This window comes from Steroidobacter sp., from assembly GCF_036402275.1.
GTDB lineage: Bacteria > Pseudomonadota > Gammaproteobacteria > Steroidobacterales > Steroidobacteraceae > Steroidobacter.
The window spans coordinates 115,343-315,565 of sequence record NZ_DASWTF010000052.1; the positions used below are offsets into that span (position 1 = coordinate 115,343).

The window sequence follows — 200,223 nt, forward strand, 5'->3', positions numbered from 1 at the left end:
ATTTCCAGATGTACCGGTGACTTCCATCGTGGCGGCATTGACCGGGGCGATCGAGCGCTCGACAGCCCGCACTGTCGTGATCATCGATGACTATCATCGCCTGTTCAGTCAGCGCCCGCGCCGCGATGCCGTGGGTGGAGCGCTGGCCAAGCTGATCGACACGCTGGCTGCGCGCATCAGCTTTGTCATTGCAGGTCGCGTGCGGCCATCGCTGCCAAAGTTGCAATCGGGCGGCGCCGAGGCGCGACTCGAAATCAGTGCCGACGAGCTGCGCTTCACGGCTGAAGAAACGCGTCGGCTGCTCAACCCTGGCGTGGCATCGCTGAGCGATGAGGAATTGAGTCGCCTGGCGACGGGCGCCGACGGCTGGGCCATCGCGCTCGCGACCGTGCGTCAATGGTTGGGCGCTGGCTGGCGCACGGAGCAAGTGCTGGCCGCGCTCGCCAATCCCGGCGCTGACCTGCGCGGCTATCTCACCGAACAGATCCTTCGCAGCCTCGAGCCGGATCAGCACGAATTCCTGCGACGCACGTGCGTGGTCGATCGCTTTTCGCAAGCTCTCGCTGCGGCCTTGTGCCCCGATCGGAATGTCGATGACATCATTGCTTCGCTCGAGCGCAAGGATCTGCTCGTCAGTCACTGGGACGCCGGTGAGCGTTGGCTTCGTTATCACCGCCTGCTCAGCGACACGGCGCTCGCGGAGCTGCGTACTCATGCCCCCGATGAGGAGATATCGCTCCATCGAGCCGCCGCCGAATGGTTCTTCGACGCCGGCTTGCACGCCGAAGCCGTGCGTCACGCGCTCGCCACCAGCGACGAGGATCTGCTGGCCGGGCTGTTCGAGCGCGCGGGAGGCTGGCGGTTGATCGTTGCTGGCAACATCGGCCTCGCGCGCAACGCGCTCACACGCATTCCGGTCAGCGTTCTCAGAAAGTTTCCGCGCTCTCATCTGGCCTGGATATTGATGCTGAGCAAGCAGGGCAAGATCGCCGAGGCGCGCCGCGAGGTGTCACGCATCGATCTGCGCCTGGTCACGGACCCTCTGATCGAGTACGACGCCGCCGTCATCGAAGCCTGCGTGGCCTGCTACGAAGACGCTCCGGTTACGCACCGTGAGTGCGTGGCGTTGGCGGCGCAGGCAGCGCGATTGCCGCACGATGAGCATGTGCTACGCGCGACGTATGGAAATATCTTGTGCTCCATGTATATCGAAGCCGGGGACTTAGTGGCCGCGCTCGCGGTGGGCGACGATGCGACTCGCCACTATCGCGCCCAGGACTCCATCTTCGGCGAAGTGTTCGTGTATGTTCACCAGGGCTGCGCATTGGTGGAAAGCGGCCGGCTGCGAGATGCCGAAGCGTTGTTGCGACAGGCCTGGCATCTTGCCCGTGACACCACGGGGCCAAACACGGAAACCGAAGCTGTTGCCGCTTGCATGCTGGGGGTGACGTTATACGAGCTGGGCGACGTCGATGCATCCGAGGCGCTGCTGTTGCCAGCCTTGGCAGCCATGGAGCAAGGCGAGAGCTGGTACGAGTTGTTGGCTCGCAGTTATGCCACGGCAGCGGCCATCGCGCGCAGGCGTGGCGGACTCGATCCGGCTCTCGATGTCATTCGCCGCGCCAGGCAGACGGCGGCAGCACGAGACATCTCGCGATTGGAAGAACTTGCCGATGTGCTGGAGTTGAACGAGCGCGTAGCAGCGGGCGAGCTTGACACGACTACAGTCATGCAGCTGGAGGCAGCAACACGCGCCCGGCTCGCAGTAGAGCAATCGCCTCGCATCCGATTCCGTCGTGAGCTGGCGCTCGCCAGGCTCGAACTGCAAAGACGCCAGGCCAGCGCAGCGCTCGCATTGCTCGGCAAGCTGGTGGACGCCACTCACTCCACCGGTCATTGGCGAGTACACATCGAAGCACTGGCCTTGCGAGCACTCGCATTACATGCGCTCGGGGAACATTGGAACGCGCGGCGGGAGTTCGACGCAGCCATCAGCCGGGCGATGTTCGAAGGCCACCGGCAGCTGTTTCGCGACCTGGGCCCGGCGCTGCTGCCGTTGGCGCAAGCTCAGACAATTTCCGACGCCGAGGCGCGTTTGCCGCGCGTACGCGATCAGTTCATCAACTCCATCGTGATGGACTGGCAGAGTGGCGCCGAACCAGATGCGGCCGCACTGAGCGAGCGTGAGCAGGCGGTGCTGAGATTGCTGGCTCAGGGCCTGACCAACAAAGCCATCGCGCGGGCGCTGCAAGTCTCGGACAACACCATCAAGTTTCATCTGAAAAACATCTTCACCAAGCTCGGAGTCACTTCACGCGCCGAAGCGGTGCGTGCGTTGCACTCATAGCAGCGGCCCTACCCGCCGTCGCGACCGCCGCCTACCCGACGCTGCCATTGTCAGCGCCCGGCCCGGATCTCTTAATGACCGGGCAATGAAAACACCTCTCTTGCGTATCGGCGTCGATGTGGGCGGCACCAACACGGATGCGGTCGTCATGCTGGGTCGCGAAGTGCGCGCCGCCTTTAAATCGCCAACGACTGCGGACGTGGGCTCGGGCATCCGCAACGCGCTGACCGAAGTATTGCGGCAGGCGGAAGCCAAAGGCGCCCAGATCGGCGCGGTGATGATAGGCACCACGCATTTCACTAACGCATTCGTCCAGGCACGCGCACTGGCCAGGGTAGGCGTCATCCGGCTTGCCGCGCCGGCAACCACCAGTCTGCCGCCGTTCGCCGATTGGCCGGATAGATTGCGCGATGTCGTCGCGGGACCCGCGCATGTCGTCCGCGGCGGCTATAACTATGACGGCAGCCAGATCGCCGAACCGGTGCGCGCGGAAATCCTGGCCGCGGCGGAGGCGATTCGTGACGCTGGAGTGCGGGCCGTTGCCATTTCTTCGGTGTTTGCTCCGGTCAACGCAGCGCAGGAGCAATTTGCTCGCGACATCGTCTCGAAGGTCATTCCAGAAGCCGCGATCACGCTGTCGCATGAGCTCGGACGCATCGGTCTGATCGAGCGCGAGAACGCGGCCATCATGAACGCCTCGCTGTCGGCGATGGCAGGCGATGTCGTGCGCTCCTTCAGCGATGCCCTCGCCGCGCTCGATATCCGTTGTCCGCTGTATGTGAGTCAGAACGATGGCACGTTGATGCCGCCGCAGGTCGCGGCGCGCTATCCCGTTCTCACGTTTGCTTCCGGCCCGACGAACAGCATTCGCGGCGGAGGATTTCTCACCGGCCTGACCGACTGCATCGTAGCGGACATCGGCGGCACGACGACCGATGTTGGCGTGCTCTCTGGCGGCTTGCCGCGCGAAAGCTCCATAGCAGTCGACGTTGGCGGTGTTCGCACCAACTTCCGCATGCCCGACGTGCTTTCCATCGGGCTCGGCGGCGGCAGCCGTGTGCGGCAAGCGGCCGGGTCGGTGACCGTCGGTCACGATTCGGTCGGCTTCAAACTGCGCAGCGAAGGACTGGTTTTCGGGGGATCGACGCTGACCGCCACCGACATCGCGGTCGCGGCGGGCATGGCGAAGGTGGGCGATGCCGATGCCGTGAAGCATCTCGAGCGCGGCCTCGTCGCTCAGTCCCTGCGGTGCATCGCCGCCATGATCGAAGACGCCATCGATCGAATGAAAACTTCCTCGAGCGCGGTTCCCGTCGTGCTCGTCGGCGGCGGCAGCATCCTTGCGCCCACGACTTTGCGAGGCGCGGCGCAAGTGATCATTCCAAAGCAGGCCGGCGTGGCGAATGCCATCGGCGCCGCCATCGCTCAGGTGAGCGGTGAGGTCGATCAGGTTTATTCCTATGAACAGTTGAGTCGGGAAGTTGCACTGGAGCGAGCGCGCGCCGACGCAACCAACGAGGCAGTCGCCGCGGGCGCCGACAGCGCCACCGTGCAGATCGCCGATGTCGAGGAACTGCCATTGCAGTACCTGCCGGGAGGCGCGGTGCGCGTTCGAGTGAAAGCCGTCGGCGAGCTCGCCGGCTTGGGAGTTTGATAGATGCGCATCGAGCTGTCCGATACCCACGATTTCGCTCGCGGCGCGGCCTTTCTCGGCACCGGCGGTGGTGGCGATCCTTACATCGGGCGTTTGCTGCTGGAGCAAGCGCTCCAGAAATCGGCGCCGCCGAGCGTGCTGCCGGTCGAGGCGCTCGATGACGATGCGCTGGTGATTCCCATCGCGGGCATGGGGGCACCTACCGTCATCGTCGAAAAGATTCTCGGCTTCGCCGAAGGCGAGCGGGTTCTACGCGCCCTCGAAAATCGGCTCGGCCGCAAAGCCACGGCCATCATGAGCGCTGAGATCGGCGGCTTGAACGCGCTTTATCCAGTTGCCATGGCCGCGCATCTCGGATTGCCGGTGGTCGATGCCGACGGCATGGGGCGCGCCTTTCCCGAGCTGCAGATGGTGAGCTTCAACATTTTCGGACAGCGCAGCGCGCCGATGGCGATGACGGACGAGAACGGCGATGTCGTGCTGATCGAGTCCGACGACAACCTGCGCGTGGAAAGGTTGGCGCGACCCGTGGTCGTGCCCATGGGCGGGCTCTGCATGATGGCGCTATATCCGATGAGTGGGCGAGCCGTGAAGGAATGCGCCATTCGCGACACGCTCAGTCTCGCACTTGGTATCGGCCGCGCGATAGGGCAGGCGCGCAAGAAACAACGCGAGCCGTTCGAGAGCCTGTTTGCTCACCTGCGCACGACCGACTACTACCGCCACTGCCGGATGCTGTTCGACGGCAAGATCGTCGATCTCGAGCGGGAAACGCTGCGGGGTTGGGCGATCGGTCACGCCATCATCGAGGACTTCACCGGCCAGCACCGCTTCGAAGTCACGTTCCGCAATGAATATCTGCGTGCCCGCGCCGGCGGGCGCACGGTCGCCATCGTTCCGGACCTGATCGCCATTCTGGATCGGGAGACGGCCGAGCCCATCACCACCGAGAACCTGAAATACGGTCAGCGCGTCAAAGTGGTGGGTGCGAGCGTGCCGCCGATCATGCGCAGCGCTCGCGCGCTGGAAGTCTGGGGACCACGCGCATTCGGGTTCGATGAGCCCTTCGTGCCCATCGAAGCGGCGCCGTGACGTCAGCAACAAAACAAAACTCGGGGAGCCATCATGATTCAGAAACATTCACTCGCGGCCTTGATCGCGTTACTCGTCAGCCAACCTGGCTTGGTCGTGGCGCAAAGCACGACCGACGATTTGATGCTGGAAGAAGTCACGGTGACCGCGCAGCGGCGTTCCGAGCGACTGCAGGACGTGCCCGTCGCCGTGACTGCCTTTACCGCCGCCGAGATCGAGGCGCGAGGCATCGGCAGCACGAGAGACATTTTGCCGATGACGCCCAATGTCACGTATGACGAGTCGTTCACGGTCGGCAACAGCTTCGTATCCGTTCGTGGCGTCGCTCAGATCAACAATGCCGATTCGCCCGTGGCGATCGTCGTCGACGGCGTCCCCCAGAACAGCCAGAAGCAGTTGCGCATGGAGCTGTTCGATGTCGAGCGCATCGAGGTGCTCAAGGGTCCGCAAGGTGCGCTGTATGGACGCAATGCCATCGGCGGCGCAATCAACATCGTGACGCGCGAGCCTGCCAATGAGTTCGATGGCTGGGCGCAGGTCGGCGCCGGCTCGGGCAACTTACGCACGGCGAGCGGCGCCGTCTCCGGTCCCATCGTCGAGGACAAGCTGTTGTTCCGTCTGTCCGGTGCTTACAAGGACAGCGACGGCACCATCGAGAATTCGTTCCTGCACGAGAAGGTCGACTTCTACGAGTCCAAGGACATTCGTGCGCGCTTCATGATCCTGGCGACCGATGCGTTGACGATCGATCTGCGCGGATCGTTCTCCGATATCGATGGTGGGGCCGTGATGGATGCCTCCATGGATCCCGCCCTGTCCGGCAACGCGAACCGCGAAGTGCTGCCACGCTCAGACATTCTCGGCAACAGCGCTCGTGAGATCGGCGACGCGACGGTGAAGATCGATTGGCGCACCGATGCCGGTACGCTGACTGCGATCACCGGTTACACCGATCTCACCGAGGACTACTACGGCGACCTGGACTTTTGCAATCCGGTCGATTGTCCCGCGGGTATCTTCGGGCTCGGTCCGCAGGCCGATCAGCGCCAGCTGCTGGATGTGACTTTGCTGAGTCAGGAAGTCCGGCTGGCTTCACCGGACAATCGACGTTTGCGCTGGATCGTGGGCGGTTTTTATCTCGCCACCGAGCGCGATCTGGATACGGTTGCGCACTTGCTCATTGCCAATATCCCGGGCATTCCGTTGATCTCCAACGCCGAGGAGAATGACAACGACGCCTATTCGGCGTTCGCGCAGGTCGACTATGACATCACCGATCGCACCACGGTCGGTGTGTCGTTGCGCTATGACCGCGACGAGCGGGAACAAACTAATGCAGGCGACCCGACTCGGCCGGCCCGCAGCAAGTCGTTCAGTGACGTGCAGCCGCGCGTTGTCATCGATCACAAGCTCAGCGACGATCACTTGATCTATGCGACTTACGCTACAGGTTTCCGCTCGGGCGGATTCAACGGCGTGGGCGGCCGGCCCTTCGACGCGGAGACGCTGCAGAACTACGAAGTCGGCTACAAATCGACTTGGTGGGATCGTCGCCTGCGCCTGAACGCCGCGCTGTTCCAGTCGCGCAGCGAGGACTATCAGTTCTTCTATATCGACTTCAATCAAGGCGGCGCGCAGGTCATCGACAATCTCGACAAGGTCGAATTTACCGGCGCCGAGCTGGAATGGCAGTTACAGGCGACGCGCTACTGGACGTTGCTGAGCGCGGTGGGCCTGCTGGATTCGGACATCAAATCGTTCGATCCGACGCTGACCCTGCCCGCCGAGCGCGGCAACCGCACGCCCAAGACGCAAAAGTCCACGTTCTCCTTCGGCAGCCAGCTGGAGGTTCCGCTGGGCTCGCTGACCGGCACGATCCGCGTCGACTACGGCCGCTGGGGCAAGAAGTACTGGCACCCCGACAACGTCGACGTGCGCGATCCGGTGAACATGCTCGATCTGCGCGTTTCGATCGGCAACGACCGCTGGACGGCCACCGCGTGGGGTCGCAACGTGCTCGACGAATTCTACTGGCAAGACTTCAATTCACTGGAGTTCGGCGCGCCCGGCGTGGACCTCGGCTCGCCGTCTTCGCCCGACACCTACGGCGTCGAGGTCCGCTATCAGTTCTAGCTCCAGGATCAGTTCACGCTGTCACTGCCCCTCGTTGATCTCATCCACCGTCGCCTGGCCCGTCCAGCGACGGTAGAGATGGGCCCAGGCCATGCCGATGGCCATGATCAGCGCCAGGATCACCAGCCCGATCCAGGTGAGGGCGTTGGTGTTCTCCAGGCTCACCCAGCCCCAGGACACGATCATCCAGATCAGCGCGGCGCATAGCGCGAACGCCAGGACCATGCCGATCAGGCCGATGGATTTGAGCGTCGCGCCCAGGAACACGATCCAGCCGATCAGCAGCAGGATGCCTAGCACGGCCTCCACCGGTGTCACGCTCGGGAAGCCGTCGGCCACCATGTGAACATAGGAATAGCCGCTGGGATTGAAGGTCAGCAACACCAGCAGCAGCGACAGCGCCGCCCGCAGCAGGAACCCGCCGAAACTCAGATCGTTCACCTTGGCCGTCCTCGAGCCGAAAAGAACTCCAGTATCGGCGAGGCGAGGATCCGTGTGAAGCACCGCAAGATTACCCGCGGAACTCCCTCCGTGGGACAACGCGCGGAGACCATTTGCGCAGGATTGGTCGATTTGACCTGACAACGATGTCCAAAAAATCGCGCTAAAGACGCAAATGCGACGTCCGGGCTTGAATAAAATAAACATCGAGAAATGTTTCATCTCGATATCACAAACAGTGGAACGACGCCCGACTCCTCTAAGGGATTTGCGAGCGCGTATCCCAATCCAGGTTTTCCAATGTAGCAGGAAAGAACAACGATGGGCCAGCTAAGTGATCAAGCAGGAAAGTCGTGCTTACTTCAAGGCGCTCGGTGCACACATCTCGATGTTGCGCAAGGCTCGCGGTCTCACTCAGGCGGAGCTGGCGCGAGCCATCGGCGTCTCACAGCAGGCCGTGTTCGCCTACGAGCTGGGCGAGCGTCGCGTCTCGGTGCTGCTGCTGACCAAAATCGCACGGGTGTTTTCGATCTCGGTCGAAGAGCTCGTCGGCATGGCGCGGCCGGTGCGCGCCGTCAAAAGCAAAGTGTCGGCACGCGCGATGCGGCATGCGGAGCGTCTGCAAGGGCTGACCAAAACACAGCAGCGCTTCGTCATCCGGATCATCGACGTGCTGGAAGAGGGCAACACTCGCTAGCGAGCGTGCTCCGCGACGGTGCACTCGTATGACCGTCGCGCGTAGCTCCGGGCGAGTGCTCCCAAGCACGGTCGCGCCGCTGATCATCACTGTTCGCGGCTGCAAGGCGATCAAAGATTCGGATCTCGCGGCCTTGTTCGGCCTGAGCCTGACGGCTTTTTACGACCGTGTCGGCGGCAAGCTCTGGAAGTTTCAGCCCACGGCCTTTTACAAGTTGTCGAAGGCGCACGACCGCGGCCGGATGGACAGGCGGCCGGTGCTCGCGTTCACGCAGCCCGGAGTCATCATGGTTGCCGGCCTTCTGGGCGACGACGAGGCGCTCGAGATCGGCATGGATATCGCACATGCCTTGCAAAACCGGCGCCGCTCGTCGGCGCACAAAAAACGCCCAGCCAAACGTGCGGGTGACCCGGAGAAGGCGGAGCGTTACTACCAGGCCCGCGCTCATATGATGCAAGGTCGCCTGCACGAGCTGTTGAAGAAGCTGCGGCGGCATTGATCGGTTTTACAGTTGCGTGACGCCTTCAGGGATCACCCCTGTCGCAGACACATTGTGACAATTTTTGGAAGGTGACATTTCTGCGATATCGCATGCGGCGCGCCGCGCGCTGCGTGATTTGTGAACTGACTCTCCTTGTGGTCGTGCGCCGCTGCCTACAGTGTGCTGCAGTTCGCAGCACACTGTAGTGCGGTCGCGAGCGCGCCAAGCATCTTTCGGGGACCAGATATTCCGGCCAAATCCACTTCGGATAAGGAGAGAGCAATGAGCAATCCGTATGACACCGCGGGCGAGCGGATGTCCATCCTGCCGCCGACGCTGCGCTTCAAGGGCGAGCTGACGGCGGACGAAGACTTGCTGATCCAGGGTCAGATCGAAGGCACCATCAAACACACTCAGCGCGTCACCGTGGGCAAGGAAGGCAAGGTGAAAGCCAGCATCAGCGCGCAGGTGATCAAAGTCGAAGGCACGGTCGAAGGCGACCTGCGCGCCGAGCGTTCGGTGTATGTGGAAGAAACGGGCAACCTGCGCGGCAATATTCACGCGCCGTCGGTGTGCCTGGTGGAAGGATCGAAGTTCAACGGCGCCGTCGACATGGATGTGAAAAAGTCTGCGCAGACGGCGCGCAGCAAGACGGGAACCTGAGCGTTCTCCCCTTGAAAACAAACATTGAGGAGATCTTGTATGCGCAGCTTCGGATTCGATCAGCGGCAGGACACGAGCACGGACACGGTGCGCGTGCCGTCGTTGGCCTCTATGCCCCAATCTCACTCGCCCGCACCTTCGGTGACTGAATCTTCCAAGCCGGCTCCAGTGGCGGAGCGGAAGATCGCCGTGCTCGGTCCTACCCTGCGGTTCAAGGGCGAGCTCAGCGCCGAAGAAGATTTCATTCTTCAGGGCCGGATCGAAGGTTCGATCAATCACACCCAGAGTGTGACCATCGGTACCGACGGCTCGGTGGTAGGTAACATTCACGCCCGCGTCGTTGTTGTGGATGGCAGCGTCGAAGGCGATCTATACGGCAGCGAGTCCATCGTCGTGCACGAGACCGGACGCGTTACTGGCAACATCTTCGCACCCCGCGTGGGGCTCGTGGACGGCGCTGTGTTCAACGGTCGCATCGACATGAGCGGCGCTGGCGCCAGCCAGCCCGCCTCATCTGCGGCCAAGAAGCGGGTGGAAAGTCCAACCATCAATCCAGGCCAACCCCTTTCGGAGGAAGAAACAGAGAAGGTGTTGGGCGGGAAGTAGCAGGACGTTGGCGGGGACGATCTCCTCGCCAACGCCCCTCTAAGTCTCAACGGAGAAACTGGCCAAGGACTTTCGGGCTCACCAGCCCATTCAAGAACTCAAACGTTCCTTTGTCTTTGATCTCCAGAGCCGCCTGATACAACCCGCTCATCGCCGCCCGGTGCAGCGAAGTGGCCAGGCTGATCCTTCGCACGCCCGCATCTTGCAACTCGGCGACGCTGAACGACAGGCCGGGGATGCCGACCATGAAGTTCACCGGCTTGGACAGCGATGAGCAGACCGTCCGGACGGCTTTCAGGTCCGGCAGGCCGGGGGCGAATAACACATCCGCGCCGGCTCGTTCGAAGGCTTGCAGGCGTTTGATGGTGTCGTCCAGGTCGGGATGACCATGGAGGAAGTTTTCACAGCGCGCCGTGAGTGTGAACGGAAAGCTCAGCGCGCGGGCTGCTCCGACGGCGGCCGTGACTCGCTCCACCGCCTGCTCGAAGTCATAGATGGGCCGGCTCGCATCGCCGCTGTGATCCTCGATCGAGCCGCCGACCACGCCGGCCTCGGCCGCGAGGCGAATGGTTTCGGCGGCATGTTCAGGCGTGTGGCCGAAGCCGTTTTCGAGATCTGCCGAGACTGGCACATCCACTGCGGCAGACAGCGTTCGCGCGTGAGCGATTGCCTCCTCGCGGGTGATTTTGCCGTCTCGTCTGCCCAGCGTGCCGGCCGAGGCGGCGCTCGAGGTGGCGATCGCCGGAAAGCCGAGCCCGGCGAGCAGTTGCGCCGAGCCGGCGTCCCAGGCATTGGCGATGACGAAGGCGCGCGGCTGCTCGTGCAGCGCCCGGAAGGTGGCGGCTCTATCTTTCTGAGTGGCAGTCATTGCGGCGTCTCCAAGATTCATACTCGCCGCTACGGTACGCGACAAACTCGTCAACCGCTGTCAAAAACTTATTCAGATTCCCGTCGCCGACGCGCCGGGCCGGCCGACCGAGCCTGCGCGCAAGCGCCGATACAACGCTCGCACTCGCATGTACAGATGCGGGTGACGCGTCAGCCAGTGCCGCAGGCGAGGCACGACACGCAGGTGATAACGCAGCCGCCCGCTAAGGGGCACGCGTTCGCCGAGGCCTTCCTCGATGGTGTAGATGCAGGGATTGCAGGTGCCACACGGCTGTCCGTGCCGAGGCTTGTGGCAGAACCAGGTCAGCCGCATCAAATCATCGAAGCCGCCGGCGCGCGCTTCCGCCTGCATCTGCCGTTTGGTCATGTCGAACAGCGGAAAGCGGAACGACTTGAACAACTCGTAACGGCAGTCGCCCGCGAATTTCGCATCGAGTCGGTCGCGGCTCGGGCCGATCAGCTCGGCGAGCAGCTCGCGAGCCTTGTCGTCCCGATGAATGGACAGCTCCATGCCCTCGATGTCGTGCTGGCGGCAATAACGCGCCAGCCATTCGTACTGGCCACCGATGAAGCCGATGGCGAGGCAACGCTCGTAATAGCGCTGGGTTTCGGTGTCGGCGTCGATGTCCGAAAGCCGGCACTCGACGGTGTCGGCTAATCTGACAGCTGCCTCGGGATAGCGTTTCAACAGCGTTTGCCGGATCGCTCGCATGGCTGCCTGCTCGGCGGGCACGGCCGGCCGGTAGTGCAGACTGTCGATCACGTAATAAGGCTGAACCTCGCGTTGCTCCCGGAGCAGCAGCGAGAGCAGCCGAAAGGTGGAATCCCAGCCTCCGGTCCACAGCAGCGGCGTCGGTGCAGCCATGTGTGTCCTCGCGGACGGGGCCACGATGCCCCGAAAAAAGTCTAGCGGCCCGACCCGGCCGCCATCCTTGTGGAAAGTCGAAACTGAGGTCATGACGAACCAGCGCAGTCCATCGTTCCCTCGGCCCGGAAAAAACTCGAAACAGAAAAAAATCCGCTGTCGATGAGCCACGACAGTTTGCATCTAGGCACGCAGCGGCCGCAGCATCCGCTACACTTCGCCCGGCAAAGTCCCACTGGCCCGTGCGAACCCCAGCGATGAATAAACCTCTCGAAGCTGTGCGAGAACCAGCCGTAGAAATCCGATTCGGCCAGGTGGGTCTGGCGCAGGTGCGCATTCGCACCACCGACGCCGGCGTGATCCTCGACGAGCTCACCGGTCGCGTCGCCGCCGCGCCCCAGTTTTTCGAACGGACCGCGGTGTGCCTGGACCTGAGCGCCCTGGAAAAAGAGCCTTCGACGAGCGAAATGCGCGAGGTGTTCGACGCCGTCAAGCGGGCCGGCATGCTGACAGTCGGGCTGGCGCATGGAACCGCCGCCGTGGATGCGCTGGCTCGTTCGCTCGAAGTGCCCGTGCTCACTCAGTTTCGTGTGCAAGGCAAAGCGTCGCCGGTGCCGATCGCAAAAGATCCGCCCAAGGCCCCGACGCCGCCGCCGGAACCGGTGGTGATGCACTCGCCCTCATTGATGCAGCATCAGCCAGTCCGTTCAGGGCAGCGCGTGTATGCGCGCCACTCGGATCTGGTCGTCACCTCGACGGTCGGCGCCGGCGCCGAAGTGATCGCTGACGGTTGTGTACATATCTATGGAACGTTGCGCGGTCGCGCCGTGGCGGGAGCCCGGGGCGAAGTCACCGCGCGCGTGTTCTGCCAGGAATTTCATGCCGAGCTGATCTCCATCGCCGGCGTGTTCCGGGTGTTCGAGACCTTGCCGCCCGAGCTGGTGGGCAAGCCCGTGCAAGCCTGGCTGGACGGCGACGATCTGCGCTTCGCCCGCATCGGTGGCTGAAGTGCGGTCGCAGCCGGTCCTAACCCTCGAATCCAACTGCAAACATCTTCCCCATCTATTCCTATTGGGAGACTCCCACTTTGGCTGAAATCATCGTTGTGACATCCGGCAAGGGTGGCGTCGGCAAGACGACCACATCCGCCAGCGTCGCATGCGGCTTGGCCCGCCGAGGCAAAAAGGTTGCCGTTATCGATTTCGACATCGGCCTGCGCAACCTCGACCTGATCATGGGCTGCGAGCGCCGCGTCGTTTACGACTTCGTCAACGTCATTCAGGGCGACTGCACGCTCAAGCAGGCGTTGATCAAGGACAAGCGCATCGAGAGCCTGTTCGTGCTGGCCGCCTCGCAGACGCGCGACAAGGAAGCGCTGTCGATGGAAGGCGTGCGCAAGGTGTTCGACGAGCTGATCGAAGACGGCTTCGAATACATCATTTGCGATTCGCCGGCCGGCATCGAAAAGGGCGCGCACCTCGCGATGTACTACGCCGACCGCGCCATCGTGGTGGTGAATCCGGAAGTCTCCTCGGTGCGCGATTCCGATCGCATCCTCGGCCTGCTCTCCAGCAAGACGCAGCGCGCCGAGAAGGGCGAGACCAAGGTGCAGGAGCATCTGCTGCTGACCCGGTACAGCCCGCGACGCGTCGCCACCGGCGAAATGATGAGCGTGGCGGACGTGAAAGAAATCCTGGGTCTGGACGTGATCGGGGTCATTCCCGAATCGCCCGATGTGCTCTCGGCGTCCAACGCCGGCACGCCGGTGATCCTGAACGAGCAGAGCGACGTCTCCAAGGCCTACGAGGACGCGGTCGCGCGCCTGATGGGCGACACGTTGCCCCTGCGGTTCCTCGAAGAACCCAAGCGCGGCTTCCTGGCCCGCATGTTTGGAGGTTGAGAATGGGACTGCTCGCATTTTTTCGCCGCTCCCAGCCGACCGCCAACGTGGCCAAGGAGCGGCTGCGCATCATCGTCGCCCAGGAGCGCACCGCGCGTGGCGGCCCGGATTACTTGCCGACGCTGCGGCGTGAGCTGCTGGAAGTCATCCGCAAGTACATCAACGTCGATCCGGACGCCGTGCAGATGAATCTCGAGAAGGAAGACGGCCACGAGGTGCTCGAATTCACCGTGGCGCTGCCGGAGAAGAGCAAGGCCTGAAGCTCAGGTCGGATCGGGCAGGACGCCCGATCCTCGCGTGAGACGCGTCGTTGTTTCAGCTCGCCTGACGCAGGCGTTCTTCTTTGTACAAAGCGTATTCTTCGCCACGGGCGCGGGCCACGCTGGGCCGCTGCAACATGCGGTCGAAGTAGCCGCGCACCGCCGGCCAGGGTTGTAAATCGACGCCCGCGGCCTCGGACCAGTTCAGCACCGTCGTGAGATAGGCGTCGACGATGGAAAATCGCTCGATCGCGTATTCATGCGTCGCGAAGTGATCTTCCAGCAGAGCGAAGCGCGACTGAACCTTAGAGCGCGCATATTCCTTCGCGGCGTCGGAGGCCTTGCGATCCAGCAACGGCCCATAGATGGCCTTGTGCAACTCCGTGCCGATGAAGCCCAGCCACTGCTGCATGCGGGCGTGCTCCAAGCCCGAGGTCGGCGCCAGCTTCGCCGCTGGGAATTGGTTCGCGACGAACTGCAGGACGGCGGTGTTCTCGGTGAGCACGGTCTGGCCGTCGATACCCAGCGCCGGCACCTGCATCAACCGGTTGATTTCCGCGAAGTCGCGGCCGCTGGCCACGAGACGCTTGGATTTCAGATCCACTTGGGTGAATTCAGCGGTCGCGCCGGCCTCATAGAACGCGATGCGGGTGGCGAGCGAGCAGGCGAGGGGAGCGAAGTACAGATTGAGGGTCATGATGGCCTCCGTTGGCGGCGAGTTTTTGTACCGTTCGATATATAATTCTCCCGCCGACCGCCGCCGGTCAAGCTTTTTATGCGAAATGGTACATAAAAAAATCACCCGCGCCCGGGGACGACCTCGGGCCTACGATCCCGCCACCGCGCTGACTGGCGCGCGAGACGCGTTCTGGCGCCAGGGCTATTCCGGTACATCGCTGGAAGTATTGAGCGACGCCACCGATATGAACCGCCCGAGCATGTACGCCGCCTTCGGCGACAAGCGCGCGCTGTATCTGCAGACCTTGGATCGGTACATCGCCGAGTCCGACATCAACATCGCGCGCGTGCTGGATCGGGAGCGTCCTCTGGAGGAGGTGCTGCATCGGTTTTATGACCATGCGATCGCGAGTTATCTGGATACTGGCGGCGCTCCGCGCGGCTGCTATTTGATTGCCACAGCCACCACCGAAGCTGCTCACGACGCTGAGGTAGGCAAGAAATTGTTAAACGCGCTCCGCGGCTTCGAGCGTGCGATCGAAGAGCGCCTGAGCGATGCAAAGATCGCGGGCGAGCTGGACGCCGCGGCCGATCCAGCCGCGCTAGCGATGATTGCTTCATCGGTGCTGTACACGATCGCCATTCGAGCGCGGGCCGGCGAATCGCGAGCTGGGCTCAAAGCCATGGCCGATACAGCTATCAAACTGATCTGCGGCAACTTTCGACCGGGGGTCGAACGCTCGGCCAGCGCACGTAGCCGCAGCCGAGGAACCTGAGCTACACTGCGTCCCGTTCCACCAGGCAGCGACTGTTTGACCGTGACCGCCCACCGTTTCATCGGAATTCAAATTCGCCGCCCGGCATCCGCGGATGCCGGGGTGTCGATGCGAATTGCGAATTCAGGTGAATCAGAGGCGATCAATCATGCAAGTCGGCAATGCAGCTCTGCGGCTCAAAGCGGTGGTGGAAGCGGATCCGGGCTCCCTGGTCCGGGTGCTGCAGTTCTTCCAGGCGCGTAATCTCATCCCGCGCAGCGTCGCGAGCGAGCGGCTCGGCGACGAATATCTTCAGATCCAGATCGAGCTGGACCCGGCCGAACTGGCCGCCGACGGCTTTCGCGTGGTCGTTTCCAAGATCAACGAGCTGCCCATCGTGCTGGCGGCCGTGGCCTGCGAATAATCTCTCCTGAATCAACGCCCTGATCGGGCGTTCGACCCTGACGGCCGACGCCTTGTCGGAATCCGTCATACTGCTTCGTCCTTGCTTACAAAGGAGCCAACCTCATGCTGTATGCGGTCATTTGCTACAACTCCGAAGCCGTCGTCGGCGCCTGGTCGAAGGAAAAAGACGACGCGGTGATGAAGCACCATCAGGGTGTCATGGCCAAGCTCGCCGGACAGGGCAAGCTCGGGCCCGTGGCGCGCCTGATGCCGACGACCACGGCTACGACCATTCGTAGCGGTCGTGAAATGGTGGTGCTGGACGGCCCGTTCGCGGAGACCAAAGAGCAAATGCTCGGCTTCTACTTGTTCGATTGTGAGTCGCTGGATGAAGTCATCGCAGCGGCTCGTGAGCTGGTTCACGAGCCAGGCTGCGTCGAGATTCGTCCGGTGATGTATTTTCATCCCGGCGTACCGGGCTTGGCAGGCGAAGTGGCGAGCGGTCGTTGAGTGACCTCGTATGACTGACCTGGCGTGGATAGATGCAGCGATGACGTCGGCGCGGCCGCAGGCCGTGGCGGCACTACTGCGCTATTTCCGAAATCTGGAGACGGCGGAGGAGGCGTTTCAGGAAGCGTGCCTCCGCGCTCTGCAGAAGTGGCCAGTCAACGGCCCGCCGCGCGATCCCGCGGCGTGGTTGATCCTGGTCGGGCGCAATTTCGCGCTCGACGAGGCCCGTCGTCGCAGCAAGCAGCAGGCATTGCCGGATGAGGACGTTCTATCCGACACCGACGATGCCGAGACTGCCATGGCCGACCGACTGGACAGCGAAGATTATAGGGACGACGTGCTACGGCTGTTGTTCGTCTGCTGTCATCCCGATCTACCCGCGAATCAACAGATCGCACTCGCGTTGCGCATCGTCTCGGGCCTGTCGGTGCAGGAGATCGCTCGCGCTTTCCTGGTCGGCGAATCAGCGATGGAACAACGTATCACGCGCGCCAAGCGCCGCGTCTCGCAGGCCGATGTGCCGTTCGAAACGCCAGGCGCCGTGGAGCGAGCGGAGCGTCTGTCCACCGTCGCGGCCATGATTTATCTGCTGTTCAACGAAGGCTATTCGGCCAGCGGCGGCGAGTTGCACATTCGCGAGCCGCTGTGCGAGGAAGCGATCCGGCTAGCTCGTCTGCTGTTGCGATTGTTTCGAGGCGATCCGGAGATTCTCGGGCTCAATGCGCTGCTGTTGTTACAGCACGCGCGTGCGCCAGCGCGGCTCGATGCGGATCAAAATATCGTGTTGATGGAGGATCAGGATCGTCGCTTGTGGCGGCGGGAATTGATTGCCGAGGCGTTCGCGCTGCTCGACAAGGCGGTTCGTCTGCAACAGCCCGGCCCGTATCAGATTCAGGCAGCCATCGCCGCCGTTCACGCACGTGCGCCGCGCGCCGAGGATACGAACTGGCACGAGATCGACCGCTTGTATGCATTGCTCGAAGCGATCCAGCCTTCGCCGGTTGTGACTTTGAATCGCGCTGTCGCTGTCATGAAGTGCGACGGACCGGCCAAGGCGTTGGAGATGATCGAGCCTTTGGAGTCGGCGCTGTCTGGCTACTTCCATTTCCATGGCTTGCGCGGCGGCTTGCTGATGCAGCTCAACCGCAACGCCGAAGCGCGCGTGTCCTTCGACAAGGCGATCTCACTCGCGAATACCGCCGCTGAAGCAGCGCACATTCGCACGCACTTGGATAAGTTGATGGAAGAGGGCCGGAAGGGAAAGAAGCACTAGGACGAATTGCGAGCGGCCTTCGGATCGACATACGCGATCTGCTGGCCGCGCATGTCGTACGCTTGCTCGTTCACGTCGCCACCGAATAAATCCTGCGGCTCGATCTTCAGCTTGTCACGCAGGCGATGCATCGCCTGATCGTGCGACTCTACCTCGCCGCTCGCCAGAATGTGCGTAACCGACTCGCCGCGCCTGACGAGCTCGCGAGCCACCAGAATCGTGCGATGGCAATCGAGAGGATCCTTCTCGGCGCACATGATCGCGACCGTATGTGTCTTGGCCGCGGCGAGCAGCCGCTCGATGCCTTGTCGGAAAAGATCGGTCGCCGCGAGCTTGCGGTAGCTGACTCGCCCATCCTCATAGCACGAGCGATCTTTGCTACGAGCGCCGAGCTCCTCGCCCAGGAACAAATAGTCGATGCCCTGCTCGCTAAGCGCCGCCGCCAGGGCGTCGCGCCGGAACTGCGGGTTGAAACGGCTGTAAGGCGTTGATCGCACGTCCGCCAGCAGGTTCACGCCCTGGGTTTGCAGCAGCCCGAGGAACTGCCGCAATGGATGATTGGAATGGCCTACCGTGTAGATCACAGTCATAGATCCCAGTCATAGATCCCAGTCATAGATCGATGTCGGCCCGCAATAAATCCTGACCACGCTGTCGAAATCGCCGCCGGCCGGCCGTCCTTGGAGTATCAACCCCGAACCGCCAGCGGAGCAGCGCGATGAAGAATAACCGAATCGTATCCCGGGCAGAGTGGCTGGAAGCCCGTAAGCAGCATTTGCAAAAGGAAAAGGAGCTCACGCGGCTGCGCGATCAGTTGAGCGCCGAGCGGCGCGAACTTCCATGGGTGCGCGTCGACAAGCCGTATGTGTTCGAAGGGCCGCAAGGTCGCCGCACATTGGCGGACCTGTTCGACGGCTACAGTCAGCTCATGACCTATCACTTCATGCTGGGGCCGGAATGGAAGGAAGGCTGTCCGAGCTGTTCGTTCCTGGCCGACCATATCGATGGCGCGCTGATCCATCTCAAACAGCGCGACGTGAAATTAATGGCGATCTCGCGCGCTCCGTATGCGCGGATCGCACCTTTCAAGCGCCGCATGGGCTGGCAGTTCGACTGGGTATCCTCGTACGGCAGCGACTTCAACTTCGACTTCCAGGCGTCGCACACGCCGCAGGACATTTCCAACAACACGGCTCAATACAACTACGACCCGCTGGAGTATCCCGCCGAGGAGACGCACGGCATCAGTGTCTTCTACAAGGACGAAGCCGGCAACGTCTTCCATACCTATTCGAGCTACGCGCGCGGCTGCGAGCCGCTCGTCACAACTTATAACTTTCTGGATATCGCGCCCAAGGGTCGCGACGAAGGCGCATTCGACTTCCCCATGGCGTGGGTGCGCCATCACGATCGCTATGATGTTTCAAGCGAGGTGACCGTCTGATGTGCCCTGCATGTTTCGCCGCGGCCGCGTGGATTGCCGCAGGGGCCGGCTCGGCTGGTGGACTGACCGCCTTCGTCATCACTCGTCGCCGTTCGCGGGCTAACTCTCGACCAGCTCCACATGATGTGGCGGAGAGACAGCGAGCTCGGCCCAGTCCAGCTCCTGCTCCAGCGCATGAAACACGTCATCATCAATGACGCCTCCGCTTCTGAGCTCGGCCAGCTTGGCGCGCTTTGCCGCGATGTTGAGGCGACGTAGGGCGTCGAACTCGCTGGACTCGCGAGGATGGTCGCCGGCTTCGGCGATCTTCCTTTCTTCTTCGTAGGCTTCGCGAATGCGGGCTGCGACGTCATCGTCGCGGTCCGCCATGCTTTGAACGGCAGCATCGAGCAGGTGCAATCTCGCCGCCGCGACTTCCTGAGCAAACGAACGATCCGGCGGAAAGGACAGGAATCGGATCAGCGGCCGCAATGTCAACCCTTGCACCACCAGCGTGCCGAGCACGACGGCAAACGCGCTCAGCACGATCAAGTCGCGCTCTGGGAACGAGCTGGGCAGAGACAGGGCGGTGGCCAATGTCACCAGACCTCGCATGCCACACCACGAGACGAGCACGGCCTGCGCGCTTCCGGTCCGGGCTTGCTTGCCGCGCTGTTTCGCAACGAGAGCGCTCACGCGTGTGTACGACATGACCCACGCGAACCTCACCAACACCACCAAGCCGAACACGATAGCGGCGAAGCTGAACGCTTCCGAGATCTCAGACGGATTCAAGCGGCTGACGATCTCGCTGGCCTGCAAGCCCATCAGGAAGAACGCGAGCACGTTCAACAGAAACACGACCGCTTCCCAGACCGCGTAGGTATGCACTCTTTCGCGCGGCGGCGTGCGCGCGGGCAGCAAGTGAGCAATGGTCATTCCATAGGCGACCACGCACAGGATGGCTGACAAGTGCAGATGCTCGGCGACGATCCATGCGCCGAACGTGACCACGAAGCCCAGCAATGTGGCGCTCAGCGTGCCGGACATCCAACGCATCATCCACGCGAGGGTCAGGCCAAAAGCGATGCCCAGCAGAATGCCACCCGGCACGGCGAGCGCGAGCTCGGGAATGACCTGAATGGCAGGCTCATCGGAAGTCGCGACGTTCACGGCCGCGGCGAAAATCAACAGGGCCACGCCGTCGTTGAGCAGACTTTCGCCTTTCAAGACGCTGACCATGCGACGAGGCAGTTCGGCGCGCGCCAGCATGGCGGCGGCAGCCGCTGCATCGGGAGGTGCGACGATCGCTCCGAGCGCGATGGCGGCAGCCCACGGCATGCCTTGCAACGTGACTGCGGTCCAGGCTACTGCGGCCGTTGTGAGAATCACCGCGATCCCGGCTAGCGCCACCAGTGGTCGCCAGTTACGCCGCAGCTCCCTAGGCGGCAGGTCGAACGCCGAGTCCAGCAATGCCGGCGCGATAAACAGCGCTAGCGCCAGCTCGGGCTGGATGACGATGTGCGGAGCCCAGGGCAACAACGCCACCACCACGCCGGCGATGGCCAGCATGGTGGGATAGGGGATGCCGAAGCGTCGCGTCACCTGCAACAGCAGGATGGCGACGAACAGCAGCATCAGCAGAGTCTCGAAAAAGGCCATGGCCTGCTCCGGCGCTAGGTTTGAGGCGGGTTACATTCCAACATGCAGGCGGTCTTGACTCTAATTTTATGAACGTCGCCAGCGGCGCCGGTAGAGTGGCGACCTGCAATCGATAACCACGATCCGAGGCGGGGTGGCTGAATGATCAACTCACTGGCGAAGCTTCTAGTGGCCGTGGCCATGGCCGGCACGCTCACCGCATGCGGCAGGGGCGAGGAGATTGCCGCATGCGGTGAAGACGAGTCAGCTGCCGACGCGCCAGCCGAGGCGGCCAGCCCGATCAAGCTCACCGCCGGCATTCAGGACATCATGCTCGACATGATCGACCCATCGGCGGATTTCCTCTGGGAATCGGTCAGTGTCACCGAGACCGCCCAAGGCGTGGAAGAAAAACAGCCGCGCACCGACGAGGAATGGGCCGAGGTCCGCAAGCACGCCATCATCCTCGCCGAGGCCGCTAATTTGATCCTGATGGAAGGACGCCACGTCGCGCGCGAAGGCAAGGTGCTCGGCGATCACGGCACGCCCGGCAATCTCACCGCCGAAGAAGCGGAGAAGGCTATCGCGGCGGATCGCGCCACTTACGAGGGCTTCGGCCAGGCGTTGCACGACGTCGGCGTCGCCTTTCTCGAGGCGGCCGAGGAGCGCAACCCGAAGGCCATCATGGATGCGGGCGAAACCATGGATCAGGTGTGCGAAGGCTGCCACCTGAAGTTCTGGTATCCCGGCCAGAAGATTCCGGCGTTCCCCGATCAAGCGCCCGAAGCCCACTGAGGCGGACGCGACTATTTGAAGCGGCCGATCCAGGTGTCGAAGTCGTTGAGCGCCGACGCGAGGTGCTTGCGCGTGTCCTCGTTGACGAGTTTGCCGCTGCCATCGAAGAGGTCGCCGGCGCCGGCAAGATAAAGCTCTGGTAACGGCATCACGGGCACGCCGATGACAGACAGACCGAGGCGGAGTTGTTGATGGGCCGCCATCGCGCCGAGTTTGCCGGGCGTGAGTGACATGATCATCGCGGGCTTGCCCTTCCACACGCTTTCCTTCATCGGCCGCGAGCCGACGTCGATCGCATTCTTCAACGCGCCCGGCAGGCCGCGGTTGTACTCGGGCGTGATGAATATGATCGCGTCAGCGCTTTTCACCTGATTACGGAAGGTGACCCACTGCGTCGGCGGCGTCGCCGTTTCAAGATCCTGGTTATAGAGCGGCATCTCGCCGATGCCGATCTCGGTGAGCTTGAACGACTGCGGCGCGAGCTCGACTACCGCTTGCGACAGCAGCCGCGTGTAGGCGCCTTTGCGCAGGCTGCCGACGATGAATCCGATGTTTCTCATAAGGGCTCCCGGTCAAGGTGGGGTTTGATGAGGCACGCGTCGCAAGAGGTTCGTCTGATAACCGAGCTTGCGTACCCGCTGCACCAGCGAGTCGTAGTCGCTGGCTGAAATGTTCGGCGTCCGCGCCAGGATCCACACATAGTCCCGCTGCGGGCGGGCCACGATGGTTTCTCGATAGTCCGCATCGAGATGCACGATCACGTAGTCTGCCTTCACCGGCCACATGAACTGCATGCCCCACTCGGCATTGCTGACAGTGTTGCGGACGAAGCCCGTGGGCTTGTACGTTTTCAGCGGTCCGTCGGGCGCATCCTGATTGAACGTGAAGGTGGTGGCGATGGTGCCATCGGCCTGCAACTGGTACGACTCGATGGCGTTGTACGCCCCCTTCTCGATGAAGGTGGGGATGTGCGCAATGACATACCAATCGCCCATGAAGCGTTGCAAGTCGACCTTCGCCACGGGCCGCAGCGGCGGCTGCGTCGGCGTCGTCTTGCAGCCGGCCAGCACCATGCAAGCGCCGAGCAGAACGCATTGGAGCAGCCGGTGAACGATGTTCTTCATGACCCACCCATCTTATTATCGAAACACTCGGAGTCGCCATCGGGGATTCGGCGTCGTGTCAGGGTCGGATGTGAGTCGGAGGCTTTATGCATCTCGCTGGGGCTGGCCGCGCGTTGTTGGTTGGTTTCGGGGCAATGACCTCGGTGAATGCCGTCGCCGCCGAGGCGGACATTGCTTCACTGGCGTGGCTCGCTGGGTGCTGGCAGTCCGAGAAGGGCGAGCCCGGCTCGGGTGAGCATTGGCTGCCGCCCGCCGGTGGCGCCATGTTCGGCGTGAGTCGCACGGTGAAGAACGGCAAGACAGTGGAGTTCGAGTTTGTTCAGCTGCGAGTGAACGCGGACGGCAAGCTGGTGTTCATTGCTTTGCCTTCCGGACAAAAGGAAGCCACGTTCGTGGCTTCGGCGCTTGACGATCGCTCGGTGACTTTCGAGAACCCGCAGCACGACTTTCCTCAAAAGGTCATCTATCGATTGCAGCCCGACGGCCGGCTCGTCGCGCGCATCGAAGGCACTCGCGGTGGAGCGCTTCGCGGAGTGGATTTCCCGATGAAGCGCGTGGCTTGCGAAGCGTTGGCCGGGGCTAGCGGGCCACCGGCGTCAGCAGCAGGTCCTGATAATCGAAACTGAAGTCCGCCATCGGCGAGATGGCTTGCAGTTTGGCGTGGTCGATGCTGCCGTCGGGTTTCAGTGAGAAAGTGACGTAGGCGTCTTCCATGCGGCGGTCGGTGAAGCGCGTGCGGAAAGTGTCGAAGCGGACATGCTCCAGCGGGCCGCTCATGCCGGGCGAGACCTTGAAGTCGATGTGCAAAGCGCCGCTGTTGTGCGTGATCGTCACATCGCCGTACCAGGGGTCGCGATACACACCCGCATAGGCCTGCGGCTCGAGCGAGGGGCCCTTGGTCGTGTGTGGTCCATTGTCATTGTCGGCGGCATCGAGCACGCGAATCGCGGCGGCTACCTTTGCTTTATGCGCCTCTGCAAACGCGCTCACCCAATCGGTCTTGGCGAAGCCGAGATAATGATCGAGCAGGTGATAGGCTATGGCTTCGCGCGCCTCGGTGTCTTCCGAGTTGATCATGACGATGAAGCCGACATTCTTTTCGGGGATCAGGAAGGTCACCGACGCGGCTCCTTCCAGGAATCCGCTGTGAGTGACGACGCGGTGGCCTCGATAGTCCTGAATGTTCCATCCCAACGCATAGGTGTGGAATGTCGGCTGAGTCGCTGCGATGGCTTTGTGCTCCGTGCTGATCGGCACGAGTACTTGCGGCGTCCACATTTCTTTCGCCGTCGCTTCGCTGAACAGGCGGGAGTTGCCCATCTCGCCCCGATCGAGTTGCACTTGCAGCCAGCGCGCCATGTCGTGCGGGCTCGCATTGATGCCGCCGGCCGGCGCGGCGTTGTCGACGCCGGGCGCAATTGAGATCGGCTCGACATCGCCGCCGACGTTTCGCGCGCGCCCGTTGAGGCGGGTGTGGGGCCAACTGCGATTGTTCGATTTGATCCTCGAAACGGAAGGGGCGGATTCGTTCATACCGAGCGGCTTGAAGATGCGCTCGACGATGAAGTCTTCCCACGACTGGCCGCTCGTCTCTTCGATGACCCGCCCCGCGACGATATAAAGAATGTTGTCGTATGCGTAACCGCTTCGGAAGCTCGTGGCCGGCGGGATGTAACGCAAGCGATGCACGAGGTCCTCGCGTGACACCGTCGATTGCGGCCAGAACAACAAATCGCCCGCGCCCAGCCCGAGGCCGCTGCGATGGACCAGCAGGTCTCGTAGGGTCATCTCATGCGAGGCATACGGGTCGTACATTCGAAAGCCGGGCAGGCGATCGGCAACTTTGTCATCCCAGCCCAGCTTGCCTTCATCCACCAGGATCGCGAGAGCAGTGGCAGTGAACGCTTTGCTGTTCGAAGCAATCGCGAACAACGTGTGCTCGTCCATCGCTGCGGTTTCTCCCAGTTTCCGCACACCATATCCCTTGGTCAGCGGCTCCCGCCCCGGCTCGACCAGCGCCAGCAATGCTCCGGGCACCTGGAATCTCTGCATGGACTTCTTCACCACCGCATCGAGATCCGCGGGCGGCGCCGCCGTCGCCGGCATCACGAACGCGATGGAGCAGAGGAGCGCGGTGACGATGCGGGTTTGTATTTTCATGCGCCTGTCCTGGTTGAAGCGCCGTATTGTAATGACTGCGCCGATCAGTTCACGCCCGCGGCGTTATGGCTGGCATCGTCGTTTCGCATAACCCCTCCCACGCGCCGAGCGGCAGCACGTCATACTTGAGCCGTATGCGCGACCCGAGATCGCAATCCATCTCACCTGCCCGGCAAATCTTGCGTGGTCTGTTCGAGCTTGGCCGCGTCCCGCGCTCAGAGACTCGCCGCTGAGCAGCTGTGGCCCGCCATCGCCGCCGTCGAGCGCCTCGCGTACCGCTCCCTCTCATCCTGCTGGGCACTCGAGCGACTCGGTGGCCAAGCCGCTCGCGAGGCGGCCGCATCCATGTTCGCTAATGACGGCGCAGCTCCCGTTCGTGGAGCGCTGGATGAATTCATCGGAACTATATCGAGTGGCAAAGCGCAATCGCCTCTGCAAACAATGCCACACGTGCTGGAAGCAGAGCTGATCGACGTGCACGAGTTCCTCCGAAGGTATGAACTGCCGGGCCCGAGTGCATGACGCACCCCATGGATCGCGCGCCCGTTCTTCACTCCGTCGATGTCGCTCGCCCGAGCCACCGCATTACGTTGAGAACGAACTGATAGTTCTGCTCGGCTCCAGGCGTGTTCATGCCCACGGGCTCCTGTTTCGGGCCGCCGCGCTGTGCGGTGAACATTGCGGCCTCCCCGAACATAGCCACTCGGCCTTTGCCGACCGTCAAGATTGCGCCTTGGGCTGAACCACCGATCGGAAGGCCGGGCTTTTCTAGATCGGGCCCTCGCGGACCAAACCGAACGCTTTGGCTAATGCCGACGCGGCATTCGAGAACGGCGGATGGTCGGCGACGATCAGCAAGGCCCCTCCCTGCGTCACCCACGCATGAACGGCGCGGATCTCGCGATCGGACAAGGCCGATTCGTTCTGCTGGCCGCTCGGGTCGACCATTGCATTCACGATCACCAGAACATCCGCGCCAGCGAGACTCTCCACAGAGAGCGTCAGTTCCGATCGCTCCACCTGAAACCCATCACGACGCAACAGGCTGGCGAATGGCGCGTAACGACCCTCCAGCGTGTGGTAATTCCTATGCGCTTCATCGATGCGAACGACGGGGCCGCTGCCGAACGAGAAGGCAGGATGTGGTATCGCCGGCGCGTAGTTAACATCTGCAATGGGCGCCTGGGCGTGTGCGATCTGCGCTATGCTGATCGCCGATAGAACAACCCCAACGATCCCTTGCCGATACATCGCTTGTCGTCCCTTCCGAATCAAGGATTCCTGTAAGCATGGATTCTACGATGTTGGAGTGTCGACCGTCAGGTCGATGGCAGCGGGGTGCATTCTTGTCGGTCGGAACCTGAGATGAGCGTTCGTGGAAAAAGCGTCATGCAGCTGCCGTCACGAGAAACGACGGTGAAGCAATTGATATATCGAAGCAGCCCGCAATGAAATTCTTGGCGACGCGTTTCCGCGGAAACGTCGAATGTAAAATTCGGCCTTGCGCAGGTGGCGCATGACGTCCGGATCTACTCACGATGCGGAGCCGCGAGCCAATGCCGCCGCCTCGCTTAAGGTGATTCCCGCGACAAGCGGATCGGCGTGGCGGTGGGCCAGGCGCCACTGAGTGCCCTCGCGGCGATAGACGAGGGTCACGCGAAGCTGCCAGTCCTGCAACGGCAGGCCGCCGACTTCGGCGCGCGCCTTCTCGATGACGGCCAGAACGATCATGTCAGGCGAGGCGTAGGACTCGACCACCTCTTGTTCCAGCGTGCCGTTCTTGAAGAAGCGTGACATCGCCTTCCAGGTTTCGCTCGTGATGTCAGAGCTGCGCGATGGCGTGCCGCCGAAAGGTGACATCAGAGTGAAGGCGTCGCTGAGCTCGATGAGCCTACGGTACTCGTCGACGTCTCCGCGCATCAGCGCGGCATTCGCTTCCTTAGATCGCTGGATTAACGACGCTGCCGTTTGTTCCAAAGCGGCGTGGTCGGGCGGGCCAGATGCAGCTGTGATGGCTGTCAGAGAAGCGATGCCTGCACCAGCGGAGGCGAGCACGGAACGTCGTGAAGTTGGCACTGTGGATCTCACTAAAGTGGGCCGGTCGGCAGGCAAGATCACATTCGGAGGCTGCTGAATCAAATGATATGATTTCAGCGATATGCTGAATCCAGTCGATCTGGCGCGCGCCGATCTGAACCTGCTCGTGCTGTTCGAAGCAGTGTTGGCTGAACTTCACGTGGGCAAGGCGGCGGAGAAATTGCACCTGACGCCGTCGGCGGTGAGCCACGGCCTGGGCCGGTTACGCCAGCTGCTCAACGATCCGCTGTTCCTGAAAACACCCAAAGGTGTCGTCCCGACCGAGCGAGCCCTCGAACTGTCGGCGCATATCGCGGATATCCTTGCCCGCGTGCGCAGTGTTGTCTCCGTAGCCGGGCCGTTCGATGCTGCGACATCCACTCGTCGCTTCACTATTGGCGCGCCCGATGGCGTCTCGGCCGTGCTGCTGCACCCACTGCTGGCCGAATTGCGGCCACAAGCTCCGGGCGTCGACGTGAGCGTGCGTCAGTTGCTTCCTGTGCGCGAAGAGACTTCGCCGGAGCGTGCTTGGCGCGGAGCGCTCGAAGATTTGGAGTCGCGCGCCATAGACATCGCGGTGGTTCCGTTCGAAGAGATACCGGCGCGTTTCGAAAAACGCCTCATATATAACGAAGATTTCGTGATCGTCACGCGCAAAGGGCATCCGTTCGCTGCCGATCCGACGCTCCGGCGATACTGCGAGTCACAACATATCATTGTCTCGCACGGCGGCGACTCCCACGGATTTGTCGACGATCACCTGGCGAAACAGGGCCACTCGCGTCGTGTCGCGCTGACGGTTCCAAACTTCATGTTCGCTCTCACCGTCATCGCCGAGACCGATCTCATTTCAGCGTTACCACGCCGGTTCGCGGACCTGTACGCAGCCCGCTTCGACCTTGCGACAACGCCGCTTCCATTGCAAATGCCGAGCTTCCGGCTCAATGCCGTCGTTCCCAAAGCTGCTCTGACGGACGCCGGCGTCGCCTGGATCCTCGATTTGATCGAAAGCTGCAACTTCTCCTCGCAGGGGCTCGCAAATAACACGCCTTCAAGAAAGAAGGGACCGTCTGCTCGTTCCAAGCTGACGCGTCGCGCCCGCAGGCGTTAGCGTTCGTTTCACTTCGTGGGGCACTGCCTCGCGGCCAGCTTCCGACCAACACGGTCGATGCCATCGATCACGGGCAGCAGCTCGCGGGCGTTCAGGCGCGGCCGAGCAGCTGCGCCGTCAAGCCGATAGCAGCTGGCGCATTCTTATAGATTCGACCTAGGCGTTATGAGCAAACGCGCCGTCGTGAGACGGAATGGTGGGCCCGGCAGGATTCGAACCTGCAACCAAGGGATTCACTTCTGCCCCGATGTTTCCAAAGGGAGTGGACTATCTCTTCACCCGCGCCGGCAGAAAAATTCCGCGGCGGCGGTGGGGTGCGGGACGCTCCAGCCTGTGATCAAGGGCGCTTCCGAGATCGAGCCTGGCGGTGTGCCGCCCGGATCGAGCTCGAGCCCTCAGGTAGTCTCTGCACCTTCCGGCGGTGTACCGCCGGCTTGGCTCAGGGTTGCCAGGCCGTCCCGTGGGGGAAGGCGGAAGGGTTCCCTGAATTCATCCCGTCCACTTCGCGGCTTTCGCGCACGAAGGCACCTTTTTTTCGATGAGTCCCCTGCACTAACCGTTGTGCTACAGGCCCATGTCGTCGAGCCGGTGATTCTAGCAGCCGGCGAGCGAGCCGCCCAGATATCCACAGAAGCGGTGGATAACTTCTGCATAACCGAGGCTTGACTTCGCGTATTCGCGGCGGATCATGGCCTGAGCGTTGGATTGGTCGTTCGGTGATCAACGCCGGTCGATCCTTGAGCAACGACTGCGAAGGGGGCCATTGTTCCGGCTCGGAACGACGGCGCACCAAAAAATTAAGACGGACTCAAGAGCGGAGGTCGCCCCCATGGCGAACGCTGCGTTGGCGAAGTGTGCGCTCGCGCTATCAGGGCTATTACTGCTGGCGCCCTGGCAAATGGCCGCTGCCTCCGAGGCCGAAGCGGTCCGGCCCAAGCGCAAACTCGACGTCTGGTACGTCGCCACGCCCCACGAAGTCGTCGACCGCATGCTCGACGAAGCCAAGATCCGCCCCACCGACGTGGTCTACGATCTCGGTTGCGGCGACGGTCGCATGGTGATCGCCGCCGCCAAGAAGTTCGGCACGCGCGGCGTCGGCGTCGATCTCGATCCTGTCCGCATCAAAGAAGCGCGCGCGAACGCCAAGGCGGCTGGCGTCGAGCAACTGGTGACTTTCCGCGTCGGCGACATGTTCGAGACCGACCTGCGCGAAGCCAACGTCGTGCTGTTGTATCTGCTGCCGGAGCTGAACCGCCGCTTAAAGCCGAAGTTGTTCGCCGAGCTGCCGCCGGGTGCGCGCGTCGTTTCGCACGATTTCGACATGGGCAAGGAATGGCCGCCGGATCGTTCAATCAACCTCGGCGCGGACGGTATATATATGTGGGTGATGCCGCCGCGAGCCGAACGGCCCGCTGGAGGCAGTGTTCACAAGTGAAGTGATCGAAGATGAACAATACACACCCGCGAGTGCTGGAACCGATGACTAAGATGGGGCATTCAACGGAGTAATGTTCATTACACGCCCGGCTGTGGGTCCGGGCATCGGAATACAGGCATGCGCCTCGACCTTCCCCGATCAGGATTGCAACAAGCTCGAGAAGCGCTCGTATTTTCTGCCGACGATGAACCGATATCGCGCGACGGCCCGCCGTTGCGTGTGTTGCTGCTGACGTCCGGTCTGGGGCTGGGCCACGTGAGAGCCGCGCAGGCGGTCGCGGCGGCACTGCAGGATCGGGCTGAAATCGCCACGGTGGATTTCTGGTCGCTGATGCATGCCGGCGCCGCGCGCGCCATCCATGCGACCTATCTGGATCTGGTTCAGAACCATTCTGATTTGTATGAACGCCTCTACCATCTGGAGGCGGGCACCTGGCGGCAGGTGTTGGAAAGTCGCTCCGGGCCGCCGCGCGAAGTGCTGGAGGTGTTTCAACTCATCGCGTCGGTGGCCGCCAAGGAGGGCATGAGCATCCCGCGCGGCGGCCGCTACGCGTCTGACAAATTGCTCTATTCGCTGCTGTGTACCTCCATGCCGTACGACGGTGACAGTCTTGCCGGTAATGGAGTGCGCGCGCGCCTCGCGTTATGGAAGTTCACCTGGCTGCGACTGATCCGCCGGCTCGAACCGGCGATTCGAAAATTCGCGCCCGACGTGATCGTCAGCACGCAGATGATTCCCGCCGCCATGGCTTCGTATCTGAAACAGCGCGGCAAGGTGCAGGCGTCCATGATCGACGTGCTCACCGATTTCGGCGTGCACGATTTCTGGAAACAGCGCGGTGTCGATCGTTACTGTGTCGCGCACCAGTCCATCCTGGATGAAGATGACTCGTCAGCGTCATCGCGTGCCGTCGTTACGGGTGTGCCTTTGATGCCGGACTTCGCGTTTCCGCCATCGCAGTCGGAGGCGCGGCGTGAGTTGGGCTTGCCCGAGGATGCGCAGGTCGTGCTGGTGTTGGGCGGTGGGCTGGGTATCAGCGTGGACACGGCAGCCATGTCGCTGCTGCGTCGTCCGAGCTTGACGCATGTGATCGTCATGCCGGGCAAGAACAACAAGGCGCGCACCGCGCTGGATCAACTGGCGGCTCGCAATCCGCAGCGACTGAAAGTGTGCGACTGGACGGATCGCATGGATGTTTATCTGCGTGCGGCCGACATCGTGGTTGGCAAGCCCGGCGGAATCACTGTGGCCGAGGCGCTGGCGTGCGGTCGGCCGTTGCTGGCGACGCGCTCGCTCGGAGGTCAGGAAGGATTCAACGTCGACTTCCTCACGCGTCACGGGGTCGGCGGTTTGGTGGCCGATGGCGAGTTGCTGAATCGCGTGGACGCGCTACTCGGCAATCGTGAGGTATTGCAGAATATGCAGCGCCGCGCGTGGCTGCTCGGGCAGCGCGACGGTGCGGCGAGAGTCGCGGAACTGGCGCTCGACCTGGCTTCTATTCATCGTTCAGTGGCATTGCAATCGCGATGAAACTCCTGCATCGGCTCGCACAGCGCACGCTCGGCCTGGTCGACGCGTGGTACTACCGGCGTTACAAATTGCAAACGCTCGGTCCGGTGCTGTTCATCGGGCGTGCTCAATATCGCGGGCCGGACATGCGTTTCGAGGATGGCACGCTGCTGCGTGACAACGACGTCATCGGGCGCTTGCACTTCAACAATGCGAGTATCGCGGCGTTGGGCGAAGGGTCCATGCATCGGGTTGGTTTTCGTTTTGCCAAGCTGATGCGGGAGTCGTTGCGCAAGCTGGCGGAGGCGGCCCATAACGATCCCGCTTTCGCCGATGTGCGTGTGTTTCAGGGAACGACGTGGATTCCGGCGCATGGCGAGGTGGTCGGATTCGTGAGCACGCCGCTGCCGAAGACGTGGAAGACCAGGTTGCTGTCGGCGCATTTCAAGATGCTCATGTGGGTATTCGCGCCGGCGGCGCGGATTCGGAATCGTGAGCAGGCGGAGCCGCGGTTGTATTGGCTCACGCGGGAAGCGTTGGCGCGGAATCTTGGTAAGTTGAAGGCGGGTTAGTGGTGAGTGCCGATCGCGTCTATCTCACATTCGACGACGGGCCGGATCCTGAGTGGACGCCGCGCGTCCTCGACGCGCTCGAACAGGCTGGAGTGAAGGCGACGTTCTTTGCAGTCGGTCAGTGGGCGCAACGTTCGCCGGAGCTGATGCGCCGGGTTCATGCGGCTGGGCATGCCGTTGGCAATCACACGTTCAGCCATCGTCATCCTTGGTTCATGACCTCGCGAACTGCGCGAGCGCAGGTGCGTGATGGGGCGAAGGCCCTGAGCGATGTGCTCGGCGTAGCCCCTTTGTTTTATCGACCGCCGCATGGTCGGCAACGCGCGTGCATGAGCGATGAGGCGCAGCGTTGCGGCGAGCGAGTGGTGCTCTGGGATGTGAGCGCCATCGATTGGGGGCCGATGGGGTCGGCTGACCATATCGAGAAAAGGCTCGATGCGGTGAAGGGCGGGGACATCGTGCTGATGCACGACGGGCGTAACCAGCATAATCGACCGGACCAGTTGATACAGATTCTCCCGCTGTTCCTGCGCAAATTGGCCGATCGTGGTCTGCGGGCGGGGTTGTTGCCCTCGTAGCCGTTCAATACGATGCCTCATCGCTACAGGATGGGGTGCTCGTCGTGTTCCATAAATGTGTTGCCGTTGTGGTGGCTTGCGTTGCGTGGGCTGCGGCGTCGTTTGGTGCGGAGATTCCTGCCGACTTGCGCAAGGCGGTTGAAGATTACGATCACGCACAAGTGAAAGCGGATGCGGCTGAGTTGCGGCGACTCGTTGCGGAGGATTATGTGCTCGTGAACAGCACGGGCAAGGTGCAGAACAAATCGGAATTGATCGCGGACTATCTCGCGCCTGGCTACAAGATCGAGCCGTTCACGGTGCTGGAGCCGGTGGAGAAGGCATGGAGTGATGGGGCGGTCATGGGTGGGCTGGTGCACCTGAAGGGAACGTCGGAGGGGAAGCCTTTTGCTGTGACCTTGCGCTTTGCCGATGTATGGGCGAAGCGTGGTGGGAAGTGGCAGGTGGTTTATTCGCACGTGTCTGTGCCGCCGAAGTCGTGACGATAGGGATCACGCGTCCAGCTCGGGGTAGTTGCGGAACAGGTCGTCGTTGTTGAAGGCGAGGCGGCGGTTGGAGTCGGTGTAGCGTTTGATGCGGGGGCGGGCGAAGACGGCGTCGTGGAGTTTCATGAGACGTGGATGTTTGCGGAGCGCCTTGGTCGATGTTTTGGGGAAGGCGTAGCGGATGCCTGCCACCGCTTGGGCAAGAGAAAGATCTGCGTAGGTGAGCCGTGAGCCGACCAGCCAGGGGCCGGCGGTGCGGTTGCGGGTTAGCACCTTCTCGAAATAGGCGAAGTATTTCGGGATTCGGTGGTCGCGAAAATCCTGCGCGCGTCGTTTCGCCGCGGCTTTTTGATCTTTGTAGTAGAGGCCGGCGGCGATCGGATGATGAGTGTCATGCGCTTCGACCACCAGATCAGCCACGGTCAGTTGTAGCTGGTGCACCCACAGCTTGCCCGCCTCATCGCGAGGTGCGAGTTTTAGTGGGCCGCCGAGGAAAAGCAGGATGTTCGCCGTCTGGCCGATGAGCTGTTTGCCAGCCTTGAGGAACGGAGGCGCGAAGGGCGGGCGCGGAACGCGAGAACCTTCGAGAAATTTGTTCATGGCAGGTACGCCGCCGTCCGGCTCGAGAGCGATGTCGATGTATTTCGCGCCGCCTTCTTCGAGCGCCAGGCGCACGAATTCGCCACGGCCCTGAATGCCGGGCCAGTAGTAGAGCTCATAAACCATCGTGACCTCCAATCATGTCGGCGACATCATTTCTTTGAAGGCTTCGCAGCCAGATAACGTTCCCATGGCGGCGTCACTCCCAGTTGCTGGGTGAGAAAGTCGACGAAGGCCCGTACGCGAGGCAGGACCATGCGTCGTTGCGGCATGACTGCGTAGATCGCGCTCTCCGGCAGAGAATAGTCCGGCAGGACGAGTTTGAGACGGCCGGCGCGCAGGTCCTCGCACACGTGCCAGGTCGAGTGCAGCGAAATGCCAAGCCCGCCCAGCGCGGCGTCGCGAATCACTTCGCCCAGATTGCTCTTCAGCCGACTTTGCACACGCACGTCGACGGACTGGCCGTCCCGCCCGCGCAAAGACCACACATCGGAGGAATCGCGGCCCACTGCCATCAACAAACATTCGTGCTTGGCCAGGTCCTCCGGTTTCTTCGGCACACCATGACGGCGCAGGTACTCCGGTGACGCGCACAGAACGCGGCGGTTCGAAGCGAGCCGTGTCGCGACCAGTTCAGAATCCTTGAGCGTGCCGATGCGAATGGCCAGATCGAGTCCTTCGCCGACGAGGTCGCGCATTTGATCCGACAGGTCGATATGGAGCCGCAACCGAGGATGGCGCGCCATGAACTGCGGAAGCAACGGCGAAATGTATTGCCGACCGAAGGAGGCGGGAATTGTCACACGCAGCGTGCCCGCGACGCTCTTCGCGGTACTGCGCAGGCTGCTGGTCAGCACGTCCAGCTCTTCCACTAGCGGCCGGCCTTGCTCGGCGAGTGCCAACCCCTCCGGAGTAGGGCGAAGTTGCCGAGTGGTCCGATGCAGCAGTCGCACGCCCAAGCCGCGTTCGAGGCGTTTGAGCCGCTGACTCGCTACGGCCACCGACAGATCCAGGCTGCGTGCGGCGGCGCTGATGGAGCCCAGATCGAGCACGCGCAGGAACAGGTTCAAGTCACCCAGGTGGTCCATGATTTTCAATAAAACGTAGAAAGTGCTGTTCGATGCGCAGGGTTTTAGCACAAAGGCGGACTGCCTAACCTGCATCCCATAGGCCGTTGCGTTGGCAGCGGGCATCGAACAGGAGAGCGAGCATGGAATATCGATTTTTGGGTGCGTCGGGGTTCAAGGTCTCCGCGCTGGGTTTTGGCGCGGGCACATTCGGCGGCAAAGGGCCGCTGTTCAGCGCATGGGGCAACACCGCTGTGGACGAGGCGCGCCGGCTGGTCGATATCAGCCTCGAAGCCGGCTTGAACTTCTTCGACACGGCGGACGTGTATTCCGACGGCGCTTCCGAATCCATTCTGGGTGAGGCGATCAAAGGCCGGCGCGATCGCGTCGTGATCTCGACCAAGCTCACGTTGCGTGCCGGTGACGATCCCAACGCAGTGGGCGCGTCGAAATATCACTTGATCCGAGCGACAGATCTCGCCCTGAAGCGCCTGGGCACCGACTACATCGACCTGCTTCAACTACACCACTTCGATTCGATGACACCCGTCGAGTCCGTGATGTCGACGCTCGACGATCTGGTGCGCGCCGGCAAAGTCCGTTTCATCGGCGCGTCCAATTTCTCGGGCTGGCAGCTGATGAAGTCCCAGGCGGTCGCCGATCGTTACGGGTATTCGCGCTTCGTCGCTAACCAGGCGTACTACTCGCTGATCGGTCGCGACTACGAATGGGAGCTGATGCCGCTCGGTCTCGATCAAGGCGTTGGCGCGGTCGTGTGGAGTCCGCTCGGTTGGGGTCGGCTCACGGGCCGCATCCGGCGCGGTCAGCCGCTGCCGGAATCCAGCCGCTTGCATGCGACCGCAGCTTTCGGTCCGCCGGTGGAGGACGAGCGGTTGTATCGCGTCGTCGATGTGCTCGACGAAGTCGCCGCTGAAACCGGCAAGAGCATTCCGCAAATCGCACTCAACTGGCTGCTGCAACGGCCCACGGTTTCCACCGTCCTCATCGGCGCGCGAGACGAGAAGCAGTTACGCGAGAATCTCGGCGCCATCGGCTGGCAGCTTTCGCCGGAACAAATGGCCAGGCTCGACGCAGTGACCGCGCTGACGCCGCCGTATCCCTACTATCCGTATTGGAATGGACCGTTCGCGGAGCGGGCGCCGCCGCCCGTGCCGGTTCGCCGATAAGTTAAATCGTCGGCGAGACTCAGTTCAGCCGCGCGGGCAAAGCGAGACTCATTACTCAATCCAATCGAGTGACTACAGACCGGGACGAGACCTGATGGCACATTCCGGGGTCTCTCCCACCCGTAGTGACACTGGATGGAGTTTCCGGCAAGCCGTACCGAAGACTCGCGCCCGCGCCGCTGGCAGCCTGGCATGGCGCTGCGAGTGGCCATCGGCTTCGTGGCTGTGGCGCTGACGGTGGTCGTCGCCAACGTCTCGACTCAGCAAAGCGTCCGCGAGGCGCGGGAAAAGGTTCGCGAGCTGCTGGTTCAACACGAGCCGCTCGTGCGAGCGACCGAGTCGCTTGCGGCCGCGGTGTCGATGTACGAGCGCGCGGTCATCGATCAAAGCGACAGCAGCGTCGCCGGACAACAGGCCGTCAAAGCGGCGGCCCAGCGCATGACCGACGCCGCTAACGAATATCGACAGTCGTCGTCGCGCTTTGCCGAGATCGACAGTCCAGCTGCAGCGTTTCTTGCGGAGCTCGATAACTTTCTCGATGAAGGCGACGAGCTCCTTCGCAGCAGCACCGCCCGGCGTGCGCGGCTCCGCGATTACTGGACGCGTTTCGATGCGCTCGAATCGAGCTTGAATGCGCCGCAAGCCAAGGCGGTGCGCTTCGCCGGCGCGGTGTTCGCGAGTGAAAAGTTGATGGACCTGTCGCGCACCCTGGCCGGGGTTCGCGAGCAGGTGAGCGCAGCGCTGGGAGTGTCATCGCCGCGCTCGGTGCAGCTCATCATCGCCAGTGAGAACGCGTTCCGCGCCCGCCTGCAGCAGAATTCTGCCGAGCTGGCGAAGCTGCACGGGCAGGACTGGCTCGATCAGGTCAAAGCCAATTTCAACGCCGTGGTGACCGGCCGTCGCGCCGCGTTCCAAAGCATCGAGACCTTCAACGAGCAGTCGGCGATGTTTCGCGATCAAGCCGCCGAAATCTCCGGCATGGTCGTGACGCAACTGGTGGAGCCTGCGCGACGTGCGTTGGCAGACGCGGATCGTCTGGCCGTGCGTGCATCGGATCGCGCGGACAGTCAGCTGAGCTGGGCCAGCGCGGTCACGTTGATTCTGTTGCTGGTGATCGCATTCGCCACTGTCACGGGCGTGACTGCACCGGTGCGGCGCCTTACCGAAGCGACGCGTCGCCTCGCTGGCGGCGCTGTGCGGACGCGAGTCCTGCGCGGTGGCGTGCGCGAGCTCGATACGTTGGCAGAAGCGTTCAATCAAATGGCCGAGCAACTCCAGCAGGCCCAGAACGCGGTCCGCGTGCATCAGCTGGAATTGGAAGCGCGAGTCGCCGAGCGTACGCAGGAGCTGAATCATCTCGCGCATCACGATCCACTGACCGATCTGCCGAACCGTCGGCATTTACTGGCGCATCTGGAAGATGCCATCGACCGCGCCCGCCTGCGCGGCACGCGTATCGCCCTGTTGTTCATCGATCTGGACAACTTCAAAACCATCAACGACAGCATGGGCCACGCCTTCGGCGACCGCGTGCTGCAAGCGGTGAGCGAGCGGCTGCGCATGAACAGCCTGTTCTCGCGATCTTTCAGTGCGCGCCTGGGCGGCGACGAATTCACGGTTGTTTGCGAAGAAGTAAATCAGCTAGGGGATGTCGAGAGGCTGAGCCGCTCGGTGCTGGAGGAATTCCAGCGCTCGCTGAGCGTGCACGGTCGCGAGCTAAGGATCAGCGTCAGCGTCGGCGCGTGTATCTTCCCGGATCACGCGTCCGACTCTCATGCTTTGCTTCGCGCTGCAGATTCGGCGCTGTTCCGCGCGAAGGAGCTCGGTCGCAATTGCTGGAGTCTGTACGCACCGCAGCTGCTCGAAGCGGCGGCGTCGCGTTTCAAGGTCGAGCAGTCGTTGCGGCGGGCCGTGGAGCAGAGCGAGTTCGAGCTGTTGTATCAGCCCGAAGTCTGCTTCGAGACGTTGGAGACGCACACGGTCGAGGCGTTGCTACGCTGGCGTCAGCCCGATGGCAATGTCGTGTCTCCCGCGGATTTCTTCGCTGTCGCCGAACAGACCGGCCTGATCGCCGACATCAGCGACTGGGCGCTGCGCACCGCCATTCAAACCGCCGCGGTCTGGCACAACGGCCCGTGGCCCAAGGCGCGTGTCGCCGTGAATATTTCTTCGCAGCAGCTGATCAGCTCCAGCTTCGTCACGCGGCTGCAGTCATTGCTTCAGCAATATCGATTGCCGCCGCACTGTCTCGAGATCGAGCTGACCGAGAATGTGCTGCAAACCGGCGCGACCACCATCGCTACGTTGAAACGCCTGCGTGAACTGGGCGTCAGCATCGCGCTGGATGATTTCGGCACAGGTTATTCCTCGCTGACATCGCTGGAGCGATTGCCGCTGACGCGCGTGAAGATCGATCGCAGTCTGGTCACCACCATCGACACGGGTGGACGCTCGTCGGCCATCGTGCGTTCCATCATCGGCTTGTGTCACAGCCTCGGTCTGCAGGTCACCGCCGAGGGCGTCGAGCGGCCGGCGCAGCTGGGCGCGTTGCTCACCGATCGTGGTGTCCAGGTCCAGGGGTATCTGGTCTCACGCCCCATCAACGCGGCCACCGTTCCGGTGTTCGTCGATCAGGCTCGGGCGCATCTGGAACAGTTGATGATCGCGGCCCCGCCGCCGGTGGAAACCGATTCGAACACCACGCGGCTACGTACTTTGCGAGCCGCGACTGCGCGCGGCGCTCGTGCCGCCAGGACTCCCGCCGACGAGAAGTGAGGAACCGACGCCGCCGGTGCGGAGTTTCTGCACCGTCGTCCTTCTTCAAGCATTCGCCCGACAGCGCAGGGGCAAGCTCAGGTGCCGCAGAACCCACTACCCACACGATTGAACGGTCCGTGGGTCACCTTGCTCACGCTCGTGCTGGTCGTTGTCATTCTCTACACCGGCAAGGAAGTGCTGCTGCCAATGGCCTTGGGCGTGGTGCTCGCCTTCGTGCTGACGCCGCTGGTTCGCCTGTTCGATCGTATGCGTCTGCCGCGGTTTGCTGGTGTCGCTCTGACGATGGTGATGGCGCTTGGAGCCGTCGGCGGCGTGAGCTACGTGGTGTACGACCAATTCGCCGAGCTGTCCGGCGAGATCAGCCAGTACACCTCGTCCATGCGCAAGAAGGTCAGCCAGCTGCGCCTCGGCAACGACGCGGCCATTCGGCAGTTCACGCGCACCATGGACCGCGTGACCGAACAGTTCTACAACGATCCCGATCAACGCAACGCGCAGCCGGTGCGCGTCGTACCTCAGAAATTGTCACCTACCGAGCGCTTGCGTGAGACGGCTGCGGCGGCGTTCGAGCCGTTGGCCAGCGCTTTCATCGTCATCGTGCTCGTCGCATTCCTGCTCGGCCAGCGCGAGGATCTGCGGGATCGTTTCATCCGTCTGATCGGCGCGGGCAACGTCACCATGACGACGCGACTCATGAACGAAGCGGCGTATCGGGTGAGTCAGTTCCTGGTGTGGCAGACGCTGATCAACGTGGCCTTCGGTACGTTGGTGGCTCTCGGTTTGTACTGGATCGGCGTGCCGTACGCGGCTCTGTGGGGCGGCATCACGGCGCTGCTGCGTTTCGTGCCGTACGTCGGCACGATCCTCTCGGTGTTGATGCCGGCGGCGCTCGCGTTCGCGACGTTTCCGGGTTGGGCCGAGACCTTGCAGACCCTGGCGCTGTTCCTGACGCTCGATTTGATCACGGCGTATTTCGTCGAGCCCGTGGTGTTCGGGTATCGCACTGGGGTCTCTTCGTTCGCGTTGTTGATTTCAGCGCTGTTCTGGATCTGGGTGTGGGGGCCCATCGGCTTGTTGCTGGCGACACCGCTCACCGTATGTATCGCCGTCTTGGGAAGGCACGTGCGTTCGCTGCGCTTCCTGGCCGTCATCTTCGCGGACGAGCCCGCGTTGATGCCGCACGTTCGTTTCTATCAGCGCCTGCTGGCTCGGGACGAGGACGAGGCCAGCGTGCTGGTGAATCGCAAGCTGCAGGAGCTGGGCCCGATCAGTGTCATCGATCAGATCCTGTTGCCGACGGTGACGCTGGTCCAGCATCACCGCGAACAGAGTGAAATCGGCGAGGACGATGCCGACTTCGTCATGGATGTGATCGCCGAAACCTTAGAGCAGTTGCCAAGCACCGCGGATCCGACGGTGCCGGCCGCGAGCATCGTCGGTTTGACGGTGCGAGCTCCGGCGGACGAGATCGTTCTCGAAATGTTACGAACGGCCTATGGGCGCGAGCGGATCGCGTTGATGTCGCCGGAACTGACCGCAGAGGAAGCCTTGCGTGCGGCGATTCGCCAGGCTCCGGCGCTGATTTGTATCGCAGCCGCCGCGTCGACGCGAGGCTCGGAGATGCGCAATTACTGCCGACGCATCAAGAGCGCGCTGCCCGATACAAAGATCGTCGTCATGCGTCCTCAGCTCACCGATGAAGAGACGCCGCTGTCCGCTGAGCGTTTCCGCGAAGCCGGCGCCGATTGTCTGGTGTTGGGAGCGAAGGATGCGGTGGTCGCTATCGACCGGATGCTGCCGGCCACCACCGAAGCGCATAGCCAGCCGAGAACCGTCGCTGCTCGCGCCTGATCGTGATCAGGTGCCGTCTTCGGCCAAGCCGAGCACGGCCGCTTCACTCAGCGGCGCGATCCGCGCCAGCCACGCGTCGACTTTCTGAGGCTCGCCCGTTTTGAGCCACGAGAACACCACGTTGTGCCAGAGGATGCGCTGCACGTAGTTGCGGGTCTCGTTATAGGGAATGTTTTCGACCCAGATGTCCGGATCCAGCGATTCCGATGGCATCCAGCGCGCCGCGGCGTTTGGGCCCGCGTTGTAGCCGGCCAACGCCACCAATGTCTGGCCGCCGAAGCGATCCACCAGCGAGCGCAGATTGGCCGCGCCTAGCGGCACGTTGATCGTCGGATTGAACAAGTCGTCGGGCGAGGGCCGCGGGCGATTCCACTTCCTCGCCGTGCGCCGTGCCGTCTCCGGCAACATCTGCAGCAGACCGCGTGCGCCGGCGGAAGAGAACGCATCGCGCCGATACAAACTTTCCTGGCGCATGACGCTGTAGATGAGTTGCGGCTTGAGCCCAGTGAGCTTGGCGGCCGATAGCACCTCGGCATCGTACGGCTGCGGATAGAGCAGCTCGTAGTCGTTGAACATGCGCTGCTGGCTGGCGGTGGCGATGGCCTGATCGTACCAACCCCAACGTGCCGCCAGATGGATGGCCTGGTTGCGCGCCGAGTCCATCAATTGATTGAAACCGAACGACCATTCGCTCGATGCCTGATTGCGCATGTCGACCAACAGCAACTCACGAGCGCGGACCATCGGCGGCAGCTGTTCCATGCGTTCGACTTGCGCCTGATCCAGCACCAGTTTTTCGGGATGTGGCGCGACGGGCCGGTCTAGGCGCGCGCCCGCCATGATGGAGTAGAAGTTGTCGTCGAGCAGCACCGACTCATATAACTGGCGGGCCACTTTTGAATCGCCGTTCTTTTCTGTCGCGCGCGCTGCCCAATAACGCCAACGTGCGAGCGTGCGTTGCTGATCCGGCATGGCTGCGATGATGTTGCTGACGAGCTTCCAATCGCCGGCCCAGAGCGCCGCACGCGCGTACCACTCACGCGAAGCATCGTCGAAGTCACCGGGCGCGACGCGTTTGAAATACGTGAGCGCCTCGGGCCGCCGATCCCAGGACAACGCGAGCGCCAGCGCAAGCGCGTAAGGACTGGCCGTCTCTGCAGTAAGCCCACGGGCGCGAACGAAACTCTCATAACGCCGCAGAGCGCCGTCGCGATCGACACGCGCGAATCGCGTCCAGCCCGCCAGCTGAACCTTGGGGTCGATCTCCAGGGCCGGCGACGCGATCAACGCATCGATCTGCTTTTGTGGATTCTCCAGGAGCATCGCCCAACGCAGCAGCGGCGCGGCCCGATCCGGCGGCAACGAGACGGCGATTTGTTTCGCGAAGCTCGGATTGTTGATTTCGAGCGCGCGGCGCACGCGTTGCTCGATCAGCTCGGGCGTCAACGAGTTCCGGCTGCGCAACCATTCGAACGCGCGCTCGCAGTCGGGCAGGCTGCTCGGCGTCAGCCATTGACGCGCGATATCCAACTCCAGCTCTTCGGTCTGACCCAATTCGATACGAGCGGTGAAGCTGTGACAGCGCAGCGAGTCGCTGGCCGACTCGTCACGATAGTGCTGCAGGAATGGTTGCCATTGCTGGCGTTCCGCGAGGCTCGTAAGCCAGGCGCCGCGCAGGTCGCGGCCGACGGGCTCGCGTTCGTAATAGGTGATGAAGGTCTCGGCGCGCTGATCGACAGTGCTTAGCTCGTTGGTCGTTTGGCTCAACGCACGCTTGATGCGCGCGGCCTGCAAGTACGGATACAGGGGATAGCTGCGCAGCGCTTCGCCATCCTCCTTTTCATCGGTCGGCAGCGACGTTGCTCGAGCGTAAGCCTCTTTGAACACCTGCCGCGTGTTCTTGAACGGATCCGCCGAGGCGAGCGCCATGCCGTTGCCCAGCGACAGCAACGTCAGCGCGAGCAGCCAGGGTTTCATTGCCTGGAGGCATTTCAGGGGCCCAAAATTCATCGGCACAGGGTAATGGCAAATGGCGCGGCTCGCCATTGCGGCGCCTGGCGCCGAGGACCGACATTGCCTCGGCAGGAACCCTACGGCGGAGTGCAACGTTCCTGGGTTCACTCAATGTCGAGGTACGTCCATGAGTGGGGTCCAGGACCTGTTCATCGCACTCGGCGGACACCATACGGTGCTGCCGGCGCTGGAAGCGACGCTACGCGTCCTGATGGCCGTGGTGGTGGGCAGCCTGATCGGCCTGGACCGAGAGCTGCGCAACAAGCCGGCGGGTCTGCGTACTCATATTTTGATTTCGCTGGCCGCCGCGTTGTTCACGTTGATCACCTTCGAGCTGCATGAACAGTTCACCGGCGAGGACGGTACGAAGACGGCCGATCCGGTGCGCATCATCGAAGCCGTCACCGCGGGCGTCGCGTTCCTCGCGGCGGGCGCGATCATACAAAGTCGTGGCAATGTTCACGGGCTCACGACCGGCGCGAACATGTGGCTGGCGGGCGCGCTCGGCGTGGCGTGTGGCGCGGGGTATTACTTTCTCGCCACGATCGGCACGGTGTTCGCGCTCATCGTGCTCGTTGTGCTGGCCAAGCTCGAGAAGAAGTTCGCCACCAAGTCGCCCGAGGACGAGCAGGTAGCGTCCTCGGGCGATCAGCGCTCCGAGCGACGCAAAGCCGACAAGCCTCACTTCTAGTGGAGAGCGGGGCCGCTGGTGTAACGTCGCGGCCGTGAACGCCGCTGTCACATCCCTTCGATCCGTCGACTGGTACGAATCGCCAGTGGGGCCGCTGATTGCCTGCGCAACTGACAACGCGATCTGCGGGTTGACCTTCTGCGATGCCGACCGGCTGCAACAACGATTGCAGACGCTGCGAGAGCAGCATCATGCGACGTTGCTCGACGGCGGCAATGCATTGTTGAACGAGCTGCGGACGCAACTGCAGGATTATTTTTCGGGTCGGCGGCGGGAGTTCACGGTGCCGCTGAGTGCGTCGGGCTCTCCGTTCCAGGAGCGCGTGTGGGCTGCATTGTGCGAGATCCCATACGGCGAAACCTGGTCGTATCTGCAACTCGCCATTCGCGTCGGGGACGCCTTGGCCACGCGCGCGGTTGGGTATGCGAACGGCGCGAATCCCATCGCCATCGTCATTCCTTGTCACCGCGTCATCAACGCCGATGGCGGCGAGGGCGGTTACGGCGGCGGCTTGTGGCGCAAGCGAATCCTGCTGGATCTCGAGCGCGGCCAGGGCACGTTGCCGCTGTAGAAACCTGTACCGAGGCTGAACCCGGCGCCTCTTGCGAGGGGCGATTCAGGCGCCATATAGGGGGTTGGGCTGAAGATCAGGTCATGAACATTCGGTCATGAACAATTGGTAACGCAGCGTGCTGGAACTAGCACGGGTACCATTCGACTAAATAAGTACGGTCGGGCACGAGGTCCTACATCATGTCATTCAAGCCATTCAAGTCACATTTGTCGCGTGCGGCGGCGGCATTGGCGCTGACCGCGGCGCTGTTCGCAGCCGGCTGCGCCACCACCAGCGGGCCGAAGACACGGATCGACTACGACCGGTCGGCAGACTTTTCCGTGTACCGCACTTATGGATTTCCCAAGGAAACCGGCACCGACCGCGGCGGGTATTCGACGCTGGTCACCAGCTATCTGAAGAGCTCCATGTCCACGGCGATGGAAGCACGGGGCTACAAATACAGCGAAGAGCACCCGGACCTGCTGGTGAACTTCTACATGAACACCCGTGAGCGCACGGAGATCCGGCCCTCCGCTAATGCGTCGCTGGGCTATGGGTACTACGGCTATCGCTATGGCCTGTACAACGCCTGGCCGATGTATGACGACGATCGCACCGTCACCTACAAGGTCGGCACGCTGAACATCGACATCGTGGATGCCGAGAAGAAGCAGCTCGTGTGGGAAGGCGTGGCCGAGGGCCGCGTCAGCGAAGAGGAGTTGCAGAATCCCAAGGTGGCCATCAATGCCGTGGTGACGGAGCTGATGCGTCAGTATCCCGGCCGGCCCAACATGTAATTTGTGTGCCGGAAGACCTACCCCCTAACCCCCTCCCGTGAACGGGAGGGGGAACTAAGATTTTTTATTTTTTGCCTGCGGCGCTTTCAGAAGAAGAGGCGTCGGTGACTGGCGCCGTCTGATCCTGCGGGCGAGTCTATTTGGCGGGCAGGCCGCTCAGCATCGCATCGACCTGATCCGCGGTCATGTCGATCTCGACTTCGATGGTGTCGTCGTCGAGTGTTGGATCCGTCATCGGATCGGACGGGGAGAGCACGGCGCCGTCGTTGTTCGCGGCGGGTAGCGGCTTCAGCAGCGGGTCGAATTCACAGATGTCGTCGACTTCGATGGGCGCGACGGTCGAGGGGTCCGTCAATTCCTGGGCCGTCAGATCGATGGAGATCTCGGCGTTGGGATTCATGATGCTCGGGCCCTCGTTCAGCTTCGTCCATGGGGGATGCTGCCAGAGCTGTGCCGCTCCAGCCTGCAACGCAGTTCACACCGCGCGGTCGCAAGGGTTATGAAATCTCGCGAACTTACCTTAATACGGCGCTGCGGGGCGGGTATTCTAGCCGACCTTCCTTGTGACCTTTCTGGAACCGTAGCGCAGCGTCGTCCATTGGACGGCGATGACCCCGATCCCCATGCCCGAACCGCACGCGATCGCCGTCATGCTCCTCACCTTGGTCGCGCTTTACCTGTTTTCGCGCGACTCGATTCCTATTGAGACTTCCAGCCTGCTGGTGGTGGCGGTGCTCGCCATCGGCTTCAGTCTGTTCCCTTATCCCGGCCCGGAGGGGGAGGCGCTCGATCCGACGCGGTTCTTCGCGGGATTCGGCAACGAGGCGCTGATCGCCATCTGCGCGCTGATGATGGCCAGTCAGGGCCTGGTGAGCACCGGCGCTCTGCAGCCCATCGGCCGGGTGGTCCATCGCGTGTGGCAGGTGAGCCCGCTCCTGGCGATGGGTGTGGTGCTGATCGTCACCGCCGTCATCAGTGCGTTCATGAACAACACGCCGCAGGTCGTGTTGATGATCCCCATCCTCACCGCGGTGGCCATGCGTTCGAGCATGTCGCCGTCCAAGCTGCTCATGCCCATGACGTTCGCATCGCAGATCGGTGGCATGGGCACGCCGATCGGCACTTCGCTGAACCTGCTCGTCATTGGCAGCGCTGCGAGTCTCGGAGTCGAACGCTTCCACATGTTCGATTTCATCGCGCCGGCCGCGCTGGCGGCGATTCCTGGACTGCTGTTCCTGTGGCTGGTCGCGCCGCGGCTGCTGCCAGACAAGTCGCCATCGTTCGTCAATACGTCGCCACGTATTTTCGATGCCCAACTGCATCTGACCGACGCCAGCCCGGTGGTCGGCAAGACGCTCGCCGACGCTAAAAAGATCACCCAGGGCGGGATGCACGTGCTCTCGGTGCGTCGTTCGCCGGAACTTGTGATCACGCCGCTGCCCGATATGGCGCTTCGGGCTGGCGACCAGTTGGTGGTGCGCGATACTTCGGAACGCTTAATGGAATATTCGCGTGTACTGGGCGCCCAGCTGTTTTCAGGGGACGTTCGCGTCGACGCGGAGCATCCGCTGACCGCGCCGGATCAGCAGACGGCCGAATTAGTGCTGACGCCCGCGTCTCCTCTGCGAGACCGCACCTTGGCCCAGGCCAACTTCGACTGGCACTATCAGCTGATTCCATTGGCGGTCCATCGCCCCGGCGAGGAGGAATCGCTGAGCCACGAAACGCCGCTGCGCGATGTGCGTCTCGGCGTCGGCGACGTGTTGCTCGTGCAGGGACCGGCCGAGCAGATCGAAGCGCTCAAACAACGCAGCGAGCTGTTGGTGCTCGATGCCACCAGCAATGTTCCGCTCACTGCGAAGGCGCCGCTGGCGCTGGGCATCATGGCGGGCATCGTCGTGGTCGCCTCGCTGCGAATCGCGCCGGTCGCGATTGCCGCCATCTGCGGTGTGTTGGTGATGGTGGCGACGGGTTGTTTGAAATGGCGTCACGCGACGCGCGCGTTGGATTCTTCGATGATCTTGCTGACCGTGGCGAGCCTGGCGTTGAGCCTCGCGCTAGTCACTACCGGCGGCGCGGCGTTTGTAGCGCAACTTGCTGCAACGTTGGCTAAGTTGCTGCCGCCTGTGGCCGTGCTCAGCGCGACAATGCTGTTCATGGCCATGATGAGCAGTGTGATTTCCAACAGTGCCGCCGCGGTGATCGGCACCCCGATCGCCATCGAGCTGGCTCGCCAACTCGGGCTCGCGCCGGAGCCGTTCGTGCTGGCGGTGATGTTCGGAGTGAACATGGGCTACGCCACACCGATGGCGGACAATTGCAATCTGCTCGTGTACAGCGCCGGCGGATACAGCTTCGGCGATTTCATGCGCGTCGGTTTGCCACTCACCATCATCATGTGGCTGGCGTTGACTTGGGTGCTGCCGCAGTTTTACCCATTAGGTTGATCCCACGCCGAATCGTGGGATTAGGCAAGAATCCGCCAGCTTCGCCTAACTCTTAGCTAAGTCTCGCAGGGCAAGATGCTGCCCATGCGCCTCCTTCGTTGGGTGTTGTTAGCAGGAGTTGTGGCTATGAGCACAGCGTGCAGCCATCGGCCTACCTATCAATCGGCTCAGTTTCGCGACGGTCAATTCCACAACGTCGCGCCGCCCAAGCAACCGGGCGGCTGGCGGTTGGTGAAATTGTGGTGGCAGTTCATGTTCAAGGACTCGAGCCGTACGGAGCCGCCCGAGGCATTGACCGTGACGCCGCTCACGCGAACTCAGTTGAACCAGGCGCCAGACGGCTCGATCTATCGCCTCGGCCACTCGACGGTGCTGATGAAGTTGAACGGCAAATTCTGGATGACCGACCCAGTGTTCTCCGAGCGCGCCTCGCCGGTGCAATGGGCCGGGCCGAAACGTTTCATGCCGACGCCGATCTCGCTCGAAGACTTGCCGCCGCTCGCCGCGGTGATTCTGTCGCACGATCACTTCGATCATCTCGATCGTGACACGGTCGTAAAACTCGCCGCGAAAACCAGCGTGTTCCTTGCGCCGCTCGGCGTGGGCGATCATTTGATCGGCTGGGGAATCCCCGCCGAGAAGACCCAACAGCTCGACTGGTGGCAGACCGTCGAGGTGGAAGGAATCCAGTTCACGGCCACGCCGGCGCAACACTTCTCGGGGCGCAGTTTGTTCGAAAAGAATCCGACGTTATGGGCGTCGTGGGTGATCTACACGGGCACCCATCGCGTGTTCTTCAGCGGTGACACCGGCTACTTCGACGGTTTCGCCGAAATCGGCCGCCGCCATGGGCCGTTCGATCTCACGTTGTTGGAAGCGGGCGCGTATGACAAGCAATGGGCGGGAGTGCACATGCTTCCCGAACAAGTCATGCAAGCGCATCGCGACTTGGGCGGCGACTGGTTGCTCCCGATCCACAACGCCACGTTCGACCTGGCTTTCCATTCGTGGGACGAGCCCATGGAAAAGATGCTGGCGCTGTCGGCGCAGCAGGGCGTCCACCTGACCATGCCGCGCATCGGAGAGCCGGTCCGATTGGGTCGGTACCAAGCGGCGCAACCGTGGTGGCGTCTCAAACAGTCTCGGCCCGCCAGTACTGCAGTAACCACGTCGCCTGCTACGTGAGGTTCGTTACGCCCAAAAGCGGCGGGCATCGTCATGGTTTGCGGCTACACTGCGCGCTTCCTGACTGTCGGGGATGCTCGTTTTCATGGGCGCGGCGAAGGATTCTCTCTCGATCGGCGAAGCTCGACGGGCGGCATTAGCGGCTCAGCAGTTCCTGGGCGGAGGCAGCGCGCCCCGCAGCGGTAAGGCGTTCGCGGAGATCGTGCGGCGCCTGGGCGTCGTGCAGATCGATTCGGTCAACGTCCTGGTTCGTTCTCACTACCTGCCGATCTTTTCCCGCCGCGGTAACTACAAGAGCGCGCTGCTCGAACGCGCGGCTTATGACGATCGATTGCTGTTCGAATATTGGGGGCACGAAGCATCGTTGCTTCCCGTCGAATCGTATCCGCTGTTTCGCTGGCGCATGGATGACGCGCGGAAAGGCGTTGGCACATGGGGCCGGCTCAAACGCTACGCGACGAGTCATCAAGATCTGGTGAAAGCCGCGCTCGATCAAATCCGTGAGCGCGGGCCGCTGGGCGCGAGCGAACTGACCGACGCGGGTAAATCGAAGGGCAGCTGGTGGGGCTGGAGTCAGGGGAAGGAAATCCTGGAATGGCTGTTCTGGATCGGCGATGTGACCACCGCGCGCCGGCGCAATTTCGAGCGGCTCTATGAGCTTCCCGAGCGCGTATTGCCCGAGTCAGTGAGAAACGCGCCTGTGCCTCCACGAGAGCAGGCACAGCGCGAGTTGATGCTGATCGGCGCCCGAGCCATGGGGGTGGCGACTGCGCGCGACCTGCGCGATTACTTTCGGCTTCCCGCGAAGGAGGCGGCAACGCGTCTGACCGAGCTGGTGGAAGAGGGCAAGCTCGTGCCGGTGAGCGTGGAAGGGTGGAAGCAGCAGGGATATCTGCATCACGAAGCAAAGATCCCGCGGGCGACCGCGGTCGCCGACGTAGCGGCCTTGTTATCGCCGTTCGACTCGTTGATTTGGGAACGTCAGCGCACCGAACGCCTGTTCGATTTCCACTTCCGTCTGGAAATCTACACGCCCATTCACAAGCGCACGCATGGCTATTACGTGCTGCCGCTGCTGTTGGGCGAGCGCATCGTCGGGCGTGTCGATCTGAAATCGGAACGTCAGAGCGGGCTGCTGCAAGTGAAGGGAGGCAGTGTCGAGCCGGGGATTCAGCCCGAGCGAGTCATCGAGCCGCTTGCGAGACAGCTGAGCGAATTGGCCGAGTGGCTGGGGCTCGAGAATTACACCGTCACGAGTCGAAGGGGTGAGCTCATGCGCGCTCTGCGAAAGGCGCGTTGAGCAAACAGTGGTGGCGAAAATCAGCCGGCGCCTTTGACGGACCAGCCGAACACGCACATCACGATGAACAGAGTCAGATAAAACAACAGGCTCATGAGGGCAGCCTCCAAAACATCCTTCCTGTCGAAAAAACGCGAGGACTCAGTGGTCGGTTCCCGTTGTAGAAAGTGCCTATCACACTACATTCGGTACTCAGAGGATTCGATTTAGAGGTCCCCAAAAAGTTCAGCCCCCTAAACGGGGGCTGAACGGATCGAGGCGATCGAAACAAACGACTCGTTAGTCATCCATCAAGAAGCTGCGCAGCTGTTCGCTGCGGCTCGGGTGACGCAGCTTGCGCAGCGCCTTCGCTTCGATCTGACGGATGCGCTCGCGCGTCACGTCGAACTGCTTGCCCACTTCTTCCAGCGTGTGGTCGGTATTCATATCGATACCGAAGCGCATACGCAGGACCTTCGCTTCACGCGGCGTCAGGCCAGCCAGCACGGAGTGCGTAGTTTCGCGCAGGCTTTCCATCGTCGCGGAATCGATCGGCGAGTCCACCGAAGTGTCCTCGATGAAATCGCCAAGGTGCGAATCCTCGTCGTCGCCGATCGGCGTTTCCATGGAGATCGGCTCTTTGGCGATCTTGAGCACGCGGCGGACTTTGTCCTCCGGCATCTCCATGCGCACCGCCAGCTCTTCCGGCGTCGGCTCGCGGCCCATCTCCTGCAGCATCTGCCGCGAAATGCGGTTGAGCTTGTTGATGGTCTCGATCATGTGCACCGGGATGCGGATGGTGCGTGCCTGGTCGGCGATCGAGCGGGTGATCGCCTGGCGAATCCACCACGTCGCATAGGTCGAGAACTTGTAACCGCGGCGGTATTCGAACTTGTCCACCGCCTTCATCAAACCGATGTTGCCTTCCTGAATCAGATCCAGGAACTGCAAACCGCGATTCGTGTACTTCTTCGCGATCGAGATCACCAGACGGAGGTTGGCTTCCACCATCTCCTTCTTGGCGCGGCGGGCCTTGGCCTCGCCCACGGCCACTTCGCGGTTGATCTCCTTGACCTCCGCGATCGTCAGGTGCACGCGCTCCTCGAGCGACATCAGCTTCTTCTGCTGCTTCTCGATTTCCTCACGCAGGCGCGCGAGCGCGGCCGAGTGCTTGCGCTTGGCGCGGATGTGCTTGTCGAGCCACTTGGTGTTGGTCTCGTTCTTCGGGAAGGTCGAGATGAAGTCCTTGCGCGGCATGCCAGCGTCACGCACGCACAGGATCATGATCTGCTTCTCGAGGTTGCGGATCTCGGCGACGTTGTCGCGCAGCTGCGCGATCAACGCGTCGAACATCTTCGGCGAGAGCTTCAGCTCCATGAACTCGCCAGCCAGCTTCTTACGCAGCTTGGCCGATTTCGGGTCCTTGCCGGTCTTGTCCTCGATCATCGCCTTGAGCACCTGCTGGTGCCCCTTGGCGATCGAAACGAAGCGGCGCGCGGCCTCTTCCGGATCCGGACCCGTCTCGAGCGTCTCCTCGTCGTCGCCGCCGCCTTCGCCGTCCTCGTCCTCGTTCTCGTCGTCAGCGGGCGCGGCGGCCGCGGCCAGCTTCGGATTGACGGGCGCGGCGATCTCGTCCGGGGCGTTCGGATCGATGAAGCCGGTGATGATGTCGACCAGGCGGCCCTGACCGGCCTTCACCTGCTCGTACTGATTCAGCATGAAGTTATAGGTGAGGGGGTAGCTGGACAGGGCCGTGCGGACGGCGTCCAGACCTTCCTCGATGCGCTTGGCGATACGGATTTCGCCTTCGCGGGTCAGCAGCTCGACGGTGCCCATCTCGCGCATGTACATGCGGACCGGGTCGGTCGTGCGGCCGAATTCGGCGTCCACGGTGGCGAGCGCGGCGGCGGCTTCTTCAGCGGCTTCCTCGTCGGCGACCACGGGCTCGGTCAACAACAGGGCTTCGGATTCCGGCGCCTTTTCGTACACCGGAATGCCCATGTCGTTAATCATGTTGACGATATCTTCGATCTGTTCGGGATCGACGATTTCGCTGGGCAGGTGGTCATTTACCTCGACGTACGTCAGGTAGCCCTGCTCCTTGCCACGGGCAATCAGCAGCTTCAATTGCGATTGACGCTCATCGGCGATCTGCGCCGGTTCCTTTTTGGCTGCCAAGGTTTTGCTCAAGTCGGTGGCCCTCACGTGGTGTCGGGGTGGGCGGGCTTAAAAAGACCGCGCAGTGTACTTTGATCGCATTCCGGGCGCTAGGTTCGCGTCACACTCCGTGATCGACCGGAACTTTCCGGCCCAGCAGCGCCTGCAACTCGGCCTTTTCCGCCTCTGTCAGCCCAGCCTTCTTTAACAAAAGGTCGGTGCGGAGCCGGGCCGCTTCCTCGCCCAGCTGCTGAACCGCACCCGCCAGTTCCTTGGCGGCGCCGGCGGCATCGACCAGGCATTCCTGTGAGGCCAATTTCGCCAGGTGCTCAACATCGGGGCGGTCCCGCCACCGTTCAAGCAGTGCTCCTGTGTTAGCGCACGGACGGCGGCCGAGTTCCTCGATTAACTCGATGAGCAAGCCCACGCCGGGCCTTTCCAGCGTGGCCAAAGCGGGATTCAGCACGACTTTGTCGGCAATTTCCGGGTAGTGGACCAACCGATGAATCGCCTGGCGCACCAGATTCCGGCGGCCCGCCGCGACCTGGGCGGGTCGCGGGCGAACGGTGTGGAAGCGTTCAGCCTGCGCCGGTTCCGTGGCGGCCTCGCCGCGGACCAGGGAAACACGGTCGCGCGATAACCCGACAACCTTCGCTACTTCATCTGTCAGCAGCTCGCGAAAGATCCCAGCCGGAATGCGCTCGAGCAACGGCCGTGCCATTTCGCCCAGCCGGGCGCGGCCGTCGATACTGCGCGTGTCGACCTGCGAGCTGAGCTGCTGGATGAAATATTCAGATAGCGGCATGGCTTGTTTGATCCGCGCCTCGAACGCTTCGCGCCCTTCGGCGCCGACCAGCGAATCCGGGTCGTGCCCTTCCGGCAGAAACAAGAACCGGATCTGCCGCCCTTCGCGCACCTGGCTCAGGGAATTCTCCAGCGCCTTCCAGGCGGCCGCGCGGCCGGCCCGGTCGCCGTCGAAACAAAACGTCACTTCGTTACAGATGCGAAACACGCGTGCCAAATGCTCCGGCGTGGTGGCCGTGCCCAGCGTGGCCACTGCATAAGTGATGCCGGCCTGATGCAGCCGGACCACGTCCATGTAACCTTCAACGATCAACAGCCGCGACAGGGTTCGGGTCGCCTGCCGGGCCTCATATAAGCCATAAAGCTCGCGGCCTTTGTGAAACAGTTCCGTTTCCGGCGAGTTCATGTACTTCGGCTCGCCCTTATCGAGAATTCGACCGCCGAAACCGATGGTTCGCCCCCTCGCATCGCGAATCGGGAACATGACGCGATCGCGAAAACGGTCGTAATGACCGGACCGGTTGTCGCGCTCGATAATCAAACCCACCTGCAATAAACGTGCGCGATCGGCGTCGCTGCTGCCCAGGTGTTTCAGGATGAAATCCCACGCGTCGGGCGCGTAACCGAGGCCGAAAGTCACGGCCGTCTCGCCGGTCAGACCACGCGCCTTGAAGTAATCCTTACCACGGGCCGTGTTCATCAATTCATCGCGGTATAAGCGCGCCGCCTTATCGAGCGTGGCGAACAGCGCGTCCGACGGGGGCGGTCGTTGGCCCGGAGTTTGCTCGCGCGGCACTTCCACGCCGACCCGATCCGCGAGCTCCTCGACCGCGTCGATGAAGCCGAGATTGTCGTGCTTCATCAGGAACCCGAGCGCGTTGCCGTGCTCGCCGCAACCGAAGCAGTGATAGAAGTTCTTGTCCGGAACGACCGTGAACGACGGCGTCTTCTCACCGTGGAACGGGCAACAGCCCTTATATTCCTTGCCGGCCTTTTTCAGCGGCACGCGGCTGCCGATCAGCTCGACCAGGTCGACCCGCGCGATCAGCTCTTCGATGAAATGTTTGGGGATGAGGCCGGACACGAATACAAGAGTATGCGCGGCGACCCCGCCGGCATAGAGCCCGGACGCGTCAGCCGCCGAGCTTGGCTTTCAGCTTGGCGCTGGCGCTGGCCATGTCGGTACGGCCCTGCGCCTTCTGCTTGAGCAGCGCCATGGCCTTGCCCATCTCCTTGATGGAGGTGGCGCCGGATTCGGCAATGGCTGCGGCGATCAGGGCGTCGACTTCGGCGTCGCTGAGCTGCTGCGGCATATAGGTCTGCAGCAGTTCGATTTCCTTCTGTTCCTTGGCGACCAGGTCCTCGCGACCGCCGCTCTGGAACTGGGCGATGGATTCCTTGCGGGTCTTGATCATCTTCTCGACCACGGCCAGCACCTGGGCGTCGTCGAGCTGAATGCGCTCGTCCACTTCGCGCTGCTTGATGGCGGAAGTGATCATGCGGATGGTGCCGAGGCGCTCGCTGTCCTTGGCCTTCATCGCCGTCTTCATGTCTTCGGTGATGCGGTCTTTGAGTGAGGACATGGCGGCTTCGGAGAACTCGGCGGGGAGGGGAATCGACAGGGACGGGGCTTTGAGCCCCGTCCCTAGAGACATCTATCAGTAAGCGCGGGCGCGGGCTGGGCCGCGGCTGCTGCCGTCGCGGGTGACGCGCTTCATGTGGCGCTTCACGGCGGCGGCCTTCTTGCGTTTACGTTCCTGAGTGGGCTTCTCGTAGAATTCCCGGCGGCGCAGTTCCGTCAGGACCCCGGCCTTTTCGCAGGCGCGCTTGAAGCGCCGCAAGGCGGCATCGAAGTACTCGTTTTCTCGGACGCGAACGCTCGGCATTACTACCTCGGAATGTTGAATCGGCCACCCCCGGGCGATCGATTCGGGCCGACGGCGAGCGCCGATGAGCTGGCGTCGGGGTCGAGGCGAAACGGTACGGGGACGGTTGAGAGCGCGGCAGTCTAATAGGCCGCGCGGGGAAAAGCAAAATCCCCGGGGATTTCCCCGAGGGAAGCCTCGACTAAGTCCGTTTTTGCGGCCCGGTTCGACAGGTCTGACGGTAAAAACCCGCCTCGGGGCCGGTCGTGCGCCCCCGCTGGGGTTAAGCTTCGCGGCCCCAAGATATAGGTTCATCTTGAAAGTACTCGGTATAGAAACCTCCTGCGACGAAACCGCTGCCGCCGTTTACGACGGTGAGCGCGGGCTGCTGTCCCATGCCCTGTACAGCCAGATCCAGTTGCACGCGGTGTATGGCGGTGTGGTCCCTGAGCTGGCCTCGCGGGATCACGTGAAAAAGCTACTGCCGCTGGTCCAGCAGGCGCTCGCAGAGGCGAAAGTCGAGCCGGCTGAGCTGGACGGCGTGGCCTACACCGCCGGTCCGGGGCTGGTGGGAGCGCTGCTGGTCGGAGCTTCCGTCGCCCGAAGCCTGGCCTACGCGTGGGACAAGCCCGCGGTCGGCGTTCATCATCTGGAAGGGCATTTACTCGCGCCCATGCTCGACACGGCGGCGCCGGACTTTCCTTTCCTGGCGCTGTTGGTCTCCGGCGGTCATACCTTGCTGGCCGAAGTGCGCGGACTGGGGGATTACCAGATCATCGGCTCGTCCCTGGACGACGCCGCAGGCGAGGCGTTCGACAAAACCGCGAAATTGCTGGGACTGCCTTACCCGGGCGGGCCGGCGCTGGCCAAGCTGGCGGACACGGGCAAGCCCGGCGGCTTCGAGTTTCCCCGGCCTATGCTCGACCGCCCGGGGTTGGATTTCAGTTTCAGCGGTCTGAAGACAGCAGTAGTGGTCGCGATTCGTAATCGCCAGCTGGATGAACAGGCGCGCGCCGACGTGGCGTATGAATTTCAAGAAGCCGTGGTCGAAACCCTGGTCGCGAAGTGCGCTCGCGCCGCGAAGCAGACCGGCCTGAAGACTTTGGTGGTCGCGGGTGGCGTCGGCGCGAACCGTCGTTTGCGAGCTGAGTTGCAGACGCTCGGCGAGCGGCGCGGGCTGCGAGTGTTATATCCGCGCCCGGAGTTTTGCACCGACAACGCGGCGATGATCGCGTACGCTGGCTATCGCCGGCTCGCAGCGGGTGAGCGGGACGATTTGAAGATCCGGGCGACGGCGCGTTGGCCGCTGAATACTCTCAACGCACCCGCGCCCGTCTGACCGGTCATTATTCATTAGTCAGTACTCACTGCCTTCCATGGACAAGATCTTTCTCTCCCAGCTGAGCGTCGAATGCATCGTGGGCATTTGGGACTGGGAACGGCGGGTCAAACAGACCGTCATCATCGACGTGGAGATGGCCGCCGACATCCGCCGGGCCGCCGCGACGGATCACATCGATGACACCATCGATTACAAACGCGTCGCCAAGCGTCTGCTGGCGTTCGTCGGCGAGTCGCAATTTCAGCTGGTCGAGACCCTCACCGAAGCCATTGCGAAGGTGATCGTCACGGAGTTCGGCGTGTCGTGGGTGAAGGTGCGGCTCAACAAGCGCGGCGCCATTCGTGGCGCGCGCGATGTGGGAATCGAGATCGAGCGGCGCTCGGAGGACTACGTCGGCGTGTCGCCGACGCTGCAATCACAGCCATGACGGTTGTCTATGTCGCTGCCGGCAGCAATGTGGAGCCGGAGAAATATTTGTCAGTCGCGTTGCGTGCGCTCGCCGCGGCTTATGGGCCGCTGACTTTGTCGCCTGCGTATCGCAATCAAGCCGTCGGCTTCAGCGGCGATGACTTCATCAATTTAGTCGTCGGCTTCCACACCGAAGAAACGGTGGCCGAAGTTCGCCAGCAGCTGCAGAAAATCGAAGCGGCTTGCGATCGTCCGCCGAACGCGGCGAAGTGGGCGCCGCGAACCATGGATCTGGACATCCTGTTGTACGGCGACCTGGTGAGCAACGAACCGGGGCTCGTGATCCCGCGGCCCGATCTGGTGAAGCGGCCCTACATGCTCAAGCCGATGGCCGACATCGCGCCCGACGTGATTCATCCCACGCTCGGCAAGACCATGCGCCAGCTATGGGAAAGCTTCAACGCCGGCGAACATTCGATGGTCGAAGTGCTGCTCGACGGCGAGCCTACCAGCCCACGCTCCGACCCCCGTCGACCGCCAGTATCTGGCCGGTGACGAACGGCGCGTCCTTCGCGAAGAACAGCGCGGTGCGCACGATGTCCGGGGGCGAGCCGCTGCGTTTGAGCAAAGTTTTATCGATGATTTCCTGCTTCACGCCTTCATCCAAGCCGCCTTCGGGCCACAGAATGGGTCCGGGCGCGATGCCATTGACGCGTACTTCGGGCCCGAGCTCGCGGGCCAGGGAACGGGTCAGCATCACGAGTCCGGCCTTGGCGCTGGAATAGACGGGATGCTGAGGCAACGGGCGCTGCGCGTGGATATCGATCATGTTCAAGATGAGGCCGCGCGCTTCTTTCAGCGCCGGCGCTGCTGCCTGCGACAGAAACAGCGGCGCGCGCAGATTCGTGCCCATCAAATCGTCCCACTGCCTGGCAGTGACAGCGCCAAGAGGAGTGGGATAAAAGGTCGATGCATTGTTGATCAGCACGTCGAGTCGGCCGAATGCGCTCACGGTGGCGTCCACCAGCGCCGGCAGAGCGGCGACATCGAGCAGGTCGGCGCCGACCGCGATGGCCGAGCAGGCGCGGGCAGCGCTCAACTCGTCACGCAACTGTTCCGCTTCGCTGCCCGAACGGTGAAAATGAATGCAGACGTTGGCGCCCTCGGCGTGAAAGCCGCGCGCCAGCGCTGCGCCGATGCGGCGTGCCGCGCCGGTGATCAGGACCGACCGTCCGGCGAGTGCGTTGGAAGTGTCCATGCAGGTATGGTGAACGAACGGATGATGGCTGCAAGCCCGGCTGACTGTCAGCGCCACCCTCAGAGGGGCGCCGCTTGAGCGTGCCGTTGCCACTACCGGCGCTGTCGCCGGACGAATCGGCGCACAGCGAGCGGCTGGTCCAGCGTATCGGCGAGGCCATCGAAGCCGCTGGCGGCTGGATCAGCTTCGAGCGCTTCATGGAAATGGCGCTGTACGAACCCGGCCTCGGCTATTACAGCGCGGGCGCGACCAAGCTGGGCAGCGAAGGCGACTTCGTCACCGCGCCGGAAATTTCTCCTTTGTTCAGCCGCTGCCTGGCGAATCAGTGCGTTCAAGTGCTGGATGCGATTACGGGCGGCCACGTCCTGGAATTGGGCGCCGGCTCCGGAGTCATGGCCGCCGACGTGCTGAGCGAACTGGACCGTCAGCAGAAGGCGCCGGCTCGTTATCTCATTCTCGAAGTCAGCGCCGATCTGCGCGAGCGGCAGCGCGCGTTGTTACAGCAGCGCGTTCCGCACTTGATGGAGCGTATCGAGTGGCTTGATCGGTTGCCGGAAGAGTTTCGCGGCGTGTTGATCGCTAACGAAGTGCTCGATGCGTTACCAATTCAGCGGTTTCGTGTTCGTGGCTTGCAGGTCAATCAGTTGGGAGTGACTTCGCAGTTCGGCCGGCTCGACTGGTCCGAAGTGCACGCCGACGCTGCGCTGGAATCCGTGGTGCGCGAGATCGAGTTCAATCTGGGCGAGCCGTTCGCCGATGGCTATACCTCGGAAATCAATCTGCGGTTACAGCCGTGGATCGCAGGGATCGCAGCGTCGATGCGGGAAGGTGCGGCGTTCTTTATCGATTATGGGTTGCCGCGTCGTCAGTACTACGCTGCGAGCCGCAGCCAAGGAACGATGCTTTGTCACTTCCGCCATCGCTTTCATGACGATCCACTCATCAATGTCGGTGTGCAGGATATTGGTGCGTGGGTCGATTTCACTGCTGTTGCGGAAGCAGCCGTCGCGAGCGGGATGAATGTCGCGGGTTACACGACGCAAGCGCATTTCCTGATCGGCTGCGGCATCGAAGAATTCCTCGCGCCGAAGGACGACGACGATCTCGCGTCGCGACTACAGATGGCGCGGCAAGCGATGTTGTTGACGCTGCCCGGTGAGATGGGCGAGCGCTTCAAAGTGATCGGCTTGTCGAAGGGAGTGGAGCTGCCGCTGCGTGGGTTCAGTGTGCGGGATCTAGCGGCGTCTCTTTAATCGTCTTTTCCTTGTACTGCTTCAGCGCGCGCACGCGCTTGTCGTGCAGGCGCTTGGCAATCTCGAAGCCTTGCAGGCCGGCCCGCTCTTCCTCGCTCAGCATTACGCTCGCCGCAATCTTGCGCGCTCCGCTTAGATACTGCGGTTGCGGGTAATCGCGCTGTTCCAATCCCTTGCGGCCGCGGGCGTCCGCCTCGCAAGCGAGCAGGAATTGTTCGAAGCGCGCGGGACGGCGGAACGCATCCAGGTTTTCGAGCAATTCCAGGACTGTGTTGGGTCGCAGCTCGGTGACCTTATGCATGTGCAAGTGATATTTCGACACCAGCACGCCGAGCTCGCGGTATGCGTTGGGAATTCGCAGCCGATCGCACATTTCCTCGACGATGCCGACGCCTCGCTCCTCATGCCTGACGTGTCGAGGTAACTCATGAGTGGGCGTCGCCGCCTTGCCTAGATCGTGCGTGAGCGCGGCGAACCTTACGATTGGATCGTTGCTGAGCTGCGTGGCCTGATCGAGCACCATCATGGTGTGCAGACCGGTGTCGATCTCCGGATGCCACTGCTCCGGCTGTGGCACGCCGAACAACGCATGCACTTCCGGGAAGATTACGGGCAACGCATTTCCTTCACGCAGCACTTCGAAGAACTGCCTCGGCGCCGGCATTTCAAGTGCGCGCTGAGTCTCCTGCCACACGCGCTCAGGCACGAGCGCATCGAGCTCGCCGCGCGCCGCGATCTCTCGTACCAACTCCATCGTTTCGGGCGCAACCCGGAAACCCAACGGCGCGAACCGCGCTGCGAACCGCGCCAAGCGGAGCACGCGCACTGGGTCCTCGATGAACGCGGGCGATACATGACGGAGCCAGCGTTCTTGCAGATCCCGCTGGCCATGAAACGGATCGACGAGCTGGCCCGTGGCTTCATCGCGCGCGATGGCGTTGATCGTCAGGTCGCGCCGCTCCAGGTCCTGCTCCAGCGTCACGTCCGGCGAAAACATCGTATCGAAGCCGCGGTAGCCCGGACCCGTCTTGCGCTCGGTTCGAGCCAGTGCGTACTCCTCGCCGGTCTCCGGATGCAGGAACACCGGAAAGTCCTTGCCGACCGCCTTGAATCCTTCCGCCAGTAATTCTTCCGGGCGCGCGCCCACCACGACCCAGTCGCGCTCACGCACGGCCAGGCCGAGCAACTCATCGCGTACCGCGCCGCCGACCAGATAAATGTTCATACTGCATTTTGTCTCAGTTCGCGAGCTGGGACAAAATGCCTAAAGGTTGAGCTCCCGACCCGCGATGCCCCGAACGGATGACACCTTGAGCTTCATTTGCCGCCTCGCTCGCCTGCTGCTGATCCTGACTGCTTCGCTGTCGGCCAGCGGCTGCTACTTGATGCAAGCCGCCGGCGGCCAATGGGAGCTCACCTCCAAACGCCAGCCCATCGCCGAAGTGCTCGCTGACGACCGCACGCCGGAGAAACTGCGCGATCGACTCGAGTACGTATCCGCCGCGCGGACGTTCGCTTCTCAAGAGCTTGGCCTGCCGGATAACGACAGCTATCGCAGCTATGCCGATGTCGGTCGGCCTTTCGTGGTGTGGAATGTCTTCGCCACCGATGAGTTCTCCGTCCAGCCGCGCCGCTGGTGCTTTCCCATCGCTGGTTGCGTCGTTTATCGCGGCTACTTCGACGAAGACAATGCCCAAGGCTACGCGCGCCGCCTGCGCCTGAAAGGCATGGACACCGCCGTCGGTGGCGTGTCCGCTTATTCAACGCTCGGGCACTTCAAGGACCCGGTGCTGAACACCATGCTCGGCTGGAGCGACGTGCAACTCGCATCGACCCTGTTCCACGAGCTCGCACATCAAGTCGTCTACATACCCGGCGACTCCGAGTTCAACGAAGCCTTCGCCACCGTGGTCGAAGAAGCCGGCCTGCAACGTTGGCTCGCCTCTCGCGGCCGTTTACAAGAAATCGACGCCTGGAATGAACAGCGCCAGCGCAACGCTCAGTTCGTCGGCCTGCTACTGCAAACTCGCGAACGCCTCGAGGCCCTGTACCGCTCCGACGCTCCCGATGAAGAGAAGCGGGATCGCAAGCAGTACGAGTTTGGCGTGCTCAAACTGCAATACTCGCAGCTCAAGGACCAGTGGAAGGGTTATCGCGGCTATGACGCGTGGTTCGGACGGACTTTGAACAACGCGCACCTTGTGTCGGCGGCGACGTATTACGGATGCGTGCCTCGGTTGCGAGAGATACTGCAGTTGGTGGATGGGAATCTGCCAGCGTTCTATGAAAAAGCTCGTGAGTTGGCTAAGGAAACAAGAGAGGCGCGGGCGGCGGCTGTTTGCTCTGAGGAATCACCCCCCGTCACCGCCGCTGGCTCGGCTGTGGTGGCGCAGTGAGTCTGGAAGGAACGGTCGCGGCATTTGACATCCCGGCGAGTCGTGCTCGATTAGGAGATTGAGGGTCGCGCCCGCGGCAATCAATTTTTGTAACAATCAGGTGCGAGGTCCCTTCGCGTCGCACCGTTTGAGCCCAACTTTCATAGTCCGTTCTCTCGAACTGTCGCCAAGCGGCGTCGCTTAGTTGCGCCGCATCGTCAGAAAAACTCCCATCGCGGGCGATCGTGCAATTTCTGCATATTTTGCGGAAGGCGAATCGCAAGTATCGTGCGCCGCTCATGAGTGTGGCGCAAAGTTCGAGATCGCAGAGCAAACATCGCATGCAGCTGTGGCTGCGGGTGCTTGCTGCCTCGATCTGTGTCGGTTGTCTGAGCGTTGCGGGTGCGGAAGCGAATATCTCCCAGTCGGGACCGACGCCTTGTCCACAAGCAGCAAAGGATTGGCCCGGTGAAGGCGTGGTCCGCGTGTTCGGCTGGATGCAGCAGAACCGCGAGAGTTTCTGGAAGCAGCGTGAGCGCAAGCAAGGCGCGTGGGTGCTGGCGGGCGACTCGCTGCTGGGGAATTGGAAGACGTCGGAGCGCGATCTGGCTCCCACGCCGACGGCGAATCGGGCGATCGGTGGCGACGTGAGTCGCGGGCTCCTGTTTCGTTTCCGGGAGGACGTGCTCGATCTGAATCCGCGCGGCATTGTCGTGCTGATCGGCGGCAACGATCTGAGCGCGTTGCAGAATACGGACCAGACCGCAAGAAATATCGACCGTATGCTCCAGGCGATCCGCGCGAAAGAGCAGTCGTTGCCGGTCATCCTGTGCACGTTACCGCCGCGCAATAGCGACAAGGCGCCAATCAAGCAGTCCGAGCTCACCAGGCTCAACGCCAGCATTCGCGAGCTGGCGCAGAAGTACGACAACGTCGAGTTGCTCGATCTGTTTCCATTGTTTGCAACCGCCGACGGCCAGCCGCAGCTGCAGTTGTTGGCGGCGGATCGTTTGCATATCGGCCCCGAGGGCTACGAAGTTTTAGGTCGCGCGCTCAAGGCGAAGATCGAGTCGCTGCCAGGCAGATCGGGATGAGGTGGCGTTGAATCATCGTCCAGGGTATCGACGAGGGTGACCATCAATGGATAGCTCTCCGCCAGTTCAGACGGAGCTCGCAAAGAAGCGGGACTCTCGAGGCACTACGGCATCCGCTACGGCCTTTCTCGATACGTTGCGATTCACGGCCGCCAATCTGGTGCTGCTGTCGCATATCTTCGTCGTGTACTTCGACAACAAGTTGAGTTACGAAGGCCGGGGCGTCGCGGTCATCATTCTGTTCGTGCTGTCCGGCTTTCTGATTACACGGTCGTTGCTGTATCGGGCGAAAAAACCGGGCGAGCACATGCCGGCCTTTCTGGCGGATCGCGTGGCTCGCATCATGACGCCGTTCGTGCCAGTGCTGCTGATCATCGCGCTGTTGAACGCGACGGTGATTCACACCCGCTGGAGCCTCGACGGGCTGAGCACGGGGTTCATTGCGCTGGCGGGTAATTTGCTTCTTTTGTTCGACTATCCGATTTTCCAGTTGCTGGACCTCGCGCATATCGACGTGTGGTGGCGCATTCGCCCGTACAACACCGCCGAGCCGTTCTGGACGGTGGCGATCGAGTTCTGGATTTACATCGCCGCGAGCTTGTTGTTCTTCTGCGCGATCCGTCGTGAGCGCATTCGCATGGGCTGGGTCGTGTTGCTGGCGGCGATCAGCGTGCCGGTGGTGATCTGGAATGCAGCGGACGGCGCTGGCAAGTCGCTGTCGCTGATCTGGCTCGTGGGTGGCATGGCCGGCTTTCTGGTCGTGTACCTGGGCGTCGATAGCCCCGCCTCACGTTCCAAGTTGCTCGCTACTTTGATCGTGACGTGCGGAGCGGCGGCTCTCGGCGCGCGCATCGTGAAGCTCGGGTTCGATCCTTACGACTTGCAGACGGCGTTTCTGATGACCGTCATCTTTTTCGGCATCTTCCTGCGGCTGAATCAGGCGGCGACGGCGTGGAAGATTCCGGCAGCGCTCGCGAAGTTCGGCGCATCGTACAGTTATAGCCTCTATCTCGTGCACAACACCGTGCTCGTCCTCGTGTTCGAGAACACTCACGGCTGGCCTAAGGCATTCGCCATCGCGTTTGGCGTCGTGCTGGCGCACCTGGTGGCGCTGCTGGTGTATCACTCCTTCGAGAAGCACCATCGGGCCGTTGGCACTTATCTGCGGCCGATATTCGCTCGTGTTCTGCTGCGCCCGGAGGTTGCCACGACGGCTCAGCCGCAAGCGGCGTCGTCGGACAACCCCCGTGACCGGGAGCCGCGTCTAGCGCAAACGTAACGCGTTGCTGATGACGGAGACCGACGACAGGCTCATCGCCAGCGCCGCCAACATCGGACTCAGCAGCCAACCTGTGAACGGGTAGAGCACGCCGGCGGCGATGGGGATGCCGAGCGCGTTGTAGCCGAATGCGAAGAACAGGTTCTGGCGAATGTTTCCAACGGTCGCGCGACTCAGGTGGCGGGCGCGGACGATGCCGGTCAGATCGCCTTTCACGAGAGTAACTTGAGCGCTTTCCATCGCAATGTCGGTGCCCGTGCCCATGGCGATGCCGACGTCGGCTTTTGCGAGAGCGGGCGCGTCGTTGATGCCGTCGCCCGCCATGGCCACGCGTCGGCCCTGCGATTGAAGTCTTGCGATTACGTTCGCTTTGTCCGCCGGTTGAACCTCGGCGATCACCTCGTCGATGGATAAGTGTCGGGCGACGGCGCGAGCGGTGGCTTCGTTGTCGCCGGTGAGCATGACCAGCTTCAAGCCATCTTGCTTCAGCGCCTGCAAAGCTTGCGAGGTGGTGTCCTTGATCGAATCGCCGACGGCGATGGCGCCGGCGAGTTGGCCGTCGACGCTCAGAAATACGACGGTACGGCCCTCCTGGCGAAGTGCAGCGACCTGATCGCCGAGCTTATCGATCGATGCACCCACGGCGGTCATGAGCGCTTTGTTTCCTAGTGCCAGATCATGGCCATTGGCGCTACCACGCACGCCTTGTCCCGTGACCGACTTGAAGCCAGTGACCTTGGCAGGGCGGACGCCGCGTTGTTCCGCGCCCGTAACGATTGCGCGGGCCAGCGGATGTTCGCTGGCGAGATCGAGGCCGGCGGCCCAGCTGAGTATCTGCGATTCCGAGTGGCCGTTGAGCGCGATGACCCGCTCCAGGCTGGGCCGGCCGACTGTGATCGTGCCGGTCTTGTCCAACACGAGGGTGTCGACGTTGCGCAGATTTTCGATGGCCTGCGCGTCTCGGAACAACACGCCTTGTTGAGCGCCGCGTCCGCTCGCGACCATGATGGAGATCGGCGTTGCCAGTCCCAGCGCGCAGGGACACGCGATAATCAGCACTGCCACCGCGTTCACCAATGCATACGCGAGTCTCGGCTCCGGGCCGATGAACCACCAGGCCGCGAACGTAGCGATGGCGATCACGATGACAGCCGGCACGAACCACGCTGCGACTTGATCCGCGAGTCGCTGCAGTGGCGCGCGAGAGCGCTGAGCTTGTGCGACGAGTGCGACGATTTGAGAGAGAAGGCTTTCTGCACCGACGCGTTCTGCTACGACGATCAGCGTGCCGGTTTGATTCACAGTCGCGCCGGTGACGCGATCGCCCGCCGATTTTTCCACTGGCATGGGTTCGCCGGTGAGCATGGATTCGTCCACGCTGGAATGGCCGTCGGCTACGCGACCGTCCACTGGGATCTTCTCGCCCGGTCGGACCCGCAGTCGATCGCCGGCATGTACGTGTCCGAGAGGGACGTCGTGTTCTGTTCCGTCCGCGTCGATGCGACGAGCGGTCTTCGGTGCGAGACCGAGGAGTTGGCGGATGGCGGCACTGGTCCGGCCTCGCGCACGCAGCTCCAGCCATTCGCCCAGGAGCACGAGAGTGACGATGGAGCTGGCCACTTCGTAGTACACGCCGACCATGCCGTGCGCGTCGCGCAGTTCCGCAGGGAACACGTTCGGAATGAAGGTGGCGATCAAGCTGTAGCCGAATGCGATGCAGACGCCGAGGCCGATCAGTGTGTACATATTCGGAGCTCGATGCACGACGCCCATCCAGCCGCGTTTGTAATAGTCCGCGGCTGCCCAGAGAACAACCGGCGCACTGAGGAGCAACTCGAACCAGCGCAAGTTGCGCATGGTTGCGTGTGACATCGCGAGGTCGAGTAGATGTGGAGCCATCGCGATGACGATCACGGGCAACGTGAGCACCAGCGAGATCCAGAATTTCCGGCGCACGCCGCGCAACTCGCTGTCATCGACATGCTCAGAGGGAAGCTCGGGCTCCAGCGCCATGCCGCACTTCGGACAGGTGCCCGGACCCACCTGTCGAATCTCGGGATGCATCGGACACGTGTAGATCGTACCCGCGGGCAGCTCGTCGCGCACGGGCGCGGGCTTTGTGGAGCAGCAGGTGTGAGCTGCTGGCGCTGGCTCACTCACGGCTGGCGCATGCGAATGTTTGTTGCCAGTCGAGCAGCAGGATTTGGGATGATGGTGGGCCATGGGAATCCGCCTCACTGCGGAGGCAAGCCGGCCAGGTCGGCCAGAATGGGACAATCGGGGCGGGCGTCGCCGTGACAGTGTTCGGCGAGATCCGCCAACGCGGCGCGCATGGACTGCAGCTCGGCGATCTTGCTGTCGAGATCGGCGATATGTTTCTGGGCGAGCCGCTTCACCTGCTCGCTGGCGCGGCGCTGATTGCGCCACAGGCTGAGCAGAGTCCCGATCTCATCCATCGAAAAGCCGAAGCTCCGGGCGCGCTGGATGAAGCGCAGCGTGTGAATGTCCGCGGACGTGTAGACACGATAATCGCCGGCAGTGCGAGTGGCTTTAGGGATCAGCTCCAGCGATTCATAGTGTCGAATCATCTTGGGCGTGAGTCCCGATAATTCGGCGGCTCTACCGATACTGTAGAAGCCGCGTTCCTTGGCCTCAGCGAATTCCGCACGACTTTTAACGGCAGGCATGACCATGCTCAGATCCAACATGGCTGCATGATGAACCTTGCCATGGTGGCAAGGTCAAGCACTGCGTTTGCTCCGGATTGGGCTCAGAACTCCGCTGTGAACCCGATGCCTCGGCGCTTCGGTTCGGGTTGCTGGATCAAGGCCCGGATTGCTTCGACGATGTCAGCAATGGCGTGGTCATGCGTTGCAAGCTTGCGCTCCAGTTCGGCGAGCTTCTGGGCCAGCTGTTTATTAGACGCAAGTAGCTGACGCATGCGCACGAAGGTGCGCATGATTTCGATATTGACGGTGATTGCCCTGCGACTCTTCAACACGGAGGAGAGCATGGCGATTCCCTGTTCGGTGAATGCGCACGGGGTGTAGCGCCGGCCACCGTGTCCAGCACTTGAGGTCACAATCTGTGACCTCAAGTTGCTCCACTCCGCGGCGGTGAGCTGAAGCATGAAGTCTTGGAAAGCGTTCGAGATTGCGTTTCACCGCCTGAAGAAGGGCCTTGGTCTGCACGCCGTAAAGCGTTGCAAGGTCGGCGTCGAGTAGCACTTTCTGGCCGCGCACGATGACGATCGAAGGTGCGATTTGCTGGATCGAACGCGGGGATGCCGGTTTTGCCTTGCGCATTGGACGCTCCTTGGCTGTTGGCAGATTCGCAAGCCATGAAGAAGCGTCGCAGCGATTCTGAGCGGAGGATGCTCGAATATCTGGGCTTTTTTACTAGAAATGCGGCTGAAAAGACCTTTGCACTTGAGGTCACAATCTGTGACCTCAAGTTATCCCGCTCAGCAGCAGTTACTCGGGAGCCGCTCCTCTCCGCTCGGAGAGGGGCGGGGTCTCTAGCCCTATTGGATCGTGAACACCAGCGTCGAGTTGCCGCGACGGATGGTCAGAGCGAACGCCGTTGCGCCGTTCACCGCTTGACGCAGCTGGTCGACGGTTGTCACGCGAACGCGGCCGATGGCGAGGATGACGTCGTTGGCGCGCAGGCCGGCCTGCTGAGCCGGGCTGCCGTCGGCGACGTTTTCCACCAGCACGCCGGCGTTGTTCGCTGCGTTCGTCAGCGCGGCGCCTTCCAGGGCTGGGTGGATCTGCGCAGCGCCTTCGCCGTCAGCGCCATCGCGCTCGCCGATCACAGCGCTCACGCGACGCGGCTTGCCCTCGCGGATCAAGCCCAGCTCGACCTTCTCGCCGATGCGCAGCAGGCCGATGGTGTTACGAAGCTCACCGGCGTTAGCCACGTTACGACCGTTGATCGAGGTGATGACGTCGCCAGCCTTGATGCCTGCCTTGTCCGCAGGCGAGCCTTCGATGACCTGCGACACCAACGCGCCGCGCGCATTTTCCAGGCCGAGGTTTTCAGCGATGCCGGGCGTGAAATTGTTGGAGAGCTGCACGCCCAGCATGCCGCGCTTCACCTCGCCGTACTGGACGAGCTGCGACATCACGGCCTTCACCATGTTGGAAGGAATGGCGAAGCCGATGCCGATGTTGCCGCCGCTGCCGGAGAAGATGGCGGTGTTGACGCCAACCAGCTGACCTTTCAAATCCACCAGCGCGCCGCCGGAGTTGCCCGGATTGATGGGCGCGTCGGTCTGGATGAAGTCCTGATATGACTCAGGATTGTTATCGGAGCGGCCGAGCGCGCTGATGATGCCCGAGGTGACGGTGTGATTGAGCGCGAACGGATTGCCGATCGCCAGCACGAAGTCGCCCACCTCGGCTTTCGCAGAATCGGCCAGCGGCATTTCCACCAGATTTTTCGCGACAACTTTCAGCACCGCCACGTCCGAAGCCTTGTCGCGGCCGACGATCTCGGCCTTGACCTGGCGGTCATCGAGCAACGTCACGGTGATCTCGTCGGCATTCTCGATCACGTGCGCATTGGTGATGATGTAGCCGTTCTTCGCGTCGACGATGACGCCCGAGCCCGCGCTCTGGAATTGTCGCTCACGCGGCCCCATCTCAGGAGCATCGAAGAAGCGGCGGAAGAACGGATCTTCCAGCAAGGGATTGCGGGGCCGCTGCTCTCGCACCGTGCCGCGCGTGGCGATGTTCACCACGGCGGGCGACGCCTTTTTCACGATGGGCGCCAGTGACGGCACCGGTGTGTCACCAACCTTTTCCGGCAGCTGAGCGGCGGCGCCCGTGTTGTAGAGCAGAGCCGTCGCGGCCAGCAGCCCGTAAACGTGTCTCATGAAGCGATCCTACGGTGGCAGGCGGCTCCAGGCCGCCCTTGGCAAGTCATTGACGATGGTTATGGATTTGAATTCAAGGCCAGATTCTATGAGCAATCCCGCTGGATTGGCATTTCGAGTCCGTAATCCGCCCCGATGAACGCCGCTCAGCCACGAAGCGTTGCATGCAGTGCACTGTGGATAGGGTTGTGCAGAGGGCGGTGGGCAGGATGTGGATAACTTGTGCGCATACCGTTGATCGAGGGTGGACACAAGATGTTGTGGTTTGTCGCAGCAGCGTAGATACTGGTGGCCTCTTTTCGGCAGCGCCGAAATCCACCTGCGAAAGCTCGCAACCCACTGTTACGCAATGGGTTTTAGAGTCTATTTTTCGAAGGAGGGTTTCTTGACGGCTTCATGATGCGGGTCTAGGCTTGTGCCTCTGACACAATATGTAGTGTCTCGCTCCGGAAAGAAAAAATATGACCGAGCGGGATAACTGCAAGGGTCAGATGGACTACCGGCCAGGGCTTGAAGGGGCTCGAACCGGTGGGAGTTTTGGGACGTCAGTTGGGGACATTGTCGTACCCGCTCGCAATCCGGAGTTCTTTGCCGGCATGAAGACCGCAATCAAACTTGAGCCCATGGATGTCAACAGCATTCCGTTCCAGGAAGCCTCGCTGGATATCTGGGACAAAAAATATCGACTGACCGCGAAAGATGGCTCGCCCATCGACCGCACCATGGACGACACCTATAAACGTGTCGCCCGCGCGCTCGCGGACGTGGAAAAAGAGGAAGTGCGCGACCAGTGGTACGAACAGTTCCTCTGGGCCCTGCGCAAGGGCTCGATTCCCGCTGGCCGAGTGACCTCGAACGCCGGCGCTCAGGAACACAAGCCCGCGACCTCGACTATCAACTGCACCGTGTCCGGCACGATTCTGGACTCGATGGATGACATTCTCGCGAAGGTCCACGAAGCGGGCCTGACGCTGAAGGCCGGCTGCGGCATCGGTTACGAATTCTCGACCATGCGCCCCAAGGGGGCGTATGTCTCCGGCGCGGGCGCGTACACGTCTGGCCCCCTGTCGTTCATGGATATCTACGACAAGATGTGTTTCACCGTCTCTTCGGCCGGCGGCCGGCGCGGCGCGCAGATGGGCACATTCGATATCGGTCATCCCGACGCAATGGATTTCATCCGCGCCAAGCGCGAAGCCGGTCGCCTGCGGCAGTTCAACCTGTCGCTGCTGATCACCGACGAGTTCATGCAGGCCGTGAAGAAGGATCAGGACTGGCAGTTGGCCTTCCCGGTGAGCCAGCGCGAACTGACCGGTGCGGAGAACCTGCAGGATCGCTCGAACTACGTGTGGCGCGAGTGGCCGACCAAGGATGGCTACGTGGTCAACGACTCGGGCCTGGTCTGCTGCAAGATCTATAAGACGCTGCCGGCCAAGCGCATGTGGGACGTGATCATGTCGTCCACCTACGATTTCGCCGAGCCGGGCTTCGTGCTGATCGATCGCGTCAACGAAATGAACAACAACTGGTGGTGCGAAAACATTCGCGCGACCAATCCTTGCGGCGAGCAGCCCCTGCCGCCGTATGGCTCGTGCCTGCTGGGCTCCGTGAACCTGACGCGCTTCGTGCTGGATCCGTTCACCGAAGACGCGCGCTTCGATTGGGAAGAATTCCGCAAGGTCGTGAAAGTGTTCACGCGCATGCTCGACAACGTGGTCGAGATCAACGGCCTGCCGCTTGGTCAGCAGCGCGACGAGATCACTCGCAAGCGCCGCCACGGCATGGGCTTTCTGGGGCTCGGCTCGGCCATCACCATGCAATGCATGAAGTACGGTTCGAAAAAGTCCGTCGCATTCACTCAGAACGTGTCGCGCGAAATGGCGCTGGCGGGCTGGGAAGCGGGCCTCGAGCTCGCGCGTGAAAAGGGCCCGGCGCCCATCATGCTCGAAGAGTTCGAAGTCACTCAGGAAATGCTTCGCAAGCGTCCCGAAATGGTGAAGGACGGCTGGCGCGTCGGTCAGAAGATTCACGGCCGCACTCTGCATGCGAAGTACAGCCGCTACATGCAGCGCGTCGCCGAGGCCGCGCCGGAGCTGGTGGACGAGCTCGCCGAAGTCGGCGCGCGCTTCACCCATCACAGCTCGATCGCGCCGACTGGCACCATTTCGCTGTCGCTTGCGAATAACGCTTCAAATGGCATCGAGCCGTCCTTTGCGCACCACTATTTCCGGAATGTCATCCGTGAAGGCAAGAAGAGCAAGGAGAAGATCGACGTGTTCTCCTTCGAGCTGCTGGCCTATCGCGAGCTGATCAATCCGCGCGCCATGCCGAACTCCACCAACCCGGCCGAGAAGCTGCCCGACTACTTCACGACGGCGGACAACATCACGCCGAAGGAACACGTGGACATCCAGGCGGCGTCGCAGCTGTGGATCGACTCCTCGATCTCCAAGACGGCCAACGTGCCGACGGATTATCCGTACGAGGACTTCAAGAACATCTACCTGTATGCCCACGAGCAGGGCCTGAAAGGCTGCACCACCTTCCGCTTCAACCCCGAGGCGTTCCAGGGCGTGCTGGTCAAGGAAGAAGACCTGAAGAACACCACTTACGTGTTCACGCTGGAAGACGGCACGGAAATGAAGGTGCGCGGCGACGAGGAGATCGAATACGACGGCGAGAAGCACACCGCCGCGAATCTCTTCGACGCGCTCAAAGAAGGTTATTACGGAAAGTTCTGACAAGTCGCGGGCGGCGCGCCGCCGCGCTTGAGAAACAGGTTAAAGACATGACCGCCAAAATCGACAAGAAGATCGTCAAGTACCGGGTCGAGAAGCCCGAGGACAAGGCCGCGGCTGAAAAAGCCGCCGCCGAAGCCGCGCAGGCCAAGGAACGCAAGGAAGAATCGAACGTCGTCTGGATGCACGAAAAAGTCGAGCGTCCCGAGGTTCTGATCGGCTCGACCTACAAGATCAAGACGCCCGTGTCGGATCACGCCATGTACGTGACCATCAACGACATCATCCTGAACGAAGGCACCCGCCACGAGCAGCGCCGGCCGTTCGAGATCTTCATCAACTCCAAGAACCTGGATCACTTCCAGTGGATCGTGGCATTGACGCGAATCATCTCGGCCGTGTTCCGCAAGGGCGGCGACGTGACCTTCCTGGTCGACGAGCTCAAGGCCGTGTTCGATCCTCGCGGCGGCTACTGGCAGAGCGGCGGCAAGTTCATGCCGTCCATCATCGCCGAGCTGGGCTACGTCATCGAGAAGCACTTGCAGACCATCGGCCTGCTGAAGAAGCCGGAGATGGAAGAGGAGCGCAAGAAGCTCATCGAGGAAAAGAAGGCCGAGTACGAGGCGCGTAACAAACAGGTCGACGCCTTCGCCAAGAGCCACTTTCCCGAAGGCGCGCAGCTGTGCGCCAAATGCAGCACGACCGCCGTCGTGCTGATGGACGGCTGCATGACCTGCTTGAATTGCGGCGACTCGAAGTGCGGATGACGCTATAGTTCCGTTTGACGGCCTTGGGGACTAACCCGTGCCGACCACCTCACGCCCCGCCGTCCAGCGGGGCGTTTTTATTTAGGGATGGCGCGGCGGCGCGGATTATCGGCTATAACCAATAAATGCAATTTACCGCCTATAAGCAATAAATGCCGCCATGCGCGCGCTCGTGCTCATTCTCGACCTCGCCGGCACATTCGTATTCGCGCTTGCGGGCGCAACGGCGGGGGCGAGGAGGCAGCTCGATCTCTTCGGCATCCTCGTGCTGGCGTTCGCAGCCGCGTGCGCGGGTGGCATTGCGCGAGATTTGCTGATCGGCGCGACGCCGCCGGCGGCGATTAGCGACTGGCGATATGTCGCGACATCGGTGCTGGCGGGCATCGTCGCGTTCAGGTGGCACGTGGCGATCGAGCGGATGGCGAATCCGGTGCGGATGTTTGATGCCGCGGGGCTTGCGCTGTTTGCAGTCGCGGGCGCGCAGAAGGCGCTGGCTTACGAGTTGAGTGCGGTGATGGCGGCGCTCCTCGGCATGCTGACTGGCATCGGTGGCGGTGTCGTGAGGGATGTGTTGTTGGCGCAGATTCCCACGGTCTTGCGCTCCGATTTGTATGCAGTGGCTGCGCTCAGTGGCGCGGCGGTGGTTGTGATTGGCGATTTGATCGGCGCGCCGCCATTGCCGGCAGCTCTGGTTGGAGCAGGGCTCTGTTTCGGATTACGAGTCATGGCGATTCGCCGGGGGTGGCATTTGCCAAAAGCGTTTCAAGACCCACCCCGTAAATCGCCGGCGAAGAACGATCGGGCGTCGTCGTAAGCATTCACACCTTGCAGAATGCCAGGCTCTGAGTAAAGGCGGCTATCTCAGGCAGGAAGTTCGCGGATTCCCGTAGCACCGACCAGTACCTTCCGCCGCCGCGGACATCGAGGTCCAGTTTGTAGCTCGCAATCACACCATCCTTATCGACCCAACGATCGAGTATTCGGATGGAGCAGGGAATGTTGACCGATGGATCGTGCAGGTCTTTGGCGTTCTTGATCTTACATCCATAGCCATTCGCGCTCTCCTGCGACAGTTGCAAGAGGCCACGGCTGATCACCCAGTCGCCTCTGCGGTCCTTGAAGCTTTCCTGGTAGGTCTTGTCGGGCTGAAAGTCGCTTTCCGGGCGAGCCATGGCCGAGAGCAGCCCTACCCAGAATTTCGAGCGGTCGGCCGTGCGCAGCGTCGGGTAATTCGGGCAAAACTTCGCGATATCCGACGGCACCACGGTCGGCAAGCGGGAGGCAGCAACGGCCTTCTCAGCGATTGCCGTCCAGGCCCCGTCCGGATTGGCTTCCGCCCAGGCCGCGTAATCGCTCTCGGCCAGAACCATGATTGGCGCGATGAGGAGCAGCAAGATGACGATGCGATTCATGGGTGTTCCTACGAGTTCGGAACCACGACATCGAGCCAGCGGGGCCGTCACTTATTGCGGAAGCTGTGATTCGCCCCGTGCCACGGGAATTCGTTCGAGTAATGAATCGAGGGCGATGCTGCCCGGAAACCGTGTGGCAGACAATAAAGGTTGCGGGCAGCCCGGGCCGGCAATGGCCGGTTCCTGTCCGGAACCGGCCATTGCCATCGGCTGCGACGTTTGTTGCTAGTCGTCGAGCGGCCGCATGCGCCGGGAGAATATGAAGTCGGCGATCCTGGGGCAGTTCGCCTGGCTGGCACGCGTGTCGAACTCAAAGTGAATTCCACCATACACCCGACTGCGCGCCATATCGTCGGCGAGCTGCGAGAAGCTTTCGTACTCCCTGGTCACGTCCACGTTGGGCGCCACGCCGGGCCAGGTGATGCTGAATGAAAAGTCGTCCGTGCCGAGCACGTTCGCTACCGCGCGGGCGGCGCTTGCGGACACGCATGACATGTTTCCGGGATAAGCCGGATAGGGCGGATTGGGAATCAACGAAGTCCACGTTCCGTCCGGCGCGGTGTTCGGATTGAGATCTTCTTCGGCGCGCTGAATCGCAGTCACCGGCCGCCACAAACCATAGACGAACTTGGCAGTGTGCGCTGTTTGCAGGCCGTCATGCATCGAGACCGCCACGAATGCGAACAGGCGGGCCGCGTCGATCAACGAGAGCTCCTCCGAACGCACCACTTCGCGCGCGACGTTACTCCACAGCGCGAATGGCGACAGCCCATAACCGATCCCGGCAAACAGGCGCGCGAGGAGCGTCTGCTCCTCGGTGCGAGTCGCGCTCGTTGCCGAGCCGAGCTCTTTCACTTCGTTGAAATCAGCCGTGTATTGCTCGCTCGTCAGCGTTGGCGGCGGGCCGGGCAGGTACTGTGTGCTCGTGATGACGCCGAACGGCGTCACGTTCATTAAATGTGTGAACGTGGCTGTCGCCAGTGTCGGCGGCGTCGGTTGCCACAACCCTGGCAGCAGCGGCAGCTCATAAGGCGGCGGCATGGCCGACCAGCCGTCGTTCGCGCGCCAATTGATAACTTGCCTGGCGACCCTCGCTCCGACGTTTGATCCGAGGCGCGCGAGTCCCGGAGGAATGTCGGCGAGATTCCCGGCGAGGGCCGAATCGAAGGTGGCCTGGCTGGCGGGAATGAGCGCGACGAGCACATCATGCGCCGCCTGTGCAGCGGCAGCGGTCGTCGATGCACCGGATGGAACGTTCAAGCGGACTCTGTAGGGTGTGTACTCGCGCTCGATGACGTTCACGGCGTCAAACATCGCGACATGGAGCATCGCGTAATAGCGAACTCCAGCCAGAGCCGCCGTCGGCGGCAAGTTCTGTCTAAGCAGTTCGTTCCATTCGATGACGATTTCCGCGCTGTCCCGTTGCGCGCGGGCGTTCATCGGCAAAACACAGACGAGAGCGACGATGAGTACTGCCCTGGCCAGATATATGTATTTCATGACAGTCTCCTTCCGCTCGGATGACGCGTGCCGCCGCAGGCGGGGCGGCGTGCGGATGAGGGCGGATCGTTAGATCGAGGAAGGAAACGAAAGTAGGCGCTTGGCGTGCGGGCGCGTCAAGGGCCTCTGCTTGTGCGGCGTATCACAGTCTCATTGTTGAGAATCTCTTGTTGAAGTCGTCCACGTAACTGAAGACCACTGGCACCAGCAACAGGCTGAGCAGTGTCGATGTGATGAGACCGCCGATCACGGCAACCGCCATCGGCGCTCTGAAGCCGAGATCTCCGAAGCCGATCGCCACCGGCAACATTCCCGCCGCCATCGCCAGCGTCGTCATCAATATCGGTCGTGCACGTAAGCGACAGGCGACGAGAAGCGCCTCGGTGCGCGACAGACGATCGCGACGCATAGCCGTGAGTGTGTAATCGACCAGCAGAATCGAGTTCTTGGTCACCACGCCCATGAGCATCAGCAGCCCCAGCAGCGAAGGGAGTGAAAACCCATGGCCCGTAATCAGCAAGGCCGCGAATGCGCCACCGAGCGCAAACGGAAGCGCCGACAGAATCGTGACCGGCTGCAGGAAGTCATGAAACAGCACCACCAGGATCAGATAGATACAAACGATGCCGGTGAGGATGGCGAAGCCGAAGCCTCCCAGGATCTCCGCCATTCGTTCGGCATCGCCTGTGTCGAGCTTGTGAACTGCGGCGGGTAGTGTTTTCACGGAAGGCAGTTGTTCGATGTCGCTCATGACTTGCGCCATCGCGACCCCGTGCAACTCGGCCTCGATGTTCACGCTGCGCTGACGGTCGAAACGATGGATCTCGTCCGGGCCGCTGCGCAGGGCGAGCTCGGCAACGCTGGCCAATGGAACCACGCCACGCTCGCCCGGAACATGAAGTGCAGCCAACGCACGCAGATCGGTGCTGAAAGCCTCCGGCAACTGCACGCGCAGGTTGAGCTGACGTTCGGGCAATGTGAACTTGGCGAGCGACCAGGCGAAGTCCCCACCGGACGCGACGCGCAGCGTCTCGCCGATGCTTTCGGCGTCGACGCCTAGCTGGGCAGCCCGGGCGAACGCGGGAGTCACAATCACTTGCGGCTGCTGCAGGCTGGCAGTGGAGCGAACATTGACCAGCCCGGGCAGTGCTCGCAAGTCGCGCTCGATGCGCAGCGCAGTTGTTTCAAGCAGCTCGCCATCGGCGCTCGCCAGTGCGAACTCGAGCCGATCGCCTGAGTCCTCACCGCGAACGGTGAAGCGCCCGCCAGGAATCCCGGCCAATGCTTCACGCAAGAGACCTTCGACTTCCATCTGCGACTCTTCACGCTCGTCGCGCGGCACCAGCCTCACACTGAAGGTCGTTCTGCGCATGTCGGCGACACTGGATCGCTCGGCTGGCCCGTCGTTGTTCTGCGAGCCGATCGAAGCGAATACGCGATCGACCTGCGGCAACGTGCGCGCCGCTTGTGTGACCTGCAGCGCCAGATCGAGAGCCTGTTCCAATTTCGTTCCCGGCGGCAGCTCCATGGCTATCTGTGTCTGGCCGCGATCGCTGGGAGGCAGGAAGTTGCCGGGGAGCAGAGGAATCAGCGCGAGCGAACCGCAGAACAACGCAAAGGCAACGAGTAACGAGCGTCGTCGATACTGAAGGCTGTACGCCACCAGATCCAGATAGCGCTGCAGCCAGCGGCCGTTGCGATCATGGGCGGCCGGCGCAGCCTTGAGGTACCGCGCGGCCAGCATTGGCGTCAGCAGACGTGCGACCGCCAGCGATGCGAGCACTGCCGCCGTGGCAGTCCAGCCGAACTGCAAGAAGAACTTCCCTGCGATGCCACCCATGAAAGCAGTGGGTAGAAACACAGCGACCAACGTCAGCGTGGTCGCGATCACCGCGAGGCCAATCTCAGTCACCGCCGTCATCGCTGCCTGCTCGATGGAGACGCCCGGGCGTAAATGGCGCTCGATGTTCTCGACCTCCACGATCGCGTCGTCGACCAGCACCCCGATGACCAGCGCCAACGCCAGAAACGTCACAGTGTTGAGCGTGAAGCCCATCCAGTACATGGCCGCGAACGCGGGCAACACCGACAGCGGCAACGCCATTGCAGCGATCCAAGTAGCGGACCAGTTGCGCAGGAACAGCGCAACCACGAGCATCGCGAGCAGTGCGCCCTCGATGAGCATCTGCATGGAGCCGTCGTATTGTTCTTCCACGACGGCGACGTTGTCTTCGACCAGTTCGATCTCGACGCCGCGGTTCGCCTGCCGGATCTCTTCGAGCGCCTCGTCCGCCTCCCGCGCGACACTCACTTCGCTCGCGCCCCGCGCCCGAATGATTTGAAACGCGACGACCGGCCGACCGTCGAGCAGGGCCAACTGAGTGCGCTCGCGAAACGTATCCTTCACCTCGGCGATGCGGTTCAGCCGAACCGCTTGGTTGCCGCTCAACGCCAGCTCGAGGTTCTGCAAGTCGCCGATGTTCGACAGCGTGCCGACGGTGCGCACCGATTGACGCATCGAGCCGACCCGCGCGATGCCGCCTGACGCTTCTTGCTGTACTCGTCGTAATGCGCGCGATACATCCGCCGCGGTGACGTTGAACGCCGCCAGCTGCGCTGGATCGAGATCGATGTGAATCTCTCGATCCACGCCGCCAACGCGTTGTACGGCGCCGATGCCGGCAACTCCCATCAAGCGCCGTGCGACGACGTTGTCGACGAACCAGGACAGCCTTTCTTCGTCCATGCCTTCGGCGTGCACCGAGTAGGTTCGAATGGTCCCGGCGGTCGTCATCTTCTCAATGATCGGTTCGCGCAGGTCTTGAGGCAGATCGCTACGTACACGTGCGATGGCGTCTCGCACTTCATCGACGGCGTCGCTCGAATCTTTGTTCAGTTCGAACTCGATCGTCGTGACGGAACTGCCGGTGCGGATGACGGAGGTGATATGCCGAACGTCCGTGACGCTCGCGACCGCGTCCTCGATCTTACGCGTCACTTCCGTTTCGAGCTGAGAAGGCGCGGCGGACTCGAGCTGCGCGGTGACGGTCACGGCCGGCATGATGATGTCCGGCATGTCTTGGATGGGCAGGCGCGCGAAGGCGAACACGCCGACGAGCGCCGCAATCGTAAAACCGACGATGACCGGAATGGGCCGCCGGATCGACCAGGTTGCGAAGCTCATCGCGTTGCTGCTTGCTGTTCGGCCGCGGTAACCACACGTACGCGATCGCCGTCATGAAGAAAGCCGCCGCCGCTGAGGACGACGGACTGTGCGGAAGTCACTCCGTCGAGCACTTCGACTTGCTCGCCGATTCGGCGGCCGGTGCGGAGTTGCACCTGCGTGGCGACCGAGTCGCGATCGAGCACGAATGCATACTCACGGCCATCACGAACGACGATGCTGCTACTGGGAAGCGAGAGGCCGCTCGACGCACCCGTGAGGATTGCACCGCTGACGAACATGCCCGCTCGTGGAGCAGGCTTCACATCCGGCGACAACGCGACGTAAGCAATCGCTGTGAGGTTTTGAGTCAACAGCGGTGCGACCTGGCGGACGGTTCCTTCGATGATCGAGCCGTCGGGAAGCATGGCCTTGGCCATCTGCCCGGGCTGGATTCTCGGCAGGTCCGCCGCTGCGACCTGCGCCTGCCACTCCAACCGATTCTGGCGCACCAGTCGGAACAATTCGTCACCCGCGCCGGCAACACTTCCCAGCGTGGCGCTACGAGCGGAGATCACGCCGGCATCGGGTGCGAGAACTCGTGTCTGGCGCAGGCGCAGTCGAGTCGATTCAACTCGCGCACGTGCCGAGTCGACTTGCGCGCGTGCCGTCTGCGCGCGCGTCAAATATTGAGTCACCGCTTGGCCACTGAGTGCGCCCGTGTTACGCAACGATTCAGCGCGCGCGGCGTTTTCGTCCGCCTCGGTGAGCGCTGCTTCCGCCTCGGCGAGAGCGGCCTTTCTTTCGTTGAGCTCCGCTTCGATCGGCGCCGGGTCGAAGCGAGCTAACAAATCGCCGGCGACGACGCGACTGCCCACGTCCACGCGAACGTCGATGAGGCGCAGGCCACCGAGCTCGGCACCGATCGTGGCTTCGTGCCAGGCAACGATGCTGCCGTGAGCGACGACTTCGTCCCGCCATTCTCTCAGCTGCGGCATCGTCGTTTGCACAGTGAGCACGGTCTGCTCGCCTGTCGCTTCCGGATCGTCCGTCTGGTCGACGCCAATGGAAGCAAAAGCAACGATTGCGGCGACCAGCATCGATGCCGCGCCAAACCAGACAGCGGAACGTACGCGCATGACTTCAGAACTCGTAGCTCACGAAGACCGCCGCGCTGGCCTGGTTCTGCGATCCCTCATCCTCGACGAGAGGGCTGTCAGCTGCATCGCCCAGCAGGCGTCGATAAGCCAGCCGACCTGTCACACGCCAATGCTCGCTCAGCATGTAATGCAACATCATCGATGCGCCGGCGTCCTTGATGCCGCTCTCCGCAGTGAATTCGCGTAAGCCGCTCGCCTGCGCTTGTGCCGGTGTGATGCCGAAGTACGCTTGCGTGTAGTCCTCGTTGCTCCACGTGGTCGACACTTGGAGCTGAGCGAGCAAGCGCTTCGTGAGCATCAATCCGTAGCCGGCCTTGATCTCGGCAATCAACCCTTCGTGTCGGCTGGTCGCGTCCTGCGCCACCTCCAACTCGAGCTCGACGGCGCCGATCTCGTAATTGACGAAGACTCCTGCCAGCGCGCCCCGGTCGATATCGCCAAGGTTGCGCAGGATCGGGTTGTCGTCAGCCTCGCGGCCCATGTCGACCTTCACCATTGGGCCGAAACTGAGATTGTCCGCGAGCGTCGAGTCGCTTAGTTCGATCACGTCGATCTTCAGCGACGGCCCGCGTAACACGATGAAATCGCGATAGCTGATACCGAGCATCGGCAGGCCGTCGACCTCGTAGTCGTCGGAGCCTTCGTAATCCGGATGGTAAATGGCGCCGGCCCCCAGGCTGACCGACCAGATCTCGTCTTTGTCTTGCTGCTCCTCCCTGGATTGCGAGGCTGCGGTCGTGGCGAAGGAAAGGAGAGAGGCCGCAAGGATCGCGGCCGCGCTGCCATTGGAGCGGTTCATGCAAATCTTCCGTTGCTGTGTGGCGGCGGGAGCGCCGTGGCGGTCACTGTAGGTCGCCGCGTGGCTGGGGCGATTGCAGGCCGGCTTCGAAGTGTTACGTTTTATTTCAAGCGCCGGACAGGGCGGGTCGGGTGAGGTAACGTGCGGCCATGGTGTCGCCAAACAGCTCCAATGTGTTGCTCGTCGATGACGATCAACGGATTCGCGGCATGCTCGGGCAGTTCCTGACCGAGCGTGGCCTGACGGTTTACGAAGCGCCCGATGGCAAGCGGATGTTTGCCTTGCTCAAGAGCACGCGCATCGACGTGGTCGTGCTCGACGTAATGCTGCCCGGTGAGGATGGTTTTTCGCTCTGCCGTCGGCTGCGGCTGGATAGCACCGTGCCGGTCATCTTGCTGACCGCGATCAACGAAGCGGCCGATCGCATCGCCGGGCTGGAGCTGGGCGCCGACGACTATGTCGCCAAACCGTTCGACCCTCGCGAGTTGCTGGCGAGAATTCGCGCAGTCATGCGTCGTATCGGTGGCGCGCAGTCGATGTCTCGCGAGCACGCGACCTACACGTTTTTGGGATGGACGTTGGATCCCCGCCGACGCACGCTGCGGACCAAGGACAACGTGCTGGTCGATCTCACCAGCGGCGAGTTCGATCTGCTGCTGGCGTTCGTCGAATATCCTCAACAGATCCTGCATCGGGATCGACTGCTGGACCTGGCGCGCGGCCGGACCAATCAAGCGTTCGATCGCAGCGTCGACGTGCAGATCAGCCGGTTGCGACGGAAGATCGAACTGGATCCCGCCGAGCCTCAGCTGATCAAGACGGTGCGTAGCGAGGGCTACATCTTTACTGCCGATGTGACCGTCGAGTTGCCGGAGCGGGGCTCATGATGCGTCGATTGTGGTCGCGGGTCGGGCTGACTCCGCGCTTCGGCATCGTCATCGTGCTGGCGCTGATTGCGACGGAGGTGATGAAGGACATAGTCATGGTCCGGTTCATTCCTCCGCCGCGCATCGGACTGTATACCCGCGAGTGGCTGGCGGAGCGGACCTTGGAAGCGGTCCGTCTCGTGCAGGCTACCCCGCCTGAGCGGCGAGCCGAGGTTCTAACAGCCCTGCATTCGGAGTGGATCGCATTTGAGCCGTTAGCGGACGGCGCCGTGGCTGAGGCGAACACTCCGCCCCCATTGGAATCGCTACGCACACTCCTCGAAAACAAACTCGGAGATACGGTGCGCCAGGTGGTCGTCTCCGCGTCGCCACTGCAAGATCCTTCGCAGGCAACCAGCGGAGCGACAGTGATGATCAAGTCGCTGCCATTGCTCGCCGACGTCGTTCGCGACGATTTCAACGAACAAGCCATGGTCATCGGCTGGATGGAGATTGCGTTGCAATTGCAAGACGGTACCTGGATGGCCGTCACCGAGCCTGGCCGGGAGCTCGCGACTGTGCGACGCCTGCGCAACTTCGGCGTCCTGGTCATAGGCCTGGCTCTGATCGCGAGTCTTTCCTTGCTGGCGACACGCATGATCGTCCGTCCGCTGCAACACCTCGCTGCCGCCGCTGATCGCCTCGGCCGCGAACGCGAGCTCACGCCAGTCCGCAAGCCCGAAGTGCCCGAGCTCGACGCCATCGCAGACAGCTTCAATGAGATGCAGCAACGTTTGAAGCGCTTCGTCGACGAGCGCACTCACATGCTGGCCGCGATTTCGCACGACCTGCGTACACCATTGACGCGTTTGCGACTGTTCGCCGAATTCGTCAACGACGAGCAGCAGCGGGCGCTGGTGCTCAACGACATCAACGAAATGGAGCAGATGCTGCGTGAGTCGCTGGCTTTCGCCAGCAACGAGGCACGGCATGAACCGCACAGCCGCGTGGATATCGCAGCCTTGCTCATCAGCCTCAGCGACACGATGGCCGACGCGGGTGGGAAGGTCTTTTATGAAGGTCCGAACCATGCGGAGCTGCCGTGTCAGCCGGTCGCGATCCGGCGCGCGTTCTCGAATCTGATCGATAACGCGTGCAAATATGGAGAGGAGGCGCGGGTGCGGTTGATCGAGCACCAGGACGCCATCGAGGTCACCATTGCCGACCGCGGCCCCGGCATCCCGGCCGATCAGGTGGAGCTGGCCTTCGCTCCCTTCCGCCGATTGGAAGGCTCGCGCAACCGGGAAAGTGGCGGCGTCGGCCTGGGTTTATCCATCGCGCGAGACGTGGTTCACGGCCACGGCGGCTCGATCGTGCTGGATGCCAATCGGCCGATGGGTTTATTGGTGCGCGTGCGGTTGCCCAAGCCTCAGGTGGTAATGCGTCGGGACCGGTAATGCAGCTAGTATTCGCCTGCGTCCTCCGCAGGGAAAAGGCATGTCCGCGTTCGACCTGTTCAAACGAGTCTCCAAGGCGCCCACCAATCCTCACGTCACCCCCGCGCGGCGAGCGTTCGACATCGCCGATTTATATCGCGGGCCGGTCGCCGTCAGCGAGCGCAGCGGCGAGGGCCAGGAACTGGCGCTGGATGAAAAACTGCGTCAGGCCTATTTCTGGATCGTCAACACGGCCATCATCAGCCCGCATTACGACGTCGAATACAACGACGAGCCGCCGCAGGAATTCGCCATCGGCGATCACAAGAGCCGGCTGACGCTGCCGACCGGGCAGAGTTATTCCAGTTTCGTGCTATTGCCGTTGCTTACATTCGCGTTACGCCGCAAGTGTCTGCTCATCGGCGGACCGGGCCGGGGCAAGACCGCGAGCGCGATTCTGATGGGCGTGTTGGGTGGCTACTCGTTGAAAGACGTACGCCGCGCGATGCTTCATGGTCATCCGCAGATGACGACCGCGGACTTGCTCGGAAATCCCTTGCCCGCGGATCTCATCAACGCCCAGAAGGTGGAAGACATCCGTATTGCCTGGCGCAAATGGTTGTCGATGCGCGTGAAGATCGTCGATGAGTACAACCGCATCCCGACACGTACTCAGAGCGCGCTGCTCACGGTCATGGGCGACAACTATGCGGAGCTGCTGGATCAGATCCACGAATGTCCTGACTCGGCGTGGTTTCTGACGGCGAACGACGAACAGGGCGGCGGCACCTATCAAGTCATCGAAGCGCTGCGTGATCGTATCGACGTGATCGTGCAGGCGCTGTCGTTCAATCCGCGCTTTCTAGGGCAGCTGCTGACTCGCATCGAGGAAGGCATTCGCCCCGAGGAAGCCATGCCCAAGGAGATCGTGTTCACTGAAGCGCAGATCGATCGCATGGGCGCGATGATCCGTCGCGTGCAGTTGAGCGAGGAAGTGCGTCGGCGCATCGAGTTCTTCACCAGTCAGTTCGAGTTCTGCGATGTCGCCGCCGAGCAGTTCGAATACAAGACCAAGGACACGGCGCGGCTCGCAGGCGTCGAATGGCACATGCTGACTTCCCTGGAGACCGGCAAAGATCGGCTGAAAGATCTGGGCGCGCAGTCCAAGAACGGCATTTCTGTGCGCGCGCTGATGACGCTGCTGCTCTATGCGAAGGCAATGGCTTTCTTCCGTGGCAATCCTGCGGTGGAGCTGAGCGATGTCCGGCAGATCCTGCCGTTCGTGCTGCACGACAAGTTGATTCCAGATATCGACGCGCCCTTCTTCGAAAGCGCAGGGAACGCCATGTTCCGCAGCGATCGGGTCGGTTGGTTGCGCCGCTTGTTCGATCTTTCCTGCGCCGAATACGAACGGCTCAACCTGGATCAGGACGATGCCGTGCACGCGCTGACTCAGCACTTCGAGCGCGGCCTCGATGGTTTGAGCGAGAGCGATACGCGGCAGCAGCTGGTTCGCATCGAGCGCGCCGTGAACGAGCTCATCAAAGGTCAGAAGCTCTACGGGCATCTCTACGACGACCTGCTCAAGCTGAAATACCTGCACCAGCGCTACACCAATTATTTGCGCTGGCTGCGTGCGGGTTAGCAAATGATCAGCGCGATTCTCGCCGAGGCGCTACAGGCCCGACGCTCGGACTTCAACGCGCGCTTCAGGCTCGCCGCGCAACGCTATCCACATCTCGATGGTGAGGAGGTGCTGCGATTCATTGCTGGCGCGGTAGATCCGCTGGTGCGCGCGGTTCATGCGTGCAGTCCCGAGGCTGTTGTCGATGTGGTGAATGTTGCTTACGACTGCTCGTTGCAATTGGTGGGTCAGCGCCTTTCGGTAGACTCGGGGCGGTTTGCGGCGGTTCCCGCAACCTGGCGTGAGGTGTTGCCGCGTGCGGCTGCGCATGTTGCTGAACAGCCCGCGCGTGTGATCCCTGCGCTGACCAACGCCGCACATCAATTGATCAGCAGCGATTCCGCCGATACGACTCGATGGATCAGCGCACTGGCGGATGTGGCGCCCCAATGCGCTTCGCCGGACGAGTTGCTCATCGCCGGACAGGTGCTCGCCTGGCAGTGTGGCCTGGCGCACTATCGAGAAGGCGTGCTCAAGGCGCTGCAATCGTTGTCGGTGGCGCTCGCCTGCGCAGTACTGAAGATCACACCCGACCAATATGAAACAACCTTGCAGCGATTGCAGGAAGATCGTTGGTTCGATCCTGCGCATCATCGCCGTGAGCCGCTACGAATCGTGCGCAGAACGGGCGCCTTTCGCGGCTTCGGTGGCTCATTCCTGCGGCCGCCCTTATTGAAGAGCTCGGATAACGGCTGGCTGGTGCAGAGCGCCGACGATTACTGGTATCTCGTGGCCGACGCGTTCGGCGCCACTCTGCATCGTAGTAGCGCTGAGGAATGGCGCGCGCAGCCTGCGAACGAAGTCGGGCACGTCGGAACTCGGCTGGCTCACGACGGCAAGATGCTGGATCTTCCCGGCGCTGGGCCCATCACCAGCAGCGCCGCGAGCGTCGGCGCGATCGCGTGCACTTTCGCTCACTCTCATGAAATCGTGCTGGTCGCGCTGAAGTGAGCTCGTGAGCGCCAGGTCACTTACACAGCTGCGCGACCGTTGGGCGGAAGCCTGGCCGGAAGCGCTCGCCGCATGGAGTCGGCACGTCGTGTTGCGTGCGCCGCGGTTGTGTCTCGACGATCGTGAGGCGAAGCAGGAAGGTTTGACAGACAGTTTCGCGATGATCCGGCTCGCCGATCAGTCGGTGGTGATCAATCTCGCTGACATTCAACGGCGCGGTCTGGATGGATATGCCACGGAGATTCTGGCGCACGAGATCGGACATCACGTGCTCGCGCCTTCCAACCTGACGGATCACGCTCGGTCGCTGTCGCGCATTCGACTGGCGTTGCCGACGCTCGAAGCGCACGCGCCGATGATCGCCAATCTGTTTACCGACCTGGTCATCAACGATCGATTGCAACGAAGCGCCGGCCTGCGCCTGGCCGAAGTCTTTAAAAAGGTGAACCAGGGCGAGAAAGAAACCGGCGCGCTATGGAATCTGTATCTGCGAACTTACGAGTTGCTGTGGTCCTTGGAGCGGGGCACGCTGGTCGAGAGTGCGCTGAGCGAGCAAGCCGAGGGCGATGCCTGGCTCGCGATGCGTATCGTTCGTCACTATGCCCGCAACTGGCTCGAGGGCGCGGCAAAGTTCGCGATGCTCATGCTGCCGTATCTTGCCAAGGATGCGCTGGGTCCAAGCCTGGCGCGGGCGTGGCATGACACTCGAGCGGCAGGCGCGGGAGGTCAGCCCGCCGGGCTTGCAGAAGCGGACAGCGGCGATTCGCAACCGCTCGTCCATCCATCGCGCGATCCTGAGATTACTGGTGACAGCAGTGGCTCGGTCACGCCGGCTGAATCAAAGGCAGCTCCAGCGCTTGCGCCTCGTAATATGCCTGGTGGTCAAACTCGGCAGCCCTTCGAATATGGGGAGATCCTGCGTGCCGCGGGTGTGACGTTGAGCGATCACGACATCGCAGTGGCGTACTACCGTGAGAGAGCGGCTCCTCATCTCATTCGCTTTCCGGCCCGTAAGCGCCCGGCCGCTCTCGATCCGTTGCCTGAAGGTATCGAGCCGTGGCAGATGGGCGAGTCGTTCGACACCATCGACTGGCTGCAAACGATTTTGCAAAGCCCGCGCATCGTGCCGGGCATGACGACGGTCCAGCGCGTCTGGGGGTTGTCACAAGGCGCCGAGCCGGCCAGCGTGCCGCTGAATCTCGACGTGTTCATCGACAGTTCGGGCAGCATGCCGAACCCGCAGCAGTTCATGTCCTTTCCGACGCTGGCCGGCGCGATCCTTTGTTTGTCGGCGTTGCGGGCTGGGGCGAGCGTGAAAGTCACCGTTTGGAGCGGTAAACACGAGGCCACGTCGACGCCCGGCTTCGTACGCGATACCGACCTGGTGATGCGTACGCTGATCAGCTACTACGGCGGCGCGACGCAGTTTCCTCTGCCGGTGTTGCGTGAGACCTATCTCGAAAGTCAGCGGCCGATCCCTCCGACGCACTTGCTGTTCATCTCCGACGACGGTGTCACCACATTGTTCGATCGCGATGAGCGCGGCAATTCCGGTTGGGACTTGTTCCGTGCCGCGCTGGCGAAGGCCACCGGTGGAGCGACGTTCGTGCTCAACCTGATGAAGGAATGGGACACTGGTAACTTTCCGTTCGCGAATCGCGAGACCCTGATCCGGGCGCGCGACGAGCTGGATGTAAGCATCTATCGCATCGACGATTGGGAGGAGCTGGTGAAGTTCGCGCGCGAGTTTGCCAAGCGCGTCTATGAGCCGGCTCGGTCGAGCGCGGGAGCGCCAGCATGATTGTCGTGTGGCGCGTCACGACTCGGTGCAACCTCGGCTGTGGCTACTGCGCGTACGATCGCGAGCTGCCATTGAGTCGCACCGAGATCGATGCAGCCACGGTGCTGCGATTCGCAGGGGTACTTTCTAAGTATCGGACGCTGACTGGCAACGCCGTGATGATCAGCTGGCTGGGCGGCGAGCCGCTGCTTTGGAAGCCGCTCGCGTCGTTGTCGAAGGTACTGACGGAGGAGCTGCGTCTGCAGCTCAGTGCGACAACCAACGGCACCGCGCTGAAGTCAGCGCCGATGCGCGCTTTGATAGCCGGCCATTTCACCGAGCTGACCGTGAGTGTCGATGGACCCTCGTCCTTCCACGACCAGATTCGGAAATGGCCCGGCGGTTTCGAACAGCTTCGGGCCGGCGTGGCGCAACTTCGGGCCGACGCGCAACATCGCGAGCAACGACTACGATTGCGCATCAATACTGTGTTGATGGAGCAGAACATTCATCTGTTCTCCGAGTTGTGCGAGCAGTTGCTGTCGTGGGACATCGACGAGATCACGTTCAATCAGTTGGGCGGCAACGATCGCCCGGACTTTCATCGCGAGCATCGGCTGCAACCAGCGCACGTCGAGGCGCTCGCGATCATGCTTCCAGTGTTACGTGAGCGACTTCGGGTGCGCGGCATCCGACTCAATGGCGGCGTTCAATACCTGCAGCGCTTTCGCGCAAGCGCATCCGGCGAGCAGTTGCGCATTGCCAGCTGCAGCCCGGGCAAGAACTTTCTATTCATAGATGAGCACGGTCGCGCCGCGCCGTGCAGTTTCACAACGCCGGACTACGCTGTGCGACTGGATGAGCTGCGTTCCGTCGACGATCTGCTGGCGTTGAACCAACGCTACGAGCAGGCGGTGGCGCAGCGCCGGTCGCGCTGGTGCGACGATTGTCCCAGTACCCAGGTGTTCGAGAAGTTCGTGGATTGAGCATGAAAAACGAAGGCCCGCCGCTACAGCAGCTGCTACATCGAATTACGGCCACGCCGCCGGATTTCATGGCTGAACCGCGCATCGGAAACAAAGGCGATGTGCATACGGTCGCGGTGGTGCGCGACCTGCTCGCTGCCAAAGGGCATATCGTCGACATCGCGCAGCTGAGCGTGTTGGCAGGGCGCGATGTGAAGACGGATCGCAATCGCTTGTCGATCGCTTTGCTGATGAGTTGGTTGCTCGCCGATGCCGCGTTGATCGTCGAACGCCAGCATCTCACTGACGTACTGACGTTACTCAACGAGGACGCCGCGCGTCTGGCTGCATACACGAACTCGCGGCAGCTGTTCGAAGACCCCGAGCGACGTGAAGAACTCGCTCGCCTGACATTGTCCAAGCTGGATCTGCGTCCCGCCGGTGAAACGGTCGCTCAGGCGCAGGACCGATTCACCAGCATCAGCTCGCTGGAGCGCGCGAGGCTGCTGGCGGCGTCGCAGAAGGCGGAGGAGCGGGCGCGAGCCATTCGCGAGCAGCTAGCCAAGCAGGCGGCGGAAGAGTCGGCGAACAAATGGACGCGCGAGTGATGGCGGAGGATAGCCGCCATCCTCATCTTTCGGAGCATGGCCAGCGTATGCTGGCCTTGCTCAGAGAACATCCGAACGCGCCGATCTATCGTAATCACAGCGGTCATCGCCTGGCGCCGGAAGAAGTCGAGCGCGCTCGGCAATTGGAAGACGAAGCGGTCCGGGCAGAGATCGATTGGCATCCCAACCAGCCGCCGCAATGGGTCAAGCCCTTTGTCGAACGGTGTCTGGCCACCTCACCCTTCTATCGTCGCTACGGCGCCATGCCGCGCGCCTTCACTCAGCTACCGACGTTGACCCGCGAGGATCTGGCGCGTGACATGCCGTACTTCGTGCCCGACGAAGTGGATGTGGAGCGTCTCATCAACTTCAGAACCAGCGGCACCAGCGGGCATCCGCTGTTGTTAGCGTCTCATCCGCTGGTGGCTGCGCAGTATCTTGGTTATCACAAACGTGCGTTACGTCGCTTCGGCGTGCGGCTCCGGCACGGCCGCGATCAAGTGGGAGTCATCCTGCTCGGCGTGCAATCGATCTGTTTCACGTACGTCTCGATCACGCCGACCATGGACGATTCGGGACTGGCGAAAATCAACTTGCATCCGAACGATTGGCGCTCGCCCGACGATCGCGCCAAGTATCTGGAGGCGATGCAGCCCGAGGTGATCGCGGGCGATCCAATTTCATTCGCGGCGCTGCTGGACATCGATCCGCGGATTCAACCGGCGGCGTTGCTGTCCACTTCCATGACGCTCATGCCAGCACTGTGCGATCGCTTACGGGCTCGTTATGGTTGTCCTGTGCTCGATCTCTACTCGATGAACGAGGCCGGGCCCATCGCGGTGTTCGATTCAGCAGCAGGCGGGCACGTGCTGCTCCAGCAGCGCATGTATATCGAGATTCTCGACGACGACGATCAACCTGTCGCGACAGGCCAGCGCGGTGAGGTGACCCTCACCGGAGGATTCAACTTCTGCTTGCCTCTAGTGCGCTATCGCACCGGGGATCACGCAGCGCTGGAGCGACGCGGCGGCGATCTTGTGCTGATCGGTCTCGAGGGTCGGCCGCCAGTGAAGTATCGACGTCACGATGGCCGCTGGCTGAACAACATCGAGATCACGCATGCGCTGCGTCCCCTGCCGTTGGTGCAGTTCAGCGTGCATCAGGATGCGTCGGGACACATCGCTGTCGACTTCGTGGGCGCATCCGTGGCCGAGTCGGAAGTGGAGCACGCCTTGCAGATGCTATTGGGAACGGAAACGTCGTTGCGCGTGCGGCGAGTCGCAGGATTCGATCGTAAGATCATCCAATACACCTCGGCGCTGCCGGGAGCTCAAGCGTGAATTTGAACTTGATCTGGGAATGGTTGGCGCGCGTGAATTGGGAAGTGGCGGCCAATTCGATGTATCTGATTTCCGTCCTGCTGGCCACCCGAAACAGCTGGCACACGTGGTGGACGGGCATCGTCGGCTGCCTGATCTTTGGCGGACTGTTCTTTCATTTCAATCTGTATGCGGATGTGACCCTGCAAGGCTTTTTCATCCTGACCAGCCTGCACGGATGGTGGCATTGGCAGCGGGGTCATCAGGGGGCGCCTGCTCCGATCAGTCGCAGCACCGGTGTCGAGCTCATTTATTGGGGCATGGCAGCTCTCGCCGCCGCGATCGCCTATGGGGCATTGCTGCGGAAATTCACAAACGCGTACGCACCGTTCCTGGACTCGCTGGTGCTGACGTTCAGCATCCTTGCGCAGTTCCTGCTGGTGCGCAGGCGCGTGGAGACGTGGTGGTGCTGGCTGATCGTCAACACGATCGCCGTGCCGCTCTATTACAGTCGCGGCTTGCAGCTGACCGCACTGTTCTATGCCGCCTATTGGATCAATGCATGGGTGGCGGTCCGACGTTGGCACAGCCTCCTTGGTAAGCAGCAGGGACTTCAGGCGCCACAGGCTGCCGGTGCAGTGTGAGTTATCCATTCGAACGTGGTTTGGTGGTCGGCAAGTTTGCGCCTCTGCATCGAGGCCACCAGTACCTGATCGACACGGCATTGAGCCAATGCGAGCACATCGTGCTCCTGTCGTACTCGAATCCGGAATTTCCTGGATGCGAGCCCGACCGCCGTGAGGAGTGGCTACGAACGCTGTATCCGCAAGCGACTAGCATCGTGATCACCAATGAGCGGCTCGTGCACTGGTTCCAGGGCGAGAAAAGAACGATTCCTCCGAATCACGACGCGGACGACGTGCATCGCGCCTTCACCGCGGACGTGCTTCGACGCGTGACGGGCAGGCAAGTCGACGCAGTGTTCACCAGCGAAAACTACGGTGAAGGATTCGCGGCTTATCTCGACAAATATTTCCAAGGTCACGACCCATTGGCTAGGCCAGTGCGGCATGTGCTCGTGGATCCGGCGAGGACCGCCGTGCCTACGTCAGGTCGTTCCATTCGCGCGAACGTGCATGCGGCCCGCGAGTGGCTGCATCCATCCGTGTATGCATCCTTCGTCGAGCGCGTCGTGTGCCTGGGCGGCGAATCGAGCGGCAAGAGCACGCTGACGGAAGCCCTGGCTCGTGAACATGGCTCGGTGCACGCGCCGGAGTTTGGGCGCGAATGGTGGGTGGAGCGGGGCGGTAACCTGGACTTCGATGACCTGCTGTTCATCGCTCGAACGCAAGTCGAGCGCGAGCAATCGCTGGCGGAACGGGCTCGTAGGTATTTGTTTTGCGATACCTCGCCTTTGACCACCTTGTTCTATTGTCTCGACCAGTTCGGGAAGGCGGCCGTCGAGCTGATGTCCCTGGCCGAGCGTCCCTATGCGCTTACCGTGTTATGCGCGCCGGATTTCGATTTCGTCCAGGACGGCACGCGACGCGAGCCAGAATTTCGTCTGAAACAACACGAATGGTATGTCCGCCAATTAAGCGAGCGCCGTATTCCCTACATCGAGGTGCGCGGCAGTGTCGAGGCGCGGGTCGCGCAAGTAGCGGCGGAGTTGCGCCGCCGTGCTACTCCAAGCGCCGCTTGATCAGTTCTTCGCCCGACTGCTGCAGCTTGGCCGCGGTCCGGGTCTTGTGTTTCAGCGCGAGGAAAACAAATAACGCATCGATCAGCGCGAGCTGGGTCACGCGCGACGCCAGCGGCGCCTGGAAGTACTTGATCTCGCTCGGCGTCGCATACAGAGAGTAGTCGGCATGCGCAGTGATCGGCGACTTCACGGCGTTGGTCAAACAAATGGTGGTCGCGCCCTTGGCCTTGGCAACCTCCAGGCACTCCACGGTTTCGCGAGTCGTGCCCGACAGCGAAATGCCGATGGCGACATCGCCTTTCTCCAGCTGAGTCGCGGCGATCAGCTGGATGTGCGAATCGAAGTGGGCCGAGGCCTGCAGCCCCAACAATAGAAACTTGCAATAGGCGGTGTGGGCCACCGGATACGAGAGCCCGATGGAAAACAGCTCGACGCGGCGGCTCTTGTCGATCACCTGCGCGATCCGTTCGAACTGCGAGGTGGGATTGATCTGCAGCGTCTCCGTCAGACTCTGCGAGTGAACCTGGAAGACCTTCTCGAGCAGCGAGCCGTTCTCCTGAACTTGTCCCGCCGGCAGACCGGTCTGCGCCAGGTCGCGCGCCAGCGCGATCTTGAATTCGGCGAAACCCTTCAGCCCCATGCGCCGACAGAACGCGACGATCGCCCCGACGCTGGCTCCGCAGTCGTCCTTGAGCTGCGCGATGGAGGAGCTGATCACTTTCTCCGGATCGGCCAGCACACAGTCCGCGATCAACCGGTCTGTCGGATTGAGAGAGGCGAGGATGCCTTTGATATAGGTGAGCAAGGCCCTACGGCCGTCCGTCTCGGACACCTCGCCGGCTCGCCTCGTTATTAAATTCTTGCGTCGCACATGCACATTCTATGGGCAGCCTTGACATCGCACCAGTGTCCGCGTACCGTGAACAACGTTCACAAAGAGTATTAATATAGTGAACGACGTTCAATACACGATCTTGTTCAGCCCGGCTCCGTAATCACGAGTTTTTTTCCATGTCACTTGAATCGATCGGTCGACTGATGCAACACGCCCGCCACCACGACTACGCGGTGGGGTATTTCGAGAGCTGGAGCTTCGAGTCCGTGCAGGGCGTGATCGACGCGGCCGAGGCCACGCGCTCGCCCGTCATCATCGGTTTCAACGGCGAGTGGCTGGCCGGGCGTCCGGGCGCCTCGATCCAGGAATTGCGCCTGTACGCGGCCCTCGGCCGGGCGGCGGCCATGGAAGCCGATGTGCCGGTGGGCTTCATATTCAACGAATGTCCGAACGACGAGTGGGTGGAGCACGCCATCGACGCCGGCTTCAACCTGGTCATGCCCGCCGATCCCGATGCACCGTTGGAAGATTACACACGCCGGGTCAAGCGGCTCGCGACCCTGGCCCACAACCGGCAGGTGGCGGTGGAAGCCGACTTCGAGGCCGACGAGCTCGACGCCGCCGCTTATGCCGAAGGCGCGGCGAAATTCGTCACCGAGACCGGCGTCGATCTGCTCGCCGTGAGCGTGGGCAACGAAGAGATCAAGCTGGAAGGTCGCGCGCCGCTCGATTTGACTCGGCTCGAGGCCATCGGCCGTCGCATCGACGTGCCGCTAGTGCTCCATGGCGGCACGGGCATCGCGGACGATTCGATCCGGGCGGCCATCCACCTGGGTGTCAGGAAGATCAACTATGGCACCTATATGAAGCAGAAGTATCTTGGAGTCATTCGCGACGTGCTGGCCACGGACGAGCCCAATCCGCATGCGCTGCTCGGCGATGGCAGCCATACCGATCTGATGGTCGTGGGCCGGCGGGTCGTGAAGGACGCGGTTCTCGAACGCATCGAGCTGCTTGGCTGCTGCGGCAAGGTGTGACCTATGCCAGATGTGGGTTGTGCGGGGCTGTTGGTCGAGGACACATTCTGCGGACCGCTCGCGGGCTTGCCGCCGGAGGGCGCATTACTGGCGCTGGACGATATGCCGGTGCGCGCCGGCGGATGTGCGGCGAATGTCGCCATCGATCTTGCCCGGCAGGGTATAGGCGTCGATCTCGCCGGCTGTGTCGGGCGCGATGGCGCCGCCGATGCCTTGGTCAAGAGCTTCGCCCGATATGACATCGGCACTTCGGGGATCGTGCGTGTCGAGCAGTACCCGACCAGCCGGACCATTGTTTTATTGATCGAAGGGCAGGACCGTCGTTACCTGCACGTTTTCGGTGCGAACCGCGCCTTCGCCATCGAGCAGATCTCGAGGCAATGGCTGGCGTCCCTCAAGGTGTTTTATCTGGGCGGATTGTTTGCTCTGCCCGGCATCGACTTCTCGAAACTAAAGGAGCTGCTCAGCTTCTGTCGTGAAGCCAAGGTCAAGACCGTGCTCGACGTGGTCGTCCCCGAAGGCCAGTTCGGCATGTCGCAGCTCAAGCCGCTGCTGCCGCTGATCGACGTATTCCTGCCCAACGACGATGAAGCGCGCCACTTCACGGGGCTGGTCGATCCATTCGCTCAGCTGCGCGCATTTACCAAGGCCGGCGCGAACACCGTGATTGTCACGCTCGGCCGAGTCGGATCCGTGGCGGCTCACGAGGGAAAGATGTGGACCTGCGGCGCTTACAAAATGGACGTGGTCGATCCCTCCGGTTCAGGCGATGCATTCACCGCCGGCGTCATCCGCAGCCTGCTGCAGGGTTGGGATATGCCTCAAACCCTTCGTTACGCAAGCGCCGTGGGCGCCTCGGTCACGAGAGCCGCAGGCACCACCGACTCCGTGTTCACCGCGGACGAGGCGGAAGCGTATCTCGCCCAACATCCACTGACTGTCACCGAGGGGCCCTGACGATGGATTTGAATATGAAGATGCCCGATCTCGCCACCAACGAAGGCGTGGAGCTGGGCATCGCCCGCTGGCTGGTCACCGAGGGCGAGTCGGTCAAGCGCGGTCAGGCGCTGCTGGAAGTGGAGACCGACAAGGCCGTGCAGGAAGTGGAATGCATCGCCAACGGCACGCTCAAGACCATTCATGTGCAGTCCGGGCAAAAGGTTCCTGTCGGCACGATCATCGCGACGATCAAGGTGAGCTGATGGCGACCCCGGTAACAAATTTCCAACGCACGTTCCTGCTGGATCTGTACGAGCGCATGGTGCTGATCCGTGAGTTCGAGGACACGGTCAAGTTTCTGTTCCTCGAAGGCACCATGCCCGGCACGATCCATCAGTGCCAGGGCCAGGAAGCCACCGCCGTCGGCGTGTGCACGGCGCTCGCTCCGGACGATTGGATCACGTCGACGTTTCGTGGCCACGGTCATGCGCTGGCCAAAGGGCTCGCGCCTCAAGAACTGATGGATGAATTGTTCGGCGCCGAGACCGGCTGCTGCAAAGGCCGCGGCGGCTCGATGCACGTCGGCAACATGAGCAAGGGGATGGTGCCAGGGATCGCCATCGTGGCCGGGGGCATTCCGCTCGCGGCCGGGATGGCGTTGGCTTTCAAAATGGAAAACAAGCCACACGTAGTGGCGGCGTTCTTCGGCGACGGCGCGGTCGCCGAAGGCGCATTCCATGAAGGCGTGAACATGGCCGCCATCTGGAATCTGCCAGTGATCCTGGTGTGCGAGAACAATCTGTACGGCGCTTCCACGCACGTCGATCTGGTGATGAAAAACTCGCGCATCTCAGATCGTGCGGCGTCGTACGGATTCCGCGGCGAAACGGTCGACGGCAACGACGTCCTCGCGGTGTATGAAGCCACGCAGAAAGCGGTCGCCGACTGTCGCGACGGCAAAGGGCCGGTGCTTCTCGAACTGCTCACCTATCGTCGCACTGGACACTCCCGTCGCGATCCATGTCACTACCAACCGAAAGATGAGCGCGAGGCCTGGGCCCAGCGTGATCCGATCGAGCGATTCGCTACGCAGATCGGTCTCAGCGCCGAGGAGCACGAGATCGTCAACACGCGCGTGCAGAAGCAGTTGGCCGAGGCTGTCGAGCGCGCCAAGGCCGCGCCACATCCGAGTGTCAGCGGCCTGACCGAATACGTTTTTGCCGAGGCGCCGCCGAGTCCATCCGCTCTTAAAGAACAATCGAACCCCGTCTCGAGTCCGGGTGGACAAACGCGGCGACTCGGCATCGCCGAAGCGTTGCGCGAAGGCATTGCCGAAGAGATGGCCGCCGACCCGCGCGTGTTCTGCATCGGCGAGGACATCGGAGTACCGGGAGGATGGGGCGGTGCGTTCACGGTGACGCTGGGACTGGAAAAGAAATTTCCAGACCGTCTCATCAACACGCCGATTGCGGAGCTGGGATTTTTCGGGCTTGCCACCGGCGCGGCCATGATGGGCCTGCGCCCGATCGCCGACGTGCAGTATGGCGATTTCCTGTTTCTGGCCAGCGATCAAATCATCAACAACGCGGCCAAGCTTCGGTACATGTCAGGCGGCACCGCCAGTGTGCCCTTGGTCATGCGTGCGCCTGTAGGCGCCACCGGCCGCGGATCGCAACATGCACAGAACATGGAACGCTACTTCACCGGCGTGCCGGGCCTCAAAGTGGTCGCGCCGTCGAATGCTTACGACGCCAAAGGGCTGCTCAAAGCGGCCCTGCGCGATGGCAATCCGGTGCTGATGTTCGAGCACAAACTCTTGTATGGCTCGAAAGGCGCGCGCGCCGAGGGCGGGGCCATCGATGCGTCGAGCGATATTCCCAATGAAGATTACGTCGTGCCACTGGGCAAAGCCGCCGTGCGGCGAGAAGGCCGGAATGTGACGGTGCTCGCCTGGCTGCTGATGGTTCATTACGCGATGCAGGCCGCCGCAGATCTCGATGCCGAAGTCATCGACGTGCGCAGTCTTTCGCCCATCGATTGGGAGACCATCGGCACGTCGGTTCGCAAGACGGGCCGTGCCGTGATCGTGGAAGAAGGTCCGATCACCGGCGGCGTCGGTGCAGAGATCGCAGCCGGCATCGCCGAGCGTTGGCCTTCGGTGCGCGTGTCCCGCGTGGCATCGCCAGACGTGCCCGTGCCATTCACACCCGTGCTCGAGAACGCATACCGCCCCGATGTTCGTCGCATCTCGACGGGCGTGCGACAGATTCTGGAGGAAACCCATGGCTGATACAGACGCACTCAAAGAGGCGAAGAACTTTCACGAGAACGTGCCGGTGCGCACGCCGGGGTTCTTTTTGCGAGGCGCGGGCTCGCTCGATTGGGGCATGAAGAATCGTCTGGCGCGCATCTTCAATCCCGAAACGGCCCGCACCGTGATGCTGGCCATCGACCATGGCTATTTCCAAGGACCGACCACGGGCCTCGAGCGAGTGGATCTGAACATCGTGCCGCTCATGCCGATGGCGGACGCGCTGATGCTGACGCGCGGGATTCTGCGAACCACCGTGCCGCCGGCGATCAACAAGCCCATCGTCATGAGATGCAGCGGCGGCCCGAGCATTCTCAAAGAGCTTTCGAACGAGGAGCTCGCGGTCGACATCGAAGACGCAATTCGGATGAACGTGTCGGCGCTGACGCTGCAGGTGTTCATCGGCGGCCAGTTCGAGACGCGCTCGGTTCACAACATGACTCGACTCGTCGATATGGGCATGCGCTATAGCATCCCGACGATGGCGGTCACGGCCGTGGGCAAAGAGTTGACGCGCGACGCGCAGTACCTGCGCCTGGCCTGTCGCATCTGTGCCGAGTTGGGCGCGCAGATCGTCAAGACTTATTACTGCGCCGAAGGTTTCGAAACGGTGACGGCTTCGTGTCCCGTGCCCATCGTCATGGCGGGCGGCAAGAAACTGCCGGAGCTCGAAGCGTTGACCATGGCCTATAACGCCATTCAACGAGGCGCGGCTGGCGTGGACATGGGGCGCAATATTTTTCAGAGCGATGCGCCGCGCGCCATGATGCAGGCCATTCACAAGGTCGTGCACAACGGCTTCAAGCCCAAGGAAGCTCACGAGCTGTTCCTGTCGCTCAAGAGCGAAGAGTCGAAGGTGCATTGAGATGGCGCGGTCACCCCTCGTTGATCGCCTGCGCGCTTCGGCGCCTCAGATCAGCGTCGGGGTGCTCACCGCTGACTGGCTCACGCTGGGCTCGCAGTTGGAGCTGATCGAGCGCGCCGGCGTCGAGCTGTTGCATTTCGATGTGATGGACGGCGTGTTCTGCCCCATGCTGACCTTGGGCGCGCCGGTCATTTCAGGGCTCAAAACGCAGATGCTCAAAGACGTGCATCTGATGATCGAGGAGCCGTTGAGCAAGCTCGATGGCTTCGTCGCCGCCGGCGCCGACATCATCACCGTGCATGTCGAGTCCACGCGCCATGTCCATCGAGTGCTCCAGGTGCTGGGCAAGATGGTCAATGCCACCGATCCAAACCGCGGCATCGTCCGTGGCATCGCCCTGAATCCGGGAACGCCGCTGGAAGTCATCGAGCCGCTGGCCGGCGAATTCGAGCTGGTGCTGCTGCTCGCGGTGAATCCGGGGTGGGGCGGGCAGAAGTTCATCGCGTCGACCTGCGAGCGAGTCAAACGCGCGCGGGAGATCGTTCGCGATACCGCTTTGATCTGCGTGGATGGCGGCGTCACGCGCGACAACATTGGCAATGTCGCGCGCCTCGGCGCCGACATCATCGTCACGGGCAGCGCCGTGTTCGACGGCAAGTCTCCTTTCGAGAACGCGAAGCACATGATGGACGCTCTGCGATGAAGAGTTTGTGGAACGATCAGGAGGCGGCGCGATTTCAAGGGGCGTTGGGCCAGCGGGTTTATACCTCACGGCTGCTGGGGCGCGATCCGTCTCTCGTGCTGCACGGGGGCGGCAACACTTCAGTCAAGCTGCTGGAGACAAACATCTTCGGCGAGTCGGAAGAGGTGCTCTACGTCAAGGGCCGCGGCGCCGACCTGTCCACCATCGATGCGGCCGGCTTTGCTCCTTGTCGACTGAGGCGATTGTTGCGGCTGGTGAGTCTGACCGAGCTCGCCGATGAGGATATGGAGAGCGAGCTCAAGCTCTCTTTGACGCGTGCTTCCGCGCCAGCGCCTTCGGTGGAGACACTGCTGCACGCACTGTTGCCACAGGCATTCGTCGATCACACCCACGCCGATGCGCTCATCGCTGTGATGAACTCACGCGACGGGTTCGAGCGGCTGCAGAAAATCTACGGCGGGCAGGTGGTGATCATTCCGTACACCATGCCCGGATTCAAACTGGTGCGCCTGTGCCGGGAGATCCTTTCCAAGGAAGCGAGTCGGGAGACCATCGGCGTCATCCTGATGCATCATGGGTTGTTCACGTTCGGCGATACCGCGAAAGTTTCTTATGAGCGGATGGTCGACCTGGTGACTCGGGCTGAGCTGCACATCGAGGCGAACGGCGGCGCTCGCATCGAATGGCCTGCGCAGGAGCCGCCTCGGTCGTCACGAGTGGAGATTGCGGCGCTCAGGCAGGAAATCAGCCGAGTCGCGGGCGCGCCGATGATACTGTCGGTGCACACCGATAGTCAGGCTTTGGGTTTTGCGAGTCGTGAGGATGTCGCGGAGCTTTCCGGGCGCGGCGGTGTTACTCCCGATCATGTGATTCGCACCAAGCGGATTCCGATGGTGGGTCGCGATGTCGCGCGCTACGCCGCAGGCTATCAGGAGTATGTTCGATTTCACTCCAACGACCGGTCGCTGGCGGTGGTCGATCCCGCTCCGCGGGTGATTCTGGATCCTCACCTCGGCATGGGCGTGCTCGGCCGGAGCGCGGAGGATGCGGCCATCGCCGAAGACATTTATCGGCACACCATCGACATCATCATGCGCGCCGAGAAGCTCGGCGGCTGGCGGGCATTGCCGGCGAAAGATTTTTTCGAGGTCGAGTTCTGGGATCTGGAGCGCACCAAGCTCGCCAAGTCGGGGCCTGAGCCGGTGTTTCTGGGCGAGATCGCACTGGTCACCGGCGCTGCCTCGGGCATCGGCAAGGCCTGCGTCGACGTACTGCTCGAACGTGGCGCGGCAGTCGTAGGATTGGACGTGGCGCCCGCGGTCAAAAGACTCTACGACCGCAAGAGTTATCTCGGCATCGAGTGCGATCTCACTAGCGAGGAGCAGATCGCCGCGGCGCTGGATCAGACGGTGCGCACGTTCGGCTCTGTCGACATGCTGGTGCTCAACGCGGGCATCTTCCCGAAGAGCACGCCCATCGCCGCCATGTCCACCGAGATCTGGCGAAAGACCATGAGCATCAATCTCGACGCCAATCTGATTCTGATGCGCGACTGTTTTCCTTTGCTGAAGTTCGCGCCGCGGGGCGGTCGCGTCGCGATCATCGGTTCCAAGAATGTCGCCGCGCCAGGGCCGGGCGCGGCAGCGTACTCGGCGTCGAAATCGGCAGTCCAGCAGCTCGCGCGAGTGGCGGCGCTCGAGTGGGGTAGCGAACGTATTCGCGTGAACTGTCTGCATCCCAATGCCGTGTTCGATACAGGCATCTGGACGCCGGAAGTACTGGCCGCGCGCGCCGCATCTTACAACCTGAGTGTGCAGGAGTATAAGACCAATAACGTGCTCAGGACCGAGGTCACGAGCAGAGATGTCGCAGAGCTCGCTGCCGATGTGTGCGGGCCTCGCTTCGCCAAGACGACCGGCGCACAGATTCCGGTCGACGGAGGCAACGAGCGGGTCATCTGATCGGAAAAGAAGTCGGGGGGAATCATGAAACGGTCCGAAATCAACGCGCTGATCGACGATGCGATCGCGCTGCTGCATGAGCATCAGGTTCGCTTGCCGCCGTTCGCCTATTGGAGCCCGCAGGAATGGCAGAGCAAAGGCGCGGAGTGCGACGAAATCCGGCATTGCAAGCTCGGCTGGGACATCACCGATTTCGGCTCCGGCGATTTCGAGAAGGTGGGCCTCGTGGTGTTCACGGTTCGTAATGGCCATCACCAGCGCGCGCCTTATAACAAGAAGCCGTATGCCGAAAAGATTCTCGTCATCCGCGAGAATCAGCACACGCCGATGCATCATCACATGCTGAAGTCGGAAGACATCATCTGTAAGTCCGGCGGCAATCTGCTGATCCGTCTGTTCAACCGCGGCGAGGACGGCAAGCTCGCCGAATCGGACGTGGAAGTCTCGCTCGACGGCGTGCGATACCGCGTGAAAGCGGGCCACACGTTCCGTCTGAAGCCCGGCGACTCCATCACTCTGACGCCTTATCTCTATCACGAGTTCTGGGCGGAGGAAGGCACGGGCACATCCATCGTCGGCGAAGTCTCGTCGGTGAACGACGATGAAACAGACAACGCCTTCTACGCCAAGGTCGGCCGCTTCCCGACCATCGAAGAAGACGTGCCCGTGACGCACAAGCTGTGCACTGAATACTAGTCGCGGAGTCAGAGCGCCGCCTATGCCCGAGTCCACCGTCAAAATCCGAGGGCAGGACTCCTTCCTGCTGAAGGTGCGAGGGGTCGAGCTGGCGGTGACCCGGACCGGCGGCATGCTCGGCCCTGTTACTTTTTTCGGGCAGTCGGACAATCCGATCCGGCCTTATGCGGTCGCGCCGTGGGCGGAAGAACCGCTCGCGGCGGATACGCCGCCGATGCTGAAGGCCCTGCGAGGCGATTGGTTTTGCTCGGCATTCGGTGAGAACGCGGAATCCTATGCAGGCCAGCGATTACCGCCTCATGGCGAGACCGCAAACCGCGACTGGTTCGAGATGGGACGCGGCGAGACTCGTTATGGTTGCTGGATGCGACTGGGTGTCGAAATGCCTTTGCAGGGCGGATCCTGCCAGGCGACGACCGCGTTACTGGCGAATCATTCGGTCATTTATCAGCGTCACGACCTGCAAGGACTGACCGGTCCCGTCAATCCCGGCCACCACGCGACCTTGTTGTTTCCAGAAGTCGAAGGCGCCGGTCGGCTTTCGTTCAGTGCGTTGGCTCACGCGCAAACCTATATCGAGCCGACGGCGCGCCCGGAAGATCGCGGCTACTCCTGGCTCAAACCGAATGCGCAGATCGACGACCTGCACGCGGTTCCATGTATCGACGGCTCGACGACCGACCTTCTGCGCTACCCCGCGCGTCGCGGCTTCGAAGACATCGCCATCCTGTGCGCCGACCCGGTTCAGGAGTTCGCGTGGACCGCGGTGACGTTTCCGGATCAGCGCTATGTTTGGTTCGCGTTGCGCGATCCGAAACAGCTGGCTTCCACGCTGCTCTGGTTCTCCAACGGCGGCCGGCATTTTCCGCCCTGGAACGGCCGGCACGTCAATGTCATGGGACTGGAAGACATCACCGCCTTTTTTCATGTCGGCCTCGCCGCTTCGAGGCGCGAGAATTTCCTGAGTGCGCGCGGAATCAGCACCTGCTTGCGCCCGGACATGCATGGTCGACTGTCGATCTTTTATATCCAGGGCGTCGCGCGCATTCCGGCGGATTTCGACTGCGTCGAGGACATCGAAGGGCACTGGGGAGACAACAACATCGTGCTGCGTGCGACATCGGGAGCGGCGGTCGCGGTCCGCTGCCAGCTCGATTTCCTTCGCAGAGGCACACTGCCGGGACTCGCACCTCAATGACTACACTCAACGGCACTTTGATCCGGACCGTCTTCGTGGCCGCGCTCGGCGGCTCGCTGCTCGGCTTCGATACGGCGGTGATCGCCGGATCCACCCAGGGGCTGACGCAAGTCTTCGGGCTCACGCCCAGCGAGCTGGGATTTACAGTATCCGCCGCCTTGTGGGGCACGGTCATCGGGGCGATGGCCGCGGGCTCATTCGGGCGCGTGCTGGGTGGACGCACCAGTTTGCTGATTCTGGCGTCGTGCTATCTCATTTCGGCGCTGGGCTGCGCGTTCTCGACCTCGTGGACGTGGCTGTTGATCTTTCGTTTCATCGGCGGCTTGGGCATGGGTGGCTCGTCCGTCATTGCTCCGGTCTACATCGCTGAAATCGCGCCGCCGGCGTGGCGCGGTCGACTGGTGGGGGCGTTTCAGATCAACATCATCGGCGGCATTCTGATCGCGTATTTGTCGAACTATGTGATCGGGCTGTTCGAGTTGGGCGCACTCGAATGGCGCTGGCAGTTGGGAATCGCGGCCGCGCCGGCGGCTTTGTTTCTAGTGATGCTGATCGGCATTCCGCAAAGTCCCCGCTGGCTCGCCGCACAGGGCCGGTTGGAGGAAGCCAAGCAGGTGCTGGGCAAGCTGGGCTCGACTCAGCCGCTGGCCGAGCTGGTGGCGATCCGGGCTTCGCTTGAAAGCGACGCGACTCCGAATGCGGATCGATTGTTTCAATGGCGCTATCGCCGGCCCATCCTGCTGGCGCTGACGCTGGCCATGTTCAACCAGCTGATCGGCATCAACGCCGTGCTTTATTATCTGAACGACATCTTCGCCATGGCCGGCTTCGATCGCACGTCTCAGAACGCGCAAGCGGTTGCTGTAGGCGCCACGATGCTGATCGCCACGCTCATCGCGCTCAGTCTGATCGACCGCTTCGGACGCCGGACTTTGTTGCTGGTGGGCTCGGTGGGGTTGGCCCTCTGTCTCGCGGGCATCGCCACCATTTTTCAGATCCGGCAGGGCGAGCAGATGTTGTTGTTTCTGCTCGTAGGCTACGTCGCCTTCTTTGCTTTCTCTCAGGGAGCGGTCATCTGGGTCTATCTGAGCGAAATCTTCCCGGACCGGGTGCGTGCTCAGGGGCAGAGTCTTGGCAGTTCCACGCACTGGGTCATGAACGCCATCGTGTCCGCGGCGTTCCCGGTGGTGGCGACGCAATCCCAGGCCGGCCCGTTCTTCGCCTTCCTGGTCATGGTGATATTGCAGTTCGTCGCTGTGCTGCTGTTCTTCCCAGAGACGAGCGGCGTCCGACTCGAAGACATTCAGCGCCGACTCGGCACCATGGATCCACCCAATTCGAGCGGTGGCGCCGTGAATACAGACGTGGGCAAGGCGCTCGATTCGCCCTGAGCCTGCGTCGCTCCGGAGTCGCCTACGCGACGTGGTCAAAGTTCCGGTGTCGCGGGAACTTCAAAATCGGCTGACCCATTCCGAAGGTGTCGCAGCCCGCAAATGCATCACGGCTGCGGGCAGGAGTAGAGTCATGCGCCACCTCAGAGAGCTTGCTTTTATCGTGTGTTTGTTTTGCGTCGTCGAAGTCGCGGCAGCTCAGCCCGCGGGACAGGCCGTTGAAGATTCCGTGCTGACGACGAAGGTCAAAGCCGCGCTTGCCGGCGATCGCGCCGTGAAGGCGCGCGATATCGAAGTGGAGACGCGGGACGGCGTGGTTCAGCTGAGCGGTTTCGTCGACTCCGAAGATGCGAGGACCGCCGCGGTCATGCGCGCCCGGTCGGTGGATGGCGTAGCCGAAGTTCGCAACGATCTAAGCATTCGTACGGATGATCGGCCTGCGCAGGAGCCGGCGTCCGACACCGTCATCGCCGCGCGAGTGCGCGACAAGCTCGGCAACGTGAAGCTCGCCGATGGCAGCGACGTGAATGTCGAAGTCAGCGAAGGCGTCGTGCAGTTAAGCGGCTTTGTGATGACCGACGAAGAGAAGGTGCAAGCCGGAGACGCCGCCAGTCAGGTTGAAGGCGTGAGAGACGTCGAGAATCACATCGCGTTGCTGGATGAAGAACAACGCGCGCGCGAGAGATAATCAAGGAACTGTTTGAGGCGCGCCGGCGAAGCCGCGCGCCTCACGCATGATTCGGCCAGCCGAAACAACCGACCACGCCGCGATCGGACAGCCACCTTCGTTCAGGCGCCTGGCCGTCCACCAGTTGCACATGCGCGGAAAAAAGAAACGACGCTTGGCCTCGTAGAACTTGTTCGGTTGAGGTGTCACATCCAACGACGCGCCAGTGGCGACGGGGACGCTTTGTGCGAATTCCTGTTCGATGGAGTGCGTCAGTTGTTTGAGCCGTTCCGCGGTAACGCGGACCTCGATGACTTCATCGGCAATCAGTGCTTCAGGCGAGGGATGCTCGAATCCGATGACATGAACCGCGCTGGAGGTGGAGAAGAAGGCGGCGCGGAAGCCGAGCCAGAACGACTCCTCTTCGGCTTGGTAGAAGCGTGCATCGCCCCAGCCAAACTCCAGATATCTGGACTCTGGAAAATCGGCCAGCACGGACCAGTGCCGATTCGGCCAATCGGCGGCGGCGATGGCGATGCCGGTGTGCCATGCGCGCTTGACGACATACACCGAGCGGAACGTTTCCTCTGAGGTCCCTGGCTCGTAGCAGGCGTCGTTGGCAGCGCAGCCAGCGAGCAGGCCCGCCAGCAGCACGACGATCAACGACCTCAGCTGTCGTAACTCCATTGTCCGATGACGCTACATCAAACGTAGCGCCAGCGGAAGCCGTTGCGATCAGGGCTGCACGACGGGCAGGGCGCGGCCGTCGAATTCGGAAGCGGGGACGTCGAGACCGATGAGCGTCGCCAGCGTCGGCGCGATATCGACCGTTTCCACCGCGGTCGGTTGTTCGAAACCGCTCACTCCCTTCCACCAGAACACGATGGGGACGCGGCGGTCGTACCCCCAGGCCGAGCCGTGCGACGACGTGTAATCCGAATCCACGTTCTTGGGCGCGGGATAGAGCGAGATGTAGGGCTTGAGCAGTACGATCAGATCGCCCGAGCGCTGCGGATTGAAACTGGCTTTGGCGCGATCGAGCAGGGTCCATTCGTCGACCAGCCCCGATGGGGGCGCGGCGGCGATGAGCTCGTTCTTGGTGAACACCGCCGCCACCTGCGGATGTCGTCGATACATCTCATAAGCGGCATGCAACACGCCGGCGCGTTTCGCGGCGGGAATGTCGGCATTGAGATAGACGTCGTTAGCGAACTCTTTGGCGCCCAGCACGATGGGCTTGGGAAAGCCGTGCAGGTCGCTTGCGAGCGCGGCGTCGATATTCACAGGAAACAAACTCGGATCGATGCGTTCCGCAGCAACACCTCGTGCACGATTGCGCTCGGTTGCATCCGCTCCGCCATGGTCGGCGGTCATCGCGACGATATACGGAACATTCAACTCATCCAGCGCTGTGAACAACCGGCCCAGCGTCTGATCGATGGCGAGTTGCTGCGTGCACATTTCGGCGCCTTCGGTGCCGTAGTAGTGACCGACGTAGTCCGTGCCGGAAAGGCTGATGGCGAGCAGGTCCGTCGATTGTTTGCGGCCGAGGTCGAGGCTCTTCACTGCCGCGAGCGCTGCGTCCACGGTGAACGAATCCATCGCCGGCGTCGCGCGCCAACGCCTGGAGTTGCCAGGGAAGGACTTCAAGGTGCCAATGGAAATATCGTCGGTAACCTTTGTCTCGCGCGATCGGGACGCGCAGGCCGCAGGCAGCTTGGGAACGGTCGGCTGGCTGTAAGACTTGCGGACGTTGGCATTCACCGTCTGCGCGATTTCTTTGGGGATGCTCGTTTCCTTGCCGTCGTAGGTGACGAAGCCCTTGGCCGTCCACCACAACGTGAGATCGGCGTTGTGACCGCCGAGCATCACGGCCGATCGATCCTTGCCCGACACGGAGACCACGCGCGTCGATGGATCACGCGCTTTCATGCGATCGCCCAGCGTCGGCACCAGCAAAGTATCGGGAGAGATGGTTGTTTCCTGGACCGAGCTGCCGGCCGGGCCAGGCTTCTCGACACAGTAGACCGTGAACGTCTCGCGGCCGTTGACAGTGCGGGGCAGCGAGGGATCTTGCCAATCGTTCGCGATGATGCCCGTACGTCCGGGGCGTGCGCCGGTCAGGATGGTGGAATGTCCGGGGCAAGTTTCAGTCGAGGCGTGGCTCTGATGGCCTCGCGGGAATACCACGCCACCCGCCAAACGTTTCAGTCCAGCCTGGTACAGCGGCCGATACTCGGCGAAAACATCTGAGGAAAGCTGGTCGATGGCAATCGTGACGACGAGCTTCGGACGAGGCGGCTCGGCCGCCTGCAGCGTCGACGCGAACGATCCCAGCAACAGACAGGTGGACAGGCAACGAGCGATTGCCAGGCGAGACGATGATTTCATTGTTAGGCGGCGACCGGATGATGTCGACCGCCTAGTCTGACCTATTTGTGTGTCACCGGCGTGAACAAGATTTTAGTGGTTGTGCCGCGGCGTCTTCTTCGCGACTTGGCGATACTTCAGCGCCATTTCCATCACGCCGCCCTGGTCGAGCTGGCTGACCGTCGCGCGATACAGCTCCTGCCAGGGAGTGGCGCTCTCGGGTACGGGCGGAATGCCGTCTTTTTTGCGGCGCGCGATTTCTTCCTCGGACACCAGCATATCGCAACGAGCCTGGTTCAGGTCGATGCGGATCGTGTCGCCAGTGCGAAGCCAGGCGAGACCGCCGCCGGCCGCGCTTTCAGGCGAGGCATTCAGGATGGAAGGACTGTCGGACGTGCCGGACTGACGGCCGTCGCCGATGGTCGGCAAGCTCGGGATGCCTCGCTTCAACAAAGCATCGGGCGGCTGCATGTTCACCACTTCGGCAGAGCCGGGCCAGCCGAGTGGACCGGCGCCGCGAATCACCAGCACGCTGCGCTCGTCGATGCCGAGCGCGGGGTCGTTGATGCGGGCCCGATAATCGTCGGAGCCGTCGAACACGATTGCGCGACCTTCGAAGACGTTGTCCTCGCCCGAAGCGCAAAGGTAACGACGACGGAAGTCCTCGGTGATCACGCTCGCCTTGAGAATCGCGAAGTCGAACAGATTGCCGCTCAACACGACGAAGCCTGCACGCTCGCGCAGCGGCTTGTCGTAGGTCGTGATCATTTCGCGATCGCGGCTCTGACGGCCCTTCACGTTCTCACGCAGGGTGCGGCCCGTCACCGTCATGGTATCGGCGTGCACCTTGCCCGCCTCGATCAGCTCGCACAACACGGCGGGCACGCCGCCGGCGCGATGGAAACGTTCGCCGAGATATTTGCCGGCGGGCTGCATGTTGAGCAGCAACGGAATCTCGTGGCCGTACTTCGTCCAATCCTGCGGATGCAGCTCGAATCCGGCATGACGCGCCATCGCAGTGAGATGCGGTTGCGCGTTGGTCGAGCCGCCGAGCGCCGCGATGGCGGTGATCGCATTGAGGAACGATTCACGCGTGAGAATCTTGGAAGGACGCAGATCCTCGAACGCCATTTCGACCGCGCGACGGCCTGTTTCATAAGCCATCTGTCCACGCTCGCGATAAGGCGCGGGAATCGCGGAACAGCCGGGCAGCGACAGGCCAAGAACCTCGGCGACAGCGTTCATCGTCGATGCCGTGCCCATGCTGTTGCAGTGGCCGGGCGAGGGCGCCGAGGCCGCGGCGGCATCGAGAAATTCTTGTTCCGTGATCTGCCCGGCTGCGAGGCGTCGCCGGCTTTTCCAGATCACGGTGCCCGAGCCGACCAGCTCGTCCTCGAACCAGCCGTCCAGCATCGGGCCGCCGGACAAAACGATCGCGGGAATATCGACGGTGGACGCGGCCATCACCGCGGCCGGCGTGGTCTTGTCGCAGCCAGTGGTGAGCACCACGGCGTCGATCGGATAGCCGTGCAGGATCTCCACCAGGCCGAGATACGCAAGATTGCGATCCAGTGCCGCGGTGGGGCGACGGCAGTTCTCGAAGATCGGATGCGTCGGAAATTCCATCGGAATGCCGCCAGCGTCGCGAATGCCTTCCTTCACGCGCGTGGCGAGATCGACGTGGATGCGATTGCAGGGCGTGAGATCGCTACCGCTCTGCGCGATGCCGATGATGGGCTTGCCGCTCATCAGCTCCTTGGGCGTCAGGCCGTAGTTCATGAAGCGCTCGAGATAGAGCGCCATCATGTCGATGTGATCGCGGGCGTCGAACCAATCCTGCGAGCGGAAGCGGCGCTTAGCCGTCATAACGAACCTCATTCGAAGCCACGCCGGCGGTGTCCACGCGCGTCGCGAACAATCCACCCGCCAGCGGCTGCGCGGCGAGCTGCTCTTTAGACAGGCCCTTCCACGCGGTAGTGATATACATGGTGCGCAGGTCGTTGCCGCCAAACGTCACCTTGGTGCAATTCGCGACCGGCATGTCGATGGTCTGCATCAGCTCACCCTTGGGGGAGTAGCGCTGCACGCCCCAGCCGCCGAACAAACCGATCCACACACAGCCGGCGGAGTCGATGGTCGGCCCGTCCGGATAGGCGCCGGGCTTTTCGATGCGTGCGAACACGCGACGATTGCTGATTTCACCGTCGTTCAGATCGAACGCGTAGATCACCCGTTGCAGCGTATCGACGTGATACAGCGTGCGGCCGTCGAGACTGGTCGTCGGCCCGTTGGTGATCACATAGTTCTCGTCGCAACGTTTCAGGCCGCGCGCATCGAAGCGATACAGCGAGCCGGTCGGCTGCGTCTCTTCGTTGTCCATGCTGCCGAACCACAGACGGCCCGCGGCGTCGACATAGCCGTCGTTCAAGCGATTCTTCGGTCGATCGGAATCGACGCGAGTGATCAATGTGAATTTGCCGCTGTCCGGCTCGAAGGCGTACAGCCCGCTCTTCATGCCGGCGACAAAGCGATTGCCCGTCGCCTTGACGATGAAGCCCACTTCCTCGGGCGCCTGCCACGACGACAACGCGCTGCCGCGCGTGTCGAAGCGATGCACCTGGCGGCCCTTGATATCGACGAACCAGACCGCCTGGTCCTTGGCGGACCAGAGCGGACCTTCACCAAGTTGCGCGCCCACGGCGCAGACGCAGTCGACTTTGGTCATGGCACAGTCCGTGATGTGGGGACCTTGCGAGGATTTATCTCCAGCCGGCGTCCACGAAATACTCGTGTCCGGTGCACATGCGGGCGTCGTCGGAGGAAAGGAACACGACCATGTTCGCCACGTCGTGCGGCTCGACGCGAGCCTTAATGCACTGCATGCCGAGCATGCGATTCTCTTCGTCCGGCGTATGCCACAACTTCATCTGGCGCGGCGTGCGGACGCCGCCCGGTACAACGCAATTCACGCGGATGCCAAACGTTCCCAGGTCCCGGGCCAGCGCGCGGGTCATGCCTTCGATGCCCGCCTTGGCGGTCTGGTAGATCGCCAGATCCGGCAGCGCCAGGTGCCACGACACCGAGCCGAGATTGACGATGGCGCCGCCGCCGGCAGCCTTCATGTCGTCGACCACGGCCTGCGCGCAGAACAGCAAGTGGCGCAGATTCACGGCGATGCGGTCGTCCCAATATTTCTCGGTGATGTCCTTCAGCTCGTGACGATCGTCGTTGGCCGCGTTGTTCACCAGGATGTCGATGCCACCGCCCAGATCGGAGCGAATGCGAGGAAACATCTCGCGAATCGTTTCGATGCTCTTGAGGTCGCAACGGTAGTAGCGCGGCGGCGTGCTGCTCGAAGCCAGCTTGCGCTCGAGCTCTTTCGAATCATCGTCGGCGATGTCGAGGAAAGCCACGCGCGCGCCCTGCTGGACGAAGGCTTCGACGATGGCGGCGCCGATGCCGGAGCCACCGCCGGTGATGACGACGCGCTTGTTACGAAGAGACGGATAAACGGTGTGGGACATAGATGAAATGAGCCTGAGCCTTAGGTGGAACGCGGCGCCAACAGGCCCCGGCTGGCGAGATTACGCATCAAATGACCGATACCGTTGGACCAAGGCGGGGCCTGGTCCGACGTGGTCAGCTTGTTTTCCAGCGTGCCGAGCGAGGGCGAGGACACGCGCACCAGATCGCCGACTTTGTGAGTGAAGCCGCGGCCGGCCACATCGCGATCGTCGGTGGGAGCGAACATGGTGCCCAGGAACAGCGCGAAGCCGTCCGGGTACTGGTGCTGACTCAAGGTTTGTTCGACCAGCTCCAGCGGATCGCGGCTGATGAGCGACATCGAGCTGCGGCCTTCGAGCTTGTAGCCGTCGTCGCCTTCGACGGTCAGCGACACCACGGCCTTGCGCACGTCGTCGATCCCGAAGGTGGCGTCGAACATGCGAATGAAAGGACCGATGGCGCAGGACGCGTTGTTGTCCTTCGCCTTACCGAGCAGCAGGGCGCTGCGGCCTTCGATGTCACGCAGATTCACGTCGTTGCCCAGCGTCGCGCCGAGCGTGCGGCCGTTGGCGTCGCAGGCCAGCACGATTTCCGGCTCGGGATTGTTCCATTGCGATTCCTTGCGCACGCCGATCCAGTCGCCCCAGCCCACCGACGACAGCACCGGCGACTTGGTGAACACTTCGGCGTCGGGGCCGATGGCCACTTCAAGATACTGCGACCACAGGCCGTCCGCGATCAGTGCTTCCTTCAGCCGCACCGCCGTCGGCGACCCCGGTTTCACGGAGCGAATGTCAGCGCCGACGCGCTCACCCAATGCGTCGCGAATGGACTGAGCTTTGGCGTAGTCGCCACGCGCTCGCTCTTCGATGACACGTTCGACAGCCGAGACCGCGAAAGTCACGCCGCAAGCTTTGACACATTGCAGGTCCACCGGCGCGAGCAAACGCGTCGATGACCCAGTGCCGTTGAACGCAGCCGTGAGCGCCAGTTGCTCCAAGGGTCCGAGATCCTCGCCTGCGGGGATCTGGTCTTTCCAGTTGTTCAACAGGTCCGCAACCGTGGGCGCGATTCGCGACACATCGCGAACACGACCGCGGCTGATGACGATGGGAGTGGGGCCGGCGGCCGTGGCGATCCGGCCCACGAGCGTGGCGTCACGCCAGTCGGCCGGAAGATGGTCAAGTAGTCTCATAAATGAAATCGATCAGATCGCGTTGGCGGTGCTGGTCTTGGACGAAGCCGCGGCGGCGTCCGGTGCGTCCGCGGGCTTCCACAGGTGCTGAATCTCTTCCAGGCTCTGGCCCTTGGTTTCGGGCACGAAGCGCCACACGAACAGCGCCGCCAGAATGCTCATCACACCGTAGACCCAGTAAGAGAAACCGTGATTGAACATCGCGTTCAAGGCAGAGTTGCCGTCCAACACCTTGAACGACCAGGACACGAACAGGTTCGCGATCCACTGCATGGCCACCGCGAGCGCCATCGCCTTGCCCTTGATGGCGTTCGGGAAGATTTCGGCGAGCAGCACCCAAACCACCGGGCCCCACGACAGCGCGAAGCCCGCGATGTAGGCCACGACCGCGATCAGCGCGGCGGTGCCGACGTTGCCGCTATTGAACAGGAAGCCCAGCGAGAGCATCGAGATCGCCATCACCACGCCGCCCAGGATCAGCAGCGGCTTGCGACCCCAGCGATCCACGGTCACCAGCGCGATCAGCGTGAACACGATGTTGGCGACGCCCACGATAATGGTCTGCAGCAGGGCGCTGTCCGTCGAAGCTCCCATGTTCTCGAACATCATCGGCGCGTAGTAGAGCACCGCGTTGATGCCGATGAACTGCTGGAAGATCGACAGCATGATGCCGACGAATACCACCAGCGCGCCGAAAGCAAACAAATTGCCGGTGCGCTCGTGCAGCGACTCGTCGATCTCCTTCAGCACCGTACGCGCTTCATTCTCATCGGAGAGACGCGACAGGACGGCCTTCGCTTCATCCATGCGGCCCTTCATCACCAGCCAGCGCGGCGTCTCGGGGACGAGCAGCAGCAGCGCGAAGAACAAAGCAGCGGGAATGGCGGCCGACAGCAGCATGTAACGCCAACCGGTGGAGAGCACCCACTGATCGTCGCCCTGCGAGGCGATGAACCAATTCACGAAGTACACCAGCGTCATGCCGCCCACGATCGCGACCTGCTGATAAGTGACCAGCTGGCCGCGCTGACGGGGCGGAGCAATTTCGGCGATATACAGCGGCGACAACATCGAGGCCACGCCGATGCCGACGCCGCCCAGAATGCGGTACAGGATGAACGCGGTCAGCGCCGCCGGACCTTCGCCGCCGATCCAAAGGAAGCCGAACTCAGGATAGGCCGAACCGGCGGAGGAAAGAATAAAGAGGATTGCCGACACCAGCAGGCCGCCGCGGCGGCCGATTTTCTGCGACATCGGACCGGCCAGCGCCGCGCCGATGACGCAGCCGAGCAGGGCGCAGGAGATGGCCCAGCCGGACAGGCTGTCCGCACTGGTTTCCGACAGGCCGCGCGGCGTGATGAAGTTGGCGTCGATGGCGCCGACCGCGCCGGAAATCACCGCGGTGTCATAGCCGAACAGCAGTCCGCCCAGTGCGGCGACGAACGCAAGCCCGCGCACCAGCGAACCTTCGGCAGGCAATGACTGCCCGGCGTTGGGAATCCCCTGTGACATAAATTGCGCCCCCTGAGATGACGCCTACGGAATGGAATTGCGCCTGAGGCTCTCAATGACCTCGTGCTGATGGGCGAGCGTAGTGATAGCGCTATCAAAATTCAAGCGCGGCCTGACCCCGCCGGCGCCGTCGCGGCTGAATGGAATGCGCTCCAGAGCGCGGAATCAGCCGGGATTTGGCGCGGCCACCGAGTCGCGTTTGACCAGCATGTGAGCCACGACGTGGTCGACCACGACGCGAGCCTCGCCGTCTTTGCGGCGTCGGATGCTTCGCAAGAGCAGGTCGATCGAGGAGGCCGCCATGGCCGCGATAGGCTGCCTGATGGTGGTCAGCTCGGGCCAGACGGTAGTAGCCGTGGGCGTATCGTCGAAGCCAACGACGGATATGTCGCGCGGTACATCCAGTCCTCGGCGGTGGGCCACCGAGACGGCCGCGGCGGCCATATCGTCGTTGCTGGCGAAAATGGCTGTGGGCGGCTTCTTGCGCGCAAGCAGTTTCTCGGCGGCTTCCAGGCCGGAGCGGTAGGTGAAAAAGCCCTGCTGGACGAGGGTTGGATCCACCGGAATGCCGGCCGCGGCCATGGCCGCCTGATAGCCCTCGTAGCGCAGGCCGCTCGCGGTCTGATTGGGGTGGCCTTTGATGAAGGCGATCCGCGAATGACCGAAGGAAATCAAATGCTCGGTCATCTCTTGCGCTGCGCGAAAGTCATCGATGCGCACACCGGAAATGTCGGGTTGGAAGCGGCCGGACGCGATCGCTACGACGGGGATGCCGGCGGCCACGAGCTCGGAACAAACAGCCTTCGACTCGCATAGCGGGGGCGGGAGAATCACACCGGCCACGCTTTGCGCGATCTTCCTGGCCGCGGCGCGCTCAGTCGCGCGCGTCATGTGGTCCCAGGTATCGAGCACCAGCTGGGTCGCTGCTTTGCTGGCGCCGTCCAGAGCGCCGACCAGCAGCTCGCTCAAGTAGGCCGAGCTCGGGTTTGTATAGATCAAGGCGATTCGGGTTCCCGATGCGGCGGCCAACGAGCGAGCCGCGGCGTTCGGTGTGTAGTTGAGCTCGCGAACCGTCCGCATCACCAATTCGCGAGTCGCGGCTCGCACGTTGGCGTTGCCGTTGACGACGCGGGACACCGTCATCGGGGAGACACCGGCTCGCTGCGCGACTTCGTGGATCGTGACGGCGGCGCCCTTGCGCCGGGTGGGGCTCGAGGAGTTTCTGGCTTTGCGGGGTGCGGTTTGCATGAATGTTGTGGTTGCCGGCCACGCGTTTGAATAGATGCCGCCCATTATGCCCTGGACCCTGAAGGGTGGAAGCGCGCCAATGGGCCGTGATACCGTTACCACAAATCCGGTTTGCCGATGGTAGGGGGAAGAGATGGCGCGAGGTCATCGTTCGCTAGGTGGCGGCTGCGCGCCGTTGTTTCGTTTGCTCGGATCGGTTTGGGCGCTGTGCGCGGCGCTCGTCATGCAGCCTGCCTTCGCTGACGATGGCTACGACCTGTGGCTGCGCTATCAGCCGGTGGCCGCCGATCAACGCGCTAGTTATGCGGCTTCGACGACCCAACTCGTCATGCCGGCCTCGTCACCGACGCTGGTCGCCGCCAAGGACGAATTGTTGCGCGGATTGAATGGGTTGCTGACGCAGACGCCGGCGCTGGCCGAGCGTGTGTCGAAAGCTGGAGCCCTGCTCGTCGGCACGCCGCAGTCGAATTCGCAGGTCGCGCAGCTCGATCTGGGATTGAAGGGCCTTGCACCGCAGGGCTACGTGCTTCGTCAGCGCCGCGTGGATGGAAACTCCACGATCGTCATCGCCGCCAACGACGATGTCGGCGTGCTGTACGGCGTGTTTCATTTCCTGCGGCTGTTGCAGACACAACAACCGGTCGCGAATCTCGATATCAGCGAGTCGTCGCGCATCCAACTGCGCATGCTGAATCATTGGGACAATCTCGATCGCACGGTCGAGCGCGGCTACTCCGGCGCGTCCCTGTGGGACTGGCACAAGCTCCCGGATTATGTGGATCCGCGCTACACCGACTATGCGCGCGCCAACGCATCGCTCGGAATCAACGCCACGGTGTTGACCAACGTCAATGCGAACGCGATGGCGTTGACGCCGGCCTATCTGCACAAGGCCGAGGCGCTCGCGAAAGTGTTTCGTCCTTATGGCATCCGCGTGTTTCTGACGGCGCGTTTCAGTGCGCCGGTGGAAATCGGCGGATTGAAGACGGCGGATCCGAACGACCCGGCCGTGCAGCAGTGGTGGAAAGCCAAGGCGGCGGAGATCTACAAGATCATTCCCGACTTCGGCGGCCTGCTGGTCAAGGCCAATTCGGAAGGTCAGCCCGGACCGCAGGATTACGGCCGCACGCATGCCGACGGCGCGAACATGCTGGCCGACGCGGTGAAGCCGTTCGGCGGCACGGTGATCTGGCGCGCGTTTGTTTATTCACACGAGCAGCCCGACGATCGCGCCAAACAGGCCTATGACGAGTTCGTGCCGCTGGACGGCAAGTTCCGCGACAACGTGCTGGTGCAGGTGAAGAACGGCGCCATCGATTTCCAGCCGCGCGAGCCGTTCCATCCGTTGTTCGGCGCCATGCCGAAAACGCCGCTGGCCATGGAATTCCAGATCACCAAGGAATATCTCGGCTTCGCGACGCACCTGGTCTATCTCGGTTCGTTCTGGGAAGAAGTGCTACGCGCCGATACTTATCGGCCCCGCAAGGGCTCGACGGTCGCGAAAATCCTCGACGGCTCCGTTCATAACTATGCGCGCACGGCGATTGCCGGCGTCGCCAACATCGGCATGGATCGCAACTGGAGCGGCTCGCAATTCGATCAGGCGAACTGGTATGCGTTCGGACGGCTGGCGTGGAATCCCATGCTGTCGTCCAAGGCCGTCGCCGAGGAATGGTTGCGGATGACGTTCTCGAACGACCCGAAGTTTGTCGAGCCCGCGCTGACCATGATGTTGAAGTCGCACGAAGCGGTGGTCGACTACATGACGCCGCTGGGCTTGCATCACTTGATGGGTCGCGGGCATCACTACGGCCCGGGGCCGTGGGTCGAAGGTGGTCCTCGGGCGGATTGGACCTCTGTTTATTACCACCGCGCCGACGCCAATGGCATTGGTTTCGATCGTTCCAAGACCGGCAGCAACGCCGTGGCTCAATACGCTGCGCCAGTCGCTGCTGAGTTCAACGACATCAAGCGCATTCCCGAGCAGTTCCTGCTGTGGTTCCATCACGTGCCTTGGGACTATCGCACCAAGTCGGGCCGCATCCTGTGGGATGAGCTGGTGTATCGATACACGCACGGCGTGGATACGGTTCGCGAGATGGGCAACACCTGGCAAGGACTGGCGCCGTTCGTCGATGCTCAGCGTCACACCGAGGTCGCCGCGTTCCTGAAGATTCAGGAGAAGGAAGCGAAGTGGTGGCGGGACGCCAGCATCGCTTATTTCCAGACGTTCTCGAAGCGGCCGCTGCCGGCGGGCTTTGCGCCGCCCGAGCAGTCGCTCGACTACTACAAGTCGCTCGAATTCCCGTACGCGCCAGGACATCACTAAAAAGGCATCGCCAATATGAGAGCCAGCGTTCGCTGCCTTCGTCACGGATTGTTTGTGGCCGGCGCGTTGCTGGCCCACGCCGCAAGCGCGGCTCCGTTGCTGCACGACTTGTTTCAGGATCACGTGGTCCTGCAACGGGACAAGAACATCAACGTCTGGGGCCGCGCCGCACCGGGCGAAGCGTTAACGGTGAGTCTGGGGAGCGCGACCTCCAAGGCTCAGGCCGATTCGTCCGGACAATGGCGGTCGAGCCTGCCCAGCATGAGCGCGGGCGGGCCGTATCAGCTGACCGTCACCGCGGCTTCAGGCGAAAAGCAGGTCGTCGACGATGTGATGATCGGCGACGTGTGGCTGTGCTCGGGCCAGTCCAACATGGTCCTGCAGGTGCATCGCGCGCTCGACTCGAGATCGGAGATCCTGAACTCCAGCAACGATTCCATTCGCATGCTCACCGTGCCGCTGGCGAGCAACCCATCTCCGCAGTATGGATTTGCCGGCGAGGTGCAATGGCTCAAGGCGTCGCCCAAGACCGTGCCGGATTTTTCGGCCGTCTGTTTGTATATGGCGCGCGAGCTGCAGAAGAAGGACAAGGTCCCGATGGGATTGATCGCCGCGGCATGGGGCGGATCGAAAATTCAATCGTGGATGTCGGCTGGCGCTCTGCGCTCGATGGGCGGTTACGAGCGCGGCTTGGAGGCACTCGAGGCTTCAGCCAAGGATCCTACAGCTGGAGCCGCGAAGTGGGGCGCCATTTGGGAAGCCTGGTGGCGTGATCGTACGAAAGATCGCGCAGGCACAGAGCCCTGGAGCGCGAAGCCTCGCGGCGATTGGAAGGTCGCGCCGATGGAGCGCGGTTACTGGGAAGAATGGGGCGTGCCGGAGTTGGCGAAGTACGACGGCATGCTGTGGTATCGAACCAATGTGACTTTGACCAAGGCGCAAGCAGCGCAGAAGGCGACGCTCGCCGTAGGTCGCGTCGACGAGTCCGATCAGGTCTGGGTCAATGGACGGCTGGTGGGCGCCGCCGGTCCGGGCAACGAAAGGTCATATCAGCTGCCGGCGAATGTTTTGCGCGCTGGCGAAAACTCCATCGTTCTCACCGTGCTCGATACGTACTCGAATGGCGGCTTGCCCGGTCCGGCCGAGAGTCGCGCGCTCAAGTTCGCCGATGGCTCAAGTGTCGTGCTGAACAAAGAGTGGCGTTACCTACAGCCCCCGGAAAATGCGGCGTTCCCGCCGCGAGCGCCTTGGGAAGCCGTTGCCGGTCTGGGCATCATCAACAACGGCATGATTGCGCCGCTGTCTAACCTCTCGTTGCGCGGTGTCGCCTGGTATCAGGGCGAATCGAACACCGATACAGCGGAAGCGGATCAGTATCAGGCGCAACTGACGCGCTTCATGGCGGACTGGCGTAGTCAGTTTGGTGCGGACCTGCCGATCTTCGTCGTGCAGCTGGCGGGCTATGGTGCCGCTTCGACGCGGCCCACTGAAAGCGGGTGGGCGACGTTGCGCGAGGCGCAGCGGCTGGCGGTGAAAGAGGACGCGAACGCCGGTCTCGCGGTCGCCATCGATCTCGGTGAGCGCACCGATGTGCATCCAGCAAACAAACAAGAAGTCGCGCGGCGTCTCGCTCGCGCTGTTCGGCATGTCATCTACAAGGATGAGGCTCCGCCGTCGGGGCCTGTGCCTGTCAGCGCACGTCGAGAGGGCAAGGCTGTGGCGGTCGAGTTCACCGATGTCACAGGCAAGCTCGTCGCGTATAGCGCGATCCGACCCATCGGTTTCGAAACGTGCGGCGCTGCTGCGAACACTTGTGAGTTTGCCGAAGCCACCATTCAGGGGCAGCGCGTGCTGCTGAAGAGCGCGAACGCCGCCTCCGCCACGCGCGTTCGTTTTTGCTGGGCCGACAGCCCGGTATGCACCCTATACGACGAAGCGCCATTGCCGGCCGGTCCGTTTCAGATAGCGGTCGATGGGGATCGATAACCATGCGCCCCACGAAGTCAGGAACGACCAAGCTCGCCACCGTCATCGCCGCGCTGCTGGCCGTTTCGTCGGCGGCTCTCGCGGACGAGCCGGCATATAAGGATCTGAACAAGTCCTTCGAAGAGCGCGCGGCCGATCTGGTCTCGCATATGACTTTGGAGGAGAAGATCGCGCAGCTCGGCAACAACGCGCCCGCGATTCCGCGGCTTGGCGTCCCGGCATACGAGTGGTGGAACGAGGCGTTGCATGGCGTCGCGCGCGCCGGAGCCGCGACGGTCTTTCCACAGGCCATCGGTCTGGCCGCCAGCTTCGACGAGAAGATGATGTATGAGATCGCCACTGTCATCAGCGACGAGGCGCGCGCCAAGCATCATGAGTTCGCGCGTCGTAACTTGCGCGGCCGCTATCAGGGGCTGACGTTCTGGTCGCCCAACATCAACATCTTCCGCGATCCAAGGTGGGGCAGGGGCCAGGAAACATACGGCGAGGATCCTTGGCTCACGGCGCGCATGGGCGTCGCTTTCGTGAAAGGCCTGCAAGGCGACGATCCGAAATATCGCAAGGTCGACGCCACCGCGAAGCATTTCGCGGTTCACAGTGGTCCCGAGGCCGACCGTCATCATTTCGACGTGCATCCCAGCGAGCGCGATCTGTACGAGACGTATCTGCCTGCATTCCAGGCTTTGGTGCAGGAAGCCGGCGTCGCATCGGTGATGGGCGCTTACAACCGTGTTTACGGCGAGTCTGCTTCTGCCAGCCCGCGGCTGCTCCAGCAGATTCTGCGTAAGGATTGGGGCTTCGATGGTTACGTCGTGTCGGACTGCGACTCCATCGAAGACATCTTCAAACATCACAAGATCGTCGCAACTGCGCCGGAAGCGGCGGCGCTGGGAGTGCGTTACGGCTGCGATCTGGATTGCGGCAAGACCTACGACGCCTTGCTGCCCGCCGTGAAGCAGAAGCTGATTACGGAAGCTGAAATCGACGGCGCGTTGCGCCGCCTGATGCTCACACGCTTCCAACTCGGCATGTTCGATCCCCCGGAGAAAGTGCGTTGGGCGCAGATTCCGTACTCGGTGAATCAAGCTCCGAAGCACGATCAACTGGCTCGACGCGCGGCACAGTCGTCCATCGTTCTGCTGAAGAACGAGAGCATGCTGCCGTTATCGAGAAATATCAAAACATTGGCGGTGATCGGTCCGACGGCCGACGAAGTCATGTCGCTGCTCGGCAATTACTACGGCACGCCCGCTGCGCCGGTGACGATTCTGGAAGGCATTCGTGCAGCGGTGGGACCGCAGACCAAGGTCCTTTATTCGCGGGGTGCGGATCTGGTTCAAGGGCGCGAAGAGCCGCGCTCCATTCCGCTGATCGAAGCGAATTTCATGCGCCCCGAAGCTGGCTCGAAGCAGCAAGGCCTCAAGGGCGAATATTTCCGCGGCCGTGATTTCGCCGGCGCGCCCGTGATGACCCGGGTCGATTCGCGTATCGCGTTCCTCTGGGACCGTGGCGCTCCGACCGACGATCTCGCTGCGCGAGGCGAGCTGTCGAGCGCGCAGGCGCTTGCCGGCGACAACTTCAGCGTGCGCTGGACGGGTGAGCTGTTGCCGCCGACCTCGGGCAAATATGAGATCGCGGTCGCTGCGAACGACGGCGTTCGCTTGTATCTCGACGACCGCTTGATCGTGAACGGCTGGGAGCCGAGCGAGCGCGTGCGCAGTCACAGCGTCAACGTCGATCTCGAAGCCGGACGCGCCTATAAGATCAAACTCGAATACTTCGAAGACCTCCGCGACGCCGAGGTCCGGCTCAGCTGGCGGCGTCCCGGCTGGAAGCCGCCCTTCGAAGAAGCACTGGACGCAGCTCGCGCGGCGGACGCCGTCGTTTTCGTCGGTGGCCTGACGGGCGACGTCGAAGGCGAAGAGATGAAGGTGAACTATCCCGGCTTCGCCGGCGGCGATCGCACCGATCTGCGTTTGCCCGAAAGTCAGCGGAAGTTGCTCGAGGCGCTGCATGCGACGGGCAAGCCCGTCGCGCTCGTCTTAACTGGCGGTTCGGCGCTGGCCGTCGATTGGGCGCAACAGCGTCTGCCGGCCATCGTGATGGCGTGGTATCCGGGGCAACGTGGCGGCAACGCGGTCGCGGATGTGTTGTTCGGTCAAACGAATCCATCGGGCCGGCTGCCAGTCACGTTCTACAAAGAGAACGAGAAGCTGCCGGCGTTCGACGACTATGCGATGCAGGGGCGCACATATCGTTACTTCACGGGGCAACCGTTGTATCCGTTCGGTCACGGCTTGTCGTACACGCGGTTCGAATATTCGAACTTGAAGCTCGACAGCGCGAGCATCGCTGCCGATGGATCGTTACAAGCGTCGATCACTATCAAGAACGCGGGGTCGCGCGCGGGCGAGGAAGTGGTGCAGCTTTACGTCGCGCCGCTGGAGTCCAAGCGGCCGCACGCGAACAAGGACCTGCGAGGCGTCAAGCGCGTGGCGTTGAAGCCAGGCGAGACGAGTAGCGTGAGCTTCACGCTGAAGCCAGCTAACGATTTGCGCCACTACGACGTGGACGCCGATCGTTACGCGGTAGATGCCGGCAAGTACGAAGTGCAGATCGGCGCATCGAGCGCCGACATTCGTGCGCGCCAGACGTTCGAAGTGAAGCGTTGATATGAAGCAGGGGCACGCCATCGGCGTGCCCCGCTGAGTTCAGACGCGAGCGGGCTCGAGCTTCGGAACGAGCAGGTGGATCACGCCCAGCGCCAGCAGATAAGCCGTCGCAGCTATGATGAACAGCGGCACATAACTGTTGGTGGCTTCGAGCAGGAAGCCGGTGAACGTGGCAATCATCATGCCGCCCACCGCGCCGCCAAAGCCGCCAATGCCAACCACCGACGCGACGGTGCGTCTTGGGAACATATCGGAAGGCAGCGTAAAAATATTCGCCGACCAGCCCTGGTGACCCGCGGTCGCCAGGCCGATCAACGCAACGGCGACCCACACGTTCTGCACCTGAGACACGAACACGACCGGCACTACGCACAGTGCGCAGATCAGCATCGCGGTCTTGCGCGCCCGATTCACGCTCCAGCCCATCTTGATGAAACGTCCTGCCACCCAGCCGCCGGCGATACTGCCGATATCCGCCAACACGTAGATCGCGACCAGCGGCGCGCCGAGGGCGAGCAGGGTCAAGCCATATTCCTTGTTCAAGTACTTCGGCAACCAGAACAGGAAGAACCACCAGATCGGATCGGTCATGAACTTGCCGATCAGGAACGCCCAGGTCTGGCGATACTGCAGCAGGCTTGACCAAGGTACTTTTTCCGTGGGCTCCGGTGGATCGCTGCGGATCAACGCCAGCTCGGACGCGCTCAGTTTCGGATGTTGTTCCGGCGGACGATAGCTGATGAGCCAGGTCGTCAGCCACGCGGCGCTCAGAAGGCCAGTGACGAGGAATGCCGCTTGCCAGCCCCACGTCACTGCGACGATGGGCACGGTCAGCGGCGCGACGATGGCGCCGATGTTGGAACCTGAATTGAAAATGCCGGTCGCGAATGCGCGCTCACGCCGGGGAAACCACTCGGCGACTGTCTTGAGCGCCGCTGGGAAGTTGCCCGCTTCGCCCAGGCCGAGTGCGAAGCGCGCCATTGCAAAGCCTACGACGCTGCCCACCAGCGCGTGGCTCATCGCGGCCAGGCTCCACACGCAAATCGCGAGTGCATAGCCCAATCGCGTGCCCAGTCGATCGATCACCGCCCCCGCCGTGACCAGCCCGATGGCATAGGCGGCCTGAAAGCAAGTGATGATGTAGCCGTACTGGACTTCGCTCCATGCAAAGACCTTTTGCAGCTCGGGAGCGAGCACGCCGAGCACTTGGCGGTCGATGTAGTTGATCGTGGTGGCGGCGAGCAACAGTGCGCAGATGCGCCATCGGTAGCGGCCGACGGGCGCGTCGACTGCATTGGTAACAGTAGCTTCGGTAGATTGCATGACCATCGCCGGTTAATCCGTGACGGTCAGTGTAGCGGATTTGAGATCGACCGAATTGGGACCGGTCATGATGCTGAATTCGCCAGGCTCGATCACGTATTTCATCTCCTCGTTCCAGTAAGCGAACGCCTCCCTGGCGAGAGTAAATTCGACCGTCGTCGCCGCGCCCGGTTGCAATGACACCCGGCGGAATCCCTTGAGCTCTTTCACCGGACGGGTGATCGAGCTGGCCACGTCGCGCACATACAGCTGAACGACTTCGTCGCCCTGCCGCCCGCCAGTATTGCGCACATCCACCGAGACCTTGACTGTGTCGTCGACGCCGATGCGCGCGCTGGACAGCTTGGGCTCGCCCAGCTCGAATGTGGTGTACGACAGACCGAAGCCGAACGAGAACAGCGGCTCCTTGGACTCGAAATGATAGCCGCGATGCGCGCTCGGCTTCTGATTGTAGAAGAACGGCAGCTGGCCGATGTCCCGCGCGACCGTCACGGGCAGCTTGCCGCCCGGATTGGCGTCGCCGAACAAGATGTCCGCGAGCGCGGTGCCGCCTTCCTGGCCCAGATACCAGGCCTCGATCACGCCGTTGGCCTTTTCGACGATGTGCGGGATGGACAGCGGCTGACCGTTGATCAACACCACGACGACCGGCTTGCCGAGAGCAAACATCGCTTGCGCGAGCTCGTTCTGTTCGCCGGTCAGGCCCAGCGTCAGGCTGTCGCCCAGATGATTCTTCGCCCAGGCTTCACGATGTAGCGCGCTGCTGCCGCCGATGGCGAGCACAATCGCGTCGGCGCCTTGCGCGACTTTCACGGCCTCTTTGATACGTTCGAGATTGTCTTCGCGCTTGGTGCGAATGACTTCGTCTTCGTACCAATCGCCTTGTTCGGTGAGGCGCACGCCTTCCGCGGAGACGACGTTCACACGCTCACCCAGTTTTGCTTTGACCCCATCGAGCAAAGTGATCACGCGCCTGGGAACATTTGAATAACCGCCCAGCTCGACCCGGGCAGCATTCGGGCCGATGACCGCCACGGTCTTCAGGCCGTCCGCACGCAGCGGAAGCACGCCGTCGTTCTTCAGCAGTACGACCGACTTGCGCGCAGCTTCCAGCGCCAAGGCACGAGCTTCGGCGTTGTCAGTGATCGATTCAGCATACTTCACATCGGCATACGGAGCTTCGAACAAGCCCGCGAGGAACTTGAGGCGCAGCATGTCTGCGACGGCTTTGTCGATGTCCGCCTGCTGGACGCGGCCTTCGGCCAGCGCCTTTGGCAGCAACGCGTAACTCTCGCCGTTAGGAAGATCGGAGGCAACGCCTGCTTTCAGCGCGCGAACGGCTGCGGCGACGGGATCCGTCGTCGTGTGATGCACGTCGATGAGCTCTTTGATCGCGAAGTAGTCGCTGACCACTGCGCCTTTGAAGCCCATCTCGCCTCGCAGGATGTCCTGCAGCAGCCAGCGATTGACGTGCGAAGGCACGCCGTCGATCTCGTTATATGAAGCCATCACCGCCTGCGCGTTGGCGGCGACTGCTGCCTTAAACGGCGGGAAGAACACTTCGCGCAGGATGCGCTCGGAAATATTCGCCGGGCCGACGTTGCTGCCGCTCTCGGGCTGGCCGTGACCCGTCATGTGTTTGAGTGTGGCGAACACGCGATCTTTGCCGAGCGGCAACGTCTTACCCTGAAAGCCCTGTACCGCCGCTACGCCCAGCGTGCTGACGAGATAAGGATCTTCACCATATGTTTCTTCGATGCGGCCCCAACGCGGATCGCGTGCTACGTCTACAACCGGTGCAAGGACGAGCTGAGCGCCGCGTGCGCGAATCTCGCGAGCGACGACGGTGAACACTCGTTCGAGCAACGCAGGATCCCAGCTGCTGGCGAGCGCAATCGACTGCGGAAAATGAGTCGCCCCGCGCGCCTGATAACCGTGCAGTCCTTCTTCATGGAACAGCACCGGAATGCCCAGGCGAGTGTTGCGAGTCGCGTGGCGCTGAATCGCGTTGGTCAATTCGACCGTCTGGCGTGCATCGAGAAAGGGCGTTTTGAACGGGCTGCCGACGTCCTGACGATCGCTGGGCCGCGTGAAGTGGCCGATGCCCGCCGGATACAAACGTTTGGCCGCGTCCGGATTGAACTTGCCATTGGCGTCGAGCAGATCGTTCTTCTTACTCCAGACCGCGGTGATCTGCGCGATCTTTTCTTCCAGCGTCATGCGCGATAGCAGGTCTTGTACGCGCTGCTCGACGGGAAGCGAGGGATCTTTGTAGGGTGGACGTTCGGTTTTCGACTGCGCCGACGCGCCCGCTGCAACCAGCACCGCTGCGATCAACACACCAAGATTACGCGCGTGCCGGCCAGCCCTGGCCGGATAAAAAATGCTCGCCATCGTTCGTTGATTCTAGGTTGATAACGTTATCATTAACCCGGCCCGCCCCCTGGGGTCAACCGCCGTTGAGAAATCCTTCCGGGAAGCACCGCTGCCAGCGCGTCGCGCGCCGGCATCATCGTTAAATAGTCGGAGTTTTAGAAGATTTTTGCCCCGTTGTAAGCACGCATCAGCGGGCCCTCCGCGAGCGCGTGTCGAGACCGAGACGGGGTTCGCGAGACGTTGGTTGCATTTCTGGAATTGTGAGCGCTATCATCAAATCGCCCTCGTGAGTCGGCCTTCGCCGACAGCGGGTGGCCAGAATAAAGATCGAATTGTTTGCAGGGGGAGAGAACGATGCGTACGCCTCGGCTCTTTGTTATCGCTTGCCGCAGCGGCTGCGGAATCCCTCCCTGTGTCCTGGCTGCGCCACTCGGCGCTCTGCTCATATCGACCGTCAACGGAGGGGATTGTGAACACTCGCAAACCGTACGCGGAGCGCACGGCCCGCAGTAAGGCTCTGAGCATTTGTATCGCCGCAGTTCTGGGTCACGCGCAGCTCGCGCAGGCTCAGGAAACCGCGGCCGCCGATAGTGCTGCGCTGGAGGAGGTCGTCGTCACCGGCTTCCGCCAAAGCTTGGAAAACTCGACGGCAGCCAAGCGCGATGCCGTGGGCTTCGTCGATGCAATCTTCGCCGAGGACATCGGCAAGTTTCCGGATACAAACATCGCGGAATCGTTCAATCGTATTCCCGGCATCACCATAAGTCGTGAGACTTCCGGCGAAGGCTTGAACATCGCGATCCGCGGCCTCGGCACGGACTTCACCAAAGTATTGCTGAACGGCGCGCCAGTCGCGGTGGCCTCCACCGGCCGAACCGACGCACAAAGCACCAATCGCGAAGTCGATCTGGATTTGTTTCCTACCGAATTGTTCTCGCAACTGACCGTGAGCAAGACGCCGACGGCTGCGATGCTCGAAGGCGGCGCGGCTGGCACGGTGAACATGCGCAGCGCGCGCCCGTTCGATAACGAAGGCGGGCACATCGCCTATTCGGTGCAAGGCATCGACAACAGCAATGCCGATGGCATGGGTGGCCGCGGCTCATTGGTAGCGAGCAACACGTGGGGCAGCTTCGGCGCGCTGGTCGGCGTGGCTGGCGTGCACAACCGGGTGAAAACCACGGGCTTCGAGACCATCGGCTGGACCAATCCAAATCTGGTCACGCCCAGCACTTCGACCACCAACCCCGTTCTCCCGGAGAACGCGCAATGCAGACCCGCGGCCGGAGACCGCTGCAATACGACTGGCGGCGGCAATTTCACGATTCCGGGCGTAGTGCCCACTAACGCGGGCAACGGCCTGACGCCGGGCGCGGTGATCAACCGTGAGTTCCTGCTGGCGAACAATCCTGGCTTGACGCTGGAACAGATCGACAACGCGATCATTCCGCGTCTGGGCCGGCCCGCGGTCATCGAAGGCGATCGCGATCGTTACAACGCCATCGCCAGCTTCGAATTCCGGCCCAACGACGACTTCCATGCCTACCTCGACACGATGTACGGCAAGAAGGAAAACGATCTGGAGCGCATCGACATGAACTGGGTCGGGCGCAACGGCGGGGCCATTCCACTGAACCTGCAGGTCGATCGGGCGGATTGCTCGCAAGGCTGCGTGGTCACCAGCGGCACGTTCGCCAACGCGCAGGCGTTCCTCGAATATCGTCCCTACACCGAAGAGGTGGATTTCGTCGGCGCCAATCCGGGCTTCACCTGGCAGATGACCGACCGCCTGTCGTTCGACTGGCAGGCCAATTACACCAAGAGCGAGTTCCATCGCGAGTCGCCGACGCTGCTGGCCATCACCGCGCCGAATTCCGGCATGACGGTGACGTACGACAACAACGGCGGCGGCATTCCCACCATTCAGAGCAGCCTGGATCTGAACAACCCCGCCAACTTCGGCTGGGCGGGCGGCGGACGAGTGAACATCCAGGACGAGCGCCGCGAGACCGAGACCAAAGGCACGCGCGCCAGCCTCACCTTCGGTGACAGCGCGTTCAGCGTCAGCGTCGGCGGCGCGTACGACGATGTTTCCAGAGAGATCCGCGCGTTCGACAACAGCCAGGCCTGGCAGAACGCGGTGTGCGGCAATCAGCCGAGCGTGTATCTGGAAGCGCCGAATACACAGCCGACCTGCGCGGGCCTCAATCAACCCGGAGCGGCGCCTGCCGGCTATCCGACGTATCCGGGCTACGGGACCGGTTACACGTCCGGCTTCCCGCCCTTCAGCTATCTGGGTTCATTGATTCCTCAAGCGGCCTTGCCGAGCTACCTGCGTCCCAGCTCGGCGGGTTTCGTGACAGCCGATTGGGATCGGTTCGTGCGCGACTCAATGTATGAGCAGTTCCACGCCAATGCCCCGGATGCGGGTGGCGCGAACACGGGCGCCTCGGGCGGCACGATCGAGGAACAGTCGACCGGCTTCTACACCGAGGTCAACGGAGATACGGACGTCGGCGAGAAGCGTTTACGTTACAACCTCGGCGTGCGCTACGTGAAAACGGACCAGACCGTAATCGGACGTCTGTCCGTACGCGATCCGCGCAATACGGTGAACGGCGTTTCGCTGCCTGACGGCGCTTTGTATCCAAACGTGGTGAGCTACCGCGAGGAGAAGCAGGATTACGAGAACTGGCTGCCATCGGCCAACGCCGCCCTGAGCGTGGCCGACAATGCGATCGTGCGCGTGGCGCTGTCACGCTCGATGACTCGCCCGAATCCGAACAATCTGCTGCCCGGACTGAGCTTCTCCAGTCCTTCGGCGGATACCGGCAACATCGGCAACCGCGATCTCGATCCGTTCCTGTCGGACAACATCGACCTGGGCTTCGAGTACTACACGGGTGATGAAGGCTACGTCGGCGTGACGGCGTTCCGTAAGGGCATCGAAGGCTTCACGATTCTGCAAGGCACGACGGTGCCGTTCGCCGCGCTGGCGGAATTTGGCGTGACCTTCGACACGCTGACTCCGACTCAGCAGCAGGCCATCAATTCCCGCGGCGGTCCGGACGTGGCCACGGTGGTGTTGAATCAGCAGGTCAATGCCGACGGTCGTCTCACGGTGAACGGTCTCGAGTTCAACTGGGTGCAGCCGCTCGACTTCCTGCTCGCCGGCATCGGCCTCGACGGCTTCGGCTTCACCGCCAACTACACCATCGTCGATCAGAAGGGCGAGGGTCAGGTGCCTGCCGTGGCGGTGGGCGTCGCGCCCGAAACCTATAACGCGACGTTCTACTACGAGAAGAACGGCGTGAGCGCGCGTCTGTCGACGACCTATGCGCAAGGCTCGCAGGCCTCGGGTCTGAACCAGAACGGCATCCCGGCCGCGGCGTTGTTCAACGACGACTACGAGCAATGGGATTTCTCGTCGAGCTTCGACTTCTCCACCCTGTTCGGCTGGTCGGACTTCGTGCCGCAGCTGACGGTGGACGTGGTCAATCTGTTCGACGACGAACAGCGTCAGTACTTCCAATTTTCCAACGCCACATTCACCCAATATGAAGCGGGCCGCACTGTGATCGTCGGTCTGCGCGGGAGGTTCTAAAGGATCGAGAGAGCTACGTCGGCGGGGTGCTGTCGTTTACCCCCGGTGGTGACCCGCCGACGACCTGGATGGCAGGAGGCGCGGCTCGCGGTGCAACCCGTGAGTCGCATTCGCCTCCTGCCTTTTTTTATTGCCTGAGCCTCGTTGCAACCGTCGCCACGACCTCGGCGAAATATCAGGGAATCGCGTAGACCTTGGGTGTCGCAATTTGCGAACTGCAGCCCTGTGCAAGCGCCGAGGTTTTACATAGTCTTGCCCGCAGTGATCCCCCGTTCGACGCCTGCTTCATGAAGACTTCGCATCGTCTGTCCGCTCTGCTGTTGTTCAGCTCCCTGGTCATCCTGACCTTGGGCGCCATTGCCGTGGTTGCGCCCGCTCACGCGAGCAGCACGCCGAGCCAGCATTTCGTCCGGCCGGCAGAGCTCGAGCCCGACATCGCCTTCTGGCGCCGGGTCTACACCGAAGTCACCACTGAAGGCGGTCTGCTGCACGATCCGGAAGATCTGAGCATCGTTTACGAAGTGCTCGAGTTCCCCTCGGACATCTCGCCCAAGACGCGCTCCAAGCGCATCGAGGACGCCAAGAAGAAGTACTCGCGCATCCTGGATCGGCTCGCGAGCGGCGCCGAGGACTTGAGCGAAGATGAATTGCGCGTTCAGGCGCTCTGGCCGAAGGGCACGCGCCGCTCCCGCTTCGAGCAGGCGTCCGAGGAAGTGCGTTTCCAGCTCGGCCAGGCTGATCGTTTCCGTGAAGGTCTGGTGCGCTCGGGTGCATGGCACGATCACATCGCGGATACCTTCGAAAAGATGGGCCTGCCGCGCGAGCTGGCGGCGTTGCCTCACGTCGAATCGTCATTCAACACGTACGCTTATTCCAAGGTCGGCGCGGCGGGCATGTGGCAGTTCATGCGCAGCACCGGCCGTCGCTTCCTGCGAATCGATGCGGCAGTGGACGAGCGACTCGATCCGTACCGCTCCACCGAAGCGGCCGCTCGCTTCCTCGAGCAGAACTACATCATCCTTGGCAGCTGGCCGTTGGCGCTGACAGCTTACAACCACGGTCCTGGCGGCATGAAGCGCGCGCAGGAGCAGCTGGGCACCAGCGACATCACCACCATCGTACGCAAGTACAACAGCCGCTCGTTCGGCTTTGCTTCGCGCAATTTCTATCTCGCGTTCCTGGCCGCGCTGGAAATCGATTCCAACCCGGAGAAGTTCTTTCCTGGAATCCGCCGCAATCCGCGCGACACGAGTCGCGTCTTGCTCTTGCCAAGCTCGATCCCGGCGAGCCGCCTCGCTGCCGCGCTCGATATGGATAGAGAAGATCTGCGTCGCTTGAATCCCGCGTTGCTGAATTCCGTCTGGAAAGGCGCGCGTCATGTGCCACGTGGTTACGAGTTCCGCGTGCCGTCGCATATCGATCTGACATCCGTGATGGCAAAGCTGAGCACTGGCGCTGCTGCCGAGCCGGCCGAAGTGGCGCTGGCCGGCGGTGGTCAGCATCGCGTCTCACGAGGCGAGACGCTGTCGGCGATCGCGAGCGAGTACGGCGTGAGCGTGGCGGCGCTGGCTGACCTCAACGATCTGGCGCGTCCGTATCGACTGCGCGTCGGTCAGGTGCTGGCCGTTCCCGAAAAGGGCGGTCGTCCCGCCGTCGTCGCGCAGACGCCGAAAGAAACACCGCCGCCCGAGCCGGCCGCGAAGCCGACGCCGCCCACCGGCGTGGTCGGCACAGAGCGCTATGTGGTTCGACGTGGCGACACGCTGGGTAAGATCGCAAAGAAGCATGGGCTGACCGAAGACCAGCTCATGGAGATGAACAACATCCGCAACCGTCAGTTCATCTATGAAGGTCAGGTGCTGGCGCTGGTCGCCTCGGCGCGCGCCAAGCCGCCGGTCGAGGCCGAAGTGCCGGTCGCGACCATAGCGGCTGTCAGCGAGCCGCCGTCCGAAGCTGAAGCCGTCGAGCCTGTCTCCGAGCGTGAAGCTGAAGAGATCGGTCCCGCGCTGGTGCCTGGTACGCAGGCCGCCGCTTCGGCGGACCCGAGCGACTATACCGTCCAGGATAAGAACATCATCATCGTGCAGGCGGCCGAAACTCTCGGTCACTACGCAGAATGGCTCGACGTGCGCGCCAGTCAGCTGCGTCAGCTGAACCGTATCTCTTATGCGACGCCGGTGGTCATCGGCCGCAAGGTGAAGCTGGACTTCTCCAAAGTCACGCCTGATCAGTTCGAGGCGCGCCGCACCGAGTATCACCGTGCCCTGCAGGAGGCTTTCTTCACCGAGTTCCGCATCAAGGGCACCACCGATCACGTCATCAAGCGCGGCGAGTCGGTGTGGGTGCTGGCTCAGCAGCGCTACAACATTCCGATCTGGCTGCTGCGCCAGTACAACCCGGATCTGGACCTGGGCTCGCTGCAACCCGGCGCACGATTGGTGATTCCGCTGGTCGAAGCCACAGGTGTGTCGTCGGAGCCGTCGGCTTGAACCTGAAAACCGTGCGATCGATAGCGATTCTCATGCTCGCCGTCGCCGCGGGCGGCTGCATGAGCGCGCAACTGTACGACGGCCCCAAACGCGATCGAGACGAAGTCGCCCGCATCAGCGGCGACCCGGTGGTCACGGCCGGATCGCCCATTACAGTGGTGTTGCGGCAGGTCGATGGCCACGACATCGGCTTCACCCAGACTTCCGTGGAAGTGCTGGAAGGCCAGCACAAGCTGCTGGTCGACTGCCGGATCGCCGAGACCAAGAGCGTTTCGCGGCATTCGCTGGAAGTGGAGGTGTTTGGCGGCCGGAAATACCGGCTCAGGGCCGATGCCGGCCCGGCCTTACGTGAATGCTCGGGTATAACGCTGGAGGCCGGAGACTGAACGAGAGGAACGACGCGCGGGCTTGGTGATCCAAATCACGGTATTTCGTCACTGTGTCGCCAAGATGCACGTCGAGGATGTCCTACAGGCTCGATCTCCCTCAATGAACGATGGGCCGAGCCGACATAAGACCCAAGCGAGCTATACTCTCTCAGCGTTGACCGTCGCCACCCTTATGCCGCGAAACATTGCCGTTCTCGTCACCGCTTCGTTGGTTCTTCTCACCGCCGCCTCGGTGCGCGCGGAAACGCCACTCCAGTCCTCCGCGCTGGTCTCCTCCAGCGTCGAAGCGGCCCTGCCGCTGGCGGACAAGGTCGTGGTCCGTAAGTCCGAGCGCAAGCTTTACCTCATGAACAATGGCGCGCCGTTGCGCACGTTCAAAATCGCCCTGGGCCTGCGGCCGGAAGGGCACAAGCAGTTCGAAGGCGACTTCCGCACGCCCGAGGGCTCGTATCGCCTGACTCGCCGGAACCCGAACAGCGAATATTTTCTGTCCATCCAGGTCGACTACCCGAACGATCAGGACATGCGGCGCGCCCGCGCCCAGGGCCTGCGTCCGGGCGGCGCGATCATGATTCATGGCCAGCCGAACACGCCGAAGAAGTCCCGCGACTACTACGCGAATGTCGACTGGACCGAGGGCTGCATTGCCGTGTCCAATTCGGACATGGTGGAAATCTGGTTGATGACGCCGCCCGACACGCCCATAGAGATCTTGCCGTGAAAGAGAGTGCAAAGTGACGGCGCCGTCCAATGACGGACGCGCCTCGGCCTCGGTGACCCAGGCCGAACCCGAAGGAATGGTCGACGCCAGAGTCTCGCCGCTAGGCAGCCTGGAAAATCTTTCGCAGCGTGAAGTGCAGCAGCTGCTCCACTCGGGGCAGGGCGGCGTTTACGATCTGTTCCGCCGCTGCGCGCTGGCGGTGCTCAGCTCGGGTCTCGAATCCGACGACGTGCGCGCCATCTTCGATCGCTATAAGGACTTCGAGATCCGGTTCGGGCGGCAGGCCTGGGGCGTGAAGCTCGAAGTGAAGAACGCCCCGGCGAGCGCCTTCGTCGATGGCTCGATGATCCGCGGCATCAAGGAACATCTGTTCGCGGTGCTGCGCGACATCGTGTACATCCACGACGCCATTCTCGGCAGCCAGCGCTTCGATCTGACCGATCCGACCAGCATCACCAATGCCGTCTATCACATCCTGCGCAACGCGCGGATCCTCGATTACAAGGGCCGGCCCGACCTGGTGGTCTGCTGGGGCGGCCACTCCATCGGCACGGTGGAGTACGACTACACCAAGCGTGTCGGTTACGAGCTCGGCTTGCGGGCGCTGAACGTCTGCACCGGTTGCGGCCCCGGCGCGATGAAGGGCCCGATGAAGGGCGCGACCATCGGTCATTCCAAGCAGCGTATCCGCGACGGTCGTTACATCGGCATGACCGAGCCCGGCATCATCGCCGCCGAGCCGCCGAATCCGATCGTCAACCAGCTGGTCATCATGCCGGACATCGAAAAGCGTCTCGAAGCGTTCGTTCGCTGCGCGCACGCCATCATCGTGTTTCCGGGGGGCGCCGGCACGGCCGAAGAGATTCTGTACCTGCTCGGCATCCTGCTGGATCCGGCCAATGCCGAGCTGCCGCTGCCGGTGATCTTCACCGGCCCGCCGTCGGCTGCCGAATATTTCGGCCAGATCGATCGTTTCATCGGTGCGACGCTGGGCGACACCGCGCGCAGCCGGTACAAGATCGTCATTGGCGATCCTCCGCAGGCCGCGCGCGAAGCCTTCAAGGGCATCGAAGCGGTGCGCGAATATCGCCGCACCCGAAGCGATGCATACAACTTCAACTGGCTGCTGAAGATCCCCGAGGATTTCCAGCGGCCCTTCGAACCGACGCATGAGGCCATGGCTCGCCTCGAGCTGCGCCGGGATCTTCCCTCGCATCTGATGGCCGCCAATCTGCGCCGCGCGTTCTCCGGCATCGTCGCCGGCAACGTGAAGGAGAACGGCATTCACGCCATCGAAGCGCGCGGGCCTTTCGAACTGCACGGTGACAAGGAAGTGATGACGCTGCTCGACGAGCTGCTGTCGGCCTTCGTGCGGCAAAAACGCATGAAGCTGGCCGGCGAGTACCGGCCTTGTTACCGGCTGGTCGCATGAGCAAGGTCGCGCTTACCTACCGTTTCACGTTCCCCGATTCCCAGGAACGAGCCTTCGAGCTCGAAATGGATCGCGACACGGCCGAGCTGTCGCCGCCGCAGGTGGCCGAGCCGCCGGCGTGGACGGCGCTCGCGTTCAATCAGTGCACCGGCTGCCCGTTCAACGCGGCCGAGAAGCCGCACTGTCCCGCGGCCTTGCAGCTCGCGGGCGTGATCGACGGCTTCACCGACATCGTTTCCTACGACAAAGTGCGCGTGACGGTCGAGAGCGAAGAGCGCCAGGTGGTCGCGACGCTGGCTGCTCAGCAGGCGCTGGCGTCGTTGATGGGTTTGATTATGGCGTCGAGCGGATGTCCGCGAACCGCGGTGTTCAGGCCCATGGCGCGTTTCCATTTGCCGTTTTCGAGCGAGTCGGAGACCGCGTATCGAGTCGCTTCGATGTATCTGCTGGCTCAGCACTATGCTGCTCGCGAAGGCGGCGCTGCTGACTTCGTGCTCGCAGACCTGGAGCGTGTTTATCACGGCGTTCACGCCGTGAACCGCGGCATGGCGCAGCGCTTGCGAGCGGCGAGCCGGCAGGATGCGATCGTGAATGCCGTCGTGCTGCTCGATGTTTACAGCAGCCTGGTGCCGGCGGCGATCCACGACATCCTCGACGAGATCAAACCGGCGTTTGCTGCGTTGCTCGCGGCGAAATAAAACATTCGGAAGTGTCGAAAAATTTATCAGCCGCGCCGCTGAATCAGCGCGTGCGTCGCTGTGTTTTGCGCGCGACGGCGCGAGCAACGACCAATAATGAATAACCGTCGGTTAAATACAGCCCACTTTGTGACGTGACACTAGTGTCAGTAGCGGTTCCCTTGCGATGGGTGTCGCACTCTAGAGACGTCGCTCAATCGCTGTGATGTAGTTCCTCTTTTGGATGGTGTGTGCTCCGTAACGTCGCTCCCAACAGGAGATCGCACATGACCACCACCGAAACGAAGATCGACGAGATGACCGCCACTGGCCGTCACCGCGCTTGGACGGGTGAGAATGCGGGCGCGATCGTGCGCGCCGGTACTCCGCCTCGCGATCCGCGCGCGGCTGCCAATGCCAACTGGCTGGACCGCGCTCAGCCGAGCAACTCGCGGCATGCCGCCATCACGCGCTCGCTGCACACCTGGTCCAACTACAAGAGCTGGACGGACAAAGTGAAAAGCAGCTGGGATAAGGACAAGGGCGGGAAGTAATCCCGCTCTGAGCTTCGGCAAAATCAGCCGAACACGCGCCGGAGCAACGATGGCAGCAGTGACTCCGAGCGCTCGATGGACTTCGAGCTGCCGCCGCTGCCACGAGCGGTGAGCGCGCTCGAAGGGCTCGCCACAGCATTCATCACCGCCTCCGGGCTGAGACGAGGAACGTCGGCAGGCTTGGGAGGCGCGAACACGGAAGGTTTCGCCGCGGCAGGCGGCGGGACGATGGATTCGAGCGTGGTGGTCGCGACCTTGGGCGCCGAAGTGAGCGCCGAAGTAATCGCCGGCGTGCCTGGCTCGATGTTCAGCGCTTTACGCTGCGCCAGCCAGCCCACCAGCGGCAACCATTGCTCCAGATCCTCGCGCACCGAAGTCGGCTTCATTTCGAACACACCCTGGCCGATTTCCGCCGAACGGATGTATGCCTGCGAATCGCGCAAGGTCGCGATCACCGGGATCTGCAGGTTCTCCAGAAACTTCATCAGCGACTTGTAGATCAACGTCTGCTTCTTGACCCGGTTGGCGATCACGGCGATGCGTTGTTCGTCGCGCCGGATCTTGGCGATCAGCAGCAGGTTGGAAATGCACTTGGCGGCCGCGTGAATGTCGATGTCCGAGGGCAGCACCGGCACCAGCACGGCGGTCGCGTTCCGGGTCAGGTCGGGCAACTTCTCGGGCTCGAAGGCCGCCGGCGTATCCACGACCAGGCGCTGTGTATCCAGAGGCAGACGAGTGGCGAAACTGCGGGTGACTCCGGTATTACGTTCGAAACCGGCGATGCCGTGGATCAGGGGCTGTTCCTTGTTCCGCTTGCTGAGCCAATGCGTGCTCGACCCTTGGGCGTCCATGTCCATGAGGGTCGGGCGCAATCCTTCCACCGCGAAATAGCTGGCCAGATTGGTCGCTATCGTGGTTTTGCCGGAGCCCCCCTTGGGATTCAAAACGACGATCTTGTGCATGTCCGCCGCTACCGCGCCCAGTTCCTTAACGGATTTTGTCGTCATTCAGCCTACGCAGCCCCCTGCGGCGCCGCAAGCTCAAGACTGTGAAGATCATCACCGGCCGTGCTTGCCGTTGCTGTGAGTCGGCTCACATCGACCTCATCCGGGCGCGGCTAGAGTCGTCGCCGTCAACCTCGAAGGATCCCAGATGGAATTCCTGCTGCTGTGGGCCGACAACCTTGACGATGCCGTGGGCGCCGTGCGGCACCTGGCGCCGAAAATCCTGAGCTTCCTGGTGGCTTTCGCCTTATTCGCGCTCACCGGATTCGCCTTGATGCTCGCGCCGGAGGCCACCTTGGCCATCATTGGCTTGATGCTGTCCGTGCCGCTGGCCGAGCACATTCGCCGCCGCCGGGCGAGCCTTGCCAAGCGATTGTCGAACGACGACTGATTCCCGCTCCCTGCCTCGGATATATGAGGGAGAATTGCCGTGACCCGCGCTTGAACTCTCCAGCCGGGTCCCCATAAGCCGACGCGTTATCTATCATTGCCGGCCTCCCGGACCGGCCTCACCGTGCAGTCAGCTTTCAGGCGCTGCGCGCGACGCGAACTTATGGAGAGCACTACATGAACGACACGGGTACGCACGAGACTCAGGCCCAGACGTTGGGCTTCCAGGCTGAGGTGAAGCAGCTGCTGAAGCTGATGATCCATTCGCTGTACAGCCACAAGGAAATCTTTCTCCGCGAGTTGATCTCCAACGCTTCCGACGCGCTCGACAAGCTCCGCTTCGAAGCGCTCGCCAAGCCCGAGCTGCTGGAAGGCGGCGGCGAGCTGACCATCACCATCGACGCCGATTCCAAGGCGCACACCGTCACCATCGTCGACAACGGCATCGGCATGAGCCGCCAGGAAGCCATCGAGCACCTCGGCACCATCGCCAAGTCCGGCACCGCGGATTTCCTGTCGCGCCTCACCGGCGATCAGAAAAAGGACGCGCAGCTGATCGGCCAGTTCGGTGTCGGCTTCTATTCTTCGTTCATCGTCGCCGACAAAGTGGAAGTGTTCTCGCGCCGTGCCGGCCTCGAATCGGGTGCGGGCGTGCACTGGGTCTCGAACGGAGACGGTGAATTCACCGTGTCAGACGTAACGCTTCCCGAACGCGGCACTCGCATCGTGCTGCATCTGAAAGAAGAGGGGCACGAGTTCGCCGATCAATATCGCATTCGTTCCCTGGTGCGGAAGTACTCCGACCATATCGCGTTCGCCGTGCGCATGCCGAAGCCCGCGCCTTACAAGGCCGAGGACGAGGAAAAGAAAGACGAGTCGGTGGTTGCCGAAGTCGCGAAGGAAGAAGAGGCCAAGCCGGAGTTCGAAACCGTCAATCACGCGCAGGCGCTCTGGGCCCGTCCGCGCACCGAGTTGAAGGACGAGGAATACAAAGAGTTCTATCGCCACGTCACGCACGATTTCACCGATCCGCTCGCGTGGTCGCACGGTAAGGTCGAGGGCAAGAAGGAATATACGAGCCTGTTGTATATCCCATCGCGCGCGCCGTATGACCTGTGGCATCGCGAAGGCGCTCGCGGGCTGAAGCTCTATGTGCGTCGTGTGTTCATCATGGACGACGCGGAGCAGTTCCTGCCGCTGTATCTGCGATTCGTCAAAGGCGTGGTCGATTCGGCGGATCTGCCGCTCAACATCTCGCGCGAGATGCTGCAGCAGGATCCGGCCATCGAAACCATGAAGACCGGTCTCGCGCGCCGCGTGCTCGACATGCTCGCGAAGATGGCGAAGGACGAGCCGGAGAAGTACGCGACGTTCTGGAAAGAATTCGGCACGGTGATGAAGGAAGGTCCGGCCGAGGATCACGCCAATCGCGAGCGCATCGCGAAGCTGCTGCGCTTCTCGAGCACGCTGGCGGACAAGGCCGAGCAGGACGTGTCGCTCGAGGACTACGTTGGCCGCATGAAGGAAGGCCAGAAAGAAATCTATTACGTCATCGCGGACAGCTTCACCGCCGCCAAATCGAGCCCACATCTGGAAGTGCTGCGGAAGAAGGGGATCGAAGTGCTGCTGCTGTCGGATCGCGTCGACGAATGGCTGGTCGATCACCTGCGCGAGTTCGACGGCAAGCAGCTCAAGAACGTGGCGCGTGGCGAGCTGGATTTCTCGGCCATTCAGTCCGAGGAAGAAAAGAAGGCGCAGGAAGAGCTGTCCAAGGGTCACACCGAGCTGGTCGAGCGGATTAAGAAGGCGCTCACCGAGCAGGTCAGCGATGTGCGCGTGACGGCGCGTCTCGCCGACTCGCCTGCTTGTCTGGTGCTCGGTCAATATGACATGGGCGCGCAGATGCGCAGGATCATGGAGGCGGCGGGCCAGAAGGCGCCGGTCAGCAAGCCGACCCTCGAAGTGAACCCGAATCACCCGCTGTTGCAACGGATCGAGAAGACGGCCGAAGACGCCGAGTTCAACGATCTGTCCATGCTGCTGTTCGAACAGGCGACGCTCGCCGACGGCGGTCAGCTGCCCGAGCCTTCGGCCTTCGTGCAGCGGTTGAATCGTTTGTTGATGAAGACCGCCTGAGAGGCTCGATCATTCGTGATGAAGAACAACAAGTTTGTTTGTATCGGCGTCGCCGCGGCTTTGCTCGCGGCGGCGTGCAGCAACGACGCTCCGAGCACTGCTCGCAGGCCGGCGGATAGTCCGGCCCCGAGCGCTCCGGCGCCTGCGATTACCGAGCTGCAGAAGATCGATATCGTGAAGGGCGCGGGCGAAGGGATTTCTTCCGGTCAGCAGGCAGTCGTGCATTACACCGGCTGGCTGTACGACCCGGCTGCGCCAGATCACAAAGGCCAACAGTTCGACAGCTCGCGTACCCGCGGCAAACCGTTCCGTTTCACCATCGGCGCGGGTGGCGTGATCAAAGGTTGGGAAGAGGGCGTGCAAGGCATGCAGCCCGGCGGCCAACGTCAGCTGATCATCCCCTCCGAGCTCGGCTACGGCGCCACCGGCGCCGGCGGCGGCCAGATCCCGCCGAACGCGACGCTGCTGTTTGATATCGAGCTGCTCGCAATCGAAGACGCGGCTGATTGAAACTCGGGATCGGGCATCCTGCCACGACCCTCGTGCGAGTCGGCAAAAGGCGTGACTTTTGCCTCTCGCCGCCGCCTGCAGCGGCGGGGTACATCCATGTACCCGATTGGCGTTGGCTCATTTCTCCAACGGCTTCGGTTTGTTGAATTTGGGATTGTTCGAATAAGTCCCGGTGAGTGTCGCCTGCGCGAGGATGTGCGGGCGAATCGCCTGGAGAACTTGTTGACCGGTGAAGTCGCCTTCGACCGGCGCGCGAGCGCAGCTCAGCGCATAGACGGTGAAGTTGTAGTGATGCACGATCTCGTCGTTCCACGGCGGGCACGGGCCGTCGTAGCCCTTGTACGTGCCTTTCATGTCGGCGTCGCCGGCAAACCAGCCCGTGTAGTCATTCACACCTTGTCGGGATCCGTCGGGTCCGCCCAATTCCTTCTTGCCGCCGGCGACGATGCCGTTGGAGCTTGCACCGGCTTTGATTTCGGTGATTTGCGGTGGAATATCCACCATCACCCAGTGATAGAAATCGGTGCGCGGCAGGCTGGCCGGTACGCTCTTGCCTTCCTGGTTCACGTCGTCGGGCTTGCTCGGCACGTCGGGATCGACGCAGATCAAGGCGAAACTGCGCGTCTCCGCGGGCGCGCCGCTCCACTGCAGGTGCGGGTTGTGATTGTCCGTGAGTCGGATGTGCAGCACGGGATCTGGCGCACCGAAGGCGAATTTCTCAGGGATGGGCTGATCGTGCTGGAAGCTGGAGGAGGTGAGCTTCATGTCGGTCTCGCGATATCCGGATGAGAAAAAACTGAAGGACGGCGGTCGATGTTCCGTCATCCGGCGCGAAATCTTCGCTGACGAAACGCGGACCCCCGTCTCATCCCCACATGAATGGTACCCTGGAAGAATGACTGCAAGCTCTCCGACTCCCACGCGAACACTGACCATTCCCGGCCCCGCCGGCACTATCGAAGCGCTGCTCGACGAACCCACCACGGCGGGTACGCCCGAAGCCGTCGCGGTCGTCTGTCACCCGCATCCGCTCTACGGCGGCACCATGACCAATAAGGTGGTGTATTCGCTCGCCAAGGCGTTCAACGAAGCGGGTGCGCCGGCGGTGCGTTTCAACTATCGCGGCGTCGGTGCGAGCACTGGCACCTACGATGAAGGTAATGGCGAGACCGCCGACGCGCAGGCCGTGCTGGATTGGGCCGCCGAGCGCTGGCCTGGCGCGAAGCTGTGGTTGGGTGGATTCTCTTTCGGAGGTGCGGTCGCCATTCGCGCCGCCGCCAATCGCGAAGTCGCACGCCTCGTCACCATCGCCCCGGCGATTCGCAGAGTCAGCGTGGACACAGTCTCGTTACCTCAGTGTCCCTGGTTGATCGTGCAGGGCGATCAAGATGAACTGGTCGAGCCGAGCGACATCCAACAATGGGCGCAGGATTTGCCCGAGTCGCCACGATTGGTAATGCTCGAAGGCGTGGAACACTTCTTTCATGGCCGCTTGAACGATTTGCGGCAAACGGTCGTGCGCTGGCTGATCGAGCTGGCGCAGTTGGGGCGGTGAGGCCTACGGAGTACGCATGTTACTGGCTCAGTTGAAAAAGATTTTTGGCGAGGAGCCGCTGCCGCGCGGCGTGCTGGAGGATCGCGAGCCGTTCGAGCTGGCGACCGCGGCCTTGCTGCTGGAGTTGGCGCGCGCCGATTTTTCCGAGAACGACGCAGAAGTGCAGGCGATCCGTCACCTGCTACAGAAGCGTTTCGAGCTCACTGACGACGCGCTGAACGTGCTGATGGTCAACGCCGCGCGCCGCGCCGACAAGGCGGTGTCGCTGCATGAGCTGACGCATCGGATGAACCGGGAATTACCCGAAGAAGACAAGCTCGCGATCGTGGAAATGCTCTGGCACGTCAGTCATGCCGACGGCCGCATCGACAAGCACGAGGAGCATCTGATCCGGCGGATCGCCGGCTTACTGCATATTTCGGATCGCGACCGGGTGCGGCTGAAACTGAAAGTGGTCGTCGATTCCGATCGGTGACCGATCGCTGAGACTATCGGGGAGGGACGGCGCCGGACGACTCCGGCGCCGCGAAGCTAACTTCGGAACGGTGAAACTTAGTTCACCATCTCCTTGAGGCTCTTCAGCGCCGCGATGCGCACTTTCTTGCTGGCGGGCTTGGCCTTGAACGTCATCTTTTCGCCGGTGAAGGGGTTGATGCCTTCGCGGGCCTTGGTGGCCGGCTTCTTCACGACCTTCATCTTCAGCAGGCCCGGCAGGGTGAACAGTCCCGAACCCTTCAGGCTCTTCTTCACTACGCCGCCCAAGGACTCAAACACATCCGACACCTGCTTCTTGGCAAGACCGGTGTCTTTGGAAATCTGCGCAAGGATCTCCGACTTGGTCGGCGCAGCATTCTTCTTTGCCATTTTGTAGTCTCCTAAGTAAGTGACAAATCGCGCCGTCTCGAACAGGATCGGTCGCGGGCAATCGCAAGACGCGCGGAAAATAGCACAAGATTTGCCGGGAAATAAGCAGCGAACCGACTTTTTCGCCTATTTTTTCAGGCTCGCGCGCGCTCCCTCACGTCCGATAGCACTGCGCCAGGGCCGTGCGCGTCAGGCGAATGCGACTTACGGCCGATGCCGGGAGGCGTTGTGCATGTTCCACGTGTTCCACGGCGCGCGGCATTGAACGACGAGTCAATCAATTGGCGACGAATTCGCGTTTCAACTTCACGTTGAACGGCGTCGACTCCCCGGTGGGCGTCACGTTGATGTCGAACACCAGGATTTCCGTGCCCGAGATCGACACCTCGCCGATGTTGTAGATCGCTTCACCCTCGGAAACGCGCCGCATTTCGATGTCCTTCAGCTGGCCGTTCAAGTTGTAGGCGTCCACCGCGACCGTGGCTTCCACGGGCTTGCGTGGCGCATGTTCCGCTTCCTTGCGTAACACCGTGACGTTGAGCATGACCCGATTGGCGCTGCGCTGGATCCCGTACACGCGCGACACGTCGGGAGTCAGCTCGTCGGTGCGGAGCGCGTTGAAGTGCACCTCGTAATTTCCGAAGTCCTTGAACGTCTCGTCCAGGGCCTGCGCCGGCATGGCGCGTTGTTCGGGTTGCTCGCTGCAGCCGGTCAGCCCCACCAGTCCAAACAGGGAGCCGAGCAGCGTCGCCGCGAGCGGGGCGGCGATCCACCGGGAAGTCTTCGGAACGGTCTTGTTATTGAGCACCGGCCTTCTCCAAATCGGAAATGATCCGTGACGATGGAGAACTGTTTATAGCACCGATTGCGCGCTCAAGTGATCGCGATGTTTATCGCCTGCAAACCGATGATCACGAACAGCGCCGACAAGTCGAAACCGCCGAGCGGCGGAATCAGCCGGCGCACCGGACGCAGCAGCGGTTCGCACAAGGTATCGATCAGCGCCGCGCCCGGGCTGTGCGTGCCCGGCGCGATCCAGCTCAGGATCACGTACAGGAACAGCGCGAAGATGTAGAAGTTCAGGATGGTCCTGATCAGCGTCAGGAACACGGCGAAGACGAACTGTCCCGGCGTGTAGACGAACGGGTAACCGCCCAGTAACCACATCAAGGCGACCGCCGCCGCCTGCACGACGATCAACGCGACGATGGACGCAGTGTCGACCTTGCCGATCGGCGGCAGTACTTTACGAAGTGGCAGCACCAGCGGATTGGTCATCCGGATCACGGCTTGCGACAGTTGATTGCGCGAATCGGCGCGTGCCAGCGGCAGCAACACGCGCAACAGGAAGACGGTGACGAGCAGCACCTGAAGCAAGGTGCCGACGATGAATCGTATTGCATCCATGATTGACGGAGTTACGCGCTACCCAATTCTTTGGCAAGTTGCGCCGAGCGTTGCGCGGCGGCGGTCACGGCCTGCGAAAAGATAGCACGGACGTTGCTCGCTTCGAGATGCTTGAGCGCTGCTTCCGTCGTGCCGCCTTTGGAAGTGACCTGCTGGCGCAGAGTTGCAGGTGAATCGGTTGACTCGCGCGCCATGAAGCCGGAGCCATACGCAGTCTCGACGGCCAGCTTGCGCGCAACCTCGGCGGACAATCCCATCGATTGACCGGCCGCTTCCAGCATTTCGATCAGCAGGAAAAAGTACGCCGGGCCGCTGCCGGAGATCGCGGTCACGGTGTCCATGTCGCTTTCATGCTGAACCCACAGCGTGGCGCCGACCGCTCCCAGGATTTGTTCCGAAAGTGCGCGATTCGCTGCAGTGACCTGATCGTTCGCATAAAGCGCGGTGACGCCGCAGCCCTGCAGCGCCGGCCGATTCGGCATGCAACGCACGACCTGCACGCCGCCCGCCCAACGCTGAATGTCGACGGCGAGAATGCCGGCTGCGATCGAGATCAACAAAGGACGAGTGCTGAGGATCTGCTCCTGCAGGGAGGTGACCACATCACGCAACATCTGCGGCTTGACCGCGAGCAGCACCACGTCCGCGTCGCGCACGGCGTCGGCATTGTTGCTGGCGGTCCGTACTTTGTAGTCGGTTTGCAGTGATTGCAGGGTGGGGGCGTACGGATCGGCGACCACGATGTTCGCCGGATCCATGCCTTTGGCGATCAATCCCCCGATCAGGCTGCGGCCCATGTTGCCGCCGCCGATGAATGCGATGCGTTGTTTCATGTTTACTCTGAACCGTATCTATTTGTACTGGCGCTCGCCAAAGATGGCCGTGCCGATTCTGACCCAAGTGGCTCCCGCCGCCACGGCGGCTTCCAGATCCGCCGTCATCCCCATGGATAAAGTGTCGAGCGCCAGACCTGCGTCAACGAGTTGGCGCTGAAGAACAGCCAGCTGTTCGAACAGCGCGCGCTGCTCGTCGAAACTCTCGCGCGGCGGTGGAATGCACATCAGGCCACGCAGCTTGAGCTTCGGCAGCGTCGCCACTTTTCGAGCTAGCGGCAACACTTCCTCCGGCGGCACGCCGCCCTTGCCGGGCTCGGGCTCCAGGCTGACCTGCACACATATATTGAGTGGCGGGGCGTAGTGCGGCCGCTGCTCGTTGAGACGGATCGCGATCCGCTCCCGGTCCAGGGTGTGCACCCAGTCGAAGTGTTCGGCCACGGGCCGCGTCTTGTTGCCCTGAAGCTGGCCGGTGAAGTGCCAGGTGAGCTTCAGATCCTGTAATTCCTGGAGCTTGGGCAGCGCTTCCTGCAGGTAGTTTTCGCCGAAGTCGCGCTGGCCCAGCGCCGCCAGTTCCCGAATGGCGACAGTCGGGTGGCCCTTACTGATTGCGACCAGCCCGACCGAATCGCACAGTCTGCCCCACCGCGTCGCCGCCGACGCAATGCGTTGCCGGGTTTCCGTCCAGCGATTTTCCAGGTTTCGTTCGACCCCATGGATAGACATGACGGTCACTGTGTCAGCCGAAATCTGCGGACCGGTTAACATATTGAGCCCGGTATCGCCCGTTTATACTGCCGCACGCTCGTCTTTTGCGTCCGCATCGCCCCGCTCGAGACCCGCCGGTAGCGGGCCGGCGGCAGGGCCGACTGTAAGGAAGATTCATGCCTGTCGATATCGCGCAGCTGTTGGCCTTCGCCGTCAAGAACAATGCCTCGGACCTGCATCTGTCGGCCGGCGTGCCGCCCATGATCCGGGTCGACGGCGACATGAAGCGCGTCAACATGCCGGCGCTCACTCATAAGGAAGTACACAGCATGGTGTACGACATTATGAATGACAAGCAGCGCAAGGCTTATGAAGAGTTCTACGAGACGGACTTTTCCTTCGAGATTCCCAAGCTGGCGCGCTTCCGCGTGAATGCGTTCAACCAGAGCCGCGGCGCGGCCGCGGTGTTCCGGACCATTCCGTCGCTGATCATGTCGCTGGACGATTTGAACGCGCCGAAGATTTTCAAGGACCTCGCCATGCAGCCGCGCGGTCTGGTGCTGGTGACCGGGCCGACCGGCTCGGGCAAGTCGACCACGCTGGCCGCGATGGTCAATTACGTGAACGACAACAAGCCGGACCACATCATCACCATCGAGGATCCGATCGAGTTCGTGCACGAGAGCAAGCGCTCGCTGGTCAATCAGCGCGAAGTGCATCGTGACACTCTTGGCTTTTCGGAAGCTTTGCGCTCGGCGCTGCGCGAAGACCCGGACGTGGTGCTGGTCGGCGAAATGCGCGACCTGGAGACGATTCGTCTGGCCCTGACGGCCGCCGAAACCGGGCACCTGGTGTTCGGCACGCTGCACACGAGCTCGGCCGCGAAGACCATCGACCGTATCGTCGACGTGTTTCCCGCCGCCGAAAAAGAAATGGTGCGAACCATGTTGTCGGAGTCGTTGCGCGCGGCGATTTCGCAGTCGCTGCTCAAGCGCATCGGCGGCGGCCGCGTCGCCGCGCACGAGATCATGATCGGCACGCCCGCGATTCGTAACCTGATTCGCGAAGGCAAGATCGCGCAGATGTATTCGGCCATCCAGACCGGCCAGAAAGACGGCATGCAGACGCTCGACCAGTGTCTGACCGAGTTGCTCCAGAAGGGCGTCGTTACTAAGGAAGAAGCGCGCTTCCGAGCTCAAAACAAGGACGCGTTCTGATTGTCATCGTGCCCCCGCCGCAGGCGGGGGCACATCCATCTGACAAGGTGGGACAGAAATTTAGGTAGGTTGCGAAATGGAACGCGAACAAGCTATCAAGCTGATGCAGGACCTGCTCAAGCGCGTCGTCGACCGCAAGGGCTCGGACCTGTTCATCACGGCGGGTTTCCCGCCCGCCATCAAGATCGACGGCGAGATCCGCCCGCAGTCCGAGCGTGTGCTCACGACGGAGCAGGCCGCGGTGCTGGTCCGTTCCATCATGAACGACAAGCAGACGCGAGATTTCGACGCGTCCAAGGAATGTAACTTCGCGATCGCGCCCGCTGGCATCGGCCGCTTCCGCGTCAGCGCGTTCGTGCAGCAGGGTCAGATCGGCTGCGTGGTGCGAACCATCAACGCCAAGATCCCCACGCTGGAAGAGATGCTGCTGCCGAACGTCCTGCGCGACGTCGTGATGAGCAAGCGAGGCTTGGTGATTCTCGTCGGCGGCACCGGTTCCGGTAAGTCCACCTCGCTCGCCGCGATGTTGAACTATCGCAACGAAAAGACCCGCGGCCACATCATCACCATCGAAGATCCGGTCGAGTACGTGCACAACCACAAGGGCTGTGTGATCACGCACCGCGAAGTCGGCGTGGATTGCGAGAGCTGGCACGTCGCGCTCAAGAACACGCTGCGTCAGGCGCCGGACGTGATCCTGATCGGCGAAATCCGTGACCGCGATACGATGGAATACGGCATTCAGTTCGCCGAAACCGGCCACCTGGTGCTCGCCACGCTGCACGCCAACAGCGCCAACCAGGCGCTGGACCGCATCATCAACTTCTTCCCGGAAGAGCGCCGGGAACAATTGCTGATGGATCTGTCGTTGAACATCCGAGCGCTGATTTCCCAGCGCCTGATTCCGCGCGAGTCCGGCACCGGCCGCATTGCCGCCATGGAAATCATGCTGAATTCGCCGCTGATCGCGGACCTGATCTTCAAGGGCGAGGTGGCCCAGATCAAGGAAGTCATGGGCAAGTCGAATCGTCTGGGCATGAAGACCTTCGACCAGTCGCTGTTCGACCTGTACGAGAGTGGCATGATTTCCTACGAGGATGCGTTACGTAACGCGGACTCGAAGAACGAGGTGCGCCTGCGGATCAAGCTCGAGAGCAAGCGCGAGATGAAGCTTTCGGATGAGGCGGGCGACAGCCTGCGCATCATGGAAGAAGAGACTGAAGGCGTAATTGGTAGGTAGTTGCACACATGGCTGCCGACAGCGAAACAGTTGAGAACGAAACCGGCGCGGCTGACAGCACGGGTGAAGAACGCCAGGTCGTTCTCAACACCAAGCCGCTCTTCAAGTTGATGGTGGACAAGCGCGCCTCCGACTTGTTCTTCACCTCCTACGCGCCCATCAAGATCAAGATCGAAGGCCAGATCTTCCCGGTCAACAAGCAGATGCTGACGCCGGAAGTGGTGCGGCAGGCCGCTTACGGTCTGATGACGCAAGAGCAGATCGACGCTTTCAACGACGAGCTGGAAATCGACTTCGCGATCTCCGAGCCGGGCCTCGGCCGCTTCCGTGTGAACGTGTTCCATCAACGCGGCAATCCCGCGATGGTGCTTCGTTACATCACCGCCGACATGCCGCGCATCGACGATCTCGGCCTGCCGGAGATCCTGAAAGATCTGATGATGATGAAGCGCGGTCTGTTGCTCATGGTCGGCGCGACCGGCTCGGGCAAGTCGACCACGCTCGCGTCGATGATCAACTATCGCAACGAGAACTCCTCGGACCACATCATCACCATCGAGGATCCGATCGAGTTCCTGCACTCGAACAAGAAGTCCATCATCAATCAGCGCGAAGTCGGCCTGGACACCAAGTCATACGCTCGCGCGCTTCGCAGCGCTATGCGAGCCGCGCCGGACGTGCTGCTGATCGGTGAGATTCGCGATCGCGAGACCATGGAGTCGGCGATCATGCTCGCCGGTACGGGGCATCTGGTGCTGGCGACCTTGCACGCGAACAACGCGGCCGAAACGCTCGACCGCATCATCAACATGTTCCCGTTGGAGCAGCACACGCAGATCTTCCTGGATATTTCCCAGTACCTGCGCGCCATCATCGCGCAACGTCTGGTGCCCGGTAAGAACAAACGTCGCGTCGCTGCCGTGGAACTGCTGATCAACACGCCGCACGTGCAGGAGCTCATTAAGAAGGGCGACGTGCTCGGCGCGAAGGAAGCCCTGCGCACCAGCTCGGAAAAGGGCATGCAGCACTTCGATACGGCGCTGTACGAGCTGTACAAGGCCGGCCGCATCACCATGGAAGACGCGCTGACCTACGCGGACTCTCGCACCAACCTGGAAGCGAAGATCAACTTCGGCTGATTACGTCGACGGACAATCCCAAGCGGCGGCCGAGATTCTCGGCCGCCGCGATGGTGACATCCGGCCCGGCGACCGCGAGATACATTCCTTCCCGTAATCCAGCGTCAGCCGATTGCAGCCACTGCTCGGCCAATTCGATCACGGTTCCGTCGTAACAACCCGGTAACCCCATGGGACTCGCCAAGCGACTGGCGATGCCAAACTCCTCCAGCGGGGGAATCGCGGCGATCACCCCGTCAGGCATGCCTGGCACCAGAATGGTCGAGGGGCGAGGGCGGAAGGAAAAGGCGCTCTCGGCGCCGAACAGGACGAGCAGCGGCGAGCGCTCGTCGGCTTGATGTAAGTCAGTGGCGGCGCGAACCAGCGCCGCGTATCCAGAGTCCGAGCCGATCAGGAGTCGCACGACGCACCTTCATCACTGGAAGTGACGGCGCGCCTGCACGTTGCGGGCGATGGTGGCGAGCACGGCCATGCGCACGGCGACGCCGTTGGTCACTTGTTGCTGGATGACGGATTGCGGGCCGTCCGCCACGTTGCTGGCGATTTCGACGTCGCGGTTCATCGGGCCGGGGTGCATGACGATCGCGCCCGGGCGCGCTTTGGTCAGGCGTTCGGCCGTGATGCCGAAGGTGCGGTGATAAGACGCTTCATCGGGAATCAAAGCGCCGCTCATGCGCTCGCGCTGAATGCGCAGCGCCATCACCACATCGACGTCGGCAATGGCCTTGTCGATGTTTGTATAACGCGTCGCGCCCTCGAACTCGTTCTTACCCGGCATCAGATCTTCCGGCGCGGCGATTCGCAGCTCTTCCACGCCGAGCGTCGTGAAGGCGCGCCACGCGGAGCGGGCGACGCGAGAGTGACTGATGTCGCCGGCGATCAATATTTTCAGCTTGCTGAAGTCGCCCTTGGCTTGCCGCACGGTGAGCGCGTCGAGCAGGCCCTGCGTCGGATGTGAGATGTGCGCCTCGCCGGCATTCAAGATACAAACATGAGGAGCGACATGCCGGGCGACGTAGGCGGGCAGGCCGGGCTCTGCGTCGCGCATCACGAGGATGTCGGCGAGCATGGCCTGCAGCGTGTAAATCGTATCGAGCACCGTCTCGCCCTTCACTCGCGAGGACGATTGCATGTCCAGATTGACCACGTCGGCGCCCAGTCGCTGAGCGGCCAGCTCGAACGACACGCGGGTTCGCGTGCTGGGCTCGAAGAACAGGTTGGCGACCGTGTGGCCTGCCAACGACTGATCCCGCGCCGGGAGATCGCCGGGAGTGCGTACGTAGAACTGGGCCAAATCCAGCAACGCGACCATTTCGTCGCGGCTCAGGCCGTCCAGGGTGATGAGATGTCGGAGTCGCCCTTCGGCGTCGCGCTGTACTCGAGCGCTGGTGTCGGTGGTCGTCATGGCAGGGCGCGATTGTAGTCCAAGCGCGCCGACCGAGGCAGGGCGATGTCAGCCCGGCGGCCTAACGCCGCCGGGCAAGCCATGATTCGTGGTTATCGCAGCCGGATCGTCAGACCGTTGAGTGGCAGCGTGCCAGCCGCGCCGATCGGTCCCATGTCCGTCAGCGCGCCGGTGCGCAGGTTCACCCGATAGAGCGTGGATTGCGAGCTGCCCGTCGGCTGCAAGGCCGCGACCGCGAGGCCGTCGTCGCCGCCCGCGATGTCGAATCCGCCGCTGAAGGTAAAGGTTTGCGTGCTGGACAACGGTCCGATGGTGGTCAGCATGCCGGCGTTCGCAGGCTTCTGGCTCACCAGCGAGTTGGTGCCCAGATCGACGTTGAACAACGTGGTGTCGTTGGTGCCGGCGAAGTTGCTGGTGTACGCGATCGCCACCACGTCCGGAGCAGGGCGGCTGGCCTCGGCCGGAATGCGCCTCAGGAAGTTGGCCGTGATGGTCGCGCCGGTTTCCACAATGACCGCGAGGTTGTGCTCGGCATCGCTGAGCACGCGTAGCGCGTCGGCGGTCGGGCTGAAGTCCGTGCCGAAAGTCGTGCCGATCAGATTCCTGAACGGATCGTTGGTGTTCGGCATCAAGGTCGCGCCGAGCTGCGCGCGGGCCGTGGCCTGATCGACGGTGTACACGCGGCCCGCGTCGGTCAGCAGATAAATCAGGCCGTTCGAAGGACGAATGTCGAAGCCCAGCACCTGCTCGCCGCCTTGCAGGCCGTTGATGGGCATATTGGTGTCAAACGTTCCCGGTGTCGTGACTTTGAAGCTGACCAAGCGCGCATCGCGAGTAACGCCGAGCAGCGTGGCCTGCGGCACGGTTGAGTGAGTCAGGGCTCGAATGCGATTCGTCGTCCCGATGGGACCGACGCGAGTGGCGCCGCCGGTCATCAGGTTGAGGCGATACAGGTCGGAGGTCGTGGCGTTGCCGACGTTGAACGCCGCGAAGGCGTTGTTGTTCACAGCGTTGATATCGAAGCCCGCGAGCGCCTGCACGTCGCCGTTGACGCCCAATGAACCCACGACTTGCAGATCGCCGTTGTTGGGGCTGCCCGACGGTCGTCCCTGAATCAGCAGCCGATCGTTCGCGGTATCGATGACATACAGCGTGCTCGTTCCGGTGCCGGCGAAGCTGTTGGTGTAAGCGGCGGCGGTGACGCTCGATCCCGGCGTGAGCGTCGCATCCGTGAACGTTGCTCCCGTATCGAACAGCACGCGCAGGTTCATGCCGTTGCTGCTCAGAACGCGCAGGCCATCGGCCACAGGGCTCACGTCGACGGTGATGTTGCCGCCGTCGAGCCCCTGGAACGGGTCGTTGGCCGAAGCGTTCAGCGTGGCTCTGAAGGCCACGGTGCCGGTGGCGGCGTTGACCGTGTACAGCCGTCCCGTATTCGTAAGCGCGTAGACGTTGTTATCAGCCGGGCGCATGTCGATGCCCAGCACCGTCTCGTTGCCCTGCAGACCGTTGATGGTGGCATTCGTGCACAGCGCCTGAGGCAGGCCGCTGTTGAAGGAGATCAACCCATTGCTCTCGGTCAACGCGAGCAACTCGCCGACGGGCTGTGGCGGCGTCGTCGCGGGCACCGGTCTCGCGAGGCCGAGAATGCTTTCGCCGCTATTCAGGTTACCGATGGGGCCGACGAGCGTGGCAGCGCCCGTCGAGAGATTGATCGAATAAAGCGAAGTCACGCCGGCGACGCTGAGCGCGGCGACGGCGGAATTGGTTCCATCGCTCGCGGTGGAAATATCAAAACCCGTCATCGCCGCGGCATCGACGGTCAAGCCGCCGATCGGAGTTAAAACGCCGCCGCTGGCGTTGGCGCTCATCAGCAGACGATCCGCGGTCGTGTCGAGGTAATACGGCGTCGTGCGGCAGGCCGTGGTGAAATTGTTTGTATACGCGACCTCGGTGACGCCGATAGCGCCGATGCCTCCGATGGTGAGCATGGTGTCGGTGAACGTCGCGCCCGTGTCCATGTTCACGCGCAGGTTCTGGCCGGAGTTGCTCACGATGCGCAGTGCGTCGGCGACGTTATTCACGTCGATACTCACGCGCGTGCCATTGAGCGAGCTGTATGGATCGCTGTTGTCGGACGGGTCGGCGACCAGCGTGGTCTTCAGCGTGGCCGTGGCGCTGTTCGGATCGATCGTATACAAGCCGCCCTGGTTGGTGACCGCCAGCATCTGTCCCGCGGGCGTGCCGCCGGGCCGCAGATCGAAACCGAGGATGTTTTCGCCGGAGCGCAGGCCGGTGATGGCGACAGCCGAGCTGGTGGCGGGCGTCGCGCTGTTGAAACTCACGAGCCGGTTGGAGCTGGTGATCGCGAATGTATCGCCGCGAACGACGCCCCCCGGAGGGTTGTTGGGCGGCGGCGCCGGCGCGTCGTCATCGCCGCCGCCACCTCCGCCGCATCCCGTGAGCGGCAACGTGAACATTAGATACAAAGCCACTCGAGCGCGGGGGTGCAGAGCCATCGTTAGCCTGTCGGAAGATCAGCCGGAGTTACCGGTGAGTTCGGCGACAGGGAAATGGCGGATGCAACGATTCGTGACGAATCAATCGATGCCGCGTTTGTTTGTCAGGTTGCCTGTTCGGCGGCGTGGGGGTTTTCGAGCCACTGCTCGAGCAGGATGCGGGCGGCGATCATGTCGACATCGGCGTGAGTGTTCCGGCGCTTTTTCATTCCGGACGCACGAGCGTCGCGAAGTTGAGCTTCCGCCTCGCGGGAGCTCAATCGTTCATCGACGAGGGCGACGGGTTTGGAGAACCGGGCCCGCAGTTCAGCTGCGAACGCGCGGCTCACGTCGGTGAGCACGGTCGGTGTGCCGTCCATGTTCCAAGGCAAGCCGACCACGAACTGCGACGGTTGATATTCCTGTACCAGCTTGCCGATGGCAGCCCACGGCACGGATTCGCCGCGCTCGATCGTCGTCAGCGCGCGAGCGGTCCGCGTCAGAGTGTCGCCGCTGGCGACTCCGATGCGACGGGTGCCGTAGTCGAAGGCGAGGATGACCTGAGGATTCAACTTAGGCGTGGCCGACCTGATCGCTGATGGTCGCGAGGTCAACGCCCAGCAGGCGGCCGGCGGCGCGCCAGCGTTGCTCGTAGGGCGTGTCGAACAGAATGCGTTCGTCGCACGGTGCGGTGAGCCAGGCATTCTGGGCGAGCTCGGTTTCCAGCTGACCGGCGCTCCAGCCGGCATAGCCGAGCGCGACCAGCGCGGTGTTCGGTCCGCTGCCACGAGCCATGGCGTTGAGGATGTCCGGTGAAGTCGTCACCTGCAGGCGCGGCGAGACCTGGCGGGTATGTTCCCAATGACCGCCGACCTGGTGCACGACGAAGCCGCGATCGGTTTGCACCGGGCCGCCCTGCAGTACCTGCTGGTGGCCGAACACTCCGGGCGCCGTCGGCATTTTCAGCTGCTCGAACACGTCGAGCAGCCGCATCTGCAAGGGCCGGTTGATGATGATGCCGAGCGCGCCGTCGGCGTTGTGCTCCCAGATGAACGTGACCGTCTGGGCAAAATTGCTGTCGGTCATCGCCGGCATGGCGATGAGGAACTGGTTGGTGAGGTAGTCGCCTGCGGACATGAACCCAAGTATCCGGCGGCGTCCGCCCCGGCTCAAGCACGCAAGCTCATTTTTTGACTGCACCGAGGAATTGCCACTCGTAGGCGAAGCGCAACTCCCGATACTGCTTGCGCAGCTCGCTGGGGAACGGGTCGAAGGGCGAGGCCAGGCGCAGGATGGACAGCGCCGCCTGGTCGATTTCCTTGCTGCCGCTGGAGCGGCGGATGAGGGCCTCGCCCAGGGTGCCGTCGGCCAGCAGCGAGACCTCCAGCACGGGATTACCGGTCTGGGCATTGCGCGCGTATTGCGGGAAATTCAACGTGCCGAGCCGCTCGATCTTGCTGCGCCAGGCATTCAGGTACGGCGCCAGCTTGGACTCGCGCGTGTTCGGCACGATTTCCGTCGCGCCGTCCAGCCGCTTGCCCCGAAGCACCAGGGTGGTATCGGTGGCGCTGGTGGCGATCGGCCGGGGCGCGGTGGGCGACAGGGACAGAGGGACTTCGCTCTGCTGCGACGGGTTGTTCTCGCCGCTGCGATAGTCGACCTCGCTGCGATCGCTGCGGCTGCTGACGATTTCGGTGGAGCGCTGGCCGGAGACCGCTTCCTTATATCGATCGCTGTTGCCCTCGGGGATGCCGGCTTGCTCGGCCATCACGGCCGAGGACGCCGGATTCGCCGGCCGCACGCGCTCGTCGGTCGTGCCGCTGCCGACCTGACTGCGTTGGGCCAGGTACTGGGCATCGGGGTTGTCGGCGGCGCGCGTGTCGTTACTGGTGAGCAAGAGCACTTCCAGCGTCGGCGTCGGGCCCGCGTCGCCCCGCGGGACGGCGAACGTGATGCCGAGAATGACGATGCCGTGAAACAGCGCCGCCAGGAACAAGGTCGTGGTCAGCCGATCGTTGACGGGCGCGGCGCCCTCCTGCAACTCGCTGGCGAGAGGGGCGTCTTCGTGGCTGACCGAGGCATTCATGACAGTCGTTTCTCTATCGCGTCCATCAACAGGCCGGCGATCTGGGTGCCGAACTGTTTATCCAATTCCCGCACGCCGGTCGGGCTCGTGACGTTTATCTCCGTCACATAGCCGCCGATGACATCCAGGCCCACGAACAACATCCCGCGTCGCCGCAGCTCGGGACCGATCTGACCGACCAGCCAGCGATCGCGCTCGTTCAGCTCCCGGCCCACGCCTTTCGCGCCGGCGGCGAGGTTGCCGCGATTGTCGGTGGCCGAGGGAATGCGCGCCAGTGCATAGGGCGCAGGCTCGCCATCGATGACCAGGATGCGCGAGTCGCCGCTCTCGACGATTTCCGGCAGATACTTCTGCACGATGGCGAAGCGCGTGCCGTACTCGGTCATGGTCTCGAAAATCACATTCGCGTTCTTGTCCTTCTGCTCCAGCACGAAGATCGAACGACCGCCCATGCCGTACAGCGGCTTGCAGACAATGTGCCGATGCTCCTTCAGAAACGCATGCATATCGGCCATGTCACGCGTGATCAAGGTCGGCGCACAGCACTGGGGGAACCAGGCCGTGTACACCTTCTCGTTCATGTCCCGCAGGCCCTGCGGCTTGTTCACCACGAGCACGCCCGCATCCTCGGCGCGTTCCAGGATGTACGTCGTGTAGATGTACTCCATGTCGAACGGCGGATCCTTGCGCATCAGGATGACGTCGAATTCGGACAGTCCCTGGATTTGGGATTCGCCCAGCGCGTACCAGTCCTCGAGGTCGTTCTTGACCGTGAGCGGGGCGAGCCGCGCCATGGGCACGCCGTCTCGCAGCCACAGGTCGCGCTGCTCGGCGTACCAGATCTCCCAACCGCGCTCCTGTGCCGCCAGCAGCATCGCCAGGGTGGTGTCCTTGGCCGGTTTGATGTCGGAGATGGGATCCATGACCACGACGACGCGGACCGGTTGCGACACAGTCTTGGGACTGACCTTGTTCTCAGCTGGGGACATGGGCATTTCACCTGGAAAGTCGAGCGTACACATCACAGGGAATTCGCGGCGCGTCTCTCTGTGACGGGCTTCATAGTATAGGAAGGCGGGCGATGGCGGCCCTATAACCAATATGTTAAAAGTTCCGGCGGTTGTGCCCCAGGTATTTCGAGCCATTTGGAAGGCGCAGCCACGAGTCGATCAGAGGTCCTGAGGAAACAGTGCGATGGAGAACTTAGCAACGAGCCAGTCCGCCCGGCTGTCGGGCCTCAAAGTGCTGGTGATCGACGACAGCAAGACCATCCGTCGTACTGCCGAGACACTGTTGTCGAAGGAAGGTTGCGAGGTATTCACGGCGGTCGACGGTTTCGACGCGCTGTCGAAGATCGCCGACCATCAGCCCGACATCGTGTTCGTGGACATCATGATGCCGCGGCTGGACGGCTATCAGACCTGCTCGCTGATCAAGCACAACAAGGTGTTCCGCTCCATTCCGGTGATCATGTTGTCGAGCAAGGACGGACTGTTCGATCGGGCGCGCGGCCGCATCGTCGGCTCCGAGCACTATCTGACCAAGCCGTTCACCAAGGATGAGTTGTTGAACGCGATCGAAACCCACGTGGGCGCGGCCCGGTAGCAACCCCAGTAGGAACCAGAATGCGTACGGCATTGGCGACCCGAACGGAGCAAGGTACGGCGGAGCAAGGTATGGCACTGATCCTCATCGTCGACGATTCGCCGACGGAAGTGCATGTGATGCAAAAGGCGCTGGAGCGCCACGGTTATCAGACCGCCTCGGCGGGCGATGGCGCCGAAGCCATCCGCAAGGCCAAGGAAATGAAACCCGATCTGATTTTCATGGACGTGGTGATGCCGGGCGTGAACGGCTTCCAGGCGACCCGCAAGCTCGCCTCCGATCCCGACACCAAGGCGATCCCGGTGATCATGGTGACGTCCAAGGACCAGGAAACCGATCGCATCTGGGGCATGCGCCAGGGCGCCAAGGACTACCTGGTCAAGCCCGTTTCCATGGAAAAGCTGATCGAAAAAGCGCAAGCGGCGCTGGCAGGCTGACCCGGCCACCTCATGAGCTCGACAGCCACCCTCAAGTCTCTGCGTGACAAGCCGTTCGATCTCCTGCGGGAGCTCGAGCGGCTGGCGCGCGTTGCGCTGACCGGCCAGGGCCGCGACGCGGCCGCCGAGCGCGAGTGGGTCGGCGTGGCGTTTCGTCTGAGCTCGGAAAGTTTTCTGGCCGCGCGCGAAGAGACGCGCGAGGTGCTGAGTTATCCCTCGGTTGTGACGCGCGTACCGGGCGCGAAACCCTGGATCCGTGGCATCGCAAATGTGCGAGGTCAGTTGTTGCCGGTGGTTGATCTGCGCGCTTATCTAGGCGGCGGCATGACCAGCACCAATCGCAGCACGCGAGTGCTGGTGGCGAATCATCGCGAAGTGCCCGCCGGTCTGCTGGTGGACGAAGTGCTGGGGTTCCGGCGTTTCGCCGATGGCGAGTTCTCCGCCACCACGCCGCCGACCATCGTGCGCTGTGAACGTTACTTGGCCGGAGCTTTCAGGCGCGGCACGGAGAGCTGGCCGGTGTTCAGTCTGCGCTCGCTGCTGGAGAGCGCCGAGTTCCTGCAGGCGGCGGCATCGTAGCCGCGCATCGTCGAGCCCGATTCAAGAGTCCGGATAGTTGGCCTTAAGTCAGACCTACAGACGAGTTGGAAGACGGTCGTGCAAAACAACTACAGCATCAGCACACGGCATGTGCCGCAGCTTGCGGGCGTGCACGACGTTGCGTCTTTCGAGGCAGGTGTAACAGTCGCGATCGCCAATTCAGCGCAGGACGCGCGGTCGTGCGTTAAGGAAGGGCAGGGACATGGCTAATACAAAAATGACCGGCGTGCGCTTTCTGCCGGCTCTCATGGCGATAGCGCTGGTGTGCGTGGTCGCGGCGCTCGGCTTGTTAGCGTTCGCAGGCAAGGAGACCGGCGGCGACGACAAGAGCGTGCGCGAACTGAACGAGCTGCTGGCGCTGTCTCAGAAGCTGCCGTTGCAGGCCAACGCCGCGCTGAGCGGCACGCCTGGCGCTTTCAACGCATTGTCCGAATCCCGTACTCGCTACTCCACCCTGGCTGCTTCGCTCGGTCCGGACGTGCAGGGCTTCGCCGGCTCGACCGACCTGCTGAAACAAAGCCAGGCGATCCTGAACGCGCAGGAAGCCATCGAGGGCGTGCAGAAATCGGCGATCGAAGTGCGCGCGCTGGTGCCGCAGTTGTTACAGAGCCTCGGCAACGTCGCGAGCGCGCTCGGCTCTCCCGGCATCGAAGGCATGACTCGTCACCTCGAACGTTTCGAGCTGACTGGCATGCGTTTGCAACAGGATGTGGAAGCGCTCGCCGGCGGCGTCGGCGATGCGACCGTGATCGCGCGTCGTCTCGCGGACGGCAACGACTACATGGGTCAGGTCGTCGGCGGTCTGGGCGGTGAAGACTCCGGCCTCGGGTTGCCCAAGGTCACCGGTCCGGAAGCCGAAGGTCGTTACAAGAGCACCAGCTCTTTGTATGCGCAGCTGAGCGAAAAAGTTCGCACGGCCATCACTTCGGCCGATCGCGTCAAGGTTGCGCGGGAAGCTGCCGCGGCTCTCGCTGCGAGCGGCGACAAGATTTACTCCGCCTTCGCTACTCGCGTCGGCGTGCCCGGCGGCGCCGCGGCTGGCGTGGTCAACAGCAAAGCCTTGCCGATCGCTTTGCTCGCGGCCGGTCTGATCTCGTTGATTATTCTCACCGCGCTGTATTCCATGGGCGGCAATATCCGCAAACAGCTGGAAGTGCAGGCGAGCAAGAACGAACGTAACCAGGAAGCGATTCTGCGGCTGCTCGACGAGCTGTCGAGCCTGGCCGACGGCGACCTGACCGTGCAGGCGACGGTGACCGAAGACATCACCGGCGCGATCGCGGACTCCATCAACTACGCCATCGAAGCGCTGCGCGAGCTGGTCGCGACCATCAACGAATCGGCCGTGTCGCTCGACTCCGCCGCCAAACAGACGCAGGGCTCGGTCAGCCAGCTGGCGAAAGCCTCGGTCGCGCAATCCAAACAAGTCGCGCTCGCTTCCGAGTCGGTGGCCGCCATGGCCTCCTCGACCGAAGAAGTGTCCGGCAACGCCGAACGTTCGGCGGACGTCGCGCGTCACTCGGTGGACGTGGCCCACAAGGGCGGCGACGCCGTGCGCCGTACCATCGACGGCATGAACACGATCCGCGAGACCATTCAGGAAACGTCCAAGCGCATCAAGCGCCTCGGCGAGAGCTCGCAGGAAATCGGCAACATCGTCGAGCTGATCAACGACATCGCCGAGCAAACAAACATTCTGGCGTTGAACGCTTCGATTCAGGCGTCGATGGCCGGTGAAGCGGGCCGCGGCTTCGCGGTCGTCGCCGACGAAGTGCAGCGCCTCGCGGAGCGCGCCGCCACCGCCACCAAGCAGATCGAAGTGCTGGTGCGCACGATTCAGGCCGACACCAACGAAGCGGTGGTGTCGATGGAACGCAGCACCACGGACGTGGTGGGTGGAGCCCTGCTGGCCGAGAACGCCGGCGCCGCGCTGGAAGAAATCGAGCAGGTGTCGAATCAGATCGCCAGCCTGGTGCAAAACATTTCCGCCAGCGCCCGCCAGCAGTCCTCGGCGGCGCAGAACATCGCACGCAACATGGGCGTGCTCAGAGAGATCAGCTCGCAGACCGCGGAGAACTCCGCTGCTACTTCCGGCTCGGTCGGCAAACTCGCCGAGCTGTCGTCGCAGCTGCGTAAATCCGTCGCGGGCTTCCGTCTGCCGGACGCCGTGTCCGGTGGCTCTGCCTTGCTGACCGACCCGGCTCGCAAAGCGCCTCCGGTCGCGCCACCGCCGTCGCTCACCGCGACCGGCAGCGGCACGGCTGCGAATCGCACCAACGCGCCGAAAAAAGTCAGCGGCCTCAACGCATAAAGTTTAGCAACGCTCAGAACCATGGCTGAGGTTTCATCGCAGACTCTGCACATCGTCGCGCGCGAGCTCGCCAGCGAGCTCAACGAAGCCCGCGCTTCGTTGGAAGCATTCGGCGAGCAGCAGGACAATCTCGCGCTGCTGCGTAAGTGCAACGAACATCTGCACGCGGTGCATGGCGCTCTGCGCGTCGCCGAAGTGTATGGCGCGGCGTTGCTGGCCGAGGAAATGGGCCAGGTCGCCAATTATCTGATCTCGAACTTCAACGAGAAACGTCATCTCGCCGAAGGCCTCGACGCGCTGATGCGCGCGATGGTGCAGCTGCCGACTTATCTCGAGCGCGTGATGAGCGGCGGGCGCGACATGGCGCTCGTGTTGCTGCCGTTGTTGAACGACCTGCGCGCCGTGCGCGGTCATGCGTTGCTGTCGGAAGGCACGCTGCTGCTGCTGAATCTCAGCTCGGATCAGCAGGCCAATCCAGCCGCCGCAGCTGCCGAAGGCGCGCTCACCGTCGCGCAGTGGGCTCGCAAGCTTCGTACGCGTTTCCAGCTCGGTTTGTTGGGTTGGATCAAGGGCGAGCGCGTCGACCAGAATCTGGAAATCCTGTCGCGCACCGCCGAGAAGCTCGAGCACGTTGCAACCACGCAGGCTGTGTTCCAGCTGTGGTGGGTCGTCGGCTCCATCCTGGAAGGCTTGCGCGAAGGCGGCCTCGAAGGCAGCGCCTCCATCAAACGTCTGCTCGGTCAAGCCGACCGGGAAATGAAACGTTTGTATGAGTCGGGCGAAGCGCGTTATGCCGATTCGCCGCCGCTCGAGCTGCTGAACAATCTGCTTTATTACGTGGCGCGTGCGCGCACCAACGGTCCGCGCGTTGCGGCCGTTCGCGCATCGTTCCGTCTGTCTGAATTGCTGCCGGTCGACGAGGGCGTCGAGCAGGCGCGCGAAAGCTTGTCCGCGCCGTCGGTCAAGCTGATGAAAACGGTGGCCGCGGCCATCAAGGAAGATCTCGGCCGCGTCAAAGATGCGCTCGATATTTTCGTGCGCCAGGGCGGTACGCAGGTCGACGAGCTCGCGCCGCAGCTGGAGTTGTTGAAGAAGATCGCCGATACGCTCGGCGTGCTCGGCCTCGGCGACCTGCGAGACAAGGTGCAGACCGAGACCGCGGATCTGCAAGCCATCGTCGCGCAGAAGTCCGCGGCCACTGAAGGAACGTTGCTGCGCATGGCGGCGACGCTGATCAAAGTCGAAGACAGTCTCGACGAGCAGCTGGTCGGTATGATCGTGCCGACGGCGTCGGAGTCGGGCAGTGCGCCGGCGAAGCCCGCCGGTCCGGACGACATCGAGTTCCGCCTGGTCACCGAAGCGGTGCTGCGCGAATGTATCGTCAACATGGCGCGCATCAAGGAAGCGATCGCGCACTCGTTGGACAAGCCGCGCGAAGGACAGGCCGTCGATCAGATTCCTCAGCTCATGCGCGGCATCACCGCCGGCCTGCTGATGCTGGGCAAGACTCGCGTCGTCGAGATCATGGAAGGCATCGACAAGGCGCTGCAGAACTTCGTGCGCAGCGACGGCATGACGTTGCCGCAGGAAGCGGTGGATCGTCTCGCCGACGCCATCGTCGCCGTCGAGTACTACATGGAAACCATCCAGGCCGGCCGCGCCGATCCCTGGTACATGCTCGACAACGCCGAGACGTGTCTGCGTTTCCTCGCCGAAACGCAGCCCATTCCTCGCATCGAAGCTTTTGGTGGCGCCACTTCCGACCACGCTCGCACCGTCGTCATCGAGCCGCACGCGCCGACTGTCGCGCTCGGCACCGAGCACGAACCGACGGCGGTGCTCGATCCTGTCACGCAGGAAGTGCGTCGTCCGACCAAGCCGGCCGCCGCTCCGCAGCCGCCTCCGCCGCCGATGCCGCCCGCGCTCACCAAGCCGGTCGATCGCGAGGTGGATCCGGAATTCGTCGAGCTGTTCATCGAAGAAGCCAAGGACGAGATCGCCAAGCTCAACCAGTTCTTCCCGCTGTGGGATTCCAACCCGCAGGATCAGGAAGCGCTGGTCAACGTGCGCCGTTCGTTCCATACGTTGAAGGGCAGCGGTCGCATGGTGGGCGCGCAGCTCATCGGCGATTTCGCCTGGTCGGTCGAGAACATGCTCAACCGCGTCATCAACAAGACGCTGGACCGCACGCCCGACATGATGGCGCTGATGCGCTCGGCGGTCGCCGCCGTCCCCGAGCTAGTCGAGCAGCTCGAAACGGGTCGCGCGCCGCAAGCCGATATCGCGAAGATCATCAATTCGGCGAACACCTTGGCTGGCGTGCGTCCGAGCGCAGCTCCTGCTGCCGCCGCGCCGGCGCCTGCCCCGCGTCGTGCTCCGGAGCCGCCGGTGCTCAAGGCGCCGGTCATGGAAGCGCCGACGCTTCAGCCGCTGCCGGAAAAAAAAACAGCCCCGGAGGTAACAACCCCCGCGGCGGCATCGGCCGAATCCCCAATGGACCCGGGGCTCCACGAGATCTACGCCAAAGAAACCGCGGGGCACCTCGCGACGATTCATAAGTTCATCGCGGCCTGCCGGCTGGCGACCGCGCCTTATATCGTCACCGAAGATCTGCACCGCTCGTGTCATACGCTGAGCGGCACGGCGAAAACCGCCGGCGCGCGCCAGGGCATCAAGATCGCCGAGCCGCTGAATCGTTACATTCGCAAGCTCTACGACAATTCCATCGGAATGTCGGACGCGGGCTTGAACGTGTTGCAGGACGCGGTGACCGCGATCCAGCATGTCGTCGACAACATCAACGAGAACACCGGGTTCTTCCTCAACCACGATGTGATCGTGCGGCGCCTGACCGAGCTCGAGCATGGGCTCGACGCGGATATCTCACGTCTCGCTGAAATGGGCGCGGCGACGACCGCGGGCGGCTTCAACACTGACGCGACTGGCGAGCACGTCATTGCGACTGGCGCGACGAGCGTCAACGAACGTTTGGTCGCGCCGCCGGCAACCGGCTTCGACGAGCGTTTGACCGTGCCGGCCGCGGCCACGTTGATCGTGCCGGCCATGGCGTCGGGCGATAGCGATCCGCTGGCTGTCGACGCGGCGTCAGACGCGATCGAGATCGACGAGATCTCGCTCACGGGCGTCGTGCTTGCACCGCCCGAGCCCGAAACGTTCGAGCTCGCGCCGGTCGAACCCAGCCTGCTCGAAACCGGCACGCTGGTGCTCTCGGCAGAGCACGCAATCCCAGTGGCTCCAGCCGCGCCGTCGGCAGTTGCGCTCGACAACGCCGCGCTCTCGGGCGAAGAGATCACGCTCGACAGCGCTGCGTTCGCGGGCGAAGAAATTACGCTCGACTCGCCTGAAGTTGCGGTCGAGGAAATCAACCTCGACACGGCCGCGCTGGCTGGCGAGGAAATCACTCTCGACAGCATCGAGCTGGTCGGAGAAGAGATCACCCTCGCTGCGAGCACTGGCGAGACCGAGGCGCTGGCCGAAGAGATCGTGCTGGGCGCGATCGAAGTCACGCCTGAAGAAGTCACCGCCGGCGAGCCGGCGACCGAAGTCGTCGAGCTGGAGTCGGAACCCAACACCCTCGACACTCTGCAGTGGGCCTACGAGCACTTCCCGACCGAGTCCGCGGCTGCCGCGAACAGCGCAGCCTCCGCGAATGAAGTCCAGGTGGACGAGGCGGAGCTCAGCGCCGACGCCGATCTGACTCAGGAATCCGTCGCGCTCGAAGAGTTCGCCAATCCGCCCGGCATCGTCGTCGATGAAATGGGCGATGCCGACGTCGAACGCGCGCTGCTGAAAATGGACGAGCCGCTGCCCGAAGAGGCCAGCGACATCGTCGTCGAAACTGCTGCGTGGGCCGCCAATTTCGAGCCGCCCGTGCTGGAGCACGAGGCGACCATCGCCCGCGACGACGCCGAAACCATCCGCAGCCCCTTCCTGCGTCCCGCTGCGCAGGAAACATTGCAGAACGAAGCCGCTATCGAGCCCTTTGCATTGACCGAGGCCGCATCCGCCGCCGACGTTGCTGCGAATACCGGTACGGGCCCGGCCGCAGCCGCGCCTGAGGCTGCAATGACAAGCGATACAGAACCGGTCGCTCCTGTTCCCGCAACGGACGATGCGCCTTCGTTCGCATCCGCGGCTGCCGCTGCGGCTGGCGTCATTGCACCGGCTGCCGCGGCAGTCGCCGCGCCCGAGCCGATCGAAGAAGAATACGACGACAGCGACTTCGATCCGGACGTCGCGGCCATCTTCACCGAAGAGGCCACCGAGCTGCTGGAAACGGCCGACCACTCGTTGTCTTCCTGGATTCAAGATCGCGCCAACACCGCATTGGTGTTCGAGCTGAAGCGCGTCGTGCACACGCTGAAGGGCGGTGCGCGCATGGCCGGCATTCGCGCCATGGGCGATCTCAGCCACGAATTGGAAACATTGATGGGCCTGGTCGAGACCGGCCAGGTGCCCGCCGAGCAAGGCGTGTTCGACGTCCTGCAAGCCAGCCTCGACGAGCTGCATCGCATGCGCGACGTGGTCGCGAATGGCGAGCGTTGCAAGCCGGCCCGCGCGTTGATGAATCGCATCCGCGCGCTGTGCGGCCACGAAGTCGAAGCCGCTCCGGCGCCGGCAGCACCAGAACCGACTCCGGTTGCGCCGACGCTAGCCGAACCAGTGCCGACCGCGGCCGAGGCGATCACGCCGGCTGCGCCGATCGCGCCGGAAGTCGTTCCGCCCGCCGCGCTGACACTGCCTCCGGTGTTCGATGCGCCGCCTGAAGAAATCGTCGAGATCGAGAGCTACTCGCCCGACGACACGGACATCGGCTCGCAAACCGATATCGTTCCGACGCTCACCGAAATCGAAGCGCTGAACGAAGCCGCAGCCGCCGAAGCCGCAGCCGCCGAGGCGGCGCACGCTGATGAAGTGCGTGTTGAAGAAGTCGTGCTCACGGAAGAAGAGCCGACCGAAGGAGGCTGGACCCAAAGCGCACCGATTCCAGCCGAGCCCGAAATCGAAGCCGTTTCCGACGTCGAAGTCGAGTTCGGCGCCGACGAGCTGGGCGCAGTCGCGCCTCGCGAAGCCGTGCGTGTCGAAGAACCGCCAGCACCAGCCGCAGTGGCGGCACATGCAGCGACCGGCGTGCACGCGGCGCTCGATGTTTCCGCTGTCGCCCCCGAGCTCCCGCCCGATGGCGAACAGCAACAGGAGGAAGTCGCCGCCGAAGCTCAAGCGCCGGCGCTGCCGGGTCGTGAGAAGCCGACTCAGCAAGAGCCTCGCGAATTCGCGCGCGTCGACGCCGACCTGCTCGATAACCTGCTCAACAACGCCGGCGAAGTCAGCATCTTCCGCTCGCGTATGGAGCAGCAGGTCAGCTCCATCGAGTTCAACCTGGCCGAGCTGGGCCGCACGGTCACGCGCTTGAAGGAACAGTTGCGCAAGCTGGAGCTGGAAACCGAATCGCAGATCCTGCACCGGCACCAGGAGCAGTTCCCCGATCGCGCCGACTTCGATCCGCTCGAAATGGATCGTTACTCGACCATTCAGCAGCTGACGCGCGCCTTCGCCGAATCGGTGAGCGACGTGAGCTCCATCGAAGGCCTGCTCGAGAATCTCACGCGCGAAGCGCAGAACCTGCTGCTGCAACAGTCGCGCGTGGTCACTGAAATGCAGAACGGCCTCATGCGCACGCGCATGGTTCCGTTCCAACGTCACGTGCAGCGTCTCAGCCGTCTGGTGCGCCAGGTGGCGAACGATACGAACAAGCGCGTGGAGCTGGTGGTCGTCGGCGCGTCGGGCGAATTGGATCGCCAGGTGCTGGAGCGCATGCTGCCGCCCTTCGAGCACATGCTGCGTAACTCCGTCGTGCACGGTATCGAAATGCCGGACGAGCGCGTCGCTCGCGGCAAGCCGGCGCAAGGCACGATCAAGGTGGGCCTGCACCGAGAAGGCTCGGAAATGGTCATCGTCCTCGAAGACGACGGTCGCGGCATCGACGTGAACGCCGTGCGCGAACGCGCCAAACAGCGTGGTTTGTTACAGCCGGGTCGCGTGCTCACCGACGAAGAGGCCATGCAGCTCATCCTCGAGCCGGGCTTCAGCACGGCCAGCAACATCACTCAACATGCCGGCCGCGGTGTCGGCATGGACGTGGTGGTCAACGAGATCAAGAAACTCGGCGGCGCGCTGTTCACGGCATCCGAGCCGGGCCAAGGCGTGAAGTTCACGATTCGCCTGCCGTTCACGCTGGCCATCACGCAAGCGTTGATCGTGCGCACCGGCGATGAGTTGTACGCACTGCCGTTGCCGTCGGTCGAAGGCGTGGCGCGCATTTCCAAGTCGGAAGTCGAGAAACATCTCGCCGAGGAAGTGTCGACGTTCAACTACGGCGGCCAGATTTATAAATTGCAGCACCTCGGCGCGTTCGTGGGCGGTGGCCCGTCCGCGTTGCCAGAGCTCGACGTTTCCGTGCCGCTGATTCTGATTCGTGCGGGCGAGCATTCGACTGCGCTCGTCACGGACGAGTTGGTCGGTAGCCGCGAGATGGTCGTGAAATCGGTGGGCCCGCAGATCGCGACGATTCGCGGCATCGCCGGCGCCACGATCCTCGGCGACGGTCGCATCGTGATCATCTTGGATATGAGCACGCTGGTGCGTACGGATTGGCGTGGCGGCAAGGCGCCGCTGGAAACGCAGGGTCCGAAGCAGGACACGCGTACGTTCGCGCTGGTCGTCGACGACTCGATCACCGTGCGCCGCGTGACGCAACGTCTGCTGGAACGCAATGGCATGCGCGTGATGACGGCGAAGGACGGCGTCGATGCGCTGTCGATCCTGCAGGAACACATCCCGGACGTGATCCTGCTCGATATCGAGATGCCGCGCATGGACGGCTACGAGCTGGCGACGCAGGTGCGCGCCGACGCCCGTCTGACCGATATTCCGATCGTGATGATCACGTCGCGCGTCGGCGAGAAACATCGCGCCCGCGCGATCGAGATCGGCGTGAACGATTACCTCGGCAAGCCGTATCAGGAAAATCAGCTGCTGGATGCGATCGAGCCGCTGGTGCAGGCCGCCCGTAAGAGGAAAGTGTCGTGAGTGCCGCTGACGTACCCTCCCACGAGCTGTACAGCCTGCTGATCCCGCTCGCGCAGGAACGTTTGATCGTGCCGCGCGCATGCGTGGCGGAGGTCGTGACCTGGCAGGCGCCCGAAAAAGTGGAAGGCGTGCCGCCGTGGTATCTCGGCACGATTTCCTGGAGCGGCCGGCCGGTCCCGGTCATCTCTTTCGAAGCGGCCTGCGGCCAACCCGTGCCGCCGGCGGGCACACGCACACGTATCGTGATTTTCGTGGCGCTCAGCAGCCAGGTGACGGGCGGTTATTTCGGCGTCATCACCCAAGGCTTCCCGCAACTCGTGCGCGTCAACAATGACGTCGTGAAGTCAGATCCGAGCCGATCATTCCCTGAGCGCGGGCCTATCCTGTGTCAGGTCCGCATGCTCAACGAGTCGCCGCTCATCCCGGATTTCGAGCATCTTGAGCAGATGATTTCTGAGGAGAGCCGGGCGGCCTGATTGCCGCGCGTGTGTAAGAGGGCCTTGGTGGCTCGCGGCGGCTGGTGGGTATGTCCTTCCGGCACCGTGCTCCCCCTTGCCCGCGCTGTCGCGCGTGCCGCTGGGTCCCGTCCCTGGGCGCACTGCGACGAAAAGGTCCCTCTTTTTCGACGCTGCCGGAAGGACATAGGACCCACCAGCCACCGCCGATGCGTGCGGTGAGTTGGCGAGGTAAAGAGGGAACGCCAGTTACGCCGATGCGTGCGCTTTGTTCCCTTGCAAAACGGTTTTAGCAACGGTTTGTGGCTTCGTTGTTATTGCAGATCGCCCCACAGTCCTTGAAGAACAGAGAGAGCAACCACCGCGGCTGTTTCGGTTCGGAGCACTCTTGGTCCCAGACGCACCGGCATGAAGCCGGCTTTTTGCGCGGCATGCAGCTCATCGTCGTCCAATCCGCCCTCGGGGCCGATCAGCAGTTCGGCCTTGCTGGGCATGCTCGCCAGGCCGACCAGGGAGGCGGGGGCGGAGGGGCTCAGGACCAGGCGCAGGCCGTCCTTGCGGACCGTTGCGAAGTATTCCCGCAGGGTCACGGGCGGGGAGACCGTGGGGATCTTGGCGCGGCCGCATTGTTCGCAGGCGCCGATGACGATGCCCTTCCAGTGATCACGTTTCTTGGCGGCCTGCTTCTCATCGAGGCGCACCACGCTGCGGGCGGTCAACACTGGCGCGATGGCGGCGACGCCCAGTTCGGTGGCTTTTTGCAGGGTCCAATCCATGCGTTCGCTGCGCGAGACGCCCTGGACCAGGGTGATTCGCAGCGGCGACTCGGCGGTGCCGGGGGTACCGTCGCCCAGCGCGACGGTGACTTTGTCGCCTTCCACGCGAGTGATTTCGGCGCGAAATTCCTGGCCACTACCGTCGAATACACTGAGCGGCGCACCCTCGCGCATACGCAGAACGCGCGCGACGTGGTAGCCGCCGGCGGCGGGCAGGGCGATCTCGGTGCGACCGACCAAAGGCCCGTCGCAAAAAATTCGATTCAGTCTCATGCTCGCCTCGTTGCGAGTGGTGCGATCCCTGGAACGTCGGCGTCAGGCCGGGGTTCTATCCAGGAGTAAGCAAACATTGTGCCTAAGACGCCAGAGCAGCAGCCGGACACGTTTACTACTCTGACCTCGATGCCCCGATGATCGTAAGACCATGTTGATCGAAGATCATTTGCCGGAATGTCAACACCAGGATAGGACCTCAAGCGGAACAGCCATGCATTCGACATCGGAAGCTCTGTCCCAGTATTTGCTCGCGGTAGCCGCAGGCGTCGACGAGCGGGGATGGATGCGCGGCGCTCGGCAGGTGCCCTCGCCGAACTTCGATGCGCGGCCGGGCGGCATCTTGCCAGAACTCATCGTCGTGCACGGCATCAGCCTGCCGCCGGATCAGTTCGGTGGTCCGTGGATCGATCGTCTGTTCACCAACACGCTGCCGCCGGACGAGCATCCGTACTTCGAGAAGATCAAGGACCTCAAAGTCTCCACGCACCTGATGATCCGTCGCGATGGCGAGTTGGTGCAGTACGTGCCTTTTCACGAGCGCGCCTGGCATGCCGGCGCGTCCAGCTATCAGGGCCGCGAGCGATGCAACGATTTTTCGGTGGGCATCGAGCTGGAAGGCGCCGATGAGATTCCCTACGAGCCGGCGCAGTATCGAATTCTGGCCGCGACCATCCTGGCGCTGTGCGAGGCGTATCCTTCGCTGTCGTTGACTCGCATCGCCGGCCACAGCGATATCGCGCCCGGCCGCAAGACCGATCCGGGGCCGGCATTCGACTGGCAGCGGCTGTATGCGCTGTTACGCGCGGCTGGCTGATTTCGACGACACAATTTCGCGCGCCATACGCGCTCGTGTAGCATCGCCGGCCGCCCGTAGGCGCTAAAGGATCCGATTCCACCATGAACCGTTCCGCCACGGTGTTGCTGACGCTGCTGGCCTTCGTGGCGTTGCTGCTGACCGTCGCGGTCTGGGCCGCCCGCCGCACACACAATGCTGCTGATCTCGCGCTCGCGAACCGTCGGCTGGGCGTGTGGTTGCTCGCGTCGAGCTGCACGGCGAATACCGTCAATGGCTGGCTGCTGATGACGCTGGCCGGCGCCGCGTTCGCGTGGGGATGGTCGGCGATCTGGATCTGGGGCGCGTTCGTCGCCGGCGCCGCGCTCAGTTTGTTCTTTATCGCGCCTCGCCTGCGCAGTACCTCGGTCGCGCAGGGCAATGCCACTTTGTTTCAATTGTTGAGCGGCGACGCGGGCGATCGTTTGCAGCCGTGGGTGGCGCGCTCGGCCATTCTGATTTTTTTCCTGTGCGTCTTGTTACAAACCTGCGCCATGCTGAGCTTCGCGGGCGGCCTGCTGGTGGACGAGTTCGGTTTCAATTTGATCAGCATGGCGCTCACGTCCGTGTCTCTGATCGCGGTGGGGGCGTTTGCTGGCGGCTTGCGTGCGTGCGCGGTCGGCGACGCCGTGCAGGTGATTGCGATTGGAATATTCGCCGCGCTGCTGCTGGTGGGAGCGACGGTGGCCATCGGCGGCAAGGAACAATTCGAAATTGCTTTCGACGCACTCGGCCCGGTCGCGACGGATTGGTTGGGCGGGCGTCACGGAGTGGTGGCGCTGGCGTTCGCCGGCGGAGTGTTCTGTATCGGCCTCGGCGCGACTGGGCAGCCGCAGCTTGCCACCCGCTTCATGGCGGCTCGGGATGAAGCGACCTTGCGCTGGGCCAGCTGGCTGGCGCTGGCGATGATCGCGTTGCTGGTCGGCATCGTGTTGTGTTGTGGCTGGGCCGCGAGCGTGCTGTACGCCGGTCTGAATCGGCCGGAGCTTGCCTTGTTTACTATCGCCGACCGGCTGCTGCCGCCATTGCTCGCGGCTTTCATCGTCGCCTGTCTGATCGCCGCCATTCTCGCCAACGTCGGCAGTCAGCTGCTGGCGCTCGCGTCCAGCCTCGGCATCGATCTGCGACGCATGAATGCGCCGTTGTCCCTTGCCTGGATTCGGGCAGCGATGGTGCTGTCGGCGGTGTTGATTGTGCTCTCAGCTTTATGGGCGCCCGCGACGGTGTTCGAGCACGCAATGTTTGGTTATGCCGCCATCGGCGCGTCCTTCGGCCCCTTGCTCCTGGTCCGCCTGTGCGGCAAACGCGTGCGGCCGGGCGCCACGGTGGCGGCCATCTGGTCCGGCTTCATTCTTTCCCTGCTGTTCCATTTACTGCCCGACTCGCCCGGCGATTTCCTGGAACGTGTCATGCCCTTTGTCGCTGCTCTCGGCATCGCCCTGACCGGCGGCGAACGCCGCCGCAATCCCGATCGCGCCGACCGCTCGCAGGAGACGGTGCACGACCGGGTGCCGATCTGAGGTGGCGCATGGCTGCGAAGAAAAAATCCAAAAAGGCCCCGAAGAAAACGCAGCCTGCACGCAAGCGAGGTCCGGTCGTCGCGCCGGAGAGCGATGCAGCCAGGATCATCGCGGCAATCAAGAAAATTCCGCGAGGCAAGGTTTGCACATATGGAAACGTCGCGGACGTGGCCGGGCTGCCGCGGCGGGCGAGGTTGGTTGGCACGGTGCTGAGACAGACGCCGGCTTCGCGCGGGCTGCCGTGGTTTCGGGTCATCAATGCCAGCGGGCGCATTTCGTTTCCACAGGGGAGCGATGCCTACGCGCGCCAGCGCAAGCACCTTGAAAATGAGGGCATCGACTTCGTGGGTGGCCGGGTGGATCTGGACCGCTACGGCTGGCCGCCCAGGGCCAAGATGCTGGACGAACTGCTCTGGGGACCGGCCTGAAAATTTCGGCGACCGCTTAACCCGATTCGAATCCGACCGCCGTTCATATCCCCGTGACGCAAGCCGCGTCGATAGGGGAGCCATCATGAACCGGGTCGTCAGTCTGGGATCGTTGCTGATTGCTGCCGCCGTTCTTGCCGCCTGCGCGGCCAAGCGGGAGGACAAGGTCGTCCAGCCGCAACCCCAGTATTCTCCTCCTCCCCCCGCGGCCGCCCCGGAGGGCACTAAAGTAGAAGAGACGATTGCCAACGTCGTCACAGAGTCCCAGCGGATGCACTCGGCGGTGCAGGATTCAGCTTCGCCTATCGTGGCTACCCACGCGGACGCCATCGGGAAGCAGGTTGTAAGGGAAGAAGCGCAGCTCAGGCGCGCCTCCGCGCCCATCGCGCCAGTCCCTCCGATGTTTGCTCCGCCCCCGCAGCCTGTCGACACCGAGCGGTATCAGCACCAGCAGGACAACGCCGTTCAACTCGCGGCCGAGCAGCCGGTGTCGACTTTCTCCATCGACGTGGATACGGGCGCATACGCGAACGTGCGTCGTTTCCTCAACGAAGGTCGCCTGCCGCCGCAGGACGCAGTGCGCGTCGAAGAGATGATCAACTACTTCGACTACGACTACGCCACTCCCGGCAATCGTGACACGCCGTTCCGTGTTTCCACCGAGCTCGCGGCCGCGCCCTGGAACTCACAAGCATTGCTGATGCGGATCGGCATCAAAGGGTTCGAGGTGCAGGCGAAGGAGCGACCGGCGGCGAACCTGGTGTTCCTGATCGACGTGTCCGGTTCGATGGACTCGCCCGATAAATTGCCGTTGCTGAAGAACGCGTTTCGCTTGCTCACCGATCAACTGACCAGCCGCGATCGCGTTTCGATGGTCGTGTACGCCGGCAGCTCGGGCGTCGTGCTCGAGCCCACGGCGGGCGATCAGAAACATAGCATCCAGGAAGCGCTGGCTCGCCTGTCCGCGGGTGGCTCGACTAACGGCGCGTCCGGCATCGAGCGCGCATACCAGTTGGCGCACGACACGTTCGTGAAGGGCGGCATCAATCGCGTCGTGCTCGCGACCGACGGCGATTTCAACGTCGGCACCGTGAACTTCGAAGCGCTGGTGGACATTGTCGAGCGCGAGCGCGCCACGGGCGTGGAGCTGACGACGCTGGGCTTCGGCACGGGCAACTACAACGAGCAGCTCATGGAGCGTCTCGCCGATGCCGGCAATGGTAACTACGCCTACATCGATACGTTGTCCGAAGCGCGCAAGGTGCTGGTGTCTCAGTTGAGCTCGACGCTGTACACGATCGCGAAGGACGTGAAGATTCAGGTCGAGTTCAACCCGTCCGAAGTGCTCGAGTATCGGCTGATCGGTTACGAGAACCGCATGCTGGCGCGCGAAGACTTCAACAACGACAAGGTCGATGCCGGTGAGATCGGCGCGGGTCATCGCGTCACCGCGTTGTATGAAGTGGTGCCCGTCGGGTCGAAGGGTCGCCTGGATCCGTTGCGCTATGGCGCGAAGCCCGACCAGGCCGCGGGGCAGGGCGAGCTCGCCAACGTCAGGTTGCGTTACAAGAAGCCGGGCTCCGACAGCAGTCAGCTGCTGGAATATCCGATCCGAAAAGATGCGGCGGTGGCGGCCGATAAGTTGTCCACCGACTTTCGTTTCGCGGCCAGTGTGGCTGCGTTCGGTCAGCTCCTGCGAGGCGGCAAGTATCTAGGTGACTTCGACTATGGCGATGTCACCAAGCTCGCTGGCGGCGCGCTGGGCGAGGATCGGGACGGATACCGTCGTGAGTTTGTCTCGCTGGTGGCGCTGGCGCGCAGCCTGACGCCGTCCAATGCGCCGGCGGGTGACAAAATGAGTCAGATTTCAGAATGAGCCATTGCTGATACTCTTAGTGCATGGATCTTTCATCGACTCCTGGCACGCAACGCGTGGTTGCCGCCGGCGAGGTTGGCGGCGCGGTCAACGCCGCGCCATCGCCGGCCGGCGCGACGGTGTCGTCCATCGGGACGGCGCCCGACGATGCGGCGCTCATGCTTCGCTATCGCAAGGGCGACGTGCGTGCGTTCGAGATACTGTACGAGCGGCACAAGGGGCCGTTGTATCGATACTTGCAGCGCCTGTGTCGCAGTCAGGACGTGGCCAATGATTTGTTTCAGGAGGTGTGGAGCAAGGTGATCGCCAGCCGCGAGCGCTACGAGGTGCGGGCCAAGTTCACGACGTTCCTGTTTCATATCGCGCACAACTGCGCGGTGGATTATTTCCGGCGCGCCGGTCGGCCGCAGGAGAAAGGCGTGCAGGATGTCGATGCGCTGGCGAACGAGCTGCCCGGGCCGAGTCATGAAAGTCCGGACGGCGCGCTCTCGGAAGCGCAGTTGCGCGCGGACTTCAAACGAGCGCTGGACGAGCTGCCGGCGGAACAACGCGACGTGTTTCTTTTGTACGAGGAGACTGGGCTGGGGCTGGAGGACATCGGGCGCGTCACGGGCGTGGCCATGGAAACAGCCAAGAGCCGCTTGCGTTATGCCTTGGGCAAGCTGCGCGGCGCGCTGCGCCAGCATCAATCTCCGACTCTGCAGTCGAGCGTGTCATGACTGAACCCACCGATAAGCCTCTGCTCGACGAGCAGCAGCTGGATGAATACCTGAAGGGGGATTCCAGTGTGTCACGGCAATATCGTCAGCTGCCGGGCGCCGGAGTGCCGGCGGAGCTCGATCGTCTCGTATTGCGCCAGGCTCAAGATGCTGTGAAGCGCGGCTCGTCACAGAGACCCGCATGGGTGCGATGGTCTGCGCCGCTGGCCGTCGCGGCGTCGGCGGTGCTGGCATTGGCGATCGTCATCGAGACGGGCGTGCGGGATGAAACAATGGTCAGCGCTCCGCAGCCGATCCAGGCGAAGCAGCAGAGCAAAGCCGAGGAAGAATTTGCGGCCGAGCCCGAAGCGCCGGCGGCTGCTTCAGCGGCTGCGCCTGCTGCGGATTCAGCGGCTGAAGCTGTCGCAGAGAATCACTTGGCCGATAGCGCGCGCGGCACTTCTCCGCAGCGTGAGCGTGCTGCCCCAGCGGCGCCGCCACCGCCGCCGAGACAGGAAGTCCAATCGCCTCAATTCATGCCTTCCGCCGAGCCGATTGAACGGATCGAAACGAAGGCCGCGAGAATCGCGGAGAGTCCGCCGCTCAGCTCGCCTGTCGCGCCTCTCGAAGTGAGTTCAGCAGACTCCATCGCCAAGTCCGCAGATGCCGCTGCACGAATGTTACAAACATCGGCCCTCCGGAAGGACGCTGCGCAAGAAGAAGAGCGTTTGGCCGCCGAGCTCCGCCGCGCGATGCCCGTCGCAGACGCGCCAGCGCCTTCGATGACGTACACAGATCCGGAGGCGTGGCTGAAAGATATTCGTCAGCTGCGCAAGGACAACAAACAGGAAGAAGCCGACCGCGAATGGCGCCGCTTCCTCGCCGCCTTTCCCAACTACGAAGTAGCCGAAGACGACACGGCCCGGGAAGCGAAGAAATAGCTACGGCGCGGCGGCGGCGATCCGCGGCAGGTAAACCTGCATCGTGGTCCCGCGACCGACCTCGCTATCGATCTTCACTCGTCCACCCGCGCGTGACACGATCTGATCGACGATCACCAATCCAAGCCCGGTGCCACGGTCGCCCTTGGTCGTGAAGAACGGTTTGAACGCATTCAACCTGGTCGTCTCATCCATGCCAGCGCCCGTGTCGCGAACATAGATCGCGACGTAGGTCGCGCGCTCATCGTCTTCATCGCCGATGACCGCGTCTTCATAGTCGATGTCGAGCTCACCGCCGTTCGGCATGGCGTCTCGCGCATTCAACACCAGATTGAGCATCATGCGTTCGAACTGCGACGCGTCCATGAATACGCGGCTCACTGGTCCTGAGCCGCGCACGCGCAGCCGAATGCTCGATCCCAGCAGCACACGAAACATGTGAGAGCATTTCGACAGCGCGGCGCTGATATCCAGCACGCGTGGCGAGATCGGATCGTCCTTGCCGAAGCTCATGATCTCCTGCGTGAGCGTCTGCCCTCGCTGTAGGGCGTCGATGACGCGCTGAGCGTAGTGATCCGCCTGAGGCGCGAGATTCGGCACGCGACGAATCAACTCGGTGAAGCCAAGCGCGATGCTCACGATGCCGCGAAAGTCGTGCGCCACGCCCGCTGCCATGCGCCCGAGCGCCTCCATGCGATGCAGTTCCATCAAGTGGCGCTGATAGCTTTCCACCGCCGTCTCGGCGTGGCGATGCTCGTATTCCTCGTACACACGCGTGATGGTATCGGCGACGGCCGCGGCGAAATCGCTCTCGGCTTCGGTCCACACGCGCGGCGCGCCGATGTGTTCGTGACAGACGACGCCTGCGACTTTGCCGCCAAGGTAGATGGGAGCGTCCAGCAGCGAGGTGATGCCGAGCGGCTCCAAATAGGGCTCGCGCAATTGGGCGGTCGTGCTCGCGCTTGGCGCATCGTCCGCCGCGATGGTGCGATGTTGCTCCAGCGCTTGGAAATAACTTGGAAAATCCTGTGCCCGCAACACCGCGCCCTGGAACACCTGGTGGTTGGAGAATTGCAGGAGATACCGGCAGCGCAGGGCGCGGTTTTCATCCACCAGGATCCATACGCCGACGCGCTCGACATTCAAGGTGCTAGCCGCGATCTCCGCCAGTTGCAGCCACAAGTCGCGCAGCCGCGACTCTGGGCTGGCGTGCAGCCTGGCCAGCTGCATGCGCGCCGCTTCGAACGAAGCCGGGCTTCCGCTGCCTACCTCCTGCCGAGATTCTGCACTCATGCTGCCTCTGGTCGCCCCGCGCCCGATCGTCCGCCGTGCGAAGGCTGATCGACTCTACCCTTGGACGGTCGGACATCCAATACGTTCAGCGGGACGGATTTCCTCCAGCGTCGAACGGTCACAGCGATGCGGTAGAATCCCCGGCTGGCGTGCCCAGGGCGTTGCCCCTTTCCGAAAGATGGCCTGACTGGCAGAGATGCATTGATGGAAAAAACAATCGAAAAGTTGTTGTTCGCCAGCCGCTGGATCCTGGCGCCGATCTACCTGGGGATGTCGCTGGCGCTGGTCGCGCTCGGCATCAAGTTCTTCATGGAGCTCTACCACCTGCTGACCCATGTGGTCAGCATGGGCGAGGCGGACCTGGTGCTGATGCTGCTGGCCATGGTCGACATGGTGCTGGTCGGCACCCTGATCATCATGGTGATGTTCTCGGGTTACGAGAATTTTGTCTCCGCGCTGGATGTGGACGAGGGCGCCGAGAAGCTGAGCTGGTTGGGCAAGCTCGACGCCAACTCGCTCAAGCTCAAGGTGGCCTCGTCCATCGTCGCGATCTCATCCATTCATTTGCTGCGCGCCTTCATGGAAACGAAGGCAACCGTCGCGAACGTCGACGGGCAACAGGGCGGCGAGCCCACGCTGATGTGGTACGTCATCATCCATCTCACCTTCGTGGTGTCTGCGGTGATGATGGGGGTGCTCGATCGAATGACCGCCAAATCTCACGGCACCCACAACCACGAGGGCGAGGTGTGACCCCTCACGCGGCCGTGTGCTGTTCCGGCTGCTCTCCGTCCGGGAAGAACTGCATCGAGGCGGAGTTGAGGCAATAACGCTGATGCGTCGGCGGCGGGCCGTCCGGGAACACGTGGCCCAGGTGGCCGTCGCAGCGCCGGCAGCGGATCTCGGTGCGAATCATGCCGTGGCTGGTGTCGCGCAGCTCGGTGATGTGCTCGGGATCGAAGGGCTGATAAAAGCTCGGCCAGCCGGTGCCGGATTCGAACTTGGCATTCGCCTGGAACAGCGGCAGCCCGCACAGGCGACACGCGTAAATCCCTGACTGCTTGTTGTTCAGCAAGGTCCCGCAGAAGGGGCGCTCCGTGCCGTGGTCGAGAATGACGTAGCGCTCTTCGGGGGTCAGCGAACCCGCGAACTTTTCCCGCTCGGCGCCCCGCAGGGGACGCAAGTCATAGCCGCTGGCGGAGGTGGTGACCTGATCGGTGCGCTTTTGCATGGCGAGTCCTCGGGGCTGGTTTCGCAGAATTGGCGGCGATGTCGGCTAAGTCAAGGTTGGCGGCCCGGCGGGCAGGGTGTCCAGCTGGACGATCGAATGGAACGCATGCCCCGCCGCGGGGGTTTTATGCCGACCGCATCCATTATCATTGACCCCATGAGCACCGACCCGTTCACTGCTGGCGCCGCCGCGGTGCCGCTGCCCAATTGCTATTGGGTGCGGCCGGGGCAGCTGTTGGCCGGTGAATATCCGGGGTCGATGTCGCGGGCGGAGGCTACCGAGCGCGTTCAGAAGCTGCTGCACGCGGGCATCAACAGCTTCATCGATCTCACCGAGGAAGGCGAGCTGCCGGCCTACGATGCGCTGCTGGCGGAGCTCAGCGAGCAGCACATCCGTTACCGCCGCTTGCCCATCATCGACCACGGCTTGCCGGACACGCCTGCGCATATGGCTCGCATCCTGGATTTGATCGACAGTGAGCTGGCCGCCGGACGTCGTGTGTACGTCCACTGTCATGCGGGCATCGGTCGCACCGGGACCACGATTGGCTGCCACCTGATCCGCAGCGGCCTCGCCAGCGAAGAGGCCATCGATCGTCTGCAGGAACTGTGGCAGCAGTGCGGGCGCGCGAAGCGGTGGCCGACCATTCCCGAGACCGACGAGCAGCTCGAGTTCGTGCGGTTGTGGAGCGAAAGGGTGGTGTCCGGGAGTGTCTCGGATCTGCTGGCGCGCTACGAAGCGAGCCTGATCGGGCTGGCGATTGGCGACGCCATCGGCAGCATGGTGTCGAACAGTCACTTCGATGCGGCGACGCTGGTTGCCGGTGGCAGAGTGCGAGACTCGGGCACTCTGGCGACGGGCGCGAGCACCGCGATGACGCGAGCTTTGGCCGAGAGCTTGATTGCCAAGGGCGGCAACGATTCCGACGATCAAATGCAGCGTTACCTCGCCTGGACCCAAAGTGTCGGCAATATCGGCGTGCCGCAGGAAGTGCGGCGGGCGTTGGCGGGCTGGCAGTGGTCCAGAAAAAAGCTCGCGGGCACCCACGATCCCGCCAACCTCGATCCACATTCATTGCCACGCACGCTCGCGGTCGCGATGTTTCTTCGTAACGACCCGCAGGCGGCCATCGAAGGCGCGGTGGAAGCATCGCGGACGACGCAGCAGTCGCCCGTGGTGCTGGATCTGTGCCGGGTCTGGGCGGCGCTGTTCGTCGATGCGTTCGCCGGCGTGAGCAAACAAACATTGCTGAGCTTCGACGGCCCGGCCATGCAGTTGGTCCGTCAGCGCCAGCTCAAAGCGCCGGTCAAACAACTGTTCCGTGGGCGTGCCAATCAGCCGTGCGCCGATGCCAACGACGCGGTGTCGGTCACCTGCGTGGCGTTGGATGGTTTCGCGTCGGGCAAGACGTTGCACGATGTTTTGATTCGCGTCCTGACTTCGTCGCGTGCGGCGCCCGCGGCGGCTGCGCTGAGTGGCGCGCTATGCGGGGCGTGTCACGGCAGTGTCGCGATCCCGCCCGAATTACAACGCCAACTGGCGGACGAACCGGTCTTACGCTCACTGGCGCGCCATTTGATGCCTGCCTGATCCATCCAGATGGCGACTCAGTCCAAGCTCACGAAGGCCAAGCCCAAGAAGGCCAGGCGTTCCCGGTCGCGCGAACCCTCCTGGGTGCATCTCTCCGACGAAGAGTTGTTGCAGAAACGTTTCTGCGATCTGCGCCTGACCCTGCGGCACACGGTGATCGATCAGCACATCCGCCGCATCCGCCGCGACCTCACTCGCCGGGGCATTCGTTTCGCGCCGCACGTGTGGTTGTCGGAGGAATGGTTCTCTCCCGACGGCGTTCCGGGCATTGCCATCGCGTTCTATATGGCGCATCCGCGGCTGATGCGTCTCGAACGCCGCATGATGGATGAAGTGGAAGGCGGCAACGCCAGCTGGCTGACCCGCATCATGCGTCACGAATTCGCGCATGCGCTGGACAACGCTTTTCGCCTTCGCCGCCGCAAGGAATGGCGCGAGACTTTCGGCGATCCCGACCGCCCTTATCCGAATGTCTATCGGCCGCGGCCCGCCAGCCGTGACTTCGTGCTCCACCTGGGCCACTGGTATGCGCAAAGCCATCCAACGGAAGACTTCGCCGAGACTTTCGCGGTGTGGATGCAGCCGAAAGCGCGCTGGCGGCGCGATTATCAGGGCTGGCCGGCGCTCAACAAGCTCGAATACGTCGATCGTCTGATGAGCGAGCTGTCCGGCGTGTTGCCGCACGTGATGAACCGCTCGCTGATCGAGCCGGTGAGTGAAAACGAAACCACGCTGGCCGAGCACTATCGTCGCAAGCGCGCCCGCTACGAGTTCGACACGCCCGAAGCGTATGACTTGCGGCTCAAGCGGGTCTTCGGCAAACATCGCAAGGGGCGCAGGCGGATGCGCGCGAGCACGTTCGTGCGCCAGGTCCGGCCTGAAATGGAACGTTGGTTGATGCGGCGCTCGCGGTTGTACCCTTATCTCGTGCATCATGTGCTGCGAACGGTGATCCAGCGCTGCCGCGAATTGAATCTGGTGCTGGATACATCCAAGCACGAAGCCAAGCGCGCATTGCTGGGCGTACTGGAGCGAATCTTGATCGACATCCTGCGGCGCGACCGCGAACGTTACACACTGTGAGACCCGCATGAGGCGAGCCGCCGTATGAAGCCGTCGCGAGTCCTGGTGCTGATGCATGAGAGTCTCGTGCCGCCGGCCAGCCTCAAGGGTCTCAGTGACAAGGAAATCGACGAATTCAGGACGGAATACGATGTGACCGCGACGCTGGAGAAAGCCGGTCACGAGGTCAAAGCGCTCGGGCTGGGGGACAATCTTTCCGAGCTGCGCTCGGTCATCACCGACTGGAAGCCCGATGTGGCTTTCAATCTGCTCGAAGAATTCCAAGGCATCGTGACGTACGACCAGTACGTGGTCGCGTTCCTGGAGCTGATGAAGCTGCCGTACACCGGCTGCAATCCGCGCGGCATGATGATCTCGCGCGACAAAGCGCTATCTAAGCAGATTCTTTCCTATCACCGCATTCCGACGCCGGGCTTCGCGGTGATCCGCAAGGGCCAGCGGTACCGGCTGCCTCGCAAGCTCAAGTTCCCGCTGTTCGTGAAGTCGGTGACCGAGGACGCGTCGCTCGGCATCTCACAAGCATCGGTGGTTCCGGACTCGGATCGTTTGAAGGAGCGCATCCAGTTCATTCACGAGCAGACCAACTCCGACGCGCTGATCGAGGAATACATCGAAGGCCGCGAGTTGTATGTCGGCGTGCTGGGCAACGAACGCCTGCGCACCTTACCGGTGTGGGAAATGGACTTTGGCACGTTGCCGGGCGGGGTCATGTCCGGCATCGCGACCCGCAAAGTGAAGTGGGATCGCCGCTACCAGATGAAACACGGCATCCGTACCGGCGCCGCGCAGAACTTGCCGGAGGGCTGCGCGGCTTATCTGGATAAGTTGTCCAAGCGCATTTTCCGCTCGCTGTATCTGAGCGGCTATGCGCGCATGGACTTTCGCATGCGTCCGGACGGTAGCGTGTTCGTGCTGGAAGCCAACTGCAATCCGAACATCAGCCGCGAGGAAGATTTCGCCGACTCGGCGCTCGCCGCCGGCATCGAATATCCGGCGTTGCTCGAGCAGATCATCCGAGTCGGCAACAACTATCAGGCGGCGTGGCGCGCAGACGAGGAGTGATTACTCTCCGCTACCGGTCCACTGGCCCAGCCACTGCTCCACTTCCCGATGCCAGCGGACGCTGTTGTTGGGCTTGAGCACCCAGTGGTTCTCGTCCGGGAACATGAGCAGCCGGCTCGGAATGCCGCGGCGTTGCAGGGCCGTGAAGGTCGAAAGGCCTTGCGTGTAGGGCACGCGATAATCGAGCGTGCCGTGGATCACCAGCATCGGCTTGCTCCACTTCGCGACGTGATTCACCGGGTTGTGCTTCTCGACGTTCTCCGGCACTTCGTAGGCCGGCCCGCCTTGTTCCCATTCCGAGAACCACAGCTCTTCGGTGGAGTAGGCCATGGCGCGGGTGTCGAAAATGCCGTCGTGATTCACCAGGCACTTGAACGGCTCGGCCCAGTTGCCGGCGATCCAGTTGATCATATAGCCGCCATAGGACGCGCCGAGCGCGCACATGCGTCCGCCGTCCAGCCAGGGATAGCGCTGTAGCGCCACTTCCAACCCCTTCTGCAGATCCTCGAGCGGCTTGCCGCCCCAGTCCTGGCTGATGGAGTCGGTGAAGGCCTGCCCGTATCCGGTCGAGCCGTGGAAGTCGATGAACACCGAGGCGTACCCCGCACCGGCATACGTCTGCGGATTCCAGCGATAGCTCCAGGAGTTGCCGAAAGATCCCTGCGGGCCGCCATGAATGATGAACGCGACCGGATATTTCGCGCCCGCTTTGAACGCGGCCGGCTTCATCACATAGCCGTACACCGTCGCGCCTTCGGCGCCGACGAACGTGAACTGCTCGGGCTCGCCGAATTTGATTTCGGCCAGCGCGGCTTCGTTCATGCGAGGCAGCGCTCGCAGATCGCCGCCCTTGATCGTGAGCGCCTGCAACTCGGCCGGCGATTTCAGCGACGAGGTCGCCATCACGATTTCTTTCTCGCCGATGCTGAAGGCTTCGATCCGGCCCGGGCCGGTGAGCATGGTGGGCTTGCCGGTCTTCAGATCGACCGACCACAGCGGATGCTGGCCGAAATGATCGGTGGTCGCGTACAGCGTGCGGCCGTCGTTCGAGAACGCCATGTTATCGACCGAGCGATCCCACTCTTTGGTGAGCGCGCCCCGCTGGCCGGTCTTGGTGTCCAGCACGACGATATGGAAACGGTCGGCCTCGAAACCGGCGCGCTCCATGGAGCGCCAGGCGAGCTGACTGCCGTCGCGCGAGAACACCGGCTGAGTATCCCAAGCCGGATTGTCTTCGGTCAGATTGCGCAGACCGCTGCCGTCGACCGCGACTTCATACAAATCGAAGTTGGTCGACCAGGGCTCCGACTTGCCCTTGATGCGGGCCGAGAACACCAGCTTCGTGCCGTCCGGCGAGAACGTATATTCAGTGGCGTCGCCGAACGGCTTGGACGGCACGTCGGCGTCGAGCGCTTTGCTCACGGACACGGGCTCGACCGCGCTGCCGTTGCTCAACTTGAGCGTGAACAGCTGCGAGATACGGCCGTCGCTCCACGTATCCCAATGTCGCGCAAAAATGCGGTCGTAGGTTTGACCGCTGTTCCTCGCGCCCTTGGTTTGCGCGAGCCGGGTGACGGTGCAGGGCAGGTCGGCGCAGTCAGGAAACACTTCCAACGTGACAGCGAGGCGGCCCGCGTTGCTGGCGACAAGGAATGAACCCACATCGAGCGGCAGATCGGTGACCTGCTGCGCTTCGCCGCCATTCGCCGGCAAGCGCCACACCTGGCTGGAGCCGCTGCGGGTGGAAAGGAAATAAATCTCGCGTCCGTCACTCGACCATTCCGGCGAGCTGTCGTTGGCCGAGTGAGTCGTCAGGCGACGCGGCTGCGCGCCTTTGGTCGCCAGGTCGAGCGCCCACAGATCGGTGCGGCCGCGATTGGCGGCCATGTCGGTCTCGCGCACGCTGTAGATCACCGTGCGCCCATCGGGCGAGAGGGCAGGATCGGACACGCGTTGCAGGCGGACCAGGTCTTCCGCGGTAAAGGGACGGGAGCCCTGTTGTTGGGGTGTCTGAGCCACGGCTGCTGCCAGCGGCAGCGACAAACACGCGGACAGCAGACAAGTGGCGGGGAGGAACTGCAGACGCATCACGGGCACGGCTCCGACTGTTTCAGCGGGGAGGGCGAAAGGCCGAAGTATAGCCGTTGGGCCGCGGGCTACTTCTTTTCGTGAATGACGGCGAAGGCGCTGGTGTAGCTGTGCAGGAAGGTGGAGTTTTGGATCGGGCCGAACTCGCCGTCGCAAAAGAAGCCGCCGATGGGTAGATCCGCCACCAGCCGTCGGAACGCGTTGCTGTCGTGGTCCGCCTGACCGTACAGACCGATGCCGCGGCCATGGCAGGAGAACAGCAGGGCTCCGGAATCCGGCGGCACCAGGTTCGACGCCTTGTAGGTGGTCAGCGTGCGCTCCAGGTCGAGCGCCGAGGTGGCGGCGTCGCGCAGATGAAACTGCACCACGCTGTTGGAGGGCACGTTGGCGCTGACCCAAAGCGCTCCGCTTTGGGGATCCATGCCCAGGATGCCGCGAATCAGAAAGTCGCCGTGGCTGAACTCGCTCGCATCGGGCCGCATGGCCATGCCCAGATGCAATGATTGACTGAACAACTCCCGATCCGGCGCTGGCAGCCGCTCGAACAGCTCCGACAATACGTCGCGCGGCGAGCGGCCATCGAGCTCGCGCACCAGATTCTCGTGCGCGGACGTGACGAACATCGGATCGCCGATGGGGCGGCAGCCTTGCGCGACCACCATGTCGATGTCGATGTTACCGGTAAGGGCCAGAGCGACGCAGCCCGAGTGATACGCCTGGTTGCCCAGATAGAGCACGCTGCCGCCCACTTGCCGCGCGCCGCTGGCCAGCCCGCCGATTTTCGGCGCCATCGGATAGATCCGGTCCAGGCCTTTGATGAAGGTCTCGGCTTCGAAGCTGAAAGGATCGGCCAGTAGCAGAAACGACGGTTGCTGGCTCGAGCAGACGCGCATGGCGTCTTCCCATGCGCGAGCTTCCGCGTAGACCGGCGGCACTTGAGCGGCGTCGAGATGCGTGCCCTTCAAGCGCACGCCCGGCAACACCGCGCCAGTCAAGGAAAAAGCCGGGCGATCCTCGATCTCGCGACCGCCGCCGATGACGCCGCCGCCACAGCAGCCGAATATGAAGACGTTCTCGAACTCTCGCTGTAACAGTGCCGGCACGGCGTCGAAGTGCGCCGAGTGCTCGGCGCTGACGAACACGATCGCGAGGTCAGGCTCCTGCCTGCCCAGGCCGAGGTACACCGTCTCAGCGGCATGCTCCACGGCGGCCCGCAACGAATTATCGGTGTCGACGGCGGATGCCCAGCGCATAGCCTTCCTGCGTGAATGCGAGTCGAGCGGTCGATTCTAGGCATTCTTCCGTTAAATGCCATTCTGCAATCACCGCTGTTGCGAGCGCCGGTTTTTTACCGACCCATCGCGATCAGCCGGCCGCGCCCCAGTTGCTGTCGACTTCGCGCTTCGCATCGGCGAGCCACCCTTGCATGTGCTCGTCCTGAACCAGTTGCTGTTGATAAGCCTCGACGACCGGGCTGGAGAACTTCGCGCCATAGTGACGGAAGCGCAGGGCCACTGGTGCGTACATGGCATCGGCGATGGAGTACTCACCAAACAGCCACGGTCCGCGTTGCGCATATTGCGAGCGGATCTCATGCCACAGCTGCTGAACGCGGGCGACGTCGGCCTCGCCCTCGGGTGGCAGCTGCACGTTGCCAGCGCCAGTGGCCTTCATCGGCCAGTGAGTGCGCAAGGCTGCGAAGCCTGAATGCATTTCGGCGCTCACAGCTCGCGCCAGCGCGCGATCGGCCGCGTTGGCGGGCCAGGCGCGACCCTGCGCTTTCTCGTTGAGATACTCGGCGATGGCCAGCGAGTCCCAGATTCTGACAGCGCCGTCGATGAGCACCGGCACGCGCCTGGTGGGCGTGTACTTGACGATGTCGCGATAGAACGCCGGCGTGTCGAGCGGCAGCTTCACTTCTTCGAACTCGAAGCCGAAGTGCTTGAGCACCAGCCAGGGACGCAGCGACCAGGAGGACAGATTCTTGTTGCCGATGACCAGAGTGAGCATGGTTGCGCCAGGGAGCAGTAGGGAACGCGCACTGTAGCGTGCCATGCCCGGACCTGCTGCGAAATCAAATGAACCATGCTGTGGTTTTTCTTAAACTAGCCGTCCGTCCAGGCTTCAAGACGTCCTATGACTGAACATCACCTTGCAACGCTCGCGGTGCGCGCCGGCCAGGTCCGCACGCACGAAGGCGAGCACGCCGAGCCCATTTTCACCACCTCCAGCTACGTGTTCGCGAGCGCGGCCGAAGCGGCCGCTCGTTTCGATGAAAGCGCCAAAGGCAACATTTACTCGCGCTTCACCAATCCGACCGTGCGGTGTTTCGAAGAGCGGCTGGCGGCGATGGAAGGCGCGGCGTCGTGTGTCGCCACCGGCTCGGGCATGGCCGCCATTCTCGCCACCTGCATGGCGCTGCTGAAGGTGGGCGATCACATCGTTTGTTCGGACAGCGTGTTCGGCTCGACCATCGCGCTCATCAATCGTTATCTGGTGAAGTTCGGCGTCGAAGTGACGTACGTGCGGCCGGACGACAACGAAGCCTGGCGACGCGCCATCAAGAGCAACACCAAATTGTTCTTTGTCGAAACGCCGTCGAATCCGCTTTCCGTGATCGCCGACATCCGCGCCATCGCCGACATCGCGCACGAGCGCGGCGTGCTGTTCGTCGTCGACAACTGTTTCTGCACGCCGGCTCTGCAAAAGCCCTTCGACCTGGGCGCGGACCTGGTGATTCATTCGGCCACCAAATATCTCGACGGTCAGGGCCGCGTGGTCGGTGGCGCCGTGCTGGGCAACGAGCAGCTGGTCGGCAAGGACGTCTTCGGCTTCATTCGCTCGGCCGGGCCGAGCATGAGCCCGTTCAATGCCTGGGTGTTTTTGAAAGGATTGGAAACATTGGAGCTGCGCATGCGCGCGCACTCGCAAGCCGCGCTGCAGCTAGCGCGGTGGCTGGAAGCACAACAGGGTGTCCGAAAGGTTCACTACGCGGGCTTGGAGTCGCATCCGCAGCACGCACTGGCGAAGCGTCAACAGAGTGGCTTCGGCGGCATCATCGCATTCGATGTCGAGCATGGCCGTCAGGGCGCCTGGGCGTTCGTCGATGCGACGCGGCTCATGTCCATTACCGCGAATCTCGGCGACGCCAAAACCACCATCACCCATCCGGCCACGACCACGCATTCGCGCATCACGCCGGCCGAGCGAGAGCGCGCCGGCATCACCGAAGGTTTGTTGCGCATCTCGGTGGGACTGGAAGACGTGCGCGATCTGCAAGCGGACATCGAGCGCGGCCTGGCCGCGGTCGCCGCGGTTGCCGGCCGATGATGGGCGGGCAACTGTCCGGCATTCGGGGGATCTGTTTCGATCTGGACAACACGTTCTGGGACGTGATGCCCGTGATCGAGCGCGCCGAGCAGGCCATGTACGACTTTCTCGCCCTCCGGTACCCGCGCGTGACCGCGGCGATGACGGTCGAGATGTTGCGCAAAGCGCGCCAGGAAACCGCGCAGGCCTACCCCCAAATGGCGCATGACTTCACGTTTTTGCGCCGGCAGACGCTGGCGGATCACGCCCGCGAGTTCGGCTACGCCGAGGCCATGGCCGACGAAGCGTTCGAGGCGTTCATCCAGGCGCGCAACGAAGTGGTGCTTTATGACGATGTGCTGCCCGGCCTGGAGCGCCTCAAGCAACACTTCCGCCTGTTCACCGCCAGTAACGGCAACGCGGACCTCGATCGCATTGGTTTAGCGCATTATTTCGAGCGCAGTCTGTGCGCCCGGCAGGTCGGCGCGCTCAAGCCCGATCCGCTGCTGTTCCACAAGGTAATCGAAGGCACCGGGCTCGAACCCCAACAGGTTGTGTATGTGGGTGACGATCCGGCCCTGGACGTGGTGGGCGCCCGGGCGGCCGGCATGCTGCCGGTGTGGATCAATCGCGAGCGCGCGACCTGGCCGGCCGAGTTCGGCGAAAGGGCGCATACGGTGAGAAACCTGGATGAGCTGAGCACTCTGTTGGGGCTCAGGTCATAACTTTAGTCAGTGTCAGTCCGCACCGCACCCAATGCGAAGTCACCTGTAGGACGGGTCCCGGTCCCGATACATTCGCCGTTGTATCCCTATTTTCAAAGACCTGCGGGCTTTGTCGCCGATTGCCTTGGTTCTTTGATTGGCGTAAATTCCGCGCCGTTCGTTGTGCCTTTGCCCGCTTTTTTCTCTGGCTTGGCCAGCCGGGTCATTGAAGACCCTTTTATCGGCCAACTTCTGAAAAATCCGACGAGACCGCGAACGTAGGCCTGGGACCTAAACCGTAATGCTCAGTCAGGCACGGCTGAGCGTTGCAGGGGCGGAGCCCGTATGTAACCAGGCCTCGCAGTGATGATTGCTTCCCAAGCAGGGGGATCGCGCTCGAGGCTTTTTCAGAGAGACTGTATCGATATGACAAAGATCTATGTGGGTAACCTGCCGTTCTCGGCGAACGAGGACCAGGTTCGGCAGCTGTTCGAACAGCACGGCACCGTGGAATCCGTCGCCCTGATCAACGACCGCGAAACCGGTCGTCCTCGCGGCTTCGGCTTCGTGGAAATGCCGCGTGCTGACGCTCAGCGCGCCATTCAATCGCTGAACGGAAAAGACATGGGTGGTCGTCCGCTGCGCGTGAATGAAGCGCAGGAACGCCAGGGCGGTGGTGGCGGCGGCGGTGGCCGCGGTCCCCGTGGCCCGGGCGGCGGCGGCGGCGGTGGCGGCCGCTGGTAAGCGGCAGCAACGAAGCTAGCTTCGTTAAGAAAGACCCCGCGGCAGCAATGCCGCGGGGTTTTTTATTTGGGATGGGGTTCACATAACGATCCGGCCCCGGTGGGCCCCCGAGGGGTGCATCAGGCGAAGTCGCATACAGCGCTCGTGCTGCATGCCGGTAACGATACTGCGATCGCGTAACCGGCCCGACGAGGCCGGCGCGATGGCGGATTTTCGTCCCCATCGGAGAACTTTGTGAAAAACCAGCTACTCGCGGCGGCCGTCGCGGCTGCCTTGAGTTTGGCTTCTACTGCCGACGCCGCGTCCACCGACGAGCTCGCGCAGATTCGCTCGCAGTTGCAAACTCTCATGCAGCGAGTCGACAAACTCGAAGCCGAAAACGCCACCCTCAAGGACGAGAACGGTCAACTCAAGATCCTGACCGAGCAGGTCAGCAAGCAACTCACCCCCCAATCGACGAGAGGCGTGGACTCACCTGCGCCGGCCGTGAAGGCCGCCGACTGGCCGAGCCGCGTCGTGCTCAAGGGTGACGCTCGTTACCGTCATCAGCAGACCGACGTCGAGGGCGCCGCGACCGAAGAGGAACATTTGTTACGTGCGCGTATGTCGGCGGAAGCCAAAGTAAACGATCGCATCGTCGCAGGCATCGGCATCACGACTTCGTCCGCGCCCGGCAGCCCGCGCGGCGGCAACGTGCAACTCGACGGCGAGTTCTCCCGTAAATCTCTCTATCTCGATTTCGCCTACTTCGACTGGACCATCGCCGGCGACGCTCATTTGATCGGCGGCAAGATGAAGATGCCGTTCGCGCGTCCGGGGCAGAGCCTGTTCTGGGACAACGACATCAATCCCGAAGGTCTCGCTCTGACGTATAGCGCCGGCTCGCTGTTCGGCTCGGCGTGGAATTACTGGATCGATGAGGACGTGCAGACCGGAACGGCGGCGAGCACCGCGACCACCACCGACACCAAGATGTACGGTCTCCAACTCGGCAATCGTTTCGATCTCCACGGCAACACGCTGGTGGTCGCGGCGTCGTACTACGACCTGGCCGCGGCAGAAGGTCGCCGTCCGTTCTACAACGGCGGCGCGAACGGCAATTCACTCACGAGCACCGGCGGTCTGGCTTACGACTACCAAGTCGTCGGTTTGATGGCCGAATACAACACGTCGCTCGGTGGCCTGCCGCTGCAAGTGTGGGGCGACTTCGCGAAGAACCTCGACGCGGAGTACGACACCGCGTTCACCATGGGCACTCTGGTCGGCAAGGCGTCGAATCCGGGGACGTGGGAAACGGGCCTCGCTTATCAGCTGGTCGAGAAAGATGCGTTGTTTGCTCAGCACATCGATTCGGATTTCGGCGGCGGTGTGCCGGACGCCGAGGGCTGGGTGCTGCGCACCGGTTACGCGCCGTTGAAGAACTGGGCGTTGAATGCGACCTACTTCAAGACCGTCAACAACAAAGACGTCGGCAGCGAATATGACTTCGATCGCTTCATGCTCGACTTCAACACCAAGTTCTGAGGATCGATGAGCATGCATGTCATCAAAGCCTTCACCGCGGCGTTGCTCGCAACGCTGCTGTGTTTGTCACAAGCCGACGCCGCCGGTCTGGAGCCGGCGATGCAAGCCAAGGTGACCGCCAAGACCAAGGAGATTCGGGCCTGGGCGGCCGAAGCCGCCATCGTGGACGCGGTGAAGGCTTACAACGCCGGCAAGTCGCCGCAAGCCGCGGGGATGGATCAGGCGAAGTGGGGCGCCACCAGCGTGATCGATCCTTTCGTGCGTGGCCTGACCAAGACACCCGCCGCGGAACTGCTGAAGAACAAGCGCCGGGCCAGCAACGAAGTCCTGGCGGAAGCGTTCCTGTCGGGCGCGGACGGCGGCAAGGTCGCGTTCCTGGGCAAACCTTCCAATTGGAGCCACCAGGGCAAGCCGAAACACGAGCAGCCGATGAGCGGCAAGACCTGGCAGGGCGACGTGGAAATCGACGCGTCGTCCGGCCTGCGCCAGGTGCAGGTCGCGGTGCCCGTGCTCGACGGTCGCAAGCCCATCGGCTCGCTGGTGGTGGGGCTCAGTCTCAACGCGCTGGCGAAGTAAACCTAGTCAGCAAACATCCACGGTGAGTGCTAAGGAACTTTTATCGTTAGTCCCATTGCACTCCGGGCCGTGGGAACTGTCTTATCCTATAGAGGATTAAATTCTCGACGACGAGTGCCGACATGTTGATTACACGCGCAGTAGCGCGTGATGTATACGAGTGGTCAGCAACCTTGAGTTTTCCTTGAACGCACGAGGTACCTGGCGATGGCTGAGGCGGGTTCTGGAACGGTAGTTGCGGTTCCCAATTTGCGCGAGTTCTTTCACGACTCGGTGCAGAAGGCGCTGCGTAACCAGCGCGTGGCCGTGGACGATCACACCGAACACTATGTCGTGAACGTGCTCACGATGTTCGCGCGTTCCGAAGAACTGTACGAGCAGACTCCCGATGGCGTGCGACTTCGGCCACTGGCGCACATGCTGGCCGATGCGGCGGCGGCGCCATCCAGCCAGCAGCGTGACGAAGCGCTGCGCCGTCTCGGCGATGTCTCTTTGTTCATTGCCGGATTCTTCGCGCAGAGCTTCGCGCGCAAGCTCGTCGACGTCGACTATCACATCGCCATGGGCGGACGTGCGTACGGCACGCTCGCCGAGAACCTGCGTTACTCGATTCGCGGACAAGCGTTCGCGGCCGTGTTCTTGGAGTTGGCCGGCAAGTTCCAACGACTGGTCGACGTGCTCAACGACGTCGCCGAGATGGCGTATCAGCACACCGACAAAGACATTCTGCGCTTGTACGAGATCTGGCTGAAGACCGGCAGCCCACGCGCCTTTGCGATCTTGCAGCGGCTCGGCGTCGCGCCGGTGCCATCGGGCGCGAGGAAGGAGCACTGACATGCTGCTGCGTCGGATGCAGTCGCTCCTCACACGACTGTACGACGCACCCGTCGAGCACGATGCCGAAGACTTCCTGATCTGCGACCCCAAGCGATTGCGCGAGGTCGTCGGCGATCAGCAGAGCCCGCTCAGCGACGAGCAGGTCTTCGTGGTGCAGGAGGATGGCGCCGTGCGCATCGGCTTGTTCATCGACGAGCGCGTCCTCGAACGATTGGAGCGGCACGATCCGTTGAAGGCGCTGGACGAGGCCAATCTGCACGACTTCTGCACGGCGCTCGAAGGCGTCAGCCATTTCCACTATCTGATCTGGAGCCTGGCGCGCGGCCGGCCCGTGTCGCTGCTGGAGCTCGAGTTGCAGGCGGAGGTGGACAAGTACGCCACCGCCGTGGCGCTGATGACACAACAGCGCGCTGGCGCCTTCCCAGGCGCGCTACACGCGCGCATGTTCAATGGCGTGAGTTTCTTGCCGCAGTTGGACGACGCCAGCCGGCGTCGTTACGAAGAGGCCAATCGCCACGCGGCGCGCTACTGCCGATCCCTCGATCAGCGATATCTGCAACCGCGCCGCTCGCAACCGGAGAAGTGGCTCGCCGAGTTGCGCCGGTTCTTCCGCTGCGGACATCAGGAGAAGATTCGGCGCCTGGTCGTCTGAGCTGCGTCAAGTCGGGCCGTCCCGCGAGTCAGTCGCGGTTGCCGCCGACCTTCTTTTTCATCTCGATCCACTTCGACAACTCGCGCAGGTCGCGCTTTTGCGCGGTCTGCTTACGCGGCAGCAGCCCGCTCTCGTACGGGTTGTAACCCAGGCGCAGCCCCTTGGCGTTGTTCTGAATCGGCGTGTTGCCGACCGCTTCCTCTTCCACCATCGACAGGCCGGGATGGTCCAGAGCTTTGCGACGGGCGCGCTCGCCGGCCTCGCCATCTTCGCTCAAGCGACCGTCGTTCCACTCGTAGACCGCATTGCCTCGATCGTCGAAGGCGATGCGTCCCGGCTGCTTGGCAGGCTCGACCACCCGCGGCCGCAGTCGGTACCCGAATTTTTTCAAATCGTCATTCAACTCCGGTCTCCTGGCTTGCTCTCATGACCGCCGCGCCCGCGGCAGCTGTTGAGACTTCCATGTTGTCTCGTTAGATAGTGCTGCTATTGAATGGCTTCGTAGCAGTGGGGGCAAGTTACAAAAGTGTGAAGTAAGTGCCGGATGCGCAAGGCCGACTGTCATGCGCTCCGACACCTGAAAAGTAGCGATAAAAATACCGACAAAAAATATTCTAACGAGTCCGGCTTTGCACATAAGCGGCGGCGCGAAGCAGCGCGGCCAGCGATTTGCCATCGCGCAGCTCGCCGGAATGCGCCATCTGCATCGCCTGCTCGAACGGCAGCCAGTGAGCTTCCAGCACCTCGCTGGCTTCGAGCCGGTGTTCGACTTCCGTCAGGCCCGTGGCCAGAAACAGATACACCACTTCTGTCAAAAATCCGGGCGAGGGCAGGAACTCGCCGAGGCTGCGCCACTCGCGCGCCGTGCGGCCGGCTTCTTCCTCGAGCTCGCGTTGCGCCGTCTGCAGCGGCGGCTCCTTGTGATCGATCTTTCCCGCCGGAAATTCCCAAATGTAACCGCCGGCGGCATGGCGGTACTGGCGAACCAGACAGACCCGGTTGGTTTCATCGAGCGCCACCACGGCCGCTCCGCCCGGGTGATGGATGATCTCCAGCGTGGCGAGGTGATCGTTCGGCAGGCGCACTTCCTCGACGTTCACCTGGATGACGCGGCCGGTGTAGATGCTGGTGACTTTTTCGATGCTCATGCGACTTCGCTCTTGGACTGCGGCGGCGACTCAGCCAGGCGGCTCGGTGTCGTCGGCGGGAACGGCGTCGTCATCCTCGGCCGCATCTTCGGCAGTTTGTTTGGACATCTTCGACGGGGTGGTGGCGGTGCCGATCCGGTACGCCGCGAAGCCAGGCAACACCACCTGATTCAACGCCATGCCGAGCACGCGACCGCTGGTCGGCGCGTAGATGCGATGCTGCTGATTGGAGATGGGATCGGTGACCACGCCGAGCAACTCGCCTTCACTGACGCGCTCGCCGAGGGCCACGTCGGAGAACAGGATGCCGCCGTGATCGACACGCACCCACTTGGATGCGTAGTACACCGGCTCGGGATCGCCCCAGTAGCGACGCTGCTTGGTCATGCCGAGCGAGTAAAGCAACGTTTCAACGGCTTTGGCGCCGTGCTCGACCTGTTCGGATTGCACGCGCATCGGCTCGCCCATTTCGAATGTCACTGACGGGATGCCCGCTTCGGTGGCCGCCCGTCGCAATGAGCCGCGCTCGCCGACACTGTGCAGGACCACGGTCGCGCCGAAGGCTTTGGTCATGCGAGACACTTGCGGCAGTCGCAGATCGGCGCGCACCTGCGGCAGGTTGGTGCGATTCAACGAGCCGGTGTGCAGATCGATCAGCGCGGAGCAATGCTTCACGACTTCGGTGAAGAACGAGTGCGCCATGCGCGTGGCGGCGCTGCCTTTCGGATTGCCGGGAAAGTAGCGGTTCAAATCGCGGCGGTCGGGCAAATAGCGAGCGCCGCGATAAAAGCCCTGAATGTTGACGATCGGCACGCCGATGATGGCGCCGTTCAGCTCTTCGACGTCGATGTCGTCCAGCACGCGGCGCGCGACTTCGATGCCGTTCAACTCGTCGCCATGCACGGCGGCGGTCAGGCACAGCACCGGCCCCGGACCTTGGCCATTGAGCACGAACACTGGCACCGGCGACACGAAACCTTCCATGGCCGCGCCGCTGGTCCAGATCAGTTTCTTGCGCGTGCCCGGCGCCACTTCGCTGCCCAGCAGCCGCAGCCGGCCTTTGGGTTTGAGTGTCTCGGAACCTTCCATCGTCGCGGGCGCGGGCGTCGGCGCCGCGGGTTCTTCGGCAGCGTGGACGACTGAGCCGAGCAGGCAGCTCAGGATCGCGAGCCAGCGCTTCATGGCCCCGTTCATGGCCTTGTTCATGGCTGGGCGACCTTGACGAACTTCAGCGTGAACCGATCGCTCTCGCCGATTTGTTTGTAACGCGCCTCGTCGCCATCGGCGAAGTTCGGCGGCAGCGCCCAGACGCCTTGCTCGTAGTTCTTGGTGTCCTTGGGATTGGCGTTGATCTCGGAGCGCTCGACCAGGCGGAAGCCGGCGGCTTCGATCATGCCGATCGCGTAGTCCTCGCGCACATAACCCGAGGCGGCCTTCGGATCCTGTGGAATCGTCGGGTCGCCACGATGCGCGACCACGCCGAGCACGCCGCCGGGCTTGAGTGCGGCATGCATGGCCGCGAGCGCATCGCGCTCCCAGCCGAACATCATCCAGTTGTGCAGATTACGAAACGTGAGCACCAGATCGGCGGAGCCGGGCGGGGCGATCTCGTTCTTGGCCGGCGGCGCGGCGAGGGTGGTGGTGACGACTTTGCCGTAAAGATCCGGCCGCAGCTGAAGCTTGCTTCGATACGTCTCGACGGTGTTCTTCGCATATTCGCCCGAGGCCGGATCGAGCAAGGCCACGTAGAGCTGGCCACGATCCCGTAACAAGGGCGCGATAATCTCGGTGTACCAGCCGGCGCCGGGCCACACTTCGACCACCGTCATGTCCTGACGGATGCCGAAAAACTGCAATGTCTCTTTGGGGTGACGGTAGGGATCGCGGGCCCGGTGCTCTCGAACGCGGTGCTGGCCGGCGAGGATCGCGTCCAGCGCGGTGGCGGTCGCCGGATCGGTGGTCGGCGAAGTCGTGCAACCCGTCAGAAACACCGCCGCCAGAACCAGCCAGCTGAACAACGGGGCGGCGCACGGCAATTTCATTCCTTCTCCTCGCGACTTGGAGTCGCGAAGATAGTGGAATCGGCGCGTGTAAATCAAAACCGGCCATACGCCGCGCCCCTGCGAGAAGCGCGGCGCACGACCGATTCGCGATCGGCGCCAGTTCAGTCCCAGCAGCCGGCGTGCGCCGGACTGCCGTTACCGGGTTACCAGCGGCCGTTTTGCCGCGGCGGGCGGGCTTCCCGCTCGCGAGCTTCGTTCACACGCAGCGGGCGGCCACCCATGTCGAAACCATTCATGTGCTGAATGGCGGTCTGGGCGTCGCCGGAGGGCATTTCCACGAAGCCGAAGCCGCGCGGGCGTCCGGTTTCGCGATCGTTAATGAGCTTGACCGATTGCACCGTGCCGTGTTTCTCGAACAAGGAGCGGACGTCCGTTTCAGTGGCGCTGAACGGCAGATTGCCAACGTAGATCGTCGTCATCGAAGGTCACTCTTGAGGCCAGACAAAAGTTGCAGCCAAACGATCGCCTCCGCGAAGCCTCGAGAGCTTCCGGATGGAATGTCGATCGCCGTGTCTTGGTCGCTGACAATCAACCATGGGAATGGAGTGCGGTGGGACCGGGCTTGGGTGAAGCGCTTTGTCCGAAGGTCGCTCTTGTAGGTTGAAATGCGTATTCAGCTGACCGCGACCGATACTACGTCAGCCTTTTGGCGACTGCAATGACCGTACTTGACAAGGCGTTTTTTGGATTTTTTTGCAGCTGCGAATAGCGCGGGGCGGGCGGGGGCCGGCTGCCGGCCGGCCCCAAGAAACATCAAGAGATATCAATCCCCTTCGAGATACGTGTACCCGTTCAACTCCCATTCGTAGAAGCGGCGCAGGGCCTGGCTCTCGGCCAGGGTCATGCGGCCTTCGCGCACCGCGCGCTCGCAGTCGCGGGCGAACTGAGGAAACAAACGGTCGACGTCGTACTGCATATAGCTCAGCACTTTGCCGGCCGTGTCGCCTTTGACGATTTCCTCGATCCACCAGCCGCCCTCGTCGTGCAGGCGGATGTGCACCACGTGGGTGTCGCCGAAGAGGTTATGCAGATCGCCCAGGGTTTCCTGGTAGGCGCCAACCAGGAACGCCGCGAGGTAGTACTCCTCGTTGGGCTTGAGCTCGTGCAGCTCCAGGGTGCGCTTGACCTCGCGCTGGCTGACGAAGCGATCGATCTTGCCGTCCGAATCGCAGGTGATATCGGCCAGCACGCCGTTGCGCGTGGGTTTCTCGTCCAGCCGGTGGATGGGCATGATGGGAAACAGCTGGCCGATGGCCCAGCTGTCCGGCAGCGACTGGAATACCGAAAAGTTACAAAAGTAGGTATCTGACAGAATCAGCTCGAGACCTTCCAGCTCCTCCGGCACGCTATCCAGTTTGCGGCAGAAATCGCGGATCTTGGCGCAGGTTGCCCAATACAAACGTTCCGTCAGTCCGCGGAACTCCAGGCTCAGCAGGCCGAGGTTGAACATCTGCAGCGCCTGCTCGCGCGCCTGCAAAGCGTCGTGATAACACTCCACCAGCCGTCGCGCCGAGATCGTGCGATAGGCTTCGAACAGATCGAGCACCGGTTGCGGCAGCTCGTCCTTGTCGCCGCTGTGCTCATCTTCGATGCGGTCCGACACGCGGAACTTGTCCAGGCAGGAGGAGCCGAGCGCGTTGAACACCAGCACGCTGTGATGAGCGGCAGTGGCGCGGCCCGATTCGCTGACGATGACCGGATGGTCGATGCCGCGCGCGTTACACACGCTGCCGATGCGATACACCACGTCGCTGGCGTATTCGTTCATCGTGTAGTTCATCGACGATTCGAAGTTGGTGCCGCTGCCGTCGTAGTCGACGCCGAGGCCGCCGCCCACGTCGATGTATTTCAGCCCGGCGCCCATCAGCTTCAGCTCGGCGTATACGTGCGCCAGCTCGTTGATCGCATCTTTGACGCGGCGGATGTCCTGCAGCTGACTGCCCGGATGACAGTGCACCAGCTCCAGGCAGTCGAGCATGTTGTGACTCTCGAGCGTCTTCACCAACTCCAGGATCTCGGTGACGAACAGGCCGAACTTGGACTTTTCGCCCGCCGAATCGCGCCAGCGGCCGGCGCCTTCGCTGGCCAGCTTCACACGCACGCCGATGCGCGGCCGCACCTGATACTTCTGGGCGTGCTTCAGCACCAGCTGCAGCTCCTCGAAATTCTCGATCACCGGAATGATGGTGCGGCCGAGCTTGGTGGCGAGGATCACCGCTTCGATGTAGCTGTCGTCCTTGAAGCCGTTGCAGACGATCATGCGCTCGGGCGCGTCCTCGGTGAGCGCCATCACCGCGAGCAGCTCGGGCTTGGAGCCGGCTTCCAGGCCGAAGCCGAATTCCTTGCCGTAGCGATACACCTCTTCCACGACCAGCCGTTGCTGATTCACCTTGATCGGGAACACGGCGGTATAGCGGTTCTTGTAGTCGTTCTCGGCGATGGCTTGCGAGAACGCCTTCTGCAGCCGGACCAGACGATGGCGCAGGATGTCGGAAAAGCGCACCACCACCGGCGTGGTCAGATCGCGCTGACGCAGGCCTTCGACCACTTCATACAAATCGATCTCGCGATCCGGCGTGCCATCCGGCCGCACCACCACGTGGCCCGCGGCGTTGATGCTGAAGTAGTGCTTGCCCCAGTTCGGCACCTGATACAGATCGAGGGAGTCCTCGGTATCCCAGGCGCCGTTGGTGACACCTAAAGGCAGCGGTTTTTTAGCGGTGGAGTCCAAGTGCGTGGCCTCTGTAACGTGGCCGATGGTAAGAAGGGCGCGAACGATACTGCAAAGAGATTGCGAAATTAAGCGTGCAAGTTAATCCGTAGTTGCAACGCCTCGCGCTGGGTTTCTGATCCATTCGCTCCACGAGCCTGCGTACAAGCGCGCACCGGGTTTGCCGGCGACTTCCATCGCGAGCAGCAGGTGACACGCGGTGACGCCGGAACCGCACATCACAATGGTGCGATCGTCGGCGACGCCCGCCTGGGACTGTTCGTAGCGACGTCGTAGTTCTTCTGGCGCGCCGAAGCGCCCGTCGCTGGTGAGGTTGGTCGAGAACGGATGGTTGCGAGCGCCTGGGACGTGGCCGGCGACGGTGTCGAGCGGCTCGACCTTGCCAGCGAAGCGCTCGGGCGCGCGCGCGTCGAGCAGCCGCCAATCGGGTTGTTGCACACGCTCCTGCACCTGATCGGCGTCGAGCCACAAATCGCGATCAGGCCGCGCTTGGAATTTGCTGGGGCTGCGTGCAGGAATTTCAGTGCTCGTCGGCAGGCCGGCGGCCGACCACGCTTTGAAGCCGCCATCCAGCACGGCGACCGCGCGATGGCCAACCCAGCGCAGCAGCCACCACAAGCGCGAGGCATACATGCCGTTGTCCGCGTCGTAGGCGATCACTTGCGTGTCGGCGGTAACTCCCCACGCGCTCAACGTGGCGGCGAAACGTTCGGGGTCCGGCAGCGGGTGTCGACCGGTTTGCGGCGTGATCGGGCTCGACAGATCGCGATCCAGATGCGCGTAGATCGCGCCTGGAATGTGTCCGGCGCGATACGCGGTCTCGCCAGCCGCCGGCTGCGTCAGATCGAAGCGGCAGTCGACGATTAACCAGTGTGAATCCTGCAGATGAGCGGCGAGCGCGTCGGCCGAGACGAGCGTGGTGAGCATGGCGTACTGGTGCGCGATGGAGGTGCGGGCATTCTGAGCCTGTAGCGGAACGGCGTCACGTCGCTCGTCGGAGAGTTCTGGCCCTGCCGCCCGGCTTGGTTACAATCCCGCCCCAATCTTTTCGGGCATGGCTGGGGCGACGTATGGCACTGGAACTGTGGTGGGGGAGCGGCAGCCCTTATTCCTGGCGCGCGCTGCTCGCGCTCGAGCACAAGCGCCTGCCGTACGTGTCGCACATGGTGCAGTTCGCGAAGCAGGAACACCGCTCGCCGCAGATGTTGCAAATGAACCCGCGCGGCCGCGTGCCCGTGCTCAAGGACGGCGACTACGTGGTGTTCGAGTCGCTCGCCATCCTGCGCTATCTCGACCGCAAGTATCCCGACGTGCCTCTGTTCGGCACGACCGCCGAGGAAGAAGGCACCATCACGCGCGTGATCTGTGAGTACCAGTCGTACGCCGAGGACCACCTCGCCAAACTCATCTACGCGATTCTGTTCCAGGGCGTCGAAGGCCACATGGAAGAGATCGAGCGCGCGCTCAACTTCGTGATCGCCGAGGCGCGCACCATCGAGAACCGCCTCTCGACGTCCTCGTGGCTGGTGGGCGAGTCGTTTTCCGCCGCGGACATCGTCGTGTTTCCGGGCATTCAGCAGCTGCTCCGAGTGCTGGAGCGGCGCGAAGCCGAAGATCTGCGTGCGCGCCTGCTGCCGTTGGAGACGAATTTTCCCGCCATCGCCGCGTGGATCAAGCGCGTCGAGGCGCTGCCCGGCTACGAGAAAACGTACCCGCCGCACTGGAAAGAAAAAGAATAAGCGCGGCCCCGCCACGCTCGAAAAATAATCGGTCCAAAAAACGGCGTTGGCCCTTGAAAGTGCGCCGCGACGGCGCACTTATCGCCGTCGATTTTTATTACGGTCGACGCGACGGCAAAAGTCAGTACACTTCGCGCCGTCGTCCCAGCGAATTTTCGCCATCGAGGTCCGACGTTCGTTTAAACGTCTCTTTGCGAGTGAGTGACATGTCCCAATATCCCGTGCATTTCAACTTCCCCGGCCGCCTCGTCATGGTCGGCTTCGGCAGTATCGGACAGGGAGTGTTGCCACTCATCTTGCGTCACATCGCGCTCCCGCCGGAGCGCATCACGATCGTGACCGCCGACGAGTTGGGCCTGAAAGAAGCCGTCGAGTACGGCATCAAGCACATCGTTCATCCGCTCACGCAGGAGAACTATCGCCAGGTGCTCGAGCCCATGCTCGGCCGCGGCGATTTCCTGCTGAATCTGTCGGTGGACGTTTCCAGCATCGCGCTGATCAAGCTCGCGCACGAAAAGGGCGCGTTGTATCTGGACACCTGCATCGAGCCGTGGCCGGGCGGCTACACCGATCCGAACGTGCCGCCGTCGCTGCGCTCCAACTATGCGCTGCGTGAAGAGGCGTTGAAGGTGCGGGACGCGCAGAAGGGCGGCCCGACGGCTGTCATCACGCACGGCGCCAATCCGGGCCTCGTGTCGCACTTCGTGAAGCAGGCGCTGCTCAACATCGCGGCAGACATGTCGATCGACGCTGGCGATCCCAAGTCGCGCGAAGACTGGGCGGCGCTCGCGGCCAAGCTCAGCGTGAAAGTCATCCACATCGCCGAGCGCGACACGCAGGTCGCCAACACACCGAAGAAGGTCAACGAATTCGTCAACACGTGGTCGGTGGACGGCTTCGTCAGCGAAGGCATGCAGCCATCCGAGCTCGGCTGGGGCACGCACGAGAAGGAGCTGCCGCCGCAGGGCCGTCGTCACGAGTTCGGCCGGCAGAGCGCGATCTATCTGTTGCAGCCGGGCGCTGGCACGCGTGTGCGCACCTGGACGCCGAAGGCCGGGCATTTCCACGGCTTTTTGATCACGCACGGCGAATCGATCTCGATCTCGGACTATCTGTCGCACCGTGAAGGTGACAAGGTCGCGTACCGTCCGACGGTGCACTACGCCTATCACCCGTGCGACGACGCGGTGATGTCGGTGCACGAGTTCGCCGGCCGCAACTGGCGCCTGCAGGATCGCAAGCGCATTCTCAACGAAGAGATTCTTCCGGGCGGCATCGACGAGCTCGGCGTGCTGCTCGCGGGTCACAAGAAGAACGCGTACTGGTACGGCTCGCAGTTGTCGATCGACGAAGCGCGCAAGCTCTGCCCGCACAACACGGCCACCAGTCTGCAGGTCTGCGTCGCGGTGCTGTCGGGCATGGTGTGGGCGATGGAAAATCCGAATCGCGGCGTGATCGAGCCCGATGAAATGGATTTCCGCCGCAACCTGGAAATCTGCATGCCGTACCTCGGTCCCGTGATCGGCGCGTACAGCGACTGGACGCCGCTGTTCGATCGCAACCGGCTGTTCGATGAACAGCTGGACAAGAGCGATCCGTGGCAATTCAAAAACGTGATCGTCTGAGCTGAAGAAAGTCTCGAGACTACGGATAGTCTCGTCGATGCCATTCAGAATCAGCTTCAATCTCGGCGACGCCGATCTGCAACACCTCGCGGAAGTCGCGCAGGTGCGGCAGTCGGCGGCGCGTTCACAACCTGTCGAGCGCATCGTCAGCGCTGCGCGCGAGGTTTATCTCAAAGGCAGCCAGGCGCATCTCGCGGACTTCGTGAGAGAGCGTTACTCGCGGCTGGGCACGATGCTGGAGATGGTGGATGACGCCGAGTGGCGGCTCAGTCAGGAAGACTCGCAGCGGCTCGTGAACGCGCTGGCGTGTTTCAGCGAGCCCTCCGCGGGCGCGTCTTCAGCGCTCGATCAGGCGATCATGATCGAGCTGGTCAGCCGGGATTTACATCACGACATCGACGCGTATCGCGACTTCAGTAAGTTTCGCGAGGCGCAGATCGCCAAGCGCCACTCACCGCCCGGAACGGATCGCGAGCAATGGTTGAGTCAACGGCGCGAGACCTTGCAAAAACGCATGCACACGCGCCGTAAACGCGACCTGGACGCGGCGGCCGGGCCGGTGCGCCGCCTGTTCTCACTGTTCGGGCTGTAGTCCGGAAAAAGTCACGCCTTTTTCCGGACGTGTCGAAAGGGCCTCGGCCGCTTTCGACCAGAAAATGTAGTCCGGAAAAAGTCACACCAGAAAATGTAGGCTCCGAGAGGACCTGCAACTCATCAGCCGCCTGATGGCTCGTAGCGCACGGCAGTGATGACATAAGTCCTGGCGCCGCCCGGAACTTCCACTCGCACCTCGTCATCCAAGCCCTTGCGCAGCAGGGCGCGTCCGAGCGGCGAGTCCATGCTGATATAACCTTTGGCGGCGTCGAATTCGTCCGGGCCCACGATGCGGTATTCGCTTTCGGCGCCGTTGTCGTCTTCCAGCGTCACCCAGGCGCCAAAGAACACGCGCGATGAATCTGATGGGGGCTGGCTGACGATCACCATGCCATCGAGGCGCTGACGTAAAAAACGTACGCGTCGGTCGATCTCGCGCAGCTGGCGCTTGCCGTAGATGTATTCGGCATTTTCGGAGCGGTCGCCCTGGGCGGCGGCTTCTTGCACGGCCTGCGTCACCTGCGGGCGCAGCACGCGCCACAGATGGTCGAGCTCGTCCTTCAGTCGTTGGGCGCCGACAGGAGTAATGAACTTTGAACCCTTGGGCTGAGGCGGTCGGTAACGTGACATGTGAGCTGGTTTGCCAGGCTTTCGTAAGGCCGTCGCTGATATCGTCAAATGGCGGGAATTCTGTGGAATCCTTCACGGTAGCCGAACGGGGCGCTCTTTACTCTGCCGCCCCATGAGCATCAAGTACTACACGCACTTTCTGCTGCAGGAACGGGCCCCAAAGGGCATGAGCGAATTCCGCGGCGTCGTCGAAGTGAACCGCACTTTGCTGCGTGGCGACCTCAAGGAAGCCGCCTCGGTGCTGGCCAAGAACTTCGAATGCGACACCAAGGATATCAAGGTTCTGCAGTGGTCCCGCTTACATTGATGTAGTTGCTGCTTTCTCGAATCCCCTAGCGGGCTTTACTTCCCTTCAGAAAGTCCGCTTCTCTGCCCCGAGCCACAAGCTCGGGGTTTTTTTTGCCTGCTCATTTTTGCCACAAGAATTGCGTCGGTGGCTCGCGCCGCCGGGAGGGGGATGTGTCCTCCCGGCACCGCTGCACCCGCCGCGCGTCGCTGTCGCTCGCGCGTGGCTTGTACGTCCATGTAGCGCTATTGGGTCAACGTCCATGTTGATCCCAATTGCCGGGAGAACACATCCCCCTCCC

Annotated in this window: 178 protein-coding genes and 1 pseudogene (1 of these 179 running past the window's edge); 109 read left to right on the top strand and 70 right to left on the bottom strand. The window is 62.5% G+C overall.

Features of this window, described 5'->3' with window-relative positions:
* The 4 genes from VGD45_RS30955 to VGD45_RS30970 all read left to right on the top strand — a co-directional run.
* Positions 1 to 2,347 carry the 3' portion of a helix-turn-helix transcriptional regulator gene (locus VGD45_RS30955; protein WP_331159278.1) on the top strand. Its footprint begins 200 nt before the window's first position, so the window shows 2,347 of its 2,547 coding nt (coding positions 201-2,547); its start codon lies off the left edge, out of view; its stop codon occupies positions 2,345 to 2,347.
* A 100-nt stretch (positions 2,348 to 2,447) separates the two neighbouring features.
* Positions 2,448 to 4,001: a hydantoinase/oxoprolinase family protein gene (locus tag VGD45_RS30960; RefSeq protein ID WP_349263400.1), complete on the top strand. Its 1,554-nt coding sequence runs from the start codon at positions 2,448 to 2,450 to the stop codon at positions 3,999 to 4,001.
* Positions 4,002 to 4,004: 3 nt separating this feature from the next.
* Positions 4,005 to 5,093 (top strand): DUF917 domain-containing protein, encoded by a 1,089-nt coding sequence (locus tag VGD45_RS30965; protein WP_331159280.1) that lies wholly within the window; start codon positions 4,005 to 4,007, stop codon positions 5,091 to 5,093.
* A 33-nt stretch (positions 5,094 to 5,126) separates the two neighbouring features.
* A complete protein-coding gene (locus VGD45_RS30970) occupies positions 5,127 to 7,226 on the top strand; it encodes a TonB-dependent receptor (RefSeq protein WP_331159281.1) in 2,100 nt (699 codons plus the stop codon).
* Between the two features lie 21 nt (positions 7,227 to 7,247).
* Here VGD45_RS30970 and VGD45_RS30975 read toward each other — a convergent pair whose 3' ends face one another.
* Positions 7,248 to 7,667 (bottom strand): DUF6524 family protein, encoded by a 420-nt coding sequence (locus tag VGD45_RS30975; protein WP_331159282.1) that lies wholly within the window; start codon positions 7,665 to 7,667, stop codon positions 7,248 to 7,250.
* A 334-nt stretch (positions 7,668 to 8,001) separates the two neighbouring features.
* Between VGD45_RS30975 and VGD45_RS30980 the strand changes: the two genes are divergently transcribed.
* The 4 genes from VGD45_RS30980 (at position 8,002) to VGD45_RS30995 (ending at position 10,114) form a co-directional block, all read left to right on the top strand.
* A complete protein-coding gene (locus tag VGD45_RS30980) occupies positions 8,002 to 8,364 on the top strand; it encodes a helix-turn-helix transcriptional regulator (protein WP_331159283.1) in 363 nt (120 codons plus the stop codon).
* A gap of 133 nt (positions 8,365 to 8,497) precedes the next feature.
* The gene (locus tag VGD45_RS30985; RefSeq protein ID WP_331159284.1) at positions 8,498 to 8,863 is read left to right on the top strand and encodes a hypothetical protein; all 366 of its coding nucleotides are present in this window, start codon (positions 8,498 to 8,500) and stop codon (positions 8,861 to 8,863) included.
* 264 nt (positions 8,864 to 9,127) lie between these two features.
* The gene (locus VGD45_RS30990; RefSeq protein ID WP_331159285.1) at positions 9,128 to 9,508 is read left to right on the top strand and encodes a polymer-forming cytoskeletal protein; all 381 of its coding nucleotides are present in this window, start codon (positions 9,128 to 9,130) and stop codon (positions 9,506 to 9,508) included.
* Positions 9,509 to 9,547: 39 nt separating this feature from the next.
* Positions 9,548 to 10,114: a polymer-forming cytoskeletal protein gene (locus tag VGD45_RS30995; protein ID WP_331159286.1), complete on the top strand. Its 567-nt coding sequence runs from the start codon at positions 9,548 to 9,550 to the stop codon at positions 10,112 to 10,114.
* Positions 10,115 to 10,160: 46 nt separating this feature from the next.
* Here VGD45_RS30995 and VGD45_RS31000 read toward each other — a convergent pair whose 3' ends face one another.
* The gene (locus VGD45_RS31000) at positions 10,161 to 10,982 is read right to left on the bottom strand and encodes an isocitrate lyase/phosphoenolpyruvate mutase family protein (protein ID WP_331159287.1); all 822 of its coding nucleotides are present in this window, start codon (positions 10,980 to 10,982) and stop codon (positions 10,161 to 10,163) included.
* A 72-nt stretch (positions 10,983 to 11,054) separates the two neighbouring features.
* Entirely contained in the window at positions 11,055 to 11,867 is an 813-nt protein-coding gene (locus tag VGD45_RS31005) for a hypothetical protein (protein ID WP_331159288.1), read from the bottom strand.
* Positions 11,868 to 12,124: 257 nt separating this feature from the next.
* Here VGD45_RS31005 and minC point away from each other — a divergent pair, with 257 nt between their 5' ends.
* The 3 genes from minC to minE all read left to right on the top strand — a co-directional run bounded on the left by minC (position 12,125) and on the right by minE (position 14,027).
* On the top strand, positions 12,125 to 12,874 hold the full coding sequence (minC, locus tag VGD45_RS31010; protein ID WP_331159289.1) for a septum site-determining protein MinC: 750 nt from the start codon (positions 12,125 to 12,127) through the stop codon (positions 12,872 to 12,874).
* Between the two features lie 80 nt (positions 12,875 to 12,954).
* Positions 12,955 to 13,767: a septum site-determining protein MinD gene (minD, locus tag VGD45_RS31015; RefSeq protein ID WP_331159290.1), complete on the top strand. Its 813-nt coding sequence runs from the start codon at positions 12,955 to 12,957 to the stop codon at positions 13,765 to 13,767.
* 2 nt (positions 13,768 to 13,769) lie between these two features.
* Complete coding sequence (minE, locus tag VGD45_RS31020; RefSeq protein WP_331159291.1) at positions 13,770 to 14,027, top strand: cell division topological specificity factor MinE; 258 nt, start codon at positions 13,770 to 13,772, stop codon at positions 14,025 to 14,027.
* A gap of 55 nt (positions 14,028 to 14,082) precedes the next feature.
* Here minE and VGD45_RS31025 read toward each other — a convergent pair whose 3' ends face one another.
* A complete protein-coding gene (locus VGD45_RS31025) occupies positions 14,083 to 14,724 on the bottom strand; it encodes a glutathione binding-like protein (protein ID WP_331159292.1) in 642 nt (213 codons plus the stop codon).
* On the opposite strand from VGD45_RS31025, the gene VGD45_RS31030 reads away from it, so the two are divergent.
* The 4 genes from VGD45_RS31030 to VGD45_RS31045 all read left to right on the top strand — a co-directional run bounded on the left by VGD45_RS31030 (position 14,678) and on the right by VGD45_RS31045 (position 17,648).
* Complete coding sequence (locus VGD45_RS31030; RefSeq protein ID WP_331159293.1) at positions 14,678 to 15,481, top strand: TetR/AcrR family transcriptional regulator; 804 nt, start codon at positions 14,678 to 14,680, stop codon at positions 15,479 to 15,481. The genes VGD45_RS31025 and VGD45_RS31030 overlap by 47 nt on opposite strands.
* 148 nt (positions 15,482 to 15,629) lie before the next feature.
* Positions 15,630 to 15,884 carry a hypothetical protein gene (locus VGD45_RS31035; RefSeq protein WP_331159294.1) on the top strand — a complete coding sequence of 85 codons (255 nt, stop codon included), beginning with the start codon at positions 15,630 to 15,632 and terminating at the stop codon, positions 15,882 to 15,884.
* 104 nt (positions 15,885 to 15,988) lie between these two features.
* The gene (locus VGD45_RS31040; RefSeq protein WP_331159295.1) at positions 15,989 to 16,375 is read left to right on the top strand and encodes a YciI family protein; all 387 of its coding nucleotides are present in this window, start codon (positions 15,989 to 15,991) and stop codon (positions 16,373 to 16,375) included.
* 10 nt (positions 16,376 to 16,385) lie between these two features.
* Entirely contained in the window at positions 16,386 to 17,648 is a 1,263-nt protein-coding gene (locus VGD45_RS31045; RefSeq protein WP_331159296.1) for an RNA polymerase sigma factor, read from the top strand.
* On the opposite strand, the gene VGD45_RS31050 is transcribed toward VGD45_RS31045, so the two are convergent.
* Positions 17,645 to 18,238, bottom strand: a complete 594-nt coding sequence (locus VGD45_RS31050) for a DUF488 domain-containing protein (protein ID WP_331159297.1) — start codon at positions 18,236 to 18,238, stop codon at positions 17,645 to 17,647. The two genes, VGD45_RS31045 and VGD45_RS31050, sit on opposite strands and share 4 nt — an antisense overlap.
* Before the next feature lie 128 nt (positions 18,239 to 18,366).
* On the opposite strand from VGD45_RS31050, the gene VGD45_RS31055 reads away from it, so the two are divergent.
* On the top strand, positions 18,367 to 19,092 hold the full coding sequence (locus VGD45_RS31055; RefSeq protein ID WP_331159298.1) for a thioredoxin family protein: 726 nt from the start codon (positions 18,367 to 18,369) through the stop codon (positions 19,090 to 19,092).
* Between the two features lie 99 nt (positions 19,093 to 19,191).
* Here VGD45_RS31055 and VGD45_RS31060 read toward each other — a convergent pair whose 3' ends face one another.
* Positions 19,192 to 20,733, bottom strand: a complete 1,542-nt coding sequence (locus VGD45_RS31060; protein ID WP_331159299.1) for a sodium:proton antiporter — start codon at positions 20,731 to 20,733, stop codon at positions 19,192 to 19,194.
* 141 nt (positions 20,734 to 20,874) lie between these two features.
* Between VGD45_RS31060 and VGD45_RS31065 the strand changes: the two genes are divergently transcribed.
* Positions 20,875 to 21,507, top strand: coding sequence for a hypothetical protein (locus tag VGD45_RS31065; RefSeq protein ID WP_331159300.1), 633 nt, complete (start codon positions 20,875 to 20,877; stop codon positions 21,505 to 21,507).
* Positions 21,508 to 21,518: 11 nt separating this feature from the next.
* Here the strand turns inward: VGD45_RS31065 and VGD45_RS31070 are convergent, their stop codons facing one another.
* Positions 21,519 to 22,067 carry an NAD(P)H-dependent oxidoreductase gene (locus VGD45_RS31070; RefSeq protein WP_331159301.1) on the bottom strand — a complete coding sequence of 183 codons (549 nt, stop codon included), beginning with the start codon at positions 22,065 to 22,067 and terminating at the stop codon, positions 21,519 to 21,521.
* 12 nt (positions 22,068 to 22,079) lie between these two features.
* On the bottom strand, positions 22,080 to 22,631 hold the full coding sequence (locus tag VGD45_RS31075) for a lipocalin family protein (RefSeq protein WP_331159302.1): 552 nt from the start codon (positions 22,629 to 22,631) through the stop codon (positions 22,080 to 22,082).
* An 86-nt stretch (positions 22,632 to 22,717) separates the two neighbouring features.
* Here VGD45_RS31075 and VGD45_RS31080 point away from each other — a divergent pair, with 86 nt between their 5' ends.
* Positions 22,718 to 23,257: a DUF6265 family protein gene (locus VGD45_RS31080; RefSeq protein WP_331159303.1), complete on the top strand. Its 540-nt coding sequence runs from the start codon at positions 22,718 to 22,720 to the stop codon at positions 23,255 to 23,257.
* Here VGD45_RS31080 and VGD45_RS31085 read toward each other — a convergent pair.
* The 4 genes from VGD45_RS31085 to VGD45_RS31100 all read right to left on the bottom strand — a co-directional run bounded on the left by VGD45_RS31085 (position 23,211) and on the right by VGD45_RS31100 (position 26,846).
* Positions 23,211 to 24,791: a serine hydrolase gene (locus VGD45_RS31085; protein WP_331159304.1), complete on the bottom strand. Its 1,581-nt coding sequence runs from the start codon at positions 24,789 to 24,791 to the stop codon at positions 23,211 to 23,213. The two genes, VGD45_RS31080 and VGD45_RS31085, sit on opposite strands and share 47 nt — an antisense overlap.
* A gap of 550 nt (positions 24,792 to 25,341) precedes the next feature.
* Positions 25,342 to 25,470 carry a hypothetical protein gene (locus VGD45_RS31090; RefSeq protein WP_331159305.1) on the bottom strand — a complete coding sequence of 43 codons (129 nt, stop codon included), beginning with the start codon at positions 25,468 to 25,470 and terminating at the stop codon, positions 25,342 to 25,344.
* 89 nt (positions 25,471 to 25,559) lie between these two features.
* The gene (locus VGD45_RS31095; RefSeq protein ID WP_331159306.1) at positions 25,560 to 26,042 is read right to left on the bottom strand and encodes a DUF4350 domain-containing protein; all 483 of its coding nucleotides are present in this window, start codon (positions 26,040 to 26,042) and stop codon (positions 25,560 to 25,562) included.
* A gap of 282 nt (positions 26,043 to 26,324) precedes the next feature.
* On the bottom strand, positions 26,325 to 26,846 hold the full coding sequence (locus tag VGD45_RS31100) for a nuclear transport factor 2 family protein (RefSeq protein WP_331159307.1): 522 nt from the start codon (positions 26,844 to 26,846) through the stop codon (positions 26,325 to 26,327).
* A 103-nt stretch (positions 26,847 to 26,949) separates the two neighbouring features.
* Between VGD45_RS31100 and VGD45_RS31105 the strand changes: the two genes are divergently transcribed.
* The 6 genes from VGD45_RS31105 to VGD45_RS31130 all read left to right on the top strand — a co-directional run bounded on the left by VGD45_RS31105 (position 26,950) and on the right by VGD45_RS31130 (position 32,557).
* On the top strand, positions 26,950 to 27,978 hold the full coding sequence (locus VGD45_RS31105; protein ID WP_331159308.1) for a LysR family transcriptional regulator: 1,029 nt from the start codon (positions 26,950 to 26,952) through the stop codon (positions 27,976 to 27,978).
* Positions 27,979 to 28,807: 829 nt separating this feature from the next.
* A complete protein-coding gene (locus VGD45_RS31110; protein ID WP_331159309.1) occupies positions 28,808 to 29,413 on the top strand; it encodes a class I SAM-dependent methyltransferase in 606 nt (201 codons plus the stop codon).
* A gap of 147 nt (positions 29,414 to 29,560) precedes the next feature.
* Entirely contained in the window at positions 29,561 to 30,946 is a 1,386-nt protein-coding gene (locus VGD45_RS31115; protein WP_331159310.1) for an MGDG synthase family glycosyltransferase, read from the top strand.
* Positions 30,943 to 31,497, top strand: a complete 555-nt coding sequence (locus VGD45_RS31120; RefSeq protein ID WP_331159311.1) for a YkoP family protein — start codon at positions 30,943 to 30,945, stop codon at positions 31,495 to 31,497. The genes VGD45_RS31115 and VGD45_RS31120 overlap by 4 nt, the downstream gene beginning before the upstream one ends.
* A gap of 2 nt (positions 31,498 to 31,499) precedes the next feature.
* Positions 31,500 to 32,075: a polysaccharide deacetylase family protein gene (locus VGD45_RS31125; protein ID WP_331159312.1), complete on the top strand. Its 576-nt coding sequence runs from the start codon at positions 31,500 to 31,502 to the stop codon at positions 32,073 to 32,075.
* A gap of 44 nt (positions 32,076 to 32,119) precedes the next feature.
* Positions 32,120 to 32,557 carry a nuclear transport factor 2 family protein gene (locus VGD45_RS31130; RefSeq protein ID WP_331159313.1) on the top strand — a complete coding sequence of 146 codons (438 nt, stop codon included), beginning with the start codon at positions 32,120 to 32,122 and terminating at the stop codon, positions 32,555 to 32,557.
* A gap of 9 nt (positions 32,558 to 32,566) precedes the next feature.
* On the opposite strand, the gene VGD45_RS31135 is transcribed toward VGD45_RS31130, so the two are convergent.
* Together VGD45_RS31135 and VGD45_RS31140 are read right to left on the bottom strand one after the other, a co-directional pair.
* Positions 32,567 to 33,286, bottom strand: coding sequence for a glutathione S-transferase (locus VGD45_RS31135; protein WP_331159314.1), 720 nt, complete (start codon positions 33,284 to 33,286; stop codon positions 32,567 to 32,569).
* A gap of 26 nt (positions 33,287 to 33,312) precedes the next feature.
* Complete coding sequence (locus VGD45_RS31140) at positions 33,313 to 34,248, bottom strand: LysR family transcriptional regulator (RefSeq protein ID WP_331159315.1); 936 nt, start codon at positions 34,246 to 34,248, stop codon at positions 33,313 to 33,315.
* A gap of 122 nt (positions 34,249 to 34,370) precedes the next feature.
* Here VGD45_RS31140 and VGD45_RS31145 point away from each other — a divergent pair, with 122 nt between their 5' ends.
* The 3 genes from VGD45_RS31145 to VGD45_RS31155 all read left to right on the top strand — a co-directional run bounded on the left by VGD45_RS31145 (position 34,371) and on the right by VGD45_RS31155 (position 40,043).
* Positions 34,371 to 35,414: an aldo/keto reductase gene (locus VGD45_RS31145; protein WP_331159316.1), complete on the top strand. Its 1,044-nt coding sequence runs from the start codon at positions 34,371 to 34,373 to the stop codon at positions 35,412 to 35,414.
* 192 nt (positions 35,415 to 35,606) lie between these two features.
* On the top strand, positions 35,607 to 38,189 hold the full coding sequence (locus VGD45_RS31150; RefSeq protein ID WP_331159317.1) for a putative bifunctional diguanylate cyclase/phosphodiesterase: 2,583 nt from the start codon (positions 35,607 to 35,609) through the stop codon (positions 38,187 to 38,189).
* An 81-nt stretch (positions 38,190 to 38,270) separates the two neighbouring features.
* Entirely contained in the window at positions 38,271 to 40,043 is a 1,773-nt protein-coding gene (locus tag VGD45_RS31155) for an AI-2E family transporter (RefSeq protein ID WP_331159318.1), read from the top strand.
* A gap of 6 nt (positions 40,044 to 40,049) precedes the next feature.
* On the opposite strand, the gene VGD45_RS31160 is transcribed toward VGD45_RS31155, so the two are convergent.
* On the bottom strand, positions 40,050 to 42,020 hold the full coding sequence (locus VGD45_RS31160; protein ID WP_331159319.1) for a lytic transglycosylase domain-containing protein: 1,971 nt from the start codon (positions 42,018 to 42,020) through the stop codon (positions 40,050 to 40,052).
* A gap of 163 nt (positions 42,021 to 42,183) precedes the next feature.
* Between VGD45_RS31160 and VGD45_RS31165 the strand changes: the two genes are divergently transcribed.
* The 3 genes from VGD45_RS31165 to VGD45_RS31175 all read left to right on the top strand — a co-directional run bounded on the left by VGD45_RS31165 (position 42,184) and on the right by VGD45_RS31175 (position 44,100).
* Positions 42,184 to 42,747, top strand: a complete 564-nt coding sequence (locus VGD45_RS31165) for an MgtC/SapB family protein (RefSeq protein ID WP_331159320.1) — start codon at positions 42,184 to 42,186, stop codon at positions 42,745 to 42,747.
* 34 nt (positions 42,748 to 42,781) lie between these two features.
* Positions 42,782 to 43,318: a methylated-DNA--[protein]-cysteine S-methyltransferase gene (locus VGD45_RS31170; protein ID WP_331159321.1), complete on the top strand. Its 537-nt coding sequence runs from the start codon at positions 42,782 to 42,784 to the stop codon at positions 43,316 to 43,318.
* 182 nt (positions 43,319 to 43,500) lie between these two features.
* Positions 43,501 to 44,100 carry a DUF4136 domain-containing protein gene (locus VGD45_RS31175; RefSeq protein WP_331159322.1) on the top strand — a complete coding sequence of 200 codons (600 nt, stop codon included), beginning with the start codon at positions 43,501 to 43,503 and terminating at the stop codon, positions 44,098 to 44,100.
* A 136-nt stretch (positions 44,101 to 44,236) separates the two neighbouring features.
* Here VGD45_RS31175 and VGD45_RS31180 read toward each other — a convergent pair whose 3' ends face one another.
* A complete protein-coding gene (locus tag VGD45_RS31180; protein ID WP_331159323.1) occupies positions 44,237 to 44,500 on the bottom strand; it encodes a hypothetical protein in 264 nt (87 codons plus the stop codon).
* Positions 44,501 to 44,750: 250 nt separating this feature from the next.
* Between VGD45_RS31180 and VGD45_RS31185 the strand changes: the two genes are divergently transcribed.
* From VGD45_RS31185 to VGD45_RS31195, 3 genes are all read left to right on the top strand, one after another.
* Entirely contained in the window at positions 44,751 to 46,547 is a 1,797-nt protein-coding gene (locus VGD45_RS31185) for an SLC13 family permease (RefSeq protein WP_331159324.1), read from the top strand.
* Positions 46,548 to 46,673: 126 nt separating this feature from the next.
* Positions 46,674 to 47,732, top strand: coding sequence for an MBL fold metallo-hydrolase (locus VGD45_RS31190; protein ID WP_331159325.1), 1,059 nt, complete (start codon positions 46,674 to 46,676; stop codon positions 47,730 to 47,732).
* 73 nt (positions 47,733 to 47,805) lie between these two features.
* The gene (locus tag VGD45_RS31195; protein WP_331159326.1) at positions 47,806 to 49,032 is read left to right on the top strand and encodes a winged helix-turn-helix domain-containing protein; all 1,227 of its coding nucleotides are present in this window, start codon (positions 47,806 to 47,808) and stop codon (positions 49,030 to 49,032) included.
* Positions 49,033 to 49,311: 279 nt separating this feature from the next.
* Here VGD45_RS31195 and rpoD read toward each other — a convergent pair whose 3' ends face one another.
* The 4 genes from rpoD to rpsU form a co-directional block, all read right to left on the bottom strand.
* The gene (rpoD, locus tag VGD45_RS31200) at positions 49,312 to 51,189 is read right to left on the bottom strand and encodes an RNA polymerase sigma factor RpoD (protein ID WP_331159327.1); all 1,878 of its coding nucleotides are present in this window, start codon (positions 51,187 to 51,189) and stop codon (positions 49,312 to 49,314) included.
* Positions 51,190 to 51,289: 100 nt separating this feature from the next.
* Complete coding sequence (dnaG, locus tag VGD45_RS31205) at positions 51,290 to 53,056, bottom strand: DNA primase (protein WP_331159328.1); 1,767 nt, start codon at positions 53,054 to 53,056, stop codon at positions 51,290 to 51,292.
* A gap of 49 nt (positions 53,057 to 53,105) precedes the next feature.
* The gene (locus VGD45_RS31210) at positions 53,106 to 53,555 is read right to left on the bottom strand and encodes a GatB/YqeY domain-containing protein (protein WP_331159329.1); all 450 of its coding nucleotides are present in this window, start codon (positions 53,553 to 53,555) and stop codon (positions 53,106 to 53,108) included.
* Between the two features lie 75 nt (positions 53,556 to 53,630).
* Positions 53,631 to 53,858 (bottom strand): 30S ribosomal protein S21, encoded by a 228-nt coding sequence (gene rpsU, locus VGD45_RS31215; protein WP_129642111.1) that lies wholly within the window; start codon positions 53,856 to 53,858, stop codon positions 53,631 to 53,633.
* Between the two features lie 295 nt (positions 53,859 to 54,153).
* Between rpsU and tsaD the strand changes: the two genes are divergently transcribed.
* Genes tsaD through folK form a run of 3 tightly spaced genes read left to right on the top strand, consistent with a single transcriptional unit; the run spans position 54,154 to position 56,142 of the window.
* Positions 54,154 to 55,176, top strand: coding sequence for a tRNA (adenosine(37)-N6)-threonylcarbamoyltransferase complex transferase subunit TsaD (tsaD, locus tag VGD45_RS31220; RefSeq protein WP_331159330.1), 1,023 nt, complete (start codon positions 54,154 to 54,156; stop codon positions 55,174 to 55,176).
* A 37-nt stretch (positions 55,177 to 55,213) separates the two neighbouring features.
* Complete coding sequence (gene folB, locus VGD45_RS31225) at positions 55,214 to 55,606, top strand: dihydroneopterin aldolase (RefSeq protein WP_331159331.1); 393 nt, start codon at positions 55,214 to 55,216, stop codon at positions 55,604 to 55,606.
* On the top strand, positions 55,603 to 56,142 hold the full coding sequence (gene folK, locus VGD45_RS31230; RefSeq protein WP_331159332.1) for a 2-amino-4-hydroxy-6-hydroxymethyldihydropteridine diphosphokinase: 540 nt from the start codon (positions 55,603 to 55,605) through the stop codon (positions 56,140 to 56,142). Before folB ends, folK begins: the two co-directional genes overlap by 4 nt.
* Here the strand turns inward: folK and VGD45_RS31235 are convergent.
* Entirely contained in the window at positions 56,093 to 56,845 is a 753-nt protein-coding gene (locus tag VGD45_RS31235) for a pteridine reductase (protein WP_331159333.1), read from the bottom strand. The genes folK and VGD45_RS31235 overlap by 50 nt on opposite strands.
* A gap of 80 nt (positions 56,846 to 56,925) precedes the next feature.
* Between VGD45_RS31235 and VGD45_RS31240 the strand changes: the two genes are divergently transcribed.
* A complete protein-coding gene (locus VGD45_RS31240) occupies positions 56,926 to 58,098 on the top strand; it encodes a class I SAM-dependent methyltransferase (protein WP_331159448.1) in 1,173 nt (390 codons plus the stop codon).
* Here VGD45_RS31240 and VGD45_RS31245 read toward each other — a convergent pair.
* A complete protein-coding gene (locus VGD45_RS31245) occupies positions 58,067 to 59,323 on the bottom strand; it encodes a multifunctional CCA addition/repair protein (RefSeq protein ID WP_331159334.1) in 1,257 nt (418 codons plus the stop codon). The genes VGD45_RS31240 and VGD45_RS31245 overlap by 32 nt on opposite strands.
* 85 nt (positions 59,324 to 59,408) lie before the next feature.
* On the opposite strand from VGD45_RS31245, the gene VGD45_RS31250 reads away from it, so the two are divergent.
* From VGD45_RS31250 to VGD45_RS31260, 3 genes are all read left to right on the top strand, one after another.
* Positions 59,409 to 60,494, top strand: a complete 1,086-nt coding sequence (locus VGD45_RS31250) for an aminopeptidase (protein WP_331159335.1) — start codon at positions 59,409 to 59,411, stop codon at positions 60,492 to 60,494.
* A gap of 320 nt (positions 60,495 to 60,814) precedes the next feature.
* Positions 60,815 to 61,567, top strand: coding sequence for an SGNH/GDSL hydrolase family protein (locus VGD45_RS31255; protein ID WP_331159336.1), 753 nt, complete (start codon positions 60,815 to 60,817; stop codon positions 61,565 to 61,567).
* A 46-nt stretch (positions 61,568 to 61,613) separates the two neighbouring features.
* Positions 61,614 to 62,846 carry an acyltransferase gene (locus tag VGD45_RS31260; protein WP_331159337.1) on the top strand — a complete coding sequence of 411 codons (1,233 nt, stop codon included), beginning with the start codon at positions 61,614 to 61,616 and terminating at the stop codon, positions 62,844 to 62,846.
* Here VGD45_RS31260 and VGD45_RS31265 read toward each other — a convergent pair.
* From VGD45_RS31265 to VGD45_RS31280, 4 genes and pseudogenes are all read right to left on the bottom strand, one after another.
* The gene (locus VGD45_RS31265) at positions 62,832 to 65,069 is read right to left on the bottom strand and encodes a copper-transporting P-type ATPase (protein WP_414717618.1); all 2,238 of its coding nucleotides are present in this window, start codon (positions 65,067 to 65,069) and stop codon (positions 62,832 to 62,834) included. The two genes, VGD45_RS31260 and VGD45_RS31265, sit on opposite strands and share 15 nt — an antisense overlap.
* Positions 65,070 to 65,080: 11 nt before the next feature.
* Positions 65,081 to 65,533 carry a Cu(I)-responsive transcriptional regulator gene (gene cueR / locus VGD45_RS31270; protein WP_331159338.1) on the bottom strand — a complete coding sequence of 151 codons (453 nt, stop codon included), beginning with the start codon at positions 65,531 to 65,533 and terminating at the stop codon, positions 65,081 to 65,083.
* An 83-nt stretch (positions 65,534 to 65,616) separates the two neighbouring features.
* Positions 65,617 to 66,151 (bottom strand): annotated as a pseudogene (locus tag VGD45_RS31275) (ORF6N domain-containing protein).
* A gap of 218 nt (positions 66,152 to 66,369) precedes the next feature.
* Positions 66,370 to 67,722, bottom strand: a complete 1,353-nt coding sequence (locus VGD45_RS31280; protein ID WP_331159340.1) for a Do family serine endopeptidase — start codon at positions 67,720 to 67,722, stop codon at positions 66,370 to 66,372.
* A 596-nt stretch (positions 67,723 to 68,318) separates the two neighbouring features.
* Here VGD45_RS31280 and VGD45_RS31285 point away from each other — a divergent pair.
* From VGD45_RS31285 to VGD45_RS31295, 3 genes are all read left to right on the top strand, one after another.
* On the top strand, positions 68,319 to 70,463 hold the full coding sequence (locus VGD45_RS31285; protein ID WP_331159341.1) for an adenosylcobalamin-dependent ribonucleoside-diphosphate reductase: 2,145 nt from the start codon (positions 68,319 to 68,321) through the stop codon (positions 70,461 to 70,463).
* A 47-nt stretch (positions 70,464 to 70,510) separates the two neighbouring features.
* On the top strand, positions 70,511 to 71,227 hold the full coding sequence (locus VGD45_RS31290) for a hypothetical protein (RefSeq protein WP_331159342.1): 717 nt from the start codon (positions 70,511 to 70,513) through the stop codon (positions 71,225 to 71,227).
* A 160-nt stretch (positions 71,228 to 71,387) separates the two neighbouring features.
* Complete coding sequence (locus VGD45_RS31295; RefSeq protein ID WP_331159343.1) at positions 71,388 to 72,041, top strand: trimeric intracellular cation channel family protein; 654 nt, start codon at positions 71,388 to 71,390, stop codon at positions 72,039 to 72,041.
* A 4-nt stretch (positions 72,042 to 72,045) separates the two neighbouring features.
* Here the strand turns inward: VGD45_RS31295 and VGD45_RS31300 are convergent, their stop codons facing one another.
* The 5 genes from VGD45_RS31300 to VGD45_RS31320 form a co-directional block, all read right to left on the bottom strand.
* Entirely contained in the window at positions 72,046 to 72,639 is a 594-nt protein-coding gene (locus VGD45_RS31300; protein WP_331159344.1) for a transglycosylase SLT domain-containing protein, read from the bottom strand.
* Between the two features lie 225 nt (positions 72,640 to 72,864).
* A complete protein-coding gene (locus VGD45_RS31305; RefSeq protein ID WP_331159345.1) occupies positions 72,865 to 74,139 on the bottom strand; it encodes a vanadium-dependent haloperoxidase in 1,275 nt (424 codons plus the stop codon).
* Positions 74,140 to 74,281: 142 nt separating this feature from the next.
* Positions 74,282 to 77,323, bottom strand: coding sequence for an efflux RND transporter permease subunit (locus VGD45_RS31310; protein WP_331159346.1), 3,042 nt, complete (start codon positions 77,321 to 77,323; stop codon positions 74,282 to 74,284).
* Positions 77,320 to 78,441 carry an efflux RND transporter periplasmic adaptor subunit gene (locus VGD45_RS31315; protein ID WP_331159347.1) on the bottom strand — a complete coding sequence of 374 codons (1,122 nt, stop codon included), beginning with the start codon at positions 78,439 to 78,441 and terminating at the stop codon, positions 77,320 to 77,322. The genes VGD45_RS31310 and VGD45_RS31315 overlap by 4 nt, the downstream gene beginning before the upstream one ends.
* Positions 78,442 to 78,445: 4 nt before the next feature.
* Positions 78,446 to 79,261, bottom strand: a complete 816-nt coding sequence (locus tag VGD45_RS31320; RefSeq protein WP_331159348.1) for a MipA/OmpV family protein — start codon at positions 79,259 to 79,261, stop codon at positions 78,446 to 78,448.
* A 149-nt stretch (positions 79,262 to 79,410) separates the two neighbouring features.
* Between VGD45_RS31320 and VGD45_RS31325 the strand changes: the two genes are divergently transcribed.
* The 10 genes from VGD45_RS31325 to VGD45_RS31370 are packed head-to-tail and all read left to right on the top strand — an operon-like array spanning position 79,411 to position 90,572.
* Positions 79,411 to 80,148: a response regulator gene (locus VGD45_RS31325; RefSeq protein ID WP_331159349.1), complete on the top strand. Its 738-nt coding sequence runs from the start codon at positions 79,411 to 79,413 to the stop codon at positions 80,146 to 80,148.
* Positions 80,145 to 81,584 (top strand): sensor histidine kinase, encoded by a 1,440-nt coding sequence (locus VGD45_RS31330; RefSeq protein ID WP_331159350.1) that lies wholly within the window; start codon positions 80,145 to 80,147, stop codon positions 81,582 to 81,584. Before VGD45_RS31325 ends, VGD45_RS31330 begins: the two co-directional genes overlap by 4 nt.
* A gap of 40 nt (positions 81,585 to 81,624) precedes the next feature.
* Positions 81,625 to 83,208, top strand: coding sequence for an AAA family ATPase (locus VGD45_RS31335; protein ID WP_331159351.1), 1,584 nt, complete (start codon positions 81,625 to 81,627; stop codon positions 83,206 to 83,208).
* Between the two features lie 3 nt (positions 83,209 to 83,211).
* Entirely contained in the window at positions 83,212 to 84,198 is a 987-nt protein-coding gene (locus VGD45_RS31340; RefSeq protein WP_331159352.1) for a hypothetical protein, read from the top strand.
* A gap of 4 nt (positions 84,199 to 84,202) precedes the next feature.
* On the top strand, positions 84,203 to 85,999 hold the full coding sequence (locus VGD45_RS31345; RefSeq protein ID WP_331159353.1) for a hypothetical protein: 1,797 nt from the start codon (positions 84,203 to 84,205) through the stop codon (positions 85,997 to 85,999).
* Positions 85,996 to 86,964, top strand: coding sequence for a radical SAM protein (locus tag VGD45_RS31350; RefSeq protein ID WP_331159354.1), 969 nt, complete (start codon positions 85,996 to 85,998; stop codon positions 86,962 to 86,964). Before VGD45_RS31345 ends, VGD45_RS31350 begins: the two co-directional genes overlap by 4 nt.
* Before the next feature lie 2 nt (positions 86,965 to 86,966).
* Positions 86,967 to 87,551, top strand: a complete 585-nt coding sequence (locus VGD45_RS31355) for a hypothetical protein (RefSeq protein ID WP_331159355.1) — start codon at positions 86,967 to 86,969, stop codon at positions 87,549 to 87,551.
* A gap of 47 nt (positions 87,552 to 87,598) precedes the next feature.
* Entirely contained in the window at positions 87,599 to 88,891 is a 1,293-nt protein-coding gene (locus tag VGD45_RS31360; protein ID WP_331159356.1) for an AMP-binding protein, read from the top strand.
* A complete protein-coding gene (pnuC, locus tag VGD45_RS31365; protein ID WP_331159357.1) occupies positions 88,888 to 89,514 on the top strand; it encodes a nicotinamide riboside transporter PnuC in 627 nt (208 codons plus the stop codon). Before VGD45_RS31360 ends, pnuC begins: the two co-directional genes overlap by 4 nt.
* Positions 89,511 to 90,572: an AAA family ATPase gene (locus tag VGD45_RS31370; protein WP_331159358.1), complete on the top strand. Its 1,062-nt coding sequence runs from the start codon at positions 89,511 to 89,513 to the stop codon at positions 90,570 to 90,572. Before pnuC ends, VGD45_RS31370 begins: the two co-directional genes overlap by 4 nt.
* Here VGD45_RS31370 and VGD45_RS31375 read toward each other — a convergent pair.
* Positions 90,553 to 91,404, bottom strand: a complete 852-nt coding sequence (locus VGD45_RS31375) for a MurR/RpiR family transcriptional regulator (RefSeq protein WP_331159359.1) — start codon at positions 91,402 to 91,404, stop codon at positions 90,553 to 90,555. The two genes, VGD45_RS31370 and VGD45_RS31375, sit on opposite strands and share 20 nt — an antisense overlap.
* A gap of 179 nt (positions 91,405 to 91,583) precedes the next feature.
* Here VGD45_RS31375 and VGD45_RS31380 point away from each other — a divergent pair, with 179 nt between their 5' ends.
* The 11 genes from VGD45_RS31380 (at position 91,584) to VGD45_RS31430 (ending at position 103,196) form a co-directional block, all read left to right on the top strand.
* Positions 91,584 to 92,444 (top strand): class II fructose-bisphosphate aldolase, encoded by an 861-nt coding sequence (locus tag VGD45_RS31380; RefSeq protein ID WP_331159360.1) that lies wholly within the window; start codon positions 91,584 to 91,586, stop codon positions 92,442 to 92,444.
* A gap of 3 nt (positions 92,445 to 92,447) precedes the next feature.
* Positions 92,448 to 93,401: a carbohydrate kinase family protein gene (locus VGD45_RS31385; protein WP_331159361.1), complete on the top strand. Its 954-nt coding sequence runs from the start codon at positions 92,448 to 92,450 to the stop codon at positions 93,399 to 93,401.
* A 14-nt stretch (positions 93,402 to 93,415) separates the two neighbouring features.
* Positions 93,416 to 93,646, top strand: coding sequence for a biotin/lipoyl-containing protein (locus VGD45_RS31390; RefSeq protein ID WP_331159362.1), 231 nt, complete (start codon positions 93,416 to 93,418; stop codon positions 93,644 to 93,646).
* Positions 93,646 to 95,673, top strand: coding sequence for a dehydrogenase E1 component subunit alpha/beta (locus VGD45_RS31395; protein ID WP_331159363.1), 2,028 nt, complete (start codon positions 93,646 to 93,648; stop codon positions 95,671 to 95,673). Before VGD45_RS31390 ends, VGD45_RS31395 begins: the two co-directional genes overlap by 1 nt.
* A complete protein-coding gene (gene lsrF / locus VGD45_RS31400; protein ID WP_331159364.1) occupies positions 95,666 to 96,559 on the top strand; it encodes a 3-hydroxy-5-phosphonooxypentane-2,4-dione thiolase in 894 nt (297 codons plus the stop codon). Before VGD45_RS31395 ends, lsrF begins: the two co-directional genes overlap by 8 nt.
* A 1-nt stretch (position 96,560) precedes the next feature.
* Positions 96,561 to 97,262 carry a ribulose-phosphate 3-epimerase gene (locus VGD45_RS31405; protein ID WP_331159365.1) on the top strand — a complete coding sequence of 234 codons (702 nt, stop codon included), beginning with the start codon at positions 96,561 to 96,563 and terminating at the stop codon, positions 97,260 to 97,262.
* A complete protein-coding gene (locus VGD45_RS31410; RefSeq protein WP_331159366.1) occupies positions 97,259 to 99,223 on the top strand; it encodes a bifunctional aldolase/short-chain dehydrogenase in 1,965 nt (654 codons plus the stop codon). The genes VGD45_RS31405 and VGD45_RS31410 overlap by 4 nt, the downstream gene beginning before the upstream one ends.
* 24 nt (positions 99,224 to 99,247) lie before the next feature.
* The gene (locus tag VGD45_RS31415; protein ID WP_331159367.1) at positions 99,248 to 99,919 is read left to right on the top strand and encodes a D-lyxose/D-mannose family sugar isomerase; all 672 of its coding nucleotides are present in this window, start codon (positions 99,248 to 99,250) and stop codon (positions 99,917 to 99,919) included.
* Between the two features lie 22 nt (positions 99,920 to 99,941).
* Positions 99,942 to 101,117 carry a hypothetical protein gene (locus tag VGD45_RS31420; protein WP_331159368.1) on the top strand — a complete coding sequence of 392 codons (1,176 nt, stop codon included), beginning with the start codon at positions 99,942 to 99,944 and terminating at the stop codon, positions 101,115 to 101,117.
* Positions 101,114 to 102,508 (top strand): sugar porter family MFS transporter, encoded by a 1,395-nt coding sequence (locus VGD45_RS31425; protein ID WP_331159369.1) that lies wholly within the window; start codon positions 101,114 to 101,116, stop codon positions 102,506 to 102,508. The genes VGD45_RS31420 and VGD45_RS31425 overlap by 4 nt, the downstream gene beginning before the upstream one ends.
* A gap of 133 nt (positions 102,509 to 102,641) precedes the next feature.
* The gene (locus tag VGD45_RS31430; protein WP_331159370.1) at positions 102,642 to 103,196 is read left to right on the top strand and encodes a BON domain-containing protein; all 555 of its coding nucleotides are present in this window, start codon (positions 102,642 to 102,644) and stop codon (positions 103,194 to 103,196) included.
* On the opposite strand, the gene VGD45_RS31435 is transcribed toward VGD45_RS31430, so the two are convergent.
* The 8 genes from VGD45_RS31435 to VGD45_RS31470 all read right to left on the bottom strand — a co-directional run bounded on the left by VGD45_RS31435 (position 103,197) and on the right by VGD45_RS31470 (position 113,004).
* Positions 103,197 to 103,862, bottom strand: coding sequence for a DUF2459 domain-containing protein (locus tag VGD45_RS31435; protein WP_331159371.1), 666 nt, complete (start codon positions 103,860 to 103,862; stop codon positions 103,197 to 103,199). It abuts the gene before it with no gap.
* A 48-nt stretch (positions 103,863 to 103,910) separates the two neighbouring features.
* Positions 103,911 to 105,566 carry an alkaline phosphatase family protein gene (locus VGD45_RS31440; RefSeq protein WP_331159372.1) on the bottom strand — a complete coding sequence of 552 codons (1,656 nt, stop codon included), beginning with the start codon at positions 105,564 to 105,566 and terminating at the stop codon, positions 103,911 to 103,913.
* A gap of 72 nt (positions 105,567 to 105,638) precedes the next feature.
* Positions 105,639 to 107,411: an IlvD/Edd family dehydratase gene (locus tag VGD45_RS31445; RefSeq protein WP_331159373.1), complete on the bottom strand. Its 1,773-nt coding sequence runs from the start codon at positions 107,409 to 107,411 to the stop codon at positions 105,639 to 105,641.
* Positions 107,401 to 108,270, bottom strand: coding sequence for an SMP-30/gluconolactonase/LRE family protein (locus VGD45_RS31450; protein WP_331159374.1), 870 nt, complete (start codon positions 108,268 to 108,270; stop codon positions 107,401 to 107,403). Before VGD45_RS31450 ends, VGD45_RS31445 begins: the two co-directional genes overlap by 11 nt.
* 34 nt (positions 108,271 to 108,304) lie before the next feature.
* The gene (locus tag VGD45_RS31455; RefSeq protein ID WP_331159375.1) at positions 108,305 to 109,069 is read right to left on the bottom strand and encodes an SDR family oxidoreductase; all 765 of its coding nucleotides are present in this window, start codon (positions 109,067 to 109,069) and stop codon (positions 108,305 to 108,307) included.
* Positions 109,070 to 109,089: 20 nt separating this feature from the next.
* Positions 109,090 to 110,244, bottom strand: a complete 1,155-nt coding sequence (locus VGD45_RS31460) for a fumarylacetoacetate hydrolase family protein (RefSeq protein WP_331159376.1) — start codon at positions 110,242 to 110,244, stop codon at positions 109,090 to 109,092.
* A 12-nt stretch (positions 110,245 to 110,256) separates the two neighbouring features.
* On the bottom strand, positions 110,257 to 111,756 hold the full coding sequence (xylE, locus tag VGD45_RS31465; protein WP_331159377.1) for a D-xylose transporter XylE: 1,500 nt from the start codon (positions 111,754 to 111,756) through the stop codon (positions 110,257 to 110,259).
* Between the two features lie 165 nt (positions 111,757 to 111,921).
* Positions 111,922 to 113,004, bottom strand: a complete 1,083-nt coding sequence (locus VGD45_RS31470; RefSeq protein WP_331159378.1) for a LacI family DNA-binding transcriptional regulator — start codon at positions 113,002 to 113,004, stop codon at positions 111,922 to 111,924.
* A gap of 133 nt (positions 113,005 to 113,137) precedes the next feature.
* Here VGD45_RS31470 and VGD45_RS31475 point away from each other — a divergent pair, with 133 nt between their 5' ends.
* From VGD45_RS31475 to VGD45_RS31485, 3 genes are read left to right on the top strand one after another with little or no spacing between them, the layout of a single operon-like run.
* Positions 113,138 to 115,333 carry an alpha-glucuronidase family glycosyl hydrolase gene (locus VGD45_RS31475; protein ID WP_331159379.1) on the top strand — a complete coding sequence of 732 codons (2,196 nt, stop codon included), beginning with the start codon at positions 113,138 to 113,140 and terminating at the stop codon, positions 115,331 to 115,333.
* A gap of 15 nt (positions 115,334 to 115,348) precedes the next feature.
* Positions 115,349 to 117,319 carry a sialate O-acetylesterase gene (locus tag VGD45_RS31480; protein WP_331159380.1) on the top strand — a complete coding sequence of 657 codons (1,971 nt, stop codon included), beginning with the start codon at positions 115,349 to 115,351 and terminating at the stop codon, positions 117,317 to 117,319.
* A gap of 2 nt (positions 117,320 to 117,321) precedes the next feature.
* Complete coding sequence (locus VGD45_RS31485; RefSeq protein ID WP_331159381.1) at positions 117,322 to 119,991, top strand: glycoside hydrolase family 3 protein; 2,670 nt, start codon at positions 117,322 to 117,324, stop codon at positions 119,989 to 119,991.
* A 39-nt stretch (positions 119,992 to 120,030) separates the two neighbouring features.
* On the opposite strand, the gene VGD45_RS31490 is transcribed toward VGD45_RS31485, so the two are convergent.
* Positions 120,031 to 121,314 (bottom strand): MFS transporter, encoded by a 1,284-nt coding sequence (locus tag VGD45_RS31490; RefSeq protein ID WP_331159382.1) that lies wholly within the window; start codon positions 121,312 to 121,314, stop codon positions 120,031 to 120,033.
* A 12-nt stretch (positions 121,315 to 121,326) separates the two neighbouring features.
* Positions 121,327 to 123,708: a glycoside hydrolase family 3 N-terminal domain-containing protein gene (locus VGD45_RS31495; RefSeq protein ID WP_331159383.1), complete on the bottom strand. Its 2,382-nt coding sequence runs from the start codon at positions 123,706 to 123,708 to the stop codon at positions 121,327 to 121,329.
* Positions 123,709 to 124,159: 451 nt separating this feature from the next.
* Here VGD45_RS31495 and VGD45_RS31500 point away from each other — a divergent pair, with 451 nt between their 5' ends.
* The 7 genes from VGD45_RS31500 (at position 124,160) to VGD45_RS31530 (ending at position 133,556) form a co-directional block, all read left to right on the top strand.
* Positions 124,160 to 127,294, top strand: coding sequence for a TonB-dependent receptor (locus VGD45_RS31500; RefSeq protein ID WP_331159384.1), 3,135 nt, complete (start codon positions 124,160 to 124,162; stop codon positions 127,292 to 127,294).
* 287 nt (positions 127,295 to 127,581) lie between these two features.
* A complete protein-coding gene (locus VGD45_RS31505; RefSeq protein WP_331159385.1) occupies positions 127,582 to 129,783 on the top strand; it encodes a LysM peptidoglycan-binding domain-containing protein in 2,202 nt (733 codons plus the stop codon).
* A 32-nt stretch (positions 129,784 to 129,815) separates the two neighbouring features.
* Positions 129,816 to 130,169, top strand: a complete 354-nt coding sequence (locus VGD45_RS31510; RefSeq protein WP_331159386.1) for a hypothetical protein — start codon at positions 129,816 to 129,818, stop codon at positions 130,167 to 130,169.
* A gap of 175 nt (positions 130,170 to 130,344) precedes the next feature.
* Positions 130,345 to 130,893, top strand: a complete 549-nt coding sequence (locus VGD45_RS31515) for a L,D-transpeptidase family protein (protein ID WP_331159387.1) — start codon at positions 130,345 to 130,347, stop codon at positions 130,891 to 130,893.
* Positions 130,894 to 130,969: 76 nt separating this feature from the next.
* Positions 130,970 to 132,325, top strand: a complete 1,356-nt coding sequence (ppnN, locus tag VGD45_RS31520) for a nucleotide 5'-monophosphate nucleosidase PpnN (protein ID WP_349263403.1) — start codon at positions 130,970 to 130,972, stop codon at positions 132,323 to 132,325.
* Entirely contained in the window at positions 132,322 to 133,023 is a 702-nt protein-coding gene (locus VGD45_RS31525; RefSeq protein WP_331159389.1) for a DUF6901 family protein, read from the top strand. Before ppnN ends, VGD45_RS31525 begins: the two co-directional genes overlap by 4 nt.
* Positions 133,024 to 133,289: 266 nt before the next feature.
* Positions 133,290 to 133,556: a hypothetical protein gene (locus VGD45_RS31530; protein WP_331159390.1), complete on the top strand. Its 267-nt coding sequence runs from the start codon at positions 133,290 to 133,292 to the stop codon at positions 133,554 to 133,556.
* A 23-nt stretch (positions 133,557 to 133,579) separates the two neighbouring features.
* Here VGD45_RS31530 and VGD45_RS31535 read toward each other — a convergent pair whose 3' ends face one another.
* Entirely contained in the window at positions 133,580 to 134,563 is a 984-nt protein-coding gene (locus VGD45_RS31535) for an AAA family ATPase (RefSeq protein ID WP_331159391.1), read from the bottom strand.
* A gap of 145 nt (positions 134,564 to 134,708) precedes the next feature.
* Here VGD45_RS31535 and VGD45_RS31540 point away from each other — a divergent pair, with 145 nt between their 5' ends.
* The 3 genes from VGD45_RS31540 to VGD45_RS31550 all read left to right on the top strand — a co-directional run bounded on the left by VGD45_RS31540 (position 134,709) and on the right by VGD45_RS31550 (position 137,596).
* The gene (locus tag VGD45_RS31540) at positions 134,709 to 134,951 is read left to right on the top strand and encodes a hypothetical protein (RefSeq protein ID WP_331159392.1); all 243 of its coding nucleotides are present in this window, start codon (positions 134,709 to 134,711) and stop codon (positions 134,949 to 134,951) included.
* Between the two features lie 176 nt (positions 134,952 to 135,127).
* Entirely contained in the window at positions 135,128 to 137,086 is a 1,959-nt protein-coding gene (gene htpG / locus VGD45_RS31545) for a molecular chaperone HtpG (RefSeq protein ID WP_331159393.1), read from the top strand.
* A gap of 18 nt (positions 137,087 to 137,104) precedes the next feature.
* Complete coding sequence (locus VGD45_RS31550) at positions 137,105 to 137,596, top strand: FKBP-type peptidyl-prolyl cis-trans isomerase (RefSeq protein ID WP_331159394.1); 492 nt, start codon at positions 137,105 to 137,107, stop codon at positions 137,594 to 137,596.
* Between the two features lie 117 nt (positions 137,597 to 137,713).
* On the opposite strand, the gene VGD45_RS31555 is transcribed toward VGD45_RS31550, so the two are convergent.
* Positions 137,714 to 138,361 (bottom strand): YbhB/YbcL family Raf kinase inhibitor-like protein, encoded by a 648-nt coding sequence (locus VGD45_RS31555; RefSeq protein WP_331159395.1) that lies wholly within the window; start codon positions 138,359 to 138,361, stop codon positions 137,714 to 137,716.
* Between the two features lie 130 nt (positions 138,362 to 138,491).
* On the opposite strand from VGD45_RS31555, the gene VGD45_RS31560 reads away from it, so the two are divergent.
* Complete coding sequence (locus VGD45_RS31560; RefSeq protein WP_331159396.1) at positions 138,492 to 139,151, top strand: alpha/beta hydrolase; 660 nt, start codon at positions 138,492 to 138,494, stop codon at positions 139,149 to 139,151.
* Positions 139,152 to 139,167: 16 nt separating this feature from the next.
* Positions 139,168 to 139,626: a TerB family tellurite resistance protein gene (locus VGD45_RS31565; RefSeq protein WP_331159397.1), complete on the top strand. Its 459-nt coding sequence runs from the start codon at positions 139,168 to 139,170 to the stop codon at positions 139,624 to 139,626.
* 77 nt (positions 139,627 to 139,703) lie between these two features.
* Here the strand turns inward: VGD45_RS31565 and VGD45_RS31570 are convergent, their stop codons facing one another.
* The 5 genes from VGD45_RS31570 to VGD45_RS31590 all read right to left on the bottom strand — a co-directional run bounded on the left by VGD45_RS31570 (position 139,704) and on the right by VGD45_RS31590 (position 142,981).
* Positions 139,704 to 140,015: an HU family DNA-binding protein gene (locus VGD45_RS31570; protein WP_203169711.1), complete on the bottom strand. Its 312-nt coding sequence runs from the start codon at positions 140,013 to 140,015 to the stop codon at positions 139,704 to 139,706.
* A 277-nt stretch (positions 140,016 to 140,292) separates the two neighbouring features.
* Positions 140,293 to 140,823: a DUF4426 domain-containing protein gene (locus VGD45_RS31575; protein WP_331159398.1), complete on the bottom strand. Its 531-nt coding sequence runs from the start codon at positions 140,821 to 140,823 to the stop codon at positions 140,293 to 140,295.
* Between the two features lie 65 nt (positions 140,824 to 140,888).
* Positions 140,889 to 141,422: a YggT family protein gene (locus VGD45_RS31580; RefSeq protein WP_331159399.1), complete on the bottom strand. Its 534-nt coding sequence runs from the start codon at positions 141,420 to 141,422 to the stop codon at positions 140,889 to 140,891.
* Between the two features lie 11 nt (positions 141,423 to 141,433).
* Entirely contained in the window at positions 141,434 to 142,255 is an 822-nt protein-coding gene (proC, locus tag VGD45_RS31585; protein ID WP_331159400.1) for a pyrroline-5-carboxylate reductase, read from the bottom strand.
* Positions 142,256 to 142,273: 18 nt separating this feature from the next.
* Positions 142,274 to 142,981, bottom strand: a complete 708-nt coding sequence (locus VGD45_RS31590) for a YggS family pyridoxal phosphate-dependent enzyme (protein ID WP_349263404.1) — start codon at positions 142,979 to 142,981, stop codon at positions 142,274 to 142,276.
* 158 nt (positions 142,982 to 143,139) lie between these two features.
* Between VGD45_RS31590 and VGD45_RS31595 the strand changes: the two genes are divergently transcribed.
* The 3 genes from VGD45_RS31595 (at position 143,140) to VGD45_RS31605 (ending at position 146,559) form a co-directional block, all read left to right on the top strand.
* Positions 143,140 to 144,180: a type IV pilus twitching motility protein PilT gene (locus VGD45_RS31595; protein ID WP_331159402.1), complete on the top strand. Its 1,041-nt coding sequence runs from the start codon at positions 143,140 to 143,142 to the stop codon at positions 144,178 to 144,180.
* Between the two features lie 76 nt (positions 144,181 to 144,256).
* Positions 144,257 to 145,420 (top strand): PilT/PilU family type 4a pilus ATPase, encoded by a 1,164-nt coding sequence (locus VGD45_RS31600; protein ID WP_331159403.1) that lies wholly within the window; start codon positions 144,257 to 144,259, stop codon positions 145,418 to 145,420.
* 8 nt (positions 145,421 to 145,428) lie between these two features.
* Positions 145,429 to 146,559 (top strand): PilT/PilU family type 4a pilus ATPase, encoded by a 1,131-nt coding sequence (locus VGD45_RS31605; RefSeq protein WP_331159404.1) that lies wholly within the window; start codon positions 145,429 to 145,431, stop codon positions 146,557 to 146,559.
* Here VGD45_RS31605 and VGD45_RS31610 read toward each other — a convergent pair.
* The 7 genes from VGD45_RS31610 to gshB form a co-directional block, all read right to left on the bottom strand.
* Positions 146,546 to 146,962, bottom strand: a complete 417-nt coding sequence (locus tag VGD45_RS31610; protein ID WP_331159405.1) for a hypothetical protein — start codon at positions 146,960 to 146,962, stop codon at positions 146,546 to 146,548. The two genes, VGD45_RS31605 and VGD45_RS31610, sit on opposite strands and share 14 nt — an antisense overlap.
* 12 nt (positions 146,963 to 146,974) lie before the next feature.
* A complete protein-coding gene (locus VGD45_RS31615) occupies positions 146,975 to 147,964 on the bottom strand; it encodes an aspartate carbamoyltransferase catalytic subunit (protein WP_331159406.1) in 990 nt (329 codons plus the stop codon).
* Positions 147,965 to 148,056: 92 nt separating this feature from the next.
* A complete protein-coding gene (locus VGD45_RS31620) occupies positions 148,057 to 150,483 on the bottom strand; it encodes a DUF4394 domain-containing protein (RefSeq protein WP_331159407.1) in 2,427 nt (808 codons plus the stop codon).
* Between the two features lie 104 nt (positions 150,484 to 150,587).
* Complete coding sequence (gene ruvX / locus VGD45_RS31625; protein WP_331159408.1) at positions 150,588 to 151,034, bottom strand: Holliday junction resolvase RuvX; 447 nt, start codon at positions 151,032 to 151,034, stop codon at positions 150,588 to 150,590.
* Position 151,035: 1 nt separating this feature from the next.
* Positions 151,036 to 151,599, bottom strand: a complete 564-nt coding sequence (locus VGD45_RS31630; RefSeq protein ID WP_331159409.1) for a YqgE/AlgH family protein — start codon at positions 151,597 to 151,599, stop codon at positions 151,036 to 151,038.
* Positions 151,600 to 151,645: 46 nt separating this feature from the next.
* A complete protein-coding gene (locus VGD45_RS31635) occupies positions 151,646 to 152,548 on the bottom strand; it encodes a TonB family protein (protein ID WP_331159410.1) in 903 nt (300 codons plus the stop codon).
* The gene (gene gshB / locus VGD45_RS31640) at positions 152,545 to 153,537 is read right to left on the bottom strand and encodes a glutathione synthase (RefSeq protein ID WP_331159411.1); all 993 of its coding nucleotides are present in this window, start codon (positions 153,535 to 153,537) and stop codon (positions 152,545 to 152,547) included. Before gshB ends, VGD45_RS31635 begins: the two co-directional genes overlap by 4 nt.
* 205 nt (positions 153,538 to 153,742) lie before the next feature.
* Here gshB and pilG point away from each other — a divergent pair, with 205 nt between their 5' ends.
* The 6 genes from pilG (at position 153,743) to VGD45_RS31670 (ending at position 165,087) form a co-directional block, all read left to right on the top strand.
* Positions 153,743 to 154,153: a twitching motility response regulator PilG gene (pilG, locus tag VGD45_RS31645; protein ID WP_293851152.1), complete on the top strand. Its 411-nt coding sequence runs from the start codon at positions 153,743 to 153,745 to the stop codon at positions 154,151 to 154,153.
* A gap of 71 nt (positions 154,154 to 154,224) precedes the next feature.
* Positions 154,225 to 154,590: a response regulator transcription factor gene (locus tag VGD45_RS31650; RefSeq protein ID WP_129776618.1), complete on the top strand. Its 366-nt coding sequence runs from the start codon at positions 154,225 to 154,227 to the stop codon at positions 154,588 to 154,590.
* A 12-nt stretch (positions 154,591 to 154,602) separates the two neighbouring features.
* Positions 154,603 to 155,169, top strand: coding sequence for a chemotaxis protein CheW (locus VGD45_RS31655; RefSeq protein WP_331159412.1), 567 nt, complete (start codon positions 154,603 to 154,605; stop codon positions 155,167 to 155,169).
* Positions 155,170 to 155,392: 223 nt separating this feature from the next.
* Positions 155,393 to 157,501 (top strand): methyl-accepting chemotaxis protein, encoded by a 2,109-nt coding sequence (locus VGD45_RS31660; RefSeq protein WP_331159413.1) that lies wholly within the window; start codon positions 155,393 to 155,395, stop codon positions 157,499 to 157,501.
* Between the two features lie 21 nt (positions 157,502 to 157,522).
* Positions 157,523 to 164,611, top strand: coding sequence for an Hpt domain-containing protein (locus VGD45_RS31665; protein ID WP_331159414.1), 7,089 nt, complete (start codon positions 157,523 to 157,525; stop codon positions 164,609 to 164,611).
* A complete protein-coding gene (locus VGD45_RS31670; protein WP_331159415.1) occupies positions 164,608 to 165,087 on the top strand; it encodes a chemotaxis protein CheW in 480 nt (159 codons plus the stop codon). The genes VGD45_RS31665 and VGD45_RS31670 overlap by 4 nt, the downstream gene beginning before the upstream one ends.
* Before the next feature lie 293 nt (positions 165,088 to 165,380).
* On the opposite strand, the gene VGD45_RS31675 is transcribed toward VGD45_RS31670, so the two are convergent.
* The gene (locus VGD45_RS31675; RefSeq protein ID WP_331159416.1) at positions 165,381 to 166,115 is read right to left on the bottom strand and encodes a 16S rRNA (uracil(1498)-N(3))-methyltransferase; all 735 of its coding nucleotides are present in this window, start codon (positions 166,113 to 166,115) and stop codon (positions 165,381 to 165,383) included.
* 214 nt (positions 166,116 to 166,329) lie between these two features.
* Here VGD45_RS31675 and ampD point away from each other — a divergent pair, with 214 nt between their 5' ends.
* The 6 genes from ampD (at position 166,330) to VGD45_RS31705 (ending at position 172,413) form a co-directional block, all read left to right on the top strand.
* Positions 166,330 to 166,932 (top strand): 1,6-anhydro-N-acetylmuramyl-L-alanine amidase AmpD, encoded by a 603-nt coding sequence (gene ampD, locus VGD45_RS31680; protein WP_331159417.1) that lies wholly within the window; start codon positions 166,330 to 166,332, stop codon positions 166,930 to 166,932.
* Between the two features lie 83 nt (positions 166,933 to 167,015).
* Positions 167,016 to 168,470 carry a sodium:solute symporter family transporter gene (locus VGD45_RS31685; RefSeq protein ID WP_331159418.1) on the top strand — a complete coding sequence of 485 codons (1,455 nt, stop codon included), beginning with the start codon at positions 167,016 to 167,018 and terminating at the stop codon, positions 168,468 to 168,470.
* Positions 168,471 to 168,478: 8 nt separating this feature from the next.
* Complete coding sequence (locus tag VGD45_RS31690; protein ID WP_331159419.1) at positions 168,479 to 168,898, top strand: MGMT family protein; 420 nt, start codon at positions 168,479 to 168,481, stop codon at positions 168,896 to 168,898.
* Between the two features lie 85 nt (positions 168,899 to 168,983).
* Positions 168,984 to 170,774 (top strand): VWA domain-containing protein, encoded by a 1,791-nt coding sequence (locus VGD45_RS31695; RefSeq protein WP_331159420.1) that lies wholly within the window; start codon positions 168,984 to 168,986, stop codon positions 170,772 to 170,774.
* A gap of 23 nt (positions 170,775 to 170,797) precedes the next feature.
* Positions 170,798 to 171,493, top strand: coding sequence for an RNA polymerase sigma factor (locus VGD45_RS31700; protein ID WP_331159421.1), 696 nt, complete (start codon positions 170,798 to 170,800; stop codon positions 171,491 to 171,493).
* Positions 171,490 to 172,413 (top strand): hypothetical protein, encoded by a 924-nt coding sequence (locus tag VGD45_RS31705; RefSeq protein WP_331159422.1) that lies wholly within the window; start codon positions 171,490 to 171,492, stop codon positions 172,411 to 172,413. The genes VGD45_RS31700 and VGD45_RS31705 overlap by 4 nt, the downstream gene beginning before the upstream one ends.
* Here VGD45_RS31705 and VGD45_RS31710 read toward each other — a convergent pair whose 3' ends face one another.
* A complete protein-coding gene (locus VGD45_RS31710) occupies positions 172,414 to 173,706 on the bottom strand; it encodes a sensor histidine kinase (protein WP_331159423.1) in 1,293 nt (430 codons plus the stop codon).
* A gap of 204 nt (positions 173,707 to 173,910) precedes the next feature.
* On the opposite strand from VGD45_RS31710, the gene VGD45_RS31715 reads away from it, so the two are divergent.
* Positions 173,911 to 174,459 carry a TIGR00645 family protein gene (locus VGD45_RS31715; protein WP_331159424.1) on the top strand — a complete coding sequence of 183 codons (549 nt, stop codon included), beginning with the start codon at positions 173,911 to 173,913 and terminating at the stop codon, positions 174,457 to 174,459.
* Positions 174,460 to 174,463: 4 nt separating this feature from the next.
* Here the strand turns inward: VGD45_RS31715 and msrB are convergent, their stop codons facing one another.
* Positions 174,464 to 174,937 (bottom strand): peptide-methionine (R)-S-oxide reductase MsrB, encoded by a 474-nt coding sequence (gene msrB / locus VGD45_RS31720; RefSeq protein ID WP_331159425.1) that lies wholly within the window; start codon positions 174,935 to 174,937, stop codon positions 174,464 to 174,466.
* 156 nt (positions 174,938 to 175,093) lie between these two features.
* Between msrB and VGD45_RS31725 the strand changes: the two genes are divergently transcribed.
* Genes VGD45_RS31725 through VGD45_RS31735 form a run of 3 tightly spaced genes read left to right on the top strand, consistent with a single transcriptional unit; the run spans position 175,094 to position 178,672 of the window.
* Complete coding sequence (locus VGD45_RS31725) at positions 175,094 to 176,527, top strand: ADP-ribosylglycohydrolase family protein (RefSeq protein ID WP_331159426.1); 1,434 nt, start codon at positions 175,094 to 175,096, stop codon at positions 176,525 to 176,527.
* Positions 176,528 to 176,536: 9 nt separating this feature from the next.
* Positions 176,537 to 177,610, top strand: coding sequence for a putative zinc-binding metallopeptidase (locus VGD45_RS31730; protein WP_331159427.1), 1,074 nt, complete (start codon positions 176,537 to 176,539; stop codon positions 177,608 to 177,610).
* A 24-nt stretch (positions 177,611 to 177,634) separates the two neighbouring features.
* Complete coding sequence (locus VGD45_RS31735) at positions 177,635 to 178,672, top strand: hypothetical protein (RefSeq protein ID WP_331159428.1); 1,038 nt, start codon at positions 177,635 to 177,637, stop codon at positions 178,670 to 178,672.
* Here VGD45_RS31735 and VGD45_RS31740 read toward each other — a convergent pair whose 3' ends face one another.
* The 3 genes from VGD45_RS31740 to VGD45_RS31750 form a co-directional block, all read right to left on the bottom strand.
* Entirely contained in the window at positions 178,673 to 180,760 is a 2,088-nt protein-coding gene (locus VGD45_RS31740) for a S9 family peptidase (RefSeq protein ID WP_331159450.1), read from the bottom strand.
* Positions 180,761 to 180,828: 68 nt separating this feature from the next.
* On the bottom strand, positions 180,829 to 182,013 hold the full coding sequence (locus VGD45_RS31745; protein WP_331159429.1) for an FIST signal transduction protein: 1,185 nt from the start codon (positions 182,011 to 182,013) through the stop codon (positions 180,829 to 180,831).
* Between the two features lie 112 nt (positions 182,014 to 182,125).
* Positions 182,126 to 182,815 (bottom strand): glutathione S-transferase family protein, encoded by a 690-nt coding sequence (locus VGD45_RS31750; RefSeq protein ID WP_331159430.1) that lies wholly within the window; start codon positions 182,813 to 182,815, stop codon positions 182,126 to 182,128.
* Between the two features lie 81 nt (positions 182,816 to 182,896).
* Between VGD45_RS31750 and VGD45_RS31755 the strand changes: the two genes are divergently transcribed.
* From VGD45_RS31755 to VGD45_RS31785, 7 genes are all read left to right on the top strand, one after another.
* Entirely contained in the window at positions 182,897 to 184,090 is a 1,194-nt protein-coding gene (locus tag VGD45_RS31755) for an O-succinylhomoserine sulfhydrylase (protein ID WP_331159431.1), read from the top strand.
* The gene (locus VGD45_RS31760) at positions 184,087 to 184,794 is read left to right on the top strand and encodes an HAD family hydrolase (RefSeq protein ID WP_331159432.1); all 708 of its coding nucleotides are present in this window, start codon (positions 184,087 to 184,089) and stop codon (positions 184,792 to 184,794) included. Before VGD45_RS31755 ends, VGD45_RS31760 begins: the two co-directional genes overlap by 4 nt.
* 405 nt (positions 184,795 to 185,199) lie before the next feature.
* Positions 185,200 to 185,517: an RNA-binding protein gene (locus tag VGD45_RS31765; RefSeq protein WP_331159433.1), complete on the top strand. Its 318-nt coding sequence runs from the start codon at positions 185,200 to 185,202 to the stop codon at positions 185,515 to 185,517.
* 234 nt (positions 185,518 to 185,751) lie between these two features.
* Positions 185,752 to 187,041: a putative porin gene (locus VGD45_RS31770; RefSeq protein ID WP_331159434.1), complete on the top strand. Its 1,290-nt coding sequence runs from the start codon at positions 185,752 to 185,754 to the stop codon at positions 187,039 to 187,041.
* A gap of 12 nt (positions 187,042 to 187,053) precedes the next feature.
* Entirely contained in the window at positions 187,054 to 187,617 is a 564-nt protein-coding gene (locus VGD45_RS31775) for a hypothetical protein (RefSeq protein WP_331159435.1), read from the top strand.
* Between the two features lie 207 nt (positions 187,618 to 187,824).
* Positions 187,825 to 188,451 (top strand): hypothetical protein, encoded by a 627-nt coding sequence (locus VGD45_RS31780; protein ID WP_331159436.1) that lies wholly within the window; start codon positions 187,825 to 187,827, stop codon positions 188,449 to 188,451.
* Between the two features lies 1 nt (position 188,452).
* The gene (locus tag VGD45_RS31785) at positions 188,453 to 189,106 is read left to right on the top strand and encodes a hypothetical protein (RefSeq protein ID WP_331159437.1); all 654 of its coding nucleotides are present in this window, start codon (positions 188,453 to 188,455) and stop codon (positions 189,104 to 189,106) included.
* Between the two features lie 28 nt (positions 189,107 to 189,134).
* Here VGD45_RS31785 and VGD45_RS31790 read toward each other — a convergent pair whose 3' ends face one another.
* The 7 genes from VGD45_RS31790 to VGD45_RS31820 all read right to left on the bottom strand — a co-directional run bounded on the left by VGD45_RS31790 (position 189,135) and on the right by VGD45_RS31820 (position 195,975).
* Complete coding sequence (locus tag VGD45_RS31790) at positions 189,135 to 189,509, bottom strand: hypothetical protein (protein WP_331159438.1); 375 nt, start codon at positions 189,507 to 189,509, stop codon at positions 189,135 to 189,137.
* Between the two features lie 211 nt (positions 189,510 to 189,720).
* Entirely contained in the window at positions 189,721 to 190,254 is a 534-nt protein-coding gene (locus VGD45_RS31795) for an NUDIX hydrolase (RefSeq protein ID WP_331159439.1), read from the bottom strand.
* Between the two features lie 30 nt (positions 190,255 to 190,284).
* Complete coding sequence (locus VGD45_RS31800; protein WP_331159440.1) at positions 190,285 to 191,460, bottom strand: succinylglutamate desuccinylase/aspartoacylase family protein; 1,176 nt, start codon at positions 191,458 to 191,460, stop codon at positions 190,285 to 190,287.
* Positions 191,457 to 192,296 (bottom strand): hypothetical protein, encoded by an 840-nt coding sequence (locus tag VGD45_RS31805; RefSeq protein ID WP_331159441.1) that lies wholly within the window; start codon positions 192,294 to 192,296, stop codon positions 191,457 to 191,459. Before VGD45_RS31805 ends, VGD45_RS31800 begins: the two co-directional genes overlap by 4 nt.
* A gap of 164 nt (positions 192,297 to 192,460) precedes the next feature.
* Positions 192,461 to 192,736, bottom strand: coding sequence for an RNA recognition motif domain-containing protein (locus tag VGD45_RS31810; protein WP_116810818.1), 276 nt, complete (start codon positions 192,734 to 192,736; stop codon positions 192,461 to 192,463).
* A 344-nt stretch (positions 192,737 to 193,080) separates the two neighbouring features.
* Complete coding sequence (gene speA / locus VGD45_RS31815) at positions 193,081 to 195,048, bottom strand: biosynthetic arginine decarboxylase (RefSeq protein ID WP_331159442.1); 1,968 nt, start codon at positions 195,046 to 195,048, stop codon at positions 193,081 to 193,083.
* 81 nt (positions 195,049 to 195,129) lie between these two features.
* A complete protein-coding gene (locus VGD45_RS31820) occupies positions 195,130 to 195,975 on the bottom strand; it encodes a sulfurtransferase (protein ID WP_331159443.1) in 846 nt (281 codons plus the stop codon).
* Positions 195,976 to 196,118: 143 nt separating this feature from the next.
* On the opposite strand from VGD45_RS31820, the gene VGD45_RS31825 reads away from it, so the two are divergent.
* From VGD45_RS31825 to VGD45_RS31835, 3 genes are all read left to right on the top strand, one after another.
* Positions 196,119 to 196,787 (top strand): glutathione S-transferase family protein, encoded by a 669-nt coding sequence (locus VGD45_RS31825; protein ID WP_331159444.1) that lies wholly within the window; start codon positions 196,119 to 196,121, stop codon positions 196,785 to 196,787.
* A gap of 206 nt (positions 196,788 to 196,993) precedes the next feature.
* Positions 196,994 to 198,412: a homospermidine synthase gene (locus VGD45_RS31830; RefSeq protein ID WP_331159445.1), complete on the top strand. Its 1,419-nt coding sequence runs from the start codon at positions 196,994 to 196,996 to the stop codon at positions 198,410 to 198,412.
* 37 nt (positions 198,413 to 198,449) lie between these two features.
* Positions 198,450 to 199,004: a hypothetical protein gene (locus tag VGD45_RS31835; protein ID WP_331159446.1), complete on the top strand. Its 555-nt coding sequence runs from the start codon at positions 198,450 to 198,452 to the stop codon at positions 199,002 to 199,004.
* A gap of 122 nt (positions 199,005 to 199,126) precedes the next feature.
* Here VGD45_RS31835 and greB read toward each other — a convergent pair whose 3' ends face one another.
* Positions 199,127 to 199,636, bottom strand: coding sequence for a transcription elongation factor GreB (gene greB / locus VGD45_RS31840; RefSeq protein ID WP_331159447.1), 510 nt, complete (start codon positions 199,634 to 199,636; stop codon positions 199,127 to 199,129).
* A 112-nt stretch (positions 199,637 to 199,748) separates the two neighbouring features.
* Between greB and VGD45_RS31845 the strand changes: the two genes are divergently transcribed.
* Positions 199,749 to 199,943: a hypothetical protein gene (locus tag VGD45_RS31845; protein WP_116810813.1), complete on the top strand. Its 195-nt coding sequence runs from the start codon at positions 199,749 to 199,751 to the stop codon at positions 199,941 to 199,943.
* Positions 199,944 to 200,223: the final 280 nt, after the last annotated feature.

Bases quoted from the DNA above. Each gene is read 5' to 3' on its own strand.
- VGD45_RS30965 (WP_331159280.1), top strand. From the start codon at position 4,005: ATGCGCATCGAGCTGTCCGATACCCACGATTTCGCTCGCGGCGCGGCC.
- VGD45_RS30970 (WP_331159281.1), top strand. From the start codon at position 5,127: ATGATTCAGAAACATTCACTCGCGGCCTTGATCGCGTTACTCGTCAGC.
- VGD45_RS30990 (WP_331159285.1), top strand. From the start codon at position 9,128: ATGAGCAATCCGTATGACACCGCGGGCGAGCGGATGTCCATCCTGCCG.
- VGD45_RS30995 (WP_331159286.1), top strand. From the start codon at position 9,548: ATGCGCAGCTTCGGATTCGATCAGCGGCAGGACACGAGCACGGACACG.
- VGD45_RS31000 (WP_331159287.1), bottom strand. From the start codon at position 10,982: ATGACTGCCACTCAGAAAGATAGAGCCGCCACCTTCCGGGCGCTGCAC.
- VGD45_RS31005 (WP_331159288.1), bottom strand. From the start codon at position 11,867: ATGGCTGCACCGACGCCGCTGCTGTGGACCGGAGGCTGGGATTCCACC.
- minC (WP_331159289.1), top strand. From the start codon at position 12,125: ATGAATAAACCTCTCGAAGCTGTGCGAGAACCAGCCGTAGAAATCCGA.
- minE (WP_331159291.1), top strand. From the start codon at position 13,770: ATGGGACTGCTCGCATTTTTTCGCCGCTCCCAGCCGACCGCCAACGTG.
- VGD45_RS31025 (WP_331159292.1), bottom strand. From the start codon at position 14,724: ATGACCCTCAATCTGTACTTCGCTCCCCTCGCCTGCTCGCTCGCCACC.
- VGD45_RS31035 (WP_331159294.1), top strand. From the start codon at position 15,630: ATGCAAGTCGGCAATGCAGCTCTGCGGCTCAAAGCGGTGGTGGAAGCG.
- VGD45_RS31040 (WP_331159295.1), top strand. From the start codon at position 15,989: ATGCTGTATGCGGTCATTTGCTACAACTCCGAAGCCGTCGTCGGCGCC.
- VGD45_RS31045 (WP_331159296.1), top strand. From the start codon at position 16,386: ATGACTGACCTGGCGTGGATAGATGCAGCGATGACGTCGGCGCGGCCG.
- VGD45_RS31050 (WP_331159297.1), bottom strand. From the start codon at position 18,238: ATGACTGTGATCTACACGGTAGGCCATTCCAATCATCCATTGCGGCAG.
- VGD45_RS31055 (WP_331159298.1), top strand. From the start codon at position 18,367: ATGAAGAATAACCGAATCGTATCCCGGGCAGAGTGGCTGGAAGCCCGT.
- VGD45_RS31060 (WP_331159299.1), bottom strand. From the start codon at position 20,733: ATGGCCTTTTTCGAGACTCTGCTGATGCTGCTGTTCGTCGCCATCCTG.
- VGD45_RS31065 (WP_331159300.1), top strand. From the start codon at position 20,875: ATGATCAACTCACTGGCGAAGCTTCTAGTGGCCGTGGCCATGGCCGGC.
- VGD45_RS31070 (WP_331159301.1), bottom strand. From the start codon at position 22,067: ATGAGAAACATCGGATTCATCGTCGGCAGCCTGCGCAAAGGCGCCTAC.
- VGD45_RS31075 (WP_331159302.1), bottom strand. From the start codon at position 22,631: ATGAAGAACATCGTTCACCGGCTGCTCCAATGCGTTCTGCTCGGCGCT.
- VGD45_RS31080 (WP_331159303.1), top strand. From the start codon at position 22,718: ATGCATCTCGCTGGGGCTGGCCGCGCGTTGTTGGTTGGTTTCGGGGCA.
- VGD45_RS31085 (WP_331159304.1), bottom strand. From the start codon at position 24,791: ATGAAAATACAAACCCGCATCGTCACCGCGCTCCTCTGCTCCATCGCG.
- VGD45_RS31090 (WP_331159305.1), bottom strand. From the start codon at position 25,470: ATGTTCACCGCACAGCGCGGCGGCCCGAAACAGGAGCCCGTGGGCATG.
- VGD45_RS31095 (WP_331159306.1), bottom strand. From the start codon at position 26,042: ATGTATCGGCAAGGGATCGTTGGGGTTGTTCTATCGGCGATCAGCATA.
- VGD45_RS31105 (WP_331159308.1), top strand. From the start codon at position 26,950: ATGCTGAATCCAGTCGATCTGGCGCGCGCCGATCTGAACCTGCTCGTG.
- VGD45_RS31110 (WP_331159309.1), top strand. From the start codon at position 28,808: ATGGCGAACGCTGCGTTGGCGAAGTGTGCGCTCGCGCTATCAGGGCTA.
- VGD45_RS31120 (WP_331159311.1), top strand. From the start codon at position 30,943: ATGAAACTCCTGCATCGGCTCGCACAGCGCACGCTCGGCCTGGTCGAC.
- VGD45_RS31135 (WP_331159314.1), bottom strand. From the start codon at position 33,286: ATGGTTTATGAGCTCTACTACTGGCCCGGCATTCAGGGCCGTGGCGAA.
- VGD45_RS31140 (WP_331159315.1), bottom strand. From the start codon at position 34,248: ATGGACCACCTGGGTGACTTGAACCTGTTCCTGCGCGTGCTCGATCTG.
- VGD45_RS31145 (WP_331159316.1), top strand. From the start codon at position 34,371: ATGGAATATCGATTTTTGGGTGCGTCGGGGTTCAAGGTCTCCGCGCTG.
- VGD45_RS31150 (WP_331159317.1), top strand. From the start codon at position 35,607: ATGGCGCTGCGAGTGGCCATCGGCTTCGTGGCTGTGGCGCTGACGGTG.
- VGD45_RS31160 (WP_331159319.1), bottom strand. From the start codon at position 42,020: ATGAAACCCTGGCTGCTCGCGCTGACGTTGCTGTCGCTGGGCAACGGC.
- VGD45_RS31165 (WP_331159320.1), top strand. From the start codon at position 42,184: ATGAGTGGGGTCCAGGACCTGTTCATCGCACTCGGCGGACACCATACG.
- VGD45_RS31175 (WP_331159322.1), top strand. From the start codon at position 43,501: ATGTCATTCAAGCCATTCAAGTCACATTTGTCGCGTGCGGCGGCGGCA.
- VGD45_RS31180 (WP_331159323.1), bottom strand. From the start codon at position 44,500: ATGAATCCCAACGCCGAGATCTCCATCGATCTGACGGCCCAGGAATTG.
- VGD45_RS31185 (WP_331159324.1), top strand. From the start codon at position 44,751: ATGCTCCTCACCTTGGTCGCGCTTTACCTGTTTTCGCGCGACTCGATT.
- VGD45_RS31190 (WP_331159325.1), top strand. From the start codon at position 46,674: ATGAGCACAGCGTGCAGCCATCGGCCTACCTATCAATCGGCTCAGTTT.
- VGD45_RS31195 (WP_331159326.1), top strand. From the start codon at position 47,806: ATGCTCGTTTTCATGGGCGCGGCGAAGGATTCTCTCTCGATCGGCGAA.
- VGD45_RS31210 (WP_331159329.1), bottom strand. From the start codon at position 53,555: ATGTCCTCACTCAAAGACCGCATCACCGAAGACATGAAGACGGCGATG.
- rpsU (WP_129642111.1), bottom strand. From the start codon at position 53,858: ATGCCGAGCGTTCGCGTCCGAGAAAACGAGTACTTCGATGCCGCCTTG.
- folB (WP_331159331.1), top strand. From the start codon at position 55,214: ATGGACAAGATCTTTCTCTCCCAGCTGAGCGTCGAATGCATCGTGGGC.
- folK (WP_331159332.1), top strand. From the start codon at position 55,603: ATGACGGTTGTCTATGTCGCTGCCGGCAGCAATGTGGAGCCGGAGAAA.
- VGD45_RS31235 (WP_331159333.1), bottom strand. From the start codon at position 56,845: ATGGACACTTCCAACGCACTCGCCGGACGGTCGGTCCTGATCACCGGC.
- VGD45_RS31245 (WP_331159334.1), bottom strand. From the start codon at position 59,323: ATGAACATTTATCTGGTCGGCGGCGCGGTACGCGATGAGTTGCTCGGC.
- VGD45_RS31255 (WP_331159336.1), top strand. From the start codon at position 60,815: ATGCAGCTGTGGCTGCGGGTGCTTGCTGCCTCGATCTGTGTCGGTTGT.
- VGD45_RS31260 (WP_331159337.1), top strand. From the start codon at position 61,614: ATGGATAGCTCTCCGCCAGTTCAGACGGAGCTCGCAAAGAAGCGGGAC.
- VGD45_RS31265 (WP_414717618.1), bottom strand. From the start codon at position 65,069: ATGGCCCACCATCATCCCAAATCCTGCTGCTCGACTGGCAACAAACAT.
- cueR (WP_331159338.1), bottom strand. From the start codon at position 65,533: ATGCCTGCCGTTAAAAGTCGTGCGGAATTCGCTGAGGCCAAGGAACGC.
- VGD45_RS31280 (WP_331159340.1), bottom strand. From the start codon at position 67,722: ATGAGACACGTTTACGGGCTGCTGGCCGCGACGGCTCTGCTCTACAAC.
- VGD45_RS31285 (WP_331159341.1), top strand. From the start codon at position 68,319: ATGAAGACCGCAATCAAACTTGAGCCCATGGATGTCAACAGCATTCCG.
- VGD45_RS31290 (WP_331159342.1), top strand. From the start codon at position 70,511: ATGACCGCCAAAATCGACAAGAAGATCGTCAAGTACCGGGTCGAGAAG.
- VGD45_RS31295 (WP_331159343.1), top strand. From the start codon at position 71,388: ATGCGCGCGCTCGTGCTCATTCTCGACCTCGCCGGCACATTCGTATTC.
- VGD45_RS31300 (WP_331159344.1), bottom strand. From the start codon at position 72,639: ATGAATCGCATCGTCATCTTGCTGCTCCTCATCGCGCCAATCATGGTT.
- VGD45_RS31305 (WP_331159345.1), bottom strand. From the start codon at position 74,139: ATGAAATACATATATCTGGCCAGGGCAGTACTCATCGTCGCTCTCGTC.
- VGD45_RS31310 (WP_331159346.1), bottom strand. From the start codon at position 77,323: ATGAGCTTCGCAACCTGGTCGATCCGGCGGCCCATTCCGGTCATCGTC.
- VGD45_RS31315 (WP_331159347.1), bottom strand. From the start codon at position 78,441: ATGCGCGTACGTTCCGCTGTCTGGTTTGGCGCGGCATCGATGCTGGTC.
- VGD45_RS31320 (WP_331159348.1), bottom strand. From the start codon at position 79,261: ATGAACCGCTCCAATGGCAGCGCGGCCGCGATCCTTGCGGCCTCTCTC.
- VGD45_RS31325 (WP_331159349.1), top strand. From the start codon at position 79,411: ATGGTGTCGCCAAACAGCTCCAATGTGTTGCTCGTCGATGACGATCAA.
- VGD45_RS31330 (WP_331159350.1), top strand. From the start codon at position 80,145: ATGATGCGTCGATTGTGGTCGCGGGTCGGGCTGACTCCGCGCTTCGGC.
- VGD45_RS31335 (WP_331159351.1), top strand. From the start codon at position 81,625: ATGTCCGCGTTCGACCTGTTCAAACGAGTCTCCAAGGCGCCCACCAAT.
- VGD45_RS31340 (WP_331159352.1), top strand. From the start codon at position 83,212: ATGATCAGCGCGATTCTCGCCGAGGCGCTACAGGCCCGACGCTCGGAC.
- VGD45_RS31350 (WP_331159354.1), top strand. From the start codon at position 85,996: ATGATTGTCGTGTGGCGCGTCACGACTCGGTGCAACCTCGGCTGTGGC.
- VGD45_RS31355 (WP_331159355.1), top strand. From the start codon at position 86,967: ATGAAAAACGAAGGCCCGCCGCTACAGCAGCTGCTACATCGAATTACG.
- VGD45_RS31360 (WP_331159356.1), top strand. From the start codon at position 87,599: ATGCTGGCCTTGCTCAGAGAACATCCGAACGCGCCGATCTATCGTAAT.
- VGD45_RS31380 (WP_331159360.1), top strand. From the start codon at position 91,584: ATGTCACTTGAATCGATCGGTCGACTGATGCAACACGCCCGCCACCAC.
- VGD45_RS31385 (WP_331159361.1), top strand. From the start codon at position 92,448: ATGCCAGATGTGGGTTGTGCGGGGCTGTTGGTCGAGGACACATTCTGC.
- VGD45_RS31390 (WP_331159362.1), top strand. From the start codon at position 93,416: ATGAAGATGCCCGATCTCGCCACCAACGAAGGCGTGGAGCTGGGCATC.
- VGD45_RS31395 (WP_331159363.1), top strand. From the start codon at position 93,646: ATGGCGACCCCGGTAACAAATTTCCAACGCACGTTCCTGCTGGATCTG.
- lsrF (WP_331159364.1), top strand. From the start codon at position 95,666: ATGGCTGATACAGACGCACTCAAAGAGGCGAAGAACTTTCACGAGAAC.
- VGD45_RS31405 (WP_331159365.1), top strand. From the start codon at position 96,561: ATGGCGCGGTCACCCCTCGTTGATCGCCTGCGCGCTTCGGCGCCTCAG.
- VGD45_RS31410 (WP_331159366.1), top strand. From the start codon at position 97,259: ATGAAGAGTTTGTGGAACGATCAGGAGGCGGCGCGATTTCAAGGGGCG.
- VGD45_RS31415 (WP_331159367.1), top strand. From the start codon at position 99,248: ATGAAACGGTCCGAAATCAACGCGCTGATCGACGATGCGATCGCGCTG.
- VGD45_RS31420 (WP_331159368.1), top strand. From the start codon at position 99,942: ATGCCCGAGTCCACCGTCAAAATCCGAGGGCAGGACTCCTTCCTGCTG.
- VGD45_RS31425 (WP_331159369.1), top strand. From the start codon at position 101,114: ATGACTACACTCAACGGCACTTTGATCCGGACCGTCTTCGTGGCCGCG.
- VGD45_RS31430 (WP_331159370.1), top strand. From the start codon at position 102,642: ATGCGCCACCTCAGAGAGCTTGCTTTTATCGTGTGTTTGTTTTGCGTC.
- VGD45_RS31435 (WP_331159371.1), bottom strand. From the start codon at position 103,862: ATGGAGTTACGACAGCTGAGGTCGTTGATCGTCGTGCTGCTGGCGGGC.
- VGD45_RS31440 (WP_331159372.1), bottom strand. From the start codon at position 105,566: ATGAAATCATCGTCTCGCCTGGCAATCGCTCGTTGCCTGTCCACCTGT.
- VGD45_RS31445 (WP_331159373.1), bottom strand. From the start codon at position 107,411: ATGACGGCTAAGCGCCGCTTCCGCTCGCAGGATTGGTTCGACGCCCGC.
- VGD45_RS31450 (WP_331159374.1), bottom strand. From the start codon at position 108,270: ATGACCAAAGTCGACTGCGTCTGCGCCGTGGGCGCGCAACTTGGTGAA.
- VGD45_RS31455 (WP_331159375.1), bottom strand. From the start codon at position 109,069: ATGTCCCACACCGTTTATCCGTCTCTTCGTAACAAGCGCGTCGTCATC.
- VGD45_RS31460 (WP_331159376.1), bottom strand. From the start codon at position 110,244: ATGAGACTACTTGACCATCTTCCGGCCGACTGGCGTGACGCCACGCTC.
- xylE (WP_331159377.1), bottom strand. From the start codon at position 111,756: ATGTCACAGGGGATTCCCAACGCCGGGCAGTCATTGCCTGCCGAAGGT.
- VGD45_RS31470 (WP_331159378.1), bottom strand. From the start codon at position 113,004: ATGCAAACCGCACCCCGCAAAGCCAGAAACTCCTCGAGCCCCACCCGG.
- VGD45_RS31475 (WP_331159379.1), top strand. From the start codon at position 113,138: ATGGCGCGAGGTCATCGTTCGCTAGGTGGCGGCTGCGCGCCGTTGTTT.
- VGD45_RS31480 (WP_331159380.1), top strand. From the start codon at position 115,349: ATGAGAGCCAGCGTTCGCTGCCTTCGTCACGGATTGTTTGTGGCCGGC.
- VGD45_RS31485 (WP_331159381.1), top strand. From the start codon at position 117,322: ATGCGCCCCACGAAGTCAGGAACGACCAAGCTCGCCACCGTCATCGCC.
- VGD45_RS31490 (WP_331159382.1), bottom strand. From the start codon at position 121,314: ATGCAATCTACCGAAGCTACTGTTACCAATGCAGTCGACGCGCCCGTC.
- VGD45_RS31495 (WP_331159383.1), bottom strand. From the start codon at position 123,708: ATGGCGAGCATTTTTTATCCGGCCAGGGCTGGCCGGCACGCGCGTAAT.
- VGD45_RS31505 (WP_331159385.1), top strand. From the start codon at position 127,582: ATGAAGACTTCGCATCGTCTGTCCGCTCTGCTGTTGTTCAGCTCCCTG.
- VGD45_RS31510 (WP_331159386.1), top strand. From the start codon at position 129,816: ATGCTCGCCGTCGCCGCGGGCGGCTGCATGAGCGCGCAACTGTACGAC.
- VGD45_RS31515 (WP_331159387.1), top strand. From the start codon at position 130,345: ATGCCGCGAAACATTGCCGTTCTCGTCACCGCTTCGTTGGTTCTTCTC.
- ppnN (WP_349263403.1), top strand. From the start codon at position 130,970: ATGGTCGACGCCAGAGTCTCGCCGCTAGGCAGCCTGGAAAATCTTTCG.
- VGD45_RS31525 (WP_331159389.1), top strand. From the start codon at position 132,322: ATGAGCAAGGTCGCGCTTACCTACCGTTTCACGTTCCCCGATTCCCAG.
- VGD45_RS31530 (WP_331159390.1), top strand. From the start codon at position 133,290: ATGACCACCACCGAAACGAAGATCGACGAGATGACCGCCACTGGCCGT.
- VGD45_RS31535 (WP_331159391.1), bottom strand. From the start codon at position 134,563: ATGACGACAAAATCCGTTAAGGAACTGGGCGCGGTAGCGGCGGACATG.
- VGD45_RS31540 (WP_331159392.1), top strand. From the start codon at position 134,709: ATGGAATTCCTGCTGCTGTGGGCCGACAACCTTGACGATGCCGTGGGC.
- htpG (WP_331159393.1), top strand. From the start codon at position 135,128: ATGAACGACACGGGTACGCACGAGACTCAGGCCCAGACGTTGGGCTTC.
- VGD45_RS31550 (WP_331159394.1), top strand. From the start codon at position 137,105: ATGAAGAACAACAAGTTTGTTTGTATCGGCGTCGCCGCGGCTTTGCTC.
- VGD45_RS31555 (WP_331159395.1), bottom strand. From the start codon at position 138,361: ATGAAGCTCACCTCCTCCAGCTTCCAGCACGATCAGCCCATCCCTGAG.
- VGD45_RS31560 (WP_331159396.1), top strand. From the start codon at position 138,492: ATGACTGCAAGCTCTCCGACTCCCACGCGAACACTGACCATTCCCGGC.
- VGD45_RS31565 (WP_331159397.1), top strand. From the start codon at position 139,168: ATGTTACTGGCTCAGTTGAAAAAGATTTTTGGCGAGGAGCCGCTGCCG.
- VGD45_RS31570 (WP_203169711.1), bottom strand. From the start codon at position 140,015: ATGGCAAAGAAGAATGCTGCGCCGACCAAGTCGGAGATCCTTGCGCAG.
- VGD45_RS31580 (WP_331159399.1), bottom strand. From the start codon at position 141,422: ATGGATGCAATACGATTCATCGTCGGCACCTTGCTTCAGGTGCTGCTC.
- proC (WP_331159400.1), bottom strand. From the start codon at position 142,255: ATGAAACAACGCATCGCATTCATCGGCGGCGGCAACATGGGCCGCAGC.
- VGD45_RS31590 (WP_349263404.1), bottom strand. From the start codon at position 142,981: ATGTCTATCCATGGGGTCGAACGAAACCTGGAAAATCGCTGGACGGAA.
- VGD45_RS31595 (WP_331159402.1), top strand. From the start codon at position 143,140: ATGCCTGTCGATATCGCGCAGCTGTTGGCCTTCGCCGTCAAGAACAAT.
- VGD45_RS31600 (WP_331159403.1), top strand. From the start codon at position 144,257: ATGGAACGCGAACAAGCTATCAAGCTGATGCAGGACCTGCTCAAGCGC.
- VGD45_RS31605 (WP_331159404.1), top strand. From the start codon at position 145,429: ATGGCTGCCGACAGCGAAACAGTTGAGAACGAAACCGGCGCGGCTGAC.
- VGD45_RS31615 (WP_331159406.1), bottom strand. From the start codon at position 147,964: ATGACGACCACCGACACCAGCGCTCGAGTACAGCGCGACGCCGAAGGG.
- VGD45_RS31620 (WP_331159407.1), bottom strand. From the start codon at position 150,483: ATGGCTCTGCACCCCCGCGCTCGAGTGGCTTTGTATCTAATGTTCACG.
- VGD45_RS31630 (WP_331159409.1), bottom strand. From the start codon at position 151,599: ATGTCCGCAGGCGACTACCTCACCAACCAGTTCCTCATCGCCATGCCG.
- VGD45_RS31635 (WP_331159410.1), bottom strand. From the start codon at position 152,548: ATGAATGCCTCGGTCAGCCACGAAGACGCCCCTCTCGCCAGCGAGTTG.
- gshB (WP_331159411.1), bottom strand. From the start codon at position 153,537: ATGTCCCCAGCTGAGAACAAGGTCAGTCCCAAGACTGTGTCGCAACCG.
- pilG (WP_293851152.1), top strand. From the start codon at position 153,743: ATGGAGAACTTAGCAACGAGCCAGTCCGCCCGGCTGTCGGGCCTCAAA.
- VGD45_RS31650 (WP_129776618.1), top strand. From the start codon at position 154,225: ATGGCACTGATCCTCATCGTCGACGATTCGCCGACGGAAGTGCATGTG.
- VGD45_RS31655 (WP_331159412.1), top strand. From the start codon at position 154,603: ATGAGCTCGACAGCCACCCTCAAGTCTCTGCGTGACAAGCCGTTCGAT.
- VGD45_RS31660 (WP_331159413.1), top strand. From the start codon at position 155,393: ATGGCTAATACAAAAATGACCGGCGTGCGCTTTCTGCCGGCTCTCATG.
- VGD45_RS31665 (WP_331159414.1), top strand. From the start codon at position 157,523: ATGGCTGAGGTTTCATCGCAGACTCTGCACATCGTCGCGCGCGAGCTC.
- VGD45_RS31675 (WP_331159416.1), bottom strand. From the start codon at position 166,115: ATGAGACTGAATCGAATTTTTTGCGACGGGCCTTTGGTCGGTCGCACC.
- ampD (WP_331159417.1), top strand. From the start codon at position 166,330: ATGCATTCGACATCGGAAGCTCTGTCCCAGTATTTGCTCGCGGTAGCC.
- VGD45_RS31685 (WP_331159418.1), top strand. From the start codon at position 167,016: ATGAACCGTTCCGCCACGGTGTTGCTGACGCTGCTGGCCTTCGTGGCG.
- VGD45_RS31690 (WP_331159419.1), top strand. From the start codon at position 168,479: ATGGCTGCGAAGAAAAAATCCAAAAAGGCCCCGAAGAAAACGCAGCCT.
- VGD45_RS31695 (WP_331159420.1), top strand. From the start codon at position 168,984: ATGAACCGGGTCGTCAGTCTGGGATCGTTGCTGATTGCTGCCGCCGTT.
- VGD45_RS31700 (WP_331159421.1), top strand. From the start codon at position 170,798: ATGGATCTTTCATCGACTCCTGGCACGCAACGCGTGGTTGCCGCCGGC.
- VGD45_RS31705 (WP_331159422.1), top strand. From the start codon at position 171,490: ATGACTGAACCCACCGATAAGCCTCTGCTCGACGAGCAGCAGCTGGAT.
- VGD45_RS31710 (WP_331159423.1), bottom strand. From the start codon at position 173,706: ATGAGTGCAGAATCTCGGCAGGAGGTAGGCAGCGGAAGCCCGGCTTCG.
- VGD45_RS31715 (WP_331159424.1), top strand. From the start codon at position 173,911: ATGGAAAAAACAATCGAAAAGTTGTTGTTCGCCAGCCGCTGGATCCTG.
- msrB (WP_331159425.1), bottom strand. From the start codon at position 174,937: ATGCAAAAGCGCACCGATCAGGTCACCACCTCCGCCAGCGGCTATGAC.
- VGD45_RS31725 (WP_331159426.1), top strand. From the start codon at position 175,094: ATGAGCACCGACCCGTTCACTGCTGGCGCCGCCGCGGTGCCGCTGCCC.
- VGD45_RS31730 (WP_331159427.1), top strand. From the start codon at position 176,537: ATGGCGACTCAGTCCAAGCTCACGAAGGCCAAGCCCAAGAAGGCCAGG.
- VGD45_RS31735 (WP_331159428.1), top strand. From the start codon at position 177,635: ATGAAGCCGTCGCGAGTCCTGGTGCTGATGCATGAGAGTCTCGTGCCG.
- VGD45_RS31740 (WP_331159450.1), bottom strand. From the start codon at position 180,760: ATGCGTCTGCAGTTCCTCCCCGCCACTTGTCTGCTGTCCGCGTGTTTG.
- VGD45_RS31745 (WP_331159429.1), bottom strand. From the start codon at position 182,013: ATGCGCTGGGCATCCGCCGTCGACACCGATAATTCGTTGCGGGCCGCC.
- VGD45_RS31750 (WP_331159430.1), bottom strand. From the start codon at position 182,815: ATGGCACGCTACAGTGCGCGTTCCCTACTGCTCCCTGGCGCAACCATG.
- VGD45_RS31755 (WP_331159431.1), top strand. From the start codon at position 182,897: ATGACTGAACATCACCTTGCAACGCTCGCGGTGCGCGCCGGCCAGGTC.
- VGD45_RS31760 (WP_331159432.1), top strand. From the start codon at position 184,087: ATGATGGGCGGGCAACTGTCCGGCATTCGGGGGATCTGTTTCGATCTG.
- VGD45_RS31765 (WP_331159433.1), top strand. From the start codon at position 185,200: ATGACAAAGATCTATGTGGGTAACCTGCCGTTCTCGGCGAACGAGGAC.
- VGD45_RS31775 (WP_331159435.1), top strand. From the start codon at position 187,054: ATGCATGTCATCAAAGCCTTCACCGCGGCGTTGCTCGCAACGCTGCTG.
- VGD45_RS31780 (WP_331159436.1), top strand. From the start codon at position 187,825: ATGGCTGAGGCGGGTTCTGGAACGGTAGTTGCGGTTCCCAATTTGCGC.
- VGD45_RS31785 (WP_331159437.1), top strand. From the start codon at position 188,453: ATGCTGCTGCGTCGGATGCAGTCGCTCCTCACACGACTGTACGACGCA.
- VGD45_RS31795 (WP_331159439.1), bottom strand. From the start codon at position 190,254: ATGAGCATCGAAAAAGTCACCAGCATCTACACCGGCCGCGTCATCCAG.
- VGD45_RS31800 (WP_331159440.1), bottom strand. From the start codon at position 191,460: ATGAACAAGGCCATGAACGGGGCCATGAAGCGCTGGCTCGCGATCCTG.
- VGD45_RS31805 (WP_331159441.1), bottom strand. From the start codon at position 192,296: ATGAAATTGCCGTGCGCCGCCCCGTTGTTCAGCTGGCTGGTTCTGGCG.
- VGD45_RS31810 (WP_116810818.1), bottom strand. From the start codon at position 192,736: ATGACGACGATCTACGTTGGCAATCTGCCGTTCAGCGCCACTGAAACG.
- VGD45_RS31820 (WP_331159443.1), bottom strand. From the start codon at position 195,975: ATGCTCACCACGCTCGTCTCGGCCGACGCGCTCGCCGCTCATCTGCAG.
- VGD45_RS31825 (WP_331159444.1), top strand. From the start codon at position 196,119: ATGGCACTGGAACTGTGGTGGGGGAGCGGCAGCCCTTATTCCTGGCGC.
- VGD45_RS31830 (WP_331159445.1), top strand. From the start codon at position 196,994: ATGTCCCAATATCCCGTGCATTTCAACTTCCCCGGCCGCCTCGTCATG.
- VGD45_RS31835 (WP_331159446.1), top strand. From the start codon at position 198,450: ATGCCATTCAGAATCAGCTTCAATCTCGGCGACGCCGATCTGCAACAC.
- greB (WP_331159447.1), bottom strand. From the start codon at position 199,636: ATGTCACGTTACCGACCGCCTCAGCCCAAGGGTTCAAAGTTCATTACT.
- VGD45_RS31845 (WP_116810813.1), top strand. From the start codon at position 199,749: ATGAGCATCAAGTACTACACGCACTTTCTGCTGCAGGAACGGGCCCCA.